We start from the raw sequence: 230,686 nt of genomic DNA, 5'->3' as shown, positions 1-230,686 counted from the left end.
TAGTGGGAATATGACGCTACATGCCGAGCATGATTTGAACTCGCAGGCGGCGGTGTTGGTGGGTGACGGCGACATCCTTCTGAGTGGCAAGCGAGACGTAAATCTTAACAGCGTGGAAAACCGGGAGTATCAGGCAAGCCACGGCGGCGGCCAGCTGCGGGTGAAGGAGTCCATACGCCAACAGGGCACCGAAATCGCCGGCGGCAGTTTGCGCGTTGATGCTGGCCAGGATGCCATCTTCGAGGGTACTCAGGCACAGGTAAGTGGAGATTTGGTGGTTAACGCCGACCGTAATATCGTGGTGGACAGCGTAACTGAAAGTGACTACAGCTTCTTCGAAGAGACTAAGGTCAAGAAAGGGTTTATGTCCAAAACCACCACCCATACGGTGGAGGAGGACTACGCGACCCATGAGAAAGGAGCGGTACTAAGTGGCGACAACGTTTTACTCAACGCCGGTAACGACCTGACAGTACGGGGTTCGACGATAGTGGGTGACGGCCAGGTCACATTAAAGGCCGATAATACCATCGATATTTTTGCCGCCACCGAGGAGCAATCCCTTTACCGGCTGAACGAGAAAAAAACCAGCGGCGTGTTCAGCGGTGGCGGCATCGGCGTGACCATCGGCAGTAAATCTTCTCGTCATCAATTGAACGAAGATGGTACTACCCAAAGCCAGAGCGTCAGCACCATAGGTTCGACCGGCGGCAGCGTGGATATCGAAGCGCGCGGCAAGGTGCATATCAGTGGCGCAGATGTGATTGCGGATAAGAATCTGTCGGTGACGGGGGATAGCGTCCATATCGACCCGGGTAAGGATATTCGTCGTCGTGACGAAGCCTTCGAACAGAAACAGAGTGGCCTGAGTCTGGCGCTGTCCGGTACGGTGGGCAGTGCGATTAATAGTGCGGTGACAACGGCCCAACAGGCAAAGCAGGAGACCGATGGTCGACTGGCTGCCTTACAGGGGGTCAAAGCGGCATTATTCGGCGTGCAGGCCGCTCAGGCGGGTCGACTGGCAAAAGTCGGCGATACCGATACTGAAGAAGGCAGCATGGTGGGGATCAGTATTTCTCTTGGCGGCCAGAAATCGTCGTCGAAACAGCATCAGGAACAAACGAGCATCGCCGGTTCAACATTGAGTGCCGGTAATAATATGCAGGTGACTGCAACCGGCAAGGGCAATACTGCTGACAGCGGTGACATTGTCGTTGTCGGCGGTCAGTTTAAAGTGGCGGGCAACACCACCGTGGTCGCCGAGCGTGACATCTTGCTGTTGGGCGCAGCCAATACTCAGAAGACCGAAGGAAGTAACAAGAGCAGCGGCGGCAATATCGGCGTCAGCATTGGCGTGGGAAAACAGACGGGATTGAGCGTCTTCGCCAATGCCAACAAAAGCCAGGGCAGTGAGCATGGTGATGGAACGTTTTGGACTCAGGCGAAGATAGACACCGTTGGCGTGCTGTCACTGCGCAGTACCCGGAATACTCTTTTGTCAGGGGCACAAATCAGTGGCGAAAGGGTGGCGGTGGATACCGGCGGTAACCTGATAATGCAAAGCCAGCAGGATAGCGACAACTATGACGCCAAACAAAGCAGCGTCAGTGGTGGTGTCAGTGTGGCTATCATCGGTGCTGGCGGCTCGGGGAGTCTGAGTATGAGCCATGACAAATTGCACAGCAATTATAACAGCGTGCAGGAGCAAACCGGTATATTTGCCGGCAAGGGCGGCTATGATATTAAGGTTAACCAGCATACGCAGTTGGACGGTGCGGTCATCGCCAGTACTGCCGCGCCAGAGAAAAACCGTCTTGATACCGGCACCCTGGGCTTCAGTGATATCCATAATCAGGCGGATTTCAAGGCCGAGCATCAAGGGGGCAGCATCAGCAGCGGCGGCCCGGTGGGGTCAGATCTGCTGACCAATCTGGCGGGCGCGGCCCTTTCCGGCGCGGGCAATAGAGGGCATGCAGAAGGCACGACCAAGGCTGCGGTGTCGGGCGGTAGCGTGGTTATTCGCGATCGGGCCAACCAGCAGCAAGATGTGAATGCGTTGAGCCGGGATACGGATAACGCCAATGGCAGTATCGGGGCGATCTTCGACAAGGAGAAAGAGCAGAACCGGCTGAAGCAGGCGCAGCTGCTCGGCGAAATCGCCGGGCAAACGATGGATATTGTCCGCACCCAGGGTGATATCAATGGCTTGCAGAAGGCAAAGGACAAGCATCCGGGGCTGGATGCGACAGCGTTGCGTAAAACGCCGGAATATCAGGCCGAGATGCAGAAATACGGCACCGGCAGCGATATGCAACGGGCCGCGCAGGCGGTAACGGGCGCGCTGCAGGCGTTGGCGGGGAACAATCTGGCCGGCGCTTTGGCGAGCGGAGCGGCACCGTATCTGGCGAGAGAAATCAAGGCGCGGGTCGGTGAAAATAACGTGGCAGCGAACGCAATGGCGCATGCGTTATTGGGGGCGATAACTGCGCAACTGAACAACCAGTCTGCGGTAGCCGGTGCGGTGGGTGCGGGCGGTGGCGAACTGGCCGCGCGGGTGATAACAGAGATAAGGTTCCCGGGCCGTGACATAAACAGTCTGTCAGAAGGTGAGAAGCAGGAGGTCAGTGCTTTGAGCCAACTGGCCGCAGGACTGGCAGGGGGGATAGCTTCAGACAGTACGGCAGGGGCGGTAGCGGCTTCGCAGGCCGGTAAGAATGCGGTGGAGAATAACTTGCTGGGTGGTAACGAAGAGACCCAAACCAAGTTTGTGCAGCAGCACGGCAAGAATATCGCGTCTTGCAGCACTGACCCAAGCTCAGCGTCCTGCCAGAAAGGGCTGGCGATGAACGATGCGCTGATGGTGGCGCTTCCGGCGGGTCTTGGTGGTGGTTTACTGGCAGCGGCCACGCCTGAAATAGCAGCGGCAGCGAAAGCAGCGATACAGGCTTGTGCGGGTAATGTGGTGCTGTGCCTGAATAATGCCGGTATCCAGATGTCGGAAGCCATCGTACCGGGCGGTGTTGGGGCCGGTGGTGCGGTAGGTATCGGTAAGACAGCGGCAGAGGCAACGGCTGCGAAAGCTGCGGCGGCTAATGCTGCTAAGAATGGAAGCATAGGAAAGGGAACATCAACGAGTTCTGGTGCGGAAAACATCGCAACCTATCCTAAGTTGAAAGATGAACTGTTACAGCAAAACCTGAATAATATTGCGAAGCAGGATCCGAGGCTAGCAGAAGCTGTTAAAGGTAGCGGTACAACAAACCCTAACTTCTCTGTTGGGGCGGGATCCGTATCTGAAGCGGACAGGTTAGGTAAAATCTGGGTTGGTGATGGTGGGAAACTAGTTGATAATCAAGCGAAATGTCCAGGTTGTTGGATTAGTGCTGATAGTACTCGTTTATATCGACCACCGACTGCTAAGAAAAGCCAGTTTGCCACTACTGGTGTCCAGGCCAACTTCCAGCAGTTTGATAAATCAGGAGCGATGATCAGTAATGGTCATCTTAATGTGACCAAATGAAAGCCGATCTAAAAGCCCTATGGTCTGATCACTTATTATTGGAAGATTATCAGCCTCCTGAATACGATAATTTCTCCTTATGGATAGAATTATCGATAGGTACTTATGGTGAGGAGGAAGCCGACCTCTTCCGATTAAGAATATGCACCCCTGAATGGCTCTGTAAACATCATTGGGTGCCTGAGCTGATGCGTCATACCCTATTGGTTCGCAAGTATGATCTTGATGAGATCACCAAGACCATTACAGATTATATCGATCAGTGCGACGGCAAAGACTGGATGGAGATAGCGCAAAAGCTCTCTCGCGTCTTTGCTTGGGAATATGAAGATTACCAACCTTAAACGACAATCCCGGCCAACTGGCCGGGATTTTTACATCTATACCCTAAAAACTTCGTCCTCCCGCCGCTGCAACCGAATAACACCGGCTGCGGCGGTGAGCTCCAGTTGCCCGGCTTGTTAACCGTTTATTAAATCTTCACGTCCCCAATCCTCTCTAGAGCATCCACCACCAAACCCCAGAATTTATCCTGATCCAGCGTTACTGCTACCTGCGTATGGCAGTCGGGCGGTGGTGCTGTGCGGAAATCGGCTACCGTCATGCCCAGTGTCAGGGTGCCGGTGAGTTCGATATCTACCGGGACTTTTCGCACCGTCATCACATCGGGGGCAATAACGTAAGCCACCGCACAGGGATCGTGCACCGGCGGTGCACTGAACCCCTGCGCCTGCTGGTACATTTTGCCAAAGAACTCGAGCAATTCGCCGACAAACCTGGCTGGTCCGGTGTGGATGGCGGCAATCCGTGCACACACCTCTGGGGTGGCGAGCGCCTGATGGGTCAGATCCAGCCCGACCATGGTCAGCGGCCATTTCTCATTAAAAACGATGTGCGCGGCTTCCGGATCAATCTTGATATTGAATTCCGCTACCGCACTCCAGTTACCCACGTGGTAGCCACCCCCCATCAGCACCACTTCCTTCACCCGTTCGGCAATCCGTGGTTCTTTACGAACTGCCATGGCGATATTGGTCAGGCCGCCGGTGGGGACCAGCGTCACGCTGCCTGGCGGATGGGCCATGATGGTGTCGATAATCAAATCTACCGCGTGTCGCGTTTCCAGCGTCAGCGTTGGCTCAGGTAAAACCGGGCCGTCCAGGCCTGACTCGCCGTGAATATCGGGCGCAACCTCGATTTGCCGCACCAGCGGCCGTGGGCAGCCGGCGGCGAAGGGCACGCCGGTGATATTGGCGATACGTGCAACAGCCAGCGCGTTGCGGGTCACCTTATCCAGCGTTTGGTTGCCCACCACGGTGGTGACGGCCAGCAGCTCGATCTGCGGATTGCCCCAGGCCAGCAGCATGGCGATAGCATCGTCATGCCCCGGATCGCAGTCCAGTATGATTTTTTTCATTTTTATTCCTGATGCAGGGAGAGGTCTCCGCAGCATAGCGCACCGGCAGCAGGCCAGGTAATGACAGATGATGCTTTTTGCTAGCCACATCAAAGCGTTGCTGATCTTAGGATGTAATTAAACGTAAATCCTTCTCGCAGCGCTTTACCCTGGAGTTTACTCCAGGGTTTACATTGAGTCCTGGCGTACAGCAGAGAGGTGAAGAGCGATGAGCATGTTGAAAAAGCTTTTGGGACAAGGTGGCTTTGGTGGTGGCCACTCACGTTCGCGGCACGGGGGCGGACACCATGGTAACCGTTATAACCAGCATGGCGATCAGGGCCCGCAGTGCCTGCAATGTCAGGTGCCTAACCGGCCCGGTGCCCGTTACTGCCACCGCTGCGGCCAACCTTTCGAAACGGAGTCAGCGTCCTGCCGCGGGTGTTCGGTGCCGCTGCCGCCGGGGAGCCGTTTCTGCCAGCAGTGTGGTACGGCGGTCAGCGGAGGGCAACCATGACCAAATCAGGATGGAGTCTGGTCGTCCTGTTGGCGGCCATGACGTTATGGACGCTGCTGGCCTGGGGAGCTTCCGGCGTGTTGGCCTGGCTGCCGTCGTTGACGGGGCTGGCACAAAGGGGTTCTGCGGAGCTGGCGCCCCCGTTGGCGGGGTTGCTTAGCCTGGTGCCGCAGGCGCTGTTGGAAAGCTGGTTACCGTTGTTGCAGCAACTGGGGGATTGGCTGACGAGTTATTTCCCGCAGTTGATCACCTGGGCTGGGTATCTTGTCTGGCTGGTTTGGGGGCTGGGCATGCTGGCCTTGTTGTTGCTTGGCGCGTTGGCACGCCGTATTTTGCTCAGCGATACTCCTGATAAACTTCCGCCACGCGCTTGAAGTAATCGCTCAGGTAGTTGATGCACACCTGCACCTTCAGCGGCAGCTTATCTTTCTCGGTGTACACCGCGTACACCGGGCGAGGATCCGCATGATAGCTTTTAAACAGGATCTCGATCTCACCACGTTTGATCTCTTCGATCACCCACATCAGCGGCGCATAGGCGATGCCGGCTCCGGCTTTCAGCCAGCGGATCATGGTCTGTGAATCATTGGTGATAAAACGTCCCTGCGGCGCAATACGCGTGCTTATGCCTTCGGGGGCGATCAGTTCGAATTCGCTATCCGGCCGCACGCTGTATTCCAGCCAGGAAAAGTTGACCATGTCGCTGGGCTTCTGCGGCGTACCGTGCTGGCTGAGATAGCTTTTGGCGGCGCAGACCACCATCGGCATGGATCCCAGACGTTTGGAGAACAGGCTGGAGTCCTGAAGCGCACCGGTACGGATCACCACGTCCAGCCCGTCAGCAATCAGGTCCGGCGCCGGAATACCGGTCACCAGGTTCACCGTCAGGCCAGGATATTCCTTCAACATATCGGCAGTCATGGTCGCCAGCACGTTTTGCGCCATGGTGGACGAGCTGCCAATGCGCAGCGTGCCGGTCGGGGTATTGTTAAACGCGTACAGCTGTTCGTGCACCTCGCTCACTTCCAACAACATGCGACGACAACCCTGGTAATAGATTTTTCCGGCTTCCGTCAGGCCAATGCTGCGGGTGCTGCGGTTAAGCAGTTTAACCTGCAGCTCATTCTCCAGTTTGGAGACGGTCTGGCTGATAGACGAAACGCTCATATCGAGTTGGCGCGCCGCCGCAGTAAATGACCCGCATTCAACCACTTTGGCGAATACCGACATCCGTTTTAATCGTTCCATTATTCACTCTGGCTTAAAAGTGATTTAGATCACAGATTGTTGATGAGTTGATAGTAAGCACGCTAATATAACGGGGTCGGGTGGAAAGACCTTATCAACGCGCGAGTGCGATCGGCGCCGACGTCGTGGCCGATCCCTCCGGTATCCTCGCATTCCCTATCGCGGATGTACGTTCCAGAGTTTACCTTTTTTTCAGGTTCGTGGCCTGGACAACCTGTCTGGGGCGGAATTTGTGGTGCGTGTCGGCTAAAATGTAAAGAGAATGTGAATGAAATATACCCTATAGCTTTCAAGTTGCAGCTAGGCGACCAGCTCGCTCACCCCAGGCGCTTACTTTTGTAAGTAACTGGGGTGAGCGAGTGCAGATAACAGCGCTGCAACTTGAAAGATGACGGGTATAAAGGGTTACGCCCGGTGCAGTGAGTAATAAGGAAAAATTGATGAGTTTGCTTCCGGTTATGGTCATTTTCGGACTGTCGTTCCCCCCGGTATTTTTTGAGTTGCTGGTCTCGCTGGCGCTGTTTTTCTTGCTGCGCCGCCTGCTGCAGCCTACCGGGATCTACGATTTTGTCTGGCATCCAGCGCTGTTCAATACCGCGCTGTACTGCTGTTTGTTCTATCTGATTTCATGTCTTTTCGTTTGAGGTCGCTGTGAAAAATTTTTCAATAAAAATAACCCGAATCGCGATCACTCTGATTCTGGTCCTGCTGGGGATCGTCGCCGTATTCAAAGCCTGGGTGTTTTACACCGAGTCCCCCTGGACGCGTGATGCCAAGTTTACTGCCGACGTGGTGGCGATAGCGCCGGACGTTACCGGGCTGCTGACCGACGTGCCGCTGGTGGATAACCAGTTGGTCAAGAAAGGGCAGGTGCTGTTGGTGATCGACCAGCCGCGCTACCAGCAGGCTCTGGCGGAAGCTAACGCCGACGTGGCCTACTACCAGACCTTGGCAGCGGAAAAAAGAAGGGAGGCGGGCCGTCGTGTTCGCTTGGGCGTGCAGGCGATGTCGCAGGAAGAAATAGACCAGGCGAATAACGTTCTGCAAACCGTAGAACATCAGTTGGCGAAGGCTGTAGCGACGCGTGAACTGGCGAAGCTGGACCTGGAACGTACCACGGTGCGCGCACCGGCCGATGGCTGGATCACAAACCTGAACGTGCATGCCGGTGAGTACATTACCCGCGGTTCAGTCGCTGTGGCGCTGGTGAAGAAAAACAGTTTCTATATTTTGGCCTATCTGGAAGAAACCAAGCTGCATGGTCTGAACAAAGGCGATCGTGCGGAAATTACCCCGTTGGGCAGTAACCGTATCATGCATGGCACCGTCGACAGCGTGGCTGCCGCCGTCAATAACAGCAGCAGCACCGTGAACAGCAAAGGGCTGGCGTCGATCGACAGCAACCTGGAGTGGGTGCGCCTGGCACAGCGCGTGCCGGTGAAAATTCTGCTGGATGACAAAGACCAATTGCATCCGTACCCGGCAGGTACCACGGCTACCGTGGTGATCACCGGCAAGAACGATCGCGCTACCGACAGCGGCTCGCCTTTTGTGCGTTTGATGCATCGGCTGCGTGAGTTCGGTTAATGAATAACCCAACCTTTATCAGGCTGAGATTTGCCTTCAAGCTCAGCTTTGCCATTGTGTTTGCCCTGTTTGTCGGCTTCCACCTCAATCTGGAAACGCCACGTTGGTCGGCGATGACCGCCGCCATCGTGGCCGCCGGCCCGGCCTTTGCCGCCGGTGGCGAACCCTTCTCCGGCGCTATCCGCCACCGCGGCTGGCTGCGTATCATCGGTACCTTTATCGGGTGTTTCGTCGGTCTGGCGATTATCGTCACTACGGCGCGTGCGCCCGTTGTGATGCTGTTGTTGTGCTGTATCTGGGCCGGTTTTTGTACCTGGTTGTCCTCGCTGATTAAAGTCGAGAATTCTTACGCCTGGGGGTTGGCCGGTTATACCGCGCTGATCATTATCGTGACGGTCGCCACCAGCGAATCCCACCTGCTGGAAGCGCCGCAGTTCGCCATTGAGCGCTGCAGCGAGATCGTGCTGGGGATCGTCAGCGCAGTGCTGGCGGATCTGTTGTTCTCGCCGCGATCGATCAAGCAGGATATCGATCGCGCGGTGGATCAACTGTTGGTGGATCAGTACCGCTTGATGCAGATGTGCATCAGCGATGCCGAGAAAGAAGACATTGACCGCGCCTGGAGCAACCTGGTGAAAAGCACCACTGCGCTGAACGGCATGCGCAGCAACCTGATGATGGAGTCTTCACGCTGGCAAAAGGTGAACCGTCGTGTTCAGGCGTTGCATACGCTGTCGCTGACGCTGATTACCCAGGCCTGCGAGACGTATTTAATCCTGCTGAATCATCCGGATGCGGTGAAAGAGAATATTCGCGAACTGCTGATGGTGCCGGCGGATACCCCGCAGGAAATTCACAAGCGCATGAAGCTGTTGCGCCAGGTGCTGACCACCAACCGCACCGACGAAACCTTGCTGACCATCAGCAGTTGGGTCGGGGCGGCCACGCGTTATCTGTTATTGGCTAAAGGCGTGCACACCAACAGCAGCATCAGTGCGGTGGAAGAAAGTGTGCTGAGCAGTGAGGTGGTGATCAAACCGACGTCGGCGGAAGGTCATCACGCGATGATCAACGGTCTGCGTACCTTTGTGGCGACGACCTTCGGCAGCCTGTTGTGGCTGTGGACCGGTTGGACCTCCGGCAGCGGTTTTATGGTGATCATTGCGGTGATCACCTCGCTGGCGATGCGTACCCCCGCGCCGCGTATGGTCGCAATGGATTTTGTGCTGGGCATGCTGGCGGCAATCCCGGTCGGTTCGCTGTTCTTTATGGTGATCCTGCCGGCGACCCAGCAAAGCATTTTGCTGCTGTGTCTCAGCCTGGGGCTGCTGGCGTTTTTCATCGGTATCGAAGTGCAGAAAAGGCGGCTGGGTTCGCTTGGTCTGCTGGCGGGGACCATCAACATTTTGGTGTTGAGTAACCCGATGGAATTCAACGTCACTCAGTTTCTCGACGGTGCGCTTGGCCAGTTCCTCGGTAGCTGCGTGGGGTTGATGGTGCTGTTGCTGATCCGCGATAATTCACGTGAGCGCACCGGCCGCACGCTGCTGAACCAGTTTGTCAGCAGCGCAGTATCGGCACTGACCACCAAGGCGTCGCGCCGTCGGCAAAACCATCTGCCGGCGCTGTATCAGCAGCTTAACCAACTGCTGATGATGTTCCCGAACGACATTGCCAAATACCGGCTGGCGTTGAACCTGATCATTGCTCATCAGCGCATGCAGCGGGCGGAGATCCCGGTTAGCGAGGAACTTTCGGCGTTCCACAAGCAGATTCGCAACACTGCCGATCATGTGGTTTCGGCCAAGAACGACGTGAAGCGCGCTTACTATTACGATCGGCTGCTGGACGAAATGAATGACTATCAGCAAAAGCTGGTGGATTATCACGCACCGCTCAGCGTTACCGATCCGGTAAAACGCCTGGCCGGCATGCTGCATCGCTACCGCCACGCGTTGATCGACTGATACGCCAAACGCCCCTGCCGGGGCTATACTTGCCTGATAGAGGCCTGTTTCAGAGTTGCACTGAGTGCCAGACGCGCTGCACAATGGCATGATTAGCTTGAATGGGTGTTGCAGGTTGTGGGGCGTGGTTTCCCTGAAGTGAAAACGTTACATACCAGTCATCTCTGCTTCATCCTCTTCATCTATAAATCCAACTAGCATGGGTGCCGGTGCACCCTTGTCGGCCATAATTCAGGGACAGCAATGAATAAGCGGATCCTCGTGGCGGTAGTTATCGCCATTGTGATAGCCGGTTTTAGCGCACTGCGTGGTAACGATCGGGCGATTACCAACGTACCGGCGGTGGCCGAAGGCCAGAGTATTGACCAACTGACGCAGCAGAAAAGGGTGGTGAGCTACCTGCAGCAGCATCAGCGGCTGCCGGACTATTACATCACCAAAAAACAGGCGCGCGAGCAGGGATGGGATGCACGTAACGGCAACCTGTGTTCGGTGCTGCCGGGCAAGGCAATTGGTGGCGACCGTTTCTCAAACCGTGAAGGACAACTGCCTGCGGCCCGCAGCCGGGTATGGCGCGAGGCGGATATCAATTACCAATGCGGCCGGCGTGGTGCCGATCGCCTGCTGTATTCCAGTGATGGCCTGATTTTTGTCACGCGTGACCATTATAAAAACTTCATTCGGGTGGAGTGAGCTTGATGGCAAAAGTAGAGTTCGATTTTAATCAGATTAGCGATCTGCCGGCGTTTTACCGCGTTTTTGCGCATAAGTTTGCACTGGATGAGGCTTTTGGTGCCAATCTTGACGCGCTGTGGGACGTGGTCACGGCGGATATCGGCCTGCCGGTCGAGATTGAGTTTACCCATCTCAACGCCCGCAGCAAACGTCGCTTTGGTGCGATTATCCTGTTGTTTGAAGAGGCGGAAGAAGAACTGGAAGGCAGCCTGCGTTTCAATATCCGTGAAAGCAGCGGTGAACCTGCACATCACCGGGGATGAATCGGGTTCATCCCGTGGTGACGGCGGCGATTATTCGGCGGTTTCGGCCAGATCGCGCAGGTATTGGAAAATTTGACGGTAAGCTTTCGGCGGCTTGTTAGCGGCTTTCTCTTTCTGTGCGTTACGCACCAGTGAGCGCAGCTGCTGGCGGTCGGCTTCCGGATACAGCGCCAGAATCGACGGGATCGCGTCATCACCTTCTTCCACCAGACGGTCACGCAGCGCTTCCAGCTTGTGGAACAGCGAAACCTGTTGGTTATGGCGGTTCTTCAGCTTGTCGAGTGCGGTTTGGATCGGCTCTACATCGCGGGCGCGCAGCATTTTGCCAATCAGCTGCAGCTGACGGCGGCGGCCTTCTTTCTTGATCTTCTGCGCCAGCTCAACTGCGGCGCGCAAATCTTCGTCCAGCGGGATGCGTTCCAGCGCGTTTTTACCTAGTTCGACCAGTTCGGTCCCCAGGTCTTTCAGGGCTTCGGCATCACGTTTAATTTCACTTTTACTGACCCAGATAATCTCGTCATCGTCCTCGTCCGTGTTCTCCGGGACATCGTCGAGCCAGTCTTCAGGCTGTTTGTTCATGGTAGGCTCCGTTAAAAAGAGGCTAATCCTAACAGGTTGCCGGCTTTATGCGAAATTCCACGCGGTTCCTGTTAGACTCAAAAGTATAAATCACATGATTTTTGCGCGTGACTCCGCGCGCAACCACGCCGCCACGGCACTTTTCTCAACGATTTTCTGATTAAGTATGGCAGATTGATGAAAGTAGTCACTCAAGTTGCAGAACAGCGCAAGGCGCTGGAACAGGCCGTTTCACAGGCTTTGGAACTGGCGCGCGCCGGTTCTGATGCGGCAGAAGTTGCCGTGACCAAATCTACCGGTATCAGCGTCAGCACTCGCTTTGGCGAAGTGGAGAACGTTGAGTTCAACAGCGATGGCGCGTTGGGCATTACCGTCTATCACCAGCAACGCAAAGGCAGCGCTTCTTCCACCGATCTCAGCCCGGATGCCATTGCCCGCACCGTGCAGGCGGCGCTGGATATTGCCCGTTACACCTCGGTAGATCCGAACGCCGGCCCGGCGGAAAAGGACCTGTTGGCGTTTGATGCACCGGACTTGGATCTGTTCCACCCGGCAGAATTGGACGCCGAACGCGGTATCGAATTGGCTGCTCGCGCAGAGCAGGCTTCGCTGGCGGCTGACAAGCGCATCACCAATACCGAAGGCGGCAGTTTTAACAGCCACTACGGCATCAAGGTGTTCGGCAACAGTCATGGCATGCTGCAAAGCTACTGTTCCAGCCGGCACTCGCTGTCGAGCTGCGTGATTGCCGAGCAGGATGGCGATATGGAGCGCGACTACGCCTATACCATCGGCCGTGCGATGGGCGATCTGGAAAGCCCTGAATGGGTGGGTCAGGAATGTGCCCGCCGCACGCTGTCGCGTCTGGCACCGCGCAAGCTGTCTACCATGACCGCCCCGGTGCTGTTCGCTTCCGAAGTGGCGACCGGCCTGTTCGGGCATTTGGTTGGCGCCATCAGCGGCAGCAGCGTTTACCGTAAATCCACCTTCCTGCTGGATTCTTTGGGCAAGCAGATCTTGCCGGACTGGCTGACCATTGAAGAACACCCGCACCTGCTGAAAGGCCTGGCTTCCACGCCGTTCGACAGCGAAGGTGTACGCACCCAACGGCGCGACATCGTTAAAGATGGCGTACTGCAAACCTGGCTGCTGACCAGCTATGCGGCCCGCAAGCTCGGTATGCACAGCACCGGACACGCAGGCGGTATTCACAACTGGCGCATTGCCGGGCAGGGTAATGACTTTGCCGGCATGCTGAAGCAACTGGGCACGGGCCTGGTGGTGACAGAACTGATGGGCCAGGGCGTTAGCGGTATTACCGGTGACTATTCGCGTGGCGCCGCCGGTTTCTGGGTGGAAAACGGCGAGATCCAGTATCCGGTCAGCGAGATCACCATCGCCGGCAACCTCAAGGATATGCTGCGCAACATTGTCAGCGTGGGCAGCGACATCGAAACCCGCAGCAATATTCAGTGCGGCTCCGTTTTACTGCCGGACATGAAAATCGCCGGTCAATAATGTTCGCCACGGCTGGCCGCTCCCGTTGCCAGCCGTTTCCCCTTCCTCTGTTTTAACCTTGCTTACAAATCTCCGGTTTCGGTTTTCTGCTCCCTTGCCTATGTTTAGGCTGTGCTGCGTCATGGCGTGGTCAATGACGGCGCACGGCCCTAAAAGGGGACCACTAAAACAATAACTGGAAGGTGAGCAAGCATGTCGAACAAACTGAAAGCGCTGATGGCGCTGGCGCTGCTGGGCGCCAGTTCACTGGCGGTCGCGGCCGATCTGGCCGACGATATGGATACCATCGCAGGCAATTACAAAACGGTGCTGAGCACTGACTCCACGGATACCTTGAAGCAAAGTTTGCAGAACATGCGCGCCGCCGCAGTGGATGCAAAGCAAAGCACGCCGCCCAAGCTGGAGGACAAAGCGGCCGATAGCCCGGAGATAAAAGATTTCCACCACGGGCTGGACACGCTGATCGGTCAGATCGACCAATCGCTGGCGCTGGCCAACCAGGGCAAGCTGGCCGAAGCCAAGCAGGTCGCGCAGGGCTTCAAACAAACCCGCGACGCTAACCACAAGAAGTTCCGCTAACCCCTTTCGCGCCGTTCTGAAGCCAGATAGCAGGACGGCGCCTGCCCCAGCACGCGGCGAAACATGGTGGCAAACGCCGCGCTGCTTTCATACCCCAATTCCAGAGCCACCTGCGTCACGCTGCTGCCTTCGGCCAATTGGGCCAGCGCCAACACCACGCAGGCACGCTGACGCCATTGTGAGAAGGACATTCCTGTCTGAGCGCGAAACAGGCGGCTGAAACTGCGGATGCTCATATACAGCCGCGAAGCCCATGCCTGAGGTGAATCGTGCGCGTCAGGGTGTTGCAGGAATTGCTGGCAGAGTTCGCTCAGCCGCCGGTCCGCCGGCAGGGGGATATGCAACGGCAGAGGCGGTAGATTGGCCAGCTCATGCAGCAGCAGGCTAACCAGCGCGCCATCCCGGCCTTGCTCATCGTAATCCAGTGGCATATCGACGGCGGCCATCAACAGTTGGCGCATCAGCGGCGTTACGCTGACCACCTGGCAATCCTGTGGTGGGTCAACCAACAACGCGGCCGGTTCAATGTACAGGCTGCGGGTCGTGACGCCGACCATTCTTACTTCATGCGCCATCTGTGGGGGCAGCCACACCGCATGCTGAGGCGGCACAATCCAGTTCCCCTGACGGGTGAACACGTGCATTACCCCGGTGGCGCCGTAAAGCAATTGAGCGCGCCGATGTTGGTGCATAGGCAGCAGGTAACCCCTTGGGTAGTCGGTGCCAATAGCAATCACGGGCCTTTGCACCGAGTCGAGATCGTCAATATGTCGATTGCGCATAAAGCTTTTCGCTGAACAGTTGGCCGAAACGCAATGATAGTTGGCCTTTGATATGAAGCAAGCCAAAAGCCGGTGTTTTATGCTGCCGCTCGACATCTTTACTCAGGAGCGCCTGCGGCTATGGTGGATATTATTTTCGTGCTGTTGACCGGCGTTGTTACCGGTATGACGACCATCGTGTTCGGTTTTGGCGGTGGTTTTGTGGTGGTGCCACTGGTTTACCATCTGGTGATCGCCTCGGGGGAACAGCCTGGTCAGGCGATGCATATCGCAGTGGCCACCTCGACGGCGGTGATGATTTTCACGGCAGGTTACGCCACTTTTGCCCAGTGGCGCAGTGGCAACCTGCTGCGTGAAACTCTGGTTCCGCTCATTTTTTATATCGGGATGGGGGCGGTGCTGGGGGCTTTTGCATCCAGCCTGTTGGCGGACGGCACGGTGCGCTTGTTGTTTGTGATTTACATCCTGGTGACGATTGCGGATTGTCTGTTCAGGCCGGGGTTTTTGGTTAAGCCGGTACGCGCTGCACTTTCACCATCGACTCTGTTGATCGGCGGCCCGCTGATTGGTGTCATCGCGACCCTGCTCGGCGTAGGGGGGAGCGTGATGACGGTGCCTCTGTTGCGTCGCCATGGGTTCGAGATGCGGCATTGCGTCAGTTCGGCCAATGCGTTGTCGATCCCTGTCGCCGTCGTGGGGGCATTGATGTACGTCGGTTTGGGATGGAGGGAAATGACAGGGCCGCACTATCTGGGTTACGTCAATCTGGCCCTGCTCGGGCAGTTGGTGACGAGCGGTGTCGTGGGGACGGTGGTTGCCAGGAAGTGGCTGCCGAAGGTCAATGATCGGCTGCATGCCAGAATTTACGTGCTGTTGCTGATCCTGGTTTTGATCGCCATCGGTGTGTAAGAGACAGAAAGGGCGGCTGGTCACCGCCCTGAAAACCGCTTAGCGGTGGTATTCACCCGCCGCTTCCGGCTGGTACAACAGTTCCAGCACTTCGATACGCGCTTCTTCACCGTTCGGCAACTGCCAGGTAATCTGGTTGCCGATGTGCATGCCCAGCAGCGCTGCGCCCAGCGGCGCCATCACCGACAGCTGTTCGTGGCTATCCTTCAGCGAAGCCGGGTAAACCAGCGTACGCACGTGTTCTTCTGCCGTGTGCAGATCGCGGAAACGTACGCGGCTGTTCATGGTCACTACGTTGGCCGGGATCTGGGACGGCGGCAGAATTTCGGCGCGATCCAGCTCGATGTTCAGCGCAGCCGCGACATCGGTGTTGGCAAAGGCCGGTTGTTCCAATAGCGCATCCAGGCGTTCCGCATCCAGCTCATTAATAGTAATGGTTGGCTTGGTCATTCCACTCTCCAGTCAAATCAAAAGGCGTCGGGTAACGCGCCCATAAATTCGGAAAAACAGCACAAAAGCAAAACCCCCGCGCCAGAGGTACGGGGGTGTTGTTGATGTCGAATTGTCTTACCGATAGTAGGCGGTTAAGCCGGGAAAAGAAAGAGATCCCGATCACGAAGCTTTTCACCTCCCTTGGCTCAACTGGAAACCTTTTGTGGCGATATCTTTTTGTAATCTAATTGAATTATCTGGCAGATGCTTATTTTGCGAAATGGATCCCTGACGGTCATTGAATTTCCACTTTCAACTGGAAAAAAACAGAGTACACAGAATATCGCTCCGGGGTTAGGGTAAAGGCACCAGAGAAGGCGGCTTATTCAGGTGATGTGCTGTGCGACTTACGGAATCATGTTTGGATCTAGGGGTACTGAAAAGTGAATGATGGATCTGCTGCGAGAGAAAATAGTGAACAACCTGACGTCAGCACGGCCGGGGCGATAACCGAACGGGTGCTGGCTGATATTACCGCCATGCTAAACGCCGAAGATATTTATACCAATGCGGTGCAGCAACAGATGCTGGAGTCGCATATTCGCGCCATGGTGTTGCGCTCAATAACCGGCGAGCCATTACCGGAAGTCGATAAATCACTGTTTGACGAGATCTCGGCGGAATCCATGCAAATGGCGGAGCGGGTAGTCGACCAATTTACCACTCTGCCGATTGAAGAGGCTTATTTGCTTTCCGTCCATTTTGAAGTGGCAAAAGATAATAACCAATAGCTTTTACCGAATTAAATTAATCAGGAGAAAATACCATGGGTCAGATTACCGTAGTGATTGGCGATCGTTTGGGTAAAGGTCAGAAAGTGGGTCAGGGTATTGAAAACGCAGGCGGAAAAGCCATCGTGATCCCCGGTGTGGCGGCCGACATGAAGCTGGGTGACGTGATGAAAGCGGAAGGCGCGCAACTGGGGATTTCTTTCTGCGGCAGCGGCGGCGCCGGGGCCATTACCGCCCAGACTAAATATGGCTACAAAGCCAAATACGGCATGCGTTCCATTGATGAGGGCGTGACGGCAATAAACGAAGGCTGCACCGTATTGGGTTTTGGTTTTATGGATAAAGAAGAGCTGGGTCAAAGACTGGTTGAAGCCTACGTCAAAAAACACGGCAACCCGTAATGAAAGAACAATATACAACGTCGGTAAAGGTGGAGGGTAAGGGCGATAGCAAAGCGAAAGCTTTTGCTTCCGCCTTGGCCAATGTGCAGGGCGCGGTATTAAAATCCACCGGTAATATTCTGCTGCGTATTGAACCGCAGGATGTCAGCGTATTAAAAGCAGAAGAGAAAATAACAAAAGAAAAGTTTCTGTTTTTCTTTCTGCCGCGCGAAAGAAAAAGCTACTTCGTGGCTCTGGAAATAACCGTGAACGTGACAATGATCAATACAGAAAAAGTTGTCTTCGTCGCGAAATAAAAACGTTAGCATAAATCAAAGGGTATACTGATGTTTTTAATCATCTTATTTAAGTCGCTTATTATCGGCGGACTGGTGGGGGTTGGCGTAGGGGCCGGCGCCGCACGTATGTTCCATGCTCCGACGACACAGGGCATGGGAGCTTTCCGCACCTTGGGCGAGTTGAACTCCTGCGAGGGTGACCCGGCTTCCCACTTCTCATTCGGTCTGGGCTTCTTCTTCAACGCCTGGGCGTCTTCCGTGGCAGCAGGGGCCTTCACGCAGGACGTTGACCACCGCATTATTCCACACTGGGGCGCGGCTGCGTTGATGGTCAAAAACCGCAACCTGGCGCAAACGCTGCACGATCCGAAAAAAATGGCTATCGCCTGCGGCATCATCGGCATGCTGGTTGTGGCATTCCTGAATACCACCGCTTCCGCCGTGCCTGCCGCATTGCAGGTGACGGCGATCAAGGTGCTGGTGCCGGCAGCAAACCTGCTGGTGAATACCGTGATGCCGGTGATCTTCTGGCTGGCGGCGATCGACGCCGGACGCCGTTCCGGCTTCTGGGGCACCATCTTCGGCGGCCTGGCGCAGCTGATTATGGGCAACGCCGTACCGGGGCTGGTGCTGGGCATCCTGATCGGTAAAGGCGTGGAAGAGAGCGGCTGGAACAAAATCACCAAGATCATGATGGCGGTGATCGTGCTGCTGTTCGTGCTGAGCGGGTTCTTCCGCGGCTTCGACATGAAAGTCCTCGAGTCCTTCAGCCTTGGCGTGCCGGGTTGGTTGGACGCCATTCACAACACCCTGAGCGGTAAATAAGGAGCTGGATAATGGAAGAACAAACCCAAAAAGGCTTCTGGTATGCCGACTGGTCATTCCCGATTTTTGTCGGTCTGCTTTCCTCCGGCGTGTTCGCCGGAACGCATATGTACTACCTGTACGGCATCGGCGCGTTTAACGAAGTGGCCTTTGTTTCCATGCTGCGTGCGGGAATGGACACTGGCGTTTACGGTGCCGTGGCGGCCTTCGGGGCCAGCTTCCTGTTTGCGCGCATCATTGAAGGTTCGCTGGTGGGGATCCTGGACATCGGCGGTGCGATCCAGACCGGCGTGGGGCTGGGGGTTCCAGCGCTGCTGCTGGGGGCGGGAATCATTTTCCCGGTCGCTAACTTTGCCGCCTCGCTGGTGACCGGCCTGGTGATTGGCCTGGCGATTGGCTACCTGATCATTTTGGCGCGTAAATTTACCATCAATCAGAGCAACTCCACCTACGGGGCGGACGTGATGATGGGCGCCGGTAACTCCTCGGGGCGTTTCCTGGGGCCGTTGATCATCTTGTCGGCGATGACCGCTTCCATTCCGATCGGTATCGGCTCGCTGCTTGGCGCCTTGCTGTTCTATATCTGGAATAAGCCGATCACCGGTGGGGCGATCCTCGGTGCGATGCTGTTAGGGGCCATTTTCCCGGTAGCTATCGCCTAATCACGAACGTGATTGCTGGGGGCGGTACCGGGTGCCGTCCCCAGGCTGTAAAAGGAGTAATGCGGTATGTATGACTTAGTAATCACAGGCGCCAGACTGGCGGATGATCGGCTGGTGGATCTGGCGGTCAAAGGCGGCAAGATTGCCGAAGTGGGGCAATTGGCCGATGACGTCCACGCCCATCGAAAACTGGATCTGGCGGGTAACTGCCGCCTGAGCGCCGGCTGGATCGACTCCCACGTGCACTGCTACCCCTCTTCGCCGATTTACCATGACCAACCGGACTTGGTCGGGACGGCCTGTGGCGTCACCACGGTGGTGGATGCCGGCAGCACCGGCACCGACGACGTGGATGCGTTTTATACGCTGACGCGCAGCAGCAAAACCAACGTTTTCGCCTTCCTGAACATTTCGCGCATCGGCCTGCTGCGTCAGAACGAACTGGCTGATTTGGCAGACATCGACAAACAGAAAGTCAGCCGGGCGATCGACAAACATGCCGGTTTTGTCATCGGCATCAAGGCGCGCATGAGCAGCAGCGTCGTTGGCCAGAACGGCATCCGGCCGCTGGTGCTGGCCAAAGAGATCCAGCAAGAAAATAACCTGTTGCCGTTGATGGTTCATATCGGCAATAACCCGCCGGATCTGGATGAAATAGCCGATCTGCTAACCCGTGGCGACATTATCACTCACTGCTACAACGGCAAACCGAATCGCATTCTGACGCCGGCGGGCACGCTGCGTGAGTCTATCCAGCGCGCGCTAAAGCGCGGCGTCCTGCTGGATGTTGGCCACGGCACCGCCAGCTTCAGCTTCGAGGTGGCGCGCCAGGCGATAGCGCTCGGCATTTTGCCGCATACCATCAGCTCCGATATCTACTGCCGCAACCGGATGGCCGGGCCGGTACACAGCCTGGCGACGGTGATGTCCAAATTCTTCAGCGTTGGGTTATCGCTGCCGCAGGTGATTGCCTGCGTTACGGAAAATGCCGCCTCGGCGCTGCACCTGTCCCATAAGGGGCGACTAGAACCGGGCTGCGATGCCGATTTCACGCTGTTCGAGCTCCGTCAGGGGCCACAGGTGTTCGCCGATTCAGAAGGGCAGTCGGCCGAGGGCCAACAATTGCTGGTTCCGCTGGCCGCCGTGGTGGCCGGGGAAATCCTATTAACCGATGAAGGGAAAGCCGCTCATGTCTTCGATTTATGAAAAATATAATTTAAAACAGGTCATCAACACTTCAGGTCGCATGACTGCACTCGGCGTGTCTACGCCGCGCCAGGACGTCATTGATGCCGTGGATTACGGCATGAACCACTACTTCGAAATCAAGGATCTGGTCGACAAAACCGGCGCTTACATCGCCAATTTGCTGAATGTCGAAAGCGCGGTGGTGGTTTCCTGCGCCTCGGCGGGCATTGCCCAGTCAGTGGCGGCGCTGATCGTCAAAGACAACGCCAACCTGTTGGTGAACCTGCACTCCGCACCTATTACCGTTCCGCGCGAAATCGTGTTGCCGCGCGGTCATAACGTCAACTTTGGTGCGCCGGTCGATACCATGGTGGCGCTGGGTGGCGGTAAGGTGGTTGAAGCCGGTTACGCCAACGAGTGTTCCGCCGAGCAGCTCGAGGCCTGCATTACGCCGCAAACGGCGGCGATCCTCTATATCAAGTCACACCACTGCGTGCAGAAAAGCATTCTTTCCGTTGAGCAGGCGGTGGTGGTGGCGCGCAAACATAACCTGCCGCTGATCGTCGATGCCGCGGCGGAAGAAGATCTGCTGTGCTACTACCAGATGGGAGCCGACCTGGTGGTTTACAGCGGCGCCAAGGCCATCGAAGGCCCGACCAGCGGTCTGGTGATTGGCAAGAAACAGTACGTCGAATGGGTGAAGCTGCAAACCGGCGGTATCGGCCGGGCGATGAAGGTCGGCAAAGAGGGCATCCTCGGCCTGACGCAGGCGATAGAAAGCTACCTGCGGCTGGAGAAAACCACCGGGCAGCAGATGGTTGAAAGAATGACGCCGTTTATCGACAGTCTGAATACCCTGACCGGTATCAGTGCCAAAACCGTTTGGGACAGCGCCGGGCGTGATATCGCACGGGCAGAAATCACGTTCGACGAAGCGGTGCTGGGATGGTCGACCTACGACATTGTGCAGGCGCTGAAAACCGGCGAGATCGCTATCTACTTCCGTGGCTATAAAGCTAACGAAGGCAAGATTGAAGTGGACGTGCGCAGCGTTGATCAGCAACAGCTGATGACCGTTTTCACCTGTATTAAAAATCTGTTCACGGAGAAACAAGCATGAAGCTGCAACCTAACTACTATCGCGATCGCGTGTGCCTCAACGTGTTGGCCGGTTCGAAAGACAACGCGCAGGAGATTTATGCGGCGGCAGAAGGGCATGTGCTGGTGGGGGTGCTTTCCAAGAACTACCCGGACGTCGACAGTGCAGTTGCGGACATGCAGCGTTATGCGCGTCTGATAGAAAATGCGCTGTCGGTAGGCTTGGGCGCAGGCGATCCTAAACAATCGGCGATGGTCAGCCTGATTTCCCAGCGGGTACAGCCGCAGCACGTCAATCAGGTGTTTACCGGCGTGGGCGCTAGCCGTGCGCTGCTGGGGCAGAATGACAGCGTGGTGAACGGTCTGGTGTCGCCAACCGGCCGCGTTGGCTGGGTAAAAATTTCGACGGGGCCGCTGAGCGCTGCCGCGCCGGACGGCATTGTGCCGGTGGAAACCGCCATCGCCTTGTTGAAAGACATGGGCGGTAGCTCAATCAAATATTTCCCGATGGGCGGACTGGCATGCAGAGAGGAATACGAGTATGTCGCCAAAGCCTGTGCCGAGCATGACTTTATGCTGGAACCGACCGGCGGTATCGATCTGGAAAACTTCGAGCCGATCGTCGAGATCGCATTGGCTGCCGGCGTGAAGCGCGTGATCCCGCACATCTATAGCTCAATCATCGACTCCAGCACCGGTAACACCCGCCCACAGGACGTGAAAACCCTGCTGGTGACCACCAAAAAGATGGTGGGTTAAAGCACATTATCGGATGACGTAAGGCAGGGAGGCGCAGGCTCTGTATCCCCAGGCGCGGGCACACCGCGCCGCTATCTTTCCCCTCTGGCTTTCAAGTTGCAGCTAACAACGCTGTGGCTTGAAAGATGACGGGTATACCATCAGGATAACTATGCGAAACTGGCAAACATCTTCCACCCTGCGAACTGCAGTCACTCTGGCGCTGCTGGCGATGGCTAGCCCGGCGCTTCATGCTGAGGATGCAATGAAATCTACGTCATCTCATTTTGCTTATATCGGTACTTACAACCCTAACGGCGAAGGCGTTTACCGGGTGCAGGTCGATCCGGTCAGCGGCGCACTGAGCGCCAGAACCCTGGCCAGCAGCCAGCCGAACCCAGCACAGCTTACCGTGGATGCCAAAGGACAGACGCTGTATGTCGCCAGCGAAGTGGCGGACTTTAACGGGACTCAGCATGGCGGCATTATTGCTTACCGTATCAATCCGACGGACGGCAGCCTGACCCAGCTCAATCAGGTTGATGCGCAGGGGGCGGGGCCGGTTTATCTCTTCCTGACGCCAAACGGTCGTCATCTGTTGGTGGCAAACTATGTCAGTGGCACCGTAGCGGCTTTCCCGGTTGAAAGCGACGGCAAGCTGGGCACGGCCAGTTCGGTGCAGCAACAGCAAGGACCGGCAGGGGCCGGCAAGCCTGAGGCGGCGGTGGAGGGCAGCTTTGCTATCAGCGATCACAACGGCCCGCATGCGCATATGATCGCCAGCGATCCGAGCGGCAAGTTTGTATTTTCCACCGATCTGGGGCTGGATCGTATTTATCAATGGCGCTTTGACGATGCCAGCGGCCAGTTAACGCCGAACGATCCGCCGTGGATCGCGGCATCTTCCGCCGGCGCCGGGCCGCGTCATTTCGTGTTTCATCCGGACGGGAAAACCTTGCTGCTGGTGAACGAAGAGGCTTCCACGCTGACCAGCTACCGTTTTGATAACCAAAAAGGTACTCTGAAACAGTTGCACGTGATCTCTTCGCTGCCAGCCGATTATAAGGGCACCAACTTCGCCGCCGGCCTGGTGCTGAGCGAGGATGGCAAAAATCTGTACGTGGCCAATCGGCTGCATAACAGCATCGCGCAGTTCAGCGTTGGCAGTGGCGGCGAGCTGCATTCGGTGGCGGAAACCTGGACGCGCGGGGATTATCCGCGCTCGTTAACGCTGAGTCCGGACGGGCGCTATCTGTATGCGATGAATCAACGCAGCGATAACGTCACCCGTTTCAGCGTGGATAAGGCCAGTGGCAAACTCAGCTTTGTTGAAGGCTATACGCCGGTCGGCAGTCCCTCGCAAATGGTGTTCTTGCCGCTAGCCAAGTAACTTGTTGCCCGCCGGATCCACCTGGCGGGCACTCTAATTGACGGAAAGAGAATGGTGCGATTTCCCTACCCGCGTTTGGCCTATCTGTTCGATGCTTTGCAGTCTGAAACCTTGCCGCAGGACGAGTTGGCGAAGCGTTTTGCCGTGTCCACCCGAACCGTGCGGGCTGATATTACCGCGCTGAACGATATTTTGGAAAAATATGGTGCGCACTTTGTGCATAGCCGCGGTGCGGGCTATCGCCTGCAGGTGGATGACGCCAGGTTGTTCAGCGCCCTGCAGCATCAGGAGCGTAAAAAACACGCCACGCCACGCAGCGCACAGGAGCGGGTACACTATCTGCTGGTTCGTTTTTTGACCTCAGCCTTTTCTCTGAAGCTGGAAGATTTAGCCGACGAATGGTTTGTCAGCCGCGGCACGCTGCAAAACGACATGGCTGAGGTGAGGGAGCGCCTGGCGCACTATCAGTTGACCATCGAGACCAAGCCGCGCTATGGCATGAAGCTGTTCGGCTCGGAGATGGCGATCCGCGCCTGCCTGACCGACTTGTTATTCCAACTGCATTTGGCCGACGCCGAAAACCCATTGCTTAACAATGAGATCCTGCAGCAACCGCAGGTGGCGACCTTTGCCGGGCTGCTGCATCCGCTGTTGTCTCAATATGCTATTCGTCTGACCGACGAAGGTGAACAGTACCTGATTTTCTACTGTGCGGTGGCATTGCGGCGCATTACCGACGGCTATCCGTTGCCGGATTTTGACGTTGAGGACGGTGATGACGCTGTGCGTAAGGCTTCTACCTGGCTAGCCGGGGAGTTACGCAAAGCCAGCGGCAAAGAGGTCTCGATGGCGGAGGAGGCTTATCTACGGGTCAACATCGCCGCGCGTCGTGTGCAGGAGGTGCAGCCGACCGAGATCAACGCCGACGATGAAGAAGCGCTGGTGGATTACATCCTGTCGTATATCAATTCGCACTATAACTACAACCTGCAAGGGGACAAGCAGCTGCGGGCCGATCTGCTCACCCACATCAAAACCATGATCACCCGGGTGAAATACCAGATTAATATCCCCAACCCGCTGTTGGCGAACATCAAGCAGCACTACCCGATGGCCTACGACGTGACGCTGGCGGCCGTATCGAGCTGGGGAAAATACACGCCTTATACCCTGAGTGAAAACGAGATCGGCTATTTGGTGCTGCACATTGGCGTTGGCCTGGAGCGGCATTACAACATCGGTTATGAGCGCCATCCGCAGGTGATGTTGGTCTGCGATACCGGCAACTCGACGGTCCGGATGATCCAGGCGCAAATCGCACGCAAATACCCGCAGTTGGTGATGACGCGCATCGTTTCGCTACGCGATTACGAGGTGCTCAATCATATCGACGAAGACTTTGTCATTTCCAACGCGCGGGTCAGTGAAAAGAACAAACCGGTGGTGGTGATGTCACCGTTCCCGACCGAATACCAGCTAGAACAGTTGGGTAAGCTGGTGCTGGTGGATCGCACCAAGCCCTATATGCTGGAGAAGTTTTTCGACGCCGACCATTTTATGGTGGTGAACGAGCCGCTGACTCAGGCGCAATTGTTCCAGAAAGTGTGCAGCCAGCTTGAGCGCGAAGGCTACGTGGGTGATGACTTTTATCCGTCGGTCGTAGAGCGCGAGGCGATAGTTTCCACGCTGCTGGGCGAGGGGATCGCACTGCCGCACTCGCTGGGCCTGTTGGCGAAAAAAACCGTGGTGGTGACGTTGCTGGCGCCGCAGGGTGTGGTCTGGGGAGAGGGCGAAATCGCCCACGTGATCTTCCTGTTGGCGATCAGCAAAAGCGATTACGAAGAAGCGATGGCTATTTATGAGCTGTTTGTCACCTTTGTGCGCGAGCGGTCAATGAGCCGCCTGTTGGGCAGCAACAACTTCGATAGCTTCAAGGCGGTGGCGCTGGACTGTTTGAGCCGGATCTAGGACTGGAGGGGTTAGGTCTAATGAAAAGGGCGCAATAGCGCCCCCAGTATTTTAGTCTTCGTCAAAACCGGAATTAATCAGTTCAATCACCGCGGCCAGCGCTTTAACCTCATCCGGCCCGGTGGCTTCCACCTCGATATGGCGTCCTTGCGCAGAGTCCAGCATCAGCAGCGCAATCACGCTGCTGGCCTCAGCCTCGGTGCCGCTGTCGTTACGCAGCATCACTTCGGCATCAAAACTCTGCACCAACTCGAACAGCTTCATCGCCGGGCGGGCGTGCATGCCCAGTTTGTTTTTGATTTCAACCGTTTGCTTGACCGTCATTGTTTGCGTTTTTCCAGCGTGCGGTGGCGTGACTGTACGTTCTTGCCGCGTGAGCGGAAGTAATCGGCCAACTGTTCCGCTACGTAGACTGAACGGTGTTTACCGCCGGTACAGCCAATGGCCACCGTCAGATAGCTGCGGTTGTTGGTTTCCAGCATTGGCAACCACTGTTCCAGATAGCTGCGGGTCTGGTAGATAAAGTTGTGCACCTCAGTGTGACGATCGAGGAATGAGGCGACGGGTTTATCCAGGCCGGTCATCGGGCGAAGTTTAGGATCCCAGTGTGGGTTCGGCAGGAAACGTACGTCGAACACGTAATCGGCGTCGATCGGGATACCGTGCTTAAAGCCGAAGGATTCAAACACCATGGTCAGCTCGCGCTCGCGTTTGCCCAGTAAACGGGTACGCAGCATTTCGGCCAGTTCATGCACCGACATTTCCGAGGTGTCGATGATCAGATCGGCTCGTGAACGCAGTGGTTCCAGCAGATCGCTTTCTTCATCGATAGCGCTTTCCAGCGACAGGTTCTTGCTGGACAGCGGGTGCAAACGGCGAGTATCACTGTAACGACGAATCAGCGTGTTACGATCGGCGTCGAGGAACAGCAACTGCGGCGAAAAGCTGTCCGGCAGTTGGGTCATCGCATATTCAAACACTTCCGGCGATTCCGGCATGTTACGCACGTCGATGCTTACCGCCGCGGAGCTGTTGCGTTCCGCCAGCGTATTGGCAAGCTGCGGCAGCAGTACCACGGGCAGGTTATCAACGCAGTAAAAACCCATGTCTTCCAGCGCCCGCAAGGCGACGGATTTCCCTGAACCGGAACGGCCGCTGACAATCATCAGCACCATGTGGCAACTCCCCCTGGCATCTCAGTGGCGTTTATCGCCACCGTTAGAAACTTTATTATTCCGATCTGAACCGGAATCCATCATGGCTAAACAGTATCGTTATCCGGGCTGGAAGTCACGCCAGCCGGGCGTTACTCGGTGATGATTTGGTAAAGCTCTTCGTCACTTTGCGCCGCGCGCAGGCGGCGGCATACTGTTTTGTCGGCCAGACGCTTGGCGACCAGAGACAGGGTATGCAGATGGGTTTTACATTGGTCGGCCGGCACCAGCAGGGCGAACAGCAGATCGACCGGCTGGTTATCAATGGCGTCGAAGGCGATAGGTTGGTCGAGACGAATAAACACGCCAACGGCCCGCAGTGTGTCCTCTTCCAGTTTGCCATGGGGGATGGCGATACCGTTGCCGATACCGGTGCTGCCCATGCGCTCGCGGGTGAGAACCGCGTCAAATACCACCTGGGGTGGCAGATTGAGCTGTTTGGCGGCCAGTTCGCTGATAATTTCCAAAGCCCGTTTCTTGCTGGTGCAATGTACGGAGCTTCTGGTGCACTCGATATTTAATACCGAGCTTAACTGCATTGTTTCGTTGTTCATCTCATCTTCACTTAAAACCACACCAGCAAGCAGGCTTGTGAGGTGATTTTTCGCCTTGTTTAACCCTGATGGCTTATCGGCGCGTACCCAAACAGGTAACGCGCCGATGGCCGAGGCTACGTTTGAGCCGTACCCGCTGACGGAAACGGCCCAGAATGTCAGTGTTGTTTCAGTTTGTCTTTATGTTTGTTCAATTGACGCGCCAGTTTGTCGATCAGGGTATCAATTGCCGCATACATGTTCTCGTCTTCCGAGGTGGCGTGCAACTCGCCTCCATTCACGTGCACCGTCGCTTCCGCGATCTGCTGCACTTTTTCCACACTAAGCACGACATACACCTGATTTATGCGGTCAAAATACTGTTCGAGTTTGGCGAACTTGGTGTTCACGAACTCACGCAAGGGTTCGGTGATTTCGATGTGGTGTCCGGTAATGTTGAGCTGCATAGTGTCTTCCTTCTCAATAGAGGTCAAACCAACTGTTTACGTTGGTTGGACGGCGGGATGGACAAAGACTCTCGGTACTTGGCGACGGTACGCCGCGCCACGATGATCCCCTGATCGGAGAGCAGGGTAGCCAGCTTGCTGTCGCTGAGCGGTTTGGCGGGGTTTTCCGCCGCAATCAATTTCTTCACCACCGCCCGGATCGCCGTAGAGGAAGCTTCGCCCCCGCTGTCGGTATTCACGTGGCTTGAGAAGAAATATTTCAATTCGAAAATGCCGCGCGGACTGTGCAAAAACTTCTGCGTGGTCACGCGTGAGATTGTCGATTCATGCATCTCCACGGCCTGAGCGATATCCGCCAGCACCATGGGCTTCATAAATTCCGCGCCTTGCTCAAAGAACGCCTGCTGCTGCTCGACGATGCAGCGCGAAACTTTCAGCAGGGTGTCGTTGCGGCTTTCCAGGCTCTTGATCAGCCATTTCGCTTCCTGCAAATTGCTGCGGATGTACTGACCGTCGCTGTCGTTACGCGCGCTATTGCCCAGCGCAGCATACTGCTGATTGATCTTCAGCCTTGGGATGCTGTCGCTGTTGAGCTCGACCGTCCACGCATCCTGCACTTTGCGGACCAGCACGTCCGGGATCACGTACTCAGATTCGCCGGTGTTGATCGACTGGCCTGGACGCGGATCGAGTGACTGGATCAGCAACATCGCTTCTTTCAGTGTATCTTCTTTTGAGCGCGTTGTTCGCATCAGGCTGCGAAAGTCGTGGTTAGCCAGCAAGTCCAGATGTTCGCTGATGATCAGGCGCGCTTCCGCCAGGTAAGGCGTGTCTTGGGCGTATTGGGATAGCTGAACCAGCAGGCAATCGCGCAGGTCGCGCGCCGCGACGCCAACCGGATCAAACCGCTGTACGCGTTTCAATACCGCCTCGACTTCGTCCATTGTCACATTCTCGTCACCCATGCTCTCCAGAATGTCTTCCAGCGGCACGGTGAGATAGCCGGTGTCATCGACGGCGTCGACGATCGAGGTGGCAATGGCAGCATCGGTATCGGAAAACGGCGTCAGATCCACCTGCCACATCAGGTAATCCTGCAGGGTTTGGGTGGTTTCACCCTGATACACCGGCAGTTCGTCGTCACTGTAATCGGTGCGAGTTCCTGACGGAGTTCCGGCGGTATAGATCTCGTCCCAGGTGGCGTCCAGCGGCAGCTCTTCGGGCATGTCCTTTTGTTCCAGCGCCTCCCGGGTATCCAAACCTTCGGTTTCGGTCGTCTCTTTCGCGTCGATTTCTTCGTGCAGATCGGTCTGTTCAAGCAGTGGATTGCTCTCTAACGCCAGCTGTATCTCCTGCTGGAGCTCAAGCGTGGACAACTGCAGCAGGCGTATGGCCTGCTGGAGCTGGGGGGTCATTGCCAGTTGTTGGCTAAACCTGAGTTGCAAACCTTGCTTCATATTCTTCAGTCTACTTCCGTTAACAGTCGCCCATCAGGACGCGCCGGTACTCAGAGGCGGAATTCTTCGCCCAGATAAACGCGTTTTACCTGCTCATCGGCCAGAATAGCATCCGGCGTGCCGTGAGCAATCAGTTTGCCCTGGCTGACGATATAGGCGCGTTCACACACGTCCAGCGTTTCGCGCACGTTATGGTCGGTGATCAGCACGCCCAGGCCGCTGTCACGCAAGTGCTCGATAATTTTTTTAATGTCGATAACGGAAATCGGGTCAACCCCGGCGAAAGGTTCATCCAGCAGGATGAATTTCGGGTTAGCCGCCAGCGCACGGGCGATCTCCACGCGGCGACGTTCGCCACCGGACAGCGCCTGGCCCAGGTTGTCGCGCAGATGGGAGATATGGAACTCTTCCATCAGCTCCACCGCACGGTCCGCCCGCTGTTCGCTGCTGAGATCGTCACGGATCTCCAGCACCGCCATCAGGTTGTCGTAAACGCTCAGGCGGCGGAAGATCGAGGCTTCCTGCGGCAGATAGCCGATGCCACGACGCGCACGGGCGTGCAGCGGCAGCAGGCTGATGTCTTCTTCGTCAATCACGATACGTCCGGCGTCACGCTGAACGATACCGACCACCATGTAGAACGTGGTGGTCTTGCCGGCGCCGTTTGGCCCCAGCAGGCCGACGATCTCGCCGGATTTCACTTTCAGGCTGACGTCTTCAACGACTTTGCGGCCCTTGTAGGCTTTCGCCAGGTTTTCTGCGATGAGTGTAGCCATAAGTGATTAGTTACTCTTGTTTTGCCCGTTTTTGTCTTGCAACTGCGACGGTACCAGAACCGTAGTCACGCGCTTGCCTTTATCGCTAAACGCCTGCATTTGCTGCTGTTGCACCAGGTAGGTGATGCGATCGCCCTTGACGTTGCTGTCGAGCTGTTCCAGGTAGGCGTTCCCGGTCAGGGTCACCAACTGAGACGCCACATCGTAACGTACCTTCTGAGCGTGGCCTTTCACCGGCTTGCCGCTGTCTTGCATCTGATAGAAGGTTACCGGGTTGCCGAAAGCTTCAATATAGGTTTTGTTCTGATCGCCGCCTGGGCGGGTGACCACGACTTTGTCTGCTTTGATATCGATGGTGCCTTGCTTGATCACCACGTTATCAGTAAAGGTGCTGACGTTGCTCTGCATGTCCAGAGACTGTTTCAGCGAGTCGATGCTCACCGGCTGATTGGAGTCGGACTTCAGCGCCCATGCGGGGGCGCTGGCGGCCAAAATCAAGCTGCCGATTAACAGATTACGGCTTGGTTTGTTGGTTTTGAATTTCATAGTTGGTCTTAACCTTATCAATCAGCTCAGCGGTCTTGGCCCGCAGGTTCCCACGCATTTTCATGCCGTTAGAGGTGAAGTTCGTCCCGTAGAGCGTCACTTCGTCATCCGAAGACACATCCTGGGTCACCAGGTTCACCTGAGCATTGTCTGTTTTAATTTTTTCCAGCTGCGACGTGGTGGTCAGGCTGTTCACCTCGACGTGGCCGTAAAGATACAGCATCCGGTCTTTAGTCAGTTTGGCGCGGTCGGCGCGAACTGACCAGGTGGCCACCGCGTTTTCATCAAACAGCGTCATCACCGGCTGGGTGAACCAGCTTAATTCATCGGCGGTATAGTACTTCACGTCTTCCGCCACCAGCTTGTAACTCAGCTTGCCGGTCGGATTGTACACTATGGTGACCGTATGCTGGCTCTGATAAGTCGGGTCCTGGCTGTTCACCGGTCCCGGAGCAGTATCATCACTGAAATCCGTCATGTTCCAGCCAATCAGCGCCAGTGCGATCACCGCCAGCAGCACGGTGATCCAAAGTTTGGTTTTACTCATATCGATAGCCCTTTGGCGTCTTCCAGCTTGTTTTGAGCCAAAAGAATAATGTCGCACAGCTCACGTACCGCACCGCGGCCGCCGGCAATGCGGGTAACATAATGGGCCCGTGGCGTCAGCAGCGGGTGCGCATCTGCCACCGCGACCGCCAGGCCAACCTGCGCCATCACCGGCCAGTCGATCAGGTCATCGCCGATATAGGCGACCTGATCCGCCGTCAGCGACAGTGTATCCAACAGTTCGCGGAAGGCCAAAAGCTTATCGGATTGCCCCTGATAAAGGTGCGTGATGCCGAGCGTTTTAGCCCGGTCTTCCAATAGCTTGGCGGAGCGACCGGTAATGATCGCCACTTCGATATCCGAGGTTTTCAGGCAGCGGATGCCGTAACCGTCGCGTACGTTGAACGCTTTTAATTCTTCGCCATTGTTGCCCATGAAAATCAGGCCGTCTGACAGCACGCCATCGACATCACAAATCAGCAGGCGGATTTTGCCGGCACGCGCCATGACATCTTGCTCTACAGGCCCGTAGCAGGTTTCAACCAGACTCATTGAGTTCTCTTCCATAGTTAAACGACGCCGGCGCGCAGCATGTCATGCATATGTACCACACCCAGCAATTGGTCGCCATCGGCAACCAGCAACGCGGTGATATGGCGCTGCTGCATAAGGTTCAGCGCGTCGACCGCCAGCAGGTTCGGGCGTACCCGCACGCCGCCGAGCGTCATGACATCGACGATCCGCGCTTCGTTGAGATTGATGCCCATATCGAAAATCCGGCGCAGGTCACCGTCGGTGAAGATACCGGCGATTTTCATCAAATCATCGCAGATAACCGTCATGCCCAGATTTTTGCGGGTAATTTCCAGTAGCGCGTCGCGCAGCGATGCATCGGCGCTGACGTGAGGAATTTCATCGCCGCTGTGCATGATGTCGCAGACGCGCAGCAACAGGCGGCGACCCAGTGCGCCCCCGGGGTGCGATAACGCAAAATCTTCCGGCGTGAAACCGCGAGCTTTTAACAGTGCGACGGCCAACGCATCCCCCATCACCAGCGTAGCGGTGGTGCTGGTGGTCGGCGCCAGGCCGAGTGGGCAAGCTTCCTGTGGCACCTTGATGCACAGGTGAATATCCGCCGCTTTGCCCATCGAACTTTCCGGGTTGCTGGTCATGCAGATCAGCGGGATGCGTTGACGCTTCAAGACCGGGATCAGCGCCTGTATTTCGTTGGACTCACCCGAATTGGAAATGGCGAGCACAATATCCTGTGCGGTGACCATGCCGAGATCGCCATGGCTGGCCTCGGCCGGGTGAACAAAGAACGACGGCGTTCCGGTGCTGGCGAAGGTGGCGGCAATCTTGCAGCCGATGTGCCCGGATTTACCCATGCCCATCACCACCACTTTGCCGCTGCATTCGGCGATCAACTCGCAGGCGCGGGTAAAGTCTGCATTGATGTATTGATCGAGCTGGGCCAGCCCGTCACGCTCAATCTGCAGCACTTCTTTGCCTGCCTGCTGAAAATCAAAGCCCGGTTGCAACTGAATGTTCGACATGCTCATTCCCATCGGTCATACCCGTCATCTCTCAAGTTACAGCGCCGTTACCACTCATCCCGGTGACTTACCTGAGTAAGCACCTGGGGATGAGAGAGTTTGCCGTCTGGCTGCAACTTGAAAGCTAGAGGCTATAGCTAAATGAATTGAAAGGGTTAAAAAACAGCACCGCAAGGTACGCAATAAAACCACATAATAACAGAGCGCCGGCCAGATGGCCGATGCGATGTTTGCGCCCGATGCACAGGGCGCTGAGCACAATGCTGACCGCCAGCATGACCCAGTAATCGCGATGGAAGGCGGCGCCATCGACGGTCCCCGGAGACAGCAGGGCGGGCACGCCCAGCACGATCACCGTGTTGAAAATGTTGGAGCCGATGATATTGCCAATTGCCATATCATCTTCGCCCTTGAGTGCCCCGGCGATGGACGTCGCCAACTCCGGCAGGCTGGTGCCGATGGCGATGACGGTCAGGCCGACCACCAACTCACTCATACCGAAATAGTGCGCGATGACCGTGGCGTTATCGACCACCATTTTGGAAGACAGCGGCAGAATGATAAATGCCAGCACCAGCCACAGTATCGCGACGGTGTTGCTGCTGTCCTGCGGCAGTTCGGCGATTTGCTCCACGGTCAGGCTGTCGCTGCCTTCGCGCTGCGCCAACCGGGCAATTTTCAACATCAACAGAATAAATACCGCGGCGGCAGCCAACAGCAGCACGCCATCCAGCCGGCTCAGCGTGCCGTCCATCAGCACGAAACCGCACAATACTGTGACCGCCAACATCAGCGGCAGTTCGCGCCGCAAAACTTCGGATCGCGCCGCCAGCGGGTGTATCAGCGCGGCAACGCCGAGGATCAGTAAAATATTCGTGATGTTGGAACCTAGTACGTTCCCCACGGCCATATCTATTTGCCCGTTCAGTGCCGCAGTGGTCGACACGAACAGCTCCGGCAGTGAAGTGCCTATGCCGACGATGGTCATACCGATAATCAGCGGTGGCACGCCGAGTGAACGGGAAATTACCGCAGCACCGTAAACTAAGCGGTCTGCACCATATACCAGTAAAAATAAACCAACGATTAATAAAGCTATCGCGAGAAACATGCAGGGTCCTTTGTTGGGTATCATCCCGGTTCGTTGGTTAAAAGCCGTAATTCGGCTATCTTGCTTTGCCCTCCGTTGCGCAGGTTAAAACCGCAGCAACGGGTTTTCCCGGCTAATATATGAACACTTTCGTTTTTTTTCGTTATGGCGCCAATTTTGACCGGGTGGCGGGTAAAAGTAAAACCTATGGCACCATTGGTAGCGAAATGGCGGTAAGTTTTTGTAAAGATGAGACGCATTGCGCCCGTTGCTTTAACATCGTGGGTAGATTTGGCAAAAATGACCCGTGAAGGATCAATTAACATGCACCAGAAGGCAGAGAATCTGGTCGAAGTTCGCGACATGACGTTCACGCGCGGCGATCGACTGATATTCGAAGATATCAACCTGACGGTTCCCCGTGGCAAGGTCACGGCGATCATGGGGCCGTCCGGCATTGGCAAAACGACGCTGCTGCGTTTGATTGGCGGTCAACTGGCACCGGACAGCGGTGAAATCTGGTTTGATGGCGATAACATTCCCGCGTTGTCTCGCCATCAACTGTATGAAGCGCGCAAGAAAATGAGCATGCTGTTTCAGTCTGGTGCGCTGTTCACCGATCTGACGGTGTTCGAAAACGTGGCGTACCCGCTGCGCGAACATAGCCGTTTGCCGGAGCCCATTCTGCGCAGCACGGTGATGATGAAGCTGGAAGCGGTTGGACTGCGTGGCGCAGCCGATCTGATGCCCAATGAATTGTCCGGCGGTATGGCGCGCCGTGCCGCACTGGCGCGAGCGATTGCGCTCGATCCGGAGATGATCATGTTCGACGAACCTTTCGTCGGCCAGGATCCCATCACCATGGGCGTGCTGGTGAAGCTGATCGATGAGCTGAATCATGCACTGGGCATTACCTGCATCGTGGTTTCGCACGACGTGCCGGAAGTGCTGAGCATCGCCGACTACGCTTACATTGTGGCCGATCATCGGGTGATAGCCGAAGGCACGGCGCAGCAATTACAGAACAATCCTGATGCACGCGTGCGCCAGTTCCTGGATGGTATTGCCGATGGGCCGGTACCCTTCCGTTATCCGGCCGGTGATTATCAGGCCGAGCTGTTAGGTTTAGGGAGTAAATAAGCTGATGTTATTTCAGGCGTTAGCGTCGTTAGGACGCCGTGGCATCAACACCAGCGCCAGCTTTGGGCGTGCTGGGTTGATGCTGTTCAACGCGCTGGTCGGGCGGCCTGAGCCGCGCAGGCAGTGGCCACTGTTGCTCAAGCAGTTGCACAGCGTGGGCGTGCAGTCGCTGCTGATCATCGTGGTTTCCGGGTTGTTTATCGGTATGGTGCTGGGGCTCCAGGGTTATCTGGTACTCACCACTTACAGCGCAGAAGCCAGCCTGGGCATGATGGTGGCGTTATCGCTGCTGCGTGAGCTGGGCCCGGTGGTCACCGCGTTGCTGTTTGCCGGGCGTGCCGGCTCGGCATTGACGGCCGAAATTGGCCTGATGAAGGCAACGGAACAAATTTCCAGCCTGGAAATGATGGCCGTCGATCCGCTGCGGCGTATCGTTGCGCCGCGCTTCTGGGCCGGTTTGATCAGCATGCCCTTGCTGACGATGATTTTTGTCGCTATCGGTATCTGGGGCGGCTCGGTGGTGGGCGTAGACTGGAAGGGCATTGACAGTGGCTTCTTCTGGTCGGCCATGCAGGGCGCCGTTGAGTGGAAAAAAGACTTGCTCAACTGCCTGATCAAGAGCGTGGTATTTGCCATCACCGTGACCTGGATTGCCATCTTCAACGGGTATGATGCCGTACCCACCTCTGAAGGGATAAGCCGGGCAACGACCCGTACCGTGGTACATTCGTCACTGGCGGTGTTGGGATTGGATTTCGTGCTGACAGCACTGATGTTTGGGAATTGATTCGATGCAAACGAAGAAGAGTGAAATCTGGGTTGGGGCATTTATGCTGATTGCGCTGTGCGCCATCGTGTTTTTGTGCCTGCAAGTGGCGAACATTAAGTCGATCGGTAACGAGCCAACATACCGCATCTACGCGACCTTCGATAATATCGGTGGTTTGAAAGCGCGTTCCCCGGTGAAAATCGGCGGTGTGATGATTGGTCGAGTGGCTGATATTACGCTCGATCCTAAAACCTATACGCCGCGCGTAGCCCTGGATATCCAGGAAAAATACGACCAGATCCCGGACACCAGCTCACTGGCGATCCGTACCTCCGGCCTGTTGGGGGAGCAATATCTGGCGCTGAACGTCGGTTTTGAAGATCCGGATATGGGCACGGCCATCTTGAAAGATGGCGGCACGATTCAGGACACCAAATCAGCCATGGTTCTGGAAGATCTGATCGGCCAGTTCCTGTATAAGAGCGGCGGTCAGGATGATGCTGCCAAAACGGGAGACGCGGCTGCTCAGCCGGCTGCCGGTGCAGCTCCACAAGCCGCTGCCCCTATTCATTAAGAGAGGAAACCTGCATGTTTAAACGTTTACTTATGGTTGCCCTGCTGGTGGTCGCACCGCTGGCGAATGCGGTCGATCAGACCAATCCTTACAGCCTGATGCAAGACGCGGCTGAGAAGACCTTCACCCGTCTGAAAACCGAACAGCCGAAGATCAAGCAGGACCCTAACTACCTGCGTTCCGTGGTGCATCAGGAGCTGATGCCGTTTGTGCAGGTCAAATACGCCGGTGCGCTGGTGCTGGGCCGTTTTTACAAAGAAGCGACGCCGGCGCAGCGTGAAGCCTACTTCACCGCATTCCAGGCCTACCTGGAACAGGCTTACGGCCAGGCGCTGGCGATGTACCACGGCCAGACTTATCAGATTGAGCCAGAGAAGCCGCTGGGCGACGCCAGCATTGTGGCGATCCGCGTGACCATCATCGACAACGGCGGTCGTCCGCCGGTGCGTCTGGACTTCCAGTGGCGCAAAAACACCAAAACCGGCCACTGGCAGGCTTATGACATGATCGCCGAAGGCGTCAGCATGATCACCACCAAGCAGAACGAGTGGGCTTCTACGCTGCGTACCCAGGGGATCGACGGCCTGACCAAGCAGCTGCAGGCGGCGGCGGCTCAGCCGATTACTCTGGATCAGAAAAACTGATGTCAGCTGCACTCAGCTTTGAATCGCAGCAACAGACCCTGATCCTGCGCGGTGCGTTGGATCGGGAAACCCTGTTGCCGCTGTGGGAACAGCGGGAAACGTTGCTGGCGGATAAAACCGCTATCGACGTTACGCAACTGCAGCGGGTGGACTCGTCCGGGTTGGCACTGCTGGTGCATCTGCGCGAACAGCAACGCCAGCATGGCGTTGAATTAAAAATTTCTGGCGCCGGCGATCGCTTGAAAACGCTGATCGCACTGTACAATCTGCAAGCAATAATGCCTGTCGATACCGCTGGTTAGCCCGATTTTCGACTGGATGAAGACGTTTTCTCCCCAGAAAGCCCCTGTTGTACAGGGGCTTTTTCTTTAGTTTAAGAAAACGTCGTATTCCACTAAGATATCAGGCTGATTATGATCCTTTTGATACAGAACTGGATACTATGGAAAATAGCGAGATTAAAGATGTGCTGATGCGCGCATTGGCACTGGAAGAAGCACATGTTACCGGCGACGGCAGCCATTTTCAGGTGATCGTGGTCGGTGAGCTGTTTGCCGCCATGAGCCGCGTCAAGAAACAACAGGCGGTCTATGCGCCGTTGATGGAATACATTGCGGACAACCGTATTCACGCCTTGTCGATTAAGGCGTACACCCCTGAAGAGTGGCAGCGAGATCGCAAACTCAACGGATTTTAAGGCTGTTTGCCCAGCGGGGCGGGCAGCGTCAGTTTAGATAACAGAGAGTAGTCAAATGGATAAATTTCGTGTGCAGGGCCGGACCCGCCTCAGCGGTGAAGTGGCTATTTCCGGGGCTAAAAACGCCGCCCTGCCGATCCTGTTCGCCGCATTGTTAGCGGAAGAGCCGGTCGAGTTGCAGAATGTCCCGAAGCTGAAGGACATCGACACCACCATTAAGCTACTCAGCCAATTAGGCACCAAGATTGAACGCAACGGTTCCGTATTCGTTGACGCCAGCGGCGTGAACGAATTCTGTGCACCCTACGATCTGGTGAAAACCATGCGCGCCTCTATCTGGGCGTTGGGGCCGTTGGTTGCCCGTTTCGGCCGTGGTCAGGTTTCCCTGCCGGGCGGCTGCGCCATCGGTGCGCGTCCGGTCGATCTGCATATTACCGGTCTGGAACAGCTCGGTGCAGAGATCAAACTGGAAGAAGGCTATGTTAAAGCTTCCGTCGATGGCCGCCTGAAGGGCGCACACATCGTTATGGACAAGGTCAGCGTTGGCGCTACCGTGACCATCATGAGTGCTGCCACCCTGGCGACCGGTACCACCGTGATTGAGAATGCTGCGCGTGAACCGGAAATTGTCGATACGGCCAACTTCCTCAACACGCTCGGCGCAAAAATCACCGGTGCCGGCAGTGACCGCATCACTATCGAAGGGGTTGATCGTCTGGGTGGCGGTGTTTATCGCGTTCTGCCGGATCGCATCGAGACCGGTACCTTCCTGATCGCTGCAGCCGTTTCCGGTGGCAAGGTGATGTGCCGTGATACCCGTCCTGATACGCTGGATGCCGTGTTGGCCAAGCTGCGCGAAGCCGGTGCGGATATCGAAGTGGGTGAAGACTGGATCAGTCTGGATATGCATGGCAAACGCCCTAAAGCGGTGACCGTGCGTACTGCGCCACACCCGGGGTTCCCGACCGATATGCAGGCTCAGTTCAGCCTGCTGAACCTGGTTGCGGAAGGCACCGGTGTGATCACCGAAACCATCTTTGAAAACCGCTTCATGCATGTGCCTGAGCTGATCCGTATGGGTGCACACGCTGAGATCGAGAGCAACACCGTGATTTGCCACGGCGTTGAGCAACTGTCAGGGGCTCAGGTGATGGCGACCGATCTGCGTGCTTCTGCCAGCCTGGTATTGGCCGGTTGCATCGCCGATGGCGTGACCGTCGTCGATCGTATCTATCACATCGACCGCGGTTATGAGCGTATCGAAGACAAGCTGCGCGCGCTGGGTGCTAATATCGAGCGTGTGAAAGGCGAGTAATTTGTTTGACGCCGGGGCCTGGCGCCGGCGTAGTCAATGCAGTATTGAGGGCTCGGCATTGCCGGGCCTTTTTAATTGTTATCTTCCGGGAATTCGCCCACCGTCATCTTCAGCGTGATGCGTTTGCCTTCGCGCAGGACCACCACTGGAATTTCTGTACCCGGTCGGATTTCTGCTACCTGGTCCATGGTTTCCAGCACCGATACCGCAGGCTTGTTGTCCACGTTAATGATCACGTCGTTAATATGGAAACCGGCGTTGCCTGCCGGCCCGCCCTGAGTAATTTCAGTCACGATAATGCCCTGCAGGCGATCGATGCCGGAATTGGACGAGCGCAACGGAATAATCTCTTTGCCCTGAATGCCGAAATAACCCCGAATGACGCGACCGTCGCGGATCAGTTTGTCCATAATCTTGGTGGCCAGCTCGATGGGAATGGCGAAACCCAGGCCTTCCGGCGTTTCACCGTCGGTGATTTTGTCGTAGGTCAGGGTATTGATACCGATTAATTCGCCGAGGGAGTTGACCAAAGCACCGCCGGAGTTGCCGCGGTTAATCGAGGCATCGGTCTGCAGGAAGGTCTGACGTCCGGTGGTGCTCATACTGATACGGCCGGTGGCGCTGAGGATCCCCTGAGTCACGGTCTGGCCTAGGTTGTAAGGGTTGCCAATCGCCAGCACGACGTCACCGACGTGCGCGGTGCGTGCGGTATTAATTGGGATCACCGGCAGGTTGCCCTGATCTATTTTCAGGACTGCCAGATCGGTCAGGCTGTCAGAGCCGACCAGCAGCGCCTCATAGCGGCGGCCGTCCTGGACGACCACGGTAATTTGTTGCGCATCCTTGATCACGTGTCGATTGGTCAGGATATAGCCACGTTCATTCATGATCACGCCTGACCCCAGCAACAGCACGTTGGCGGTGCCGTTCATATTGCGGTTGTAGATATTGACTACGGCAGGCGCGGCACGTCGTACCGCCTTATTGTAACTGACGGGTGTTTCATCAAGGGTACTATCATGTTTTTCTGCGAACAAAGCATTGGAAGAACGTAGCACGGGTAAAGCAACCAGCAGCAGGCCGGCAACGATTAGACCAATAACGACGGAACGCAAGAGCTTAGCAAACATGGAGTTTTAGTACGTAAGATGAAAGATACCGGGAGGATAACATGAGAATACCGAGCGCAGTATGTCACCGCGCCCGGTTTTTAAACAAATATACGATCAGCGCAACAGCAGATAAATGGTTTCGCTGCCACGCACGATGTTCAGCGCCATGACCGGTGGTTTGGCTTCAAGCACCTTGCGCAACGCCGTGATGTTCTCAATTCGCTGGCGGTTGACGCCGATGATCACATCGTCTTTCTGCAGCCCGATTTGTGCCGCCGCAGAGCCTTTATCCACTTTATCGATCTTCACGCCTTTTTCACCGCTTGGGATCGCCCCGTTGCTGAGTGAAACCCCCTGCAGAGCTGGGGAGAGCGTTTCGGCATTGGTTGAGGCGCTTTCGCTGTTATCCAGCGTAACGGAAACTTCCTGCGGTTTGCCGTCGCGCAGCAGACCGACCTTGATGGTTTTGCCCGGCGCAGTGGTGCCGACCTTGGCGCGCAGCTCGGCGAAACTGCTGACAGGCTTGCCGTCCACCGAAACCAGGATATCGCCGGCCTTGATGCCCGCCTTGGCAGCGGCGGATTTCGGCAGCACTTCGCTGACGAACGCGCCGCGTTGCGCGTCGGTATTAAAGGCCTTGGCCATATCGGCGGTCATTTCACTGCCTTTAATGCCCAGTAGCCCGCGTTTCACTTCGCCAAACTCGATCAACTGCTGGCTGAGGTTCTGCGCCATGTTGCTCGGAATGGCAAAACCGATACCGACGTTGCCACCGCTTGGCGCCAAAATGGCGGTGTTGATACCGATCAGCTCACCGTTAAGGTTAACCAGCGCGCCACCGGAGTTACCGCGGTTGATGGATGCATCGGTCTGAATAAAGTTTTCCAACCCTTCCAGGTTCAGCCCGCTGCGGCCCAACGCGGAAATAATGCCGGAAGTGGCAGTTTGGCCAAGGCCAAACGGGTTGCCGACGGCCACGGCGAAATCGCCGACCCGCAGTTTATCGGAGTCCGCCATTTTTATAGCGGTCAGGTTTTTCACGTCGTTGAGCTGCAGCAGGGCGATATCGGACTGTTCGTCACGGCCTACCAGCTTGGCGTCCACTTCACGGCCATCGTTCAACTGTACGCTGATTTTATCGGCGTTGTTGATCACGTGGTTGTTGGTCAGCACATAGCCCTTGGCGGCGTCGATGATGACGCCGGAACCCAAGCCTTCAAACGGGCGTGAGCTTTGCTGTTGCCCAGGGCCGCCAGGGCCAAAGAAGCGTCTGAACTCCTCCGGAACTTGCTGGCGTTGTACCTGGGTTCCTTCAACATGCACGCTGACCACTGCGGGCAAGACCTTCTCCAGCATCGGCGCCAGGCTTGGCAGCGGTTGCCCTTGAACGGCGACGGGCATCGCGGCGGTGGCAGCCGGTACGGAGGTCAGTGTGAGGCCAATACTCATTGCCAATGCACTAAGAATTAACGACTTTTTCTTCATTGATAATAGCTCTCTCAATACCTGCCGGTGGAATAGTGATGATAAAGCAGCAGCAATACCATAGTGAAGGGTAAGACCGTGAATTTGCGTGAAAAGTTCACTCAAACGTCTGCGTTAAGGATAGCTCAGCGTGGGGGAAGAAGTATGAGGAGGATCAAAAACCCGTGGGACTGGCCCACGGGCGAAGAACGGCGTTTAGTCGCGACGTGGACGTTCGCCACGCAGCAGGCCTGATGCGCCTTCGGAGTAGTCGCGCGGCATTTCTACCGGCGCCTGGTCGTTATCCGCTTCGGCTTCGGTCAGGCGATAGCGGAACGGATTTTCCTGCATCGGCAGATCCGGCAGCAGGTTGTTGGAGCTTTTCGCCATATGCTGATACAGCTGGCGATAATCGCGTGCCATGTTGTCCAGCAGCTCGGCGCTGCGGGCAAAATGACCGACCAACTCCTGACGATACTCTTCCAGCTCGGTTTTGCTCTTATCCAACTCGTTCTGCAAAACTTGTTGTTGACGTAATTTACGGTTACCAAAACGCATCGCTACCGCACCAATGACGATACCGACCACCAAACCAATCAGCGCATACTCCCAGGTCATGATGACTCCTATTTTGACTTCGTTGTTCCGCAGGGATTTTTCACTTAATAATATCCACTATAACCGTTAACCTTGTCCGAGTGGAATCCTGATGAGCTTTGACCTGATTTTTACAGGGTTTTCAGCGCCGCTCAGAGTGGGCATTTGTGGCGATATGAGGGCTAACCAGCCGTAATATGTCGCGAAAATGGGCTAAATAATTTCTAAGCGTTCTTAGGGAACATCGAACAGATGCAGGCACAATCACCGTTATCACGCTACCAGCGGCTGCTTGCTGCGGGGGAATACCAGGCCGATGAGGTTCAACGCCAGGCCGTCACTCAACTGGATCATATCTATCAGGCCTTGCAGCAAATACCGGCCGTCAGTGCACCTGCCGGCGGTCTGCGCGGCAAGCTGAGCCGTTTGCTGGGCAAAAGCAGCGAAACGGTAAAACAGCGGCCGGTGCAGGGCTTATATATGTGGGGCGGGGTCGGGCGTGGCAAAACCTGGCTGATGGATATGTTTTTCCACAGCCTACCGGGTGACCGCAAGCTACGGCTGCATTTCCACCGCTTCATGCTGCGGGTGCATGAAGAGCTGACCGAATTGCAGGGGCAGGAAAATCCGCTGGAAATCATCGCTGATGGTTTCAAGGCGCAAACCGACGTGCTGTGTTTCGACGAGTTCTTTGTTTCCGATATCACCGACGCCATGCTGCTGGCGACGCTGTTGCAGGCGCTGTTTGCCCGTGGCATCACGCTGGTCGCCACCTCCAATATTCCGCCGGACGATCTGTATCGCAACGGTCTGCAGCGCGCGCGCTTCCTGCCGGCGATCGACCTGATTAACGAGTATTGCGATGTGATGAACGTTGACGCCGGCATTGATTATCGTCTGCGCACCCTGACTCAGGCGCACCTGTATCTGACGCCGCTGGATGAACAAACCCGGCAGACCATGGATCAGATGTTCGTGAAACTGGCCGGCAAGAAAGGCGAGGCGGCACCGGTATTGCAGATCAATCACCGGCCGCTGCAGGTTATCCACGCGGTAGACGGCGTGCTGGCCGTTGATTTTCATACCTTGTGCGAGGAAGCACGCAGCCAGCTCGATTACATCGCCTTATCGCGCCTCTACCACAGCGTTATCCTGTATAATGTGCGCGTGATGGGGCCGTTGAAGGAAAATACCGCACGCCGCTTCCTGGCGTTGGTGGATGAATTTTACGAGCGCCACGTCAAGTTGGTGATCGCTGCCGAAGCCTCGATGTTCGAGATTTACCAGGGCGAGCGGCTGAAGTTTGAGTACCAGCGCTGCCTGTCGCGGCTGCAGGAGATGCAAAGCGAGGAGTATCTCAAGTTGCCGCATCTGCCTTGATTGCCCGGGGGCGCCACCGCCGGTGTCCCCGATTTTCCGCTGCTGGCGATTAATTGCGTTTCCATTCAAAAAGCGTTCGATCTTTGTGAGCGACTTCTCTATAATCTTGCGACCCCACGTTACAACAAAGTTTTTTTTCCCAAAAACTTTATAGTGCCGGCAATGGCTATTCGAAGGGGTAGGTTTGCTGGACTTGTATGGTCGTGTGAGCCTCAACTGTTTTCGAGCGTTTGGGTGTTCACCAACGTGTAACTAATTATTGGGTAAGCTTTCTAATGAAAACTTTTACAGCTAAACCAGAGAGCGTTCAACGCGACTGGTACGTTGTTGATGCAGATGGTAAAACTTTAGGCCGTCTCGCTACTGAACTGGCTCGTCGTCTGCGCGGCAAGCATAAAGCGGAATACACCCCGCACGTTGATACCGGTGACTACATCATCGTTCTGAACGCAGAAAAAGTTGCTGTAACCGGCAACAAGCGTACAGACAAGGTGTATTACCACCACACCGGCCACATCGGTGGTATCAAGCAAGCGACCTTTGAAGAGATGATTGCCCGCCGTCCTGAGCGCGTGATTGAAATCGCGGTTAAAGGCATGCTGCCAAAGGGTCCGTTGGGTCGTGCAATGTTCCGTAAACTGAAAGTTTACGCGGGCAACGAGCACACTCATGCGGCACAGCAACCGCAAGTTCTTGACATCTAATCGGGATTATAGGCAATGGCTGAAAATCAATACTACGGCACTGGTCGCCGCAAAAGCTCCGCCGCTCGCGTTTTCATCAAGCCGGGCAGTGGTAACATCGTAATTAACCAGCGCAGCCTGGAACAGTACTTCGGTCGCGAAACTGCCCGCATGGTAGTTCGTCAACCGCTGGAACTGACTGACATGGTTGGTAAATTTGACCTGTACATCACCGTTAAAGGTGGTGGTATCTCTGGTCAAGCTGGTGCTATCCGTCACGGTATCACCCGTGCACTGATGGAGTACGACGAGACTCTGCGTGCAGAATTGCGTAAAGCTGGCTTCGTCACTCGTGACGCCCGTCAGGTTGAACGTAAGAAAGTCGGTCTGCGTAAAGCACGTCGCCGTCCGCAGTTCTCCAAGCGTTAATTTTTTACTGCTTCGGCAGTGGAATTTACGCAAAAAACCCGGTGCTTCACCGGGTTTTTTTATGCCTGAAAATCACGTTGCTGCTACTAAAATCTTTGGTATATCAGACAATTCAATACGAATTCGCCGCACAGCCCCCACAAAACAAGCAAAATCTGGTAAACTATCATCCACTTTTGCGCCTGTTCGCCATGCAGCAGTTATCAGTTTACCTCCGAGGCCGGTTTTTATGACCTAAGGTTTAGCTGCGAGTTGCTGGCCTGCGGTCAAGATCATTCAGGATAGCAGCCTGTCAGTGGGCTATTCGCAGTATTTTCTAGATAACTTGGAGGTTTTCATGGCTGTCGCTGCCAACAAACGTTCGGTAATGACGCTGTTCTCTGGCCCGACCGACATTTTTAGCCATCAAGTACGTATCGTACTGGCGGAGAAAGGTGTCAGCGTCGAGATTGAGCAGGTTGAGTTGGATAACCTGCCGCAGGATCTGATTGACCTCAACCCGTACCAGACGGTGCCTACGCTGGTCGATCGCGAACTGACCCTGTATGAATCCCGTATCATCATGGAATACCTTGATGAGCGCTTCCCGCACCCGCCGTTGATGCCGGTTTATCCGGTCGCGCGCGGCGAGAGCCGCCTGATGATGCTGCGTATCGAGAAAAACTGGTATTCGCTGATGTACAAAATCGAGCAGAGCAACGGCCAGGAAGCTGAATCAGCTCGCCGTCAACTGCGCGAAGAGCTGCTGGCGATTGCCCCTATCTTTGGTCAGACGCCGTATTTCATGAGCGAAGAGTTCAGCCTGGTGGATTGCTACCTGGCGCCGCTGCTGTGGCGTTTGCCGCAGTTAGGCATTGAGCTGAGCGGTGCTGGCTCCAAAGAGCTGAAAGGCTACATGACCCGCGTGTTCGAACGCGATGCCTTCCTGGCCTCCCTGACCGAAGCCGAGCGCGAAATGCGCCTGCAGACTCGGGGCTAAGCGTCATGGATATGTCTCAGATGACACCACGCCGTCCGTACTTGCTGCGGGCGTTCTATGACTGGTTGCTGGACAATCAGCTAACACCGCATCTGGTGGTAGATGTGACGCGTCCTGATGTGCAAGTGCCGATGGAATTCGCCCGCGATGGACAGATTGTTCTGAACATTGCACCGCGTGCGGTGGGCAATCTGGAACTGGGCAACGACGAAGTGCATTTCAACGCACGTTTCGGCGGTGTGCCGCGTCAGGTTTCTGTGCCAATGGCAGCCGTGCTGGCGATCTATGCGCGTGAGAACGGTGCAGGCACCATGTTCGAACCGGAAGCCGCTTATGAAGCGGAAGGCGCGTTTGAAGGCCTGGACAATGAGACGATCCCATCGGAAAGCCTGATGTCGGTGATTGATGGCGATCGGCCGGATCTGAGTGAATATAACGATTCGGACGATGAACCGCCTCCGCCGCCACGTGGTGGCCGCCCGGCACTGCGCGTGGTGAAATAACCTCGCGGTAGTGAACACCAAAGGTCGCTTCGGCGACCTTTTTTATTGCCTGCGATCCAGCTTGGCTTAGCTTTTCAATGAGGCGATACAGGCGTCACGCGGTGCACTGAGATCGCCGATACGGACGGTGGTGAGTGCATGGGTGGCGCGCTGCTTGAACGTGGTGATAGCGGTATCACCTTGCACTTCCGGCGGCGCGGTACAGATATCGTTGATCGGTAAGTTATTGCCTTTGTCGAGGGCATGCAGCACCGCCGCGGGGTTATAGACCAACGCGGAAGACAGGGCTGACTTCACGCCGGCAGTAAATGAGGCGTTACCGCCATTGGCCAGTTTAGGGGCCAGCGCGATCCAGTTATCGTCACCCAGTTTGATGTTTTTTTCTACCGCGGCAAGCTGGCCTGCTTTAGCCAGTTGTGCGACCACCGACGCCGCACCGCGTGCCTCAATGTTATAACCCACTTCCTGAGAGTCGAGCGACATGGCCAGTGAATTGAAGCTGACAACCAGCAGTGCGCCAGTCAGTAAGGCAAAGGAGAATTTCATGGTTAGCTATCCTTATCAAGATATCAGACGCAGCAGCGCCCCTGAGTGATGCTAACTCAATACTATAGCGCGTTGGGCAAAAGGGGGTGTTACAAAGCGTGTGGGCTGCGGTGAAAAAACAAAGGCCCGGCAGTTTTGGCTGCGGGCCCTTGGGGGGAAGTCAGCGAAAAATTACACTTCCAGATAGCTCATGATGCCATCGGCGGCTTTACGTCCTTCGGCAATCGCCGTCACCACCAGGTCAGAACCGCGTACCGCATCGCCACCGGCGAAGATTTTCGGGTTGCTGGTCTGGAAGGCGTTATCGGTGCTTTCCGGTGCTACGATACGACCTTGCTTGTCGAGCTCGACGTCGTGGGCAGCCAGCCAGTCCATCTGGTGCGGACGGAAACCAAACGCCATGACCACGGCATCGGCATCGATAACGTGCTCGGAGCCTGGCACCTGTTCTGCAACCTGACGACCATTGGCATCTGGCGCGCCCAGCTGGGTACGAACCATTTTCACACCGGCGACGCGGCCGGCGCTGTTCAGTTCGATGCTCAGCGGCTGCAGGTTGAATTTGAAATCAACCCCTTCCTCACGCGCGTTTTTCACTTCACGCTTGGAGCCTGGCATGTTGGCTTCATCACGACGGTAGGCGCAGATAACCTCGGTGGCGCCCTGACGGATAGAGGTGCGTACGCAGTCCATCGCGGTATCACCGCCGCCCAGTACCACCACGCGCTTGCCTTCCATGCTGACATACGGTTCATGCTGCTCGGCTTGATAACCCATCAGCTGTTTGGTGTTGGCGATCAGGAACGGCAATGCGTCATAGACTCCCGGCGCGTCTTCATTCTCCAGACCACCACGCATCGACTGATAAGTACCGACGCCGAGGAACACCGCGTCAAACTCACTCAGCAGCGTTTCCATGGCGATGTCTTTGCCCACTTCAGTGTTGAGTTGGAATTCAATGCCCATCTCGCTGAAGATGCCACGGCGCTTCACCATCACTTCTTTTTCCAGCTTGAAGGCCGGAATACCGAAGGTCAGCAGGCCACCGATCTCGGGATGACGATCGTAAACCACCGCTTTCACGCCGTTGCGGGTCAGCACATCGGCACAGGCCAGACCGGCAGGACCGGCACCGATCACCGCCACCCGTTTGCCGGTAGGCAGTACATGGGACATGTCCGGCTTCCAGCCCATTTCGATCGCTTTGTCGCTGATATAGCGCTCGATGTTACCGATGGTCACCGCACCGAACTCATCGTTGAGAGTACAAGAGCCTTCACACAGGCGATCCTGTGGGCAAACGCGGCCGCAGACTTCCGGCAGGCTGTTGGTCTGGTGCGCCAGATCCGCCGCCTCCATGATGCGACCTTCATTCGCCAGCTTCAGCCAGTTCGGGATGTAGTTGTGAACCGGGCATTTCCATTCGCAATAAGGGTTACCGCAAGACAGGCAGCGGTCCGCCTGCGCTTTCGCCTGAGTTTCCGAAAACGGCTCGTAAATCTCTACAAACTCAATTTTACGGATCTTCAGCGGTTTCTTTGGCGGATCAACGCGCTGCAGGTCGATAAATTGATAAACATTCTGACTCATTTAATGACCTCTTACTGCGCCTGAACCCGCAGCTCGGCTGCGGAACGACTACGGTGACCCAACAATGCTTTGACATCACTGGACTTCGGCTTGACCAGAGCAAACTTCGGTGCCCATTCCGGCCAGTTGGCCAGGACCTCTTCCGCACGCGAAGAACCGGTCGCCTGCACGTGCTCGGTAATCAATCCGCGCAGGTGCTCTTCATGAATTGCCAGTTGGTCGACATCCAACACTTCCACCAGTTCTGGGTTCACACGTTTACGGAACTCGCCGTCTTCATCCAGCACGTAGGCGAAGCCGCCGGTCATGCCCGCACCAAAGTTGATGCCGGTTTTACCCAGCACGCAGACGATGCCGCCGGTCATGTATTCACAACCGTTGTCGCCGATGCCTTCTACCACGGTGATGGCACCGGAGTTACGTACGGCGAAGCGTTCACCCGCACGGCCCGCAGCGAACAGCTTGCCGCCGGTAGCGCCGTACAGGCAGGTGTTGCCGATAATGCTGGCTTCATGACTGCGGAACGCGGAGCCAATCGGTGGACGCACGGCGATACGGCCCCCGGCCATGCCTTTGCCAACGTAGTCGTTGGCGTCGCCGGTCAGGGTCAGTTCTACGCCGCCCGCATTCCATACGCCGAAGCTCTGGCCGGCGGTACCGGAGAAGTAGGCCTTGATCGGATCGGCCGCCATGCCCTGGTCACCGTGCACGGTAGCGATGGCTCCGGACAGGGTAGCGCCCACTGAACGGTCGGTGTTGCGGATATCGAAGTAGAAGGCTTTGCTGCTTTTCGCTTCAATATGCGGTTCCGCCTGTGCCAGCAGATCCTTGTTCATCAACCCTTGGTCGAACGGCGGGTTGCTGCTTTCGGTGCAATGCAGCGCCTTGCCCGGATGCGGCGTGGCGGTTTTCAGCAACGGCGACAGATCCAGCTTGTTCTGCTTGGCGGAGATACCGTCCAGTTCGGTCAGGAAATCGGTACGACCAATCAGATCCACCAGTTGGCTAACCCCTAACTGCGCCATGATCTCGCGGGTTTCGCGCGCGATAAACTGGAAGTAGTTGGTCACGCGTTCCGGCAGGCCGTGGTAATGATCGCGGCGCAGTTTTTCATCCTGAGTTGCCACGCCGGTAGCGCAGTTGTTCAGGTGACAGATACGCAAGTACTTACAACCCAGCGCCACCATTGGACCGGTGCCGAAGCCGAAGCTTTCCGCACCCAAAATTGCCGCTTTCACGATATCCACACCGGTTTTCAGGCCACCATCCACCTGCAGGCGGATTTTATGGCGCAGGCCGTTGGCCACCAACGCTTGCTGGGTTTCCACCAGGCCCAATTCCCACGGACAGCCGGCGTATTTCACTGAAGACAGCGGGCTGGCGCCGGTGCCGCCGTCGTAGCCGGCGATGGTGATCAGATCGGCATAGGCTTTCGCCACGCCGGTGGCGATGGTGCCCACGCCCGGTTCGGAAACCAGCTTCACCGAGATCATGGCCTTCGGGTTGACCTGTTTCAGGTCGAAAATCAGCTGTGCCAGATCTTCAATCGAGTAGATGTCGTGGTGCGGTGGCGGCGAAATCAGCGTCACGCCCGGTACCGAATAACGCAGCTTGGCGATATAAGGGGTAACCTTATCCCCCGGCAACTGGCCGCCTTCACCCGGCTTGGCTCCTTGCGCCACTTTAATTTGGATCACATCGGCATTCACCAGGTAAGCCGGCGTCACGCCGAAACGGCCGGATGCCACCTGCTTGATGCGCGACACTTTGTTGGTGCCGTAACGGGCCGGATCTTCACCGCCTTCGCCGGAGTTGGAGAAACCGCCGAGGCTGTTCATGGCGATCGCCAACGACTCGTGCGCTTCCGGGCTCAGGGCACCGATGGACATTGCTGCGGTATCGAAACGTTTGAACAGCGATTCAGCAGGTTCAACCTGATCAACCGGAATTGGCGTGCCCTTCGGCGTGATGGCCAACAGGTCGCGCAGCATGGCCACCGGGCGCTCGTTCACCAGCTTGGCGTAAGCCTGATAGTCGCTGTATTTGCCGCTGTGCACTGCCGTTTGCAACGTGCTCACCACGTCAGGGTTGTACGCATGGTACTCGCCGTCGTGGACGAACTTCAGCAGGCCGCCCTGTTCCAGCGGTTTACGTTTCAACCACGCACGCTTGGACAGGTTCTGCAGATCCTGTTGGATGTCGCTAAAGCTGGCGCCGCCGATGCGGCTGACCACGCCCTGGAAACACAAATCGGACAGATCGCGGTGCAGGCCGACGGCTTCGAACAGTTTAGCGCAGCGGTAAGAGGCGATAGTAGAGATGCCCATTTTGGACATGATCTTGTACAAGCCTTTATTGATGCCGTTACGGTAGTTCAGCATCACTTCACGGTATTTCTTGTCGATTGCCTGGGTATCTACCAATTTGGCCAGCGTTTCGTAAGCCAGGTAGGGGTAGACCGCCGTCGCGCCAAAGCCTAACAGCACGGCAAAATGGTGCGGGTCACGGGCACTGGCGGTTTCAACAATGATGTTGGCGTCGCAGCGCAGGCTTTTCTCGACCAGACGGGTCTGGATCGCACCAACGGCCATTGGCGCAGGCACCGGCAGGCGTTGGGGGGTGATGGCGCGGTCTGACAGCACCAGCAGCACGGCGCCGTCGCGGACTTTACGTTCCGCTTCGTCGCACAGCGAACGGATGGTCTGCTCCAGATCCTGCTCCGCCGGATCAAAGGTCAGATCGAGCGTGTCGGCCCGATAGTATTCGCCTTCCAGCGTAGTGAGCTGTTTGAAGTCGGAATACAGCAGGATCGGCGATTTAAAGCTTAAACGGTGCGCCTGGCCTTCGGCCTCGCAAAACACGTTCATTTCGCGGCCGATGCTGGTGGCCAGCGACATGACGTGCGCTTCGCGCAGCGGATCGATAGGCGGGTTGGTCACCTGCGCGAACTGCTGACGGAAATAGTCATAGATGATGCGTGGGCGGCTGGACAGCACGGCAAACGGGGTATCGTCACCCATTGAGCCGGTAGCTTCCTGGCCAATCTCGCCCAGTACGCGGATCACCTGATCCAGTTCTTCGCTGCTGTAGCCGAACTGTTTCTGGTAAGTCTCGAGCTGCGAATCGTCAAGCTCACGACTGCCGACCTGATCGGCCGGCAGGTCTTCGAACGGCACCAGCCGCTTGACGTTCTTTTCCATCCACTCTTTATACGGGTGGCGGCTTTTCAGATCGTCGTCGGTTTCGGCAGAGTGCAGGATCTTGCCGCTACGGGTATCGATCACCATCAGCTCGCCAGGGCCCACGCGGCCTTTCTCGACCACTTCATCCGGCTGGTAATCCCAGATGCCGACTTCAGAGGCACAGGTAATCAGCTTGTCTTTGGTGATGACGTAGCGTGCCGGACGCAGACCGTTACGGTCCAGGTTACAGGCGGCGTAGCGGCCGTCGGACATCACGATACCGGCAGGGCCGTCCCACGGCTCCATGTGCATCGAGTTGAAGTCGAAGAAGGCGCGCAGATCGGTGTCCATATCCGGGTTGTTCTGCCAGGCTGGCGGAACCAGCAGGCGCATGGCGCGGATCAGGTCCATACCGCCTGCCAGCAACAGCTCCAGCATGTTATCCAGCGAGCTGGAGTCGGAACCGGTTTCGTTAACGAAAGGCGCTGCCGTTTGCAGATCCGGGATCAGCGGCGTCTGGAATTTATAAGTACGTGCGCGCGCCCATTGGCGGTTGCCGGTGATGGTGTTGATTTCGCCGTTGTGCGCCAGGTAGCGGAACGGCTGCGCCAGCGGCCAGCGTGGCACGGTGTTGGTGGAAAAACGCTGATGGAACAGGCAGATGGCCGATTCCAGACGCAGGTCCGCCAAATCAAGATAGAAACGAGGCAGATCCGCAGGCATGCACAGGCCTTTATAGATCGTCACCAGATTCGAGAAGCTGCATACATAGAAGCTGTCGTCCTGGACGCGCTTCTCGATACGGCGGCGCGCGATAAACAGGCGGCGTTCCATATCGCGTGGGCGCCAACCGGCCGGGGCGTTAACGAAAATCTGTTCAATACGCGGCAGGGAGGAGAGGGCAATTTCACCCAAAACGTCCGGGTTGGTCGGCACTTCACGCCAGCCAACAACCGACAGCGTTTCGTTCTGCAGCTCTTCTTCTACAATGCGGCGGCTGGCACGGGCTTCCTCTTCGTTCTGGCTGAGGAACATCATGCCAACGGCGTAGTTCTTGGCTAAGCGCCAGCTGCGCTCTTCCGCCACCATGCGGAAAAAGCGGTCGGGCTTTTGTAATAACAGGCCGCAACCGTCGCCAGTCTTGCCGTCAGCAAGGATTGCGCCACGGTGCTGCATGCGGGCCAGTGCGTGAATCGCGGTACGCACGACCTTATGGCTAGGTTCGCCTTCTATGTGGGCGATCAGGCCGAAACCACAGTTGTCCCGCTCTTGGGATTTATCGTACAACATATCAGTGAACCTCCCCAGGCTCTGCGTGACTCTCACAACCGACTCACGAGCGGGCTTCTCAACGTCAGGCAGAAGTCCAATCAGCAAGCTGAATATCGCCGATCTGCTTTTCCGCCCTCCGTCAATGGCCTCTCGTGATGGTGCTCACAAGTGGTAAATGACTTGTTTTAAGAGGGAGTCTTAAATTACTGCATAAATATGACGAGACGTTTGCCCGTCCAGAAAGCTTCCAGCGGACTTCCAACTTAGCGAGAAAGAATACGCAGGTCAAATATAGGCCTAAGGGGGTTTTTTAATGAAATAACTGTATTTAATTATTTGATATTAATTGTTTTTTGGCGTTTTTTAAGCTTGCATGGGGGAGTGTCGTCACCCGAAGAAATGTGAGCTGTCTCACTATAGTGCAACGCCTGAATCTCTGCACCATGCTAGTGCGGGTGGGAATGTCAGAGTTTTATTCTAATAACTTATTCTTTTTTGTTTTTTACAACTATTTTTCATCGCTTTGTCATACTGGCGTTAACGGTTGCGTGGAAATAAGAAAAATTCATCTCGGCCAAGATGATTTTATTTGCATTTATAATGAATAGTTATGCTTGGTGAGGCCTTGCGGAGAAAGCGTTGATCTCTGTCATCGCGGGAAAAGCCGTTTTTTATTAGCATCACGGGCTTTGAGCACAGAGACCTCCAAGATTATGCAGTTGCCGCAATTAGTCAATATGTTTGGTGCCGACCTTCAGCGGCGATACGGCGAAAAGATCCATAAACTCACCCTGCACGGCGGGTTCAGTTGCCCGAATCGCGACGGCACGTTGGGGCGTGGTGGCTGTACCTTCTGCAATGTCGCTTCTTTTGCCGATGAACAGATGCAGCATCAAAGCATCGCCGAACAGTTGGCGCTGCAGGCCGGCAGGGTGAATCGCGCAAAACGCTACCTGGCCTATTTTCAGGCCTATACCAGTACTTATGCAGAAGTGAATCTGCTGGCGGAGATGTACCGCCAGGCGCTGGGACAGGCGGATATGGTCGGCATTTGTGTTGGAACCCGGCCGGACTGCGTGCCACCTGCCGCCCTGGATCTGCTGGCGAGTTACCGCGAAAAAGGCTACGAAGTGTGGCTGGAACTCGGGCTGCAGACGGCGCACGATAAAACGCTAAAGCGCATTAACCGCGGCCACAATTTCTCCTGTTATCAGCACACCGCCCGGCTGGCGCGCGAACGCGGGCTGAAGGTGTGTAGCCATCTGATTGTTGGGCTGCCGGGGGAAAGCGCCGCCGAACATCTGACCACGTTACAACGGGTGGTGGACAGCGGCGTGGATGGCATTAAGTTGCATCCGCTGCACATCGTGACCGGCAGCACGCTGGCGCGGGCCTGGCAGGCGGGCCGGTTGCCTGAACTGTCGCTGGAGGCATATGCCGCCAGCGCCGGGGAGATGATCCGCCACACGCCGAAGGAGGTGGTATATCACCGTATTTCCGCCAGCGCGCGTCGGCCGACGCTGTTGGCACCGTTATGGTGCGAAAACCGCTGGAACGGCATGCAGGCGGTCGGCGGCTATTTGCAACGCCATGGCGGGCAGGGCAGCCGATTGGATGAAAAGCTGCAATATCGCCCTTGATCGCTGTTTTGATTTGCAATCTTTCCCACACTTCGACGTTTGCTTCCTTATCTCCTCGGTGTTTTACGGTATGATTTAGACGATTCTGTCTGATGGGAGCGGCTATGAAGCAAATCCGGGTGTTAGCCCAGTACTACGTTGATTTAATGGTAAAACTGGGGCTGGTACGCTTTTCGCTGCTGCTGGCGTCGGCGCTGGTGGTGCTGGCGATGGTGGTGCAGATGGCGGTGACCATGCTGCTGCGCGGCGAAGTGGAAAGCATCGACGTGGTGCGCTCAATCTTCTTCGGCCTGTTGATTACGCCCTGGGCAGTCTACTTTCTGTCGGTGGTGGTCGAACAGCTTGAAGAATCACGCCAGCGCCTGGCGCGGCTGGTGGATAAGCTGGAAGAGATGCGCCACCGCGATCTGGAGCTGAACCAGCAGCTTAAGGACAACATCAGCCAGCTGAATCAGGAAATTGCCGATCGTATCAAGGCGGAAGAAGAACGCCAGCAGGTGATGGACAAGCTGACGGAAGAAATGGAACAGCGCGAACTGGCGCAAATCGAACTGGGCCAGCAGTCGGCGCTGTTGCGTTCTTTCCTCGATGCCTCGCCGGATCTGGTGTATTACCGTAACGAAGACAAAGAATTCTCCGGTTGTAACCGGGCGATGGAGCTGCTGACCGGCAAAAGCGAAAAACAGCTGATTGGCCTGACACCGTATGACGTTTACGGGCAGGAAATCGCCGAAAAGGTGATAGAAACGGATGAGAAAGTGTTCCGCCACAACGTTTCGCTGACCTACGAACAGTGGCTGGTTTATCCGGACGGGCGCAAGGCCTGTTTTGAGCTGCGCAAAGTGCCGTTTTACGATCGCGTTGGCAAACGGCATGGGCTGATGGGCTTCGGCCGCGATATAACCGAGCGTAAGCGCTATCAGGACGCGCTGGAGAATGCCAGCAGGGATAAGACCACCTTCATCTCCACGATCAGCCACGAGCTTCGTACGCCGCTTAACGGCATTGTCGGGCTGAGCCGCATTCTGCTCGATACCGAGTTAAACGACGAACAGCTGAAATACCTCAAAACCATCCATGTCAGCGCTATTACCCTGGGCAATATCTTCAACGACATTATCGAGATGGACAAGCTTGAGCGGCGCAAAGTGCAGCTCGACAATCAACCGGTAGATTTCACCGGCTTCCTGGCGGACCTGGAAAACCTCTCCGGCCTGTTGGCTCAGCCGAAAGGCCTGCAGTTTGTGATGGAGCCGCAGCAACCGCTGCCGCAGCAAATCATCACCGACGGTACCCGCCTGCGTCAGATCCTATGGAACCTGATCGGCAATGCGGTGAAGTTCACGCCGCAGGGGCAAATCGTGGTCCGCGTACGCCGCGAAGAGCAGGATCGGTTGGTGTTTGAGGTGGAAGACTCCGGCATGGGGATTCCGAAGGATGAGCAGGACAAAATCTTCGCCATGTATTATCAGGTCAAGGACCAGCACGGCGGCCGTCCGGCGACCGGCACCGGCATTGGGCTGGCGGTTTCCAAGCGCCTGGCGCAGAGCATGGGCGGCGATATCACTGTCAACAGCGTGCAAGGGCACGGTTCTTGCTTCACTTTGACCATCCAGGCGCCGGCGGTGAAGGAAGCGGAAAGTGAAACGCAGGCGGAAGAGGCCTTGCCATTACCGGCGCTGCATATTCTGCTGGTCGAAGATATCGAGCTGAACGTGATTGTGGCGCGTTCGGTGCTGGAGAAGCTGGGCAACAGCGTCGAAGTAGCGATGAACGGCAAGGATGCGCTGGCGATGTTTGATCCGGACGAGTTCGATTTGGTGTTGCTGGATATCCAGTTGCCGGACATGACCGGGCTGGATATCGCCCGGGTGCTGCGAGAGCGCTATGCCGGGCAGGCGCTGCCGCCGCTGGTTGCATTGACTGCCAACGTGCTGAAAGACAAAAAAGAGTATCTCGACGCGGGGATGGACGACGTGCTGAGCAAGCCGCTGTCGGTGCCGGCGCTGACCAAGGTGATTAAACATTACTGGGATCATCAACCCTCTCACACCACAAAGAAAATGGAGCAAAAGACGATGCAGATTAATGAGTCTTTACTGGATACCACCATGCTGGAACAGTACATGGACCTGGTGGGGCCGCAGTTGATCCATCAGAGCCTGGAGATGTTTGAGCAAATGATGCCGGGCTATCTGGCGGTGTTGGATTCCAATATGACCGCGCGTGATCAGAAAGGCATTACGGAAGAAGGGCACAAAATTAAAGGTGCAGCGGGTTCGGTGGGTCTGCGTCATTTGCAACAGCTGGCACAGCAAATTCAAACCCCGACGTTGCCAGCGTGGTGGGATAACGTGCAGGACTGGGTGGATGAGCTGAAGCAGGAATGGCGTAACGACGTGCAGGTACTGCGGGCGTGGGTAGCGGAAGCTGAAAAAAAATGACCCCGACCTAGGCCGGGGTGCGCGAATATTGCGCCAACACCAGGGAAATTGTGAACCTGCGTATTGGATTTAGTGTTCTGGTCGAGCAGGTTGCAGAGAATTCCTAAACATCATACAGCCAACAACATAGCAAATGTAAGCGCTCTTGTTAGAAGATTCATTAAAATGTGTGATGTAGATTAGTGTTTGACTACTCCGAGCACTAACCAGTTGACAGTATCAACAGGAGGAAGGGTGATGAAAAACGTGGGTGTAGTGCTGAGTGGCTGCGGGGTTTATGACGGTACGGAGATCCATGAGGCCGTCCTGACGCTGCTGGCGTTGGACCGGGCAGGCGCACAGGCGGTGTGCTTTGCGCCTGATAAACCTCAACTTCATGTTATTAATCACTTATCTGGTGATGAAATGCCAGAGGCGCGCAATGTTTTGCTGGAGTCTGCACGCATTGCGAGAGGCAAGATCCAGCCGCTTTCACAGGCCGATGCCGACCAACTGGACGCCCTGATTGTTCCCGGTGGGTTTGGCGCTGCGAAGAACCTCAGCAGTTTTGCCAGCGAAGGGGCGGAATGCTGGATTGATAAAGATTTAGCGAAGCTAACGCAACAAATGCATAAGGCAAATAAACCAATTGGTTTTATGTGCATCGCGCCGGCGCTGCTGCCAAAGTTGCTGGATCAACAAGTGCGGCTGACCATTGGCAACGATCCTGACCTCGGTGAAGTGATTGATGCCATGGGCGGTGAGCCGGTCATTTGCCCGGTTGACGATATCGTGGTGGATATTGATAACAAAGTGGTGACCACGCCAGCCTATATGTTGGCGAAATCGATCGGTGAGGCCGCCCGCGGGATTGATAAGCTGGTTTCACGGGTGCTGGATTTGGCTGAATGAGAAAATCTGTGGGCAAATCGATGCTATCCCGGCCATGGTTTTGGCTGAAACGCGGATTGATCGCAGTGGTTGGTGCCTGGCTGCTGGGTATCCTGGTATTTGCTTTTTTACCGGTGCCTTTTTCTGCGGTGATGGTCGAGCGGCAGATCGGTGCCTGGCTGAGGGGCGATTTTGGCTATGTGGCGCACTCCGACTGGGTGTCGATGGACGAGATTTCCCCGCAGATGGCATTGGCGGTGATGGCGGCGGAAGATCAGAAGTTCCCGGATCACTGGGGTTTTGACGTGGCGGCGATAGAAAAGGCGTTCAGCCACAATGAACGTCGGCCCACGCGCATTCGTGGCGCTTCTACGCTGTCGCAGCAAACCGCGAAGAACCTGTTCCTGTGGGACGGCCGCAGTTGGTTGCGCAAAGGGTTAGAGGCCGGTTTGACCTCCGGCATCGAACTGGTGTGGACCAAGCGTCGGATCCTGACGGTATACCTGAATATCGTGGAGTTCGGTGACGGCGTGTTCGGCGTAGAGGAAGCGTCACGGCGCTACTTCAATAAACCGGCCAAGCGTCTGACTGCATCGGAGGCCGCACTGCTGGCGGCGGTGTTGCCCAATCCACATCGCTTCAAGGCCAATGCGCCTTCCGGCTATGTCATACAGCGACAGCAGTGGATCATGCGCCAGATGCGCCAGTTGGGTGGGGAAGGTTTCCTGAAAGAGAATAAGCTCGATTAACCTGATGCTCCCCTACCGTTAGGCAGGGGAGCCGTCTCTTTAGCAGTGAATTTTGTATCAGGGTTTTTGACTGATAAACGCACTCAGGTCTGCATGCATCTTTTTGAGCGACGGTTCATCCACGTACGGCATATGCCCGGTGTCATACCAATAGAAACGGATATTGTCGCGTAGCTTGGGCGACACGGGCAGATGGCTCATCTCATATTTGGCGACGAAATAAGGCGTGGCCAGATCGTAAACCCCGCCTATCACCATCACTCTCATTGCCGGATTCATTTTCATCACCCGCGACAGGCTCGGCAACACGTTAAACGATCTGTCGCGGCTGTTGCTGGACATGTTCCAGTCATAGATCTCATCGGAAAATGCGCGATAGTTTTGGTCGGCGCTAAAATGCAGCGTCTTGCCAAGATAATCGTGGAATTGCGCGACGTAGGCGGAAGTAATTGCACTGATGTTGGGATCGTAATTGGACGTTTCGGCGATATTATCCAGCGATGGCCCACGATAGCGGGTATCGATTCTGCCAATGGTCTCGTCCTGGCCGCTCAACAGTTGTTTGGCGAAAACCGGCCCACTCAGGCGCAGATTGGCCTTGAGCCAATAATCGGTCGAAATACCGGTAAATTGGTAAAGTTGCTCGGCGAGCGTTTGGCGATCTTTTTCAGGCAGATTGGCACCTTGCAGCAATGCCTGGGCATAAGTCCCCAGTGCAAACTTCTCGGCCTGGTCTAACAAGGTTTGCAGGCTCTGGTGTTTGTCCGGCAGCCGCTGGTGATACCACGCGCTGGCCGCGTAGGTGGGGAGTGCCAGGTAGTAAGGCTGATCGACGCCGGGGTTTTGATTGGGATCGTCGACATTGTTGTCATAGTTCAGAAACTGCGACATCAGAATAATGCCGTTAAGATCGATATTCTGATTTTTTAGCGTCTCGGCCAATACCACCGAGCGGGTAGTGCCGTAGCTTTCACCCAATAAATATTTAGGTGAGTTCCAGCGTTGGTAATGCGTTAGAAACTGAACGATAAACTGAGAAAAAGCCTGAGCATCGCCGTTGACGCCATAAACGTTGCTGGCACTCTGTGATTTTTGCTGCGCTCTCTCCGGTTGGCTGGCGGCACTGCTGGAAAAGCGGCTGTAACCCGTTCCGGGGGCATCGATAAATACCAGATCGCTGACGTTGAGCAAGCTGTATTGGTTATCGGTTAGTTGGTAAGGCGCCAGCTGTGTTTTCTCTGGCTGAGTAGCGATAACCCGTTTAGGCCCGAGTGCCCCCATATGCAGCCAAAGCGAGGCGGAGCCTGGCCCGCCGTTGTAGATAAAGGTAATCGGCCTGTTCTCGTTCTTATTCCCATTCTTTTTGAAATACGCGACATAGAACATGCCGGTCACGGGATCTTCCGGGTCGTCTTTACTCAATTCCAGCACCCCGGTTTGCGCCTGATAATTGATTTTTACCTGGTTGACCGTGATCGCGCCTTCGGTAGCAACGGTTTGATCGGCCATCGGGGCTGGGGCGTGCTCGGCGTGGGGCGCTTCCTGTGGCGGATTGGCGGCGGAAACTCCGGCGGTGAATAAAGAAACGGCAGTGAGAAAACCGATTAAAATTCTGTCCATTTGAATTTTATCCGTAATGAAGTGAGAGATGACTTTAAACGCGACTCATTAAACCAGGGTACAACAGCGGGGAGCGTGCAGAAAAGCGGCAAGGGGAAGGCCCCTTGCCTGAAGGATCATTTAACGAAGGTGAAGGCGGTGGTGACGTGTTTCACGCCGCTCACCTGGCTGGCGATCTGCGCCGCAGACTGGCCTTCCTGTTGGGTGACCAGGCCCAGCAAGAACACTTCGCCATTTTCAGTGGTCACTTTCACGTTGGATGACTTCACCGTATCGCTGGTGAGCAGCTGTGAACGGACCTTGGTGGTGATCCAGGTATCGGAGGAGGCGGTGCTCAGGCTAACCGGCGTTCCCTGACGGATCTCGTTATACACTTCGGTGGTGCCTTCAACACCCATGGCGATTTGCTTGGCACGAGCCGCCAGATCGGTGCTTGGCGATTGGCCAGTCAGCAGGACTTTACCCTGATAGGCGGTTGCGACCACCCGAGCCTCTTTTTTCAGCTGCTGATCTTTGCTCAGGGCATTTTCAACCCGGGCTTCCAGCGTCCCATCGTCTACCTGAGTCCCCACGCTGCGTGGGTCGGTGGCCGTTTTAGTGGCGACGGCGGCGCTGCCAACAACAACGCCTGCAATACAACCTTGTAACAGCAGGGCGCTGGACAGCACTGCAAATGTGGCTTTTAGCTTCATCTCAGTTCCTTAATCGTCCTGGTGGGGAAACAACGTATTATCTATCAGGTCGCATAGGCAATTTACAGTCAGCATATGCATTTCCTGAATGCGTGCACTGCGGTGGGAAGGGATGCGGATCTCGACATCCTGCTGACCGAGCAAGCCGGCCAGTTCCCCACCGTCGTAACCGGTAAGTGCGACAATCGTCATGTCACGCGTCACGGCGGCTTCGACCGCTTTCACAATATCACGGCTATTGCCGCGGGTGGAAATTGCCAGCAGTACGTCGCCGGCGTGTCCGAGCGCACGAACCTGTTTGGCATAGACTTCATCGTGCAGGCGATCGTTGGTGATCGCGGTCAGCACCACGTTATCGGCATTCAGGGCAATGGCCGGCAGGCTTGGGCGCTCGGTTTCAAAGCGGTTGATCATGCTGGCGGCGAAATGCTGAGCATTGGCTGCCGAGGTGCCGTTACCGCAGCACAGAATTTTATTACCGTTAAGTAAGGATTGAACCAGCGTCATTGCTGCACGCGAGATGGCGTCGGGCAAAGCTTCCGCCGCCGCAATCTGGGTTTGGATGCTTTCGGTAAAACAGGCTTTAATTCTATCCAGCACGTTGTATTAATCCACTAAGTCAAAGGGCCGGTCTGCACCGGTAAACCGCGTTTAATCCGCATTGAAGGCATTGGGTATCCATTCTAACTGGCTACCGGTAATGGCCAAAACATCAAAACGGCAAGACGATGTGTCAAAACTGGCTCCGCGCCCCGCCAGCCAAACGGCGGCGGCATGCAGCAACCGCTGTTGCTTGCGATAGGTAACGCTGGCGGCTGCACCGCCAAACGCATCGCTGCGTCGGTAGCGTACTTCAACGAACACCCAGGTTTGGCCATCGCGCATGATCAGGTCGAGCTCACCGCCGCGCAGCGTAACATTGGCGGCGAAGAAAGTGAGCCCGGCGCGTTCCAGATAGTGGCGGGCCTGTAATTCATAGCCCGCCCCTGTGGCGCGTTGACTCAAGAGACCGGAACGACCATGCCCTGGCGGTATTGCAGCCAAGGCAGTTTTCTGTTGATGACGCAACCCGGTGAGGCGGTCAGCATGCCAGTGGTGCCTGAGACCTGGAAGCCGGGCAACTGGCGCATTTCAGCAAAGTGGTTGGACAATGTCCAGGCATCCATCCCCATGGCGTACAGACGCACCAGCGAGTAGTCGTTGCGGAACTGGCTGCTTGCCTGCTGCAACAGCTGCGGGTTGGCACCGGCCAGCAACGGGATATCGCTGAACTGCAGGCCTTCCATTTCCAGACGGAAGTCCGGACCGGCACCGGCCTGGTAGCTGCGTGAACTGGCGTACATCGCCGGCTTGCTGCGCGAGTTGGTGGCCATGTCGATCATCGGTTTGATCAACGTCAGTTGGGACTGGGTCGCGACGATATAGACCGAATCTACGCTGCCGCCGCTGGCTGCTGGCGTATCGCTCGGTGGCGCAGGGATGGTCAGCCCGGCAATGGTAACGGCCTGCGGTGCCGGCGCGGTGGAGATTGGCGTACCCGACATGCGAATGCCGCCGCTGTTCACCATTTGGCGCAGTTCACCGGCGGAGCCGATATTTTGCTGCAGCACCGTTTGGCCGCCCAGTTTTTGCCACTCCTGATTAAAGGCTTTGGCAACGCGATCGCCGAAGGCACCGCGCGGGATCAGCAACAGCGGTTGCCGTTTCTGCTGTTCCCAAATGTGGCGGGCAGCATCGCGGGCTTCATCTTCCGGTGAAAGCGCGAAGTAACAAATGTTCGGATTGTCCTTCGGCGTTTCCGGCTGGTTGAGCGCCAAGACGTTCAGGGTGGTGGTGCTGCCGGCCAGTTGATCGACATTTTCTTTCAGCAGTGGGCCGACCACCAGGGTGGCACCATCCTGCTGGGCCTGCGTCAGCAGCGCGGCCAGTGGCTGACTGGAGGTATCATACACCTTAATTTGCGCGTTAGCGGCCTGCGGCGGCGTAATTGGCGCGGTAGACGGAGCAGAAGGCTGAGCGGCAGTGACCGGGGCAGCATCTGCTGACGGCGCCGAGGTGCTTACTGCGCCGTTGGCATTGGGATCCGTCGAGGCAGGAGCCTGTACCGGCTCGCTGGTAGGCTGTTGCTGCTGTTGTTGCACCGGAGCGGAAGGCGTCACGCCGTTTTTCGCCGCTTCAAACCCTTTTTGGATCGCGTCGGCGAACACTTTTGCCTGGCCGTTCAACGGCAGCAGTAGTGCGATTTTTGAAGTAGAAGCCTGGGTAAAGTTCAACACCTGGTTCAACTGAGTGGGCAGGGTTTTCGCCGCCGGATTCTGCGGGTAGCGATTCTGCCAATCTTTAATACCGGCCTTCAGCAGATCGGGATCCTGTTTGTTGTCCTGATAAACGCGCAGCAGATCCAACCAGCCCTGCAGTACATTCTCGTTGGCGTTGATCACCAGACTGTTCATGTCCTGCGTTGTCAGCTGCAGCAGGGCCAGCCAGGTCTGGTCCAGATTGGTTTGGTGCGCTTTGCCGGTCACCAGCGGTTCTTGTGCGATGTAAGCGCGGATCAGCGGCAGGGAAGGTTTACCCTGATTGGCAGCGATCTGCGCCTGGTAGAAGCGCACCAGTTGGTTGGCCGACAACGAGCCGGTATCCAGATGGCTCAGGGTGGTGCGGGCAGCGACGTAGCTTTTGTTCGCCACCTGCAGCTCGGCGCTCAGTAACTGGCGCTCCACCAGTTGAACGCTGCTGAGGTTTTTCGGCAGCTGGTTCAGTTGTTCACTGGCCTGCGGCAGTTTCCCTTCGCGCAGTAACGCGCGAATAGCAAGTAATTGCCAGTCAGCCTTGTTATCATTGCTGCTTTGCTGTAGCTGCTGCAGATAGTAATCGGAACTGGCGCTCGCTTCGTCCTGTATATTAGCGGGCGGCGTCTGCGGGGCCTGACTCGGGCAACCTGCAAGGAAAAGGGCTGCCGCGATAACTGCGGTAAGTCGGACAGGCTTTGAACGCCCTGCTTTGGTACGAACGAATGTTGAGGAAAGCATACTGTATCCAGTGATGTTTTTTTCAAGATGCTTAATATTAAATCGGCAATCCGGATGAAACAATGAATCAACACCAACAATCAGTCATTTCTGCATCAACGCTGTATGTGGTGCCCACCCCAATCGGCAATTTAGGGGACATTACCCACCGTGCGTTAGAGGTACTGAAAAGCGTTGATCTGATTGCGGCGGAGGACACGCGCCACACCGGGTTGCTGTTGCAACACTTTGCGATTAGCGCGCGGTTGTTTGCGCTGCACGACCATAACGAACAACAAAAGGCCGATCAACTGCTGGCGAAATTGCAGGAAGGCCAGAGCATTGCGCTGGTTTCCGACGCAGGTACGCCTTTGATTAACGATCCTGGCTATCACCTGGTACGCCGCTGCCGTGAAGCCGGTATCCGCGTGGTACCCTTGCCGGGCGCCTGTGCGGCAACCACCGCGCTGTGTGCTGCCGGTCTGGCTTCAGACCGCTTCTGTTACGAAGGGTTCCTGCCGGCGAAAACCAAGGGGCGTAAGGATACGCTGATGGCGCTGGCAGAGGAACCGCGCACGCTGATTTTCTACGAATCAACCCACCGTCTGCTGGAAAGTTTGCAGGACATGGTGACCGTGTGGGGGCCGCACCGTTACGTGGTGCTGGCGCGCGAACTGACCAAGACCTGGGAATCCATTACCGGTGCGCCGGTCGGCGAATTGCTGGCCTGGGTGCAGGAAGATGAAGTGCGTCGTCGCGGTGAGATGGTGCTGATCGTTGAAGGCCACAAAGTACAGGAAGATGCACTGCCGCTGGAGGCGTTGCGGACGCTGGCGCTGTTGCAAAAAGAATTGCCGTTGAAAAAGGCGGCGGCGCTGGCGGCGGAGATCCACGGCGTGAAGAAAAATGCGTTGTATAAACACGCATTGGAGCAACAAGAACAGTAAAGCGGTTGACCTGCCGTGAGCGCAACGCTACTATCCGCGCCGGAGTTGACCAGACAGTCGCCGCTTCACTGCCGTCCCTTTCGGGGGAGACAGGTGGAGGGGAGGAAAGTCCGGGCTCCATAGGGCAGGGTGCCAGGTAACGCCTGGGAGGCGCAAGCCTACGACTAGTGCAACAGAGAGCAAACCGCCGATGGCCCGCGCAAGCGGGATCAGGTAAGGGTGAAAGGGTGCGGTAAGAGCGCACCGCGCGACTGGCAACAGTTCGTGGCACGGTAAACTCCACCCGGAGCAAGGCCAAATAGGGGTTCACATGGTACGGCCCGTACTGAACCCGGGTAGGCTGCTTGAGCCAGTGAGCGATTGCTGGCCTAGAGGAATGACTGTCCACGACAGAACCCGGCTTACCGGTCAGCTCCCTCTATAAAGAAAACCCCGCGTGACGCAAGTTACGCGGGGTTTTTTCCTTTCAGGATGTGACTCACACCGGCAAGTCGATCAGCAGCGCACGCAGCGGCGTGGCGGCGCGTATCGTCAGGCGGTTTTCATCATGGATAAATGCACCGTCGCCGCACGTCAGGTTCTGGCTGTCCTGATGGTTGCCCTGGGCTTCAATGGTACCGTGGATCGACTGCAAGTAAGCACGGGGCCCATGCAATGCCAGCGTCTGCTGCTCACCTTCCTGTAAATCCAGGTGATGGATCCACACCTGTTGTCGCAGTTGCAGGCTACCCTGAGCGCCGTCCGGCGATGCCAGTAGCGTCACACCCTTCGCTGGCAGCGTCAGGCGCTGCACACGTTCGTTATTGGTGTCTGGACAGGCATCCAACCACAGCTGCAGACGGGTTAGCGGCGTATCGCTGCTGGCGTTTTGTTCGCTGTAACTCATCCCTGGCTGGGTGGCCAGCAGCAAAGCCTCACCGGCCTTGGCGCTCATCGTGTTACCGTCGCTGTCGCGGTATTCGGCCTGGCCTTGCAGGATCAAATTCAGAATGTCCACGCTCGGATAAGTACGCGGCTGCAAGGCTGCGCCCGGCGCCAGGACTTCCTGATTGAGCACCCGCAGTGAGGCGTAACCCATCAGCTTGGGATCGAAGTAATGTCCAAAAGAAAAGGTGTAGCGAGCCTGCAGCCAACCAAAGTCAGCTTGCCCGCATTGTTTTGCTGTTCTGCATGTAATCATGGCAATTGGCTCTCTAAATTCATTATCTAGATGGTAAGCATCTGGACGCCGGATTGTTAGCCAGTTAATCTGGTCGGCATATTCAAATTTCCTGACAGAGAGATTCGATGGCCAGAGATCGGGCGTTAACGCTTGAAGCGTTAAGGGTTATGGATGCGATCGACCGACGTGGCAGCTTTGCTGCGGCAGCCGATGAGCTGGGGCGCGTGCCTTCGGCGCTCAGCTACACCATGCAAAAATTGGAAGAAGAATTGGACGTGGTGCTGTTCGACCGCTCCGGCCACCGCACCAAATTCACCAACGTCGGCCGCATGCTGCTGGATCGTGGACGGGTGCTGCTGGAGGCGGCGGATAAGTTGACCACCGACGCCGAGGCCCTGGCGCGCGGCTGGGAAACCCATCTGACTATCGTCAGCGAGGCGTTGTCGCCGCCAAGCAAGCTGTTTCCGCTGGTTGATAAGCTGGCGCTGAAAGCCAATACCCAGGTGTCTATTTTCACTGAGGTGCTGGCCGGAGCCTGGGAGCGGCTGGAGCAGGGGCGCGCCGATATCGTTATCGCCCCGGACATGCATTTTCGCGCCTCGTCAGAAATCAACACGCGCAAACTGTACAAAGTGACGAGCATGTATGTGGCCGCGCCGGACCATCCGATCCATCTGGAGCCAGAGCCGCTGGCTGAGGCCACGCGGGTGAAATACCGTGGTATTGCGGTAGCGGATACCGCCAGGGAGCGTCCGGTATTGACCGTACAATTGCTGGATAAGCAGCAGCGCCTGACGGTGAGCACCATTGAAGATAAACGTCTGGCTCTGTTGGCCGGTCTGGGCGTGGCGACCATGCCTTACCCGATGGTCGAGAAAGATATCGAAGAAGGGCGCTTGCGGGTGGTGGGGCCGGAATACAGCCGTGAAGTTGACATTATCATGGCCTGGCGGCGCGACAGCATGGGCGAGGCGAAAGCCTGGTTCCTGCGCGAGATCCCAAGGCTGTTCACCCAGTTGGAGCGTCAGTAAGCGCTCCCCCTTGCCGCAGGTAAAGGGGAGCTTGCCGTTAACCGAAACGCGTGTCGCGACCGTGTGGTTCGTCGAGATCCTGCGCCGGCCCAATCGAAATGATGCCGTGCGGATTGATGGTGGCGTGGCTGCGATAATAGTGATTGCGGATGTGCGGCAAACTGACCGTTTCGGCAATGCCTGGCATCTGGTAGATATCACGCAGGAAGCCGTACAGGTTGAGGTAATCGCTGATGCGGTGTTTGTCGCACTTAAAGTGGGTAACATACACCGGATCGAAGCGTATCAACGTGGTCCACAGGCGCAGGTCAGCCTCAGTCAGGCGATCGCCCGTCAGATAACGCTGTTGTCCCAGAATTTGCTCCAGCCGTGCCAGGGCGTCGAATACCCCGTGTACTGCTTCGTCATAGGCCTCCTGGCTGGTGGCAAAGCCGGCCTTATACACCCCGTTGTTCACCAGGTCGTAAATCCAGCCGTTCAGCTCATCAATTTCCCCGCGTAGCTCTGCAGGATAATAATCGCCAGCGCGTGCGCCAACGCCATCGAACGCGCTGTTGAACATGCGAATGATATCGGCAGATTCATTGCTGACGATGGTTTGCTGCTGCTTGTCCCACAGCACCGGAACAGTCACACGACCGGTGTAGTGCGGGTCGGCGCGCAGGTAAAGCTGGTAGAGGAAATCTGAGTGATAGAGATCATCGCCGGTCGCTTCAGGGAAATCGGTGCCGAAGGTCCAGCCGTTTTCCAGCATCAGCGGATGTACCACCGAAACAGGAATGATCTGCTCCAGCCCTTTCAATTTACGCATCAGCAGAGTGCGGTGCGCCCAAGGGCAGGCAAGAGAAACGTACAGGTGATAACGATCTTTCTCCGCTTTAAAACCTGCGACGCCGTGTTCGCCCGGCTGGCCGTCGGCGGTCACCCAGTTGCGGAACTGAGAGGTTGAGCGTTTGAAACGGCCTCCGGTAGATGAGGTGTCATACCAGATGTCTTGCCAAACGCCATCGACGAGTTGTCCCATGGGAATCTCCTTCGTGTCCGAGTGAAAAAGCAGAAGGGCCCGCTTACCGGGCCCCGTGTCACTATTAAAAACTTACCACTTCTTGTTCAGCAAGCGGTCGATACTGAAACCGCCCGGGCCAGCAACAGCCAGTACCAGGAAGCCGCCGGCGATGGCCAGGTTCTTCATGAACATCAGCTGGTTTACGCCTTCCGCAAAGTTAGTATGGAACAATAACGCGGTCAGCACAGTAAAACCGGCGGTGAACAGCGCTACGGTACGAGTCAGGAAACCGAACATGATCGCCAGACCGCCGCCAAATTCCAGCAGGATGGTCAGAGGCAGCAAGAAGCCAGGCACGCCCATCGATTGCATGTACTGTTGGGTTCCGGCATAGGCATCGCCCATTTTGCCGTAGCCTGCCACGATAAACAGGATTGTCATCAAAATACGCGCAACCAGCAAACCTGTATCTTCTAATTTTTTCATCATTTACTCCAAAGTGATTTTTGTTTGCCAGTCTTGGCGTTTTCATGTCGGTGGGCGGTATGCCGGGTATTTAGCCCCGTGCGGCCCGTCTCGTGTCGATGGAGTGAATGTTAATCGGGAAGCCTACGCTTTGTTAGCAAGTAAAACTGTCGTATTTTTTCAAAAAAACTGAATCTTTAGCCTGCTAACAAAGAGAGGGGAATCAGAATGTTGCCCAGCCTTCACCGACAGAAACGGGAATTTTCTGCGAAAAGGCGGGCTTAACAACGGAAGAATTGAAGGAACTGCGAAAGGTTATTTGTTGGAAAAGGTTTTCTGGATCAAACGGATAGTGCCAAAGACACCAAAAGCACGACGAGACCAGCGAATCAGCTTGCTTGGATGGCGTATACCGTAGATGGCCATCACGCTGGAGCCGACCACCAGGTATTTACGCAAGCCGAAAACCGTTTGCCAGCCGCGGTCGATACGCTCGGTCTTTTCCAACCACAGGGTTTTGTTTTCCGCAAGATCCAGCCTTTGCTGCTGGATCTTGCGGATGAGCTTCTCTTTTCTCCATTCCAGATAGCGGCGACGATTCATTTTTCGTCCTCCAGCTCGGAACGGTCGATCTCCAACTGTTTGCGCGTGGCGCCCAACAACGTGGAGCGTCGAGCCTTGACCAGTGTCCAAATGGCACCGAACACGGCCAGGAACAGCAGCACCCCGGTAGTGGCCCCTAACGCCATCAGGCGGTAGATAGGATCGATGGCCCAGAAAATCAGGATTAACAGGCTCATCAGGCCAAATGCGGTGAACAACAGCGTCATGCCGGCCATGATCAGCAACTGAATGAGGTTGGCTTTCTCCTCTTCCAACTCGACCACTGCCAGACGGACACGGGTTTCCACCATACCGACCAAAATAGTGATGATGCGCTGGCCGACGTCCAGGACCCCCTTGGCGGGGCCCTGTGCACGAACTTGCGGTTGTTGTTCAGCCATAATTAGCGGCGCGCTAACAGAACGCCCAGTACCACACCGACAGCGGCGCCGATACCGATACCGGTCCACGGATTATCACGAACATATTCGTCCGCCTGGCCGGCGATCTGTTTGGTTTGAGAAGCCAGTTTGTCCCCGGCATCGCTCAGGCGAGCACGGGTATCCTTCAGCGCGCCTTCAGCTTTGGAGCGCAGCTTTTCCAGTTCGGCTTTTGGCTTATCGGTGGAAGAGTTCAACACTTCTTCCAGCGTATCGGCTAAGGATTTAAGTTCAGCGCGTAAGTTTTCTGCATTTGAATCATGTGCCATGTGATAATTCCTTAACGTTAACTGAGACAGACTTTTAACATAGCGGATTTTTTCGCCGGAGCAAAGGGGGGATGAGTAGTTGATATCACTAAGCATCCATTTCAAATACGGTAAAAATCCCGCTTGGTGCGGCTCTCAGCGATAAATCCGCTAGTGTAAAAAAATTATTCCGCTTGGGCTTGCTTAAGCTCGGCTTGAGCTTCAGCCAGCTTTTTCTGTTTCTTGGCCACTTTGTCCAGATTGCCGGTCTGCTGGGCTTCTTTCAGCTCCTGCTGACGTTCGGCTACCTTGCTTTGTTTCTCATCGATTTTTTTCTGGCGATCGGCCTGCAGGCCAGCTTCGGTGCAATTTGTCTGCACTTCGCTCAGCGCCTTTTGCAACCCGGCGACGCGGTGAGTATTGCCGTGCTGGGTGGCGTAATCGATCTGTTTTTGAATCTCTTGTGCTTTGGCGGCACAGCCGCCCTCAGCCGCAAATGACAGGGCCGGGAAGACGAAGAATGGGAGAGCCAGTAACATAGATTGGCGTAATTTCATGCTATCAATTCCTTGTTATTGGGATGCGTTGTCACGTATCCGCTTTCCTGACTGCCGACAGAGGCAGTGCGACAGGAGTCTTACGTAGCTGACTGACGCTAACCTTGAGCATAGCCATAAATCGTGAAGACCCCAAAGAATCCGCCACGGTTCAGTGTTGAGTGATGATTAATTGAACAGGGCGGTGATATGAAAGGAAACCCCTTCATATGAAAGGGTATTATCCCAGATTAAGGGGGGAGCGCGCAAATTCGCGCACCCAGTGAGTGGGCACTGGGGATTCGCTCAGGGCAATGATGTACCCCGGCGGCAGAATGGTTTGCAAGGCCTCGCGCGCCAGCAACTGCTGTTCCGGCGAGTCCAGGCGGATCACCAGGCCGTCGCCTTCCGGAGTAATGCTCTTGATGCGAATACCGCGCTGATCCAGCCGCTGATAGACATAAAAACCGTCAGGCAGCGAAAGGCCTTGCTGCCCTGCGCGAATGCGTAGCTCGCTCTCGGTGCGCACCATGCAGGGTACCAACAGCGTGGCAAGCGCCAGCAAGGCGAGCGCAATCAGCAACACGTACTGCCAGCGCGGGCGCTTGATCATCACGCCCCTTTCCCCTGGTCCTGGCTATCGGCGCGTTTCTTGCGCCACAAGACGATCAGCGAGCCGACCAGCCCGACGACCAGCAGCACCAACGGCAACAGCATCAGGCAGAACATCAGTTGATCTTCATACTTACGGAAGACCGGGGTTTTGCCCAGCGCAAAGCCCAGCGAGGTGAGGATCACGACCCACAGCAGGCCGCTCATCCAGTTAAAGAACTGGAAGCGGGCATTGCTCAGGCCAGACAGGCCGGCAATGGTCGGCAGCAGGGTGCGGACAAACGCCAGGAAACGACCGACCAGCAGGGCGGAAAGCCCGTGGCGGTGGAACAACTGGTGAGCCCGTTGATGATAGTGAGCCGGCAGATGCGACAGCCAGCCCTGTACCGTTCGGGTATTGCCGAGCCACTTGCCCTGTATGTAGCTGACCCAGCACCCCAGGCTGGCGGCGACGGTCAGGATCAGGATGGTGAGCGGGAAATTCATGGTGCCTTTGGCGATCAGGACGCCGACCAGGATCAACAGGCTATCCCCTGGCAGAAAGGCTGCCGGCAGCAGACCGTTTTCCAAAAACAGGATCATAAACAGCAGCACGTAGAGGGTCCAGACCAGCGAAGGGTTCGCCAGCGTCTCAAAATCCTGCTGCCATAAGGCATGTAACAGTTCTTTAATGATGTCCATCCGGTGTTCCTAAAACGTCATTGTTTATTTTTATCTCAGCGGCTGATCGAGTGTGGGCCGAAAGCGCGTGGGCGATGCTGGCTGCTGATAATGATGAAACGGCGTTGCTTTTTAGTAGATTCTAGTCGGTGCGACACCGGTCATGAGTGGTAAGTCAGCGTGCCACGGTAAAGCATATTACTTTCTTTCCAGCCGCCTAGCCTGTTTTGCTGCTGCGGGGTGTGCAGCGTCCAGTTGACCTGGGCAAGCCGGTTGAGCACAGGTGAGTTCTGACGCGGGAGTTTGGTGCGGTGGCCCAGCTCTGCGGCCAGGGTATAGACCGGCGGTAATTGGGCGCAGGTCGACAGCGAGCCGGAGAAGGAATGCAACCGCGGCAATAACAACGGCAATTTACCCGGCTTTTTTCGCTGCAGCTCTGCCGGTGACCGATAAACCTGGTCGTAAGGGGAAAGCAGCGGATCGGAGAGCGAGGGTAAACTGCTCAGCGACGTAGGGGTTGCTTTGGAAGGAGCCGCGCATAGCTTTTGGCCGGAGACCGAACCGGTCCAGCAAAAAAGAGCAATAAGCATGGCAAACAACCAGCGCATGTATTCGCGTCCCGCCCCGTAGCAGAGGGTAAAAAAGTGGCTCAACTTTACCAAAATAGCACGATTGGCAACAGGGAAATCTACGTTGCCAGCGGTGAAATACTACACGGCAAATCGCCGTTCAGGCATCGATTCAGCGGATTTTACAATACCTGACATAACCCGACGATTTTTGACCGCCTGGGCTATTTATTTTCGGCGGCTACGCCATCCAGATGCACCACCGGGTTATCGGCGAACAGGTAGCGGTCGGCATTATATTCAAAATCGTCGCTGGTGGCGTTGAACAGCATCTGTTTGGTGTTTTCCAGGTGCTGCCACATGGCCAACTTGGCGGCGTAAGGATCTTTACGTATCAATGCCTTGAGGATCTGATCGTGGTCGTCGCACCAGCTGGCGATGGAGCGATCGTCGATATGCTCATGCAGCTTGATCCAATAAGGGTTATTTACCCGTTGAACCCACATTTTTTCCACGATGGTAGCCATGGCGGTGTTCTGAGTGGCCAGCGCCACCTGCACGTGGAATTTCAGATCCCACTGCGAGTCGCGGAAGCGATCCTCTTTACGCGCCTGTTCCTGGATCTCCATCAGTTGGACGATGTCCTGCTTGGTAACCTGGGTCGCGGCGAATTCGGCGATGTTGCTCTCAATCAGTTGGCGTGCCTGCAGCAGCTCGAACGGCCCGGCGGTGGCAAATTCAATGCTGTCGCCCGGCACCACCAGATGCTTTTGCTGGTTGGACATCACGTGGATCCCGGAGCCTTTGCGTACGTCGACGTAGCCTTCCACTTCCAGCATGATGATCGCTTCGCGCACCACGGTACGGCTGACGTTCATCTCTTCGGCAATGTAGCGCTCGGCCGGCAGCTTATCGCCCACCGGGTATCGGCCGCTTTCGATACGCTGTTTAAGCTCGGCGGCCAGTTGCTGATACAGGCGTCTGGTTTCAGTGAATTCCATAGTGAATGCTCTTTGGATAGGGAGGGGCGCATGGCCATGGATTTGTTATACCACTTATCCGGCAGAGCTGCCAGTAGGCTCCGGGGAGCGCCCGGCGCGATGGCCGGGCTGCGGGGTTAATGGCGCGCGGGGGAGGGGTCCAATACAGCCTCTTCGGATTGCGTAGCGGGGCGATTTTGCAGGACGGTCCAGATAACGATGGCGCCGAGAATATCGAATACCGACAGTGCGGCAAACAGTGGGCTGAAGCCCAGTGTGTCCGCCAGGGCGCCGACCACCAGGGCAAACAGGGTGCTGGCGGTCCAGGCCGCCATGCCGGTCAGGCCGTTGGCGGTGGCCACCTCGTTGCGACCGAAGACGTCAGAAGACAGGGTAATCAGTGCACCAGACAGCGCCTGATGGGCAAAGCCACCGACGCACAGCAGTGCGATAGCCGCATAGGGGCTGGTAAACAGGCCTATCATGCCAGGGCCAATCATCAGCACGGCACCCAGGGTAACCACCAGCTTACGTGAAACAATCAGGTTCACTTTAAAGTGTTTCTGGAAAAACGGTGGCAGGTAACCGCCGACGATACAGCCCAGATCGGCGAACAGCATCGGCATCCAGGCGAACATGGCGATCTCTTTCAGGTTGAAGCCGTAGGCTTTGAACATGAATAACGGGATCCAGGCATTGAAGGTGCCCCATGCCGGCTCTGCCAGAAAGCGCGGCAGCGCGATGCCCCAGAACTGGCGGTTGCGAACAATCTGCCAGGCGGACATTTTCTTGGCGTTGCCGGTTTGGTGCTGTGCTTCCTGCCCACCCAGAATGTACTCGCGCTCTTCGTCGCTGAGCTTCTTCTGGTCTTTCGGGTGCTTATAGAAAATCAGCCAGCAGACAGCCCAGATCAGGCTCAGCACGCCGGTGATGATGAACGCCATTTCCCAACTGTGCGCGACGATTGCCCAGACCACCAGCGGCGGCGCCAGCATGCCGCCTATCGACGAGCCGACGTTGAAGTAACCCACGGCGATGGAACGTTCTTTGGCCGGGAACCACTCACTGCTGGCCTTCAGCCCGGCGGGGATCATTGCCGCCTCCGCCATGCCCACGGCCCCGCGCGCCAATGCCAGCCCGCCCCAACTGTTGGCCAGAGCCGTGCCCATGCAAAACAGCGCCCACAGGATGGCGAACATGGCGTATCCGACCTTGGTACCCAAGACGTCCAGCACATATCCCGCCACTGGTTGCATCAGGGTGTAGCAGGCAGAATAGGCCGCGACGATGTAAGAATACTGCTGCGTGGTGATGTGTAAGGTGTCTTCCAGCGTGGGCGCCGCGACGGCGATGGCGTTACGCGTCAGGTAACCCAGCACGGTGCCGATCGTCACCAGTCCGATCATGTACCAGCGTAACCCTTTAATTTTACGCATCCGAAATATCTCCCAGTCTTGAATTGGCGGCGCCCTGTCGGCGTCAGCGTTTTAAGGGGTTATCCCTTTATCGTTGATTTGCACCGGCCTGTTCATCACCGGCGTATTCCCGCCGCAAGCACGACTGGGTGGCGAGACAATAACTTGTCATACAGATTTAAAAGTTGAGTGATATCACAAAAGCCATTTTTCAATTCGGCAATACTGTTTGCCGCATGATTGGGCTGTTTAGGCGCTATCTGACCGCAAAAATGCCGGTTAACGGCCTTTTCTGGGTCATGGCAGCCTGGCTGAAGGCGATATTTTGCTGGACGCCCAATAAAATTGGTGTGATAACTTTGTCGCATTGAACACTGTGTCGAACGGCAAGCAAGGTGAGGAGCCAGCTATGGCGACGTTTTTAAACGAAGATTTCTTGCTGGGCAGCGAATTCGCCCGGCGTTTGTATCATGACTATGCGGCGGAGCAACCGATCTTTGACTATCACTGTCATCTGCCGCCGGAACAGATCGCCGAGAACACCCGTTTCAAAAATTTATACGAAATCTGGCTTAAGGGTGACCACTACAAATGGCGGGCGATGCGCACCAACGGGGTGGCAGAACGGCTGTGTACCGGCGATGCCGGCGATCGTGAAAAATTCGATGCCTGGGCTGCCACCGTACCGCACACCCTGGGTAACCCGCTTTATCACTGGACCCACCTGGAGCTGCGTCGTCCGTTCGGTATCACCGACACGCTGCTTTCCCCGATGACGGCGGACGATATCTGGCAGCGCGGCAATGCCCTGTTGGCGCAGGACGATTTCAGGGCGCGCGGCATCATGCAGCAGATGAATGTGAAGATGGTCGGCACCACTGACGATCCTGTCGACGATCTGCGCCACCATAAAGCCATTGCCGCCGACAGCAGTTTCGATATCAAGGTGTTGCCAAGTTGGCGACCGGACAAGGCGTTTAATATCGATGCGCCGGGCTTCAATGACTATCTGCAAAAGCTGGAAGCTGCAGCCGATATTCATATCGGTCGATTCAGCGCGCTGTGTGACGCGTTGAAAAAGCGCATGGATCATTTTGCCGCCCATGGCTGCAAGGTGGCTGACCATGCGTTGGACGTGGTGGTTTATGGAGAGGCGGATGAAGCTGCACTGGATGCGATTTTAACGGCGCGCCTGAGCGGCAAGCTACCTGCGCCAGAGCAGAGTGCCCAATTCAAAAGTGCGGTGCTGCTGTTCCTGGCGGCAGAATATCAACGCCGTGAATGGGTACAGCAATATCACATCGGCGCGCTGCGCAATAATAACAGCCGCATGCTGGCCAGCGTCGGCCCTGATATCGGCTTTGATTCGATAAATGACCGACCGCTGGCGGAGCCACTTTCACGCCTGCTGGATGCCCAGGCGCGTCAGGGGGGCCTGCCAAAGACCATCCTGTACTGCCTCAACCCGCGTGACAATGAAGTGATCGCCACCATGGTCGGTAACTTCCAGGGAGAGGGTACGCCGGGCAAGATGCAGTTCGGTTCCGGCTGGTGGTTCAACGATCAGAAAGACGGTATGCAACGTCAGATGACGCAATTGGCGCAGCTCGGTTTGTTGAGCCGCTTTGTCGGTATGCTGACCGACAGTCGTAGCTTCCTGTCTTATACCCGCCATGAATATTTCCGCCGCATCCTTTGCCAGATGATGGGGCGTTGGGTGGCAGACGGCGAGGCGCCAGCAGATATCGCGCTGCTGGGCGAGATGGTGAAAAACATCTGCTTCGACAATGCCAAGAACTATTTCGCCATTGAACTGGCGTAGCCGCTGCCCGAGGTGGGTTTATGCAAAGCATGGTAAAAATTCATTCGCTGGATAATGTCGCGGTGGCACTGCGCGATCTGGCGGCCGATGAAACGTTGATGCTGGACGGCACAGCAATTCGGCTTGCGCAGCCGGTAGCGCGCGGGCATAAGTTTGCGCTACGGCCGATTGCCGCCGGTGAGGCAATCATCAAATATGGCCTGCCGATCGGCCATGCACTGGAGACGATTGCTTCCGGTGTGCATATTCACTCGCAAAATGCCAAAACCAACCTGAGTGACCTGGACAGCTATCAGTATCAGCCGCAATTTTCCGTATTACCGCCGCAGGCTGCGGATCGGGAAGTGCAGCTTTATCGCCGTAGCAGTGGGGAAGTAGGGATCCGCAACGAGCTGTGGATCATACCGACCGTTGGCTGTGTCAACGGCATTGCCCGACAGATCCAGCAGCGTTTCCTCAAGGAAACCCAGGATGCGCAGGGGATCGACGGCGTGCACCTGTTCAGTCATCCGTTTGGCTGCTCCCAACTGGGGCAAGATCATGAGAACACCCGCACTATGCTGCAAAACATGGTGCGCCATCCCAATGCCGGCGCGGTGTTGGTGATTGGCCTGGGGTGCGAGAATAATCAGGTGGATGTTTTCCGCAGTACCCTGGGTGCGGTTGATGATCAGCGGGTGCGCTTTATGGTCTGTCAGCAACAGGACGATGAGGTAGAGGCTGGGTTGGAACAGCTACATGCGCTGTACCAGGTGATGCGCGATGATCGCCGTCAACCGGGCAAGCTGAGTGAATTGAAATTCGGGCTGGAGTGCGGCGGGTCTGACGGGCTGTCCGGCATCACCGCCAATCCGCTGTTGGGGCGTTTTTCCGACTATCTGATTGCCAACGGCGGCACGACGGTACTGACTGAAGTGCCGGAGATGTTTGGCGCCGAACGGATCCTGATGAGCCGCTGCCGCGATCGTGCGACGTTCGACAAGACCGTCAGCATGGTCAACGATTTCAAACAGTATTTTATTGCCCATAACCAGCCGATTTATGAAAACCCTTCGCCGGGCAACAAAGCCGGTGGGATCACCACGCTGGAGGAGAAATCGCTCGGCTGCACGCAGAAAGCCGGGCACAGCCAGGTGGTGGACGTGCTCAAATATGGCGAACGGCTGCGGCAACCCGGTTTAAACCTGCTGAGTGCGCCAGGCAATGACGCGGTAGCGACCAGCGCGCTGGCCGGTGCCGGTTGCCATATGGTGTTGTTCAGCACCGGGCGCGGTACGCCCTATGGCGGTTTCGTACCGACGGTGAAGCTGGCGACCAACAGCGAACTGGCGGCGAAGAAGCCGCACTGGATCGACTTCGATGCCGGCCGGCTGATCCACGGCACCCCGATGGAAAGTCTGCTGGAGCAGTTTGTCGATCTGATCGTGGCGATTGCCAATGGTCAGCCAGCACGCAACGAAACCAATGATTTCCGTGAGTTGGCGATTTTTAAGAGCGGAGTGACATTGTAAGGCGACAGTCGTAAAAAAGGCGCCCGATCACGAGCGCCTTCTGGAACATTTTGGGGATTAACGCACTTTCAGCGGGTCTTCATCCGCTAAACGCTGATCTTCCGCCTGACAGGCAGCTGCGGTGAACAGCACGTCGGTCGAGGAGTTCAGCGCGGTTTCGGCGGAGTCTTGCAGTACGCCGATGATAAAGCCGACGGCCACCACCTGCATTGCCACGTCGTTCGGAATGCCGAACATGTTGCACGCTAATGGGATCAGCAGCAGTGAACCACCTGCCACGCCGGAAGCGCCGCAGGCACAGATAGCCGCGACGACGCTGAGCAGCAACGCCGTGGGCACATCAACCGGGATCCCCAGAGTATGCACCGCCGCCAGCGTCAGCACGGTAATGGTGATGGCGGCGCCAGCCATGTTGATGGTGGCACCCAGCGGGATGGAAACCGAATAGGTGTCTTCGTTCAGATTCAGCTTTTTGCACAGCTCCATATTCACCGGGATGTTGGCGGCTGAGCTGCGGGTGAAGAAGGCGGTCACGCCGCTTTCGCGCAGGCAGGCAAACACCAGCGGATAAGGGTTGCGACGGATTTTCCAGTAAACGATCAGCGGGTTCAGCACCAGCGCCACCAACAGCATACAGCCGATCAGCACCACCAGCAGTTGCGCATAGCCCCAAAGCGCCCCGAAACCGGTATCCGCCAGCGTCGAGGCCACCAGACCGAAAATACCGAGTGGAGCGCAGCGGATCACCGCGCGTACCACCAGGGTGACCGCATGCGACATATCGTTAATCAGCGATTTGGTGGTTTCAGAGGCGTGGCGCAGCGCCAGCCCCAGACCCACGGCCCAGGCCAGAATACCGATATAGTTGGCGTTAATCAGCGCATGGAACGGGTTGGCGACCACGCTCATCAGCAGGCCTTTCAGCACTTCAATAATGCCGCCCGGCGGGTTGATATCCGCATTGCCGGTCACCAGCGCCAGGTTGGACGGGAACATAAAGCTGACCACTACCGCCACCAGCGCCGCGGCGAAGGTCCCCAGCAGGTAGAGGAACAGGATCGGGCGGATATTGGTTTTTTGCCCGTGCTTGTGGTTGGCGATTGAGGCCATGACCAACACCAGCACCAATACCGGCGCTACCGCTTTTAGTGCCCCGACGAACAGGGCGCCAAGCAGGCCCACCGCAGAAGCTGTTGCCGGCGAGATCAACGCCACGATAATCCCGGCCACCAGGCCGATCATGATTTGTTTAACCAGACTGCCCTGTACGATCCTGTGTAGTAAGTTTTGCATAATGCTTTTTCCCGATGATGTTGCGTACAGACTTTGTCACCTCGGTGGGAACGCCACCGGACAACTTTATAGGGATCTGTAACCAAGTGTGTTTGCCGAATCAGTATTCAGTAAAGCCTGGGTATTGGAAAGGGGAGAGGGTGAAATTCTGAGCGCGGATCAACTCTTTATAACATACTGATTACATTTGTGTGATCGCAATAACATTTGGCGTTTGGGGGGAATTGCCAAACAATCGCGGGGCGGCAAGCCGCCCCGGCTAACAGATTATGGTGCTTTATGATTGGCCAGACGGTCGTTACGACGGTTAACCCAGGCGTTGATCACCAACGTTAACGTCAGGATACCGGCCACCACGCCGAGCGAAACGCCGATCGGGATATGGAAGAAGTCGATAATCAACATCTTGACGCCGATAAACATCAGGATAATCGACAGGCCGTATTTCAGCATCGAGAAACGCTCAGCCACGTTAGCCAGCAAGAAGTACATGGCGCGCAGGCCCATGATGGCGAACAGATTCGAGGTCAGAACGATAAACGGATCCGTGGTCACGGCGAAAATCGCCGGGATGCTATCGACCGCAAAGATCACGTCACTCAGTTCGACCAGGATCAGCACCAGCACCAGCGGCGTAGCGAACAGCAGGCCGTTGCGGCGCACGAAGAAACGTTCACCTTCCAGGTTGTCGGTCATACGCAGGTGGCTGCGCAGCCATTTCACCAGCGGCTTGTCACCAATCGCCGAGTCATCTTCTTTTGCCAGCGCCATCTTGATACCGGTAAACAGCAGAAACGCACCGAACAGGTACAGCAACCACTGGAACTGGGTCACCAGCCAGCTACCGGCGAAGATCATGATAGTACGCAGCACGATCGCGCCCAGTACGCCAAAGATTAGCACCCGACGCTGCAGGTTGGCCGGAACGGCAAAGTAGCTGAACAGCATCAGCCAGACGAAGACGTTATCGACCGCCAGCGCTTTTTCGATCAGATAACCGGTGAGGAAGGCCAACGCCTGGGTGTCGGCGACGGCGCGCCCGGCGGTTTGGTTCAGGTAGTACCAGAAGCCCAGGTTGAACAGCAAAGAGAGGCTGACCCACACCAGCGACCAACTGGCGGCCTGCTTGAGCGTCATGGTGTGTGCGCCTTTGCGGCCTTGCAGCAGTAAGTCGATTGCGAGCATCACAACTATGATGGCGGCAAAGCTGCCCCATAACCAAGGTGTGCCAACGGTATTCATCATCAGAGGTATCCTTCAAAAACAAAAACGGCCAACGTCGGAAGACGCTAGCCGCTCTTATGAACGCTGCAAGCAAACCTCGCCTTCCGGCAAGGTCTCACTTACAACGTTGATGAAGGTGCACTGATCGTGCCCGTTACATCATGTTGCCCGGTAACCGGATGCTTGCGCATCGTAATGACGATTGACCGGCAATGAAGTTACTCCCCTTTGCACGGCAGAAAGTAATGCAAAATATGTCAGCGGTCAACGTTTATTAAGTTACCCGGCCAGGGCTTTTTGCGCGCCGAGGCTGACGACAAATCCCTGCAGCAGCAGCCGACTGAACGGCGTATCGCTAACCTGCTGTTGCTTAAGCTGATACGCTGCCTGCTGCTCTGGATACAGCTCACCGAGCCAGCTCAGATACTGGTGCATCACCGCGCCGTTAAATTCCGGATGGAACTGGGTCGTCAGCACGCGATCGCCATAACTGAGGATCTGATAGGCATCCTGTTGCGACCGGGCCAGCACGACTGCGCCGGCGGGGGGCGTCAACACGCTCTGCGAGTGGATCAGATTGGCCTTGAAGCGCGGCGGTAACATCGCCATTCGCCGGTCGTTGGCGGCGGCGGGCAGCAATTCGACGTCCAATGTGCCGACTTCCATACCCTGCGGGTGATAACCGACTTCACCGCCAAGCGCATAGGCCAACAGCTGGTGCCCGTAGCAGGCACCGAAGATCGGCAGCTGGATCTGCATCGCCTGGCGCAGCCACTCGGCGGCTTGCTCGCTCCACGGCAGCCGTTCGGTCACCATCGCAGGTGAACCGGTGATCACCACGCCGGCGTAATTTTGCGGCGGCAGCGGCTGCTCGCCTGCGGGAAGGTGCACGATCTGCACGCGATCGGCATCAATGTTCCCCTGTTGCAAGAACATGCCGTCGAAGTTGGCCTTTTCCCGACGGATAACCTCTGGGGCGTCGCCGGTTTGCATCAGTAATAAGGGTTTCATGTCACTCTCCGTCGGCAGGGAAGACTACGCCGGTCTGGCGGCGAATTTCGGTCAGCAGGCGGGCGATAATCAGCGAATTCTCCAGCCCCGGGTGTTCCACCTGCCGTTTTTCCACCAGGTCGGCGAACACCAGTGCCTCATACAGCATGGTATTGATGTGCTGAGGACGGGTCAGATCCTGACGATGGCCGCCGCGTGGGGTCAGCACCACGCCCTGACACTCAGAAATTTTCTCAATCACCAGCGTTCCTTCTTCGCCCTGGATCTCACTGGGAATGTCCGAGTTGCTGACCTTGGAGTGGGAGAGGGTGACGTCGAAATCGCCGTAGTTGAGGCAAGCGGTACCGTGGGCATCCACACCGGTATCCAGCAGCGCCGCGCTGGCAATCACCGATTTCGGTTCGCCGAACAGGGCTACGGCGCTGGCCAGGCAGTAATAGCCAATGTCCATGATTGAGCCGTTGGAAAACTGCGGATTGAAGGTGTTCGGATTCTCGCCGGCCAGATAGCGCGGGTAGCGTGACGAGTATTGGCAGTAGTTGAGGAAGGCTTTGCGCAACCTGCCGATTTGCGGCAACGCCTGTTGCAGGGCCAGGAAATTCGGCAGATGAGCGCTTTTGAAAGCTTCGAACAGCACCACCTGATTTTCACGCGCGCAGGCCACCAGCTTTTCGGCTTCACGCAGGTTGGACACCAGCGGCTTTTCGCAAATCACATGCTTTTTATGGCTGAGGAACAGCAGCGATTGTTGGCAGTGAAGGGCGTTGGGGCTGGCGATGTAAACCGCATCGATGGCATCAGATTGGGCCAATGCTTCAAGGGAATCGAAAAACAGGCTGACGTGGTAGTTGGCGCCAAATTCCTGCGCTTTTTCCAGCCTGCGCGAATAGACGGCGGTCAATTTCAGCTTGCCGCTTTCGTGCGCGGCGTCGATAAAGCGTTCCGTAATCCAGTTGGTGCCCACAACGGCAAAGCGAATCATAGATATCTCCGGTTCCCAGGCGCTGTACCCTATGCACTTCACGCGTCGCACAGGGTAGAAAGAATCAGATTATCACGGCATTTACAGAAGGCGAATCTCGCTATGCATACAGATCGCCAAACACGGAGAGGTGGGTCAGATACAGCCGGGTGTCGAACTCCAACTGATGGTAATTGGGTTCCATATGGCAGCACAGGCTGTAGAAGGCCTTGTTGTGGTCTTTCTCTTTCAGATGCGCCAACTCATGTACCACGATCATGCGCAAAAACGGCTCAGGCGCCAGCTTGAAGACCGTCGCCACGCGGATTTCCGCCTTGGCCTTCAGTTTGCCACCCTGCACGCGGGAAATGGCGGTGTGCATGCCCAGCGCGTGTTTCATCACCTGAATTTTACCGTCGTAAGCCACCTTGCTCAGCGGTTGAGCGTTGCGCAAATACTGGTTTTTCAGATCGACGGTAAACTGATAAAGCGACTTGTCGGTAGTGCAGTCATGCACTTGCGGATAGCGCTGCAACAGCACATCCCCCAGGCGTCGTTGGTCGATCAACTGCTGCACCTGGCTTTGCAGATGTTCAGGGTAGCCCTGCAGGTAGGTCAGTTCGGACATCATCTTCCCGTTTTGGCCTCAATTGAGCGGGTCATTGTATGATGTTTTTTCGTGCAAAGCCCGCAAAGGGCAATTTATCCGAAAAAACATTTTACTGCCGGGCGTTTTTAGGGGATAAACAGCCCAAATTTTATCAGTCAGGAGGGGCAATGAGCCAACTCGATCTGGGAACACAGCAACTTGAGCTGGAACGTTATCCCCAACAGGAAGAATCCACCCAATTGCAGGCGTGGGAAGCGGCGGACGAATATCTGCTGCAACAGCTTGAAAATATAAACATTGGCGATCGCCCGGTGCTGATTTTCAACGACAACTTCGGCACGCTGGCCTGCGCACTGCACGCTCATCAGCCTTACAGCATCAGCGATTCCTACATGAGTCAGTTGGCAACGCGCCATAACCTGAAGCTCAATGAACTGGATCCGGAGCAGGTGACGCTGCTGGACAGCCTGGCCGAACTGCCTGCTTCACCGGCAGTGGTGCTGATCCGCATTCCTAAAGCGCTGGCACTGCTGGAACAGCAACTGCGCTCGTTGCGCAACGTGGTGGCGCCGGATACGGTCATTATCGCCGGAGCCAAGGCGCGTGACGTTCACACCTCGACCATGCAGCTGTTTGAAAAGGTGCTTGGCCCAACGCGCACCAGCCTGGCATGGAAGAAAGCGCGTCTGATCCACTGCGAAGTGACGGACATTGTGCCGCCGGCGGCCCCGGAAACCACCAACTGGACGCTGGACGGCACGGATTGGCTTATCCACAACCATGCCAACGTGTTCTCGCGCAGCAATCTGGACATCGGCGCGCGCCTGTTCCTGGAACATCTGCCGAAGGATCTGGAAGGGCATATTGTCGATCTCGGCTGTGGTAATGGCGTGATTGGCCTGACGGCACTGGCGCAGAATCCGCAGGCTCAGGTGACGTTTGTCGATGAGTCTTATATGGCGGTGGCCTCCAGCGAGTTGAACGTAGAGCACAACCTGCCGCAGGATCTGGATCGTTGTCAGTTTGAGGTGAACAACTCACTGGCGGGGATTGAGCGTGAAAGCGTGCAGGCGGTACTGTGCAACCCACCGTTCCACCAACAGCATGCGATCACCGATCACACCGCTTGGCAGATGTTCTGCGACGCCAAGCGTTGCCTGCAGGTCGGTGGCGAGTTGCGCATCGTCGGCAACCGTCATCTGGATTACCACCATAAGCTGAAGCGCCTGTTTGGCAACTGCACCGTTGTGGCATCCAACAAGAAATTTGTGATCCTCAGAGCGGTGAAATCCGGCGCACGTTACTGATTGACCGAGGGGCGCGGTGAATGCGCCCCTCCATGATTAGCGAATTAAAGTGCCATTGCCAGCCGCGTGCCCTGATCGATAGCGCGGCGGGCATCCAGCTCGGCGGCGACGTCCGCACCCCCAATCAAATGCACGGTTTTTCCCATCTCCAGCAGCGGTTGCTGCAGTTCGCGTCTGGGTTCCTGTCCGGCGCAGATAATCACCGTATCCACCGGTAGGCAGCTTTCCTGTTCGGCGCGTGAAATATGCAGGCCTTCATCATCAATGCGTTGGTAGTTCACGCTGTTGAGCATTTTTACACCGCGCATCGCCAGGCTGGTGCGGTGGATCCAACCGGTGGTTTTCCCCAGGCCTTCGCCCACTTTGCTGGTTTTGCGTTGCAGCAGGTAGATCTGCCGAGCAGGGCGGGCAACCACTGGCCCCTGCACCGCCAGCCCGCCGCGTTGGCTAAGCTGGTCATCGATACCCCATTCACGGTTAAATTCCGCCGGATCCAGACTGCTCGACACCCCGTGTTGGCTGAGGTATTCGGCGGTATCGAAGCCGATGCCGCCGGCACCGATAATCGCCACGCGCTGGCCGACCGGCTTTTTATCGCGTAGCACATCCAGATAGGTCAACACTTTGGCGTTGTCGATGCCGGGGATTGCCGGGGTACGCGGCACAATACCGCAGGCAAGGATCACTTCGTCGAACTCCGCCAGATCGGCCGCCGTCACCCAGGTGCCGAGCTTCACATCGACCTCTTGCAGCGTCAATTGGCGACGGAAATAACGCAGCGTTTCATGAAACTCCTCTTTACCGGGGATCTGCTTGGCGATATTGAACTGGCCGCCAATCTGATCGGCGGCATCGAACAGCGTCACCCGGTGGCCGCGGCTGGCTGCGGTGGTGGCAAAGGCCAATCCGGCCGGCCCGGCTCCGATCACCGCCAGCTTTTTCGGCTTCTCCGTTGCCACCAGCGGCATCTCGGTTTCGCGACAGGCTCGAGGGTTCACCAGGCAGGAGGTGAGTTTGCCTTCAAAAATCTGGTCGAGGCAAGCCTGGTTACAACCAATGCAGGTATTGATTTCATCGGCACGCCCTTCGGCGGCTTTCTGCACAAAAGCGGCGTCGGCCAGGAACGGACGCGCCATTGATACCATGTCGGCGCAGCCGTCGGCCAAGACCTGCTCGGCTACCGCCGGGTCGTTGATGCGGTTGGTCGTGATCAGCGGAATGCGTACCTTACCCATTAGCTTGCGGGTCACCCAACTGAATCCGGCGCGTGGCACCATGGTGGCGATGGTGGGGATACGCGCCTCATGCCAGCCAATGCCGGTGTTGATAATAGTGGCCCCGGCTTGCTCAACGGCCAGCGCCAACTGTTCGATTTCCTGCCAACTGGAGCCGTCTTCAACCAGATCGAGCATCGAAAGGCGGTAAATCAGGATAAATTCGTGGCCGACCGCCTGGCGTACCGCCCGGACGATCTCCACGGCAAAACGCATGCGGTTGCTGAAGCTGCCGCCCCATTGATCATCACGCTGGTTGGTGCGTGCGACCAGGAACTGGTTGATCAGATAGCCTTCGGAACCCATCACTTCGACGCCGTCGTAGCCAGCCTGTTGAGCTAAAGCCGCGCACTGCGCGAAGTCTGCGATAGTTTGCAGAATGTCCGCTTCGCTCAGTGCGGTAGGGGTAAAGGGATTGATCGGCGCCTGTAGCGCGGAGGGGGCTACCGGCTGCGGCTGGTAGCTGTAGCGACCGGCATGCAGGATCTGCAGCGCAATTTTACCGCCGGCCTTGTGGACGGCGTCGGTGACGATGCGGTGATGGTCGACCTGCTCCGGGTGGCTCAGGGTTGAGCCGCCGCGATACACCACACCTTTTTCATTGGGGGCGATGCCGCCGGTGACGATCAACGCCACGCCGGCTGCGGCGCGCTCGGCATAGAAAGCGGCCATGCGCTCGGGGCCATTCGGCAGTTCTTCCAGGCCGGTGTGCATCGATCCCATCAGCACCCGATTTTTCAGGGTGGTGAAGCCGAGATCCAGCGGCGCCAGCAGGTGTGGGTAATTGCTCATTGCAGTCTCCATCATTCATCCCCTTCATCTTTCAAGCTGCAGCGTTGTTGGCTGCTTTCGCTCACCCCAGTCACCTACCTGAGTAAGCTCCTGGAGACTCGCGAACTTGCTGCCTCGCTGCCGCGTGAAAGCTATTGGGTATGATCTGTCGTTATTATTATGTGCGACCTCAAGTGGTCGGATGAGATAAATCTAGCCGTTGTCTCTGTCGTTGGGAATCTGCGTTGCGCTGAATGTGATAGATGTCATGAATCTGTGCCTCTGTTTGCATGGTGAACAACAAATGGGTTAGCATTCGTTCGTCATAAATTTCCTCTCTACGGAGCCATCACCGAAAATGAACATACACGCCTGCTGATATCTTGTCCCACGTTGCGCACACCGGTGCCTTGTGGGGATGTTTTGATTTCATTCAGGAGTGCTTATGGCTCATTTTGCGCAATCCTCTCATTTTGTTTTACATCACCTGATCTGCCAGTTCGCTGACGGCGAAACGCTGTTCGGTCCCTTGGATTTGACTTTCGATCAGCAACGCTGTGGCCTGGTTGGGCGCAATGGCGTCGGCAAAACGCGCTTGCTGCGTTTGATCGCCGGACTGGATCATCCCGGTGGCGGGCATGTTGAATCCCATGCATCGCTGGCGTACGTCGCGCAACAGCCGGAGCTCTCCCCACAGACTACGCTGGCCCAACTGCTGGGCTACGGTGAGATATTTGCCGCATTGGCCCGCCTTGAGCAGGGGCAACCGCTGGCGGACGATCTCGATCTTTTGGAAGGTCAGTGGGATCTGCGCGATCGCCTGCAGGCTGCCTTTGTCGCCGCCGGGTTACCGGCGTTCGATGCGCAACGCCCCGTGAGCGATTTGAGCGGCGGTGAACGAATGCGTGCCGCGCTGTGTGGGGCGATACTGAGCAACGCGGATTTTTTGTTGCTCGACGAACCGACCAACCACCTCGACGGCCGGGGCCGCGACTGGCTGTATCAACAGGTGGAACAGTGGCGTGGGGGCTTGCTGGTGGCCAGCCACGATCGGCAGCTGTTGGCGCGTATGCAGCGCATTGTCGAACTGACGCCGGGCGCATTGCACAGCTACGGCGGCAACTACGACGACTATCGCCGCCAGCGTGATTTGGAGCAGCAGGCCGCACGAGCCGGGCTGGAACACGCGCGCCAGGAACGGCGGCGCACCCGGGCCCGGCAGCAGAAAGAACACGACATCAGCCAACGGCGCTCTGCGCAAACGCTGAAAACCGTCGATACGCTCAATATCGCGTCTTTTGAGCGTGTGGCCTACAAAGCGGCGGCCAAAGAAAGCCTCGGCACGCTGCGCAAGCAGCATCAGGACCAGAAGGATGCCCTCGATGCTGCCGTGCGCGATGCCTATCAGCGGGTGGAAGACGACTGCCCGGTGATGCTCACCCTGCCGGGCAGCGCCGTGGTAGCGGGCAAACAGGTGCTGGTACTCGAACAGTTGGAACTGCCTTTTATCACCATGCCGCCGCTGAATTTTCGCATTGATGGCCCGATGCGCGTGGCGCTGACCGGCCCGAACGGCTGCGGAAAATCCACGTTGCTGAAGGTGATCCTGGGGCAGTTGGCGGCCAAAGCGGGGAGTTGTCACTGCCCACTGTCGACGGCTTACCTCGATCAAACCCTTTCACAGCTCGATCTTTCGCTGTCTGTGGTTGAGCATCTGGGGCTGCAGGATTCACCGCTCAATGAGGGTACGGTACGCAGTCAATTGGCGCAGTTGCAGCTAAACGCCGAACGCGTGCTGTTGCCGATGGCGGTGCTGAGCGGCGGCGAACGACTGAAGGCGGCGCTGGCCTGCATGCTGTGGCGTCGAGAGCCGGCGCAGTTGTTGTTGCTGGATGAGCCCACTAACCATTTGGATCTGGCGTCGTCACTGGCAATCGAGGCTTCGCTGGCCAGCTTCCCCGGCGCGATGCTGGTGGTTTCTCATGATGAAAACTTCCTGCAGGCGCTGAAATTGACCCATCGTTTGCAGTGGCAGGCGGGGGAATGGCACCTACAGAGCTTATGAGGCTCATTAGTGCCTTAGGGCCGCCTTCTGTTTTCAGGGGGGATGCACTCCAACAGCAGGGTAAAAGCGGCGGCCATCTGCTCTTCTGGTACGCAGGCAAAGCCCATCAGCAGGCCGCGGCGATGGTTGGGCAACATGTAGTACCGCGACAGCGGCCGTACCAGTACGCCACGTGTATTGGCTGCGGCGGAAATTGCCACATCGTCCGCCTGGTCCGGCAGGTTGAGGATCAGGTGCAGCCCGGCATTGTTATTGAATTCACTCAGGGCCTGCTTACCCAGATGCTGCTCGATAAGACCGGTGAGGAAGGCGCGCCGCCGGGCATACAGCAGGCGCATGCGGCGGATATGTGCGCTGTAGTGGCCTTCCTGAATAAACTGCGCCAGCGCGGTCTGGATCAGCAAATGGCCGCCTCGATACAGTTCCGCGTGGGCAGTTTTCAGCGCCGCCATCAGCGGTTTCGGCAACACCACATAACCCAGTCGCAGCGCCGGATACAGCGTTTTGCTGAAGGTGCCGATATAGATCACCGGCGCGTCGGCTTCCAAGCCCTGCAACGCCGGGATCGGCTGACCGGAAAAGCGAAACTCGCTGTCGTAGTCATCTTCAACAATCCAACTGCCGGCGTTGCGCGCCAAGGCCAATAACCTTTGCCGACGCGCCAGGCTCATCACCGATCCCAATGGGTACTGGTGCGACGGCGTGACGAAAATCAGCCGCGGCGCCTCGGTAGGCTGTTCCGGTGGCACCATACCGGCTTCATCCACCGCCAACGGGCAGATATTCACGTCGTTCATCCGCAGGATATTGCGGATCCCCCAATAGCCCGGTTCTTCAATCCATGCGTCATCGCCCGGATTACACAGCAGGCGTGTCACCAGATCTATCGCCTGATGGATGCCTTCGGTAATCAGAATTTGCTCTGGCGAACAGCGTACCGAGCGCGCTACGCGCAGATAGTCCACCAGCGCATGCTGCAGCTCCGGACTGCCGCCCTGGTTGCTGTAGGTCAACTTCTGCGGGGCCGGACGACGGCTGATACGCGCCTGGATCTTGCTGAATAACTGGTGTGGGAAAGCATTGACGTCAGGCACGCCGGGGATAAAGGCGCCCCACTGTTTGGGGCTGGCGCTGGCGTGGTGCAGCAGAGTGGCACCGCGCGCTGACAGTTCAATCCGTCGCTGTTCCCCGTCACTGCCTGCTGGCGTGCTGACGGTGGATAAACAGCTGTCCGGGACGGTTTCGGCGACGAATGTACCGCTTCCGGCGCGCGCCAAGACATATCCTTCCGCCAAGAGTTGTTCATAAACGGTTAATACAGTGTTACGAGAAAGGCTGAGCTCCTGGGCTAAATCCCGTGAGGCGGGCAGGCGGCTGGAGGGCGGCAGGCTACCGTCCAAAATGCTGGTGCGGATCGCATTATAAAGCCGCTTATGCAGCTTATCATCCGGCTGTTCGCCAAGACGTTGCAACAGCAGGTCACCACTCAGTGAGCGCAATTGGATCCCTCAATTAATCGTAACTGGCTCTCGATTATAGGGCCACATCCTGTGTAAATAAACGTCATTGTTTCACGAATGTGAACAAACCGTATAGCTGGCACCGACTACCGACTGGAGAGAACAACATGAAAAACGCAGAATTGAATCAACGTCGTCAGGATGCCACCCCACGTGGGGTCGGTGTGATGTGCGGCTTTTACGCCGAACGCGCCGAGAACGCCACGCTGTGGGATGTCGAAGGGAATGAAGTTATCGATTTTGCCTCCGGTATCGCCGTGTTGAATACCGGACACCGTCACCCGAAGGTGATCGCTGCCATTGAGAAGCAGCTGAAGGCCTTCACCCATACCGCTTACCAGATTGTCCCTTACGAAAGCTACGTTTCGCTGGCCGAACGCATCAACCAGTGTGCGCCGATCGAAGGACCATGTAAAACCGCGTTCTTCACCACGGGGGCGGAAGCGGTAGAGAACGCCGTCAAAATTGCCCGCGCCCACACTGGCCGTCCGGGTCTGATCACCTTCGGCGGCGGCTTCCACGGCCGCACCTACATGACCATGGCGCTGACCGGCAAAGTGGCGCCTTATAAACTGGGCTTCGGGCCATTCCCGGGATCGGTGTTCCACGGCCAGTATCCGAATGCGCTGTATGGCGTGACCACCGAAGATGCGATGAACAGCCTGGAGCGTATCTTTAAAGCGGATATCGATCCCAAGCAGGTTGCGGCCATCGTGCTGGAGCCGGTGCAAGGTGAAGGTGGTTTCAACGTCGCACCGGCCGAGTTTATGCAGGCGTTGCGCACCTTGTGCGACGAACACGGCATTTTGCTGATTGCCGACGAAGTGCAAACCGGTTTTGCCCGTACCGGCAAGCTGTTTGCCATGGATCATTACAACGTCAAACCCGATCTGATCACCATGGCGAAAAGCCTGGCGGGCGGCATGCCGTTGTCGGCCGTAGCCGGTCGTGCAGAGGTGATGGATGCCCCGGCACCGGGCGGGCTGGGTGGCACCTATGCCGGTAACCCGCTGGCGGTGGCGGCAGCGCTGGCGGTGCTGGATGTGATTGAAGAAGAGCAGCTATGCCAACGTTCTCAACGCCTGGGCCAGCATCTGGTGGAGGTGCTGCAGCAGGCCCGCCAGACCAGCCCGGCGATTGCGGATATTCGTGCGCAGGGTTCGATGGTGGCGGTGGAGTTCAACGATCCCAAAACCGGCAAACCCTCGGCCGAGATCACCCGCCAGGTGCAGCAGAAAGCGCTGGAAGAAGGCCTGCTGCTGCTGAGCTGCGGTGTTAACGGCAACGTGATCCGCTTCCTGTACCCACTGACCATTCCTGAAGACCAGTTCACCAAGGCGCTGGGCATTCTTTCCCGCGCGCTGGCTCAATAAGGAGTGACCGGTATGAAATTGAATAACCCCGAGCTGCTGCGCAGCCAGTGCCTGATTAACGGCGAGTGGTGCGATGCGCTGAGCGGTAAACGTGAAGCGGTCATCAATCCGGCGACCGGCGTTGAGCTGGCCAGTATTCCGTTAGTCAGCGGCGAAGAAACTCAACAGGCGATTAACGCTGCGCAGGTTGCGCAGCAAGGTTGGAAACAACTGACCGCCAAACAGCGTTCCGCTTTGATGCTGACCTGGGCCGACAAGGTGCTGGCGGCGCAGGAAGATCTGGCCCAGTTGATGACCGCGGAGCAGGGCAAATCGCTGGCGGAAGCGCGCGGTGAAGTGGCTTATGCCGCCTCGTTTATCACCTGGTTTGCTGAAGAAGCCAAGCGAGTGGACGGCGCGGTACTGCAAGCGCCGCAGGCTTCACAACGTCTGGTGGTGGTAAAACAGCCCATTGGCGTTTGTGCGGCGATCACTCCGTGGAACTTCCCGGCGGCGATGATCACCCGCAAGGTGGCGCCGGCGCTGGCAGCAGGTTGCGCAATTATCGTTAAACCGGCCGAACAAACGCCGCTGACCGCGCTGGCGTTGGGCAAGCTGGCGCAGGACGCCGGCATTCCGGCGGGGGTGCTGCAGATCGTGACCGGCGATGCCGCTCAGGTGGGCAAAGTATTGTGTGACAGCCCGGTGGTACGCAAGTTGAGCTTTACCGGTTCGACCGAGGTCGGCCGCATTCTGATGGCGCAGTGCGCGCCAACCATCAAAAAGCTGTCGCTGGAGCTGGGTGGCAATGCGCCGGTGATCGTTTTCGACGACGCCAATCTGGACGCGGCCGTGGCGGGTATTATGGCCTCCAAATTCCGCAATAGCGGCCAGACCTGCGTCTGCGCCAACCGTATCTACGTGCAGGACGGCATCTATGACCGGCTGGTGGATAAGCTGGTGGCGGCGGTCGAGCAACTGAAGGTCGGTGACGGCAGTCAGGCGGGCACCACTCAGGGCCCGTTGATTGACCAGGATGCGGTGGAAAAAGTGCAGAGCCATATCGACGATGCATTGATCAAGGGCGCGCAAATCGCTATCGGCGGTCAGCCGCATGAGCTGGGTCGTACCTTCTTCCAGCCTACGGTAGTGACCGGCGTGACGCAGAAAATGCGCTTCGCCAAAGAGGAAACCTTTGGCCCGGTGGCGCCGCTGTTCCGTTTCCATGACGAGGCGGAAGCTATTGCCATGGCCAACGATACCGAGTTCGGTTTGGCCGCCTATCTGTTCACGCAGAACGCCTCGCGTCAATGGCGAGTGCCGGAGGCGTTGGAATACGGCATGGTCGGCATCAATACCGGTCTGATTTCCAATGAAGTGGCACCTTTTGGCGGCGTGAAGCAGTCAGGGCTCGGACGTGAAGGATCGCGTTACGGGATTGAAGAATATCTGGAGCTGAAATACCTGTGTATCGATGTGAGCTGTTAACCCCTGGGAAATTAACCAACCCCGGTGGCCAGCGCCGCCGGGAGCCAAAGGATGCTGCATGTCTTCTGAAAACATCTCTATTTCTCCGGCGCTTGCCGCCGGGGTGCGAACGCCTGCACCCGCCAAATCACTGAGTTTCCTCGAAGGGGTGGCGATGATTGTCGGCACCAACATTGGCGCCGGCGTGTTGTCCATCGCCTACGCCTCCAGCAAGGCCGGTTTTCTGCCGCTGTTGTTTTGGCTGGTGCTGGTGGGCAGTCTGACCACTATCACCATGCTGTACGTTGCTGAATCTACCCTGCGTACCCGTGCCCATCTGCAATTGAGCGGACTGGCGAAACGTTATGTCGGCGGTATCGGTGCCTGGCTGATGTTTGCTTCGGTTTGCGTTAACAGCATTGGGGCGTTGACCGCCTACATGAGCGGCAGCGGCAAACTGTTGCAGTCCCTGTTTGGCATTTCCCCGGCAATAGGCAGCCTGCTGTTTTTCGTACCCGCTGCGGGGGTCTTGTACCTGGGATTAAAGGCGATTGGCCGCGGGGAGAAGTTTATCAGCATCGGCATGGTGGTCATGCTGAGTGCGCTGGTGGCGGCCACGCTGCTCAAAGACACCACCCAGATGCGCAACCTGCTGGACGGTGACTGGCGCTTTATGGTGCCGGTATTCAACGTGGTGGTGTTCTGTTTCTCTGCGCAGTATATCGTGCCGGAAATGGCGCGCGGCTTTTCGGACAAGCCGGAACAACTGCCCAAGGCGATTATGGTCGGAATGGCCGTGACCTTTGTGCTGCTGGCGGCGGTGCCGATGTCGGTGATTGCGCTCAGCGGGCTGAATAACATTTCTGACGTGGCGACCATTTCATGGGGCCAGGCGTTAGGGCAGTGGGCCTTCTTCTCCGCCAATATTTTTGCCCTGTGCGCGATGCTGACCTCTTACTGGGGCCTCGGCGGCAGCTTCCTGACCAATATTTTCGACCAGTTCAGGCTGGGCAACGACGAACAGCCACTGCGCCGTTTCGGCGTGCTGATGCTGGTGGTGCTGCCGCCGTTCGCGCTGGCCTACAGCGGGTTGGTGTCATTCGTTAACGCGCTCTATTTCGCCGGGGTTTTCAGCGGGGTGATTTTGTCGATTATGCCAATGCTGATCCTGCGTGGGGCGCGCAAGCATGGCGACCAGACACCGCGTTGGCAGTGTAACTGGATAACCCACCCGCTGTTGCAGATCAGCATCGTGTTGCTGTATCTGGCCAGTGCGGTGTATGCCATCGCGTCGCTGTTAGGCTATCTGCCCGCGGGATGGTGATTTGCCTTCCCTCAAGAAGTGATGTTATTTCTCAGTTGAGAACGGCGGCGTCGTGGCCGCCGATTTTTTATCACCCGCGCATTTTCTCTGGCAGCGCCAACCAGGCCTGCACGGAAGGACGTTGCCACTGTTTGTGAGCGTAGTGGCGAATATTTTCCGGTACCGGATCGCCATGTATCACCAGCCGATTCAGCATCAAAGCCAAATCGGTGTCGGCAATGCACCATTCCCTGAACAGATTATCCTGGCCGTGACTCAGCAGCTTTTCTACGGCGGCAATCAACTTGTTGGCGGCACCCTGCGCGGCGTTGGACAGTGGAGGAAACTTGCCGTTAATGAACACTGCCTCGGTCGGCCGCTCGGCGCGTAGCTGTAGCAGATCGCTGCGCAGCCATGCCTGAACTTCGCGGGCTTTGGCACGGTGTTTTACATCGCGTGGGTACACCGGATGGGCAGGATGGATCTCATCCAGGTACTCATCAATCGCCGAGGACTCCGAAAGCTGAAATTCACCGACCACCAGCGTTGGCACCCGGCGTGTCAATGACAGGGCCGCGTAGGCCGGCTCATGGTTTTTCCCCTGCGACAAATCGACCGGCTTCACGGTGAAGGGAATACCTTTTTCCGTCAGGGTGATAAACGCCGACATGGCATAAGGGCTGAAAAATTCGGCGTCGGTATAGAGTTCGGCAATCGGCTGAGACATTGGGTTTTCCTCAAGGCAAAGGGAGGCGAACTTTGATAATTGACGAGGAGTGGCTAAAGATCAATCTGTTAGCCGAAAGTTATTTTCGTAGTGAAAAGCGCGGCGAGCGGCGACGCCTGGCGTTGTGATATATTTGTTGCCATTAAGTTGAATTTGGCAGCACGAAGTAACATGAAAATGCCGTTGTTGGAAAGAGTGAAAGTAGGGTGCGCACGTTTGTGGCCGCACCCATTGGCGGTGGGCAAAAAAGAGATTTTGCTTTCCAGCGTCGGTGCCGGGCTGGGGCTGATGATTGCCGGCTGGATCAGCCATTTTGTTTTGGGCGAGGTGAACCTGTGGTTTATCGCCCCGATGGGCGCATCGGCCGTATTGCTGTTTGGCGTGCCGAATAGCCCGTTGGCGCAGCCCTGGTCGATCGTGGGCGGCAATATGTCGGCGGCGGCAGTGGGGGTCAGCACCAGTTTGCTGATTGCCGACCCGGGGCTGGCTTGCGGGGTGGCGGCCGCACTGGCGATTGGCTTGATGTTTAAGCTGCGTTGCCTGCACCCGCCCGGTGGCGCGGTGGCGCTGACCGCCATTCTCGGTGGCCCGGGTATTCATCAACTGGGCTATAGCTTTGTGCTGTACCCGGTGCTGTTGAACTCGGTGCTATTGGCGCTGCTGGCGATCGTCTTCAATAACCTGGCCGGGCGACGCTACCCGCACCCTTTGGCGCCGACCGAGGCGAAGCCGGCTAATCTGCCAATTGATGCGGTGTCTATCACCCGCGCCGATCTGCACGAGGCGCTGATGCAGGGCGAATTGTTTGATATCGACGAGGACGATCTGCAGGAAATCCTGCTGCGTGCCGAACAGCTAGCGCATCAACGGCAGAGCGGTGGAAGCTGATCACGCGGGCGGATGGAAATAAAAAAGCCACCTTTAGGAAGGTGGCTTTTTTGGCTGTGAAAACAGCGAGATTTGGTGGCCCCTACTGGACTTGAACCAGTGACCAAGCGATTATGAGTCGCGTGCTCTAACCAACTGAGCTAAGGGGCCAAGCGGCGAGATTATACGGCAATCCTTCGACGCAGGTCTACAGTTAACCATCCGTATGTTGCTTTTATGCGCAGTTCTAGCCTGTTGTAATTACTGGCGGATTTTGCGATAACCGCTGTAAATCCCCTTTAATGGACTCCCGAACCCTATGGAACTCCTGGCGCCAAACCTGCGGGTGGTGTTTTGCGGCATCAACCCCGGCCTCTCCTCCGCCCACCAAGGCTACCCTTTTGCCAACGGCAGCAACCGCTTCTGGAAGGTGGTGCATCAGGCTGGCTTTACCGAACGTCAACTGGCGCCCGAACAGTGGCAACAGCTGCAGGATACCGGCTGCGGCATCACCGCGCTGGTGGCACGGCCAACGGTCGCCGCCAGCGAAGTGACGCGTGACGAATTGCTCAGCGGCGGCGAGGCGCTAAAAGAAAAAATCTTGCGCTATCAGCCGCGCGCATTGGCTGTTTTGGGCAAGCAGGCGTTCAGCAGCGCCTTTGGGGTAAAAAATGCGGCCTGGGGCCGTCAGGAGATGACGATCGGCAAAACTGAGGTTTGGGTATTGCCGAACCCCAGCGGATTGAATCGTGCCACGCTGGAGCAGCTTACAGAGAGTTATCGCGAGCTGTTTCTGGCATTGAAATAATCTGAGAGGGAGTTGCAGGATGAAAGCGATGATTAAAGCGGGATTGGTCGCTCTGCTGTTGGCAAGCGGCGTTGCCCATGCGGGCAACAGCGTGCAGGAACTGAAGAACAAAAATAACGTGCTGGAGTTTTATCAGCAGGGGCTAAATAACAAGGATTTTGCCGCGGCACGGCCCTTTCTGGGTGACGAGTACAAACAGCACAATCCCAATGCGCAGGATGGGGTGGAAGGGTTCCGCAAGTTTGTCGAGCTGCTCAAAGCGCGTTACCCCGATTCTCACAGCGAAATCAAACAGGCATTTGTCGACGGCAACTATGTGATTTTGCACGTAGAGACCAGCGGACGAGAAAAGGGCAAGACGGCCGCGATTATCGATATTTTCCGACTTGATGACGCAGGCAAAATCGTGGAGCACTGGGACGTGACCCAATCGGTGCCGGAGAAAACCGCCAGCGGCAACAGCATGTTTTAGGCAATAAAAAACCCCGGCGAGCCGGGGTTTTTTGTCAACAGCTGAACCTTAGTCGTCCAGGAAGCTGCGCAGCACTTCGGAACGGCTTGGGTGGCGCAGTTTACGCAGTGCTTTGGCTTCGATCTGACGAATACGCTCACGGGTAACGTCGAACTGTTTGCCCACTTCTTCCAGCGTATGGTCAGTGTTCATATCGATGCCGAAACGCATACGCAGCACTTTCGCTTCACGGGCAGTCAGGCCGGCCAATACGTCGTGCGTTGCGGAGCGCAGGCTTTCCGAGGTGGCAGAATCCAGCGGCAGCTCGAGGGTGGTATCCTCGATGAAATCGCCCAGATGTGAATCTTCATCATCACCGATCGGCGTTTCCATGGAGATCGGCTCTTTGGCGATCTTCAGCACTTTGCGGATTTTGTCTTCCGGCATCAGCATGCGTTCAGCCAGCTCTTCCGGCGTCGGTTCGCGGCCCATCTCTTGCAGCATCTGGCGCGAAATACGGTTGAGCTTGTTGATGGTCTCAATCATATGTACCGGAATACGGATGGTACGCGCCTGGTCGGCGATAGAACGGGTGATAGCCTGACGGATCCACCAGGTGGCGTAAGTCGAGAACTTATAACCACGACGGTATTCAAACTTGTCTACCGCTTTCATCAGACCGATGTTGCCTTCCTGGATCAGATCCAGGAACTGCAGGCCGCGGTTGGTGTATTTCTTGGCGATAGAAATAACCAGACGCAAGTTCGCTTCAACCATCTCTTTCTTCGCACGGCGGGCTTTCGCTTCACCGATAGACATGCGGCGGTTGATGTCCTTCACCTGCTCGATGGTCAAGCCGGTCTCTTCTTCGATCTGACGCAGTTTCTGCAGGCTGCGCTGCACGTCTTCGGCGACGTCTTTCAGCTTCTCTGACCATGGCTTGGCCATTGCCAGCGCCGCTTCGAACCAGGTGGTGCTGGTTTCGTTGCCGGCGAACAGAGTGACGAAGTTTTTCTTCGGCATTTTGCACTGTTCAACGCACAGCTTCATGATGATACGTTCTTGAGTACGAACGCGGTCCATCATGGTACGCATGCTGTTGACCAGGAAGTCGAACTGTTTTGGCACCAGGCGGAACTGCTTGAACACTTCAGACAGCTTCAGAATTTCTTCTGCTGCGCTGGCGTGGCTGCGGCCGTTCTTTTTGATGACGACACGAGTCGCTTCGTACTGATCGCGCAGGTCGGCGAATTTCTGACGGGCCAGCTCAGGATCGATGCTGTTGTCGTCTTCTTCTTCGTCTTCATCTTCTTCTTCGTCGTCGTCGTTCTGCTCTTCGGTAGACAGCTCAGAACCCACGTGGGTAGCGGTAGGGGCGATGTCCTCTTCCGCATTAGGATCGACGAAGCCGGTGATCAGATCGGACAGGCGAGCTTCGCCCGCTTCGACGCGATCGTACTGTTCCAGCAAATAGGTAATGGCTTCCGGGTACTCGGCAACCGAGCACTGCACCTGGTTGATGCCGTCTTCAATGCGCTTGGCGATGTCGATTTCGCCTTCGCGCGTCAGCAGTTCAACGGTCCCCATTTCGCGCATGTACATGCGCACCGGGTCGGTGGTACGGCCGATTTCAGACTCAACGCTGGACAACACCTGAGCGGCAGCTTCTTCCGCATCTTCGTCCGTGCTGTTTGAGTTTTCAGCAAGCAATAGGTCGTCGGCGTCCGGTGCTTCTTCCAGAACCTGGATGCCCATGTCGTTAATCATCTGGATGATGTCTTCGATCTGGTCGGAGTCGACGATATCTTCCGGCAGATGGTCATTGACCTCAGCATAGGTCAGATAGCCTTGCTCCTTACCACGGGTGACAAGTAGCTTTAGCTGTGACTGCGGGTTTTGCTCCATAAGACGGTATCCACACTTCAGAGTATTTGGGTTGGTGTCGGTCGGCGAAACCGCCAACAATAGCATTTGGGGCGTTTTTGTTGTTGCCGCGGCCCACTGTGGCGGCATATTGCAGGGCTCTGCCCTCGCATTTATCGGCACTTAAGCCGTTTGGTATTCAGTTTTTCTTCGCCAGCACCTGATTCAAAGAACGGACTTCTTCACGTTCTTCCGGGCTGAGGCCATGGGTTCTGGCCTGTGCGATCAATGTCTCCAGCCGCTGTTCCAGTACCGAGTCGTACAGGCTGGCTAAAGTATCCAAAAAAGTCTGTTCAACCATATCCTCAACGATCATATGGTTCCATGTTGCCAAGGTTTCAAGCTGTTGGCTCAATTTGTTGTCGCGATACTGCTCCAACAGTTGGCCGGTTGTCAGCCCTGGCTGAGCCAGACAGGTCTGCACCAGCTCGACAAACAGCGGCAAACCCGCCTGTTTGGTCTGCTCCAATCCCTCAAGCGAAGGGATAAGTGTAGCCAGTTGCGGATTTTGTACCAGTAACCCTATCAGTATACGCATGGTTGTGCGTTTTAGCTGGGGCGCCTGATAAGTATTCGCATTTTCGGCTTGCTTGGGCATCAGCTTGTCCAACTGGCTGTCATCCAGCAAACCCAGCTTGCTGCCGAGCTGTTGGCGCAGGTACAAGCGCAACGTTTCGCCCGGCACCTGAGTAATCAGCGGCAGTGCCAGCGTGCTCAGCTTGGCGCGGCCGTCCGGGCTGCTCAGGTCTACCTGCGGCATCAGGGTTTCGAACAGGAAAGTGGAAAGCGGCTGCGCCTGCTCCATTCGCTGTTCGAAGGCCTCTTTGCCTTCTTTGCGTACCAATGTGTCCGGGTCTTCGCCGTCGGGCAAAAACATAAACCGCAGTTGACGCCCGTCATTGAGATAGGGCAACGCGGTTTCCAGTGCGCGCCATGCCGCTTCGCGACCGGCTCTGTCACCGTCATAGCAACAGACAACGTTGTCGGTGGCGCGGAACAGCAGCTGAATATGTTCGGCCGTTGTCGAGGTGCCAAGCGAGGCGACGGCATAATCGATGCCGTACTGCGCCAGCGCCACCACGTCCATATAGCCTTCCACTACCAGCAATCGCTGCGGGGTAGGGTGGCTCTGTTGCGCTTCATACAGGCCGTACAGCTGACGACCTTTGTGGAAAACTTCGGTTTCCGGTGAGTTCAGGTATTTCGGCATGCCGTCACCCAATACGCGTCCGCCAAAGGCGATCACTCGCCCGCGTTTGTCGCGGATAGGGAACATTACGCGCTCACGGAAACGATCGTACGAGCGTCCTTGATCGTTAGTCACCAGCATGCCTGCATCGTTCAATGCCAGGCGTGACTCGGCGTCACGACCAAAACGCTTTAATGCGTTATCCCAACCGGCAGGTGCAAAACCGATGGCGAAATGACGGATAACGTCGTCACTCAGTCCGCGCTGTTGCAGATAATTGCGCGCCGGCGTGCCGGAGGACTGATGCAGTGACTGTTGATAGAACGCGCTGAGCTGTTCCATCAGTTGATACAGGCTTTGACGCTGATGGCGTTCGATTTGCGTCGGTCCGGAACCCGCCTCGTAAGGCACTTCCAGTCCGTGCATGGTGGCCAGCTCTTCGATGGTTTCGACAAACTCGAGCCTGTCGTAATTCATCAGAAAGTCGACGGCGTTACCGTGCGCACCACAACCAAAACAGTGGTAAAACTGCTTTTCGCCATTAACCGTAAATGAAGGCGTTTTTTCGTGGTGGAACGGACAGCACGCGTGATAGTTCTTGCCCTGCTTCTTGAGCTTTACCCGGGCATCGATCAGATCGACGATGTCGGTGCGAGCCAGCAAGTCATTGATAAATACGCGCGGAATTCGTCCAGCCATAAGCCCTTACTTTACTAGCCTATAAACGAGAACAAGCCGCGCATTCCTTTCGGAAAGCACGGCCTTCGTATGCAACTACTCGGTCTGCGCGATTTTTAAAATCAGAAATTCACGCGGCGGGGTTGCCCCCGAAGAATTAATACAGACGAGTGCGGCGTGCGTTTTCGCGAGCCAGTTTCTTCGCGTGACGTTTCACAGCAGAAGCTTTAGCGCGCTTACGTTCGGTAGTCGGTTTTTCATAGAACTCACGACGACGAACTTCAGCCAGAACGCCCGCTTTTTCGCAAGAGCGTTTGAAACGACGCAGAGCAACGTCAAATGGCTCGTTTTCACGTACTTTAATTACAGGCATGTGCCTCTCACCTCAATAAAATTCGGTTTGCTGCTGGCCAAGCGCCAGCAATTTCAAAATGGTGCGGAATTTTACTTCAACGGATGCTGCTTTGTAAAGCACCACAGCAAATTGAAACCTGCGGCCACCCTGGTAAAACATGCGCAATTTTGCATCGGGCGCTGATTATAGACTAATCAGAAAAAAATGCTCGTTTTTAATCAAATCGGCATTTGTGGCTGTAATCATCAACATAGCCCAATAATGGTGACAAGCGTACGCCACGCTGGCGGTAAACAGGCCCGATTGTGCTAAACTGGCGGCCGCACGTGAATGATGGGAAATGTAATGCGAGTACTGGGCATAGAAACCTCCTGCGATGAAACCGGAATTGCAGTGTATGACGATCAGGCCGGTTTATTAGCCAACCAATTGTACAGCCAGGTGAAACTGCATGCCGACTACGGCGGCGTGGTGCCGGAGCTGGCCTCCCGCGATCACGTGCGCAAAACCGTGCCGTTGATTCAGGCGGCATTGAAGGAAGCGAACCTGACCGCGGCGGATATCGACGGCGTTGCCTACACCGCCGGGCCGGGCCTGGTGGGGGCGCTGCTGGTCGGAGCCACCATTGGCCGCGCACTGGCGTTTGCCTGGAATGTGCCGGCGGTGCCGGTGCATCATATGGAAGGCCACCTGCTGGCGCCGATGCTGGAAGATAACCCGCCGGCGTTTCCGTTTGTCGCGCTGCTGGTGTCTGGCGGGCATACGCAGCTGATCAGCGTGACCGGTATCGGCGAATATGAACTGCTGGGCGAATCGGTCGACGATGCGGCCGGTGAAGCTTTCGACAAAACCGCCAAGCTGCTTGGGCTGGACTACCCTGGCGGGCCGATGCTGTCGAAGATGGCGCAACAGGGCACGGCGGGGCGTTTCACCTTCCCACGCCCGATGACCGACCGGCCAGGGCTGGATTTCAGCTTCTCCGGGCTGAAGACCTTTGCCGCCAATACCATTCGCTCCAACGGCAATGACGATCAGACGCGTGCTGACATAGCCCGGGCGTTTGAAGATGCGGTGGTGGATACGCTGGCGATCAAATGCAAGCGCGCGCTGGAACAAACCGGCTTTAAGCGCCTGGTGATGGCCGGTGGCGTCAGCGCCAACCGTACGCTGCGAACCAAGCTGGCAGAAATGATGCATAAGCGCGGCGGTGAAGTGTTTTACGCCCGACCGGAGTTTTGCACCGATAACGGTGCGATGATCGCTTACGCAGGCATGGTGCGGCTGAAAAGCGGCGCTAATCCGGAGCTGAGCGTTTCGGTACGGCCGCGCTGGCCATTGGCTGAGCTGCCTGCCGTCTGATTAGGTCGGCTCTTGCCGTAGCCAAAAAAAAGGCTCCCAGTGGGAGCCTTTTCAGTTTTCAGTCAGGCAATACGCCAACCTTTGGTTCTGTGCCGCTGAGTCAGGAAATGCGCGTAGCGTCCCCCCAGGGCTTCAAGCTGGGCATGGGTGCCGCGTTCAGCAATTTCTCCGTCTTGCAGTACCAGAATTTGATCGGCCATCGCTACCGTCGACAGCTGGTGCGCAATGACAATCAACGTCTTCTTGCCGCGCAGCCGTGCCAGGGTGTCGGCGATGATCGCTTGATTCTCGGGATCCAGTGCCGCAGTCGCTTCATCAACCAGCAGAACAGGGGCGTCTTTAATCAGCGCGCGGGCGATAGAAATACGCTGGCGCTCGCCGCCGGAAAGCCGTGCGCCGCCTTCCCCTACCGGGGTATCCAGCCCCTGGGGCAGCCGTTCGATGATTTCTGCCGCCCCGGCCTGTTCGATGGCCATCAATACTTCCTCATCGCTGGCCGTCGGCTTACCCAGACGGATGTTTTCGCCAATGCTGCCTTGGAACAGGTAGGTATTTTGGAAAATCTGGCTGATCTGATCCGTCAATTGTTCGTTAGGGATCTGGCGTACGTCGGCTCCGCCAATCATCACTGCCCCGCCGGTGACGTCAAAGAAACGCGCAATCAAACGAACCAGGCTGGTTTTACCCGAGCCGGATGCGCCAACCAGTGCGGTCATGGTGCCGGGTTCAACCTTAAAGCTGACCCCGCGCAGTACGGCAGCCTGTTCTGGCGAATAGCTGAACGAAACATCGCGCAGCTCCAGCGAGCCGTCATGTGGCCGTTGCGCCTGTTGAGGTTCGGGCAAGGGGGTAATGGCTAAAATTTCGCTGACGGCATTTAACTGGCCGCGGGCGTTTCGCAGGGCTTCGCCATAACTGGCAACGTCCAGCAACGGGTCGATAAAGCGGCTAACCAGCATCAGGGCGATCACCGTCCCCACGGCGCTACCGATAGCCGGCAGGTTCCCCTGAGAATGGCTCAGCAGCGTGGCTCCGGTGACCAAGAGGGTGGCAAACACCAGTTGCACTACCCAGGAGTTGAGCACCACAGAGGCCGTGGAGATATAAATAAGCCGCTTGCCTGACTGATACTGCCGATCGATGGCCTGTTCGAGGAAACGGGTCCCGCCGCCTTCGCCATTGAAGGCACGCAGTACGGACTGTGCCTGAGCAAACTCCACCATACGTTGGCTGGTGTGGGCGGATGCCTGATGGAAGGCTTCGTCAGCCTGGGTACCGAGCCGCGCTGAGAGCAGGAAAATACCGGCAATCAGGGGGAGGGCCGCCAGCGCCAGTAACCCCATTTGCCACTGCAGGGTGCAGAGCGCTATCACCAGCACCAGCGGCGTGACGACACCGCTGACGATCGGTGTAAAAAGGTGCGCCGGGAGTTGCGCCACATCCATCATCCCCTGAGAAACCACATGACTGAGTCGCGCCGTATTATCAGGAGTGAACCAGCCGATAGGCAAGGTAGCCACATGGTCGCCAATGCGTTGACGGGCGGTCAGTAACAGCGATGAACCTACGTTCATGCCGGCGAAATCGACGCGCCTGCGCAACAGCCAGCTCAAAAGTACGCCGGCGAAAAGCGCTATCAGCCAACCGGCAGCCGTGTAGACTTCACCTTGCAGCAGATAGCCGACTATAGGCACCAAGGTGGTGAGCGTCAGGCCGCAACACACACCGTAAAGCGCGGCCATGCCGATATAACGACGGAATATGGGAGCATCGTTGCCGAGCAACTGCATAAATGTTTTTAACATGGTTGATCCGCCTGTTTCGTCATGTTTTCGTAACCCCCCGCAGCCCAGAGGCGAGCATAGCGGCCTTGGCCGGCCAACAACTCGGCATGGTTGCCTTGTTCGCGGATCGTGCCGTCCTCAAGCACAACGATATGATCGGCGTGCATGATGGTATCTAACCGATGGGCAATCACCAGTAACGTGCGATTTTTGGCAAAGTTGGAAAGGGCTTCCTGAATAAGGTATTCGTTCTCCGCATCAGCGGCGGCGGTGGCTTCATCCAGTACCAAAATCGGTGGGTTCAACAGTACGGCGCGCGCAATGCTTACGCGCTGCTGTTCACCCCCGGAGAGTTTTGCATCCTCCCCGACCACCGAGTCGTAGCCCCGTGGCAAGCTCAGGATATGATCGTGAATATTGGCAGCCCTGGCGGCGGCTTCGATTTCTTGCATGCTGGCATTGGGGCGACCCAACGCAATATTTTCTCGCAGGCTGGCGTGGATCAGCTTCACTTCCTGCAGCACGAAACCAATGTGTTGATAAAGCTGGGTCGAGCTCATTTCGCGCAGATCGACGCCGCCAAGCGTGATGCGCCCCTGCGTCGGATCGAAGAAGCGCAACAGCAAGCGTGCCAGAGTGGATTTGCCCGCACCGGATGGGCCGACGATGGCGGTTACGCTGCCGGGTTTCAGGCTGAGGTTGATGTCTGCCAGCACGTGACTGTCACTATTGTAGGAATAACCGGTTTGTTCGAAACGGATCTCCGCGTCTTTCAGCATTGGCTGCACTTCCGGCTGCGTGAGGATCGGCGTGTCCAGCAGCGATTGTATGCGTTCCGCTGCCCCTGTGGCATTACGCAGGCCGTGGGTAATAAAGCCCATTAGCAGCAGCGGGGCGGAAATACCCGGTGCGACCAGGGCGAACGGCAAGACGTTAAGCGGTTCAAGCCAGCCCAGTGCCACAAACAAGGTACCGAAAACCAACACCACCCCCAATACGGTCACCGGAGCAACGATGGCATTCGCCAGCGCGATGGTCTTGATCACCGGGCTCATGGTACGGGTGAATACCTGGGTAAAGGAGGCGATCGCTTTACGGTAGCTGCTGTGTGCTTTGCCGCCGCCGCTGAAGGTCTTGATCACCGGGATGCCGTTAACGAATTCGGCTACGGCATTATTGATACGGCCTAATCCCTTAACAAACTCGCCCATATGGGGCGCTCCGGCTTTCTGAGCCCTGCCGAAAATGAAGAAGAACAGGAAGAAAGGAATGATCGAGACGATCGCCATCCGCCAGTCCATGACGAACATGTAGATAACCGAGATCAGCATCGCGCCGATTGTGCGTCCCAGCGTGGTGAAAAAGTGGGCGGTGAGATCGTGCAGGGTGCCAATATCGTCCTGCATCGCCTGTTTCACTTCGCCTGAGGCACGGTCGCTAAACCACCCCAAGGGCACCTGTGCCAGACGCCGGGCCGCCGTAATGCGCAGGCCATGGGTAATGCGGTTATCCGCCAGGTGTGCGAGCACTTCGGCCAGGGTGACAATGATTAAGCCGACAAACAGGCTGACCAGGCAGACGACGACGCTGTCGCCAATCCCACCCGCCGCCAGCAACGGAGTAGCGGCTCCTGTTTGTTCCTGATGACCCAAAACAATGACGGCAATATGGGCAATGCCCGCCAACGGCACCAGCGTGAATATTGTGCCGATAGCTGCCAGTACCCCGGCGACAATAAGGCTCCCACGTATAGGCCGCAGCAGTCGCCCGATCGGACCAGGCTTACCGGCCCCCGTTTGATGACTACTCATAATAACTCCCCTGAGGAATATAAATAAGGATTCTTGGCCAAGATTGGCCAAGAAATAGAGTGGCGAAAATTAAACGCCATAATTAAAGCACGACATGTAGCTCAATATAATTTCGAAAGAATATGGCTGTAATATTTGTTATTACCAATGCAAGGTTAATGTGGTGAGGATTTGCCGTTCCGCACCCCATGAACAGGTATTGTTGGTAAAGCAAGAGGAAACATAGTGCTTATCAAAAAGATTATTTACGTTTAAAGCAATTTCTGCGTTTTCCAGTCCGGGGATATCATCCAGTTGATATTTTATGGCGGTATCAAAAACCGTATAGCTCGGGACTTTGAAATTATTCCCATCGTCACCCGGGGTGCTTGACACATAACGTGCACCACCGCCGAGGCTCAGCCCATTTAGCCAGCCTTGATTAAAGGTGTAATCGGTCCACAAATTAGCCATATGTTTAGGCACCATGGCTGGAGTATGACCATTATTACCGGAGTTATCGCGGAACTCTGCATGGGTATAGGTATAGCTTGCGATTAAATTAAGGTTATAAGTGAGTGCGGCCTTACCTTCAATTTCAATCCCGCGAGAGCGGATTTTGCCTTCCTGCACATTGTAATAAGGGTTAAGGGCATCACGGCGTAAATTATTGTCTTTGGTCAGTTGGAATGCGGCGATAGAGGCAGAAACCGGTGCGTTATCAGGGATGAATTTAATCCCGGCTTCATATTGCTTCCCTCGGGAAGGTTTGAAAGCCTGGCCTGATAAACTGTTGCCGCTATTGGGTTCAAATGACTCGCTATAGCTCACGTAAGGTGCGATGCCGTTATTGAAAACATAGTTAACGCCGCCACGCCAGGTGAATTCATTATCCGTGATGCTGGATGAGGATTCCGCGCCCGTCATATTACTGCTTTCATGGGTTTTTACGACGCTGTGGTCAAAGCGGCCGCCCAGCGTGAATACCCAGTTCTGCCATTCGGCCTGATCCTGCAGATAAGTGCCTAACTGGTGGTTTTTGTTAATCGTATGGGTGTCGCCAAAATAAAGCACATCATGGTTGCCATACTGCGGGTTCACCAGATTGAGCGGCGCGGCAGAGCCCATCTTGTTTTGCAGATCGTTGCGCAGCTGCGAATAGTCGATCCCCATCAACAGGGTGTGGCGCCAACTGTCGGCGTTCAATTTCCCTTCCAGCCGGGTATCCGTGGTTAACCCATTCAATCTCTCGTCGCTGACCATGGTTGCGCGGGACAAGGTGGTGCCGTATTGCTGGGGTGCCACTCCCATGCAGGTCATTAGGTTGCATAGGCCGTTGCCATAGATACTGCGCCAGTTGACCTTGGTATGCTGATAGCGGACGGCCTGATGGAAGGACCAGGTATCGTTGAAGGCATGATCAAGCTGATAGCCCACCGTGCGCTGCTGGCGTTCGAAACGGTTATAGCTGGGCTCGCCCTCGTTAAAAGAAGGAGACAATTTGCCGAATTCGCCGGAAGTCAAAGTTCCTTCGCTTGGCAGCCAGCCGTAATAACCGGTGCGTGGCTCGTTTTGTAAAGACAGCTGAAACAACAGCGAGGTTTTATCCGACGGCTGCCAAAGCAAAGAAGGCGCAATGGCATAGCGTTTTTCGCGCTCGCCCTTTTGCTGGCTGTGCGCTTCGTAATAATTACCGGTTAAGCGGTAAGCCAATGCTTCTTCATCATCAAGAGCGTCGCTGAAATCGAATTGGGTTTTCCATTCGTGATGGTTGCCGGCCTGCAGCTGTAATTCATGCAATGGCTGCTTTTGTGGACGCTTGCTGACGCTGGAAATAACGCCGCCGGGGTTACTTTTGCCATACAGCACCGAGGCCGGACCGCGCAAAACTTCTACCCGCTGTAAAAAATACGGATCCACTTTGCTGTCGGCATACATATCCCCTTGTAATTTCAAACCGTCCAAATAGATATTCTGGCTGACGTTATTGAATCCCCGGATCATGACGCTATCAAATATGCTCGAACTGCCGCTGTTGCCTGTCATTACACCCGGCGTATAGTTGAGCGCATTTTTAATGGTGGCTGGGCGTTTGGTTTGTAATTCTTCTTGCGTAATAACGGAAATAGACTGAGGAGTTTTGATTAATGGGGTGCTGGTTTTTGTTGCCGTAACGCTTTGTTTGGCGGCATAGGTTCCATTGGAACCTATGACTTCTTCTGCCGTATTTCCCTCGCCGTAAACGGTAATGACACTTTCGTTTTCCCCTGCGGCATAAGCCAATGAACTGGTACATATTCCTGCCAGCAGCATAAAAAGGTTAGGCTGTTTTATTATCAGGCGCCGAATAGTCTTCATAGGCATTTTATTGATGATCCATCTTTAGGGAATGACAATATTTAATTGTCGCTAATGATAATCATTAGCGATGGGGGGATTTGGCAATTCATGCGATTTTGAAAGAGGGACATTATTAAAGCAGAGGCGTTACCCTGGCGGGAAAACGCAATATATTCACGACGATAGAGTGATAACTCAAAAAAACGGGCACCGTGGGGAACAGAAACCGGGTTAATTCGGGGCAGGCTGACCTGCCCTGGCGTTATGAGTTACTCTTCTTTTTTGGTTTCCTGCTCAACCGCTTCAGGCTTTTTCTTGCGGAATTTGCCCCAAATTTTTCCTTCCTGGCCACGCCAAAGGCGCTGAATGTTGTCGTGGTGCCGCATCAGGATCAGGCATGACAGCATGGCTACCGGGAAGGTGAACTGCGGTTTGAACCACCAAACGTAGAAGGGGGCAATCAGCGCGCTGACAATCGCGCCCAGCGAAGAGTAACCGCTGAGCAACACGGTCAGCAACCAGGTACCGGTCATCAGACCGGTCAGATCCCAGCCTATCGGTGCTATGGCACCAAATGCCGTTGCCACGCCCTTGCCGCCACGGAAATGGAAGAACACCGGATAGATGTGCCCAACGCAGGCGGCAATTGCCGTCAGCCCCAGGTACAGCGGCGGGACATTAAGCTTGTATGCCAGCCACACCGGCAGCATTCCTTTGAGAATATCGAAAACCAGCACCGCCGCCGCCGCCAGGCGACCGCCGATGCGCAGGACGTTGGTAGCCCCTGGATTCCCTGAGCCATGTTCACGCGGATCGGGCAGCCTGGCGATCCGACAAACCAGGATCGCACTGGAAATTGAGCCACACAGATACGCGAAGATAATCATGCCAAGCGCGGTAGCACTCATAACGCGGTTCCGTTTAATAAGGGTCGTTTTACTCGCAACATAAAGGGATAATACGCATATTCCGCTGGAAGTGGTATCCGGCAAGGCCAAAAACAGAGAATGACGTGATGGATATCGTATTTATAGAAGAACTTACCGTAATCACCACCATTGGCGTTTATGACTGGGAACAAAACATTCGCCAGAAGCTGGTGTTCGATATCGAAATGGGCTGGGATAACCGCCAGGCAGCTGCCAGCGACGACGTGAACGACTGTCTGAGCTATGCCGATATCAGTGAAGCCATCATCCAGCACGTGGAGCCAAATCGCTTTGCGTTGGTGGAGCGGGTGGCAGAGGAAATATCTGAAATATTGCTCCAGCGCTTCAATTCCCCCTGGGTCCGTATTAAGGTCAGCAAACCGGGCGCTGTTGCACATGCCAGCCGGGTTGGGGTGATTATTGAGCGTGGTACCCGTCCGGTGTGATGTTCTGTCATACAGGTGCAACTAAAGGCCGTTAACCTGGTCTGAACCTGAGAATTGTTTTAGCGGCAATGTATTGAGCACTGCCGCTTTTTTATGTTTATAGCCGTAAATTTATGGGGTGATCGAAGCACATGGCGGACATGCATTCACTGTTTATTGCGTTTGTTCTTGGGGTGGTTGAAGGGTTAACTGAATTTTTGCCGGTATCTTCTACCGGGCACATGATCATCGTTGGCGAGTGGCTGGGTTTTACCGGCGATAAGGCCAAAACCTTTGAAGTGATCATTCAGTTGGGGTCGATTCTTGCGGTGGTGGTGATGTTCTGGCGCCGTCTGTTCGGGCTGATCGGCATTCATTTCGGCGGTAAGCCGGTTGAGCACGAAGGCAAAACGGCGGGCCGGTTGAAACTGGGCCATATCCTGCTGGCGATGATCCCCGCAGTAGTGCTGGGGCTGTTGCTCCATGATTTCATCAAATCGCTGTTCGCACCGAAAAACGTGATGTATGCGTTGGTGGTCGGTGGTTTCCTGTTGCTGGCGGCGGAATGGCTGAAGCCGAAAAAACCGAGCGCTGAAGGGCTGGATGACATCACCTACCGCCAGGCGTTTATGATTGGTTGCTTCCAGTGTCTGGCGCTGTGGCCGGGCTTTTCCCGTTCAGGTTCGACCATTGCCGGCGGTATGCTGGTGGGCGTTAACCGTTATGCGGCCTCCGAGTTCTCCTTCATTCTGGCGGTGCCGATGATGATCGGTGCCAGCGGGCTGGACTTGTACAAGAGTCTGCACTTCCTGACGATGGGCGATTTACCGATGTTCGCCGTCGGTTTTGCTACCGCTTTCGTCGTAGCGCTGATCGCGATAAAAACCTTCCTGTCGCTGATCAAACGCATTTCGTTTGTGCCGTTCGCCATCTATCGTTTTATCGTTGCCGCCGTGGTTTACATGGTCTTCATGTAAGCGGCATGCCAATTAAAAACCCCGCGCTGCGGGGTTTTTTTATGCCTGGTCTTTCAGAATATCCTGGGTTTGTTTCCAGTCGGCCAACGCCTGTTGACGACGGCGTTTGAGCTCATCGCGGATCGCCAGCCCTTGCAGGCCGCTGGCCACCACTTCTTTTACCGAGACGGCATTCGCCACCTGAAACGCCTGGCGCAGATAGTCACCCTGCGGGTAGGGATTGTTTTCAAATCCGGTACGGCCGCGAGCATCGGCTTCGCTGGTGAGGATCATCTGCTCCAACCGCTGAGGCTTGCGCCAGACATCGACCGCATCAAACAGTTTCAACAGGGTTTCCGGGCGCAGTTTGTTAACGGTGTGGATCAGGTCGTGATACTCGGCCACCAGTTTGGCCAGGTCGCGTACCGGGTTGGGGACACGCAACCGCTGACACAAGGCCTCTACCAGCACAACACCGGCAGGCCCGTGGCCGTGGTGGTGCGGCCACAGCTCTTTTGGTGTCTGCCCTTTACCCAAATCATGGCACAGCGCCGAAAAGCGCACGTCGACCTCGGGGCTGAGTTGGGCGGCAATAGCCAGCGTCATTAACGTGTGAATGCCGGTATCGATCTCCGGATGCCATTTAGCGGGGGCCGGTACGCCGAATAAAGCATCGATCTCCGGGAACAGTACGCTGAGCGCCTCGCAGTCGCGCAGCACCTGGAAATAGACCTGCGGGCTTTGGCTCTGCAGCGCCTTCTCGGTTTCTTTCCAGACCCGTTCCGGGGTCAGCGCCGCCAGTTCGCCGCTGTTCGCCATCTGACGCATCAACTCCGCGGTTTCCGGGGCGACGGTAAAACCCAGATGAGCGAAGCGGGCGGCAAAGCGCGCCACGCGCAGCACGCGCAACGGATCTTCACCAAAAGCGTCAGATACATGGCGTAACACCCGCGCTTGCAGGTCGGCCACGCCGTTGAAAGGATCGATTAACTCCCCGTCGGCGCTGCGGGCGATGGCGTTGATGGTCAGATCCCGGCGCTGCAGATCTTGTTCCAACGTCACGTCCGGCGCGGCGTAACAGGTAAAACCGGTATAGCCCTGGCCGGATTTCCGCTCGGTGCGCGCCAGCGCATATTCTTCATGGGTCTTGGGATTAAGAAACACCGGGAAGTCTTTACCGACCTGTTGATATCCCAGCGCGATCAGCTCTGACGGCGCGGCGCCCACCACCACCCAGTCGCGGTCGAATACCGGTATCTCAAGCAGGCTGTCGCGGACGGCGCCGCCGACCAGGTAAGTCTTCACTGTTAACTCCTGAATTTATCTTAAGGCTCTGCTGACCAGATTACCTCAATTAGCCGGGCGGTGCCGCAGCCAATAAAAAGGGCGCCCCGCAGGCGCCCGATCTCAAACAGAAGGAGACTGAAATCAGTTCATCCAGCGGTTGTTGCTTTTGCGCCGCGGGATCAGGTGTGGCAACAACAAGCCAAGCAGCAGGCCTACGCCGGCTACGCCACCGCCGTACATGAACCACTGCAGGATAATGGTGCGCTGTTTGTCATCGAGCTGCAGATTAACCGCGTTAACCTTTTTCTGTGCGACCACCAGCTGATTTTTCAGATCCTGGTTTTCCTGCTGCAGACCGCTGATGGTGCTGTCGCTGCCGGCCACTTTCTGCTGCATTTCTGCCGTGCGCTGGTTCCAGCTGTTGTCGATGTTGGCCAGCTTGTCGGTCAGGGTTTTTACCTGTTGCTCCAGCGCCGGCACTTGGGTGCGCAGGCTTGGCGTCTGGCTCAGCTGATTGAGCGGGATCCAGGTCGTGCGGCCTTTCGCATCGCGGATCTGGCCATAGTTGGTGCTGTCATTTACGCTCAACAGGGTGACTTCTTCACCGGCGTTCAGGGTACCGACGATACGGTACTGATTACCCGGGCCGCTATGGACGTAAGTATTCAATTCATCGGAGATATAGCGTTTATCTTCGGCATGGGCGCCCCAAGTGATGCTGAAGCTCAGCACGGCAAGGCAAATTAGGCGTAATTTCTGCATTAGTTCATCGTTTCTGTGTGAATTTATGGGAACGATAGTAGAGCGTTCAGTCTGACGACGCAACGCAAAAACCGGAATGAGAACTATCTTACTGTGGCAGATTCTGTGAGTTGCGCAGTGTTTTATAACGTAACAGGTTTTTTCTGCAGTTAGCAGGGTTAAGGTGCAGGGAATCGCGGTAAGATAACGGCAACTGTGCGTCATCGGGCAGAGCGCGGCAGGCGAGGCCCGCCGCCGTGAAGGCTGACGCGAATGCGTAACTTATTGGTGTAAAAGACTTATGACCGTTGAAATAGAACTCAAATTTATTGCTACCCCGGATGCGGTTGCCGCTTTGCCGCAGCAGTTGGCTGCCTGGCCTCATCAGCATTCCGCGCCGCAAAAACTGACCAATATCTACTTCGAAACCGCCGATAATTTCCTGCGCAGTCAGGATATGGGGCTGCGTATCCGCGGCTTCGACGACAGTTATGAAATGACCATCAAAACCGCCGGTAAGGTGGTGGCGGGTTTGCATCAGCGCCCGGAATATAATGTGGCGATCACCACGCCGGAGCTGGCGTTGGAACGGTTCCCGGCGGATATCTGGCCGCAAGGCTGTGATGTCGACGCGCTGCAGCAGGCTTTGCAGCCCCTGTTCCGCACCGACTTCGTGCGTGAGAAGTGGGTGGTCACTTACGGTAAGAGCGAGATTGAGGTTGGGCTTGACCAGGGCGAGGTCAGCGCTGGTGAGCTGAGTGAAGCGCTGTGCGAGATTGAGCTGGAGCTTAAAACGGGTAATACCGACGATCTGCTGGCGCTGGCCAACGAATTGGCGATGCACGGCGGCCTGCGTCAGGGCAACCTGAGCAAAGCGGCGCGCGGCTATCATCTGGCGCAGGGCAATGCTCCGCGTGAGCGCCGCCCGCTGGCGGTATTGAAGCCTGCGGCCAAATCCAGCGTAGAACAGGGTATGGTTGCCAGCTTCGAACTGGGCCTGAGCCACTGGCAGTATCACGAAGAGCTGTGGCTGCGCGGTGATACCCAGGCCCGTCGCTCGGTTATGGAGGCGATTGCGCTGATCCGTCAGGCACTGGTGATCTTCGGTGGTCTGGTACCACGCAAAGCCAGCGCCGATCTGCGCGCCCGCCTGACTGCACTGGAGCCGCTGTTGATTGATAAGAGCACTCAGCCGCAGGTGTTGTGTTACAGCGCAGAATACCTGCAATGTAAGTTAGCGCTCACATCATGGTTGGTGACCGGCGCCTGGAAACCCTTTATCGACGCCAAGGCGCAAACCAAGCTCGACGGTTCATTCAAACGTTTCAGCGACATTATGCTGGGACGCAGCGCGGCCGAGTTGAAAGAGGCCTTCACGCGCACGTTGAACGAGGATGAATACGAGGAACAGCTGCCGCGCCTGACCCGTCAGGTGTCGGCATTTATCCTGCTGTCCGGTGCTTATCCCGATGACGAAACCGGTCCTTATATCGAAAGCTGGCGCGAACTGCAGCAGGCGCTGGCCGAACGTCGTCAAGGCTGGTACGAATCCAGCCGCAAGCAGGCCTTATCGCATGCGCCATTCTGGTTAAACGGCGCGCTCCGCTAATAAAGCTGGCCTGCGAGGCGCAGGCCGCAGAACGGATCCTTCACTATGTTGCCACTCTCGAGCAGGTTACAGGTTCAGGCACAGAGCATCGTGCAGCGTTTTCAGGAAACTCAGGGCGCGGACTGCGTGCTCAGCAGCCAGGAACAGCGGGTTTTGGCGTCGAGCGATTTTGTCTGCGACATGTTGCTCAGTCAGCCGCAATGGCTGGAGACGTTGCGCAAACAGCCACCGGTCGCGGACGAGTGGCAACATTACGCCGCCTGGTTGCAAGACACGCTGGAAGATGTGCGCGACGAAGCGCAACTGATGCGCGCGTTACGTCTGTTCCGCCGCGAGACGCTGGTGAGGATCGCCTGGGCGCAAGCGCAGAATCTGTGCAGCACGCAAGAGACGCTGTTGCAGCTGAGCGGGCTGGCGGAAACGCTGATCGTCAGCGCTCGCGACTGGCTGTATCAAACCTGCTGCCGTGAGTGGGGCACCCCGTGCAACGCCCAGGGCGTACCCCAGCCGTTGCTGATCCTCGGCATGGGGAAACTGGGCGGCGGCGAGCTGAACTTCTCGTCCGATATAGACCTGATTTTTGCCTACCCGGAAAACGGTCAGACCCAGGGAGGACGGCGCGAGTTGGATAACGCGCAGTTCTTTACCCGTCTGGGGCAGCGGCTGATCAAGGCGCTGGATCAGCAAACCATCGACGGCTTTGTTTATCGTGTGGATATGCGGCTGCGGCCCTTCGGCGACAGTGGTCCGCTGGTCATGAGCTTCGCCGCCCTGGAGGACTATTACCAGGAGCAGGGGCGCGACTGGGAACGTTACGCGATGGTGAAAGCGCGGCTGATGGGCGGTTCGGAAGACGCCTACAGCGAAGAGTTGCGCAAAACCCTGCGGCCGTTCGTTTTCCGTCGCTATATCGATTTCAGTGTGATCCAGTCGCTGCGCAATATGAAAGGCATGATTGCCCGCGAAGTGCGGCGGCGTGGGCTGAAAGACAACATCAAGCTGGGTGCCGGCGGCATCCGCGAAATTGAATTTATCACTCAGGTATTCCAATTGATCCGCGGCGGGCGAGAGCCGGCGCTGCAGGGGCGATCGCTGCTGCCCACGCTGCAGGCGGTGGGGGAACTGGGGTTGCTGGAGCCGCAGCAGGTACAGGCGATGAGCGCCAGCTACTTGTTCCTGCGCCGGCTGGAAAACCTGCTGCAGGCCATTGCCGACCAACAAACGCAGACGCTGCCACAAGATGAGCTCGATCAGGCCCGTTTGGCCTGGGGCATGGGGTTCGACGACTGGTCGACGCTGCTCGCGGCGCTGGACGAGCATATGCAGGCGGTCAGAGCGGTATTTAACGACCTGATTGGCGACGATAGCCCCGATGTGGGCGAAGATCCCGATTATCAGCACTACCACAGCCTGTGGCAGGATGCACTGGAAGAACACGAACTGGCGCCGTTGACGCCACATCTGGATGAAGAAGCGCGCAGGCAGATGTTGCGTACCATCGCCGAGTTTCGTCACGACGTCGACAAACGCACTATCGGCCCGCGCGGTCGCGATGTGCTTGATCAATTGATGCCGCGTCTGCTGGCGGAAGTGTGTCCGCGTCAGGATGCGCCGACGGCGCTGCTGCGGTTGACCCAGCTGCTGTTGAGCATCGTAACGCGTACCACCTACCTTGAGCTGCTGGTGGAATACCACGCTGCGCTCAGCCATCTGATTCGCCTGTGCGCCGCTTCGCCGATGGTCGCCAACCAGCTGTCGCGCTATCCGCTGTTGCTGGACGAACTGCTGGATCCGGCGACGCTGTATCAGCCGGTGGCCCCGGACGCTTACCGCAGCGAACTGCGCCAGTACCTGTTGCGGGTACCGGAAGATGACGAAGAGCAGAAACTTGAGGCATTGCGTCAGTTTAAACAGGCGCAGCAGTTACGCATCGCCGCCGGGGATATCTCTGGGGCGCTGCCGGTGATGAAAGTGAGCGATCACCTCACCTATCTGGCCGAGGCCATTATCGATGCGGTGGTGCAGCAAGCGTGGAACGACATGGTGGCGCGCTATGGTCAACCGACCCATTTGCAGGAGCGGGAAGGGCGCGGTTTTGCCGTGATTGGCTACGGAAAACTGGGCGGTTGGGAGCTGGGCTACAGTTCCGATCTTGATCTGGTGTTTATTCTGGATTGTCCACCGGACGTGATGACCGACGGCGATCGCTGCATCGACGGCCGTCAGTTTTATCTGCGTTTGGCGCAGCGCGTCATGCACCTGTTCAGTACCCGCACCTCCTCCGGCATTTTGTACGAGGTGGACGCTCGCCTGCGGCCTTCGGGCGCAGCAGGCATGTTGGTCAGCACGGTTGAAGCCTTTGCCGATTATCAGCAGAACGAGGCCTGGACCTGGGAGCACCAGGCACTGGTGCGGGCGCGTATCGTCCATGGCGATCCGGCGCTGCATCAGCAGTTTGACGCGATCCGCCGTGAGATCTTGTGCAAACCACGCGACGGCGAAACGCTGCGGCTGGAGGTACGCGAGATGCGCGAGAAAATGCGCAATCACCTCGGCAACAAGCAGCGTGAACTCTTTGATATCAAAGCCGACGAGGGCGGTATCACCGATATCGAATTTATTGCCCAGTATCTGGTCTTAAGCTATGCAAGCACCGAGCCCCGTCTGACGCGTTGGTCTGATAACGTACGCATTTTCGAGTTGATGGCCAATTACGGCATCATGCCGGAAGAAGAGGCGCAGGCGCTCACTCAGGCCTACGTCACCATGCGCGATGAAATTCACCACCTGGCGTTGCAGGAGCATTCCGGCAAGGTCGCCAAGGGGCAATTTGCCGCCAAGCGTGAACAGGTTCGCACCAGTTGGGCGAAGTGGCTGGGTTAGGCAGGCCGGTTGCGCAATACGTTTTGCAGCTATTACAGACGTCTGTGGTAATATCTGCGCCACTAAAATTTTGTACTTTTTTGGAGTTATCGGATGAAAGTTACACTGCCTGATTTTCGCCGCGCCGGGGTATTGGTGGTGGGTGACGTCATGTTGGATCGCTATTGGTATGGGCCGACCAGCCGTATTTCACCGGAAGCGCCGGTGCCGGTGGTCAAGGTTGAAACCATTGAAGAGCGTCCCGGCGGTGCAGCAAACGTGGCGATGAATATCGCTTCGCTGGGTGCCAACTCACGCCTGGTGGGCTTGACCGGTATTGATGACGCGGCGCGTGCACTGAGCGCCAAGCTGAACGAAGTGAACGTGCGCTGTGATTTCGTTTCGGTACCGACGCATCCGACCATCACCAAGCTGCGCGTGCTGTCACGCAACCAGCAACTGATCCGTCTCGACTTCGAAGAAGGGTTCTCCAACGTCGATTCGCAACCCATGCTGGAACGCATCCAGCAGGCGCTGCCGCAAATTGGTGCGCTGGTGTTGTCTGACTACGCCAAAGGCGCGCTGAGCCAGGTACAGAGCATGATCCAACTGGCGCGGGCCGCCAAGGTGCCGGTGCTGATCGATCCAAAGGGTTCCGATTTTGAGCGCTATCGCGGCGCGACGCTGCTGACGCCAAACCTGTCTGAATTCGAAGCGGTCGTGGGGCACTGCAAAGACGAAGCCGAGCTGGTCGAACGCGGCATGAAGCTAGTGGCGGACTTTGAGCTCTCCGCGCTGCTGGTCACCCGTTCCGAACACGGCATGACGTTGCTGCAATTGGGCGTTCCGCCACTGCACCTGCCAACCCAGGCGCAGGAAGTGTTTGACGTTACCGGCGCCGGCGATACCGTGATTGGCGTGCTGGCCGCCGCGTTGGCTGCCGGTAACACCTTGGAAGAGTCCTGTTTCCTGGCCAATGCCGCTGCCGGCGTGGTGGTGGGCAAACTGGGGACCTCTACCGTTTCCCCGATCGAGCTGGAAAATGCGGTGCGTGGCCGTGCCGAAACCGGCTTTGGCGTCATGACCGAAGCCCAGTTGAAAACCGCCGTGGCGCAAGCACGTCAGCGCGGTGAAAAAGTGGTGATGACCAACGGTATCTTCGACATTCTGCATGCCGGTCACGTTTCCTATCTGGCGAATGCCCGCAAACTGGGCGACCGCCTGATTGTGGCGGTCAACAGCGACGCTTCCACCAAGCGCCTGAAAGGCGAGACCCGTCCGGTCAACGCGCTGGAAAACCGCATGATCGTATTGGGTGCGTTGGAAGCGGTGGACTGGGTTGTGGCATTCGAAGAAGACACGCCGCAACGCCTGATCGCCGATATCCTGCCGGATCTGCTGGTGAAAGGCGGCGACTACAAACCTGAAGATATTGCCGGCAGCGCCGAGGTTTGGGCCAACGGCGGCGACGTCAAGGTGCTGAACTTTGAAGACGGCCTGTCGACCACCAATATTATCAAGGCAATCAAAGACGGGCGTGGCTAACAGACTCTTTTTAGCCTAAATAATTCGAGTGGTATCAAGGCGGTAATCGGGTGAGTAAAAGCAGCCGACGCGGATGCAACTTGAAGTATGGCGGATAAAACGGCGGTGGCAGTGAGTGGACTGAAGCAGGAATTGAGTTTGGCGCAGGGCGTTGGGCTATTGTCCACTTCATTGCTGGGAACGGGGGTGTTCGCCGTTCCTGCGCTGGCGGCCCAGGTGGCGCAGGGCGATAGCCTTTGGGCCTGGCCGGTATTGATTGCGCTGGTGTTCCCTATTGCCATCGCTTTTGCTGCTCTGGGCCGGCATTTCCCCAGCGCCGGTGGTGCCGCGCATTTTGTCGGTCTGGCTTTTGGCCCGCGTATGGCAAAAGTGACCGGCTGGCTGTTTTTGTCGGTGATCCCGGTGGGCCTGCCTGCGGCGTTACAGATAGCCGCCGGTTTTTGGCAGGCCGCGTTCGGCTGGAACGCCAATGGCCTGCTGCTGGTGCAAATAGCCACGCTGATGGTGATTTGGCTGCTGGGCACGCGCAGCGCCGGTTCCAGCGCCAATATTCAAACGCTGATCGCCATGCTGGTGGTGGCGCTGGTCGCCGCAATTTGGTGGCGTGGCGGCATCTCTCCTGCTCAAATCCCCTGGCCAGCACTCGACGAAATATCTCCCCCTAATTTGTTTCACGCGTTGGCGGTGATGTTCTGGTGCTTTGTCGGTTTGGAAGCCTTTGCGCATCTGGCAACCGAGTTCCGCAACCCTGAGCGCGATTTCCCGCGTGCCCTGCTGTTTGGCCTGCTGGTCGCCGGGGCGGTGTACTGGGGTTGTACCGTGGCGGTGTTGCACTTTCACGCGTACGGTGAACATCAGGCGGCGGCCGCGTCGTTGCCGGGTATCGTGGTGCAACTGTTTGGGCAACATGCGTTGTGGGTAGCCTGCGTCATAGGTTATCTGGCTTGCTTTGCCAGCGTGAATATCTATACCCAAAGCTTCGCCCGGCTGGTGTGGTCGCAGGCGCAGGATCGGCCAGCCAGCGCGTTGGCTAAACTGTCCGCCGGACAGGCACCGGTCAATGCATTAAGCGCGGTGGTGGGCTGTTGCCTGCTGTTTACCCTGCTGATTTATACGCTGAAACTGCCGTTGGATATGCTGTTGGTGTATGCCAATGGCATCTTTGTGCTGATCTACCTGCTGTGTATGCTGGCGGGCTGTCGAATTTTGCACGGACGTTCGCGGTTAATGGCGGCGGTAGGGCTGGGGCTGTGTTTGCTGCTGATGGTCATTATCGGCTGGAAAAGCCTGTATGCGCTGGGGATGTTCGCGTTGATTTGGCTGGTGTTGCCGCGCAGGCCGAAGGCGGCGTTAAAACGGCAGTAAGGGCGCGATGCCGCGCCCTTAGCGGTAACTATTCTGCGTCTGGCTGTTGTGCGGCTGGTGCTGCGTTCAGCTTGCTTTCCAACTCGTTCATGCGTTGTTCCAGCAACGCCAGCTTTTCACGGGTGCGCAGCAGCACCTGTGTCTGAACGTCGAACTCTTCGCGGTTGACCAAATCCAGACGGGTAAGCTGCGACTGCAGCACCTGACGGATTTTTTTCTCAACGTCTTCCCCGAATTCACGTACGCCTTTAGGCATGGATTCATGCACCTGGCGTGCGATCTGTTCAATTTTTTTCGGGTCAATCATGGCGTATCCCTTTCAGAGTTTAATAGCTGTCGTCTAGTGTAATGCGAGTTGCCCGCCGGATAAACTAATAACCGCATTCCCTGTGATTGGCCGAATTGTGCTTTTGCCAATTGCCCTGATTAATCATTAGCGTTATAGTCGAGAAGCTTATTCTCAGGGCGGGGTGCAAGTCCCCACCGGCGGTAAATCACCTTCTACGGTGAAAGCCCGCGAGCGCTCAGCCAGTCTCTTGCAGCTTGGTTAGAGGTCAGCAGATCCGGTGTAATTCCGGGGCCGACGGTTATAGTCCGGATGGGAGAGAGTAACGGTATCTGCCGGGTTTGCGCCCGCTTGCGTTATTTTTTTAGCTATTGCTAGCTACTCCTCAAGATCGCCCTGGTTCTGGTAATCCATAATTTTTTAATGAGGTTTTTTACCATGAATCAGACCCTACTTTCAGATTTCGGCACGCCGGTAGAACGCGTAGAGCGAGCTATTGAAGCATTGCGCAATGGCCGCGGTGTAATGGTGCTCGATGATGAAAATCGTGAAAACGAAGGTGATATGATCTTCGCCGCAGAAACCATGACCGTTGAGCAGATGGCACTGACCATTCGCCACGGCAGCGGTATTGTGTGTCTGTGTCTCACCGAAGAACGTCGTCAGCAGCTCGAACTGCCGATGATGGTGACCAACAACTCCAGCCAGTTCCAGACGGCCTTCACCGTGACTATCGAAGCGGCGCAGGGCGTGACCACCGGCGTGTCCGCTTCCGATCGCCTGACCACTATCCGTGCGGCCGTGGCCGATAACGCCAAGCCAAGCGATCTGAATCGTCCTGGGCACGTTTTCCCGCTGCGCGCGCAGCCAGGTGGCGTGCTGAGCCGTCGTGGTCACACTGAAGCGACTATCGATCTGGTCTCTATGGCCGGTTTCAAACCTGCCGGTGTGCTGTGTGAACTGACTAACGACGATGGCAGCATGGCGCATGCGCCGGAAGTGATCGTGTTTGCCAAACAGCATGATATGACCGTATTGACCATCGAAGATCTGGTGGCTTACCGCCAGGCTCACGAAAAGAAAGCCAGCTGATAACGAACTGACTTTCTGACGATGAAAAAAGCCGCGTAATGCGGCTTTTTTTGTGGCTGAAAACCGTTAACCTATGCCGCCGCTTTGCAACAGCGTCAGGCTGAATCCCATCACCGCCATCCCACACAGCACGCCGTAGCTCGGGTTATTGTGCGGATCGATTTCTTTCGCCAACGGCATCAGTTCATCAACCGACAGCGCCACCATGATGCCGGCAACCGCCGCCATAATCGACGCCATTACCACCGGTGAAATCATCGGGCCAAGCAGCAGGAACGCCAATACGCCGCCGAGAATCTCCGCCATGCCGGATATACCGGACCACAGCAGGGCTTTGGTCTTGGAGCCGGTTGCGGCATATACCGGGCCAGCCACCGCCAGACCTTCAGGAATATTGTGGATAGCCACGGCCAGCGCAATGCCCATGCCCAGTTCCAGGTCGGCGCTGGCGGTGACGAAGGTAGCGATGCCTTCCGGGAAGTTGTGCAGGCTGATGCCCAGCGTCAACAGCACCGCGGTGCGCTTCAGGTTGTGCGGTTTCAGCGGTTGCTGCATCAGATCCTGCGGGTGCTGGTGCGGCAGCATGCGGTCCAGCGCGAAATACCCCAGCAGCCCAAGCATGAACATGCCGTAACCCATCATCGGCGACATGCCGACGGTGTGCAGCGCCGCGGGCAGCATTTCCATCAGCGATATCAGCAGCATAATCCCAGCGGCAAATCCAAGAGCAAAAGCCAGCATTCGGTTGGAAGGCTTCTGGCCAATAATGCCGAACAGGGCGCCGACAAAGGTGGCGCCGCCGGCCAGCAAGGTCAGGAGCAGCGGTACGGACATGGTTGTCTCCTTTTATGCTGAAATTATCGTTTATTTTCTGATACTAACAGAGTAAAGGCATAAATCGAGTGGATTTGGCTGATTGTTTCTATCGTTTTAACCGTTCAAATTTATTGAAGATCATCATCACGGTTATCCGGCTGTGTCGCCGTGGCAAACGGCGTAGTCTAGTCCCCATCATGTTTGCGACTGACCAAGGATCTTGTATGAACAGCTCTCGTATGCCTGCACTTTTTCTCGGCCACGGTAGCCCGATGAACGCGCTGGAAGAAAACCGCTATACCCAGGCCTGGCGTCATCTGGGTGAAACGCTGCCGCGCCCGAAGGCCATCATTGCCGTTTCTGCTCACTGGTACACCCGTGGCACCGCGGTGACCGCGATGGAAAAACCAAGAACCATCCATGACTTTGGCGGTTTCCCGCAGGCGCTGTTCGATACCCGGTATCCGGCGCCAGGATCCCCTGAGCTGGCGGCGCAGATCCAGCAAGTGTTGGCGCCGATTACTGTCACGGCAGACGACAGCGAATGGGGCCTGGACCACGGCACCTGGGGCGTGTTGATTAAAATGTATCCCGAGGCGGATATTCCGATCGTGCAGCTCAGCATCGACGGCACCAAACCGGCGGAATACCATTATGAACTGGGCCGTAAACTGGCGGTGTTGCGTGACCAGGGGGTGATGATCGTCGCCAGCGGCAACGTGGTGCATAACCTGCGGATGGTAAAATGGCAGGGGGACGCCACCCCTTATCCGTGGGCCACTTCGTTTGACCGGTTTGTGCGTGATAACCTGAATTATCAGGGAGATAACCACCCGCTGGTCAATTTTATGCAGCACGAAGGCGCAGCGCTGTCTAACCCGACGCCGGAACACTACCTGCCGCTGTTATACGTACTGGGCAGTTGGGACGGCAAAGAGGCGATAACCCTTCCGGTGGAGGGCATCGAGATGAGCGCACTGAGTATGCTGTCGGTGCAGGTTGGCTAAAGGCTCTACGCCGGCCTCAGGCTGGCGTAGATTGATCGGCAAAGCCGCAGGATTGGCGGATCACCAGCGAAGGCGGCAGGATGATGCGTTTTGGCGGTTCATCATTGCCTTGAATGCGGCTATACAGCAGTTCCCCCGCCTTGCGGCCGATCTCGCGGGAGGCCACCGATACGGTGGTCAAACCCGGCTGCACCAGCGACGCTTCGGTAATATCATCAAACCCTATCAGCGCGAAATCACGGCCAATCTGGCGCTCGAGTTTGCGTAATGTCTGCATCACACCCAACGCGACAATGTCCTGATAGCATAACGCCGCCGTGATTTCCGGATGGGCCATCAGCAACTGCTCTGCAGCCTTGGCGCCGGAGCTTTGGCTGGCCTCGCTGTCGACGATCCATTCGCCCTTGACCACAATCCCCCGTTCCAGCAGCTTGCTGGTGTAACCCCCCAACCGCTGCGCGCGGGTGGTGGAGTTGATGGATCCTCCGATGAAAGCAATATTGCGATGGCCAAGATCCAACAGATGCTGGGTTGCCAACTGTGTGCCAAGGAAGTTATCTGTGCCGACAAAGTCAAAGTGCGCATCAGCCACCGGCCTGACCACCATGATGGCCGGGATCTTGCGGCGTTTCAGCGTTTCAAAAAACAGGCTCGGCGTTTGTCGGGCGGCACACAGCACCATACCGCTGGCGCTGTTTTGCAGCAGCGAGTCGACAAATTTTTGTTGCCTGTCGGCCGATTCTTCGCTGTTGGCCAGAAACAGCATCAGTTGATGGCGTTCCATTTCCTGACTCAACCCGGCGGTCATCTCGGCGTAAAAAGGGTTGGTGATGTCATGTAGCAGCAGGCCGACCTGATTGCTGCTGCGATTGCGCAGGTTTGCCGCGGTCTGATTGTAAACGTAGCCCAGATGATCGATGGCGCTCAGCACACGCTTGCGTGTTTCATCCGATATGCGGCCACGGTTGCGCAATACCATCGAAACCGTAGCGGTGGAGACTTTTGCGTATGCGGCGACATCCGCCAAGGTTATGGTGCTCATTTCATCTCCTGTCGATACTGGCTTTTACATCAAGGTATATCGATTAACCTTTTTCTGTGTGATTTCGTTAAATAGAGTGTGACGACGATCGCGATTTATAAGCTTTTTAGCGGGTTATTATCCGTTATATGAGGTTAATCTCGTTAATCAGCCTGTTTGTTGTGGGGTTAATCGATTAATCTTTTTCTATCTATTCAGTGCATAGGCAGAAGGATATGACAGAGCAACAGCGCAACGCAACAAGCTATGACAAACACCCGGAAGTGGCGGTTCAGGGCTTTGATCATGCCGCCTGGCAAGGTTGGCCGGCGGTGGTCGAGGCAGTCAGCCGCAAGGTTGCCGCCGTCGGGTTATGTAAAACCCTGTTGGTGGTGGATTGCTACCCTGGGGTGAATTTGGCAGAACTGAGCGAGAATCTTATCCATCCGCTGAAGCCAGCCAGCAGTATCAACGCCGAATTGGCCAAATATGATGAATCGCATATTCACGCGATGATTGAACGCAACTTAACCGATGACCGCGTTTTTGGCGTGCTGTCATGCCATCAACTACCTGAATTTTTTGATGATGAGCGCGTGCAGCAGCTGCGCGATCAAATTGCGAGCGTCGACAGTGGCCTGGTAGTGATTTATGGACCGGGCGCGGCGTTGATCGCCGAGGGCGATGTGCTGGTGTATGCCGACATGGCTCGCTGGGAAATCCAGCAGCGTTTTCGCCGTGGTGAACTGGGCAACTGGGGCGTCACCAATGTGGACGAAGACGTGTTGCGTCGTTACAAGCGGGCCTTTTTTGTGGAATGGCGGGTGTTCGATCGCCATAAAACCCCGTTGTTGCAGCGTGCTGACCTGGTGTTGGACACCAACCAGGCAGGTAAGCCCAAGGCCGTGAGTGGCGAGGCATTCCACGCTGGATTGCAGCAGGTCACCCAACGTCCATTCCGCGTCGTGCCCTTTTTTGACCCCGGTATTTGGGGCGGTCAATGGATGAAACAACAGTTCGATCTCGACCCGACGGCAGCCAACTACGCGTGGTGTTTTGACTGCGTGCCCGAGGAAAACAGCCTGCTAATGCGTTTTGGTGACGTTCGGGTCGAGATCCCCTCACAGGATTTGGTGCTGTTATACCCGAGGCCCCTGCTGGGCGAGCGCGTACACGCCCGTTTCGGCGCCGAATTCCCGATCCGTTTTGACCTGCTGGATACCGTCGACGGGCAAAACCTCAGCTTCCAGGTGCACCCGCTGACGGAATACATCCAACAGCATTTCGGCATGCATTACACCCAGGATGAAAGCTATTACATTCTGGCGGCAGAGCAGGGAGCCGAAGTGTATCTGGGGATGAAAAACGGTACCGATCCGCAGGCGATGATGGCCGATCTGGCGGCCGCCCAAAGGGGTGAAAAGGCGTTCGACGATTGCCGTTTTGTGAACCGCTTCCCGGCGCGTAAACACGATCACTTCCTGATCCCGGCTGGGACGGTGCACTGCTCAGGTGCGGGTACCATGGTGCTGGAGATCAGCGCTACGCCGTACATTTTCACCTTCAAACTGTGGGACTGGGGCCGTGTGGGATTAGATGGCCTGCCGCGTCCGGTGCATTTGCAGCACGGTGAGCAGGTGATCAACTGGCAATGCGACACCGACTGGGCAACGGAGCATCTGGTTAACCACGTTGAACCGGTTGCTGAAGGGCAAGGCTGGCAGGAAGAGCGAACCGGCCTGCACGAGCGCGAATTTATCGAAACCCGCCGTCACTGGTTCAGTGAACCGGTATTACACCATACCGAAGGGCGAGTGAACGTGCTGAACCTGGTGGAAGGAGAAGAGGCAGTGGTTGAAAGCCCTGAGGGCCATTTCGCTCCCTTTGTGGTGCATTACGCGGAAACCTTCATCGTCCCGGCTGCGGTCGGGGCGTATCGCATCAGCCCACATGGCCGCAGCCTGGGTAAAACCCTGGGCACCATCAAAGCCTGGGTAAGGGGATAAACATTATGTTGAAAGTGATTGTGACTTCTCATGGGCCGCTGGCCGAGGCGTTACTGAGCAGCGCGCGCATGGTTTACGGCGAGTTGCCGGGGACCAGTCATGTCGGTCTGAGTGAAGGCGCCGGCATCGAGGCTTTTAAGCGGGACTTTGCCGACGAACTGCGTCGGGTGAGCGCAGGGGCTGACGGTGTGTTGATACTGTGCGACATGCTGTGCGGTACGCCGTACAACGTGGCCTGTCGTCACGCCTTTGATCCCAATGCGCCAGTGCCGATGGCGGTAGTGACCGGCGTGAATTTCCCGATGTTGCTGATGAGTGCCGAATTGCTGGAAGGAAAGGATGTTCAACTGGCGGCACAGGAGCTGGTGGCGCAGGGCGGTGAGGCGATTGCGCTTGCCCGTCCGGCGGTGACGGCGCAAATGGACGATTTCTGAGGAGAGAGTATGGCTATTTCATTCGTACGTATCGACGACCGGGTCATTCACGGTCAACTGGTGACCCGCTGGGCGAAAGAGCTGCCCTGCGACGGCATCGTGGCGATTGATGATGAGGTCGCGGCAGATCCGCTGTTGTCATCGGTGATGAAAGGGGCAGTGCAGGACACCAAGGTATGGCTGTTCACCGTACAGCAGGCGATAGAAAAACTGCCGAAGGTGATCGCCAGCGACAAGCAGTACTTCGTGATTGGCAAATCGCCGGTCACGCTGCGACGGCTGATGGAAGCAGGAATCGACCTCAGCAATCGCAACAAGAAAATCAACGTCGGCCCGATGTCTGCCCGCAAAGACACGGTGACTATCGGCCCGAATCAATCCGTGACGGTAACAGAGTCGGAAGCCTTCGATTTCCTGACCGAACACGGCCATTCCATCGAATTCCGTTTAGTCCCGGACGCCAGCCATTTCAGCTGGCTGGATGCAAAAAAGAAACTCAAATAAGCCTGAACGGCGGGAGTGAACTATGTGGTTTGAAGCGACGCTTATCGGGATACTTTGCTATCTCGGCGCGCTGAGCAGCCCCTGGCTGCTGGGACTGACCGGAGGCTGGTATATTCTCAGCCGTCCGCTGGTCTCCGGCATGTTGGTGGGGGCTATCCTCGGCGATGTACAGACCGGCATCATCATTGGTGTGGCGGTACAGGCGGTTTATATCGCCATGGTTACACCGGGCGGATCGATGCCGGCCGACCTCAATTTTGTAGCATTCCCGGCGATTGCGCTGGGCATTCTTTCCGGTAAGGGGCCCGAGGTGGCCGTCGCCCTGGCAGCGACTATCGGCATCATGGGCACCGTGCTGTTCAATGCCATGATGGTACTCAATTCCTACTGGAACCACCGCGCGGATCTGGCGGTGGAGCGCGGGGACGAACAGGGCATTTACCTTAACAGCGCCATCTGGCCGCAGGTCACCAACTTCCTGCTGCGCTTTGTACCGACGTTTATCGCCGTCTTTTTCGGGGCGCGCTATATCAACGCCTTTATGGACAGCTTGCCGACGCTGGTGCTGACTACCATGAACGTGGTCGGCGGCATTCTGCCTGCGGTCGGTATCGCCATTCTTCTTAAGCAGATTATTAAAAGCTACAGCATGCTGATTTACTTCCTGGTGGGGTTCATCTGCATTGTTTTCCTCAAGCTGAATATGGTGGCGCTGGTGATTGTCGGCGCGCTGCTGGCATTGATTCACTACAACTATAAGCCAGAGCCGCAGGCGGCTGCCGCACAGGCCGCGCCTCAGGCTGACGATGAGGATGAATTCTGATGGATACGCCAACACCAAAATTGAATAAGCAGGACCTGCGTCGTTGCTGGCGCAGTTGGATGATGTACAACCTGTCGTCGATGAGCTTTGAACGTCTGGAATCTTACGGTTTCTGCCTGAGCATGATGCCGGCGCTGAAAAAGCTGTATCCGGAAAAACAACAGCGCATTGAGGCCATTCGCCGCCATACTTCGTTCTATAACACCGAGCCGCAGCTGGGCGCGATTGTTAACGGCATGGTGATAGGGCTGGAAGAAAAACGTGCCAACGGCGAGCCGATCGACGGTGAAACCATCAATACGCTCAAGGTCGGCCTGATGGGGCCGGTGGCCGGTATCGGCGACTCCATGGTGCCGGGCATGTTGCTGCCCATTTTGTTGAGCATCGGTATGGCGCTGGCTGCCGGCGGCAGCGTGATTGGCCCGTTATTCTACATTATGGCGTTCAGCCTGATCGTCATTCCCGGGTCTTACTGGCTGTTTATGAAGGGCTACCATATGGGCTCCGGCTCGGTGGAAATGCTGGTCAGCAGCAAGTCCTCACGCCTGCGAGAAGCGCTTTCCCTGCTGGGAGTGTTCGTTATGGGCGGCGTAGCCGCGAGCTACGTCAAACTGGGCACCGGCCTGGAGTTCATCACCAAAGACGGGGTGAATATTCACCTGCAGCAAATGCTGGACGGCATTTTCCCTAACCTGATGCCGCTGATCGTGGTGCTGATGACCTGGTATCTGATGGCCAAGCGGGGATTGTCACCGGTGAAAGCGATGTTGGGGCTGTTGGCCCTGGCAGCGGCAGGGGTGGCCTGCGGCTTGTTCTCCTGATACCCGTCGCCCTTCAAGCTGCAGCCAGGCGCCTGGCTGCAGCTTGAAACTCATAGGGTAGAAATTTCCTATTATTGAATTAGACAGTAGTCTTTAGGGCTCAAACCGCTGCCATTTTTCCGCTACGCTGCCCGGTTTGGAAATGAACTGGAAGCGCGCCGGATCGGTTTCAAACTGCGAGTAGAGCGGGGCATCACTCAGACCGAATTCATGGTATTGGCGTGGGCCGATGGCGTGCAGCCGGCCGGATTGATAACGTGGGTTCTGTTGCCAGATTATATTGTCGCCCTGCAATAGCGGGTACCACGCCAGTCCTTTGTATTCACGCACGGCATCGTATTCAAAGCCATATTCACGATCGCACCAGGCAGCGAAGGTCAGCGGCTGGTGAGGATCGGCAGAAATCGTGGCGTGGGCCCAACCCGGCGGCACCAGCACTTTCTCGCCGGGTCCGGCGTGGACGGCGAAGCAGCGGCCCGGTTCATATTCCACCCGTTCCTGCATGTAAATGATCGCCTTTCCCTGCCAGATTTCATACAACTCCGGTGGTGACCAACCGCTGTGCGCGCTGATACGGTGTACGTGTCCCTGGCTGCGTATCGGCTCTTGGCCCAATTGCCCTTGGGCATAGGTGACAATACCGAACAACAGCATGCGTTTCTTCAATTCGGCCAAATGTTGCTGTTTCGCGACGTCCATCGCGATGGCATAAACCTGCTCTGGTCCCTGGCAGTCAGGGTCGCGCAGGGAACGGCGGATTTGCTCCAGCGTGCGTATCTCCGGCAAGGGGCCAATCACGTCATTGCCATAGCCAAATCCCATCGGGCTGTCGCTAATACGGACATCAAGCCCAAATCGCAGCATTGAGTCACTCATATTGCGCCTCCGCCTTCCAGCCATCGCCATCGGCAAAGACCCGCAGCTTGAAACCCTGAGGCTGCAACGCATCGTAGTTGTGGCCGGCGACCGTTGGCCACACCGCCAGCGCAGAGAGCACGTCATTGCCGGTATTGATCAAACGGTGGGCAGTAAAGGAGGGGATATGATGAACGCTACCGGGGGAAACCTGTTCCAGCGTACAAGCGCCGTCCTGGTGTTGCAGCAACAGCAAACCTTGGCCCCGTAGGCCAAAATAGAACTCGGCCTGTTCTGGCCGCTGGTGAATATGCCCGCGGGTCATAAAGAATTCGTCGCCCACCCGGCCAGGTTGCAGATGAGTTGTGCCGACAAACAGCTCGCCTTCCTGCTGCACGGAAGGCAGCATTTCAACCTGATAGACGGCAAGCTCCGCCGATAAGCTTTGCCAGGCCACGGCATCGGCAAAGATCCCCGCCAGGCTGCCCAGCGTCGTGGATTTGCGTTGAACATCAGGTGCGGTAAAGCATCCGTCCGCCAGGTTGACCTGCGGTGGGATCATGGACGTCAGTTTCATATCTGGTTGCTCCGCCCGAGGAGAACAGACGCTTCGAGTATAGAAGGTTAATCGATTAATCACCAGGCGAAATGCATAAAAAAAGCGCGATAAGATCGCGCTTTTTACCCAAGAACTGAGCCGTTAGCCGAGAATGATATGCGGATAGAAACGCGACAGATCCTGGGTGATCAGTTCACGATCTTCGCGCAGGCCGATACCGCAGGGTTGATCGTCCACCAGCCAACTGCCGATCAGCGTATAGCTGCCTTCGAACTGGGGCAGCGGGTGGAACTGCTGCACGATCATGCCTTCTTCGCCGTAAGGGCCATCGACGCTCGCGACCTGCTGGCCGTTCTGCACGATCTGGATATTGGCGCCTTCGCGTGAGAACAGCGGCTTGGTGACGTAGTGGTCAAGCTGCGGGTGCTCGTCTTCTGCAAAGTAGGCCGCCAGCAGATTTGGATGATCCGGGAACATTTCCCACAGCATCGGCAGCAGTGCCTTGTTGGAAATGATGCTTTTCCATGCCGGCTCCAGCCAGCGTACGCCGGCGTCTTCCAGCTTGGTGGAAAACATCTCGCGCAGCATGAACTCCCACGGATAAAGCTTGAACAGGTTACCGATGACCTGGTTCTGCAGGTCGGTAAACTGGCCTTTTTCACCCAGGCCAATCTCTTCCATAAACAGGAATTCGGTCGGCACGCCTGCTTCCAGCGCGCAATCTTGCAGATACTGCACTGTCCCGCGATCTTCTTCGCTGTCCTGGCAACAGGCCATATGCAGCAGGCCAAAACCGTGGTGCGCTTTCAGATCGGCGAAACGCTCGATCAGCTTTTCCTGCAGGCTGTTGTACTGATCGGATTCCGGGCTAAGGTTGCCCGCATTGATCTGATCTTCCAGCCACAGCCATTGGAAAAAGGCTGCTTCATACAGCGAAGTTGGCGTATCGGCGTTGTTCTCCAGCAGCTTGGGCGGGTTAACGCCGTCGTAGGCCAGATCGAGACGCGAATACAGCGAAGGCTGGTTGGTGCGCCATGAACTGCGCACAAATTCCCAGGTGTGTTTCGGGATGCGGAACTTGGTCATCAGCGCGTCGCTGCTGACCACTTTCTCTACCACCTGCAGGCACATCTGGTGCAATTCAGCGGTAGCGTTTTCAATTTCTTCAATCTGCGCCAGCGTGAATTGGTAATAGGCATCCTCACACCAGTAGGGTTCGCCGTACATGGTGTGGAAGCGGAAGCCAAATTCGGTGGCTTTTTCGCGCCAGTCCGGACGCTCGGTAATCGCAACGCGTTTCATGCATTAACCGCCCATGCTGCGTGAGCCGGAATTGGACGTTGCGCTGCTGCGCTGCATGCTGGTTTGCTTGGCCACGGATTCACCGAAGCCACCGCGGGTGACGGTATTGGTCACTGCCGGTTTTGGCGCCATCGCGGTTTTCGGCACCGTCATGGTGCGGCCGCCTGCGGTGGCTGGGCCGTAGCTCTTGCCACTGGCGTCAACAAACTTGCCGTTTGCCGGGCTGGCTGCATTTTTCGAGGTGAACAGCGGTTGCTGAGCAAAACCGGAGCCGCCCATCATGCGGCCCATCATGTAACCGGCCATCAGCGGCATCCAGAAGCTGCCGCTGCTCTGCGACTCTGCGGCCATGCCGGCCTGGGCCGGAGCAGGTGCCTGAGTACATTGAGCTTCGCCGAACTCGGCGACGCAGTCTTCGCGGGTTGCGTATTTCGGCGCCGTTTTCTCGGCTTCTTTCAGGGCGTTGTTATAGGCGGTGGTGCACTGCTCGCTCATGGAAGGGTTGTTGCGCGAACAGTCGTCGGCATTCTGATACATGGAGACAGTTTCATCGCTCTTCTCGCAGCCGGCCAGCATAAAGACTGCGCTGATCGCCAAAGCCACGGGGGCAACACGGTAGTTGCGCCAGGATTTGCGGAACGTCTCTTGGTTGATGTTTTTTGTCCGTTTCATCGTTAGTAATCCCATCAGTCGGGCTGTTTTCGCCCTTTCCCAGTAGTGGCCGTAAGAATAGGGGAAAGATGGTCAAAATTAAAGCTGAAACGCCCACAGAATCCACTCTTTACGCAGTTATACGTTGGGCTGTGCGCCAGCTCGCTTTACTGACTAAAAAAGCGGCGTCAGGGTTTCATTATGGAACGTGAAGGGGAAAGTAATGTTCCATAATGAAACGAAAAATCCCGAGATCGCAAAGCGAGCGGCAAGCCCTATAGTCAGTCCATAACAACGCGGCGGCACAAGACCGACGCAGCATCACCTGATATCTGAACGTTACCATCGCCAATTTCCCTACAAGGATCCGGTTATGTTGAGAATCATCCAGTCTCCAGGCAAGTACATTCAGGGCGCCAACGCATTGGCCGCCGTGGGCGAATACGCCAAAAACCTTGCTGACCATTATTTCGTGATTGCCGACGACTTCGTGATGAAGCTGGCGGGCGATACCCTGATGGGCAGCCTGCAGCAGCACGGGGTGAAGCACCATGCCTGCGTGTTCAACGGCGAATGCTGCCATAAGGAAATCGACCGGCTCGGCCGGGAGCTCAAGGCTCACGGCTGTCGCGGAGTGATTGGCATCGGCGGTGGCAAAACGCTGGATACCGCCAAAGCGATTGCGTATTACCAGCATCTGCCGGTGGTGCTGATCCCGACCATCGCCTCTACCGATGCGCCGACCAGCGCGTTATCAGTGATTTATACCGAACAGGGCGAATTTGCCGAATACCTGATTTACCCACGCAATCCCGACATGGTGGTGATGGACAGTGCAATTATCGCCAAGGCCCCGGTGCGGCTGCTGGTGGCAGGCATGGGCGATGCGCTGTCGACTTATTTTGAGGCGCAGGCGTGTTTCGATGCGCAAGCCACCAGTATGGCGGGCGGCAAATCGACGCTGGCAGCCCTCAGTCTGGCGCGCTTGTGTTATGAGACGCTGTTGGCGGAGGGCGTCAAAGCCAAGCTGGCGGTCGAGGCCGGAGTGGTGACGGAGGCGGTCGAACGCATTATCGAGGCCAATACCTACCTGAGCGGCATCGGCTTTGAAAGCAGCGGATTGGCGGGAGCGCATGCCATCCACAACGGCTTTACCGTGCTCGAAGAGTGCCATCATCTGTACCACGGCGAGAAAGTGGCTTTTGGCACGCTGTCGCAGCTGGTGCTGCAAAACAGCAGCATGGAGCAGATCGAAACGGTGCTGGATTTCTGTCAGCAGCTCGGTTTGCCGATCACGCTGGCGCAAATGGGGGTTAGCGGCGATGCGGCAGAGAAAATCATGGCGGTTGCCGAAGCCAGCTGCGCTGCCGGCGAAACTATCCACAACATGCCGTTCAAGGTCACGCCGGCCAGCGTTCAGGCGGCCATTCTGACGGCAGATCGGCTGGGCAATGCCTGGCTGCAACGACACTCAAGCTGATGCCGCAGGGGCGCAGCAGGCTGCGTCCCGTGGGCCAAACGAGGAAATAACCGTGAAGAAACTGATTAATAAGGTGGAGTCGGTACTGGAAGAGCAACTGCTGGGGCTGGCAGAGGCGCACCCGGAGCTGTTGGTGCATCAGGAACCGGTGTTCGTCACTCGCGCCGACGCGCCGGTCGCGGGCAAAGTGGCGATCCTGTCCGGCGGCGGCAGCGGCCATGAGCCGATGCACTGCGGCTTTGTCGGCGAAGGCATGCTCGACGGCGCCTGCCCGGGCGAAATTTTCACCTCGCCAACGCCGGACAAAATGTACGAGTGCGGCCAGGCGATCGACGGTGGTGCCGGGGTGTTGCTGCTAATAAAAAACTATACCGGCGACGTGCTGAACTTTGAAACCGCCACCGAGCTGCTGCATGACAGCGGCGTCCAGGTGGCGACGGTGCTGGTGGACGATGACGTGGCGGTCAAAGACAGCCTGTTCACCGCCGGACGTCGCGGGGTGGCCAATACCGTGCTGATGGAAAAATTGCTCGGTGCGGCAGCGGCGCGCGGCGACGATCTGGATAGCCTGGTGACGCTGGGCCACAGCATCAACAATCACGGGCATTCGATCGGTATTGCGTTGGGGGCCTGTACCGTACCGGCCGCCGGCAAGCCCTCGTTCGTGCTGGCGGAAAACGAGATGGAGTTTGGCGTCGGCATTCACGGCGAGCCGGGCATTGCGCGGCGTCCGTTTACCACCCTCAATGCGGCGGTGGACGACATGTTTCATACCCTGATAGACCATGGCCATTACCAGCGCACCCTCCGCGTTTGGGATCGTCAGCAGGGGGAATGGCGTGATGAAGCGCAAACCAAGCAGCCGCTGACGCGCGGCGATCGCGTGATTGCATTGGTGAATAACCTGGGTGCGACGCCTCTGTCCGAGCTGTATGGCGTCTATCACCGTCTGGCGGAACGTTGCGCAGAAGCAGGCTTGATCGTCGAACGCAGCCTGATCGGTTCTTACTGCACGTCGCTGGACATGCAAGGGGTTTCAATCACGCTGCTGAAGGTGGATGACGAGTTGTTGTCGCTGTGGGATGCGCCGGTGAAAACGCCTGCGCTGCGTTGGGGTTGCTGAGGAGGAATTATGGCGTTAACCAAACAACAAGTGGTCGATTGGCTGATGCGTTGCGGCGAAGTGTTTACTCAGCAGCGCGATTTCTTGACCCGGCTGGATACCGAGATCGGCGACGCCGACCACGGGCTTAATATGAACCGCGGCTTCAACAAGGTGGTGGAGAAACTGCCTTCGGTGGCGGACAAAGACATTGGTTTTATCCTGAAAAACACCGGCATGACGCTGCTGTCCAGCGTGGGCGGCGCCAGCGGTCCGCTGTTTGGCACCTTCTTCATCCGTGCGGCGCAGGCGGCGAATGCCAAACAGAGTCTGGATCTGGCAGAGCTGCATCAACTGATGCAGGAAGGCGTTGACGGCGTAGTGATGCGCGGCAAGGCGGAACCGGGTGATAAAACCATGTGCGATGCCTGGTGGGCGGTGGTGGACAGCCTTGGTCAGTCGGTTGAGCAGCAGCTTGGCGTCGCGGAAGCCCTGCAGCGCGCCAGTGAGCGGGCAGAACAGGCGGTCGAAAGCACCATCACCATGCAGGCGCGCAAAGGGCGAGCCAGCTATCTGGGTGAGCGCAGCATCGGTCATCAGGACCCGGGCGCAACTTCGGTGATGCTGATGATGAAAACGCTGGCAGAGGTCGCCGGCCAATAGCAGGAGGCGAGATGATCAATATCGTTGTTGTTTCACACAGCGCGCAGTTGGCTCGCGGCGTTGAGGAACTGGCATTGCAGATGATGCGTGGCGACGGCTGCAAGCTGGCGCTGGCAGCGGGTGTCGATGATGCGGAGCACCCGATAGGCACCGATGCGATCAAGGTGATGGAGGCGATAGAATCGGTGGCTGAGGGCGCGGGCATTGTGGTGCTGATGGACCTGGGCAGCGCGCTATTGAGCGCCGAAACCGCCATCGATCTGCTGGATCCGGCGCTGGCCGCCAAAGTCAGGCTGTGTTCGGCGCCGTTGGTTGAAGGGACGCTGGCCGCCGTGGTTGCCGCAAATGCCGGCGCGGGGTTGGAGCAGGTGTTGGCCGAGGCGCAGGGCGCGCTGCAGGCCAAGCAGGCGCAACTGGGCGAGGGTACTGCGCCCGTGGTCAAAAAGGTTGAATTACCGCTGACGCAGGGGAAAAGCGTCAGTTGGACGGTGCAGAACCCACATGGGCTGCACGCCCGCCCGGCGGCCCGGCTGGCGGAAGCGCTGGCGCCGTTTGATGCCGAACTGGTGCTGGAAAAGCAGGGGCAGTGCGCCAATCCTCGCAGCCTTAACCAGCTGGCATTGTTGCAGGTGCGCCATGGCGACACCATCCGGCTGATTGCCGACGGTGCGCAGGCCGACCAGGCGCTGGCGGCCTTTAGCGCATTGGCGGAGCAGCACTTTGGTGAAACCGTCTCTGAGCAAAGTTTACCTTCGCTGCACGGTATCCCGGTGGCGGAAAGCGTCACCAGCGGCCCGGTTTGGCAGGCGTACAGCTTCTGCCCGGCGATCACCGAACGCCAGATTGGCGCCGATGACGTACTCAACGAACAGCAGCGGCTGCGTGAAGCGCTGCAACATACGCTAAGCGATTTGAACCGCCTGGCGGAGCGCACCGGCTCGTTGATTGGCAAGCCACAGGCGGCGATTTTCGGCGCGCACAGCATGTTGCTGGACGATCCGGACCTGCAGCAGGCGGCCTACACTCGCATTGCCCGTCAGCAATGCAGTGCCGAGCAGGCCTGGCAGCAGGAGATGGAAGCGATAGCTGAGGAGTATCGCGCGCTGGACGACGAATATATGCGGGCGCGTGAGCTGGATGTGCGCGACATGCTGCGCCGCACCTTGAGCCATCTGCAGCAGCAGCCGTTGCCGTTAATCACGCTGACCACACCGTCGATTCTGGTGATGGACGAACTGATGCCGTCTGACGTGGTGATGTTAGATCGCCGACTGGTGCTGGGCATCTGCCTGAGCGGTGGCAATGCGCTGTCGCACAGCGCGATCCTCGCTAAGGCGATGGGGATCCCGATGGTGATTGGCATGCACGACTGCATGAGCAAAACCCGCAACGGCCAAAAAGCGATGCTGGATGCGGCACGCGGGGTATTGCAGCTCAGCCACTGACGGCCGCCTCAGGCGCGCAGCTTAAACTGGCGGATATCAATTTGATACTGTTTGATTTTCCGCCACAGCGTAGTGCGGCCAATCCCCAGCAGCTGCGCCATTTCATTCAACTGCCCGCGGCTGACGTTGGCCGCGCGAATGATCGCCTGGCGCTCCATTTCCGCCAATGTTAACAGCGGCATACCCGGCTGCGGATCGCTTTCCAGTAAGGGTTGTTGACCGAGCAGGTGCTCGGGCAGATCGGCCAGTTGCAGGTGGTGGCCGTGGCACATCATCGCCGTGCGCTCCACCACGCCTTTCAGCTCCAGATCGTTGCCGGGCCACAGATAGAGCCCAAGTTGGGTCATCACCTCGTCGTCTACCCGGAAGCGGCACTGGAAATGCTGTTCCAGCGTACGCAGATGATGCTTCACCAACAGTGGAATATCGCTTAGGCGCTGGCGTAACGCCGGGATCTGGATCTCGAACGCCTGCAGGCTGTAAAACAGCTGACGGCGAAAGCGATTTTGCTGCACCAGCAATGGCAGATCGGCGGCGCTGCTGGCGATCACCCGCACGTCGACGGGGATCACCCGGTTAGAGTTGAGCCGCATTACCACGCCGGTTTTCAGCACCTGTAACAGTGCCGACTGCATTTCCATCGGCAAATACTCAATCTGCTCCAGGTACAGCGTCCCGCCGTTGGCCAGTTCAAACTTGCTGAGCTGGCCCGCTTCCTCTTCGTTGGCGTCGCTGCCCAGCAGCTCGCGCAGCCCCTGGGCCTCCGGCAATAGCTGACAGTTGAGGGCGATATAGGGCCCGGCGGCGCGATCGCTGGCATTGTGGATCGCCTGACTGAGCTGTTCCTTGCCGACGCCTTCTTCGCCACACAGCAAAATGGGATGCTGCCCCTTCGCCGCCTGTTGGCCATAGCGGATCAAGCGACGCATCTCCAGCGAGGCGGACGGCATCTGTTCAAAGCTGTGGCTGACGCGCCCCAATTGGCTGCTGACATACTGGCGCAGCCTTTCCAGCGGGTGCAGCAGGGCGATAAAGCTGCAGCGTTCGCCGTCGAAGATCGGCTTCAGGGTCAATAGCGTTGCGATAAACTGCCGCTGGCTCTCAAAGGTGACTTCAACGTGCTGCAGCGCCTGACGCTGGGCGATAGCTCGGTTGAGCAACGCGGGCAGCGTCAGCAGCTGTGTCAGCGGTTTGCCCTGGCTTTGCTGCTCATCCAGTTTCAACAGGGTGGCGGCACGCTGGTTGATGTACTGCAGATAGCCGCGATGGTCCCAGGCCATAACGCCGTCATCCACGCCGTCGAGCAGGCCGTAAAGCTGGTTCAGGTGGCGGTTGGACTCGGCGAGGAGGCCGTCGGCATTCAGCGAATTGCCGATTTCGCGTGCCAGCGCCAGCGTCAGGGACAGATCGCCGGCGGCGCAGTCGGCCAGCAGACAGCCCAGCGCAATTGACCCGCGTTGACGGCCGCTGTTGTCATAGACCGGGGTGGCGCAGAATGACCAGTCGTGCAGCGCCTGACGCACGTGCTCGCTGCCGCGTACCTGTATCGGATGCCCCTCCGACGCCGCCAGCGACGGTGCATTGGTGCCGATATCACCTTCCGCCCAGTAGGCGCCGGGGGTAAACCCCAACAGCTGCAGACGTTCGCGAGTCAGGACATCGCCGCACAGCCACAGCATGCAGCCGCTTTCGTCGAGGATAGCCAACAGGCAGCGGCGCTGTTCCATGTATTCGCAGGCGTCCTCCAACGCTGCCTGGCCGAGCGTCAGCAGATCGTTCTTACGCTGGCAGATTGACGCAAAAGTCGCGCCCAGCGCGCAGTGGGGGGCTTTCCACACCGCAGGCTGCATCAGGCTGCGACAACGTAGCCAGGAAGCATAAATTGCCGGAGCAGGGCGCTGGGCCGGCGGCAGTTCGCCTTCGATCAGGCGTTGCCAGCGTGAAGTGTTCTCCATCGGATCCCATCCAAACGAGATAAAGCGATAGCCGTGATGATATCACCCCCTCTTCTTTTCGACGGTTTGCCGTTGCCATATTGACGATGAAGATCACATCGCAGTGATTTGCCGCTTTTCTGTTATTTTTATTTCTCATAACCTGTCATACAGGTTGATAGCTTCTGCCTGAGGGGCAGGGTACGAATCCGTAATCGGTGATAAATAAAATTTTTTTCTTCAGGAGATAAGGTGATGAAACTGGGTTTCGGTCTGTACAAGCATATGCTGGATGATGAGCACTTTGCCTTTGCTCGCCAGTGCGGTGCGACGCATGTCGTGGTGCACATGGTGGATTACTTTCATCGAAACGATCGTTTTTCTCGTTCGAATCAGCCCGTGGGCGATACTCAAGGGTGGGGAACGGCACAGGCGGAGATCTGGAGCACGGAAGATCTGCTCGATATTCGTGCCCGGATGGAGAAATTCGGCCTGACATTTTTTGCCATCGAAAACTTCGATCCCAGTCATTGGGACGACATTCTGTTTGATGGCCCCAAAAAAATCAGCAGATAGAAACGGTTAAACAAATTATTCGCAATGTGGGTGCCGCCGGTATTCCCGTTTTTGGCTATAACTTCAGCCTGGCCGGGGTCGCCGGTCGAATAGAGGAAAATAAAGCGCGTGGCGGAGCAAAAACCGTTGGGCTAAACGGAGCCAATGAGCAAACAGAAAGCCCGCTACCGGCCAGCATGGCGTGGAATATGGTGGTGGATGAAGATGCTACAGGGTTGAGAGAGGTGACGACGAAAGAGCAGCTTTGGCAGCGTCTTGAGTGGTTCCTGGCGCAGATTGTCCCGGTGGCGGAAGAGGCTGGCGTCAGGCTGGCAGCGCATCCGGATGATCCACCGCTCGAGTTTGTACGCGGTCAGCCGCGGTTGGTCAATCAACCGCATTTGTATCAAAAATTGCTGAATTTGCAACCCAGCCACGCGAATGCGCTGGAATTCTGCCTTGGCACTATCGCCGAAATGTCAGCGGGGGATGTTTACCAGGCGGTGGAGCAGTACGCACAACAGGATGCCATTGCCTATATCCACTTTCGCAATGTGAAAGGCAAAGTGCCGTACTACCATGAAACCTTTATCGATGAAGGTGACATAGACATGCCGAAGGTGTTGCGAGTGCTAAAAGAGTGCAAATTTGACGGTGTATTGATCCCCGATCATTCGCCGCAGATGAGCTGTGAGGCGCCATGGCACTCGGGTATGGCCTATGCGATGGGATACATGAAAGCACTTATGCAGGTTATTTGAGCCTTTTCTCGATTTTCAGCCAGTTCTTCTGCCCAAATGCCCAGAAGTGAATTCCTGCTATTGGGGCTGAGGATCCAAATCTATAAGCCGAGACAAAAAAAACGGGGCTGGCAGATGCCATACCCCGTTTTCAATGCTGTGCGCGAATCAGTTGCGGAATGGATTACCGCTGTTGCGTACAGGCGGAGTGGTTGTGCTCACCGGCGCAGAGGTCCGGGTAGCGGCAACCGGTGCCGGCGCTGCGCTTTGCTGTGCAGGCGCATTATCCTGATAACCGTCGGCATAAGCGTCTTGCGCCGTGGTCGGTGGCGCTACTACGTCTTGCGAGGTAGAGATTGGTTTGCCCAATGCACCGTTCAACAGCATCAGGTCGTTCTCGTTCAAGGTACCGAGCGCGAACTTGATGTTCAACTGGTTGATCAGATAGGTATAACGCGCGCTGGAGAGCTGTTGCTTGGCGTTATACAGCGTGGTGGTGGCATCCAGCACGTCGACGATGGTGCGAGTACCGACCTGATAACCTGCTTCCATTGCATCCAGTGAACTCTGAGCCGACACCACTGCCTGTTTGTAGGCGTTGATGCTACTGATCGAGGCGTTAACGTTATTGAACGAGGAACGAACAGTCTGCACCACGTTACGGTGCGCACTTTCCAGTTGCTCACTGGCGCCGACGAAGTTGTACTGTGCTTGTTGCACCTGCGAGTTGGTCTGGCCACCGCTGTAAAGCGGCATATTAAAGCTCAGGCCCACTTTGTTCTGACCAATATCGGCGTCTGGCGTTGAATTACGCGAGCCGTTGTTTTTGGTGTTACTGACTGCCGTGGACGCATTGAAGTCAATCGTTGGCATATAGCCGGTTTGCGCAGAGCGGATCTGCTCGCGGGCCAGATCCTGGCTCAGACGGGCGGATAACAGGCTCAGGTTGCGGCTTTCGGCCTCTTTCAGCAGATTATTCACTGCTTCCGGGCGCTGGGTGCTGAAACGGTCGGTATTCAGCGAAGCCAGTTCCGGGTAGAAGGTGCCGGTGACCTGGCGCAGTTTTTCCAACGCGTTATCCAGCGTGTTACGGGCAGTGACTTCCGCCGCCAGCACCGTATCGTAGTTGGAACGGGCGTTCTGCACGTCGGTGATCGCTACCAGACCAACGTTAAAGCGCTGAGTGGTTTGATCCAGGGTGCGATATACCGCCTGTTTCTGCGCTTGGGTATAGGACAGCGAATCGATGGCGCTCAGCACGTTGAAATAGGCGGTGGCGGTATCGAGGATCAGCTGTTGCGACGAAGTCTGGAACGTCACGTCGGAGATGCCGGCAGTTTTTTCCTGCAGCGTCAGCGCGCGCCATTTCGACATGTCGAAGATGGTTTGGGTCAACGCCAGTGAACCACTGGTGGCATCGCTGTTCTGATCGCGACTGTCACGGTAGCCATTGGTGTGGGTATAACCCGCACTTAACCCCAACTGTGGCAGTAAGGGGCTGCGCGCTTCATTGATTTTTTCGAATGCGGCGTCACGGTCAGCGGCGGTTTTGCGCAGATCCGGGTTACTTTCCCTGGCCTGTTTGTAGACCTGCAGCAGGTTCTCTGCCTGGCTCATTGCACTGAAGCCGCCCAGGCTCAGTCCGATAAGAAGGGGGAGCAGTTTCTTCATTTGCATTCCTTGTTGTGCAGCAATATTGCTATGTAGTTAGCGCTGACGATAGACGAAATAGTTGCCGATTCTAACAGAGTCTGTTGTACGCATAAGGTGGCGGAATGTGCCATCTTGCGTAACTTTTACCTTTCAGGCCGCCTGTTTACCTTAGTTCAACTGGCTGCGTACGTCACACCTGATATCATGGCTCACAATCTATCATAAAGCCGCGGAAGATTATCCCGCCGTTTCTGTCATCAAAACTGTTTATTTTATCGGCATACTCACGCAGGAGAATTCGCTTATGAGCCACTCGCAGCCATCGCCCGTTACTCTCGATAAAAATGATGTAGAAATTATTGCACGTGAGACACTTTACCGTGGTTTTTTTTCACTCAATTTATATCGCTTTCGTCACCGTTTATTCAACGGCGATATGAGCCCGGAGATTAAGCGCGAAATTTTCGAGCGTGGGCACGCGGCGGTGCTGCTGCCTTATGACCCGGTGCGTGACGAAGTGGTGCTGATTGAACAACTGCGCATCGCTGCGGTCGATACCAGTAGCTCGCCCTGGCTACTGGAAATGGTGGCGGGTATGATCGAAACCGGCGAAAGCGTTGAAGACGTGTGCCGCCGCGAAGCGCAGGAAGAAGCCGGCGTGACGGTCGGGCGCTGCAAGCCGGTGCTGAGTTATCTGGCGAGCCCAGGCGGCACCAGCGAGCGCTTGTCGATCATGGTCGGCGAGGTGGACGCCACCACGGCGGAAGGTATCCATGGACTGGAAGAAGAGCATGAAGATATCCGTGTCCATGTGGTCAGCCGCGAACAGGCTTACCGCTGGGTTGAAGAGGGCGCGATTGATAACGCGGCATCAGTGATTGCATTGCAGTGGCTGGCGTTGCACCATGAATCGTTGAGAAAAGAGTGGGCCAACTAATGAAACAGCGCTATACCCCTGATTTCCCCGAAATGATGAGATTGTGCGAAACCAACTTCGCGCAATTGCGCCGCTTGTTGCCGCGCAACGATGAAGTGGGCGAAACGGTGACTTATCAGGTGAGTGGCGCCAGTTATCGTCTGACTATTGTTGAATCCACACGCTATACCTCGCTGGTGCAGATTGAGCAGACCGTCCCGGCGGTCAGCTACTGGAGCCTGCCTGCCATGACGGTGCGCCTGTATCATGACGCGATGGTTGCGGAAGTGTGTTCAAGTCAGCAGATCTATCGCTTTAAAGCGCGTTATGATTATCCCAACAAAAAGTTGCATCAACGCGACGAAAAGCATCAAATTAACCAGTTTCTTGCTGATTGGTTGCGCTACTGTTTGGCGCATGGAGCGATGGCGGTTCCGGTTTGTTAGACAGACTGAGATAACAAAGGACACCATTTGGAAAGCCTGTTTAAACCGACCGTGGCAAGTGGGGCCAGGGTCAGGATTCTGCAAATAACAGATACCCACCTTTTTGCCGGCGAAAATGAGACTTTGCTCGGCATCAATACCTATCGCAGCTATCACGCGGTGTTGGACGCCATTTTGGCGCAGCAGCGTGATTTTGATTTGGTCGTCGCCACCGGTGATTTGGCCCAGGATCATTCATTGGCTGCCTACCGGCATTTTGCCGAAGGTATTGCCCGTCTGCCGGCGCCTTGCGTCTGGTTGCCGGGTAACCATGACTTTCAGCCGGCGATGGTCGACGCATTGGCCGCCGCCGGTATCGCCCCGTCAAAGCAGGTGCTGGTGGGCGACCACTGGCAGGTATTGCTGCTGGACAGTCAGGTTTTCGGCGTGCCGCACGGCGAACTGAGCGAGTACCAGCTTGAGTGGATGGAGCGCTGCCTGCAGGCCTATCCCGAGCGCTATACCCTGATGCTGCTGCACCATCATCCGTTGCCTTCCGGCTGCACCTGGCTCGATCAGCACAGCCTGCGCAACCCACACATGCTGGGTGCGGTGCTGCTGCGCTACCCGAAAGTGAACACGCTGCTGTGCGGGCATATTCACCAGGAGCTGGATCTGGAGTGGCAGGGGCGTCGTCTGCTGGCGTCGCCCTCTACCTGCGTGCAGTTCAAACCGCACTGCACCAATTTTACCATCGACGATGTTTCGCCCGGCTGGCGCTATCTTGACTTGCTGCCGGACGGCCGTATCGAGACGCAGGTTTTCCGATTGGAAAACGACGACTTCCGCCCCGACATGGATTCGGATGGGTACTGATGCCTTCTACGCTGCTCTATCTGCACGGTTTTAACAGTTCGCCGTACTCGGCCAAAGCGACGTCCTTCAAGGCGTGGCTGGCCGAGCATCATCCGCATATCGAAATGTTGGTGCCACAGCTGCCAGTCTTTCCGGCTGAAGCCGCCGAAATGATCGAGAATCTGGTGATGGAGCGTGCCGGGCAGACGATGGGCCTGGTTGGTTCCTCGCTGGGTGGCTACTACGCGACCTGGCTTTCGCAGTGTTTTTCACTGCCAGCGGTAGTGGTTAACCCTGCCGTGAAGCCGTTTGAGCTGCTGATTGACTACCTTGGCGAAAACGAGAACCCCTACACCGGCCAGCAATATGTGTTAGAGTCACGACACGTTTACGATCTGAAAACGATGCAGATCGATCCCTTGGAGTCACCGGATTTAATCTGGTTGCTGCAACAAACGGGCGATGAAATTCTCGATTATGGGCAAGCGGTGGCCTATTACACTGCGTGCCGTCAGACGGTGGAATCGGGTGGAAACCACGCTTTCGTCGGTTTCGAGCACTACTTCCCCCAGATTGTGGATTTTTTAGGGCTCAACGCTGTCTGAGCAGACGGTTCCGGCACCTTCCTTTAACCACGAAAAAATAATCAACGATGACTCAATCCAGCTATAACGCTGATGCCATTGAAGTACTCAGCGGTCTAGAACCAGTGCGCCGTCGTCCCGGCATGTATACCGACACGACGCGCCCCAATCACCTCGGCCAAGAGGTGATAGATAACAGTGTCGATGAAGCTTTGGCCGGTCACGCCAAGCGCATCGACGTGATTTTGCACGCCGATCAGTCACTGGAAGTGATCGACGACGGCCGCGGCATGCCGGTGGATATCCACCCTGAAGAAGGCGTACCTGCGGTTGAGTTGATCATGTGTCGTCTGCACGCCGGCGGTAAATTCTCCAATAAAAACTACCAGTTCTCCGGCGGTCTGCACGGCGTGGGGATCTCGGTGGTTAACGCCCTGTCGAAACGGGTGGAAGTCAACGTCAAGCGTGACGGTAACGTTTACAGCATTGCCTTCGAAAACGGCGACAAGGTGCAGGAATTGGCGGTGACCGGCAGCTGCGGCAAGCGCAATACCGGCACCAGTATCCACTTCTGGCCTGACGAGCAGTTCTTCGACAGCCCGCGTTTCTCGGTATCGCGCCTCAGCCACCTGCTGAAGGCCAAAGCGGTGCTGTGCCCCGGCGTTGAAATTTACTTCATCGACAAGCTGAACAACACCGAGCAACGTTGGTGCTATCAGGACGGCCTGACCGATTACCTGATGGAAGCGGTCAACGGCTTGATCACCCTGCCGGAAGCGGCCTTTGTCGGTAACTTCTCCGGTGATACCGAAGCGGTGGACTGGGCGTTGCTGTGGCTGCCGGAAGGCGGTGAACTACTGACCGAAAGCTACGTCAACCTGATCCCGACCATGCAGGGCGGTACCCACGTCAACGGCCTGCGTCAGGGCCTGCTGGACGCGATGCGTGAGTTCTGCGAATTCCGCAATATTCTACCGCGCGGCGTTAAGCTGTCCGCCGAAGATATCTGGGACCGCTGCGCCTATGTGTTGTCGGTCAAGATGCAGGATCCGCAGTTCGCCGGCCAGACCAAAGAACGTTTGTCGTCGCGCCAGTGCGCGGCCTTCGTTTCCGGCGTGGTGAAAGACGCCTTCAGCCTGTGGCTGAACCAGAACGTTCAGGCGGCGGAACAATTGGCCGAGTTGGCGATTTCCAGCGCCCAGCGGCGTTTGCGTGCCGCCAAAAAAGTGGTGCGCAAGAAGCTGACCAGCGGGCCGGCATTGCCGGGCAAACTGGCCGACTGTACGTCGCAGGATCTGAACATGACCGAACTGTTCCTGGTAGAAGGGGACTCGGCGGGCGGTTCAGCCAAGCAGGCGCGCGATCGCGAATATCAGGCGATCATGCCGCTGAAAGGCAAAATCCTCAACACCTGGGAAGTGTCTTCGGACGAAGTGCTGGCCTCGCAGGAAGTGCACGACATTTCCGTGGCGATCGGCATTGACCCGGACAGCGAAGATCTTAGCCAACTGCGTTACGGTAAAATCTGTATCCTGGCGGATGCGGACTCCGACGGTTTGCACATTGCCACGCTGCTGTGCGCGCTGTTCGTGCGTCACTTCCGTTCGCTGGTGAAGGGCGGCCACGTGTATGTGGCGATGCCGCCTCTGTACCGTATCGATCTGGGCAAAGAGGTGTACTACGCGCTGGACGAAGAAGAGAAAGCCGGCGTGCTGGAGCAGTTGAAGCGCAAAAAGGGCAAGCCTAACGTTCAGCGCTTTAAAGGGCTGGGCGAGATGAACCCATTGCAGCTGCGTGAAACCACGCTCGATCCGAATACCCGCCGTCTGGTGCAATTGACGGTGAGTGACGACGATGTGGATCAGACGCTGGCGATGATGGATATGCTGCTGGCCAAGAAGCGTTCAGAAGACCGCCGTAACTGGCTGCAGGACAAAGGCGATATGGCCGAGCTTTCTGTCTGACTGTCAGGCCCGGCTTCCCCGCCGGGCCTTCTTTCCGCAGGGGCGCTGCGTGCGGCACCCGACCACTCTGGGCGGCATGCATGAAAATCACCCTCGAAGAGTTACTGGCCTTTACCACCGTCGTTGACAGCGGCTCCATCACTGCCGCAGCCGAACAGCTCGGTCAGACCACCTCCGGCATCAGCCGCGCACTCAGCCGGTTGGAAAAAAAACTCGATACGACCCTGATGCGCCGCACCACGCGTCGACTGGAGCTGACCGAAGAAGGCCAGAATTTTCTCAGCCACGCGCGTGAGATTATCCATTCGGTGGAAAATGCCGAAGAGCAAATGGCGTTGCGCAGGTTGATCCCTGCCGGGAAACTGCGGGTCAACGCTGCCGCTCCGTTTATGGAACACGTGATCGTGCCGCTGGTGGCCGGCTTCCGGCAAAGCTATCCGCAGATTGAACTGGAACTGAATACCGATAACCTGATCATCGATCTACTGGAAAAGCGCACCGACATTGCCATTCGCATTGGCGCGCTGCGGGACTCGACCATTCATGCACGTCTGTTGGGCTCCAGCCGCTTGCGTATTCTCGCCAGCCCGGAATACCTCGCGCGTTATGGTACGCCGGGCAGCGTGGAAGCACTGCGCGAGCACTGTCTGCTCGGGTTCACCCAGCCGGAGTCGCTCAACCTGTGGCCGTTGCGCTATCAGCAGGCGCAGCATTTTGCCATTACCCCGACAATCTCGGCTTCCAGCGGTGAAACCCTGCGTCAGTTGGCGTTACGGGGGGAAGGGATAGTGCAATTGGCGGATTTTATGACGCGAGACGATCAGCGTGCGGGGCGACTGATACCCTTGCTGGAACAGGAAACGCTGGATGTGCGCCAACCGATTAATGCGGTGTATTACCGCAATACCCAGTTGGCGGCGCGTATTACCTGTTTTCTGGACTACGTCAGTGCGCATATTGATGCGCAGACGCTGTAGAAAACGACTGGCTGTTCCCAACCGGTCTTACAGGGCGTTGCCCAGCACGTGGATGGTCACGCCCAGCACGCTGTCTTTGATGGTGTCACGATGACGGTGCATGTGAGCGATATCCAGATGCTTTTCCAGATGCGCCTGACTGGCCCATTTCTCCAGCATAAACACCGAGTCCGGCGACAGCTTCTGCCATGGCGCCTGGGTGTGGCTGTCGATCATCGGCGTGTATTCGCTACAGCCATCTTCTGCCAGTACCAGCGGGACCAGTTTCTCAATCGCCTTCAGAACCGTTTCACGGTGGCCCGGCTTGGTTTTGATTTCTGCAATTACGGTGATCATCATTACCTCATTGGTTGACGTGTATTCCCATCATACTTCAAGCAGCCTCTTTGTTGGCTGTCCGTATTTACCCCGGTCACGTACCACTTGTACGCTCCCGCGGATGCGTTTGGTTGCCGCCTTGATGCAACTTGAATTATCTCGGGAATAACCTATCAGTTAAGCAAAAATTTCGGTCAGATGCGCGCGATAACGTGCGATGTCGCTGTCGATATCCGGTTGTTTAATCACATCATTACAGATAAAGGTCGGCAGCGCTTCCATTCCCAGGAACTGATTGGCCTTATGGAAATGCAGATACACGCCGTCGACGCCGACGCCATGGAAGAACTGGTCCGGGTCGGTAAAGGCTTCCAGCGGGGCGTTCCAGGTCAGGCTCAGCATGTATTTCTTGCCCTGGATCAGGCCGCCGGAGCCGTACTTCTTGCCGGCGTCTGAGCGGGTACGACCGTCGCTGGCGTACAGGCTGCCGTGCCCGGCGGTGAACACTTCATCGATGTATTTTTTCAGGATCCACGGCTCGCCCATCCACCAGCCCGGCATTTGATAAATCACCACGTCGGCCCACAGGTATTTTTGCACCTCGGCTTCGATGTCGTAACCGTCGTCGACGACGGTGACCTGCACCTGGTGCGGTACATCGCGCAGGAAGCTTTCCGCCACGTCGCTCAGGGTTTGATTGAGTTCGCCGTTGGAATGGCCAAACTGCTTTTTAGCATTGATAATCAGGATATTGCTCATTATTCACGGCTCCTGTCAGAATTAGAATGTGTGATGTTCTCCGCGCCGGGGGCGGGAAACATTTCGCTGAGAAGCAGTGTAATCGTTAGCAATACAAGTAAAAATGCGATCCAGCGCACAACAGTGTTGACTGTGAGTCAATAAATGCACCACCGCATAGCGCTATTTTGCACAAAACTGCCTGATACACCGGCTTCGCCGGATGATTGCTGTGCCATCTGTGACAGCTACCCTGCTGATGGGTTACTATCGCAGGCAGAATCAACCCTTTGTCGTCCAGGGATTGCCAAGCCACGGTCTGAGGATAATTGAGTAATGAGTGATCTGACTCATGACGGTGTAGAGCGTTTACCGCTGCACACATTCACTGAAAACGCCTATCTGAACTATTCCATGTACGTCATCATGGATCGGGCGTTGCCGTACATCGGTGACGGTTTGAAGCCGGTACAACGCCGCATCATCTACGCCATGTCGGAACTGGGGCTGAGCAACAGCGCCAAATTCAAAAAATCCGCCCGTACCGTCGGTGATGTGCTGGGTAAATACCATCCGCACGGCGACAGCGCCTGTTATGAAGCTATGGTATTGATGGCGCAGCCATTCTCTTATCGCTATCCGCTGGTAGACGGCCAGGGGAACTGGGGTGCGCCGGACGATCCGAAATCCTTCGCCGCGATGCGTTATACCGAATCGCGCTTGTCCAAATATGCGGAAGTGTTGCTGGCCGAGCTGGGTCAGGGCACCGTTGACTGGGTGCCGAACTTTGACGGCACTATGCAAGAACCGAAGATGTTGCCGGCACGTCTGCCCAACATTCTGCTGAACGGCACCACCGGCATTGCCGTGGGCATGGCGACCGATATCCCTCCGCACAACGTGCGTGAAGTGGCCGCCGCTGCGGTGGAGCTGCTCGAGCGGCCGGGCGCTTCGCTTGAAGACCTGCTCGAGTTCGTGCAGGGGCCTGACTTCCCTACCGAAGCCGAGATCATCACGCCGCGCGACGAAATTCGCAAAATCTATCAAAATGGCCGCGGTTCAGTGCGTATGCGCGCCGTTTGGAAGAAAGAAGACGGCAGCGCGGTGATTACCGCCTTGCCGCACCAGGTTTCCGGCGCCAAGGTGCTGGAGCAGATTGCCAGCCAGATGCGCGCCAAAAAGCTGCCGATGGTTGAAGATCTGCGTGATGAATCCGATCACGAGAACCCAACGCGGCTGGTGATCGTGCCACGTTCCAACCGTATCGATTTGGAACAGGTGATGAACCACCTGTTTGCGACCACCGATCTGGAACGCAGCTACCGCATCAACATGAACATGATCGGTCTGGACAACCGCCCGCAGGTCAAGGGGCTGGTAGAAATCCTGACCGAGTGGCTGGCGTTCCGTCGCGATACGGTACGCCGTCGCCTGAATTACCGCCTGGAAAAAGTGCTGAAACGCCTGCACATCCTCGAAGGTTTGCTGGTGGCGTTCCTCAATATCGATGAAGTGATCAACATCATCCGTACTGAGGACGAACCCAAGCCGGTGCTGATGGCGCGTTTTGGTATTTCAGACACTCAGGCCGAAGCCATCCTCGAACTGAAACTTCGCCATTTGGCGAAGCTGGAAGAGTTCAAGATCCGCGGTGAGCAGGACGAACTGGCCAAAGAGCGCGATCAACTGCAGGCGCTGCTGGCCTCCGAGCGCAAGCTGAACACTCTGATCAAGAAAGAGATCCAGGCCGATGCATTGGCCTACGGCGACGATCGCCGCTCGCCGATTACCGAGCGTTCGGAAGCCAAGGCGATGAGTGAGCACGACTTCGTACCTTCAGAGCCAGTGACCATTGTGCTGTCTGAAATGGGCTGGGTGCGCAGCGCCAAGGGCCACGATATCGACCCAAGCGGCCTGAGCTACAAGGCGGGCGACAGCTTCCGCAGCGCGGCGCGCGGCAAAACCAACCAGCCGGTGGTGTTTATCGACTCCACCGGACGCAGCTACGCGCTTGATCCGCTGACGCTGCCTTCGGCACGCGGGCAGGGCGAGCCGCTGACCGGTAAGCTGACGCCACCGCCGGGCGCCACCATTGAGCAGGTGCTGATGGCGGCGGACGACCAAAAACTGCTGATGGCTTCCGACGCCGGCTACGGCTTCGTTTGTACCTTCAACGATTTGGTGGCACGCAACCGTGCCGGCAAGGCGATGATTACTCTGCCGGACAACGCCAAAGCGCTGGCGCCGATGGAGATCCACGGCGACGACGATATGCTGCTGTCGATCACCGCAGCCGGTCGCATGCTGCTGTTCCCGGTTGCCGATCTGCCTCAGCTGTCGAAGGGCAAGGGTAACAAGATCGTCTCTATCCCGTCGGCGCAGGCCGCCTCCGGTGAAGACAAGCTGACATGGCTGTTCGTGTTGCCGCCGCAGACCTCTGTGACGCTGCATGTGGGTAAACGCAAGCTGACGCTGCGTCCGGAAGATTTGCAGAAGTTCCGTGCGGAGCGGGGCCGTAAAGGCACCTCACTGCCACGTGGCCTGCAGCGTATCGATCGCGTAGAGATCGACGCGCCTGCACGAGCGCCGACGGGCGACAGCGAAGAGTAACCCTGAGGGAATAACAAGCGGGCGCAGCATATTGCGCCCGCTTTTTTTCACGCAACCGGCAATTATTTTCAAATAGTTAACATTTCTCTGCATAAAATTATTGTGCGTATCGCCGGCTGGCGGGAAAATAGCAAAAAAATGCAGGGCAGGTTTTCAGCCCCTGCAATCAAAGAATGAGTTTACCCAAAATAATTGGAGTTGCATCAAGGCGGCAAGGCCGTAAATCCCTGGGAGCTTAGTAAACTAAGTGACTGGGGTGCGCGGACGCAGCCAACACAGATGCAGCTTCAAGTATGAAGTGAAAAAGGGACCTGCGCAGCGTTTCAGGCTGTGTCGGCAGTGTGCTAATGAGGTTGTTATGTTATTAATTTTGCGTGCCATTCTTGCCACTCTGTATTGTATTTTGGTGTGCATCTTCGGTTCTATTTACTGTTTGTTCAGCCCGCGCGATCCTCGCCATGTGGCGACCTTCGGTCACCTGTTTGGCCGCCTTTCCGGGTTATTCGGTTTGAAGGTGGAAGTCCGCGTACCGGCCGATGCGGCCAAAAATGGCAACTGCATTTATATCGCCAACCACCAGAATAACTACGATATGGTGACCGCCGCCAAAGCGGTGCAGCCGCGTACCGTGACCGTGGGTAAAAAGAGCCTGCTGTGGGTGCCGTTCTTTGGTCCACTGTATTGGCTGACCGGTAACCTGCTGATTGACCGTGATAACCGCGCCAAAGCGCACGGCACCATTGCACAGGTCGCCGAACAGTTTAAAAAACGCGACATTTCGATCTGGATGTTTCCTGAAGGCACCCGCAGCCGCGGGCGCGGGCTGATGCCGTTTAAAACCGGCGCATTCCATGCGGCAATCGCCGCCGGGGTGCCGATTGTGCCCATCTGCGTTTCCACCACCAGCGGTAAAATTAATCTTAACCGTTGGAATAATGGTCATGCGATTGTCGAAATGTTGGAGCCGGTCGATATCAGCGGCTACGGTAGAGAAAATGTGCGTGAGCTGGCGGCCCATTGCCATGAGCTGATGCTGGCGAAAATCGCCGAGCTGGATGCGGAAGTCGCCCAGCGCAATGCCGCCGGAAAATAATATTCCTACCGGCTTCAAAGAATGAACTTTTAAACGGCGCCAAATGCCGTTAACGCCGGGGCTCCTGCTAATCTGATTAACAGGGGCCCGGTCTTTGCACACGGTTTAGTCATTGCTTTTCATGGAGAAAATATGTCACTCAGTCGACGTCAGTTTATTCAGGCATCGGGCTTGGCGCTGTGCGCGGGAGCCGTGCCGCTGAGGGCTGAGGCGAGCGGAACGCAGACCCCGTTACCTGTCCCCCCGTTGCTGGAATCCCGCCGTGGGCAACCGCTGTTTTTAACCTTACAGCGTGCCCACTGGGCATTTATGGATAACCGCAAGGCGTCGGTGTGGGGCATCAACGGCATGTACCTTGGGCCGACGGTGCGGGTTTACAACGGTGATGACGTAAAGCTGATTTACAGCAACCGCCTGCCGGAGCCGGTGGCGATGACCATCAGCGGCCTGCAAGTGCCGGGTACGTTGATGGGGGGCGCGCCGCGCATGATGTCTCCCAACGTTGACTGGTCGCCGGTGCTGCCGATCCGCCAGAATGCGGCCACCTGCTGGTATCACGCCAGCACCCCGAACCGCATGGCGCCGCATGTTTACAATGGCTTGACCGGGCTGTGGCTGGTCGAAGACGAGGTCAGCAAATCGCTGCCTTTGCCGAATCACTATGGCGTAGATGACTTCCCGCTAATCATTCAGGACAAGCGCCTCGATAACTTCGGCACGCCGGAATATGACCCGCCGTCGCAGGGGGGCTTTGTCGGCGATACGCTGTTGGTTAACGGCGTACAAAATCCTTATATCGAAGTCTCCCGCGGTTGGGTGCGCCTACGCCTGCTTAATGCTTCCAACTCGCGTCGCTACATGCTGCAACTGAGTGACGGCCGACCGCTCAACGTGATCGCCAGCGATCAGGGCTTCTTGCCTGCGCCGGTCGCGGTACAGCAGCTTTCGCTGGCACCGGGCGAACGTCGTGAAGTGTTGATCGACATGTCAAAAGGCGATGAGGTGACGATCACCGCCGGCGAAGCGGCAGGCATTATGGATCGCCTGCGCGGCTTGTTTGAACCTTCGAGCATTCTGGTCTCTACCCAGGTGCTGACGCTGAAACCGACCGGGCTGTTGCCGTTGGTGACCGATAACCTGCCGATGCGCTTGTTGGCCGATCAACTGTTGGACGGCAGCGTCAGCCGCACCCGCGAATTCCGTTTGGGCGACAGCCAGGCCGGGATCAACGGGGCGATCTGGGACATGAACCGCATCGATGTGCAAACTCAGCAGGGGAGCTGGGAGCGCTGGAATATCCATGCGGATACCCCGCAGGCGTTCCACATTCAGGGCGTACAGTTCCTGGTCAAGCGCGTTAACGGTGCGCAGCCAATGGCGGAAGATCGCGGTTGGAAAGACACGGTGTGGATCGACGGAGACGTTGAGCTGTTGGTTTACTTCAATCAGTCCACCTCAGAACATTTCCCGTTCCTCTACTACAGCCAGACGCTGGAAATGGCAGATCGCGGCAGCGCAGGCCAGTTTATGGTGCAGCCTGCACTCTAAACCCGCTGGGTACGGCGCTAAGCTGCCGTACCCAACATCGTCAGAAAGGCCTGCACCACCGGCGTCGCGCTGTCGGCATGGTAAATGGCGTACAAATCCGCTGACGGTGCCTGCTGCAGCGGGCAAAAACGCACGCCGGGCCACGGAATGCGGCCGTAGCTGTCCGGCAACAGCGTGATGCCATAGCCTTCGGCCACCAGCGCCATCAGGGTTTGCGGTTCGTTGACCTGATAGGCGATATCCGGTTTGAACCCCTGCTGCAAACACAGGTTGTGCAGATATAGCCCCAGACTGGCCTCATGAGGCGGCAGCACGATGAATTTTTCATGCCGCAGCGCCGCCAGCGGCAGGCTTTCCGCCTGTGCCAGCGGGTGATCGAGCGGTAGCACCAGCGCAATGTTCTCCCGTGCCAGCAGTTGGCATGCCAGCCCCGGTAATATCTGTTCCCTGGCTTCTCGCCACACGCCGATATCAATATGACGTTTTTGCAGCGCCGTTATTTGCTGGCCGGGTGTCAGTTCGTTCAACGCCCAGGTGACGTTGGCCGTTTGTTCGGTAAAGCGCTTCAGCGCCGGTATCAGCCCACCCCACACCGATGTGCCGACCATGCCGATCACCATATGGCCCGCTTCGCCACGCCCCAATTGCTGCACCTGATTGAGTGCATTACCCGCCTGATCCAATAGCATCTCGACGTTGTGAAACAAGGTTCGGCCCGCCAGCGTCAGCGCCATCGAGCGGGTGGTGCGTTTGAACAGCTCTACGCCCAGTTGGCTCTCCAGCTCTTTGATGTGTTTGCTGAGCGGGGGTTGGGAGATGTTCAGCCGCAGTGCGGCCTGGGTGAAGTTCATCTCTTCCGCCACCACGCGAAAATAGTGCAGCAGGCGGAAGTTAATCCGGCTGGGATCCGGCAGTTGCTGTGGCTGCTTTAGGTTGATGATGGCCTCCTGATGCGAGCAATTTATAGGTGAATGGAATAAATCAGCCGCCAATAATGTATTGGTCGCCGGTGCGCATCGCTCTCTACTATGGGGATTATTTCACCCTTCCACAGATGAGAATACTATGTTTAATCAAGAAGATGCTTTTTCCTGTGCTGAAACTATCCGCGCCCGCCTGCCGGGCTTCCAACCGCGAGCGGCTTTGATTCTGGGCTCCGGCTTGGGGGCGTTGGCGGAGGTGATGACCGACACCCTGACCATCGACTACGCCGAACTGCCGGGTTTCCCGGTCAGCAGCGTGGTGGGGCATGCCGGCCAGTTGGTTGCCGGCTGGCTGGAAGGTGTTCCTGTCGTGTGCATGAAAGGGCGCGGTCATTACTATGAAGGGCGCGGTATGCAGGTGATGACCACTGCCGTACGTACCTTCAAACTGTTGGGCTGCGAATTCCTGCTGGCGACCAACGCCGCCGGTTCGTTGCGCCAGTCGGTGCCGCCGGGCAGCCTGGTGGCCCTCACCGATCACATCAATTTTATGCCCGAATCGCCGTTGGTTGGCGATAACGATGAGCGTTTTGGTCCGCGCTTTTTCAGCCTGGCCAATGCCTACGATCGCGAATTGCGTGCTCAACTGACGCAGGTGGCCCAGCGCGTGGGTATTCCGCTGGCGGAAGGGGTGTTTGCCGCTTACACCGGGCCCAACTTCGAAACACCGGCTGAAATTCGCATGATGCAAACGCTGGGGTGCGACGTGGTCGGCATGTCCATCGTGCCGGAAGTGCTCTCGGCGCGCCATTGCGGGCTGAAAGTACTGGTGGTTTCGGCGATGACCAACTACGCCGAAGGGCTGTCCGATACGCCACTGTCCCACGAGCAAACGCTGAGCTGCGCGGCCCTGGCGGCAGAAGACTTTATGCGCCTGATCCGTGAGTTCTTCAAAACGCTGTAACGCTGCAAATTCCCCCGCGGCGAGGTGCAGGGGCCTGGCCGCGTGAATCATCGTTTTAATCAAAATAATAAGGTGATGGTGATGGCAATAAAAACGCGACTGAAGGTAATGGTTTTTCTGCAGTTTTTTATTTGGGGTGCCTGGCTGGTTACGCTGGGATCTTACATGATTAATACCCTGCATTTCAGCGGATTGCAGGTGGGCATGGTGTACAGCGCCAAAGGCGTCGCGGCGCTGATTATGCCGGGGCTGGCGGGCATTCTTGCCGACCGCTGGATCAGGGCCAATTACCTGTACGCGCTCTGTCATCTGTTCGGTGCGCTTGCGCTGTATTGCGCCGCCCAGGTTGAGCAGCCGATGGTGATGTTCTGGGTCATGTTGTTCAACGCCATGGTGTATATGCCGACCATTTCGCTTTCCAACGCCATTGCCTATTTCTGCCTGGAAAAGCACGGTTACGACACGGTGAAAGATTTCCCCCCGGTGCGGGTGTACGGCACCCTGGGCTTTATTGTGGCGATGTGGCTAATCGGCTTTAGCAGAATTGAGCTGAGCAATATGCAGCTGTATCTGGCTTCTGCCATGTCACTGTTGCTGGCCTGCTATTCTCTGACGCTGCCGAATTGCCCGACCAGCAAAGTCGAAAAATCGAAAAGCTGGTTCAGCGTGCTGGGGCTGGACGCGTTGGTGCTGTTTCGCCAGCGGCGTATGGCGCTGTTTTTCCTGTTTGCCATGCTGTTGGGCGCGGCACTGCAGATCACCAACACCTTCGGCAATCCCTTCCTGCATGATTTCGCGAGCAACCCGCTGTATCAGGACAGCATAAGCGTCAGATACCCGGCGGTGCTGTTGTCGTTGTCACAAATCTCCGAGGTGTTCTTTATCCTCACCATTCCGTTCTTCCTGCGTCGATACGGCATCAAACAGGTGATGCTGATCAGCATGGCGGCCTGGACGCTGCGCTTTCTGTTCCTGGCCTATGGGACCCCGGTTGGTTTCGGCTTTGTGCTGTTGCTGCTGTCGATGATCGTTTACGGCTGTGCCTTTGATTTCTTTAATATCTCCGGGGCCATCTTCGTTGAGAAAGAGGCCGATAGCCGCATCCGCGCCAGTGCGCAGGGGCTATTCATGACCATGGTCAACGGTATCGGCGCGTATCTGGGGGCGATAGCCAGCGGCGAAGTGGTAGATTTCTTCACCCACGACGGCGTCAAAGATTGGCAGAGCATCTGGTTGATCTTCGCGCTGTATACGTTAGTGCTGGGGATCATTTTTGCGCTGACCTTCAACTATCAGCACCGGCCGGAAGAATATGTCGGGCCGGTAGAGCGAGCGCATTAGAAAAAGAAGAGGGGCGCGCAAACCGCGCCCATTAGGCGTCAAACGTCGGGGAAACACTGTTGCAGCTGTTGCCAGTCTGGCCCGTCGCTTGCACCTTGGGTTGCTACCACGCAGGCGGCCACGCGGTTAGCCAGATCGACCGCTTGCGGCAATGGCCAACCGGCGGAGAGCCCGGCCAGCAGGCCGGCACAGTGGGCGTCGCCCGCACCCAGAGTATCGACGACGTTCACCGGATAGGCCGCTATCTGGAGCGGCGGGGTGTCGCCACGGCAAATCCAGACGCCATCGCAATCCAACCGACAGATCAGCGTGATATTGCGCGCGGTGGCAAACTGCTGGGCCAGAGTGAGCGCATCGCCTGCGCCGCAGAGCGTGACCACTTCATTTCGGTTCAGCGTCAGCAGGGTGTGGCTGTCGCTGAGCATGGCAAAGAAATCTTCATCCAATTGAGCGATGCCCGGGCCGGGATCAATCAGCCGCCACTGGTCAAACGGCAAGCGTGTTAACCATTCACGTACCGCCTCGCCGCTTTCTCCGGCCAACTGCTCGCCGCTGATGTAAATCAGCGTGTCTTCGCTCAGGGGCAGCGTGCCCAACTGGGCTTTATTCCACTGGGTTTCGCAGCCGGGCTCGATCACCGACAGCGACTCGCCGTTGGGTTGCATCTGTGACAGACGGCGGCCGTTGTCCATCTGGCCATGGCGCAGCAGTACCTGCAGGCCTAAACTTTCCATCTCGGCTTCAATCGCCGCGCCCCATACTCCATTGCCGACCGGCATACCGTTGAGCACCGGGACCTGCAGGCGCTTCAGCGCCCGCGCAACATTAAACGCGCAGCCACCTATTTTTTGCTCCTGCGTCAGCGTCACCTCAACGATCGCGCTGCCCAGGGCCAGAATCGGTTTTACTGCTAAAAACTCACTCATTGATCTCCTCCGCTGTCGGCCGGTGGGCCGAACAGAATGCGCTATGATGACCGCGCAGGCGCGTGGAGTCGAGAGGGAAGCCCGAGATGCTGTGGCGAAGGCGTGAAATAACCATGCTCTTTTTGTCACTAGTGCGTATAATCGCCGCCCGGCGATTAATTAACCTGTGAAAGAGCACCAGAATGAGCACTACCAGCCTGATCCAACCCGATCGTGAATTGTTTTCCTATAAGCCTTATTGGGCCGAATGTTATGGCACCGCGCCATTTTTACCGATGTCGCGCGAAGAGATGGATCAACTGGGCTGGGATAGCTGCGATGTGATCATTATCAGTGGTGACGCCTATGTCGACCACCCGAGTTTTGGTATGGCGATCATCGGCCGCATGTTGGAAGCGCAGGGCTTCCGCGTCGGCATCATTGCGCAGCCGGACTGGAGCAATAAAGAAGATTTCATGCGGTTGGGCAAACCGAACCTGTTCTTCGGCATCACCGCCGGCAACATGGACTCGATGATCAACCGTTATACCGCCGATCGCAAACTGCGTCACGATGATGCCTACACCGCCGGCAACGTGGGCGGCAAACGTCCGGATCGCGCGACGCTGGTTTACAGTCAACGCTGTAAAGAAGCCTATAAAGACGTACCGATCGTGCTGGGCGGCATCGAAGCCAGCCTGCGTCGTATCGCTCACTACGATTACTGGTCTGATACCGTACGCCGTTCGGTGTTGGTGGACTCCAAAGCTGACATGCTGATTTACGGCAACGGCGAGCGTCCGCTGGTGGAAGTGGCGCACCGCCTGGCTGCGGGCGAGAAAATCAGCGAGATCCACGACATCCGCAACACCGCGGTGATGCGCAAGGGTGCGTTGCCGGGCTGGACCGGGGTGGATTCTACCCGTTTGGACAAGCCGGGCCGCATTGAGCCTATCCCGAACCCTTACGGCGACGATCTGCCGTGTGCTGACGGCGGTAAACCGGAGCCGGAGGCCAAACCGGTCACCGTGCGCGCCGCCAAGCCCAAGCCGTGGGAAAAAACCTACGTGTTGCTGCCGTCATTTGAAAAGGTGAAGGCCGACAAGGTCCTGTATGCGCACACTTCGCGCATTCTGCACCATGAAACCAACCCTGGCTGTGCCCGTGCGCTGATGCAGTCGCACGGCGACCGTTACGTGTGGATCAACCCACCGGCGATCCCGCTGACCACGCCGGAAATGGACAGCGTGTTTGCCCTGCCGTACCAGCGTATTCCGCACCCTTCCTACGGCAAGGAAACCATTCCTGCCTATGACATGATCCGCTTCTCGGTCAACATCATGCGCGGTTGCTATGGCGGCTGTTCATTCTGTTCGATCACCGAGCACGAAGGGCGCATCATCCAGAGCCGTTCGGAAGACTCCATTATTCGCGAGATCGAAGAAATTCGTGACAAAGTACCGGGCTTTACCGGTGTGATCTCCGATTTGGGCGGCCCGACCGCCAACATGTACATGCTGCGCTGTACCAACCCGCGCGCTGAGCAGACCTGCCGCCGCGCCTCGTGCGTGTACCCGGAAATCTGCACCTACATGGACACCAACCACGAACCGACCATCAAGCTGTATCGCCGTGCGCGCTCGCTGGAGGGCATCAAGAAGATCCTGATCGCCTCTGGTGTGCGTTACGATCTGGCGGTGGAAGATCCGCGCTATATCAAAGAGCTGGCTACCCACCACGTTGGCGGCTACCTGAAGATTGCGCCGGAACACACCGAAGAAGGCCCGCTGTCGAAAATGATGAAGCCGGGCATGGGCAGCTACGACCGGTTTAAACAGCTGTTTGACCATTACTCCAAGCTGGCGGGCAAAGAGCAGTATCTGATCCCGTATTTCATCTCCTCGCATCCGGGCACCCGCGATGAGGATATGGTGAATCTGGCGCTGTGGTTGAAGAAAAACCGTTTCCGTCTCGATCAGGTGCAGAACTTCTATCCGTCACCGATGGCGAACTCCACCACCATGTATTACAGCGGCAAAAACCCGTTGAGCAGAGTGGGTTATAAGAGTGAGGATGTGGTGATACCGAAAGGCGATCGTCAGCGTCGCCTGCACAAGGCGCTGTTGCGTTACCACGACCCGGCCAACTGGGCGATGATCCGCACCGCCCTGGAAGAAATGGGCATGAAGCACCTGATCGGCAGCCGTCGCGAGTGTCTGGTGCCGGCACCGAGCATTGACGAACAGCGCGAAGCCAAGCGCTTGCAGCGTCATACCCGCCCGGCGCTGACCAAGCACACCGACATCACCCGTCAGCGTACGCCGTCCAACAAGCCGCCGCGCAAGCCGATTCGTAACGGCAAGCCATAACGGCTCGGCACTGACTTAAATGAAAAGGAGAACCCTCGGGTTCTCCTTTTTTGCTTTTGAAAATCAGAGCTGCTCGTAGGCCGCTTCTACCTTCATCAAGTGGCGCGGCGCCTGCGGGGCGGGATGATACTTGCGCACGTGCCAGTTAAAGGCTTCCGGTGACAGATTGTTAATCATCGAAATGGCTTGCTGGCGGTTGCTGGAGAAGGTCCGCAGCAGCGCACCGGTGCCGTTGACGTAGGCGATGATGGTGGCATAACGCAGCGTGACAGGATCGTCGATGCCTTTAAGCTGCTGTTTTTGCAACACGGCCAGATAGGCTGCGCCGAGGTCGATATTGGTATCCGGATCCAGCAGATCGTCGTCGTCCGGACAGCCACGTTTCCCTTTGTAGCGATAGGCGTCACAGCCGGCGGTGTCGGCTTTCAACTGCATCAACCCGATAGCATTGGAGCGGCTGATTGCCGCCGGGTTAAAACCGGACTCGACCTTGATCATCGCAGCGATCAGTTTTTGATCGACATCGTATTTATCCGCAGCATCCTCAATCGCGTCGTCAAAGGCATGAGCATCATAACTGGTACGCGGTTTTTTGCTGGAACAACCGGCCAGGATCAGCATCAGGCATATCACGCCTGCGCGCGACCAGTGTCGTAGGGTGGGTTTCATGGTGCTCCGTATTGTTTTTGCTGGGATAAAAGTCGGCATCATAGCATCTCCGTCAGTGCCTGTTCGACATACAGATAGCCAATTCCCATCACCTGCTGCGCGCGCGTGAGTTGGCCAAAGCCGATATGCGTTGCCTGAGTCTGGATCTGATCGTGACGATCGAAGGGGTTGAACCCGGTCTGGCTGATGATGGTCTCCAGCCAGGCCTGACCGAAGCCACAGCTACGGCCATAAAGATAAATACGGTTAATATTTAAGATGTTAAGGAAGTTATACAGGCTCAGGCCAATCGCTTGGGCGGCGCGTTGCACCAACACCTGCAACGCGGGGTCCCCTTGATGATAACGGGCGATCAGCTCGGCGGTGGTGGGGGTTTTAAGCCTTTCGCCTTCGTGTTGCGCTCTGGGGGTGACTTTTAGCTGAATGCGCGCTTTTTTCTTCAGTGCCGACAGTGATGCGATGGTTTCCAGACAGCCGTAACGGCCGCAGGAGCACAGGCCACCATCGGGATCGACGATGGTGTGGCCAATCTGGCCGCTGCCGAACAGGCTGCCCCGGTAAATCTGCTGGTTGATCACGAACGACGAGCCGATGCCGTAATCGACGTTAATCACGCAGAAGTCCTGCGCGTTAGCGTTATTTTGCCACTTTTCTGCCAGCCCCAGCATCACGCAGTCGTTATCTAGCAGGACCTCGGTCTTCAGGCGCTCTTCCAGCAGGTATTTTATCTCCACCGGGCCTTCCCAGGGGGCCTGTGGCATGCGCTGCGACACCCCGGTGAGCGGGTTTACCTGGCCGTGGATCGACAGCGCTATTTTCAGCGGCATCCCCTGTTGTCGGCTGTGCAGGTGATAGATCTGCACCATTTCCTGCAGCATCGCCTGTGGCGTGGTGGCAACGATCGGTTGCGGTGTGAAGGCGCTGCACGGCGTGATCAGGCCATCCACCACGATGCTTTCAATCAGATAGGGCGACACGTTCAGGCACAGGATCCGTTGCTCAGAGGCAGCGATGCGGTAACTGCCGCCGCCCAGACCGCGGCGGTGCAAATTCTGCTGGTCGTGCTCAACCCGGCGTTCTTCCTGCAGCTCATCGAGAATTTTGCCGACGGCAGGAATAGACAGCTGTGAAAGCCGCGCCAGCGTTGATTTACTGGCCACCTTTTCCCGATACAGCAGCGCGCACAGCACCCGTTTATTAAAATTGCGCACCCGTTGGTTATTCAACCCTTGCAATGCCATTCATTAAACCCTGTTTACTGTATTGCGTGATGGTAGCGCGTAAAGTAGCCGATTCTGTCATTTAGACTGCCTGAAAAGCAACCTTCAGTATTTTTAGTGAGGAAAACATGCACGGGACAGTCAAGGTTTGGCAAGAGCAGGTTGAATTACCCACTTACGGCACGGGCGAACAGGACTCGCACCCGATGTTCCTGGAAAACCGCGTCTATCAGGGATCGTCCGGTGCGGTTTATCCCTATGGCGTTATTGACACCCTGAGCGGTGAAAAATCTCTGCGTCGCTATCAGGCGGTATATCTGGAAAACGACTACCTGCGCGTGATGCTGTTGCCGGAACTGGGCGGGCGTATTCATCGGGCTTACGACAAAGTGCAGCAGCGCGATTTTGTCTATCACAACGAGGTAGTGAAACCGGCGCTGGTGGGGTTATTGGGGCCGTGGATCTCAGGGGGGATCGAGTTCAACTGGCCGCAACACCACCGTCCGACCACCTATATGCCGGTGGACTGCCAGATCCAGCAGCACGATAACGGGGCGCAGACCGTCTGGCTGGGGGAGGTGGAGCCGATGCGCGGGCTGCAGGTGATGGCCGGTTTCACGCTGTATCCTGACCGCGCGCTGATTGAAATCAGCGCCAAGATTTTTAACCCTAACCCGACGCCGCGCCATTTCCTGTGGTGGGCCAACCCGGCGGTGAAAGGTGGAGACGATCACCAGAGCGTATTCCCGCCGGATGTGACCGCCGTTTTTGACCATGGCAAGCGCGATGTCTCTTCGTTCCCTATTGCCACCGGCACCTACTACAAGGTGGATTATTCGGCCGGTGTGGATATTTCGCGCTACAAGAATATCCCGGTACCGACGTCTTACATGGCGCATAAGTCGGACTATGACTTTGTAGGCGCTTACAGCCACGATGAGCAGGGCGGATTGTTGCACATCGCCGATCGCCATGTGTCGCCCGGCAAGAAACAGTGGAGCTGGGGCCACGGCGAATTTGGCCAGGCCTGGGATCGCAATCTGACCGACAATAACGGCCCTTACATTGAGCTGATGACCGGGGTTTACACCGATAACCAACCGGATTTCACCTGGCTCGACGCCTACGAAGAAAAATGCTTTGTGCAGAATTTCCTGCCCTACAACACCCTGGGCATGGTGCAGAACGCCAACACCCGTGCCGCACTAAAACTGGAAAGCGACGGGCGACAACTGGTGTGGGGATTGTATGCGGTCGCGCCGCTGGCGCAGCACCGGTTGGTGATCCGCAGCGATAGCGATCAGCAGCTGCTGCTCGACCGCCGCGTTGATCTCACCCCCGGTGCGGCGCTGCTGGAGACCATGACCGGCGATTTCTCCGGTCGCCTGACGATTGAATTGCAGGACGCCCAGGGCCGCAGCGTACTCAGCTATCGCCAGCATCAGGCGAGCGAAAGCACCGAGTTGCCGCAGCCCGCCAAAGCGCCACTGGCGGCAGAACAGATCGTCAGCGCCGATGAAGCCTGGTTTATCGGCCAGCATCTGGAGCAGTACCACCATGCCAGCCGTTCGGCGTTCGATTACTACCAGCGGGGCCTGACGCTGGATCCTCTTGATTACCGCTGCAATTTGGCTCTGGCCACGCTGGAATATAACCGCGCCAATTTCCAACGCGCGATTGCCTACGCGGATGACGCGCTGACACGAGCCCATAACCTTAACCGCAACCCACAGTGCGGGTTAGCCAGCCTGATTCGTGCCTGCGCTCAGGAACAATTGGGTAACGACGACGCGGCCTACGAGGATTTCTACCGCGCCATCTGGAGTGGTAACGGTAAACCGGGCGGTTTCTATGGTCTGGCGCGGGTCGCGGCGCGGCGCGGGGAGTATCAGCAGGCGCTGGCGTTTTGTGAAAGCAGCCTGAGTGTTAACGCCAGCCATTATCCGCTGATCGCCCTGAAAGCGCTGCTGTTGCAACGCCTGGGGAAAGGGGCACAGAGCCTGGACTATATCGATGACCAGCTTGTCGCCCGTCCGCTGCATTACAGCCTGTATTACCTGCGCTATGCGCAAACTCACGCCGAGGCCGATTTACAACGGCTGCGGTCGGTGACCGGTTGCCGTGGGATCAATGCGCTAAACATTGCCGGTCAACTCTGTGAATGGGGAGCCAAAGAGCAGGCGATTGAGTTACTGACGCTGTTGGACAGCCAGGAAACCTTGCCGCGCTATATGTTGGCCAGCCTGCGCAAAGGCGCGGTAAGTGACCGGGAATATCGGCAGTTGTTGGCGCAGGCGCGCGACGGCTTCGGCCACCAGGTGCGCTTCCCCAATACCCTGAATGAAGTGCAGATGCTAAGCCAACTGCAGGAGTGCGTTTTTGCACAGTATCTGTTGGCTTGTTTCCATTACAGCAAGCGCAACTACTCGCAGGCGGTAGCGCTGTGGCAGCAATGCGTGGAGCGGGAGCCGACGTTTGCCGACGCCTGGCGCAATCTGGGGATCTACGCCTTCAATAAACTCCAGCAGCATGACGTGGCGCTGGCGCATCTGCAGCAGGCCTTTGCTCTGCAACCTGATGACGCTCGGCTGCTGTTTGAACTGGATCAACTGAACAAACGCCTCGGTACTGCACCTGCTCAGCGGCTGGCGATGTTGGAGCAACATTTACCGGTAGTGGCCCGGCGTGACGACCTTACCGCCGAATTGCTGAGCCTTTACAACCAGTGCGATCGGTTGAGTGACGCGCAACGGATCCTGCAGCAGCGTGAGTTTCACCCGTGGGAAGGTGGTGAAGGCAAAGTCACCGGCCAGTATCTGATCAATCTGCAACGGTTGGCATTCCAGGCACTGCAACAGGGAGCGCCGCAGCAGGCGCAGCATTTGCTGCAGTCGGCGTTGCACTATCCGCAAAATCTGGGGGAAGGGCGTCTGGCTGGGCAAAGCGACAACGATATCTACTATTGGCTGGGTATCTGTGCTGCCCGGCAAGGCCAGCTCGAGGCAGCGGCCACCTGCTGGCAACAGGCCTGCGCGGGACACGGCGAACTGGCTGAAAGCCGCTACTACAACGACCAACCGGTGGATTATTTGTTCTATCGCGGCATGGCGCTCAAGCAACTGGGGCAGTCGGCACAGGCCGAACAGCAGTTCACCCAAATGCAGCAGTGGGCAAGCCAGCAGTCTGAGATGTTGCCTGGCGCCGATTTCTTTGCCGTTTCGCTGCCGGATTTGATGGCGTTGGACAATGACCTGCAACAGGCGCATCAACAGCACTGCCTGCTGGTGACGGCTTTGGCGCAGCTGGGGTTAGGGCAGTTAGCCGCAGCGCAGCAAACGTTAAGCGAGCTGCTGGCGATAAATCCTGCGCATGACAAAGCGCGTTTATTCACCGTGCTGGCCGAGACTTTAGCCAACTGATGCCCAAAAGGGGACCAATGTGACGAATAAACTGAACATGCCCTATGTCTGGACTATCTGCCTGGTCGCCGCTTGCGGTGGCCTGTTATTCGGCTACGACTGGGTGGTCATAGGCGGGGCCAAGCCTTTCTACGAGGCCTATTTTGGCATCACCGATCCCGCCCAGTCAGGCTGGGCGATGAGTTCGGCGCTGGTGGGCTGTATTTTCGGCGCGGTGATCTCGGGCCTGCTGTCGGATCGTTTTGGCCGCAAGCTGCCGCTGGCGATTGCCGCCTTGACCTTCGTGATCTCGGCCTGGGGCACCGCCGTGGCCACCAGTTTTGACGCCTTTATCATTTACCGCATTGTCGGCGGGGTCGGCATTGGCCTGGCTTCGGCGCTGTCGCCGGTGTATATCGCCGAAATCAGCCCGGCGGCACAGCGGGGTCGCTTCGTTGCGGTGAACCAATTGACCATTGTGATCGGGGTATTGGCAGCGCAGTTGATCAACCTGCTGATCGCCGATCCGGTGGCCGCCAATGCCGGTCAGGCGGAGTTGTTGGCCAGCTGGAACGGACAGGTTGGCTGGCGTTATATGTTTGGCGCCGAACTGGTACCGGCGCTGGCCTTCCTGCTGCTGATGCTGGCAGTGCCGGAGTCGCCGCGCTGGCTGGCGAAGGTCGGCCGCCACGAGCAGGCGCAGAAGGTCTTGCGACGCATCGGCAATGAAAGCTATGCGCAGCAAACGCTAAAGGAGATCCGTCAAACGCTGGACAAGGATAGCGGCAAGGTGCCGCTCAGTGCGCTGCTGCGCAGCGATGTACGGCCGGTGTTGGTGATAGGCATTGTGCTGGCGATATTTCAGCAGTGGTGCGGTATCAACGTGATCTTTAACTATGCGCAGGAGATCTTCGCGTCGGCAGGGTTCGATATTAACGATACGTTGAAGTCGATCGTCGCCACCGGGTTGATCAACCTGATCTTCACCTTGCTGGCTTTACCGCTGGTGGATCGCATTGGCCGACGCCGGCTGATGCTGATAGGTGCCTGTGGATTAACGGTGATCTACCTGCTGATGGCGGCGGCTTACGCCTATGGTTTGCTGGGGCTGCCGGTGTTGTTACTGGTGTTGGTCGCCATCGCTATCTATGCCGTCACGCTTGCCCCCGTTACCTGGGTACTGCTGTCTGAAATCTTCCCCAATCGCATTCGCGGAGCGGCCATGGCCGCCGGCACCTTTGCGCTGTGGGTGGCCTGTTTTGTTCTGACCTATAGCTTCCCGTTGCTGAATGCCGCATTAGGCGCAGCGGGCAGTTTCCTGTTGTATGGCGTCATTTGCCTGGCCGGTGCGGGGTTCATTTACGCCAGAGTGCCGGAAACCAAAGGCATTACTCTGGAAGCACTGGAAGAACAGCTCAGTGCAGCAGGTACGGATCGCGCCAGGGAGAAAAAGTTTACTTAACCCTGTTTAGTTTAATGCGTGATCCTGTGGCGGTAAGTAATCAGTTTGATCATTTAGTGTAATGAGTCTGTGCTCCGCCTGAGGGCGAACAGCGGTAAAGCCTTCAGGCGGGATAATAAAAATAGGCAGCAAGAGGTTAATGAACATTAACTGGAGAATAACGATGTTGCTAAAAAAAATAAAACACGTGCTGTTAGCCATTACCGGGGGCCTGATTATTTTCAGTGCAGGCGCACAGGCTAAAAACGACAAAACCGCCATCGGCGCTATTTATCTCGATACCCAGGGGTATTACGCCGGGGTCCGCTGGGGCGTGCAAGACGGCGCCGCCAAGGACAAAGGGAAAATTGAAATCATAGAAACCAATGCGCAGGGGGATGTTTCTAAAGAAAGTTCGTTTATCGATACCATGATTGCGCGCGACGTGAATGCCATCGTGCTTTCCGCCGTTTCGGTGAATGGCAGCGTGCGGGCCATCAAGCGTGCCAACGAAGCCAGCATTCCGGTGATTTGTTACAACACCTGCATTAATGAGAAAGGCGTAGATAAATATGTTTATGCCTATTTGGTCGGCGATCCCTACGAGTTTGGCAAAAAACTGGGTAATACCGCCGCCGATTACTTCATTGAAAAGAAAATAACCGAGCCTGCGATCGCCGTTATTAATTGCGAAGCCTTCGAAGTTTGCGTGCAACGGCGTAAAGGATTTGAAGAGGCGTTAAAAGCGAAAGTACCGGGCATGAAAATCGTCGCTAATCAGGAAGGCACCGTGCTGGACAAGGCGATATCGGTCGGCGAGAAACTGCTGATTTCCTCCGGGAAAGTCGATGCCATTTTCGGCGAATCCGGCGGCGCTACGCTCGGGGCGGTTAAAGCCGTGCGCAACCAGAACAAGGTCGGCCAAACGGTGGTATTCGGCTCGGACATGACCACTGAAATCGCACAGGAACTGGTGAACCGTCAGGTACTGCAGGCGGTGGTGGATATCTCGGGCAAGAAAATGGGGGCGTTGGTCTTTACTCAGGCGATGAACGCCATCAACCAGCGGCCGGTCGGCCAAAAGGTGGTGCAGGTGCCGATCGATCTCTACGCCTCGTCGCAGAGCGCTACTGATTGGCTGACGACTCACAAAGACGGCTTACCTTAGAGCCTATTCCATTAGGCTATTTTATTTGTCCGTTTGGCCCTGGGCAGTGCTCAGAATCCTCACGTACTCTGTGTACGCTCCGGTTCTTCCGCGCTGTCCTTGTCCAAACTGCCTGCAACAATGACGCCTACTGGGATAGGCTCTTAATGTCGGTGGCTTGCATGAGTGACAGAGCCTTAAACGAATTGGCGCAGCAACCGGTCGTGGCCCGCATTCAATCGGGGCATAAGCGTTACCCGGGGGTGGTGGCGCTGCAAGATGTGAATTTCACGCTGCGGCGTGGCGAGGTGCGCGCTCTGCTGGGGAAAAACGGCGCGGGCAAGTCCACCTTGATCCGCATGTTGACCGGCAGTGAGCGGCCGGACGCCGGGCAAGTGTTTATCGGCGATCGACTGCTGGAGGGGCCAGATGCGCTGTTGACGCGCCGGGCCGGTGAGCTTGGCGTGCGGGCCGTCTATCAGGAGCTAAGCCTGGTACAGGACATGAGCGTGGCGGAAAACCTGTGTTTGGGGGCCTGGCCGCAGCGCGCCGGCGTGATTGACGCACCAGGCATGCTGGCGCAGGCCCGGCACGCGTTGGCGCTGCTCGGGGTGGACATCGATCCTCAACAATGGGTTCGCGATCTCAGCCCGGCGCAGCAGCAGCTGGTGGAGATCGCCCGGGCCTGTCAGGGGGATCCCAAAGTGGTGATCCTCGACGAGCCAACCAGTTCGTTGGCCAACGCCGAGGCCGATCTGGTCGCGGCGGCAGTGATGCGCCTTTCCGCCGCCGGGATTGCAGTGGTGTATGTCAGCCACCGAATGAATGAGATCCGCCGACTGGCGTCGTCCTGCACCATTATGCGCGACGGCCGTGTGGCGGGTGACGTGGCGCTGGACAACACCTCAACTCAGCAAATTGTCGACCTGATGCTGGGCCATCAGGACCACCATACGCAAACCGTGACGGCCCCGAAGGGCGGGGACAAGGTTTTTGAAGTTAAACAATTATCGCTGCCGCCCAAATTGCATCAGGTCAGTTTCGAGCTGCGGCGGGGCGAAGTACTGGGTATTGCCGGGTTGTTGGGCGCAGGCCGCAGTGAATTGCTGAAAGCCATCGTTGGCCTGACGCCGTTCGTCGAAGGCGAGCTGATCCTCGACGGTGAAACGCTGATCTGCCCGAATTACGCCCAGATGCTCCAGCGCGGTATGGCCTACACGCCGGAAAACCGAAAGGCGGAGGGCATCATGCCGTTGCTGGGCGTGGATGAAAATACCGTGATGACAGACAGCCGTTCCGTCAGCCGCTTTGGCGTGCTGAATTGGCAGAAGATCAAACAGGCAACCTCGGCGATCGTCAGCCGGATGCGGGTGAAAACCGCAGAAACCGGCACGCCGATCATGACGCTTTCCGGCGGTAACCAGCAGAAGGTGGTGATCGGCCGTTGGGTTTACGCCAGAAGCCGGATCCTGTTGCTGGATGAGCCGACGCGCGGCGTGGATGTCGAAGCGAAAAATCAAATTTACCGTATTGCGCGTGAGCTGGCGGCAGAGGGTAAAAGTATCATTTTCGTATCGAGCGAAGTGGAGGAATTACCCCAGGTCTGCGACCGGATCTTGTTGTTGCAGCAGGGAACCATAGTGAAGGAATTTATCTCGCCCGTGGATGTTGAACAGCTGATGTCTGAAGTGCTGATGATCCAATAATTCTGCCCACATTCGAAGGCACCGGAGGTAATACAATGTCCACATTGGTACCGGAAGTAAAAATAACCCGAACCCGAAAATTATCGAAGCACGCCAATGAACTGGGCCTGCTGGCAATTATTGTCGTGCTTTACCTGGTATTTTCTATTTATGCCACCGGGTTTATTTCGCTGAATAACCAAATGAATATTCTACGCGACGCCGCCACCATCGGCATTGCCGCCTGGGCCATGACGCTGATTATTATTTCCGGGGAAATCGACGTTAGCGTAGGCCCGATGGTGGCGTTTATCTCGGTGATCCTGGCTTATTTGATGCAGTACGCGATCCCGCTGCCGTTCGCGTTGATCCTGGCCTTGTGTTTGGGGGCGGCGTTAGGCTCGGTCGCCGGGGTGTTGCGAGGCTGGTTCAACGTGCCCAGCTTTGTCGCCACATTGGGGCTTTGGAGCGCCCTGCGCGGGATGGGATTGTTTATGACCAACGCCTTGCCGGTGCCGATCGACGAAAATGACGTGCTGGACTGGCTGGGTGGGCAGGTACTGGGGCTGCCGGTTTCGGCGGTGATTATGCTGATCCTGTTCGTGGTTTTTCAGTTTATCAGCAAGAAAACCGCCTTTGGCCGCTCGGTGTACGCCATTGGCGGCAACGCCAGCGCCGCCCAGCTGTGCGGCATTAACGTCAAACGCATTCGTGTCCTGCTGTTTACCCTGGCCGGCCTGTTGGCGGCCGTCACCGGTATTCTGTTGGCGGCGCGCCTGGGCTCCGGCAATGCCGGTGCGGCCAGTGGCCTGGAGTTTGACGTGATTGCCGCCGTGGTGGTCGGGGGGACAGCCTTGTCCGGCGGGCGCGGTTCGATGCTCGGCACTCTGCTCGGCGTGCTGGTGATCACCCTGATTGGCAATGGTCTGGTCTTGCTGGGGATTAACTCCTTTTTCCAACAGGTGGTCAGAGGGGTGATTATCGTACTGGCGGTGCTAGCCAATATTATCGTGATGCAGAAGAACAATAAGCAATAGCCTCGTATACCACTAAAAATAACGCATTAAATCTGGAAGGAAAATATTATGGGAAAAATGTTGGCGGCTTATTTACCCGGAAATTCCACGGCAGAGCTGCGCGAGGTGGATATTCCGCAACCGGGTATTGGCCAGGTATTAATTAAAATGAAGTCGTCCGGTATTTGCGGCAGCGATATTCATTATATTTATCATCAGCACCGTGGCACGGCTGCCGCACCGGATCAGCCCTTGTACCGGGGATTTATTAACGGTCACGAACCTTGTGGGCAGATTGTCGCGTTGGGGGCCGGTTGCCGGCACTTTCGCGAGAGTGACCGCGTGCTGGTGTACCACATTTCCGGCTGCGGCTTTTGCAGCAACTGTCGCCGGGGCTATCCGATTTCCTGTACCGGCGTTGGCAAGGCTGCCTATGGCTGGCAACGGGATGGCGGCCACGCCGACTACCTGTTGGCGGAGGAAAAGGATCTGATCCATCTGCCGGATTCGCTCAGCTACGAAGACGGCGCTTTTATTTCCTGCGGCGTCGGCACGGCCTATGAAGGCATTGTGCGCGGCGAGGTGTCCGGCAGCGATCACGTGCTGGTCGTAGGGTTGGGCCCGGTCGGCATGATGGCGATGATGCTGGCGAAGGGGCGGGGGGCAAAAACGGTGATTGGCGTAGATGTCATACCGGAACGTCTGGCGACCGCGAAGCGGTTGGGGCTGATGGATCACGGTTTTCTGACCGGTGAGGGGGTGACAGAGCGCATTCGCGAATTGACCGCGGGCGGCGCCAACGTCACCCTCGACTGTTCCGGTAACGCTAAAGGACGGCTGCTGGCGCTGCAGGCCTCCTCGGACTGGGGAAGGGTTGTCTACATCGGTGAAACCGGCAAGGTGGAATTTGAGGTCAGTGCAGACCTGATGCATCACCAACGACGAATTATCGGCTCATGGGTCACCAGCCTGCACCATATGGAAAAATGTTGTACCGACCTGCACGACTGGAAAATGCATCCGCATCACGCGATTACCCACCGCTTTGCCCTTGAACAGGCTGCCGATGCTTATGCGCTGATGGCTTCCGGGCAGTGTGGCAAGGTGGTGATTAACTTCGCCGATTAACGCCAGGGGGCACTATGGCACTGTTTAGTTTGGATAACGGCTGCGTCTCGCTGGTGGTTTCCTCGTTGGGCGGCAGCGTGCTGAAATTCACCGCTTATACACCGGAGGGAGAGCTCCCTCTGCTGCGGCCTGCGGTAGTGAGTGACGCTACGCCGGCGCTGCAATCGGGATGTTTTCCTCTGGTCCCCTTCGGCAATCGGGTCAATCAAAACCGCTTCAGCTTCGAGCAGCAAGACTACCGGCTCAGCGCCAATACCGACTGGGATCGGCATTATCTGCATGGTGACGGCTGGCTGCAGGAATGGCAATGTGTTGAGCAAGGCGACGAAGTCCTTCACTTGCGCTATCAGCATGAGAATGGCCCTTATCGTTATCAGGTAGAACAATACTTTACCCTGCATCAGCACCAACTCAGCATCGAACTGGCGGTAGAGCACACCGGTGAAAAGCCGATGCCCTATGGGCTGGGTTGGCATCCGTACTTTCCGTTAACCGCGGATACCCGGGTACAGGCATCCGCCGCGGCCTATTGGCGGGAAGCCGAAGACTGGCTGGCGGGCGAGCAGGCAGCGCTGAGCGAAGAAATGGATTTCAACCAGCCGGGGCCATTGCCGCGTCATTGGGTGAACAACGGCTTTAGCGGCTGGAACGGCGAGGCGGAGATCCAGTGGCCGGAGCAGGGAGCTCGGTTACGAATGAACACTCAGCCGGCCTGTCCGGTTTATTTCCTGTTCGTCTCGGAACCGGCGTTCGATCCGGGTTATCAATTCGACTTTTTCTGTCTGGAACCCATGTCCCACGCGGCCAACGGGCATAACATGGCTGACCTGGGCGGGCTGCGCCGCCTGGCTAAAGGGCAACGGTTTAGCCAGACGATGTTGCTCAGTTATTCCGCGTTTTAAGCCCGAAAATTAAAATTCGGATCTCCTTCACAGAACCCATTCAAACTCTGCAACCGGTTACTGAAACCGGTTGCGGTTTTCTCGTTTTTGAAACCATACTCATTCTTCAACTGAATCATTTGTACCTATGCCTCCAGGAGAACGGATGAAAAAAATATTCTTATGCTGCGCCGCAGGAATGTCGACCAGCATGGTGGTGAATAAAATGAAAAAGTCTGCCGAACAGCAGGGGATTGAGGTTGATATTATCGCCGTCGGCCTGGAGGAATTTGAATCCACGTTGGCGAATTACCAATGTTGCCTGCTTGGGCCGCAGGTGAAATATAAGTTCGCCGATTTTAAAAAGATTGCCGACAGGGAAAATAAGCCGATAGCGGTAATAAACAGCATGGATTACGGCATGATGCGCGGCGATAAAATTCTCGCCGAAGCCTTACAGATGATCGCACAACACTGATCCCACCGGGCCGCCGGCATCAGGCCGTTTCCGCCGGTTTTCCCATCCTGTGACCATTGACTCAGCACCTCCCGAGGGTTGAACCATGAGTATCAGCCAGGCCGCATTCAATTTTATCGAAAACCGCATCAGCCCGATTGCCGGGAGATTATCGACTCAGCGACATATTATGGCGATCCGCGACGGTTTTATTTCCGCGATGCCCTTTATGATCGTCGGTTCATTCTTGCTGGTGTTTGCCTATCCGCCCTTTTCCGCCGACAGCAGTTGGGGCATAGCCCAATGGTGGCTGGGGGCGGCGGAAAAACATCAGGTCGCTATTCTCACCCCGTTTAATATGACGATGGGCATTATGTCCATCTATATCACCGCCGCCATTGCCTACAACCTGGCGCAGAGTTATAAGCTCGATCCCTTTATGGCGGCGATGCTGGCATTGATGTCTTTCTTGCTGGTGGCCGCGCCGCAAAGCGAAAAAATGCTGCCGACCGCCGCACTGGGCGGCGTGGGGATCTTCACCGCCATTTTGGTGGCGATATATACCACCGAACTGATCCGCTTCCTCAAGGCGCACAATATCGGCATCTCATTACCGGAGCAGGTGCCGGCCAAGATCAAGCAGTCGTTCGATCTGCTGATCCCGATCCTGGCGGTGGTGATCACGCTGTATCCGCTGAGCCTGCTGGTGCAGCACCAGTTCAACCTACTGTTGCCGCAGGCGATCATGGCGCTGTTCCAGCCTTTGATCTCCGCTGCGGATTCGCTGCCGGCGATCTTGCTGGCGGTGCTGATCGGCCATCTGCTGTGGTTTGCGGGTATTCACGGCGCGGTGATCGTTTCCGGCATGCTGCAGGCCTTCTGGCTCACCAACCTGGGGATTAACCAAGACGCGCTGGCCGCCAACCAACCGATGCCGCACATCTTTATGGAGGCCTTCTGGACCTTCTTTATCGTCATCGGCGGATCCGGCGCCACCTTTGGGCTGGTACTGCTTTATCTGCGCAGCCGTTCGGCGCACCTGCGTTCGATCGGCAAGCTGAGCCTGGTGCCGAGTTGTTTCAACATCAACGAACCGGTGATCTTCGGCACGCCGATCGTGATGAACCCTACCTTCTTTATTCCGTTTATTACTGCACCAATCGTCAATTCGATCATCGCCTACGCGGCGGTGAAGCTGGATCTGATCGGGCGGGTGATCTCGGTGGTGCCCTGGACCGCTCCGGCGCCGATTGGTGCCGCCTGGGCTACCGGTTGGGATTTCCGCGCCGCGCTGTTGGTGCTGCTGCTGGCGGCGGTTTCGGCGTTGATCTACTACCCATTCTTCAAAGTCTATGAGCAACAGCTGCTGGATCAGGAAGTGAGCGAAGCGGAGCAGATTGAACAGACACAAGGAGTCACCGAATGATGGACATGGAAACGGCAGTAATGGAGCTGATCATCAACGCCGGAGAGGCGCGCAGCTGTGCCATGCAGGCGCTGTATGCGGCGCGTAAGTACCAGTGGGACCAGGTGGATATTCTGCTGGCGGAATCGCAACTGGCGGCGAAGCGTGCCCACGCCACCCAAACCGAGCTGATCGGTTTTGACGAAGGGGAGGGCAAGCTGCCGGTCAACCTGATTATGGTGCACGCGCAGGACCACATCATGAATGCCATGCTGGCGCGCGATCTGGTGGAAGAACTGGTGAGAATTTACCGATTACTGGAGCAAAACGGGGTGAAAAACCAATGAGCGTATTTCCGAAAGACTTTCTCTGGGGAGCCGCGACCGCGTCTTATCAGGTCGAGGGCGGCTATGATGCCGACGGCAAAGGCCTGTCCAACTGGGACCTGTTCTCTCACCTGCCAGGCACCACCTATCAGGGGACTAACGGCGACGTGGCGGTCGATCACTATCATCGCTTCCGTGAAGATGTGGCGCTGATGGCCGAGCTGGGTATGCAGACCTACCGATTCTCGATTTCCTGGCCACGGCTGCTGCCACAAGGCCGGGGAGAAGTGAACGAGGCCGGGATCCAATTCTACAGCGATCTGATCGACGAACTGCTCAAGCACAATATCAAACCGATGATCACCCTGTACCACTGGGATCTGCCGCAGGCGTTGCAGGACGCATTTGGTGGTTGGCAATCACGAGAGATCGTCGATGCTTTTGATGAATATGCGCGTCTGTGTTACTCGCGGTTTGGCGACCGGGTCGAACTCTGGTCCACGTTCAATGAAACCATTGTGTTTATCGGCATGGGCTATTTCACCGGGGCGCACCCACCCAAACTGACCGATCCGAAAAAGGGCATTCAGGCGTGTCACCATGTGTTCCTGGCCAACGCCCGTGCGGTAAAAAGCTTCCGTGAAATGAAGATCAACGGCCAGATCGGCTTCGTCAACGTGCTGCAACCGAACGATCCGATCAGCGATGCACCGCAGGATCGCCGCGCCTGCGAAATAGCCGAAGGGATCTTCACCCACTGGCTGTACGATCCGGTGCTGAAAGGCGAATACCCGTCAGAGCTGCTGGCGATGGCGCAGCAGGCCTTTGGCGTGCCGCATTTCGCGCCGGGCGATGAGGCATTGCTGAAAGAGAATATCGTCGATTTTATCGGTCTGAATTACTACAAGCGTGAAATGGTCGCGCACAACGATGACGTGGACGGTTATACCATCAACACCAGCGGGCAGAAGGGCAGCGGGCGCGAGCTGGGCTTCAAGGGGTTGTTTAAACAGGTTCGCAATCCGAACGGCGTCTACACTGATTGGGATTGGGAGGTCTATCCGCAGGGGTTGACCGATGCCATTGGTCGTATCGTCAAACGCTACGGCAATATCCCAATCTACATTACCGAGAACGGGCTGGGAGCCAAGGATCCGATCGTCGAAGGTGAGGTGCGCGATCAACCACGTATTGATTATTTACGCGATCATATCCAGGCGATTGGCGCGGCGATCGAGCAGGGCGCGGATGTTCGTGGTTATTACCCGTGGTCATTTATCGATCTGCTCTCCTGGCTCAACGGCTATCAGAAACAGTACGGCTTTGTGTATGTCGATCACGACAACAATCTGGCACGTAAGAAGAAGCAGAGCTTTGGCTGGTACCAGCGGGTGATCGCCACCAACGGCGAACGGTTGTAGCTCGCTAAAGGGGTAAGTCTCAGTATGTCCCAGGCTGATAGGCAACACTTTAGCCTGGGCGGGTACTTACCCTCTTTTTCTGATCTGTCTGTCAATTATTCCCTTTTCAAAATCCCCTCTTGCTATTCCATTTCGGCATACCCGTGTTGTGACTATTCATTACTCACCGCCTATAAAAACACCATATAGTCAAATTATTGCCTTACCGTACCATCACAAACAGGAGGAGGGAGATGAGCGATTTCCCGCTTGAACCGCCACACAATTTTCCTCGCCGGCTGGCAGAGCATAAGCATCTACTACAGTTCTTGTGGGAAACGGCCAAATCTGGCCGTATCGCCATTCACCCCTGCATCCCACTTTCTGCATGATGAGGGAACAAGCATGAGCATGAAAACGATAACGCTGGGCAGCAATTCATTCGACTACCAGGACAGCGGCAGCGGGGACACCACCCTGCTGTTGCTTTCCGGTTGGTGCCAGGATCACCGGCTTTTTAAACACCTAATACCGCTGCTGGCGCAACACTATCGCGTACTTAATATTGATTGGCGCGGGCACAATGCCGCACGCAGTTATGACGGCGATTTTGGTATGGATGATCTCACGGCCGATCTGGTTCTGTTTCTTGACCGGCTGGATGTTGAGCGCTTGATTCCGCTCTCTACATCCCATGGCGGCTGGGCCAACATCGCTTTAAGCCAGCAACTGGGCCCGTTGCGGGTACCGAAAACCATCGTGGTGGACTGGTTGATGACCGGAGCTTTTACCGATCTGCTGCAGAATTTACAGCAGAGCCAGCGGCCGGAAAGCTGGCAACAGGCGCGAGATGCCCTGTTTGCGGAATGGGTAGCCCATACGGATAACCAGGATGTGATCAACCATGTCCAACAGGAAATGGCCGGATTCGATCAGGAGATGTGGATCCGTTCTTGTCGGGAAATCGAGTTGGCCTATGGGCAATTTGGCTCTCCCCTGCAACGCCTGGAACAGCTCACCCCTGAGCGTCCGGTAATGCACCTCTATTCACAACCGCATAGCGCAGAGTATGACCAGTTGCAGCGCGAGTTCGCCCAACGCCACCGCGGGTTCAATCCGGTAAAAATTGCGGGGGCGAGTCATTTCCCCACCCTGGAATCGCCGGACAAAGTGGTGATGGAAATCCGGTCATTTATTGGCTAGGCAACATCCCGCCGTAGCAACAGCGCTCCTAATGATGAGCAGATTCATAAGAATGTGCGTAGCCGTATTTATGTCGTTCGGCCTGTCTGCCGTGATTAAACCACCGACATTGTGCACGCCTGTTTTCCAGTGGGTAATCAGGAGGTAAAACATGAGCATGCAGGCCGATCGTAAGGTCATCACTGGCGGTCATATTATCACCATGGATGCAGAGTATGGGGAACTGCCCCAGGGGGCGCTGCTGATTGAAAATGGCCGGATCGCAGCGCTGGCGGAAAACGCAAAGGCGTTTAGTCATCTGGATGCCGAAGTGATCGATGCGCGTGGTGCGATCGTGTTGCCGGGTATGATCGACAGTCATCGCCACACCTGGATGTCGTTGTTTCGGGGGATCTCCGGCGATATGTCGTTGCCGGAATTTCTGGCGAATACGTTTTATGGGCTGGGGGCCTTGGTGACCGCCGAGGATTTGTCCACTGCCACCCTGGTGGGGGCGCTCGAGGCCATAGACAGCGGGGTCACAACCATCCTCGACTGCTGTGACTGTGTGAATAGCCCGGATCATGCCGTCGCAGCGATCGAATCACTGCAACAATCCGGTATCCGTGGCGTGTATTCCTATGGATTTCAGGTTTATGATTTTCAGCCCGCCGGTTTTTCCAGCCATCAAGAACGCGTCAATTTTGCCGCTGAATTGCGCGAGCGTTATTTTAGCGACGATCAGGGTTTGTTGCGTATGGGGACCTTGCTCAGCGATTTTGGCACCGTGCCCTTTACGCAGACTGCGGCGGAGATCCGCATGGCGCAGCAGCAGGATATCCTGATTGCTTCTCATACCGGCGCACTACCGAATAGCCGGTTATTGAAAGGGTTACAGGAGCTTGACGATCATCAATTGCTGCAGCCCGGTCACCTGCATATTCACTGTTCCGGTCTGACCGATCCCGAATGGCGGCTGTTGGCTAAAACCGGCGCTAAAGTCAGCATCGCCCCCGAAACTGAAATGCAAATGGGCATGGGCTTTCCTCCCATCAGAGCCTGTCTGGATCACGGGATAGCCCCGGCGATCAGCACTGACATTGTCTGCGTGGGGTCTGGGGATCTGTTTTCGCAGATGCGGCTGGGGCTGCAAACCCAGCGCTGCCTGGATAACCATCAGCACCATATCCGTGGGGAAGTGGTTTCTGAACTTTCTCTCTCGGTGGGGGATGCGTTGCGTTGGGCGACCCACGGCAGCGCGGCTGCGCTGGGAATGGAGACAAGTATTGGTTCGCTGACGCCGGGAAAACAGGCCGATGTGATTATGCTTAAACATCAGCGGGCGATGGTGCCTTCTTCTTTCCCAAGGGCGAGTAGTGTGTTGCAGTCCCATGCCGCCGATGTAGATACGGTGATCATCAACGGCCAGACCCGCAAGCGGCATGGCGAACTGGTGGGACAGGATATGGCCGCCATCCGGCAACGTGCCGCTCAGACGCTGGCGCGTATTCAGCAGGCGGCGCTCGGGCGCGCAGAGATCACCGGAGCAGAAGCGGTTGCCTGGCTTAGGGAGGCGGAGCGGAGAGCGTCGGTAAATCTGGCGGAGGCCTATCGCCGATAAGCGTATTTTGGATGATGCTGCGCCCGACCGAAGCCGGGCGCAGGGAGATTACAGTGAGTCCGGATCCGGCCCCAGGCGGTTGCCGATATCCAGTTTGGCAATTTCGGCCAGTTCGTCTTTATCCAGTTTGAAGTCGAAGACTTCGAAGTTTTCACGAATGCGCGCTGGCGTGACCGATTTCGGGATCACGATCAGCCCGCTGTCCAGGTGCCAACGCACCACGATTTGCGCCGGGGTTTTCTCGTATTTTTCCGCCAGGTTTTTGATCACCGGTTGGTCGAATACCCCTTCGCCACCCTGTGCCAGTGGGCTCCAGGATTCGGTCGCAATATGGTGGGTTGCGTTCCAGGCGCGTAGCTGACGCTGTTGCAGCAACGGGTGCAGCTCGATTTGGTTAATCACCGGTGCGACATTGGTTTCGTCCAGCAGGCGCTGCAGGTGCGGGGTGTGGAAATTGCATACCCCGATGCTTTTGACCAACCCCTGCTCGCGCAGTTTGATCAGCCCTCGCCAGGCGTCGACATATTGGTCCTGCTGCGGCCTTGGCCAGTGGATCAGATACAGATCGACGTAATCCAACTTGAGTTTTTCCAGGCTGGTTTCCAGCGCGCCTTGCGGGTCGCCCTGATCGTCGTTCCACAGTTTGGTGGTGATAAACAGCTCATCGCGTGGTATTGAGGTGGATTGCAGTGCTGCGCCAACCCCTTCCTCATTCTTGTAGATTGCAGCGGTATCGATCGAGCGATAGCCCACCTCCAGTGCTTTAAGCACCGCCTGGGTGGTTTCTGAAATACTCGCCTGCCAAACGCCGAGACCCAACTGCGGCATCAGATTACCATCGTGGAGTTTGATGATGGGTTGTTGCGTTGTCATGCGTATCTCCTTGTCAACGGATTGCCCGGTGCTGCATGCACCGGAAACGGCTATTAATAAATTCTAGTTGGCAAATTGGGGGAGTGCTGAGTTTGCTAACCAAATTCCAGCGCTGTCGGGATAGGGCGGCTACAGGTCATGTTTTCTCCCATGGGTTAATCAGATGAAGATCGGCAGCGCGAATAGCGCATTGAACTGCGCCCGATGAAGAGTCGGGCGCAGGAGAGAAGTTGAAACTAAAGCCTAGCAGGAAATAGGCGGTTTGCGATTAACGCGCCGCGTTATAAATGCGTTGGCTGACTTCGAGGGTGATGTCTTGATGCTCGCCAAGTGCTGTCATGCCGTGCTGATGCAGTTTATCAAGCAACGCCGGGATAGAGCTGCCGTCGAGCTGGTAATCCGCCATGCGGGTCGGTACGCCCATTTGTTCGAAGAAGGCACGAGTGGCGGCGATGGCACCGTCGATACGGCTGTCTTCACTGCCATCGCGCAGGCCCCAAACGCGGTCGGCGTACTGCAGCAGTTTTTCGCGTTTCTGCGCTTTTTTCTCGATCAGCAGCGCAGGCAGAACAATCGCCAGCGTCTGGGCATGATCCAAACCGTGCATGGCGGTCAATTCGTGGCCCAGCATGTGGGTTGCCCAATCCTGCGGCACACCGGCACCGATCAGGCCGTTCAAGGCCATGGTTGCGCTCCACATCACGTTGGCGCGCACCGCATAGTTTTCCGGCTCGGACAGCGCGCGCGGGCCATCTTCCAGCAGCGTCAGTAGCAGGCCCTCGGCAAAGCGATCTTGCACTTTGGCGTCGACCGGGTAGGTCAGGTACTGCTCGATGGTGTGGACAAAGGCATCGACTACGCCATTGGCGATTTGGCGCGGCGGCAGAGAGTAGGTCACTACCGGATCCAGCACCGCGAACAGCGGTTGCACGTGTGGCGAGAAGAAGTGCTGTTTGTCGCCGCTGCTTTTGCGGGTGATCACTGCGCCGCTGTTGGACTCAGAGCCGGTGGCCGGCAGTGTCAGTACGCAGCCCATTGGCACCGCGCCTTTGATTTCACTGCCCACGGTTTTCAGGATGTGCCATGGATCGGCATCCGCCTGATAATGGGCCGCTGCGGCAATAAACTTGGTGCCATCAACCACGGAGCCGCCGCCGACCGCCAGCAGGAAATCGATATTCTCTGCGCGCACCACTTCGACCGCTTTCATCAGCGTTTCGTAGGTTGGGTTAGGCTCAATGCCGGAAAACTCCTGCACGTTGCGGCCCGCCAGTGCGGCATAAACCTGATCCAGCACGCCATTTTTCTTCACGCTGCCGCCACCGTAGGTGATCAGAATGCGTGCGTCGGCAGGGATCTGCTGTGCCAGGCCGGCGATTTGGTCTTGGCCGAACAGGATTTTGGTTGGGGTATGAAGAATAAAGTTTTGCATGGGTAATTTCTCTTCTGCATGTGGCAAGCGCCGCTGGCGCAAAATATCTGAGGTGTATTGTCAGTAACTTGGCTCAGCAGCACAATGCACATTCCTGCCCGAGTCTTGCCTATTCCTACAAAGCGTTGTAGAAAAATAGAGTTTTAAACTATTATTTATGCCGAATTATTCTTAATGTAAGAGGGTGTTTCCGTGAGCGAAATCGATGAACTGCGCGGCCGCATGGCGCGCCAGGCGGCCTGCTTTGCCGAGAGCAACGGTTACACGCCCTCGCCGGTGCCGCTGGTGAAAATTCTTTATGTCGATCGTCATTGCCCGCGCCAGCCGGTGATGTATGAGCCGGGTGTAGTGATCATTTTCCAGGGGCACAAGGTCGGCTACTGCGGTAATCGGGTTTTCCAGTATGACCCGCGCAATTATCTGTTGATGACGGTGCCGTTGCCGTTTGAGTGCGAAACCTTCGCCAGCCCGGAATTGCCGCTGGTGGGGCTGTCGGTGAATATCGACAGTCAAATGCTGCAGGACCTGTTGATCGACATCGGCGATGACGACTACCTGGTGAAGCCGCGCAGAGAAAGCAGCGGGGTGAACCTGGCCGAGCTGTCGGAAGAACTGTTGTGCGCTACCGAACGCCTGCTGGATGTGATGGCCAAACCGCTGGATGCACGCGTACTGGGGCCGCAGATTGTACGTGAAATTCTCTACCACGTACTGCGCGGAGCCTGTGGCGCCTCATTGCAGGAATTGGTTAACCGCCATACGCACTTCAGCCAAATCGCCAAGGCGTTGCGGCGTATTGAGAACCAATATGCGGACAATCTCAACGTTGAGCAGTTGGCGGGGGAGGTGAATATGAGCATCTCGGCGTTTCACCATAACTTCAAGGCGGTGACCAACACCTCGCCGCTGCAATATGTGAAATCCTATCGCTTGCACAAGGCGCGTTTGCTGATGGTACACGACGGTTTGAAAGCCAGTACCGCGGCGATCCGTGTCGGCTACGAAAGCGCTTCGCAGTTCAGCCGCGAGTTCAAACGTTTCTTTGGCGTGACGCCGAGTGACGAAGTTGCCCGACTGCGCGAAAACCCTCCTTTAATGATGGAAGGTTAATCTCGCCGCCGGGCAGTGATTCAGCGCGTCAGCACAATTTTACCGAATGCTCCGCGATCGAGGTGATCGAGCGCCTGCGGCAATTGATCAAAGCGGTAGCGCTGGTCGATCACCGGCTCTAGGGCATTAACGTCCACCGCACGCACCAGATCTTCCAGTGCGCGGCGGTGGCCGACACCAATACCCTGAATGACCGGCGATTTCATCAGCAGCGGCCCTGCGGGAGCCGAAACTTCAAAGCCCTCCAGCGCCCCGATCACCGAGATACGCCCATGCACCGCAACGGCGCGTACCGAATTACCGAGATTAGGGCCACCCACGGTGTCAATCACGTGGTCGATGCCGCGATCCTGGGTCAACTGGTACACCTTTTCTACCCAGTCCGCAGTCAGACGGTTAATGCCATGATCGGCACCCAAGGCTTTGGCTCGCGCCAGTTTTTCATCGCTGCCGGAGGTAACATAGACCTCGGCACCCAGCATTTTGGCGATTTGCAGCCCGAACAGCGCCACGCCACCAGTGCCCTGTACCAGCACCGATTCTCCGGCGTGCAGCTGGCCCTGTTCCACCAGCGCGAACCAGGCGGTCAGTCCGGCACAGGGCAGGGTACTGGCCTGCGCATCGTCCAGCGAGGTGGGCGCAGCCGCCAACCAGTCTTCGTGCAGCACCACGTATTCCGCCAGCATACCCTGATAAAAGCCGCCCAGAGTGCGGTAGGGTGGGATGCGCGCATTACCATAGGGTTTTTGACGGCCATCGATCCAGCCGGGGCTAAAGGTGGAAATCACCCGTTCGCCGGGCTGAAAACGGGTGACGTCGGGCCCAATGGCGTCGACTTCACCGGCCATGTCGGAGGCTGGCGTGAAGGGCTGCGGCAGTTCTAGTCCCATGCCGGTTTCAATGACCAGTTTGTCGCGGTAATTGAGCGATACCGCATTCACTTTCACTCTGATCTGGTGCGGTCCCGGTTGCGGTATGACGCTTTCGTTCAGTTGCAGGTGTTGGCGCCCCAGGGCGTCCATTGTCCAGCGTTGCATTGTTTCGGCCATGATTGACTCCAAAGTCAGCGATAAACAGACCTGCTGATAATATCGTTGATAGAAGTTCGCCAGTGGCGATAAGATTTCCTTTGATTGTTTCTTTCAGGGCTACAAATCATGAGCGATCGATTGAACGGCATTTCGGTATTTGTCACCGCGGTGGAGGCAGGCAGTTTTGCGCTGGCGGCCAGCCGGCTACACCTTTCGCGTTCGGCGGTGGGGAAAACCATCGCCCGCCTGGAGCAACGGTTGGCCGTTCGCTTGTTTCATCGCACGACCCGCAGCCTGAGCCTGACCGACGACGGTGCGCTGTTTTACGAACGTTGTCTGCGGGCACTGGAAGAGATACGTACCGCAGAAATGCTGCTGGAGTCGGGGAAGCAGCAGGTCAACGGCAGGCTGAGGGTGTCGATGCCGGTGCTGTTTGGCCGCATGTGCATTGCGCCGCTGTTGACCAGTATGGCGCGTGAGCATCCTGGGCTGGAGCTGGAGCTGTCATTCAACGACCGCGTGGTGGATTTGATTGAGGACGGTTTTGACCTGGCGATCCGCAACGGTACGCTGGTCAGTAGCAGTGGGTTGGTGGCACGGCGCGTTGGCGACCACCGTATGACATTGTGCGCGGCTCCGGAATATCTGTTGCGCAGCGGCGAACCCAAAACCCTCGAACAGTTGGCACAACATGATGCGGTGACCTACATGCGCGCCGGCGTGGTTCTTAACTGGATGCTTCTGGATGCCTGCGGAAAAGAGCAGGAGGTGATACCGAAGAAAGGGTTACAGATGGATGACCTGCAGGCGATTGCGGATGCCACGGTAGCGGGGTTTGGCATAGCCTGGTTACCTTGCTGGCTGGTGCGCGAATCGTTGTTGAAAGGGGAATTGGTCAGGCTGATGCGCAATCGGCCCGGCATGTCATTCGACGTTCACGCGGTTTGGCCGCAAACGCCGCATTTGCCTTTGAAGGTTCGATTGGCGGTGGATACGCTGGTGAGCAAGCTGCCTCCCAGCCTAGCGTTGGTTGAAAAAGCGCTTTAAGGGCGACGATGGCCGCCCGTCCGGGTATCAGGAAGAGGCGGCGCGTTTTTTACGCCAGATAACCAGCATGCCGCCCACCAGGCCAACCAGCAGCAGCACCAACGGCAGGATCATCAGCCCGGTCATCACCTGGCTCTCATAGCGTTTAACCAAAGGGATCTGGCTGAAGGCGTAGCCGAGGCCGACCACTGCACCTACCCAAATCACCGCGCTTAGCCAGTTAAAGAACTGAAAACGGGTGCTGTTCAGGCCAGAAATCCCGGCCATGGTGGGCAGCAGGGTGCGAACAAAACCCAGAAAACGGCCGATGACCAGCGCCGTCAGGCCATGGCGGTTAAACAGGTTGTGTGCACGTTGGTGATACTGAGCGGGCAGTTGCAGCAACCAGCCTTTGACCAGATTGGTATGGCCCAACCAACGGCCCTGCAGGTAGCTCAGCCAGCAGCCCAGGCTGGCGGCGACGGTCAAAATGATCAGCGTCGGCACAAAGGCCATCACGCCTTTGGCGATCAGCGCGCCGGATAACAGCAGCAGGCTGTCGCCGGGTAAGAAGGAAGCTGGCAGTAGTCCGTTTTCTAAAAATAGAGTGGTGAAAAGCACCGCATAAACCACCCAAATTACGCTGGGATCGGCAAGGGCAATGAAGTCCTGCTGCCAAAGCGCATGAACAATCTCTCGTAATACATCCATTATTTATCCTGTTGCATACCGGTTGCGCCTGGCTTCAGGGTATCCAGGGCACAGTGTTGGCCGTATCTGACAGTTACCCGCCTAGTGTAACGCTAATAGCTTAAGCACACATTAAACAAGGCGAATAAAGTTGCCGATGCAAGCAGGCGTTCTGTTAGCGCGTATTGGCAATTCGGTCGAACCCGGCGGCGAGATCGGCGATCAGATCCTGCACATTTTCCAGGCCGATATGCAGGCGTACCAGAGTACCGGAGAAGTCTATGCCACCCGCTGGGCGAATGGCTTCCAGTTCTTCCGGTTGGTTAGCCAGGATCAAGGATTCAAAGCCGCCCCAGGAATAGGCCATGCTGAAGTGGCTGAAGTTATCCAGAAACTCGGCTAACTGCACGTCGCTCAGGCGCTGTTTCAGCACGAAAGAAAACAGGCCGTTGCAGCCGTTAAAATCGCGCAGGTAAAACTCGTGACCTTTGCAACCGGGCAGCGCCGGGTGATTGACCACTGCCACCTCTGGCCTCTGGGCCAGCCAATGGGCGACTTCGATGCTGCTCTGCTGGTGCTGCTTCAGGCGTACGCCCAGGGTGCGCAAACCGCGGCTGGCCATATAAGCGGTATCGGCGTCTACCATCTGGCCCATCAAATAAGAATATTCACGCAGTTGGTCCCAACAGCGCTCGTTAGCCACGGCGGTGCCGAGCATGTAATCGGAATGGCCGATAATATATTTGGTACCAGCCTGAATCGAAATGTCGATATCAAAATCCAGCGCCTTGAACAAGATGCCGGCCGCCCAGGTGTTATCGATCATGATCACCACTTCAGGTGCCACGGCGCGAATCGCCTGCACCATCGCCGGGATATCCTGGATCTCCATAGTGATCGAGCCGGGTGATTCAAGGAACACCACACGGGTATTGGGTTGAATCAGTCCGGCGATATCGGCGCCGATCAGCGGGTCGAAATAGGTGGTTTCCACATTCATGCGGCTCAGAATATGGGTACAAAAGTCCTGCGTCGGCTCATAGACGGAGCCGGTCATCAGCAGATGGTCGCCCGCGCCGACAAAGGACAGAATGGCGTTGGAGACCGCCGCCGCGCCGCAAGGATAGAGCACGCAGCCTGCGCCGCCCTCCAGCTCGACCATCGCATCCTGCAACGCGAAGTGGGTCAGGGTGCCGCGTCGGCCGTAAAACAGCTCGCCATGAGCACGTTTGGCGGTGGCCTCTTTTTTGGCCGCCACGGAGTCAAATACCAATGAAGAAGCGCGTTGGGTGACGGGGTTGACGGAGCCCTGGGTATAGCGCTTGCTGCGCCCGGCGCCAATCAGGGTAGTTTCGATGTTTTTAGACGTCATAGGAGCGGGCTCACCTTTGCTTGATCTTCACGGGCCATTTGCAATAGCCCTTACGTTAGCATGACGCCTTATGGCCATCCAGACGTTTTAACATCCAAATGTAGAAACGGCTATAATCTTCTGCTCAATCGTGCTCTCGCATGCCATCCTTCTGCCTGACGGCGATAACCAAGCGAGTTTATCGGTGAGACCGGGATGTAACAGTAAAATGCGACAAATCCTCTGTCTTTGTTGCAGCCCTGTGCGGTAAAAGTGACGAAATAGCCCTATAAAGGGTACATATAGGCTCGAACAGGCGGCGAATGGGTTCGCCAGGGAGCCATAAGTGCGCCGCAGGAGTAATTTTCCCGATTATTTGGTAAATAATAATGAGAACTACTATCAATCCCTGATTGGTTTGATATGATCGCACGCTGAATTATTCCTCAATTTTGATCGGTAACGGGTGGAGGCACAGCGTGAAAACGGCTGGCAAGAATTTAAATCAAGGATCGTTCGGTCAGGGCCGGGCGCAATGGGGCCAGGCGTTCGGCCGTGGTCTGTTAGCTTCAATGGTATTGGTGGCAGGTCTGGCCGGCAGTGCTCATGCGGCACCGGCGACTAATCCGGCCGTTACCGAAAGCGTGGCTCCGGCTGCCAGCGCGCCTGCCGCGGCAGCGCCTGAAACCCTCACTCCGGTCAACCCGCAACCGACCATCCAGCCGCCGGAAACCCGCGGTATGGACCTGTCCGTCTGGGGTATGTACCAGCATGCGGACATCGTGGTGAAAATCGTGATGATCGGCCTGGTGCTGGCGTCTATCGTCACCTGGACCATCCTGTTCTCCAAGGGCAGCGAACTGTTCCGCGCCAAGCGCCGTCTGCGCCGCGAACAGCTGGCGTTGGCCAACGTACGCTCGCTGGACGAAGCGTCCGAACTGGCGCAGAGCTTCTCGGAAGAAAGCATCAGCTCCGTGTTGCTGAACGATGCGCAAAACGAACTGGAGCTGTCGGCGGCGTCCAACGACAACAACGGCATCAAGGAACGTACCGGTTTCCGTCTGGAGCGTCGCGTTGCGGGCTACAGCCGTAACATGGGACGCGGCAATGGCTTCCTGGCGACCATCGGTGCCATTTCGCCGTTTGTCGGTCTGTTCGGTACCGTTTGGGGCATCATGAACAGCTTTATCGGCATCGCCCACTCACAAACCACCAACCTGGCCGTGGTTGCGCCCGGCATCGCAGAAGCGCTGCTGGCTACCGCGCTGGGCCTGGTCGCCGCTATTCCTGCGGTGGTGATTTATAACATCTTTGCCCGTGTGATCAGTGGTCACCGCGCTCAGGTTGGCGACGTAGCGGCACAGGTTCTGCTGTTGCTGGGCCGTGATTTGGATCTGGCCGCCACGGCGGAAGCCAAACGCTCACAGCATTCACACCAACTGCGGGTGGGGTGAGTTATGGCGATGCGCTTAAATGAAGATCTGGACGACAGCGGCGAACTGCATGAAATCAACGTGACGCCGTTTATCGACGTCATGCTGGTGCTGTTGATCATCTTTATGGTGGCCGCGCCGCTGGCAACGGTAGATATCCGTGTCGATCTCCCGGCGTCCTCCGCCAAACCTCAGCCGCGTCCGGAAAAACCGGTGTTCCTGTCGGTGAAAGCGGACAAACAGCTCTATGTTGGTGAGCAGGCGGTCAGTGCAGATCAACTGACGTCGGTGCTGGATCAACGGACGCAGGCGAACAAAGAGACCACCATCTTCTTCCAGGCGGATAAGAGTGTGGACTACGAAACGCTGATGAGCGTAATGGATACGCTGCGTAAAGCCGGCTACCTGAAAGTGGGGCTGGTGGGGATGGAAGGCACCGCCAAGTAGCGGGCTGGCATCACCCAGGATTAGAAGGGCGCTCAGGCGCCCTTTTTTATTGACTGAATTTCGTACAGGGGCTTGACGCATTGCCGACAAATGAAAATACTAATAGATAGTAATTAACACTACTTTCCGGAGTCGGCCATGCCAACTAGCATTGCTTTAAGCCCTCATTTTGAAAAGTTCGTTCATGAGCAAATTGACAGCGGACGTTACGGCAACGTCAGCGAAGTGATACGGGCAGGGCTGCGTCTGCTTGAAGAACATGAGCGCGCGATGAAAATTGAAGAGTTGCAGGTGGCCATTGTACAGGGAGTTGAAAGTGGTGAGGGAGTCCCGGCGGATGAGGCGTTTGCGCGCTTGCGGGCTAAATACCAACGGATGGTGGATAACGGAAGTGACTGATTAGGCTAACAATATCGCCGGCAGCGATATATGACATTGAAAGTATTGGCGATCATATTACACAGGATAACCCGGCCCGGGCGCTGAGTTTTATTTCTGAACTGTATAACCAATGCCAGCGAATCGGCGAGTCGCCGGAAACCTACCAATAGCGACCTGAGCTTGGCCGGGACGTCAGGATCAGCGCCTACGGCAAATACCTAATCGTTTTCACAGCGATACAACGTAATGTCAGGATCGAGCGAGTACTTCACGGTGCGAGAAATATTTTGCGTCTGCTGGCTCATCGCTAGGCCATCAAGGCCGCTCAAACGAACCGCGGCCCTGGCGTTGTTTAGCGTTTTTAACCGCGAGCGTGCGCTGCAGCACGGGCGATTTGCTCATCGGTAGGACGTACGCCGGTGTAGAGGACAAACTGTTCCAGCGCCTGCAACGCAATCACTTCTGCCCCGGTAATCACCTGTTTGCCGTGCTCACGCCCGTAACGGACCAGCGGGGTTTCCGCAGGCAGCGCCACCACGTCGAAGACGATTTTCGCCGCATCGACAGTCGCGGGCGCGAAAGCCAATTGCTCCGCTTCTGCACCGCCGGCCATGCCGATTGGCGTTACGTTGATCACCATATCCACTTTTAGCTCATCGACTTGCGCCTGCCACTGATAGCCGTATGCACTTGCCAGAGCCTGTCCGGCCTGCGGGTTACGGGCGATGATATGGCCATTTTTAAAACCGGCGTCACGCAGTGCCGCGGTCACCGCTTTTGCCATACCGCCGCTGCCGCGCAGGGCAAAGGCGGTTTCTGTCGGGATTTGGTACTGGGCCAGCAATTTGGCGATGGCGATATAATCCGTGTTATAGGCCCGCAAAAAACCGGCGTCATTGACGATGGTATTGACCGATTCAATCGCCGTTGCGGAAGCGTCCAGCTCATCGAGGAAAGGGATGCAGCTCTCTTTGAACGGCATGGAAACCGCGCAACCACGGATGCCCAAAGCCCGTACGCCGCCCACTGCTGCCTGGATATCCTGGGTAGTGAACGCCTTGTAGATAAAGTTCAGATCCAGTTCCTGATACAGATAGTTATGAAAGCGAGTACCGAAGTTGCCAGGGCGACCGGCCAGCGACATGCACAGCTGGGTATCTTTGTTAATCTCACGGCTCATGCTGAGCTCCTTAAGCGGAAAAAGAAAAACCTCAAGTCAGGGCTGGCCGAGCAGCGCCTTCGAACCGGCGTGGCGCCAGTGGATATTGCCTGGCAGGTAAAGCGCGTTCTGTTCCAGGGGCCGCTCGTCAATCAGCGCGCTGACCATGTCGAAACTGTGTTGCGCCAGAGCACGACAGTCTTGGGCCACGGTGTCGATTTTCAGCGTCAGGCCATCGAACAGGTAGTGATCGTCGAAACTGCACAAATGCAGGTCGCTCTCCATCAACTGGTGCTGATTCAGGTAGCGCAACACCCCTTCCAGCAGACCACAGGCGGCGGTAAATAACGCTTTTGGCGGACGGCCCAACTGTGCGCACAGCTGGGCGAACATCTCGTAGCCGGAGCTGGGGTGATAATTGCCGTTGATGATCCATTCCGGTTTACACACCACGCCGGCGCGCTCAAGGCCGAGCTGAAAACCGGCCAATCGATCGCGGGTTGGCGAGATGCGCGGTTGCCCGCCAAGGAAATAGAACTCGTCAGGATGCTGGCGCGCGACGTTCTCCACCAGCGTAGCGGTCGAGGTCAGCGAGTCGGTGATCACCAGCGGCAGTTCGGAGCCGGTAATCAAGCGGTCCATCTGCACTACCGGCAAGCTGGCGTTAATCTTTTGGTATTCCGCATCGTTGAGCTGGCTGGAGGCGACAATCAGGCCGTCGACCTGACGCTGCACCAGGCTGTTCACCGCCATCATTTCCTGCGCCGGGTTTTCGTCGGTACAGGCGATCAGCAACTGCAAACCGGCCTCGCGGCACAGGGTTTCCAGCTCGCGTGAAATCACCGCAAAACCGTAGTTGGTCATTTCCGGCACCACCAGCCCCAGGGTATGGCTACGGGAGGAACGCAGCGAACGGGCATGGAAGCTGGGCTGGTAATGGTGCTCGCCGGCCAGCGCCAGGATGCGATCGCGGGTATCGTCGGACACCCGATACTCCTTGCTGCGGCCATTAAGCACCAGGCTGGCGGTCGATTTCGACACGCCGGCCAGTGCGGCAATATCACTGATGGTTATGCGTTTATTTTTTTTCACTGACGGCATCTGAATTCATCGAAGGATGCGTCATTCTAGCATGCATGGCGTCAGCGACCAGTGCTCGAGCGCCAGCTGCGCTTTACCGCTCAGGTGCAGTAAGGGTTGTGGGCCGGGGAAGTAGCGCGAACTCATGGTCGCTTCGCCGTGATTGATAAAAATCTCCACGCTCGAACGGTCGAACAATATCTGCAGCTGAGTCAGCTCACCGCGCCAGTAACGGTGTTCCGGCTGCCCGCTGCGCAGGTTGTTGCGCGTCAGCCGCAGCACGGTGCCATCCCAATTCAGGGCCATCGCCCCGCCAAAGTCGGCGTTGAACGCGCCGTTTGGCGCCAGCAGCAGTTCCGCGCTGTCGACAGGCCAGCAGGGCGCGTCGTCGGCGGTGCCCTGCCATTGGCGGTTTTCGCCCCTCAGCTGTTGCAGTTCACGTGCCGGACGTTGGCAGAGTCTGCCGTTATGCAACGACAGCTCCCGTGGGCAGGTCAGAATATGGATCCAGCCATACTGCAGGGTCGGGTGGCAATCCTCGTCTTGCTCCGGCACGCCCATCCAGCCAACCAGTAGCCGGCGACCGTCTTCGGTCAGGGTGGTCTGCGGCGCGTAGAATTCAAACCCGGCATCCAGTTCGTGGAAATCCTGATGGTCGAAAGTGGCCTGTCGATAGTCCAGCCTGCCGGTGAAATACCCCGCCTGGTAAACATTGAGATAGCGTTCGGCCTCCGCCGCCAGGCCTTGCGGACAGCAGATAAGCACCTCGGCACCGTCCAGCGTAAACAGATCCGGGCATTCCCACATATAGCCGAAGTCACCGATGCCGTTCAGCTGTGAGCCGGCGATTTCACCCAGCAACTGCCAGTTGCGCAGCTCGGCGGAACGCAGCAGTAAAACCTTACCGCGATCCTGCAGGTCACGGGCGCCGAGCACCATGTACCAGTTGTCCTGATGGCGCCAGACCTTCGGATCGCGCACGTGGCCGCTATAACCCGGCGGCAGCGGCAATACAGGCCCGAGCTTGTCATAACCGCCGTGAGCATTTTCCTGCGCCAGGCATTGATAGGCGGTGCGCGAGCCGTCGGGATATTTTACGTTGCCGGTGTAGGCCAGCATGATTTTGCCGTCTGCCACTACCGCCGAGCCGGAATAACAGCCATGGCTGTCGTAGCAGGCTCCCGGCACCAGCGCCACCGGCTGGTGCTGCCAGTGGACCAGATCCGTCGACTGCCAGTGACCCCAGCATTTGTTGCGGTGATCGCAGCCCAGCGGGTTCCACTGATAGAACAGGTGGTAAACCCCGTTATGCTGAATAAAGCCGTTGGGATCGTTGAGCAGCCCGACGCTGGGGGCCAGGTGCCACGCCGGTCGGTGCGGATCGCGCAGCGCCTTGGGCATGCCGCTCATCATCGCCTGAACGGCCTGTTTCATCAGGTTTAGTTCTTCCATCATTCACTGTCCGTTTTGTATTTCAGCAACAACGAGAGGGTAAAGGCGCTACCAAAGGCGATCACCAGACCAATGATATAACTCACCAGCGAACTGGCCTGCACGATTGCCATTCCCGGAATGGCCGTGAGCCCGACGGCGTTCATGCCGACATGATTGGCCACCACCCAGGCTCCACCGAGCGCACCACCCGCCAGAGCCGCCAAAAACGGTTTCACAAAGCGCAGGTTGATGCCGAAAAGCGCCGCTTCGGTAATGCCAAGCATGGCGGAAAAGGCCGAAGGTACCGCAATGGCTTTGATTTTTGCGTCACGGGTTTTGAAATACACCGCCAGACAGGCGCCACCCTGGGCGATGTTGGCCATTGACCAGATCGGCAGCAGGAAGTTAACGCCGATATTCGGGTTACCGAGCAGTCCGGCTTCGACGGCGTGGAAGCTGTGGTGAATGCCGGTGATCACGATAGCGGAATAGAGGCCGCCGAACAGCAAGCCGGCAAACCAACCGGCGTGGGTAATCAACGTGCTGAGGACAAAGGAGATGCCGTCACCCAGTGCGCGCCCGGCGGGGCCGATAAACAGCATGGCGACGAAACCGGAGATCACCACCGTCAGGAACGGCGTCAGGATCAAATCCAGCGCGTTGGGGATCACCTTACGCAGCTGTTTTTCCAGTACGCTCATAAACCACACCGTCAGCAGCACCGGGAATACCGTGCCCTGATAGCCGATCATGGCGATCTCCAGCCCGAAGAAATCCATGGTATGGAAACCACCGGCCACGCCCCAGGCGTTGGTCAGCGCCGGATGCGTCAGAATGCCGCCGAGCGTGGCACCCAGATAGGGGTTACCGCCGAACTCGCGCGCCGCGGTGAAACCGATCAGGATCGGTAAAATGATGAACGCCGCCGAACTGAACATGTCCAGCATCACGAACAGGGCGCTGTTGGCATCGGCCCAGCCGTAGGTTTTCACCATGCCGAGCAGGCCCATCAGCAGGCCGGAGGCGACGATGGCCGGAATGATCGGCACGAAGATATTCGACAGCAGGCGGGCGATACGTTGCAGCGGATTAAGCTTTTTAGCGGCTATGTCGGCGGCTTCCGATTTACTGGATTCGCTGACGCCGGCCGCTTTGATAAATTCCGCGTGCACCTTGTTGACCAGCCCGGTACCGAAAATCACCTGGATCTGCCCGGCGTTGCTAAAGCAGCCTTTCACCCCGTCCAGCTTGCCGATCGCCACTTTGTCTACCTTGCTGTCATCCACCAGCACCAGACGCAGGCGCGTGGCGCAGTGGGCGGCACTGGCGATATTTTCTTTACCGCCGAGCAGCGGCAATAGCGCGTTGGCGGTTGCGGTTATGTCCATGTTCACTCCCTTCATAAATAAAAATGCCGCCGCGGTTTTTCGCGGCGGAAATCAGTTCATCCGCGTCAGAAGAAGTACTTGAATCTGGCACGTACGCCATAGCGCTGATCGTTATTGGCGTTGGCTATCTTGTTCTCGGCATTGGCCTCCAGCATCGAAACGTAGGCGCCGAGATACAAATTGAAATTCTTCATATTCATGATGTTAGGTATCTGATACGAAGTATGGATTGTGTGGATGTCATACTTGCCCGGTTCGCTGAGCGGGTTGCTGATATCGGCCGTCATTCCGGCAGTGTTAAACTCTTTGATGTTGTTGTGAGCATAGATATAACCCACTTCAAAGCGGCGCCACAGCACGTTGACCCCGGCGGTAAAGTCCTGCTCGCCGGAGGCGTCAAGATAGGCAGTGCTCAGGTTGGCGACCACGCCGTTGTCCGGATGAGTGGCAGTGTTATTCCAACTGAGGGTCATGCCATAGCCGTTGCGCTTGGATTGGTCGACGAATTGTCCCTGACCGTCATGGTAGCCATAGGCGTTGTTGACCACGTTGCTTTCCATCGCCACCGCCGCGCTGAGCCGATCTTTTTTCCAGGCGATCACCGGCCGCAGGTAGGCGACATTCTTTTTGTTATCCAGGCTGTTGCCGTGATAGGCGTCGTCCTGAAACAGCGAGGTACCATCTTCGACCAGCGTATTCAGCTCGAAGTAGAAGTCGCCGGCGTACTTGCTCAGCATCAGGTTACCGCCGCTGCTGCTACGACCGCGGCCTTCTTTCATCATGTAGATATAACCGAAGCCATCAGCATACAAATCGTTGGCGGTATTGCCGGAATACTGGATGAAGGTGTCCTGATTGAGCGGGAACATGTCGTAGGCTTCAAAGCGACCAATCTTGGTTTGCCAGTTCTTTTCGTTACCGAAGAAGAAGGCGGCATCGTCGAGGTTCATTTTGCCGGTCATGTCTGCCAGCGGTTGCACGCTGAAACCAGAAAAGTTGCCATCCGGGTTGCGGCGATAACCGTCCACGCCGACCAGTATGCGACCGTTGATATCCCACTTTTCTTTGTTACCGGGCTTCCAGTCCTTGTTGTCGCTGCCTTTCAACGACGTCAACTGGCCGCTGCGGCTGGCGCCGTCAAGGTTGAATTCGACGTCGCCGTACAGCTTGAGATCGGTTAAGCCGGTGAGCTTCAGGTTGCTGGCCGGTGCGGCGTGGGTTTCCAGCGTCGCGGTACGCTGCGCCACTTGTACGGTTTGCCGCTCGGTGTTGGCGGTACGCTGCTCCAACTGCTGAGCCTTGCGCTCCGCCGCCGTGGCGCGCGTTTCTGCCTGGCTCGCCCGTTGTTCGGCCTGCTGCAGCCGCTGTTCCAACGCATTGAGGCGCGCTTCGATGCTGTCGTTGGCGCCTGCCGCTGCGGCAGAGGTAGAGATGAGAAGCCCTGTAGTGATGGCCAGATAGCTAAGTTTTTTCATGATTTTCTATCATCCGGGAAGGTTGTTATTATTTTTTGCTAAATTGCTAAACCGGTTTTTCAGGATGAAAGATAGTGAGTTGCTGTGCGGCTGGCAATCAAGTTTGCTAACCCGATTCAGCTATTGTGATCGACTCCGCAAATTGTGCCTGAACTGGCAAGGGCGAATGTGGCCCCGATATTGTTTGCTTAATCTCGGGTCTTGTCGGGGCCGGTTTTACTGTGGGCGGCTCAGCGGCGAAGGAAGGCCCGGAGCTCGTCGGCATGCGGCAGCGCGGTCATCGCACCTTTGGCGGTAGTCGCCAATGCGCCGCAGGCCTGAGCCTGAGCGATCACCGCCGGCCATTGTTCCTCCTGCGGCAAAGCGCCGATCTGCGCCAGCGCCGCCAGCAGGCCGGCAACAAAAGCGTCGCCTGCACCGGTAGTATCGACAGGGGTGATTGTGGGGGCACGGAAATGCCGGATCTGCTTGCCGTCGTGTACGCATACGCCGTTGCCGCCCAGCGTCACCAGCAATAAACGCAGCGGGTAGCGTTGCATCATCCAGTCAATGGCACTCTCCAACTCACCGATATTGCTGATAAAACTCAGCTCTTCCAGCGAGATTTTCACCACGTCTGCCAGCAGCAGGGCCTTTTGCAAACAGGTGCGCAGCGCATCCGGTTGACGCCAGACCTCTTCACGAATGTTCGGGTCAAAGCTGACCCAGCCGCCGGCCGCCTTGATGTTCTCCATGGCGGCAAACGTGGTGCTGCGGCTGGGCTCCTGCGACAAGGCAATAGAGCAGACGTGCAGCCATTCATCGGCGTTGAATTCAGGCAGATCTTCAGGCTGCAGGAACAGGTCGGCACTGGGATTGACCATGAAAGTGAAGGAGCGCTCGCCCGACAAATCAAGGTCCACCACCACGGTGGAGGTGTGGTGACCGGGGTCCTGGAACATATGGCCAATATCCACCTGTTCTTCGCTCAGTACCTGTTGCAAGAAGGTGCCGAAACTGTCTTGGCCAACCCGGCCGATAAAGGCGCTGTCGCCGCCCAGGCGGGCAATGCCAACCGCCACATTGGCAGGCGCACCACCGGGACACTTAAGGTAACTGTTTGAGTTTTCAGGCACCAGGTCGACGACTGCATCACCCAGAACCCATACGCGATTAACCATGTTCAACCTCTGTTTTCACCCGTGTCAGATGGCGAGCTAAAATAGAAGAACCGGTTTAGCATTGCAACGAAAGAATCTGTCGCACCAGGCGAAAGGCAGCAGACTGCGAGGTGGCTATGACTTGATGGCGGAATAAGTTATATCGATTGTGAATAAGTAACGCATTGACAAATATAATTAAAAAATAGCATGGCAATTAATCGCGAATTTGATTTCTGGTGGGAGCTAATAAAGTGGTTAATCGTATTTTAAATAGGAAATTTCTTAAAGATTGTAACCTGTTTAGCGTTAATGACTCGGTGATGAATAATTGCATTGTTTAGATGCAATTATTCATGAATATGAATGTCGATTAAAATTGATCTATAAATATAGTGATTAAAAACAATTTGTTAGTTGTTATTTTTGGCTTGGCTTAACAGCACCGGCATTAGCATTGCAGATCCTTCTTATTAAGCATTTTGTTACCCAGCGCCCATTACCGAGCAAAATTAAGTTGATCGTGAGCTATTCGTGCGCATAATGTTTGCGTTTATTTACAATTCTTATCTTTTATTTGTCTTTCGACAGGGAAAAAGTAATGCGCCACTCCGCTTACTCTTCGCTCGGCCTTGCTGTGCGCAAGGGCTGTATTCCATTTGGCTCCGTTGTCTTGCCGCTATTTATATTCAGCCAACCGTTGCTGGCGGCAACATCAAACAGCGAACAGCTGATCATACAGCAGCAGCGGCAAAAGGCGCTGGAGCAACAGCTGACCCCTCCGACGCCGGATGTGCGCTTGTCGCCACCTTCATCCAGTTTTGGACGTATTGCTTTCCCGCAGGAAAAACCCTGCTTCCCAATCGATCAGGTCGAATTGAGTGGCCAGGACAAACTCCCTCATTGGCTGCCGTTACAGCGCATCGCTAATCAGGCGCAGGGGCGCTGCCTGGGCGGGCAGGGCATTAACCTGTTGATGAGTACCCTGCAAAACCGGCTGGTGGATCACGGCTACATCACTACGCGCGTGCTGGCGCCGACGCAGGATCTGAAAAGCGGCAAGCTGCGGCTGGTGGTGGTGCCGGGTTACGTGCGGCAGGTGAAACTGACGCCTGACAGCGGCCATTACATTCAGCCTTACAGCAGCTTCCCGGCCCATGCGGGCAACCTGCTGGACCTGCGCGATATCGAACAGGGGCTGGAGAACCTGCAGCGCCTGCCGACGGTGCAGGCCAATATGGAAATCATCCCCGGCGAACAGCCCGGCGAAAGTGACATCGCCCTGAGCTGGAAGCAGGAACGCATGTGGCGTATTGGCGCCTCGCTGGATGATTCCGGCACCAAGAGTACCGGGCGCTATCAGGGTGGTTTAACGCTGTCGCTGGATAACCCGTTTTCGCTCAGCGATCTGTTCTATATCTCCGGCTCTACCGATCTGCAAAACCAGGGCGGCAAGGGATCGAAGAACATCACCGGGCACTATTCGGTACCGTTCGGTTACTGGATGGCCGGGGTTACCGCCAACAGCTATGACTACCACCAGACCATTGCCGGTCAGAATCAGGATTACCGCTACAGCGGCAAAAGCAAGAATCTGGATTTCCAACTCAGCCGGGTGCTGCACCGCAACGGCAGCCAGAAAACTACGCTGACCTATGACGTGCTGGCGCGCGAGTCCAGTAACTACATCAACGATACCGAAGTGGAAGTGCAGCGCCGACGCACCTCGGGCTGGCGCCTGGGGCTGCAGCACCGCCACTACATTCAACAAGCTACGCTGGACGCGGGTGTCAGTTATCAGCGCGGTACCCGTTGGTTCGGCGCATTGCCTGCGCCGGAAGAGACCTTTGGCGAGGCCACGGCGCTCAGCAAAATTGTGCAGCTTAACGCCCAGCTCGACGTGCCATTTAGCCTGTTCAGCCAGAATTTCCGCTACAACGTGCAATACCAGCGTCAGATCAGCGATACGCCGCTGACGCCGCAGGATCAGTTCGCTATCGGCAACCGTTGGACGGTGCGCGGCTTTGATGGCGAACGCACCCTGAACGCCAATCACGGCTGGTTCGTCCGTAACGATCTGGCCTGGCGCACACCGTTGCAGGGGCAAGAGTTGTACCTCGGCGCCGACTACGGCGAAGTGGGCGGTTACGGTTCCGACTATCTGGTTGGGCAGCACCTGGCCGGTGGCGTGGTGGGGCTGCGCGGCTACGCCTTCAAGGTCGGTTACGATCTGTTCGCCGGCGTGCCGTTCTCCAAACCCGAGGGGTTCAGCACCAGCCCGGTCACCCTGGGCTTTAACCTGAGCTGGAACTACTGAGGGCACGACCATGCGCATAGGCGAATACGATATCAGGGCGCCGTTGATCCTCGGCGGCGAAGACAGTGAGGCAGAAGCCTTTGGCGCGGCGGTATGGCTGTGGATGCATTCACCGATGCACCGCGACGCCCCGCTGCACACCCTGCCGACCCTGCTGCTGCCGATCATCAAGCGACAGCAATATGTGCTGGCGTCGCACCAGAATCAGCCGGTGTTTTTCCTCAGTTGGGCCTGGATGAATCAAGAGGCCGAGGCGCGGTATTTGACGCAGCCTGCGGTGAATATGCTGGAAAGTGACTGGAACAGTGGCGATCGTCTGTGGTTCTGCGACTGGATAGCGCCCTTTGGGCACACGCGAGAAATGCGCAATCTGATCGCTCGGGAAATCTTCCCGCACCTGTGCATGCGGGCGCTGTATCACCGCGGAGAGCAGCGCGGAAAGCGCGTGGTGAACTTTAAAGGCGCGCAGGTTAGCCATCAACAGGCGCAGCAATGGTGGGCGAGCCACCCGTTAGCCGTCGAGCCGTCAGAAATCCAATAAGGACATTGCCATGAACAAGAACCTGTATCGTATCGTTTTCAACAAAGCGCGTGGCATGCTGATGGTGGTGGCGGATATCGCCCGCTCCGGCCGTGCCGGGTCAGCCCGTTCGTCTGGTTTGGGGCATACCCTGAGCCAGTGCATAGGCAAGATGAACGCCGTCAGCTTTAGCCTGCTGATGGCGCTGGGGGCTATCCAACCGGTGCAGGCGGCGATTATTGCTGACGGCAATGCGCCGGGCGGCCAGCAGCCGACCATCGTCAACAGCGCTAACGGTACGCCACAGGTCAATATCCAGACGCCAAGCGCCGGTGGGGTTTCTCGCAATACCTATAGCCAGTTTGACGTCGACAAACAGGGTGCGATCCTCAACAACTCCCACAAAATGACTCAAACCCAGCAGGGCGGCTGGGTCGACGGTAACCCGTGGCTGGCGAAAGGCGAAGCCAAGGTGATCCTCAACGAGGTCAACTCCCGCGATCCCAGCCGTTTGAACGGTTATATCGAGGTTGCCGGGCAGCGTGCTCAGGTGGTGATCGCCAACCCGTCAGGCATTACCTGTAACGGTTGCGGCTTTATCAACGCCAACCGCGCCACCCTGACCACCGGGCAGGCGCAGATGAACAACGGTAACCTGACCGGCTTTAACGTCGAACGCGGTGAAGTGGTGGTTGAAGGCGCCGGTATGGACAGTTCGCGCCAGGATTACACCGAGATCATTGCACGTTCGACGAAGATTAATGCCGGACTGTGGGCGAACGATCTCAAAGTCACCACCGGTCGCAACAAGGTGGATGCTGCGCATCAACAGATCGACAAACAAAGCGACGAGCCGGCCACCCGTCCACAACTTGCGGTGGACGTGGCTAAGCTGGGCGGTATGTACGCCGGTAAGATCCGCATGATCGGCACCGAAACCGGCGTTGGAGTACGTAACGCCGGTAACATCGGTGCGCAGGCCGGCAGCGTGATAGTCACTGCCGATGGCCGTATTGAAAACAGCGGTAAAATCAGCAGCGGCGCTGATACGCAACTGGCCTCGAAGGGCGGCGTCAGCAACAGCGGTTCGCTGTTCGCGGCAGGCCATGCCGATGTCAGCAGCGACGGTGAGGTACAAAACAGCGGTTCTATTGCGGCCCGCAATAATGTGCGTATCCAGGCAGCCAGCCTGAACAGTGGCAAAGGCAGTACGCTGGCGGCCGGTGTGCAACAGGATGGTCGGCTTGGCGGCAGCGGCGAACTGGCGCTAACCACCAGCGGAAAACTGACTGCGCAGGGCCAAAATCTGGCAGCAGGCAACCTGCGTGCCAATGGGCAGGGCGTGGACATCAGCGGCAGCCGTACCGCGGCTACCCAGGTCACATTGGAAGCCGGGGCCGGCGATTTGTCCACGGCCAATGCGCAGGTTGAAGCCGCGCAACAGCTCACCGCCAGCAGCGGCAAGCGGTTCAATAATGACGGTGGCAAGCTGGCGGCGAATAAACTGGCGCTTAATGCGCATGACTTATCCAACCGCAAGGGGGAGATCACCCAGCTTGGCGAAGACAACCTCCGGTTGAACCCACAGGGCAAACTGGATAACGCCGGTGGCCGTATTGCCAGCAACGGCAATGACTTGACGTTGGAAGCGGGTCTGATCGACAACCAGGGCGGGCAAATCGTCCATGCCGGTAAAGGTGCGCTGGCGGTGAATACCGGTCGCTTGCAGGGCGATGGTGGCAAGCTGCTGTCCAACGGCCAGCTCAGCATGCAGGGCGGCGACTACGTATTGGACGGCGGCACCACTTCGGCACAGCAGATCGCGTTGGATGCCGGCAGTCTGTCTAACCGCAACGGCCAACTGGTGCAGAGCGGCAAGGGTGAGATGCGCCTTAATGCCCGCGAGGGGATTGATAACCAGGGCGGCCAACTGGCGGCAAACGGCAACGTCGCGCTTAACGCCGCGCGGTTGAACAACCAGAGCGGCAAAGTGATTGCTGCGCAGGACGGCAGCCTGAAGGCACAGGTCAGCGGCGCTATCGATAACCGACAGGGACAACTGGCGGCCAGCGGCCATACTCAGCTGCGGGCGGACAAGCTGGATAATCGCAAGGGGCTGGTTTCCGCCGCGACGGGCAATGCTGAGGTTACGGCGCGACAGGCGCTGGATAACCGCGGCGGCCGTATTGAGGCCAAACAGGCTCTGCAACTGACCGGTACCGGGCTGGAGAATCAGGCCGGGCAGGTCGTGGGCGGCGCGCTTTCGCTGGCGCTGGGCAAAGGGGCGCTGAACAACCAACAGGGCGTTATCGCCGCCAGCGGAGATCTGGGCCTGAGCAGCGGTGTGTTGAACAATGACGCTGGCCTGCTGCAATCCGCCGGCAATATGAATATTGACACCCAGGGCGCGGCGTTGAGCAACCGCCTGAGCGGTGAAACCGGCGGCATCCTCAGCCAGGGGACGTTGACGATCCACAGCGGCGCGCTGGACAACAGTCAGGGCATGCTGGTGGGCGCCGGGACGACCGATCTGTTCACCGCCCAGCTTGATAACAGCCAGGGCACTCTGGTCGGCAAGCAGAAGCTGAATATCGACAGCCTGGCACTGACCAACGACGGTGGACTGTTGCAGGCGGGCGGCGATGCGCGCATCGATACCCACGGTCAGGCGTTGAGCAATCGCGACAGCGGCAAGAATGGCGGTATCAGCAGCCTGGGCAAACTGACGATCGCCAGCGGTGCCGTGGATAACCAGGCCGGTTTTATCGCCAGTGCGGGTGACCTGCAGCTGCATGGCGAGCAACTGGATAATCGCCGCGGCACGCTGGCTTCAGAGAAGCAGCTGTCGGCCACCGCCAGGGTGATCAATAACCAGGGCGGGGCGATCAAGTCCGGTCAGGATATGACGCTGGATGCCAAAGAATTGCTGGATAACAGCAATCTTGGGGTGATTGGCGCAGGCAAAAAACTGCAGCTGGACAGCGCGCATTTGGTGAACAATCAGGGCACGCTGGTCAGCGCCGATGTGGCGAAGATTAACTTCGGCCTGCTGGAGAATCAGGGCGGCCAGTTGGCGGCACAGACGGCGCTGGAGCTGCACGGCAATAGCCTCAATAACAACGACGGTGGCCTGATCCAGAGTGGTGAGGGGTTAGATCTGACCGTTGAGCGGCTGACCAACGCCAACAGCGGCGACAAGGGCGGCATCACCAGCCAGGGGGCGATGAACCTCACTACCGGCGTGTTCGATAACGGCCAGGGCGTGGTGATTGCCGGCAAGGGCTTGCAGCTCGATGCCGAAGCGCTGCTGAACGGTGGCGGCAAACTGGTAGCACAGCAGGCATTGGTGCTGAATACCACCGGCGCAGGCGGCTTGAATAACCAGGGTGGATTGGTGCAATCGGGTGCGGATATGCATGTCGATACCCACGACCAGCTGCTGGATAACCAGAACGGTACCCTGCACAGCCTGGGTAAACTGCAGCTCAGCAGTGGCGACGTCAATAATCAGGGCGGAACGCTGGGGGCCAAAGGTGACTTTGCCCTGGCGGCGCTGAAATTGGACAACAGTAACGGCGGGCGGGTTATTGGCGAACAGGCGGTTCAACTCGCCAGCGCCGGTCTGGATAACCGCAACGGACAAATTCAGGCGGTCGGCAACCTGTTGCTGGACAGCGCGCAGGGGGTTATCGACAACGCCCTGGGGCTGATCCGCAGCGGCGCCACCGTGACGCTCAATGCCCTGCAGTTCATCAACGACGACACCAAGGCGGAAAATAAAGGGCTGGAAGGCCAAGCCGTGGCGTTGAACACCGGCTCGTTGAGCAACCGTGGCGGCAGCATTCTGGCTAACCAACAGCTGACTATCACCAACGGCGGTCAGTTGGATAACAGCGCAGGCCAACTGGCCGCCAGCGAAAACCTGCAGTTGCAGGGCGCGGCGCTTAACCTGCTGAACACCGGCGGTATCGTTAAAGCGGGCAAGCTGCTGGACATCAACGCAGCAGCGGTCGGCGGCGACGGGCAATTGCTGTCGCTGGGCGATATGAACCTGGTCAGCGCACAGGGCATCAATAACAGCGGTGAGATGATTGCCAACGGTAATTTCAACTTCACCACGCGGGGCGATGTGACCAACAGCGGCAAACTGCTGGCAGGTGCCAAGCTCGATCTGCGCGCCAATAATCTGTTCAATGCCGCCAGCGGCGAGATAAACGCCGGGCAGGATTGGCTGACGGTCAACGGTACCTTGACCAACTATGGTCTGATTGACGGCAAACATACGTTGATCCAGGCCAATACGCTGACCAACATTGGCACCGGTCGTATTTATGGCGATGCTATTGGCGTGCAAACCGTCACCTTTAACAACCTGGCGGAAAACGGCACCGCTGCCACGCTGGCCGGGCGCGAACGGGTGGATATCGGCACCCAAACGCTGAATAACTACGATCATGGGTTGATCTACAGCGGCGGGGACATGGCGATTGGCGGCCAGCTTGACGCCAACCACCTGGCCACCGGCCAGGCCGGCACCCTCAACAATCACAGTTCGACCCTTGAATCTGCGGGCAACATGGCTATTTCGGCCGGACAGATCAACAACGTCAACGACCGCTTTACTACCGAACTGGTCACCGTTTCCAACGGAAAAATCACCGAGTATCAGCAATCGGGCGACCCGGTACGCTGGACGGCCGGAGAACCGGGCGTTTTCGTTGACCGCAATTCATCAGACTCGCTGTTGAACCTGAATACCCCAGGGAAAACTGGGCATAACAACGACAGATTTACGCAATACGACTACAACCGCACGGTGCAGGAAACCCAGATCAAGGAAAGCGATCCGGCCAAAATCATCGCGGGTGGCGATATGGCGATCAACGCCGGGCATCTGCTGAACGACAAGAGCCAGGTGATCGCGGGCGGCACGCTGGCGATTAATGCCGGCAGCGTGGATAACGTGGCGGTGCCGGGCCAGCGCCTGACCACCGACGTCGGCGAAGTGACCAGTTACTACCGCATCAAGAAAAAGGGTAAAGATAAGCAGGGGCACAATGCCACGGCCTATACGCCACCGACCACCATTCAGACCATTTCGCTGAAGCCGAGCCAGCTGATTGACCACGGGCAGGTGGCAGGTAACCCAATCGCCATTGCCCCGCTGACGCAGCAGGGCACCAATACCACTATCGGCGCTGCCGGTGGGGTCAATGCGGTGGTCAGCGGCAGTGATATTTCCGCCGGCCTGCAGACCATTGGCAGCGGCGCTCTGCCGGTGATCCAGGCCGTAGCGTTGCAGCCGGGCCAGCAGTTCGAGGTCGCCAACAAGGTCAATAACCAGCAGGGTGACGCGGCGGACAGCGTGGTGCGCATTGTCGGGCCAGACACCCGTTTGCCGGACAACAGCCTGTTCAAGACCAATCCGGCGCCGGACGGCCAGTATCTGGTTGAGACCGATCCGCGCTTCACCAACCAGAAATCCTGGTTGGGCTCGGATTACATGATGGGTAAAGTGACCAATAATCCGGATAACGTGTTGAAGCGCCTGGGTGACGGTTACTACGAGCAGCGGCTGATCCGCGAACAGGTGATCAACCTGACCGGCCAGCGCTATCTGGACGGTTTCAACAACGACGAAGAGCAGTTTAAGGCGCTGATGGATCAGGGGCTGGCATTCAGCCAGCAATATAACCTGAAGGTGGGCGTGGCGCTGACGGCTGAGCAGATGGGGTTGTTGACCCAAGATATCGTTTGGCTGGTGAGCGCCAAAGTCACCTTGCCGGACGGCAGCCAGCAAAACGTCCTGGTACCGCAAGTGTATGCCCGCATGCAACCGGGCGATCTGGACGGCTCCGGTGCGCTGATTGCCGGGCGTAACGTCAATCTCAATCTGGGCGAAGGCCTGTTCAACAGCGGCCATATCGCCGGGCGTGAAGTGGTGAAACTGAGCGCCGCCAACATCACCAACGTGGCGGGCCAGATTCAGGGGGCCGACGTTGGCCTGACTGCCCGTACCGACATTAACAATATCGGCGGGGTGATCCAGGGCAACAACTCGCTGCTGGCCAGCGCCGGGCGTGATATCAACGCCATCAGCACTACCCGTACGGCGCAGAGCGTTAACGGTGCCAACAGCTTCGAACGCACCAACATCGACAGCGTGGCAGGCATGTACGTGCAGGGAGCCGACGGCAAGCTGATGCTGCAGGCCGGTCGCGACATCAAGTTGGATGCGGCGCAGGTGGTTAACAGCGGTGAGAATGGCCAAACCCTGCTGAGTGCCGGCCGCGATCTCACCCTGAATACGGTGACTACCGCCAGCCGCGACAACCTGATCTGGAATGGCGACAACAGCCTGAAACAGGGCAACAGCCAGCAGGTCGGCAGCGAAGTGGTGGGCAAAGGGGCCGTGACCCTCAATGCCGGGAACGATATTACTGCCCATGCGGCAACGGTTTCGGCCGGCGATGCGCTGAACCTCAATGCCGGCCATGACATCAATATTCTCAGCGGCGAGAACACTCTCGATCTGGACGAGCGACACAAGGTGACCGGCGGTAACGGCCTGATGTCGAAAACCACGACCACCACCCGCGACACTCTGGATCGCCAGACCGTACAGGGCACTACCCTGAGCGGTGACAGCATTAATGTGTTGGCGGGCAATGATTTACACGTTCAGGGCAGCAGCGTGGCCGGGACTCAGGACGTGAAACTACTGGCAGGGAACGATCTTAGCATCACCGGCGCGACCGAAAGCAACAGCGAACTGCACCTCAAGCAGGAGAAAAAATCCGGCCTGATGAGCAGCGGGGGTATCGGCATCAGCTACGGCACCGAAAGCCTGAAAACCACGGATACCGCGCAGGGGCTGACCAATCAGGGCAGCACCGTCGGCAGCGTAAACGGCAACGTCACCCTGGGGGCCGGTAATAACCTGGCGGTGACCGGGTCCGAGCTGGTGGCCGGCAAGGACATGGCGCTGAGCGGCAAGAATGTGTCGGTGACGCAGGCGCAGGATCAGAACAGCCAGACTCACAAGGTTGAACAGAAGAAATCCGGTCTGACACTGGCACTGTCCGGCACGGTCGGCAGTGCGCTGAACACTGCGGTAGAAACCTCGCAGCAGGCGAAATCCACCGACGACAGTCGCCTGGCGGCATTGCAGGGTACCAAGGCGGCGCTGAGCGGCGTACAGGCGGTGCAGGCGGCGCGTTTGGCGCAGGCGCAGGGCGCCGATCCGGCCAATAACAACATGGTGGGGATCAGCATTTCCTACGGTACCCAGTCTTCCACCTCTACTCAAAACAGCGGGCAGAGCACCGCGCAGGGCAGCAGCCTGACGGCGGGCAATAACCTGAGCATTACCGCCAGCGGCAACGGCGTGAAGGGCCAGGACGGCGACATCCTGGTGCAGGGCAGCCAGTTGCAGGCGGGCAAGGACGTCACCTTGAACGCCAACCGTGACGTGAACCTGCTTTCCGCCAAAAACACCCAGTATCTGGACGGTAAAAACGAGAGCCAGGGCGGCACGCTGGGCGTGGGTATCGGTGTCGGCTCCGGCGGTATTGGGCTGAGCGTTTCCGCCAGCGTCAACAAGGGCAAGGGTAACGAGAAGGGCAACGGCACCAGCCACACCGAAACCACGGTTAACGCCGGTAATCAGGTCAATATTACCAGCGGGCGCGATACCAACCTGATCGGCGCACAGGTCACCGGCGAATCGGTCAAGGCCGACGTGGGTCGCAATCTGCTGCTGGAAAGCCAGCAGGACAGCGATCGTTACGATTCCAAACAGCAGAATGCCAGCGCTGGCGGCAGCTTCACCTTCGGTTCGATGACCGGTTCGGGCAGCATCAGCCTGAGCAAAGACAAGATGCACAGCAATTACGACAGCGTGCAGGAGCAGACGGGCATTTTCGCCGGCAAGGGCGGCTTTGACCTGACGGTGGGCGAACATACCCAGCTTAACGGCGCGGTGATCGGCAGCACCGCCACCGCCGACAAAAACAAGCTCGATACCGGCACGCTGGGCTTTAAGGATATCCACAATCAGGCCGATTTCGACGTGGAGCACCAGAGCGTAGGCATCAGCTCCGGCGGCAGCATTGGCAGCCAGTTCGCCGGCAACATGGCCAACGGCCTGCTGGTGGGGGCCAACAACAGCGGACACGACAGCTCAACCACCTTTGCTGCGGTAAGCGACGGCACCATCATCATCCGCGATCAGGACAAACAAACGCAGGACGTCAACGACCTGAGCCGCGACGTGGAGCACGCCAACCAGACGTTAAGCCCGATCTTCGACAAAGAGAAAGAGCAAAAACGGCTACAGCAGGCGCAGCTGATCGGCGAGATCGGCAATCAGGCGATGGACATAGCGCGGACCGAGGGGGCGATCGCCGCAACCAAAGCCGCCAACGAGAAAATGAATAACGTTACCGATGCCGATCGCCAGGCAGCAGCGGATAAGCTGGCGAAAGAGAAACCTGGCAAGGTCATCACCGATAAGGATATCAACGAACAGATTTACCAGACGGCGTATAACCAGGCGTTCAGCGAGTCGGGCTATGGTACGGGCGGTAAGGTTCAACGTGCGATGCAGGCGGCCACGGCAGCCGTTCAAGGATTGTCTGGTGGTGATTTGACGGGCGCACTGGCTAATGGTGCCGCACCTTATATTACTAAAGTCATAGCCGACAGTATCGAAGATCCGGCAGCACGAGTCCTGGCGCACGCAGCGGTTAATGGTGCGTTGGCAGCAGCGCAGGGCAACAATGCCTTGGTTGGCGCGGGTGGCGCTGCGACGGGGGAACTTATCGGCATGATAGCGAGCGATTCCTACGGCAAGCCGGTAAGTGAACTGAATGAAACAGAGAAGCAGACGGTTTCGGCATTGGCGACATTGGCAGCGGGCCTGGCTGGTGGCTTGATTGGTGATAGCAGTGCTGATGCAATCGCGGGTGCGCAGACCGGTAAGACGGTGGTGGAGAACAATGCGATTAGCGATATCGTAGAGAATAAATTCTCTGGAATAACGCAGGAAGAAAAATACCAAAGAGCGCAGGATGAGCTTAAAGCGGCAGTAGAGGCCTACCAGCAGAAAACCTGTGCTGGGTTGAGTCCAGATGCTTGTTCGGCCAAGTTGCACGCTAACAGAGATGAAATGCTGAAAGGCGCCGCCGGTTTTGGTATAGACTTTGTACCTGTGGTGGGGGATATCAAGAGCTTTGCGGAAGCGCAGAGCGCACTGGATTACCTGGCCGCGACAGTAGGGTTGGTTCCTGTACTGGGCGATGGTGCCGGTAAGTTCATCAAGGCGGCAGAGAAAGCGCTGGCAAAAGGTGATGTTGCTGACGCATCGAAGTTACTCAATAAGGCCAGTGATGAAGTAAGCAGCGCCAAGTACTTCGGCCAAGAAAGGAAGTATTGGTCTGCTGAACCAATACAATTTAATGGTAACAAGGTCTATCAGCGGAATGATTTGTTTGATCCTAATGCTGTAGATGCCAGGGGGCGAAGCAATATTCAAAGGATGGAAAAAGGGTTGGCACCACTTGATGCAAATGGAAACTCTGTGAATTTACATCATATGTTGCAACGTCAAGATGGCCCTATAGCGGAGGTAACTCAAGCTTTCCATAAAGAGAATCATGGGGTTATCCATATCAATGATAACAGTATTCCTTCTGGCATTAATCGGACTGAGTTTGACAAATGGCGTTCTAATTACTGGAAAGAACGTGCTCAGGCTTTTAAAAGGTAGATGATATGAGCTTGAACGATATGAAAAATGCCATTGATATTATTAATGGTAAGATTGACGAGGCAGACTTTGATGGGCCTAAAGATGATGCGCTCATTAAATCTGCTGAGAAGGTACTTGGCTTAAGCTTTCCTATAACATATCGATTCTTTTTAGAGAATTTAGGATGTGGGGATATCGCGGGTCAAGAGTTTTATGGGCTAATTAAATCTGATTTTTTTAACTCAAGTGTTCCTGATGCTGTTTGGATAACGATCCAAGAACGAAATAACTCTAATTTACCAGATAATTATATAATTGTCAGTGCTACGGGAGATGGGGATTATGTGGTCTTGGATTGTGCTCAATCAGGCTCAGAAGCTCCTGTTAAGCTATGGTCTCCTGGAGTGAATGATCATCAGCTCGCATTTAAGCCATTAGCAAATGATTTTGGCGAGTTTTTTTATAAACAAATGCAAAGTATAAGTTGATCTAATTCCCCCGGCTTTAGCCGGGGTTAGTATTTTTAAGCCTGAAACCCTTTCGCGGTATGCGAAGCGGGTACTCAGGCGAAATGGACTGCAATAGATGCGGGCCAGGATGGCAGCTTTGCTGCGGGAATTGTCGCGGGCGTGCCTGCTTCACTGTACGAAACGGTAGAAGGCATTGTGAAAATGGGCTTAAGCCCAGTGGACACATGGAACTCAATCTCTGCCTTATTCGACGGTGATGGTGTATTAAGTAATGTTAGCGGCGCAGTAAAACAATCTTATATCGACAGAATAGATAAGCTGACTACTGAGTATCAAAAGGCGGGAGCCAGCGGCTCATTCAATGCAGGGGGCGAGGGTGGTAAACTACTGACTGATATTGCATCTTTGGCTGCCGGTGGTGCTGGGCTGGCCAAGGGCGGAGTGGTACTGACGGAGAAGTTTGCAGCTAAGGTTGCGGGTAAGGCTGAGTCGACAGCTATGAATGCTGGAAAATTATCAGCTGAAAAAGAAGCATTAGAAAGAATCGGGCAAAATGCGAAAAATAGTTCTGATTTAAGTGGAAAACCATCTGGGGCGATATTACAGCAGCAAGCAGTGAAAAAAAATTTGATGGCCTTGCCACTCAGTTTAATAATCCGGCAGTACATCCGAAGGACTTCCAGTTAAATATTAATGGGAAAACAATGGTTGCAGCTCCACCGTTAAGTTTAGGTGCTCCTGTATTTAAAGGAGCTACTGACGCTGATGTTATGACTTACTTTAAGCAACTTTCGAGGTCAGAGAATATGCAATCAGCTAAGGTGGTTCCTGGTAAAGGTACGGTATATTCGTTAAAAGTCACAGAAGGACCTTCTGCTGGTAGCACTTTGACATTGAGAGACTTTTCAACGTCAGCACAACAAACTGGTGCTAAATGGACCATAGATTTAATGACTCCATCTATAAATGGTGGAAGAAGGGTGGAGATTAAATTTAAATGATTAAAAATATCAATGAGATATATAAATCTGTTGCCGAAAGTTCTTATGGATTGTCTTTGGGGGCTATATGGCAACATATCAGTGTTGAATGTTCTGAGTTGCCTGATAACTACTCTTTCAGGAAAAAAATATTTTTTGTTGTTTTAGGTAACTTATTGAATAATAAAAAAATTAAACTAGCTACGAATGGCGTGTTTTTGACTGCTCCTGTTGAGCAACAAATAAAAATGTTGGAAGAGGCCTGGCCTGCTTACCCATATGAAGATGATGATTTAGATGAATATGGAATGTGGTTTTTAGTTAAGGCACCTGTTGGGGTCGTTTGGCTAACACCTGATGGTGGAGAGCTATGGACTTGAAATAATCCCGACTACCGAGCCGGGATCCTTTTATCAGCCGTTACCAGCACCATCCGTCACGGCGCTTGAACACCGGCGCATCGCCGATATCGTTCAGCGGGCCCGGAAAATCCTTCAGCCACAGGGCCACCTTCTTGCGGTTGTCGAGAATAACTATCTGAGCAGTAAGCAGGTAGATGCATGATCTGCTGAAATGAAATTCTGTCAGACCAGCGGCGGTAAGCGACGGCACCATCATCATCCGCGATCAGGACAAACAAACGCAGGACGTCAACGACCTGAGCCGCGACGTGGAGCACGCCAATCAGACGTTAAGCCCGATCTTCGACAAAGTAAAAGTGGTGAAAAAATAACCGAAAAATTATATCTAAAGGTATATCCCCCATTACTGCTGAAGCATCTGGGGTTGTGGGTGGCGGTGTGGCTGGGACAGTTGTAGGGGCAGGAATTGAAGCTGGGATGAAAGCTGAGGATAAAAAAAATGAAAAATAAACATGTAGGTTTTTCAATGTTTTTATATTTATTTTTTTCGTGTGCATTATTGATAATAGGAATAGCTATTTTAGCTAGTTTTATCGCGCCAATAATTTTCTTCGTTCGTAATGGAGTTTTTGAGTATCGGTTAGATACGTTTATTTTTGCTTGCAAAGCTGGAGCAGGTGCTGGCGTTTCATTAGGCATTGGGGTTTGGGTGTTTGCTAAGATAGAAGAGATAAAAAAGAAAAAATGAAACGACTTTGCAAGACTGTTTTGCTACCGATGAACATCGGTATTGCAGTGCTTAGCCCCCTGAGTGCTGGTGCTGTCACACGCGAAGAAATGCGGACACTCGATGTAGGATATCCGGACGGTGGAGGAGTTCGTCCCGATGCATTTAGGGTGACGGCCATCATAGATGGTGTGCCTAAAACATACACATTTATACAGTGAGATAGACGATGACTATAGAAGAAGCCTACAGCTTTATAGCTAACGAGGTGCTGGCATTTGTCGGTACTGAGCCTTGGGATGTCGCTGGGGTTGATATTGAACTGTTCGACCAAATGAGCAGTAGTCAAGGTTGGCGTGTATACCGGGGCCAGCGTTATCCTGCGTTGAACATACCAAGCTTACCTATTTCTGTTTCCGCTACAAAAGCAGCTATTTGTTTAAGAGATAATCTTGTTAAACAACATAATAAAAATATAACAAATATATATTTCAGTATTTCATCTGAAGGTGATTTCAAGATAAACTATAAGTATGATGAATGATGTTAATTCTATTTCTCCCCCCGATAACTTTTGGGGGTAATAGTTGCTGGCTTGAGCAGTTGCAACCCCTGTTCCAACGTTTTAGGTAGATGAAGATAAAAAGTGCGATTATAAAATCGGCTTGCTGGGTGGCCGATTTTACTATTGACGTGAAGCGGATCGCAAGTTACTGGTACAACTAATTAATTATGAAGCTGGATTTGCTACGCTGTCATTTTGTGTGTCAATTGGGTTTGATTATGAAAAATTAATGATTTATGCCGCCAATACGACATGGATAGTTATTTTTTTTACCAATGTTGTTCCACTTACGATTAAGGAAGATTGCATGAAAAAGTTAATCATCTCCACTTTGGTTCTTTCCACTCTGGGCTTCGGCATGGCTGCCCATGCCGGGCAAAGTACCATCACTGCCGGTTATGCACAGAGCAAGGTGCAGGACTTCAAGAATATCAATGGCGTGAACGTTAAGTACCGTTACGAGTGGGATTCGCCAATCAGCGTTATCAGCTCATTTACCTATATGAGCGGTGACAAGGACGAGTCTTACAATGTCTATCGCGACAAAGTTAATAATCATGCCGAAGTTAAATATTACTCACTGTCCGTTGGTCCGGCATACCGTTTTAATCAATTTGTCAGCGTTTACGGGCTGCTGGGTTTGAATTATAACAAGGTGGATTACAAGTCATCCTGGAGCAATTACGCATACAACACTTACGAATATATGGGTGAAGAGAGCGGTAACCAGAAGAAAACCTCCTTTATGTACGGCGTTGGTTTCCAGGTTAACCCAATGGAAAATTTGGCGGTAGATATCGGTTATGAAGGCTCCAAACTGGATGCCGGTGGTAAAAATCGCTCCATCAACGGTTTCAATATCGGCATTGGCTATCGTTTCTGATAGTTGCATGCTTCCGGCCTCCCGATATCGAGAGGCCGGTAATCTTTACCCCATCTTCGGATAGACCCCCGGCCCGATCGGCAGGCCGAGTGCGTACCACGCCAGCAACAGTAAAATCCACACGGCAAAGAACACCAGCGGATACGGCAGGATCAGCACGTAATAGGTGCCGAGCTGGGCGTCTTTGCGGTAACGCTGCAGGAAACCGAGGAACAGCGGCAGGAATGGCGACATCGGTGCCAGCGGCAGCACCGAGGAGTCGGCAATGCGGAAGATCATCTGCGCGAACGCCGGGTGGAAGCCGAGCAGCATAAACATCGGCACAAAAATCGGTGCCAGAATCGACCAGATGGCCGAACCGCTGGCGATAAACATGCACAGGAAGGCGGAGAGGAACATCAGGCCGAGGAACGCCGGTGCGCCGCTCATGCCGGCGGCTTCCAGCATGTCGGTCAGGCCGATGGCCATAAACTTGCCCATGTTGCTCCAGTTAAAGAACGCCACGAACTGCGACAGCGGAAACACCATCACGATAAAGCCGGCCATGCTCTTCATCGGCTCTATCAGGTGGTGGGGAATATCGTCTGGGCGTCGGATCTGTTTGGTCACCACGCCATAGGTAATGCCGACGGTGAAAAAGAACAGGATGATGATCGGTACTATGCCTTTGATGAACGGCGAGGGGATCACCGAGCCGGTTTTCGGATCGCGCAGCGGGGCGGCTTCCGGCACCACCAGCGCGGCGATAATCGCGATAAACACCAGTGCGGCTATGCCGCTCATCATCAGCCCACGGTTTTGCAGCGGGGTTAGCGCTTCAATTTTGTCTTCCGCGCTGCCGCACCATTCCGGCAACCTGGGTTCAATAAACTTATCGGTCAGCAGTGCACCGGCGATGGTCAGCACGATCACCGAGGTGGCCATAAAGTACCAGTTGTCGATCACGCTGACGTGAACGGCGGCGTCTACCGCTTTGGTGGCCTCGGTACTGATACCGGACAGCAGCACGTCGGTGGTGACGATCAGCAGGTTGGCGGTAAAGCCGGAAGCGACCCCGGCAATAGCGGCCAATAGCCCGGCAATGGGATGGCGGCCCACGGCAAGGAACATCAGTGCGCCGAGCGGCGGCATCACCACCAGCGCGGCATCCGATGAAATGTGGCTGAAGAAGGCGATAAACAGCACCATGTAACTGGCATAGCGTGCGCTAACGCGTGAGGCCATTTTATACATCAGCGCCTGCAACAGCCCGACTTTCTCTGCCAGCCCAGCGCCGATGACCAGTGCCAGAATGGCTCCCAGCGGCGCAAAGCTGCTGAAGTTATGAATGATGTTCGGGAAAATCCACTGCATGCCCGCTACGCTCATCAGGTTATTCACCTTGATCAGCTCGCCGGTGGCCGGGTTCTTCACCGCTAGGTCCAGCCAGGAGAACAGCGCCGTGGACAGCATTAAAACAACGATTAAATAGACGAACAGTAAAAAAGGATTGGGAATTTTATTCCCGATGCGTTCTACCCAGTAAAAAATGCGACCGGGGCTTTTATTGACTGACGTTGTGGCCTCACTCATTGGCTTACCCTCTGTGTTTGTCCTGTTGTGTTTATTTTTTATTATTTGATTTATTTATAATTATTTTCACAGGCCCGTGGGTGGGCCTGTGTCGTTCTGTCTTTATTTTAACGGCGAAGGTTTAACCCCCGACGGGATTGGGCAACTGTACGGCTGTTCTGTTCGTTGGCGTTCGAACTCGCGGCGGCACTCCGCCAGCAGAGCGCTGTCGCTCAACAGATCGATGGCGGTGGCCGCCATCACCTTGCCCGCCAGGCACATGCCCTTGTGCGCAATAGAGGTGCGGCCCTGTGCCACCAGTTGCCAGGTGTGCAGCGGGGTGCCGAGCGCAAAGCACGGGCTGAAGCACTGAGCGGTCGGCGTCACCCAACTGACGTCGCCGACGTCGGTGGAACCGTACAGCAGATCTTCCGAGGCCACATAAGGCGCGACTTCATCCATCAGTACCTTGTCGCCCAGGTTTTGCACCCATTCACGCCCGGCCGCCCCGCCAGTCCGGGCGATATTCAGCTTGGCATTACGCAGGTCGTCCTTGTTCAGCGTTTGGCGGATCTCGGTGGCGAAGCTGCGCTCCTCCTCGCTGTACTCCGGCAGACCGAAGCCACAGACGTGGCGATACATCACCTGCTCCATGCTGCGGTTTGGCACGTAGTTGGAACAGGCCTTGTCGAAACGTACCGTCATTTGGGTATCGGTCATTAGCGCCGCACCCTTGGCAATGTTGATCACTCGCTGGTAAATATCCTGCGCTTGATCGAGCTGCGGCGCGCGGATCAGATACAGCACTTCGGCGTCGGCTTGCACCACATTGGGCGAGCTGCCGCCGGTATTGGTAACCGCATAGTGCAATCGCGCTTCCTGCACGATGTGCTCACGCAGGAAGTTGGCACCGGTGTTCATCAGTGTCACGGCATCCAGCGCGCTGCGGCCAAGGTGGGGTGAGTTGGCGGCGTGCGCGGCGACCCCCTTGAACTGAAACGCCGCCTGAATATTGGCCAGGGTGCTGGTATTGAACATGCCGCTGAAGCCTTCGGGGTGCCAGGTGAGTGCGGCGTCGACGTCATCGAACAGCCCTTCGCGTACCATAAAGGTTTTGCCGGAACCGCCCTCTTCGCCAGGGCAGCCGTAGAAACGCACGGTGCCGGTCAGGTGCTGTTGCTGCATCCAGGCTTTGACCGCGAAGGCTCCCGCCAATGCGGCGGTGCCCAACAGGTTGTGACCACAGCCGTGACCGTTCCCGTTTTCGACCAGCGGTTGCGGCGTGGCGCAGCCTGACCGTTGGCTTAATCCGGCAAGGGCGTCGTACTCGCCCAGCAGGGCGATCACCGGGTGGCCGCTGCCATAGCTGGCGATAAATGCGGTTTCAATGCCGCCGACGCCGCGTTCAAGCGTAAAACCTTCTTGCTCCAGCGCATCGGCCAGCAAATTGGCAGAATAGGTTTCGGTAAAGCGTGTTTCCGGGTGATCCCAGATACTGTCGCTCAGTGCGCTAAAACGCGGCTGGTGTTGGTCAATGTAGTGATGGATAAACTTCAGCAGCTGTGGATGGCTCATGCTTGGCTCCCAAAAGTAGGCAGGTTAAGCGCCAGCGACGCCAGCGTTTTCACTGCCACCGCCATGACCTGTTCATTAAAATCAAACTTCTCATTGTGGTGCCCGGCGCTCAGCTCGGTGCCGAAGATCACGTACGAGGCCTGCCCGCCGTGCGATTTCACCCGTTCCATCATGTAGGTTGCGTCTTCTGAACCGGCGGCCTGCTCGCGGCGGTCGACCACCGAACTCAGTTCGGCAATGCTCTGCGCCTGCCGGTGAATGTAGTCCACCCACGGTTGGGTCGGTTTGCTGCTCTGCGCCGCGCCCATCAGTGCGGTATCGCACTCAACGCCGTGCATTTTTGCCGCGCCCTCAATCACGTTCAGCGCCTGCTGGTAGACAAATTCGTTGATGGCATTGGTGGCGCCGCGGGTTTCTACTTTCATAAATGCGTGGTCGGCGATCACATTCCGACCGGTCCCTGCCTGCAGCACACCAACGTTGATGCGCGAGCTGCCTTCGCTGTGGCGTGGAATGGCGTACAACCCCAGCGTGGCCTGTGCCGCCGCCAGCAGCGCATTGCGGCCATCTTCCGGTTTGGCCCCCGCATGGGCGGCCACGCCACGGTAGGTGACGTCGAGTTTGCTGGTCGCCATAAAGCTGTCGCTGCCGCACACCAGTTCGCCGGCCGGCACGCCGGTGCCGATATGCACCGCAGTGAAGAAATCAACGTCGTCCACTACGCCGGCTTCCACCATGGATTTTGCGCCTCGGGTGCCTTCCTCCGCCGGTTGGAAAATCAGTTTGATGGTGCCGTTGAGCTGAGGTTCCAGGCTTTTGAAAACGTGTGCCAGTCCCAGGCCGATGGTGGTGTGGCCATCGTGACCGCATGCATGCATCATGCCGCTGTTGCAGGAGGCAAAACCTTCGCGAAACGGCAGGTGATCCGGCTGCAGCTTTTCGTTGAGATCGAGCGCGTCCATGTCAACGCGATAGGCGATCACTGGCCCGGGGCGGCCGGTATCCAGCGTGGCGACAATACCGGCGAAGCCGCCGGAAAAATGTGGCAGCCATTTTTCCAGCGCACCCTGTTCGCGGGCGCGATGCTCCTGAGCCTGCAGAGCCTCGGCCGACGGTAACCCCATGCGGGCGTCGGCGTTAATCACTTCACGACCCAGTTGCAGGCGGTAGCCCAGCCGATCCAGCTCTTCCGCCACCAGGGTAGCGGTGCGGAATTCAAACCAGCCGGACTCGGCGTAGCGGTGAAAGTCACGCCGCCAGGCCTGCAGCTGCGGGTACAGATCGGTCACCAACATCGAAAGCGGATTATTCATTTTGATATCTCATAAGTTATCGCGCCCAGGTAAATGCCGGGCAGCAGTGGTGCGCTGAACCAAATCAGACGGTGAAGCTATTTAATGAAAAAAAAGACGTATTTAGTGACTAACTGCCGTGAATAGCGCTTATCGGCGCAGAAAATGCGCTTAATTAAGCGAAATGAGAATTTGGTTATATATTCTGTTTTTTCGAATGTACACAATGGAATCAGGCTAAATAAGATGCCAATATCTTGCTATTGATAAACAACGGTTATCGCCATTTGCCTATGCCAGCCTCAATAAAATTGCACCAATTACGTGCGTTTGTAGAAGTCAGTCGCCAGGGCAGCATCCGCGCCGCCAGCCGCACTTCACGCCTTTCCCAGCCTGCGTTAACCAAGTCGATTCAGGAGTTGGAGCAGGTGCTGGGGGCCAAGCTGTTTATTCGCCGCAGCCAGGGCGTGGTGCTGACCGACTGCGGCGATAACTTTTTCCAGCATGCCAGCCTGATCCTCGAAGAGCTGCGGGTGGCACAGGAGGATATTCAGCAACGGCTGGGGCTGGCGGGTGGTTCAGTGAATATCGGCGTAGGCGGCAGCATTGCGCGCACCGTCATGCCGCAGGTTATCACCCAGTTTCATCGTGAATACCCGAAGGTCAAAGTACGGATTGTCGAAGGACAGCTGGTATCGATGATCCCGGAGCTGCGCCAGGGCGAGCTGGATTTTACCGTCAATACTTATTACCCCAGCAGCCTGGACAATGAATTACAGTACGAACGGCTGATGGAAAAAGAGTACAAGGTGGTGGTGCGCAAGGGGCATCCGATGGAAGGAGCGACGTCCCTGAAACAGCTGCAGCACTGCGACTGGACCATGCCGACGCCCAAAGGCAGCTACTATCGCCTGCTGCACGATCTGTTCGGGGATTTGGGAATGGCGCCGTCAATCAGCGTGACCTGTGAGACATTTATGGCCTGCACCAGCCTGGTGGCGCAAAGTGATTTCGTCAGTATTTTATCGGTAGATGTGATCTCTGACCCAATACTGGGTAAGCATCTGGTGCCGCTGGCGCTGGAAGAAAGCTTACCAAAGGCGACGTTTTATCTGATTCAGCGTAAGGACACCACGCTGACGCCGATGGGCGCACACCTGGCGCGCCTGTTTCGTCTGCACTGTCGCTGAGGTGTTAACCAAAAACCGGCAGTGTTGAGCGAAATGTGCAAACCACTTAATTAGCCAATCAGTAGATGTCTACGATGTTCTATTTTTGCGTAATTTACGTATTGTACACTTATAAAAAAACAGCTGAAAATCTCTCTGTCATTAATTTATAAAAATATCTTTATCTTAATGGAGATATTTTAATTCCATTTCTCACCTTTGTAGTTATAGCATTGTTTTTAATGCAATTTAGTTGGGTAAAAAAACGGCAAAAACAAAACCATAAGAATGTTTAATGTTTAAATTTATATTTCAAAATCAATGGGTTGAGTTATTCATTGGGATTTTTCCTATGTATTGCTTGACCAAAATGGTTAATTTGACATACTTTTTTCTTGATTTTACTGTATTTAAAGGCGTTTTATGGAAGAAAACAAGATATTTAATAATAAAGTCGTTTTTGACTTTAACGCCTGTTGTTTGTATGAGGCTAATAATGAAGGTAACCGAGTTTCATTAACTACGCCTTCACGTGATTGCTTGGCTATCATTACATTAAACTCTCCTAATACAACATCTCAACAAGTGTTGTTTGAGCAAGTATGGGAGCAGCATGGGATCCCGGTTAATGTGAATACGCTGTATCAGCATATTTCTATGATTCGCCGTGCATTCAGACAGCTTGGTATGAACGATGACGTGATAGTGACGATCCCTCGTCGTGGCATGTGCTTGGCGGCGGGGCTGCATGTTGCAGCATTAGCGGGAGGTAAACAGGTTCCCTGTATTGAAAGGTTAGGCCAGCCTGGTAGGGTAATCGAAAAAGCGCCTGATATAATTTTACAGCCAGCGGCTGAAGTTGATAATCAGCAATATCCAGAAAAAGCTCCGGCAGATGCCAGAGGGCCCAGCATTATCAATTGGTTACTCATTGCACTGCTGACATTGAGTGTGGCGCTGATCGCAACGGTTTTAATGGCGTATTTTTTCTCGACCAAAAACGGCCGGTTCCACGATTATCATCACGCCATGAAAGTTAACGGCTGCGATATTTATCTCTATAAAAAAGAGATTGCGTGGTCGAGAGATAAGATTTCAGACGCATTAGCCGAAGCAGGTAAAACCTGTTCACAGAGTGAAAGGGTATACATCAGTTATTTCAATACGTTGCCGAGAGTTTCCCTGATTAGCTGTAATGGTGATATTTTGAGCGAAAACACGGATTGCTCTTCCTACTATATTTATCGTGAAGGGGGGCATCGTTATGAAAAATAGGTTTTTTTTAGCTGTGATATTTTTATTGCTGCTTGGTTCTCTTGCTGGATGTTTTTTTTATAAAAAACTGACTAAGCGTGAGAATGGCTTGGGTTGCTATGCGCATGCGAGCTTTATTTATCCATCATCAAGTGGGAGTGACCGCCTGGAGCTTGGCATGTTATTTCTTTTGGATAAAAATGTTGGGCTTATTTCATACAGCGGTAAGATTAATTCCGCAGGTGTTAATTATAACGTTAAGCGCTATGCTGAAGTAGAGTATGTTGTGCATGATGGCACCTCTTATTTTATAAAAACTAAAGCCGTGCATCCCGATGTTTCGGATAATGTGCCTGATGTGCTGTCGAAAAAATATTTTTATGATTACCTCGATAGGGTTGACGGTTGGGTTAGCTTTAGAGTGGTTAAGGATTACCATAATAAATATACTTTTTACACTAACTCAATTCCTCACTTTGTTTGTAAGGAACGCTGAGCATCCAAGTGGATGCTACAATTGTATAAAATCTAAAAAAACCTGACGTTAATGTCAGGTTTTTTTATAAGTTTTTTTTAGCTAAGTTAATTATTTATCTTAATCATCAATCTGTAGTGTGATTAATCTATAGTTGTTAGATTGATAAGGGAATATATGCTTAGTTACAATGTTATTATTGTTGGCAGTGATAAGTATTATGCACAGGGGTTAAAGTTGTTAATTGATAAAATATTTATTGAGGGCGGCTTCATTGGAAATGTGAGTTTTGATAAGAGCAAACTGAACTATGCTGATGTTGTGTTTAAGGAAGTGGAGGGGGATGGCGACTGTGCCATGTCATTGCCATTAATCAGTAAGGGATTCTGTGGTGTGGTTTTTCCGGTATTTAGAGATGTAAGAGACGTCAAGAGAGGTCGTGGGTCGTTAACATGTTCTGTTTTCAATTCTGGATTGAAATTCTCAAAGCGGGACTCTACATCAGAAACTGTAGGTAAAATAAAAAAATACTTCAGCCAGCTGTCAATGAATAAAGAGGGCGGCTACAGCAATGCGTTGTCATCAACTTGTCAATCCTGTGGTAAGCAGCTTTTGACTCAGTGCGAGATTGATGTTATCGAGCTTCTTTCTGCTGGGTTTTCATTTAATAGCATAGCTTATATCTTGAGTAGAAATGCTAAAACAGTCTATACGCAGAAGTACTCTGCGATGAAAAAGCTAAAGTTAAAAAATAATCTGGAGTTGACATCTTTTATCTGTGGGGGGGCAAATAAAAAACGGATGTAATTCTTGATTGTTACATTATTTATTAATGTAAGAATGATTAGAATGCTCTGTTTCATCTTGTTTAGCTTGTTTAAGACATCTTAAATTATCTGCCAACTTTAATTGCTAAGTTTATCTCATTGTTTTTAATGGATTTATTTTAATTTCATTAACTTTAGGTTTATTCATTGAGTAGTGATGTTTTGACGGTGTTATATTTTATCTCGTCGAAGGTTTTGATTAATTTTCGTCTTGGGAAGAGGGATGCTTCTATATAGGGATGTTTCCTCTCAAGGTAAGAGATAATTTATTGTGATGGAAGATTAAATAATGAATATTAATAAGCTTAAGATGGCGATGATCATGAGTGCTATGGGTGCTTCTTTTATCGCTAATGCCGCCGTTGTGAACCAGGGTTCCGGTAAGGTTACTTTCACCGGATCTATTATTGATGCGCCATGCTCTATTGCTGCTGATTCAGCAGACCAGACCATTGAATTGGGGCAGGTTTCTCAGGTTTCGCTGAAGGATGGTGGTAAATCTACGGTGAAACCTTTTTATATTAACCTAGAGAACTGCGAGTTAACCACTTCTGGTCCAGGGAAGAATAACGCAGTGAACCTGACTTTCACAGGGGCAAGCGGTAAAGACCAGGATGGTCGTCTGAGCATTACCGGTACGGCTAAGGGGGCAAGTATTGCTATTACTGATGGGACTGGTGAAGTCATTAAACTGGGAACTGCAACGAATGCTCAGACCTTGCAATCGGGGAAAAATACTTTGAGTTTCTCCGCCTATTTACAAGGCGATGGTGCTTCTTCAGCTACACCTGGTGATTTCAGCGCCGTGACTGACTTTACCTTGGCTTACCAGTAAACATTATTAAGTAGCTGGTGCTAGATAGGCATGCGGAAACCGCATGCCTGATTTAGCGCTCAATGAGGGTAAGGCCATGTTATCTAAGGGGAGAGTAAAGATAATAACCCCTTTAATTTTTGTGTTTGCATTGATTGTTTCTGCAAATGCAGAGGCCCTATCATCGCAAGGACGAGGGCAGGTCAATATAAAAGGTGAGATTGTAGCAACGGCATGCGCCATTTCTACCAAAAGCCGCGAGCAAACAATTGATATGGGAAATATCTCTGTCTCAGATATTTATCGGCGTGGGCAGGGGAATGCCAAAGCCTTTTCTATTGAGTTAATTAATTGCACTCTGGAAACACAGAGTGCGCATGATTCCGCCAGGAAATACGTGCAACTTACGTTTGATGGAAATAACGATAACGGACTCTTTCAGGGGGAAGGCAGAGGGAAGGGGGTAGCGATAAGAATTACGGATCATAATGGAAATGTCGCTATCCCCGGTGTTGCGATGCCGCTGGAAACTCTTGCTCCAGGAAATAAAATGCTCAATTACTTTATGACACTTGTTGCGGTTCATCATCCGCTCAAGGTGGGTGGGTATTTTTTCACCATTCGGTTCAGATTAGATTATTTATGACGAATCTTAGAACGCGTCTGAAAGTTAAGTAATAGATAAGGTTTTTAATTATGCGAAAGCCTACAAGGACGTTATTGAATTTTTACATGCCCAGGCTGTGTTTTTTTTTATATTTCTGGCAGCCGAATGGGGTGGTTTATGCCGTAGAAGAGATCCAGTTTAATACGGATGTACTGGATTTAAACGATAGAGAAAATATCGACTTAAGTCAGTTCTCTCGTAGCGGTTATATTATGCCAGGCACCTATGCCATGACGGTGCATGTGAACAAGAACGAACTTGCTGAGCAATCTGTGTTGTTTATCGCGCCGGAAAATGATCCCAAAGACAGCAAGGCCTGCTTGTCGCCTATGCTGGTTCAGCAACTGGGGTTAAAGGAGAGCATTCTGCCTCAGCTTTCTTGGTCACGCGATGGACGTTGCCTTAACTTGCACAGTCTGGAAGGGATGGAAGCACGTGGTGATTTGGCATCATCGGCGTTGTATCTGAGCGTTCCTCAAGCCTATTTGGAGTTTACTTCCGATTATTGGGATCCACCGTCGCGCTGGGATGAGGGGATTCCAGGGATCCTGCTGGACTATAGCGTCAATGCTCAAACGCAGTGGAATCAGCGGCAAGCTGGCAATGGGTATGACATCAGCGGCAATGGGACTTTGGGAGGGAACGCAGGTGCTTGGCGGTTGCGCGCTGACTGGCAAGGGCGACTGGCCAGTCAATCCGGTTCGAAACAACGGATGCAGCGTTCGCTGGAGTGGAGCCGCTACTACATCTACCGGGCTATTCCGGCATGGCGTGCAAAATTGACGCTGGGTGAGGAGTATTTGGAGTCCAGCCTTTTTGACAGTTTCAGATTTACCGGGCTCAGTTTACGGTCCGATGACAACATGTTACCTCCGAATCTGCGAGGTTATGCGCCAGAAGTAACGGGGATAGCCAAGTCGAATGCCAAGGTCATCATCAGCCAACAGGGGCGGGTGTTGTATGAGACACAGGTTGCTGCTGGACCATTTCGTATTCAGGGGCTTAGTGACGCTGTATCAGGACAGCTTGATGTGCGGGTGGAGGAGCAGGACGGAGGTGTGGTGCAAACGTTTACGGTCAACACGGCCAGCATTCCATACTTAACGCGCCCAGGTTTGGTGCGCTTCAAACTGGCGGCAGGACGGCCAGCGGAATGGGGGCATCAGCTGCGAGGCCCGTTGTTTACTGCCGGGGAGTTTTCTTGGGGAGTGACCAACGGTTGGTCGCTGTACGGTGGTGGATTAGGCGGTGGCGATTATAACGCGCTGTCATTGGGGATTGGGCGCGATCTAATGGCACTGGGTGCGCTGTCATTTGATGCGACCCAGTCACGGACACAGCTGCGACAAGAGAGAGCCTTTAGCGGCAGCTCGTATCGCCTCAGTTATTCGAAGACCTTTGACGAATTGGACAGTCAAGTGACCTTTGCTGGTTACCGTTTCTCGGCGCAGGACTTCATGACAATGAGCGAATATCTTGATGCGCGCTATACCGGCCACAGAAGCGGTAGCAGCAGGGAAATGTACACCGTCACCCTGAACAAGAACTTTCGGGACTGGGGATTAAGCACTTATCTCAACTACAACCACCAGACCTATTGGAATCGACCAACCAATGATCGCTATAACCTGACGCTGTCGCGCTACTTTGATTTCGGCAATATCAAAAATCTCAGCTTGTCGATAGGGGCTTACCGCAACCGTTTTAACGGTCGCAATGAGGATGGAATGACGTTGTCCGTGTCGATGCCATGGGGAAATAGAGCATCACTTAATTACAGCCTAATGCTTGATCATAAGGACACAGTGCACCGTGCTGGCTATTACGATCGGATTGACGAGCATAGCAGCTACCAGTTGTCCGCTGGCACATCGCGCCGTGGTGGCAACCTGAGTGGTTATTACGATTATGAAGGGGATATTGCCAGGGTCAGTGCCAATGCCAGCTATCAGCAAGGCAGCTATAGCGCATTGGGTGCCTATGCGCAGGGGGGGATGACGTTAACGTCCGAAGGTGGGGCATTACACCGCAGCAACATGATGGGAGGCACACGTTTGTTGATTGACACCAATGGGGTCAGTGGTGTGCCGGTGCGTGGATATGGCAGCACCTCCAGAAGCAACCGCTTTGGCAAAGCGGTTGTCGCAGAAGTAAACAGCTATTACCGCAATAAGGTGAGCATCGATTTGAACCAGCTAAGTGATAGCGCGGAGGCGATAACTTCGGTGGTGCAGGCAACGCTCACCGAAGGCGCGATTGGTTCTCGACGATTTGACGTGATAGCCGGTGAAAAGGCTATGGCGATGATCAGACTCGCCGATGGCAGTGAGCCGCCTTTTGGTGCGACGGTGTTGAACGTGCGCAATCAGGAAACTGGCATTGTTAACGACGGTGGCAGTGTTTACCTGAGTGGTATCAATGCAGGTGAGACCATGAAGGTGAGCTGGGCGGGCCATGTGCAATGCGAGGTGAAAATGCCGGCGTCGCTGCCAGCGGATTTGCTGATGAATAACCTGCTATTGCCGTGTGAACCGGTAGGTAGGGGAGCGATTTAAGCCAGCAAAGTGTGCGGGCGATGATGCTGCCATGAACAGTGTGTAGGGGGAGGCTCTCTCCTCAGCACAAAGAATAATGTAATAACAATCAGGATATAGGTATTGATGATCATGACTTATGTAAAACGCCGTGGCATATCCAAATTGAGCGCGGTTATCGCTGTTTTGCTAGGTTTTATGACGGCTTGGCAGGTGCAGGGCGCTATTGCTCTGGATCGCACTAGAGTGATTTTTGACGGTGACTTGAAATCCGTAAGTCTTAATATTAGCAACCAAAACAAACAGTTGCCATATTTAGCTCAGGGGTGGCTGGAAGACGAACGGGGGAATAAAATCCTAAGCCCACTGACAGTGCTGCCGCCGGTTCAGCGTATTGAGCCGGGGAAAGCGAGTCAGGTGAAGTTGTTGGCGTTGTCGAAGATCGCACAGCTACCACAGGATCGAGAGACGTTGTATTACTTCAACCTCCGTGAGATCCCACCAAAAAGTAGTAAGCCGAACACGCTGCAGATTGCACTGCAGACGCGGATCAAACTGTTCTATCGCCCGGCGGCCATAGCGCCTCAGCAAAACGCCGCGCCTTGGCAGGAAAAACTGACGCTGACCAAGATAGGGAATACCTACCGCGTCAATAACCCGACACCGTACTACGTAACGATTGTCGATGGCGGCGTCAAAAAAGGGAGCCCGGGCATTACGGGTTTTGAACCGTTGATGTTGCCACCTAAAGGCAACGGCATGCTGAACGTATCTTCAGCGGCTCTGGGGCAAACCCCTGTGTTGACCTATGTGAATGATTACGGTGGGCGTCCGCAGCTCACCTTTACCTGCAGCGGTAGTGAATGCCATGTAGTCATGGATAAACCCTAAAGGTATTTGGAGAGGAAATGGCAATGCAGGGAGCTAAGCATTGTGGGGGGGACGACGGCTATAGTCGCTACCTACATCGCTGGATAGGGTTGATTATTGCGGCGCTGCTGATGGTGTTGCTGACATTGGTTATGATGATGCTATTGATACAACAAGCCCAAGCCGATGGTGGTGAGGTTGATGGTGCCAATGGTGTGCTACTGATCACGGGTTCACTGACGGAAAGTGCCTGTCGACTGGATATGGCGAGTGCTGATCAGGTTGTGAGTCTGGGGAGTTTAGGAACGGCACAGTTACAGCAACCTGGTGATCGCGGTGCCTCAGTATTGCTCGAGTTGCGGCTGAAAGATTGTTTACGTATTCAGACCGGCCAGCGGGATGAGCTCGTGGGAAAAAGAGCCTGGGGAATCGAATATCCCACGGGCACGGTGAGTTTCAGTGCCCTACAAGATGCAGATACGACGGGATTAGTTGAAGTGCAGGGGGCATCGGGTATTGCGCTATTGTTGTCTGACCGTCAGGGAAAACCCGTGAGTCTTGATCTTCCTGGTACGCCACTGATGCTCTCCCCTGGTAATAATGCGTTGGTTTATCGGGTGACACCCGTGCGTACACCCGCTGCGTTGCAAGCCGGCGCATATAGTGCGGTGATCCACTTCCGGCTGTTTTATGAATGAGGTGACTAAGATGGCGGGGAAAAACCTGTGCATGGCAGGTTTGTTGAGCTTATTGGCGTTGTCTGCGCCTTGGGTGATACAGGCCGCCACGGTAACGGTAAAAGTGGTGGTTGTTCAACCACCTCCATGCGTCGTTAATCAAAATCAACCAATAGAAGTGAATTTTGGCGAAGTCAGTACGATGAAGGTTGACGGCAGCAACTATCGTCAAACGATCAGTTATAGCCTCGCATGTAGTGGTGCAGTATCCAACGCTATGAAATTACAAATTAAAGGCAGTGGCGCATTGTTTGATCACGAAGTGCTGCTGACCAATAAGACGGGGTTAGGTATCGCTTTATTACATAACGATATCCGGCTACCTCTTAATCGTTGGGTCAACTTTACTTACCCAAACTCACCGGTATTGGCGTCGGTTCCGGTTAAAGCCGCTGGTGTAACGTTAACCGGGGGGGAATTTAGCGCTGGTGCAACCTTGGCGGTGGATTACCAATGACAAATGCGGGATGAGTCTCATGCAATCTATAAATATGCGCCGATATTGGCATATTCACGCTCTATTGCTGTTGGCTTTGGGGAAGGCTGGGGTGGGGCAGGCAACCGAGATGCAATTTCGGGGCAAACTGATAGAGCCGCCAGTTTGCTCGATTAATGATGACGGGATTGTGGATGTGAACTTTGGCGATCGGTTGGGTGTGAACAAGGTTGATGGCGTGAACTACCGACAAGCCGTGAATTACCGAATTAGCTGTGAGGGGAGTACCGGCACGGACGGCATGACACTTATCTTTAGTGGCGCTGTCAGCACTTTCGATAAGGCAGCACTGCAAACTAGCATGAGTGATCTGGGCATCCGCATTTATCAGAATGATCAACCGATGGCGCCGGGTAGCAAGATTGCCATTAATCCCTCTAGCCCGCCGCAACTGGAGGCGGTGCCAGTACAGCGTCCCGGTGCGGTGTTGAGCGAAGGCCAGTTTGAGGCCACTGCGACCCTGCAGGTTAATTATCAGTAGCAGAGAAATGCATGATAACCATAAAAATGAAACACCATCCTTTGGTGTGTGTTCTGGGGATGTTGACGGTACTAAGTACAACGAGTGCTCTTGCCGAAAAAGACAACCTTCGTTTTCGTGGCGCGTTGGTGGCAGAACCTTGCGTTATCGCACCGGGGGACGAAGAGGTTCAGTTGGCGTTTGGTGTAATCGTCGATAAATATCTTTACCAGAATGTCCGAACGGTTGGAATGCCCTTCGAGCTGCGTCTGGCACAGTGCGACCTGAGTTTAGCCAAATCCATCTCGGTAACGTTTACGACATCGGAAGAGAGCCGTGAGCTGCCAGGGTTGTTGGTTCCCGTTGGTAACGCGAGGGGAATTGCTATAGGGCTGGAAACAGCATCAGGGCAAACCATTAAGCTTGATAAAGCGAGTGAACTTTACCCGCTGACGCAAGGCAGCAACGTGATACATCTCAAAGCTTATGTGCAGGTGGAACCACTGGCATTGGCTAACAGGTCCGTTGTGCTGGGAGCCTTTACCGCGGTGTCCACTTTTCGGTTGACGTATGAATAAGGTGGACAACATCTCCCCGATATAGGTTTTCAACCATATTCTATATTTCTGACTGGTGTTTTCTACGAGAATAATTATGGAAATAAGAAAAATTTCATTACGTATTGGGTGTCTTTTATTTTGTTTTTATACATCCATTTCTTATGGAATGCCCTCTGACTATGGTAGTGGCTATTTTAATGTGTCATCTTTCAATAATTATGAATGGCATATTGATCAGGATGGGTATGCTGTTGTCGATAAGGCCGACTTGTCGCTGCGTGTAAATACAGTGACCAATCCTTGTCTAAGTGCTTTTAATCTCGTTGCTGGTATTGGCCGGTTTGTTTCTTGCCGCGTTGAACGAGAATTGTGCGGAGCCAGATGTGAATATTCAACGTTGTTTGAATCCACTAATATTAATGCGTTGTCAGTGGCCCAATTGAGAAATCTGTTGTCTGCCACGGGTAAGATGGCGTATGTCGGGTCTGCCCAGCAGGGGAGCATGATTTTTATATTGTCAGTGAGCGGCACCTCCGGGAGCTCTAACAACTATCTTCCCAAACAACGTGGAGGAGGAGGTGGTGGTGTTGAAGGTATCCCGATTACACCCGTTGAGCCGCCCACCAGTTGTTTAGCGTCAAGTACGACGCTTGATCATAAGACGTTGAGTGTCGCTGACTTGCAGGGCAATATCGCGACAGGCAACCTGACGATTTCTTGCAATAAAGCAGCCGGAGTGCGACTCAGGATTAATGGCTATAGCCACTCCAGTGGTCTGGCGTTGACTGACGACCGGTCGTTAATATCACACTTAACTCTCAACGGCGCACCGGCAGACAGCGATTTAAATGTCTCGGTACCGAGTTGGCAGGCAGCCACGGTGGTTGTCTATTCGATATTAGAAAAAACTGGAACGACGGTCACACCAGGCACTTATTCGAAAGCATTGATCGTTTTAATGACTATTGATTAGCACAGATAGAACCGCGAATTAATACTCCTTGGGTTATTAACGCTTTCCCTCATTACAATGAGCGGGGATATGTATAGGTTGGGAAAGATATGCGTGTATTATATAAAATAAAGTATTGTGATAATTATTTGTTTCTACTTTTTCTTGTTGTTTCATTTTTTGTTTTTCGCTACTTCCCAAATATGGGAGGGGTGGGATTAAATCTGCCGGTGAATACATTGGTCTATGCTGCCAGCGCAAGCTTGATATTGCTCATATGGCTGCGGATGGTAAGAAGGCGGTCCATAACCATCACTTCGACGTTCCGCTATTTTTTCTTTGGCGGGATTATGTTGAGTATTCCGCTATTGTTTACGCGCCCAGAATGGTTGCCAGCTGCAGCTTGGCGAATGGCGGCGTTTTTTGCTGGCTTGGTGCTCTATTTCTCTTGGCTGCAACTCCCCTTGAACCGTCACTATCGGCGTACTTTATACGTACTGCTGTTACTGCTCGTTGTGCAACAGGCGGGTATGGCGTTATTGCAGCTGTTTGCCCCTGAATGGAGTGGTATGCCGCCGGGAGGACGCCGGGTATCTGGTGTTTTCCAGCAACCTAACGTGCTGGGCAGTTTTATCGCCACCGGGCTGGGGCTAACATTGATGCTCTATCTGCTACCAAGGAAAATGCTGGCGGTTTCGGGTTATGGACGTTATCACCGTTTGGCGCTCGCTTTGCTGCTAGTTTTACTCCCGGCATTACTGATCTGGATACAGTCGAGGGCCGCTTGGTTAGGCTCAGGATTGATGGCGTTGGGTTTCTGTTTGAGTTTCTGGCGGCATCAGCCATTGTTTTGTGCGAAGGCGGTTGGGTTAATGTCCGTGGGGTTGTTGTTGGGGATTATCGTGATGCAGTGGCAGCATAGTGAAATGCTACGCTATATCAGCCATGAGTCATCTAACCACGCGCGATTGTCGATGCTGATGGACACATTGGCAATGATAATCCGGCAACCTTTGAGCGGTTGGGGATACGGTGGTTTCGAATTCAGTTTCCAGCACTTTCGTATTAATCAGAGCCCTCCAACTGCAGTGTTGGAAATCGCTCGGCATCCTCATAACGAAATTTTGTTGTGGTGGGTTGAGGGAGGATTACTTGCTTTAGTGGGCATGGCGATGATCGCTGTGGCGGGAGGACTATTGCTGATACGAGCAATGTATAATGACCGGCAGGCATGGAGGGCTGGGCGAAGTGGAGCCGGAGAAGCAACCGCGCTCTGTTGGGTACTGGTTCCTATCCTGATTCATAGCCAACTTGAATATCCATTTCATATTTCTGCCGCGCATTGGGTACTGTTTTTACTGCTGTTAGCCACATTAGATGGCTTAACGAAAAAGCGTATAGCTTGTCGTCGGGTGGGCAGCGGAATACTGGTAAAAGGGGGAATGCTGGTTATGGCTGTGATGATCATCAGTGTGATGATCGCTGCCTTTCGGGGCGGGATAGAGCTGACGGCGGTTGAACGCAATGGTATGCGCGATATCGAACCACTGAAACAGATGTC

At 56.0% G+C, this 230,686-nt stretch carries 211 protein-coding genes, 1 tRNA gene, 1 other RNA gene, 2 pseudogenes and 1 riboswitch (2 of these 216 cut by a window edge); of the genes and pseudogenes, 127 read left to right on the top strand and 88 right to left on the bottom strand.

The window, feature by feature from the left end:
- A protein-coding gene (locus tag H0S68_RS22005; protein WP_410529020.1) for a hemagglutinin repeat-containing protein crosses the window boundary here: on the top strand, positions 1-3,520 show its end. Its footprint begins 5,945 nt before the window's first position; the window shows 3,520 of its 9,465 coding nt (coding positions 5,946-9,465); its start codon lies beyond the left edge, outside the window; the stop codon is at positions 3,518-3,520.
- Positions 3,517-3,864 carry an immunity 8 family protein gene (locus H0S68_RS22000; protein ID WP_217331608.1) on the top strand — a complete coding sequence of 116 codons (348 nt, stop codon included), beginning with the start codon at positions 3,517-3,519 and terminating at the stop codon, positions 3,862-3,864. The genes H0S68_RS22005 and H0S68_RS22000 overlap by 4 nt, the downstream gene beginning before the upstream one ends.
- Before the next feature lie 128 nt (positions 3,865-3,992).
- Here H0S68_RS22000 and H0S68_RS21995 read toward each other — a convergent pair whose 3' ends face one another.
- Positions 3,993-4,937 (bottom strand): nucleoside hydrolase, encoded by a 945-nt coding sequence (locus H0S68_RS21995; RefSeq protein ID WP_116691080.1) that lies wholly within the window; start codon positions 4,935-4,937, stop codon positions 3,993-3,995.
- A gap of 214 nt (positions 4,938-5,151) precedes the next feature.
- On the opposite strand from H0S68_RS21995, the gene H0S68_RS21990 reads away from it, so the two are divergent.
- Entirely contained in the window at positions 5,152-5,433 is a 282-nt protein-coding gene (locus H0S68_RS21990) for a zinc ribbon domain-containing protein (protein ID WP_410529019.1), read from the top strand.
- On the top strand, positions 5,430-5,807 hold the full coding sequence (locus H0S68_RS21985; protein WP_128864525.1) for a hypothetical protein: 378 nt from the start codon (positions 5,430-5,432) through the stop codon (positions 5,805-5,807). Before H0S68_RS21990 ends, H0S68_RS21985 begins: the two co-directional genes overlap by 4 nt.
- Here the strand turns inward: H0S68_RS21985 and aaeR are convergent.
- Entirely contained in the window at positions 5,770-6,681 is a 912-nt protein-coding gene (gene aaeR / locus H0S68_RS21980) for an HTH-type transcriptional activator AaeR (RefSeq protein ID WP_041415021.1), read from the bottom strand. The genes H0S68_RS21985 and aaeR overlap by 38 nt on opposite strands.
- A gap of 440 nt (positions 6,682-7,121) precedes the next feature.
- Between aaeR and aaeX the strand changes: the two genes are divergently transcribed.
- From aaeX to H0S68_RS21955, 5 genes are all read left to right on the top strand, one after another.
- A complete protein-coding gene (aaeX, locus tag H0S68_RS21975) occupies positions 7,122-7,325 on the top strand; it encodes a p-hydroxybenzoic acid efflux pump operon protein AaeX (RefSeq protein WP_004936952.1) in 204 nt (67 codons plus the stop codon).
- A gap of 7 nt (positions 7,326-7,332) precedes the next feature.
- A complete protein-coding gene (aaeA, locus tag H0S68_RS21970) occupies positions 7,333-8,268 on the top strand; it encodes a p-hydroxybenzoic acid efflux pump subunit AaeA (RefSeq protein WP_020831905.1) in 936 nt (311 codons plus the stop codon).
- Entirely contained in the window at positions 8,268-10,235 is a 1,968-nt protein-coding gene (gene aaeB, locus H0S68_RS21965) for a p-hydroxybenzoic acid efflux pump subunit AaeB (RefSeq protein ID WP_020831904.1), read from the top strand. Before aaeA ends, aaeB begins: the two co-directional genes overlap by 1 nt.
- Positions 10,236-10,478: 243 nt before the next feature.
- On the top strand, positions 10,479-10,928 hold the full coding sequence (locus tag H0S68_RS21960; RefSeq protein WP_020831903.1) for a ribonuclease: 450 nt from the start codon (positions 10,479-10,481) through the stop codon (positions 10,926-10,928).
- Between the two features lie 5 nt (positions 10,929-10,933).
- Positions 10,934-11,233: a barstar family protein gene (locus H0S68_RS21955; RefSeq protein WP_122080306.1), complete on the top strand. Its 300-nt coding sequence runs from the start codon at positions 10,934-10,936 to the stop codon at positions 11,231-11,233.
- A 30-nt stretch (positions 11,234-11,263) separates the two neighbouring features.
- On the opposite strand, the gene yjgA is transcribed toward H0S68_RS21955, so the two are convergent.
- Positions 11,264-11,812 (bottom strand): ribosome biogenesis factor YjgA, encoded by a 549-nt coding sequence (gene yjgA, locus H0S68_RS21950; RefSeq protein WP_020831901.1) that lies wholly within the window; start codon positions 11,810-11,812, stop codon positions 11,264-11,266.
- Between the two features lie 177 nt (positions 11,813-11,989).
- Here yjgA and pmbA point away from each other — a divergent pair, with 177 nt between their 5' ends.
- Entirely contained in the window at positions 11,990-13,330 is a 1,341-nt protein-coding gene (pmbA, locus tag H0S68_RS21945; RefSeq protein ID WP_020831900.1) for a metalloprotease PmbA, read from the top strand.
- Between the two features lie 192 nt (positions 13,331-13,522).
- Positions 13,523-13,909, top strand: coding sequence for a cytochrome b562 (cybC, locus tag H0S68_RS21940; protein ID WP_115060628.1), 387 nt, complete (start codon positions 13,523-13,525; stop codon positions 13,907-13,909).
- Here cybC and H0S68_RS21935 read toward each other — a convergent pair.
- Positions 13,906-14,691: an AraC family transcriptional regulator gene (locus H0S68_RS21935; RefSeq protein WP_046372547.1), complete on the bottom strand. Its 786-nt coding sequence runs from the start codon at positions 14,689-14,691 to the stop codon at positions 13,906-13,908. The two genes, cybC and H0S68_RS21935, sit on opposite strands and share 4 nt — an antisense overlap.
- A gap of 120 nt (positions 14,692-14,811) precedes the next feature.
- On the opposite strand from H0S68_RS21935, the gene H0S68_RS21930 reads away from it, so the two are divergent.
- The gene (locus tag H0S68_RS21930; protein WP_046372548.1) at positions 14,812-15,600 is read left to right on the top strand and encodes a sulfite exporter TauE/SafE family protein; all 789 of its coding nucleotides are present in this window, start codon (positions 14,812-14,814) and stop codon (positions 15,598-15,600) included.
- A 39-nt stretch (positions 15,601-15,639) separates the two neighbouring features.
- Here the strand turns inward: H0S68_RS21930 and rnk are convergent, their stop codons facing one another.
- Complete coding sequence (rnk, locus tag H0S68_RS21925) at positions 15,640-16,050, bottom strand: nucleoside diphosphate kinase regulator (RefSeq protein WP_020831894.1); 411 nt, start codon at positions 16,048-16,050, stop codon at positions 15,640-15,642.
- A gap of 425 nt (positions 16,051-16,475) precedes the next feature.
- On the opposite strand from rnk, the gene H0S68_RS21920 reads away from it, so the two are divergent.
- From H0S68_RS21920 to H0S68_RS21875, 10 genes are all read left to right on the top strand, one after another.
- On the top strand, positions 16,476-16,823 hold the full coding sequence (locus tag H0S68_RS21920) for a glycine dehydrogenase (RefSeq protein ID WP_041415017.1): 348 nt from the start codon (positions 16,476-16,478) through the stop codon (positions 16,821-16,823).
- 35 nt (positions 16,824-16,858) lie between these two features.
- Positions 16,859-17,224, top strand: coding sequence for a glycine-rich SFCGS family protein (locus tag H0S68_RS21915; RefSeq protein ID WP_012147075.1), 366 nt, complete (start codon positions 16,859-16,861; stop codon positions 17,222-17,224).
- A complete protein-coding gene (locus tag H0S68_RS21910; RefSeq protein WP_020831890.1) occupies positions 17,224-17,520 on the top strand; it encodes a DUF4312 family protein in 297 nt (98 codons plus the stop codon). Before H0S68_RS21915 ends, H0S68_RS21910 begins: the two co-directional genes overlap by 1 nt.
- A gap of 30 nt (positions 17,521-17,550) precedes the next feature.
- A complete protein-coding gene (locus tag H0S68_RS21905) occupies positions 17,551-18,327 on the top strand; it encodes a DUF4311 domain-containing protein (RefSeq protein ID WP_012147073.1) in 777 nt (258 codons plus the stop codon).
- An 11-nt stretch (positions 18,328-18,338) separates the two neighbouring features.
- On the top strand, positions 18,339-18,989 hold the full coding sequence (locus H0S68_RS21900; RefSeq protein ID WP_017894152.1) for a DUF4310 family protein: 651 nt from the start codon (positions 18,339-18,341) through the stop codon (positions 18,987-18,989).
- Positions 18,990-19,055: 66 nt separating this feature from the next.
- Positions 19,056-20,195 carry an amidohydrolase/deacetylase family metallohydrolase gene (locus tag H0S68_RS21895; protein WP_410529018.1) on the top strand — a complete coding sequence of 380 codons (1,140 nt, stop codon included), beginning with the start codon at positions 19,056-19,058 and terminating at the stop codon, positions 20,193-20,195.
- Positions 20,179-21,297 carry a DgaE family pyridoxal phosphate-dependent ammonia lyase gene (locus H0S68_RS21890; RefSeq protein WP_020831886.1) on the top strand — a complete coding sequence of 373 codons (1,119 nt, stop codon included), beginning with the start codon at positions 20,179-20,181 and terminating at the stop codon, positions 21,295-21,297. The genes H0S68_RS21895 and H0S68_RS21890 overlap by 17 nt, the downstream gene beginning before the upstream one ends.
- On the top strand, positions 21,294-22,034 hold the full coding sequence (gene dagF, locus H0S68_RS21885; protein WP_128864526.1) for a 2-dehydro-3-deoxy-phosphogluconate aldolase: 741 nt from the start codon (positions 21,294-21,296) through the stop codon (positions 22,032-22,034). The genes H0S68_RS21890 and dagF overlap by 4 nt, the downstream gene beginning before the upstream one ends.
- Before the next feature lie 151 nt (positions 22,035-22,185).
- Positions 22,186-23,403, top strand: a complete 1,218-nt coding sequence (locus tag H0S68_RS21880) for a lactonase family protein (protein WP_046372551.1) — start codon at positions 22,186-22,188, stop codon at positions 23,401-23,403.
- 51 nt (positions 23,404-23,454) lie between these two features.
- Positions 23,455-25,371, top strand: coding sequence for a BglG family transcription antiterminator (locus H0S68_RS21875; protein WP_020831882.1), 1,917 nt, complete (start codon positions 23,455-23,457; stop codon positions 25,369-25,371).
- 51 nt (positions 25,372-25,422) lie between these two features.
- On the opposite strand, the gene npr is transcribed toward H0S68_RS21875, so the two are convergent.
- From npr to H0S68_RS21815, 12 genes are all read right to left on the bottom strand, one after another.
- Positions 25,423-25,695: a PTS phosphocarrier protein NPr gene (gene npr, locus H0S68_RS21870; protein ID WP_020831874.1), complete on the bottom strand. Its 273-nt coding sequence runs from the start codon at positions 25,693-25,695 to the stop codon at positions 25,423-25,425.
- Positions 25,692-26,546, bottom strand: a complete 855-nt coding sequence (gene rapZ, locus H0S68_RS21865) for an RNase adapter RapZ (RefSeq protein WP_012147065.1) — start codon at positions 26,544-26,546, stop codon at positions 25,692-25,694. The genes npr and rapZ overlap by 4 nt, the downstream gene beginning before the upstream one ends.
- A 131-nt stretch (positions 26,547-26,677) precedes the next feature.
- Positions 26,678-27,139 (bottom strand): PTS IIA-like nitrogen regulatory protein PtsN, encoded by a 462-nt coding sequence (gene ptsN / locus H0S68_RS21860; RefSeq protein WP_115060613.1) that lies wholly within the window; start codon positions 27,137-27,139, stop codon positions 26,678-26,680.
- A gap of 158 nt (positions 27,140-27,297) precedes the next feature.
- On the bottom strand, positions 27,298-27,585 hold the full coding sequence (hpf, locus tag H0S68_RS21855) for a ribosome hibernation promoting factor (RefSeq protein ID WP_004948547.1): 288 nt from the start codon (positions 27,583-27,585) through the stop codon (positions 27,298-27,300).
- A 23-nt stretch (positions 27,586-27,608) separates the two neighbouring features.
- The gene (gene rpoN, locus H0S68_RS21850; RefSeq protein WP_048759890.1) at positions 27,609-29,042 is read right to left on the bottom strand and encodes an RNA polymerase factor sigma-54; all 1,434 of its coding nucleotides are present in this window, start codon (positions 29,040-29,042) and stop codon (positions 27,609-27,611) included.
- 50 nt (positions 29,043-29,092) lie between these two features.
- The gene (gene lptB, locus H0S68_RS21845) at positions 29,093-29,818 is read right to left on the bottom strand and encodes an LPS export ABC transporter ATP-binding protein (protein WP_020831867.1); all 726 of its coding nucleotides are present in this window, start codon (positions 29,816-29,818) and stop codon (positions 29,093-29,095) included.
- A gap of 6 nt (positions 29,819-29,824) precedes the next feature.
- The gene (gene lptA, locus H0S68_RS21840; RefSeq protein WP_020831865.1) at positions 29,825-30,364 is read right to left on the bottom strand and encodes a lipopolysaccharide ABC transporter substrate-binding protein LptA; all 540 of its coding nucleotides are present in this window, start codon (positions 30,362-30,364) and stop codon (positions 29,825-29,827) included.
- On the bottom strand, positions 30,333-30,911 hold the full coding sequence (gene lptC, locus H0S68_RS21835; RefSeq protein ID WP_115060611.1) for an LPS export ABC transporter periplasmic protein LptC: 579 nt from the start codon (positions 30,909-30,911) through the stop codon (positions 30,333-30,335). Before lptC ends, lptA begins: the two co-directional genes overlap by 32 nt.
- Positions 30,908-31,462 (bottom strand): 3-deoxy-manno-octulosonate-8-phosphatase KdsC, encoded by a 555-nt coding sequence (gene kdsC / locus H0S68_RS21830; RefSeq protein WP_122080298.1) that lies wholly within the window; start codon positions 31,460-31,462, stop codon positions 30,908-30,910. The genes lptC and kdsC overlap by 4 nt, the downstream gene beginning before the upstream one ends.
- Positions 31,463-31,479: 17 nt before the next feature.
- Complete coding sequence (gene kdsD, locus H0S68_RS21825; RefSeq protein ID WP_142816309.1) at positions 31,480-32,466, bottom strand: arabinose-5-phosphate isomerase KdsD; 987 nt, start codon at positions 32,464-32,466, stop codon at positions 31,480-31,482.
- A gap of 124 nt (positions 32,467-32,590) precedes the next feature.
- The gene (locus H0S68_RS21820; protein ID WP_122080297.1) at positions 32,591-33,577 is read right to left on the bottom strand and encodes a calcium/sodium antiporter; all 987 of its coding nucleotides are present in this window, start codon (positions 33,575-33,577) and stop codon (positions 32,591-32,593) included.
- 20 nt (positions 33,578-33,597) lie between these two features.
- A complete protein-coding gene (locus H0S68_RS21815; RefSeq protein WP_153263146.1) occupies positions 33,598-33,882 on the bottom strand; it encodes a hypothetical protein in 285 nt (94 codons plus the stop codon).
- Here H0S68_RS21815 and mlaF point away from each other — a divergent pair.
- The 7 genes from mlaF to murA all read left to right on the top strand — a co-directional run bounded on the left by mlaF (position 33,881) and on the right by murA (position 38,695).
- On the top strand, positions 33,881-34,696 hold the full coding sequence (gene mlaF, locus H0S68_RS21810; protein WP_020831858.1) for a phospholipid ABC transporter ATP-binding protein MlaF: 816 nt from the start codon (positions 33,881-33,883) through the stop codon (positions 34,694-34,696). The genes H0S68_RS21815 and mlaF overlap by 2 nt on opposite strands.
- A gap of 4 nt (positions 34,697-34,700) precedes the next feature.
- Positions 34,701-35,483 (top strand): lipid asymmetry maintenance ABC transporter permease subunit MlaE, encoded by a 783-nt coding sequence (mlaE, locus tag H0S68_RS21805; protein ID WP_046372552.1) that lies wholly within the window; start codon positions 34,701-34,703, stop codon positions 35,481-35,483.
- Between the two features lie 4 nt (positions 35,484-35,487).
- Complete coding sequence (mlaD, locus tag H0S68_RS21800) at positions 35,488-36,039, top strand: outer membrane lipid asymmetry maintenance protein MlaD (RefSeq protein ID WP_130017014.1); 552 nt, start codon at positions 35,488-35,490, stop codon at positions 36,037-36,039.
- A gap of 14 nt (positions 36,040-36,053) precedes the next feature.
- Positions 36,054-36,683: a phospholipid-binding protein MlaC gene (mlaC, locus tag H0S68_RS21795; RefSeq protein ID WP_044553666.1), complete on the top strand. Its 630-nt coding sequence runs from the start codon at positions 36,054-36,056 to the stop codon at positions 36,681-36,683.
- Entirely contained in the window at positions 36,683-36,985 is a 303-nt protein-coding gene (gene mlaB / locus H0S68_RS21790; RefSeq protein WP_044553664.1) for a lipid asymmetry maintenance protein MlaB, read from the top strand. Before mlaC ends, mlaB begins: the two co-directional genes overlap by 1 nt.
- Before the next feature lie 140 nt (positions 36,986-37,125).
- Positions 37,126-37,380, top strand: coding sequence for a BolA family iron metabolism protein IbaG (gene ibaG / locus H0S68_RS21785; protein WP_020831850.1), 255 nt, complete (start codon positions 37,126-37,128; stop codon positions 37,378-37,380).
- Positions 37,381-37,435: 55 nt separating this feature from the next.
- Positions 37,436-38,695 carry a UDP-N-acetylglucosamine 1-carboxyvinyltransferase gene (murA, locus tag H0S68_RS21780; RefSeq protein ID WP_130017013.1) on the top strand — a complete coding sequence of 420 codons (1,260 nt, stop codon included), beginning with the start codon at positions 37,436-37,438 and terminating at the stop codon, positions 38,693-38,695.
- 71 nt (positions 38,696-38,766) lie between these two features.
- Here the strand turns inward: murA and degS are convergent, their stop codons facing one another.
- The 3 genes from degS to zapG all read right to left on the bottom strand — a co-directional run bounded on the left by degS (position 38,767) and on the right by zapG (position 41,889).
- Positions 38,767-39,825, bottom strand: a complete 1,059-nt coding sequence (gene degS / locus H0S68_RS21775; protein ID WP_122080296.1) for an outer membrane-stress sensor serine endopeptidase DegS — start codon at positions 39,823-39,825, stop codon at positions 38,767-38,769.
- Between the two features lie 96 nt (positions 39,826-39,921).
- Positions 39,922-41,292, bottom strand: a complete 1,371-nt coding sequence (gene degQ, locus H0S68_RS21770; RefSeq protein WP_128864528.1) for a serine endoprotease DegQ — start codon at positions 41,290-41,292, stop codon at positions 39,922-39,924.
- Between the two features lie 195 nt (positions 41,293-41,487).
- Positions 41,488-41,889, bottom strand: coding sequence for a Z-ring associated protein ZapG (gene zapG / locus H0S68_RS21765; protein WP_020831844.1), 402 nt, complete (start codon positions 41,887-41,889; stop codon positions 41,488-41,490).
- 231 nt (positions 41,890-42,120) lie between these two features.
- On the opposite strand from zapG, the gene zapE reads away from it, so the two are divergent.
- From zapE to sspB, 5 genes are all read left to right on the top strand, one after another.
- Positions 42,121-43,248 (top strand): cell division protein ZapE, encoded by a 1,128-nt coding sequence (gene zapE / locus H0S68_RS21760; RefSeq protein ID WP_174574816.1) that lies wholly within the window; start codon positions 42,121-42,123, stop codon positions 43,246-43,248.
- Between the two features lie 275 nt (positions 43,249-43,523).
- On the top strand, positions 43,524-43,952 hold the full coding sequence (rplM, locus tag H0S68_RS21755) for a 50S ribosomal protein L13 (protein ID WP_020831840.1): 429 nt from the start codon (positions 43,524-43,526) through the stop codon (positions 43,950-43,952).
- A gap of 15 nt (positions 43,953-43,967) precedes the next feature.
- On the top strand, positions 43,968-44,360 hold the full coding sequence (gene rpsI / locus H0S68_RS21750; protein WP_020831838.1) for a 30S ribosomal protein S9: 393 nt from the start codon (positions 43,968-43,970) through the stop codon (positions 44,358-44,360).
- Positions 44,361-44,697: 337 nt separating this feature from the next.
- The gene (sspA, locus tag H0S68_RS21745; RefSeq protein WP_012147043.1) at positions 44,698-45,339 is read left to right on the top strand and encodes a stringent starvation protein SspA; all 642 of its coding nucleotides are present in this window, start codon (positions 44,698-44,700) and stop codon (positions 45,337-45,339) included.
- Between the two features lie 5 nt (positions 45,340-45,344).
- Entirely contained in the window at positions 45,345-45,842 is a 498-nt protein-coding gene (gene sspB / locus H0S68_RS21740; RefSeq protein ID WP_201895979.1) for a ClpXP protease specificity-enhancing factor, read from the top strand.
- Positions 45,843-45,908: 66 nt separating this feature from the next.
- Here sspB and H0S68_RS21735 read toward each other — a convergent pair whose 3' ends face one another.
- The 3 genes from H0S68_RS21735 to gltB form a co-directional block, all read right to left on the bottom strand.
- Entirely contained in the window at positions 45,909-46,388 is a 480-nt protein-coding gene (locus tag H0S68_RS21735) for a hypothetical protein (RefSeq protein WP_020831834.1), read from the bottom strand.
- A gap of 171 nt (positions 46,389-46,559) precedes the next feature.
- Positions 46,560-47,978 (bottom strand): glutamate synthase small subunit, encoded by a 1,419-nt coding sequence (locus tag H0S68_RS21730; protein WP_044553650.1) that lies wholly within the window; start codon positions 47,976-47,978, stop codon positions 46,560-46,562.
- A gap of 11 nt (positions 47,979-47,989) precedes the next feature.
- Positions 47,990-52,450, bottom strand: a complete 4,461-nt coding sequence (gene gltB / locus H0S68_RS21725; RefSeq protein ID WP_176984406.1) for a glutamate synthase large subunit — start codon at positions 52,448-52,450, stop codon at positions 47,990-47,992.
- 695 nt (positions 52,451-53,145) lie between these two features.
- Between gltB and H0S68_RS21720 the strand changes: the two genes are divergently transcribed.
- The 4 genes from H0S68_RS21720 to mtgA all read left to right on the top strand — a co-directional run bounded on the left by H0S68_RS21720 (position 53,146) and on the right by mtgA (position 58,135).
- Positions 53,146-54,072: a TIGR01212 family radical SAM protein gene (locus H0S68_RS21720; protein WP_201896431.1), complete on the top strand. Its 927-nt coding sequence runs from the start codon at positions 53,146-53,148 to the stop codon at positions 54,070-54,072.
- Between the two features lie 104 nt (positions 54,073-54,176).
- Entirely contained in the window at positions 54,177-56,516 is a 2,340-nt protein-coding gene (arcB, locus tag H0S68_RS21715) for an aerobic respiration two-component sensor histidine kinase ArcB (protein WP_046372558.1), read from the top strand.
- 237 nt (positions 56,517-56,753) lie between these two features.
- Positions 56,754-57,407, top strand: a complete 654-nt coding sequence (elbB, locus tag H0S68_RS21710) for an isoprenoid biosynthesis glyoxalase ElbB (protein ID WP_400826820.1) — start codon at positions 56,754-56,756, stop codon at positions 57,405-57,407.
- A complete protein-coding gene (mtgA, locus tag H0S68_RS21705) occupies positions 57,404-58,135 on the top strand; it encodes a monofunctional biosynthetic peptidoglycan transglycosylase (protein ID WP_020831828.1) in 732 nt (243 codons plus the stop codon). Before elbB ends, mtgA begins: the two co-directional genes overlap by 4 nt.
- 57 nt (positions 58,136-58,192) lie before the next feature.
- On the opposite strand, the gene H0S68_RS21700 is transcribed toward mtgA, so the two are convergent.
- The 5 genes from H0S68_RS21700 to H0S68_RS21680 all read right to left on the bottom strand — a co-directional run bounded on the left by H0S68_RS21700 (position 58,193) and on the right by H0S68_RS21680 (position 63,479).
- Complete coding sequence (locus H0S68_RS21700) at positions 58,193-59,755, bottom strand: S10 family peptidase (protein WP_217331603.1); 1,563 nt, start codon at positions 59,753-59,755, stop codon at positions 58,193-58,195.
- Between the two features lie 116 nt (positions 59,756-59,871).
- Positions 59,872-60,447: a division/outer membrane stress-associated lipid-binding lipoprotein gene (gene dolP, locus H0S68_RS21695; RefSeq protein ID WP_020831822.1), complete on the bottom strand. Its 576-nt coding sequence runs from the start codon at positions 60,445-60,447 to the stop codon at positions 59,872-59,874.
- Positions 60,448-60,456: 9 nt separating this feature from the next.
- A complete protein-coding gene (gene diaA / locus H0S68_RS21690; protein ID WP_020831820.1) occupies positions 60,457-61,047 on the bottom strand; it encodes a DnaA initiator-associating protein DiaA in 591 nt (196 codons plus the stop codon).
- 51 nt (positions 61,048-61,098) lie between these two features.
- On the bottom strand, positions 61,099-61,452 hold the full coding sequence (locus H0S68_RS21685) for a YraN family protein (protein WP_020831818.1): 354 nt from the start codon (positions 61,450-61,452) through the stop codon (positions 61,099-61,101).
- On the bottom strand, positions 61,449-63,479 hold the full coding sequence (locus H0S68_RS21680) for a penicillin-binding protein activator (RefSeq protein ID WP_217331602.1): 2,031 nt from the start codon (positions 63,477-63,479) through the stop codon (positions 61,449-61,451). Before H0S68_RS21680 ends, H0S68_RS21685 begins: the two co-directional genes overlap by 4 nt.
- A 62-nt stretch (positions 63,480-63,541) precedes the next feature.
- On the opposite strand from H0S68_RS21680, the gene rsmI reads away from it, so the two are divergent.
- Positions 63,542-64,405 carry a 16S rRNA (cytidine(1402)-2'-O)-methyltransferase gene (gene rsmI, locus H0S68_RS21675; protein ID WP_020831815.1) on the top strand — a complete coding sequence of 288 codons (864 nt, stop codon included), beginning with the start codon at positions 63,542-63,544 and terminating at the stop codon, positions 64,403-64,405.
- Positions 64,406-64,446: 41 nt separating this feature from the next.
- Positions 64,447-64,825: RNase P RNA component class A (gene rnpB / locus H0S68_RS21670), an RNA gene on the top strand.
- Positions 64,826-64,883: 58 nt separating this feature from the next.
- Here rnpB and H0S68_RS21665 read toward each other — a convergent pair.
- A complete protein-coding gene (locus H0S68_RS21665; RefSeq protein WP_410529017.1) occupies positions 64,884-65,585 on the bottom strand; it encodes a pirin family protein in 702 nt (233 codons plus the stop codon).
- Positions 65,586-65,692: 107 nt separating this feature from the next.
- Here H0S68_RS21665 and H0S68_RS21660 point away from each other — a divergent pair, with 107 nt between their 5' ends.
- On the top strand, positions 65,693-66,598 hold the full coding sequence (locus tag H0S68_RS21660; protein WP_041414994.1) for a LysR family transcriptional regulator: 906 nt from the start codon (positions 65,693-65,695) through the stop codon (positions 66,596-66,598).
- A 37-nt stretch (positions 66,599-66,635) separates the two neighbouring features.
- Here H0S68_RS21660 and H0S68_RS21655 read toward each other — a convergent pair whose 3' ends face one another.
- The 11 genes from H0S68_RS21655 to H0S68_RS21605 all read right to left on the bottom strand — a co-directional run bounded on the left by H0S68_RS21655 (position 66,636) and on the right by H0S68_RS21605 (position 74,153).
- On the bottom strand, positions 66,636-67,622 hold the full coding sequence (locus tag H0S68_RS21655; RefSeq protein ID WP_129984011.1) for a glutathione S-transferase family protein: 987 nt from the start codon (positions 67,620-67,622) through the stop codon (positions 66,636-66,638).
- A gap of 72 nt (positions 67,623-67,694) precedes the next feature.
- Positions 67,695-68,090 (bottom strand): DoxX family protein, encoded by a 396-nt coding sequence (locus tag H0S68_RS21650; protein ID WP_020831809.1) that lies wholly within the window; start codon positions 68,088-68,090, stop codon positions 67,695-67,697.
- 294 nt (positions 68,091-68,384) lie between these two features.
- Positions 68,385-68,672, bottom strand: a complete 288-nt coding sequence (locus H0S68_RS21645; protein ID WP_020831807.1) for a YqjK-like family protein — start codon at positions 68,670-68,672, stop codon at positions 68,385-68,387.
- A complete protein-coding gene (locus tag H0S68_RS21640; protein ID WP_044553624.1) occupies positions 68,669-69,073 on the bottom strand; it encodes a phage holin family protein in 405 nt (134 codons plus the stop codon). Before H0S68_RS21640 ends, H0S68_RS21645 begins: the two co-directional genes overlap by 4 nt.
- A 2-nt stretch (positions 69,074-69,075) precedes the next feature.
- Positions 69,076-69,381 carry a YqjD family protein gene (locus H0S68_RS21635; protein WP_020831805.1) on the bottom strand — a complete coding sequence of 102 codons (306 nt, stop codon included), beginning with the start codon at positions 69,379-69,381 and terminating at the stop codon, positions 69,076-69,078.
- A 164-nt stretch (positions 69,382-69,545) separates the two neighbouring features.
- The gene (locus tag H0S68_RS21630) at positions 69,546-69,917 is read right to left on the bottom strand and encodes a DUF1090 domain-containing protein (RefSeq protein WP_115060592.1); all 372 of its coding nucleotides are present in this window, start codon (positions 69,915-69,917) and stop codon (positions 69,546-69,548) included.
- A 220-nt stretch (positions 69,918-70,137) separates the two neighbouring features.
- Positions 70,138-70,509 carry an EnvZ/OmpR regulon moderator MzrA gene (gene mzrA / locus H0S68_RS21625; RefSeq protein ID WP_020831802.1) on the bottom strand — a complete coding sequence of 124 codons (372 nt, stop codon included), beginning with the start codon at positions 70,507-70,509 and terminating at the stop codon, positions 70,138-70,140.
- Positions 70,509-71,189 (bottom strand): DedA family protein, encoded by a 681-nt coding sequence (locus H0S68_RS21620; RefSeq protein ID WP_020831800.1) that lies wholly within the window; start codon positions 71,187-71,189, stop codon positions 70,509-70,511. Before H0S68_RS21620 ends, mzrA begins: the two co-directional genes overlap by 1 nt.
- A 140-nt stretch (positions 71,190-71,329) precedes the next feature.
- Entirely contained in the window at positions 71,330-71,776 is a 447-nt protein-coding gene (locus tag H0S68_RS21615) for a hypothetical protein (RefSeq protein WP_217331601.1), read from the bottom strand.
- 185 nt (positions 71,777-71,961) lie between these two features.
- A complete protein-coding gene (gene exuR, locus H0S68_RS21610; RefSeq protein ID WP_020831798.1) occupies positions 71,962-72,738 on the bottom strand; it encodes a transcriptional regulator ExuR in 777 nt (258 codons plus the stop codon).
- Positions 72,739-72,854: 116 nt separating this feature from the next.
- Positions 72,855-74,153, bottom strand: coding sequence for an MFS transporter (locus H0S68_RS21605; protein WP_020831796.1), 1,299 nt, complete (start codon positions 74,151-74,153; stop codon positions 72,855-72,857).
- Between the two features lie 388 nt (positions 74,154-74,541).
- On the opposite strand from H0S68_RS21605, the gene uxaC reads away from it, so the two are divergent.
- Complete coding sequence (gene uxaC, locus H0S68_RS21600; RefSeq protein WP_122080281.1) at positions 74,542-75,954, top strand: glucuronate isomerase; 1,413 nt, start codon at positions 74,542-74,544, stop codon at positions 75,952-75,954.
- 20 nt (positions 75,955-75,974) lie between these two features.
- On the top strand, positions 75,975-77,465 hold the full coding sequence (locus H0S68_RS21595) for a UxaA family hydrolase (RefSeq protein WP_122080280.1): 1,491 nt from the start codon (positions 75,975-75,977) through the stop codon (positions 77,463-77,465).
- Positions 77,466-77,522: 57 nt separating this feature from the next.
- Here the strand turns inward: H0S68_RS21595 and sstT are convergent, their stop codons facing one another.
- From sstT to H0S68_RS21570, 5 genes are all read right to left on the bottom strand, one after another.
- Entirely contained in the window at positions 77,523-78,758 is a 1,236-nt protein-coding gene (gene sstT / locus H0S68_RS21590; RefSeq protein ID WP_130017008.1) for a serine/threonine transporter SstT, read from the bottom strand.
- A gap of 267 nt (positions 78,759-79,025) precedes the next feature.
- Positions 79,026-80,003 (bottom strand): TerC family protein, encoded by a 978-nt coding sequence (locus tag H0S68_RS21585; RefSeq protein WP_020831791.1) that lies wholly within the window; start codon positions 80,001-80,003, stop codon positions 79,026-79,028.
- Positions 80,004-80,261: 258 nt separating this feature from the next.
- Positions 80,262-80,993 (bottom strand): glutamine amidotransferase, encoded by a 732-nt coding sequence (locus tag H0S68_RS21580; RefSeq protein ID WP_122080279.1) that lies wholly within the window; start codon positions 80,991-80,993, stop codon positions 80,262-80,264.
- 1 nt (position 80,994) lies between these two features.
- Entirely contained in the window at positions 80,995-81,975 is a 981-nt protein-coding gene (locus tag H0S68_RS21575) for a Gfo/Idh/MocA family protein (protein ID WP_410529016.1), read from the bottom strand.
- A 100-nt stretch (positions 81,976-82,075) separates the two neighbouring features.
- Positions 82,076-82,582 (bottom strand): M48 family metallopeptidase, encoded by a 507-nt coding sequence (locus H0S68_RS21570; RefSeq protein WP_122080277.1) that lies wholly within the window; start codon positions 82,580-82,582, stop codon positions 82,076-82,078.
- Between the two features lie 149 nt (positions 82,583-82,731).
- Between H0S68_RS21570 and rlmG the strand changes: the two genes are divergently transcribed.
- On the top strand, positions 82,732-83,871 hold the full coding sequence (gene rlmG, locus H0S68_RS21565) for a 23S rRNA (guanine(1835)-N(2))-methyltransferase RlmG (RefSeq protein WP_115060554.1): 1,140 nt from the start codon (positions 82,732-82,734) through the stop codon (positions 83,869-83,871).
- Between the two features lie 44 nt (positions 83,872-83,915).
- On the opposite strand, the gene H0S68_RS21560 is transcribed toward rlmG, so the two are convergent.
- Entirely contained in the window at positions 83,916-85,937 is a 2,022-nt protein-coding gene (locus tag H0S68_RS21560; protein WP_122080275.1) for an FAD-dependent oxidoreductase, read from the bottom strand.
- 424 nt (positions 85,938-86,361) lie between these two features.
- On the opposite strand from H0S68_RS21560, the gene H0S68_RS21555 reads away from it, so the two are divergent.
- Positions 86,362-87,981 (top strand): ABC-F family ATP-binding cassette domain-containing protein, encoded by a 1,620-nt coding sequence (locus H0S68_RS21555; protein ID WP_410529015.1) that lies wholly within the window; start codon positions 86,362-86,364, stop codon positions 87,979-87,981.
- 14 nt (positions 87,982-87,995) lie between these two features.
- On the opposite strand, the gene H0S68_RS21550 is transcribed toward H0S68_RS21555, so the two are convergent.
- Positions 87,996-89,480 carry a PLP-dependent aminotransferase family protein gene (locus H0S68_RS21550; RefSeq protein WP_410529014.1) on the bottom strand — a complete coding sequence of 495 codons (1,485 nt, stop codon included), beginning with the start codon at positions 89,478-89,480 and terminating at the stop codon, positions 87,996-87,998.
- A gap of 128 nt (positions 89,481-89,608) precedes the next feature.
- Here H0S68_RS21550 and H0S68_RS21545 point away from each other — a divergent pair, with 128 nt between their 5' ends.
- From H0S68_RS21545 to H0S68_RS21535, 3 genes are read left to right on the top strand one after another with little or no spacing between them, the layout of a single operon-like run.
- Complete coding sequence (locus H0S68_RS21545; RefSeq protein ID WP_122080273.1) at positions 89,609-90,874, top strand: 4-aminobutyrate--2-oxoglutarate transaminase; 1,266 nt, start codon at positions 89,609-89,611, stop codon at positions 90,872-90,874.
- A 12-nt stretch (positions 90,875-90,886) separates the two neighbouring features.
- The gene (locus H0S68_RS21540; protein ID WP_046372577.1) at positions 90,887-92,341 is read left to right on the top strand and encodes an NAD-dependent succinate-semialdehyde dehydrogenase; all 1,455 of its coding nucleotides are present in this window, start codon (positions 90,887-90,889) and stop codon (positions 92,339-92,341) included.
- A gap of 58 nt (positions 92,342-92,399) precedes the next feature.
- Positions 92,400-93,644 (top strand): amino acid permease, encoded by a 1,245-nt coding sequence (locus H0S68_RS21535; RefSeq protein ID WP_046372578.1) that lies wholly within the window; start codon positions 92,400-92,402, stop codon positions 93,642-93,644.
- 70 nt (positions 93,645-93,714) lie between these two features.
- Here the strand turns inward: H0S68_RS21535 and yfcF are convergent, their stop codons facing one another.
- Entirely contained in the window at positions 93,715-94,350 is a 636-nt protein-coding gene (gene yfcF, locus H0S68_RS21530) for a glutathione transferase (RefSeq protein ID WP_020831776.1), read from the bottom strand.
- 171 nt (positions 94,351-94,521) lie between these two features.
- Between yfcF and H0S68_RS21525 the strand changes: the two genes are divergently transcribed.
- Positions 94,522-95,238: an HPP family protein gene (locus H0S68_RS21525; protein WP_128864537.1), complete on the top strand. Its 717-nt coding sequence runs from the start codon at positions 94,522-94,524 to the stop codon at positions 95,236-95,238.
- A gap of 73 nt (positions 95,239-95,311) precedes the next feature.
- On the opposite strand, the gene H0S68_RS21520 is transcribed toward H0S68_RS21525, so the two are convergent.
- Positions 95,312-95,388, bottom strand: a tRNA-Ile gene (locus H0S68_RS21520).
- A gap of 148 nt (positions 95,389-95,536) precedes the next feature.
- On the opposite strand from H0S68_RS21520, the gene mug reads away from it, so the two are divergent.
- Both mug and H0S68_RS21510 read left to right on the top strand, forming a co-directional pair.
- On the top strand, positions 95,537-96,025 hold the full coding sequence (gene mug, locus H0S68_RS21515; RefSeq protein WP_115060541.1) for a G/U mismatch-specific DNA glycosylase: 489 nt from the start codon (positions 95,537-95,539) through the stop codon (positions 96,023-96,025).
- Between the two features lie 28 nt (positions 96,026-96,053).
- Entirely contained in the window at positions 96,054-96,497 is a 444-nt protein-coding gene (locus H0S68_RS21510) for an ester cyclase (protein WP_391581048.1), read from the top strand.
- A 48-nt stretch (positions 96,498-96,545) separates the two neighbouring features.
- On the opposite strand, the gene rpoD is transcribed toward H0S68_RS21510, so the two are convergent.
- From rpoD to rpsU, 3 genes are all read right to left on the bottom strand, one after another.
- Positions 96,546-98,381: an RNA polymerase sigma factor RpoD gene (gene rpoD / locus H0S68_RS21505; protein WP_020831770.1), complete on the bottom strand. Its 1,836-nt coding sequence runs from the start codon at positions 98,379-98,381 to the stop codon at positions 96,546-96,548.
- A 157-nt stretch (positions 98,382-98,538) separates the two neighbouring features.
- Positions 98,539-100,287 carry a DNA primase gene (gene dnaG / locus H0S68_RS21500; RefSeq protein ID WP_046372583.1) on the bottom strand — a complete coding sequence of 583 codons (1,749 nt, stop codon included), beginning with the start codon at positions 100,285-100,287 and terminating at the stop codon, positions 98,539-98,541.
- A 136-nt stretch (positions 100,288-100,423) separates the two neighbouring features.
- The gene (rpsU, locus tag H0S68_RS21495; RefSeq protein ID WP_001144069.1) at positions 100,424-100,639 is read right to left on the bottom strand and encodes a 30S ribosomal protein S21; all 216 of its coding nucleotides are present in this window, start codon (positions 100,637-100,639) and stop codon (positions 100,424-100,426) included.
- Between the two features lie 327 nt (positions 100,640-100,966).
- Between rpsU and tsaD the strand changes: the two genes are divergently transcribed.
- Positions 100,967-101,980: a tRNA (adenosine(37)-N6)-threonylcarbamoyltransferase complex transferase subunit TsaD gene (gene tsaD / locus H0S68_RS21490; protein ID WP_020828723.1), complete on the top strand. Its 1,014-nt coding sequence runs from the start codon at positions 100,967-100,969 to the stop codon at positions 101,978-101,980.
- 62 nt (positions 101,981-102,042) lie between these two features.
- Here the strand turns inward: tsaD and H0S68_RS21485 are convergent, their stop codons facing one another.
- The 4 genes from H0S68_RS21485 to plsY form a co-directional block, all read right to left on the bottom strand.
- Positions 102,043-103,785: an ABC transporter ATP-binding protein gene (locus H0S68_RS21485; RefSeq protein ID WP_410529013.1), complete on the bottom strand. Its 1,743-nt coding sequence runs from the start codon at positions 103,783-103,785 to the stop codon at positions 102,043-102,045.
- Positions 103,779-105,575 carry an ABC transporter ATP-binding protein gene (locus H0S68_RS21480; protein ID WP_410529012.1) on the bottom strand — a complete coding sequence of 599 codons (1,797 nt, stop codon included), beginning with the start codon at positions 105,573-105,575 and terminating at the stop codon, positions 103,779-103,781. Before H0S68_RS21480 ends, H0S68_RS21485 begins: the two co-directional genes overlap by 7 nt.
- A 141-nt stretch (positions 105,576-105,716) precedes the next feature.
- Positions 105,717-107,867, bottom strand: a complete 2,151-nt coding sequence (gene fhuA, locus H0S68_RS21475; RefSeq protein WP_410529011.1) for a ferrichrome porin FhuA — start codon at positions 107,865-107,867, stop codon at positions 105,717-105,719.
- 296 nt (positions 107,868-108,163) lie between these two features.
- Positions 108,164-108,802, bottom strand: coding sequence for a glycerol-3-phosphate 1-O-acyltransferase PlsY (gene plsY / locus H0S68_RS21470; protein ID WP_046372586.1), 639 nt, complete (start codon positions 108,800-108,802; stop codon positions 108,164-108,166).
- A 107-nt stretch (positions 108,803-108,909) separates the two neighbouring features.
- On the opposite strand from plsY, the gene folB reads away from it, so the two are divergent.
- Together folB and bacA are read left to right on the top strand one after the other, a co-directional pair.
- Positions 108,910-109,269 carry a bifunctional dihydroneopterin aldolase/7,8-dihydroneopterin epimerase gene (folB, locus tag H0S68_RS21465; protein WP_006320572.1) on the top strand — a complete coding sequence of 120 codons (360 nt, stop codon included), beginning with the start codon at positions 108,910-108,912 and terminating at the stop codon, positions 109,267-109,269.
- Between the two features lie 131 nt (positions 109,270-109,400).
- On the top strand, positions 109,401-110,225 hold the full coding sequence (gene bacA, locus H0S68_RS21460) for an undecaprenyl-diphosphate phosphatase (protein WP_004948342.1): 825 nt from the start codon (positions 109,401-109,403) through the stop codon (positions 110,223-110,225).
- Between the two features lie 39 nt (positions 110,226-110,264).
- Here bacA and H0S68_RS21455 read toward each other — a convergent pair whose 3' ends face one another.
- Both H0S68_RS21455 and H0S68_RS21450 read right to left on the bottom strand, forming a co-directional pair.
- Positions 110,265-111,509 (bottom strand): multifunctional CCA addition/repair protein, encoded by a 1,245-nt coding sequence (locus H0S68_RS21455; protein ID WP_129941647.1) that lies wholly within the window; start codon positions 111,507-111,509, stop codon positions 110,265-110,267.
- A 123-nt stretch (positions 111,510-111,632) separates the two neighbouring features.
- On the bottom strand, positions 111,633-112,253 hold the full coding sequence (locus H0S68_RS21450) for a TIGR04211 family SH3 domain-containing protein (RefSeq protein WP_020828715.1): 621 nt from the start codon (positions 112,251-112,253) through the stop codon (positions 111,633-111,635).
- Positions 112,254-112,533: 280 nt separating this feature from the next.
- Between H0S68_RS21450 and H0S68_RS21445 the strand changes: the two genes are divergently transcribed.
- The 4 genes from H0S68_RS21445 (at position 112,534) to yjeH (ending at position 119,613) form a co-directional block, all read left to right on the top strand.
- Positions 112,534-113,841: an inorganic triphosphatase gene (locus tag H0S68_RS21445; protein ID WP_048759828.1), complete on the top strand. Its 1,308-nt coding sequence runs from the start codon at positions 112,534-112,536 to the stop codon at positions 113,839-113,841.
- A gap of 45 nt (positions 113,842-113,886) precedes the next feature.
- Positions 113,887-116,724 carry a bifunctional [glutamate--ammonia ligase]-adenylyl-L-tyrosine phosphorylase/[glutamate--ammonia-ligase] adenylyltransferase gene (gene glnE, locus H0S68_RS21440; protein WP_410529010.1) on the top strand — a complete coding sequence of 946 codons (2,838 nt, stop codon included), beginning with the start codon at positions 113,887-113,889 and terminating at the stop codon, positions 116,722-116,724.
- A gap of 93 nt (positions 116,725-116,817) precedes the next feature.
- On the top strand, positions 116,818-118,248 hold the full coding sequence (hldE, locus tag H0S68_RS21435) for a bifunctional D-glycero-beta-D-manno-heptose-7-phosphate kinase/D-glycero-beta-D-manno-heptose 1-phosphate adenylyltransferase HldE (protein WP_020828712.1): 1,431 nt from the start codon (positions 116,818-116,820) through the stop codon (positions 118,246-118,248).
- 111 nt (positions 118,249-118,359) lie between these two features.
- Positions 118,360-119,613, top strand: a complete 1,254-nt coding sequence (gene yjeH, locus H0S68_RS21430) for an L-methionine/branched-chain amino acid transporter (protein WP_128864572.1) — start codon at positions 118,360-118,362, stop codon at positions 119,611-119,613.
- A 28-nt stretch (positions 119,614-119,641) separates the two neighbouring features.
- Here the strand turns inward: yjeH and ubiK are convergent, their stop codons facing one another.
- A complete protein-coding gene (gene ubiK / locus H0S68_RS21425) occupies positions 119,642-119,920 on the bottom strand; it encodes a ubiquinone biosynthesis accessory factor UbiK (protein ID WP_006328184.1) in 279 nt (92 codons plus the stop codon).
- 145 nt (positions 119,921-120,065) lie between these two features.
- A riboswitch (FMN riboswitch) is annotated at positions 120,066-120,227 on the top strand.
- 110 nt (positions 120,228-120,337) lie between these two features.
- Between ubiK and ribB the strand changes: the two genes are divergently transcribed.
- Positions 120,338-120,991 (top strand): 3,4-dihydroxy-2-butanone-4-phosphate synthase, encoded by a 654-nt coding sequence (ribB, locus tag H0S68_RS21420; protein WP_020828709.1) that lies wholly within the window; start codon positions 120,338-120,340, stop codon positions 120,989-120,991.
- A 66-nt stretch (positions 120,992-121,057) separates the two neighbouring features.
- Here ribB and zupT read toward each other — a convergent pair whose 3' ends face one another.
- Complete coding sequence (zupT, locus tag H0S68_RS21415) at positions 121,058-121,825, bottom strand: zinc transporter ZupT (protein WP_020828708.1); 768 nt, start codon at positions 121,823-121,825, stop codon at positions 121,058-121,060.
- A 206-nt stretch (positions 121,826-122,031) separates the two neighbouring features.
- On the opposite strand from zupT, the gene ygiD reads away from it, so the two are divergent.
- Positions 122,032-122,814 (top strand): 4,5-DOPA dioxygenase extradiol, encoded by a 783-nt coding sequence (gene ygiD, locus H0S68_RS21410; RefSeq protein ID WP_020828707.1) that lies wholly within the window; start codon positions 122,032-122,034, stop codon positions 122,812-122,814.
- Between the two features lie 16 nt (positions 122,815-122,830).
- Here the strand turns inward: ygiD and H0S68_RS21405 are convergent, their stop codons facing one another.
- Entirely contained in the window at positions 122,831-123,856 is a 1,026-nt protein-coding gene (locus tag H0S68_RS21405) for a LacI family DNA-binding transcriptional regulator (protein WP_044553550.1), read from the bottom strand.
- Between the two features lie 215 nt (positions 123,857-124,071).
- On the opposite strand from H0S68_RS21405, the gene H0S68_RS21400 reads away from it, so the two are divergent.
- Genes H0S68_RS21400 through H0S68_RS21380 form a run of 5 tightly spaced genes read left to right on the top strand, consistent with a single transcriptional unit; the run spans position 124,072 to position 128,423 of the window.
- On the top strand, positions 124,072-125,841 hold the full coding sequence (locus H0S68_RS21400; RefSeq protein WP_400826850.1) for a class I mannose-6-phosphate isomerase: 1,770 nt from the start codon (positions 124,072-124,074) through the stop codon (positions 125,839-125,841).
- Between the two features lie 5 nt (positions 125,842-125,846).
- Positions 125,847-126,275: a PTS sugar transporter subunit IIA gene (locus H0S68_RS21395; protein ID WP_020828704.1), complete on the top strand. Its 429-nt coding sequence runs from the start codon at positions 125,847-125,849 to the stop codon at positions 126,273-126,275.
- Positions 126,276-126,284: 9 nt separating this feature from the next.
- Positions 126,285-126,779: a PTS system mannose/fructose/N-acetylgalactosamine-transporter subunit IIB gene (locus H0S68_RS21390; protein WP_410529009.1), complete on the top strand. Its 495-nt coding sequence runs from the start codon at positions 126,285-126,287 to the stop codon at positions 126,777-126,779.
- Positions 126,780-126,801: 22 nt separating this feature from the next.
- Complete coding sequence (locus tag H0S68_RS21385) at positions 126,802-127,602, top strand: PTS mannose/fructose/sorbose/N-acetylgalactosamine transporter subunit IIC (RefSeq protein WP_020828702.1); 801 nt, start codon at positions 126,802-126,804, stop codon at positions 127,600-127,602.
- A complete protein-coding gene (locus H0S68_RS21380; protein WP_020828701.1) occupies positions 127,602-128,423 on the top strand; it encodes a PTS system mannose/fructose/sorbose family transporter subunit IID in 822 nt (273 codons plus the stop codon). The genes H0S68_RS21385 and H0S68_RS21380 overlap by 1 nt, the downstream gene beginning before the upstream one ends.
- 93 nt (positions 128,424-128,516) lie before the next feature.
- Here H0S68_RS21380 and H0S68_RS21375 read toward each other — a convergent pair whose 3' ends face one another.
- The 4 genes from H0S68_RS21375 to H0S68_RS21360 all read right to left on the bottom strand — a co-directional run bounded on the left by H0S68_RS21375 (position 128,517) and on the right by H0S68_RS21360 (position 131,811).
- The gene (locus tag H0S68_RS21375) at positions 128,517-129,299 is read right to left on the bottom strand and encodes a glucose-6-phosphate isomerase family protein (protein WP_046372596.1); all 783 of its coding nucleotides are present in this window, start codon (positions 129,297-129,299) and stop codon (positions 128,517-128,519) included.
- Entirely contained in the window at positions 129,292-129,855 is a 564-nt protein-coding gene (locus H0S68_RS21370; protein WP_217331592.1) for a glucose-6-phosphate isomerase family protein, read from the bottom strand. Before H0S68_RS21370 ends, H0S68_RS21375 begins: the two co-directional genes overlap by 8 nt.
- 123 nt (positions 129,856-129,978) lie before the next feature.
- Positions 129,979-131,139 (bottom strand): glutathionylspermidine synthase family protein, encoded by a 1,161-nt coding sequence (locus H0S68_RS21365; protein ID WP_020828698.1) that lies wholly within the window; start codon positions 131,137-131,139, stop codon positions 129,979-129,981.
- A 3-nt stretch (positions 131,140-131,142) separates the two neighbouring features.
- A complete protein-coding gene (locus H0S68_RS21360) occupies positions 131,143-131,811 on the bottom strand; it encodes a DUF1190 family protein (RefSeq protein WP_020828697.1) in 669 nt (222 codons plus the stop codon).
- A gap of 352 nt (positions 131,812-132,163) precedes the next feature.
- Here H0S68_RS21360 and H0S68_RS21355 point away from each other — a divergent pair, with 352 nt between their 5' ends.
- Genes H0S68_RS21355 through dhaM form a run of 4 tightly spaced genes read left to right on the top strand, consistent with a single transcriptional unit; the run spans position 132,164 to position 136,480 of the window.
- The gene (locus H0S68_RS21355; protein ID WP_046372598.1) at positions 132,164-133,270 is read left to right on the top strand and encodes a glycerol dehydrogenase; all 1,107 of its coding nucleotides are present in this window, start codon (positions 132,164-132,166) and stop codon (positions 133,268-133,270) included.
- A 52-nt stretch (positions 133,271-133,322) separates the two neighbouring features.
- Positions 133,323-134,393, top strand: a complete 1,071-nt coding sequence (gene dhaK / locus H0S68_RS21350; protein ID WP_041415710.1) for a dihydroxyacetone kinase subunit DhaK — start codon at positions 133,323-133,325, stop codon at positions 134,391-134,393.
- A gap of 9 nt (positions 134,394-134,402) precedes the next feature.
- Complete coding sequence (gene dhaL, locus H0S68_RS21345) at positions 134,403-135,035, top strand: dihydroxyacetone kinase subunit DhaL (RefSeq protein ID WP_020828694.1); 633 nt, start codon at positions 134,403-134,405, stop codon at positions 135,033-135,035.
- Between the two features lie 11 nt (positions 135,036-135,046).
- On the top strand, positions 135,047-136,480 hold the full coding sequence (gene dhaM, locus H0S68_RS21340) for a dihydroxyacetone kinase phosphoryl donor subunit DhaM (RefSeq protein WP_122080260.1): 1,434 nt from the start codon (positions 135,047-135,049) through the stop codon (positions 136,478-136,480).
- Positions 136,481-136,488: 8 nt separating this feature from the next.
- On the opposite strand, the gene dhaR is transcribed toward dhaM, so the two are convergent.
- Complete coding sequence (dhaR, locus tag H0S68_RS21335) at positions 136,489-138,435, bottom strand: dihydroxyacetone kinase operon transcriptional regulator DhaR (RefSeq protein ID WP_046372601.1); 1,947 nt, start codon at positions 138,433-138,435, stop codon at positions 136,489-136,491.
- A gap of 231 nt (positions 138,436-138,666) precedes the next feature.
- Here dhaR and H0S68_RS21330 point away from each other — a divergent pair, with 231 nt between their 5' ends.
- Both H0S68_RS21330 and H0S68_RS21325 read left to right on the top strand, forming a co-directional pair.
- On the top strand, positions 138,667-138,990 hold the full coding sequence (locus H0S68_RS21330; RefSeq protein ID WP_410529008.1) for a hypothetical protein: 324 nt from the start codon (positions 138,667-138,669) through the stop codon (positions 138,988-138,990).
- 26 nt (positions 138,991-139,016) lie between these two features.
- Positions 139,017-139,730: a mannonate dehydratase gene (locus H0S68_RS21325; protein ID WP_410529007.1), complete on the top strand. Its 714-nt coding sequence runs from the start codon at positions 139,017-139,019 to the stop codon at positions 139,728-139,730.
- A gap of 147 nt (positions 139,731-139,877) precedes the next feature.
- Here the strand turns inward: H0S68_RS21325 and tolC are convergent, their stop codons facing one another.
- Positions 139,878-141,380 carry an outer membrane channel protein TolC gene (gene tolC, locus H0S68_RS21320; RefSeq protein ID WP_046372603.1) on the bottom strand — a complete coding sequence of 501 codons (1,503 nt, stop codon included), beginning with the start codon at positions 141,378-141,380 and terminating at the stop codon, positions 139,878-139,880.
- A gap of 286 nt (positions 141,381-141,666) precedes the next feature.
- Between tolC and nudF the strand changes: the two genes are divergently transcribed.
- The 6 genes from nudF to H0S68_RS21290 all read left to right on the top strand — a co-directional run bounded on the left by nudF (position 141,667) and on the right by H0S68_RS21290 (position 147,083).
- The gene (nudF, locus tag H0S68_RS21315; RefSeq protein WP_020828689.1) at positions 141,667-142,299 is read left to right on the top strand and encodes an ADP-ribose diphosphatase; all 633 of its coding nucleotides are present in this window, start codon (positions 141,667-141,669) and stop codon (positions 142,297-142,299) included.
- Entirely contained in the window at positions 142,299-142,724 is a 426-nt protein-coding gene (locus H0S68_RS21310; RefSeq protein WP_020828688.1) for a DUF1249 family protein, read from the top strand. The genes nudF and H0S68_RS21310 overlap by 1 nt, the downstream gene beginning before the upstream one ends.
- Before the next feature lie 27 nt (positions 142,725-142,751).
- Complete coding sequence (gene cpdA, locus H0S68_RS21305; protein WP_020828687.1) at positions 142,752-143,579, top strand: 3',5'-cyclic-AMP phosphodiesterase; 828 nt, start codon at positions 142,752-142,754, stop codon at positions 143,577-143,579.
- Positions 143,579-144,163, top strand: coding sequence for an esterase YqiA (yqiA, locus tag H0S68_RS21300; protein WP_020828686.1), 585 nt, complete (start codon positions 143,579-143,581; stop codon positions 144,161-144,163). The genes cpdA and yqiA overlap by 1 nt, the downstream gene beginning before the upstream one ends.
- A 47-nt stretch (positions 144,164-144,210) precedes the next feature.
- Positions 144,211-146,106, top strand: a complete 1,896-nt coding sequence (parE, locus tag H0S68_RS21295) for a DNA topoisomerase IV subunit B (protein WP_020828685.1) — start codon at positions 144,211-144,213, stop codon at positions 146,104-146,106.
- Between the two features lie 80 nt (positions 146,107-146,186).
- Complete coding sequence (locus tag H0S68_RS21290) at positions 146,187-147,083, top strand: LysR substrate-binding domain-containing protein (protein ID WP_046372605.1); 897 nt, start codon at positions 146,187-146,189, stop codon at positions 147,081-147,083.
- A 27-nt stretch (positions 147,084-147,110) separates the two neighbouring features.
- On the opposite strand, the gene H0S68_RS21285 is transcribed toward H0S68_RS21290, so the two are convergent.
- Positions 147,111-147,419 carry a putative quinol monooxygenase gene (locus tag H0S68_RS21285; RefSeq protein ID WP_020828683.1) on the bottom strand — a complete coding sequence of 103 codons (309 nt, stop codon included), beginning with the start codon at positions 147,417-147,419 and terminating at the stop codon, positions 147,111-147,113.
- Between the two features lie 159 nt (positions 147,420-147,578).
- On the bottom strand, positions 147,579-148,160 hold the full coding sequence (locus H0S68_RS21280) for an NAD(P)H-dependent oxidoreductase (RefSeq protein WP_020828682.1): 582 nt from the start codon (positions 148,158-148,160) through the stop codon (positions 147,579-147,581).
- A gap of 315 nt (positions 148,161-148,475) precedes the next feature.
- Between H0S68_RS21280 and parC the strand changes: the two genes are divergently transcribed.
- The 3 genes from parC (at position 148,476) to ftsP (ending at position 153,390) form a co-directional block, all read left to right on the top strand.
- Positions 148,476-150,749: a DNA topoisomerase IV subunit A gene (gene parC, locus H0S68_RS21275; protein ID WP_020828681.1), complete on the top strand. Its 2,274-nt coding sequence runs from the start codon at positions 148,476-148,478 to the stop codon at positions 150,747-150,749.
- Positions 150,750-151,107: 358 nt separating this feature from the next.
- A complete protein-coding gene (locus tag H0S68_RS21270; protein ID WP_020828680.1) occupies positions 151,108-151,842 on the top strand; it encodes a 1-acylglycerol-3-phosphate O-acyltransferase in 735 nt (244 codons plus the stop codon).
- A 132-nt stretch (positions 151,843-151,974) separates the two neighbouring features.
- Complete coding sequence (gene ftsP / locus H0S68_RS21265; protein ID WP_020828679.1) at positions 151,975-153,390, top strand: cell division protein FtsP; 1,416 nt, start codon at positions 151,975-151,977, stop codon at positions 153,388-153,390.
- A 17-nt stretch (positions 153,391-153,407) separates the two neighbouring features.
- Here ftsP and H0S68_RS21260 read toward each other — a convergent pair whose 3' ends face one another.
- The gene (locus H0S68_RS21260) at positions 153,408-154,304 is read right to left on the bottom strand and encodes a LysR family transcriptional regulator (protein WP_130016553.1); all 897 of its coding nucleotides are present in this window, start codon (positions 154,302-154,304) and stop codon (positions 153,408-153,410) included.
- A 151-nt stretch (positions 154,305-154,455) separates the two neighbouring features.
- On the opposite strand from H0S68_RS21260, the gene xapA reads away from it, so the two are divergent.
- Positions 154,456-155,277, top strand: coding sequence for a xanthosine phosphorylase (gene xapA, locus H0S68_RS21255; RefSeq protein WP_130016539.1), 822 nt, complete (start codon positions 154,456-154,458; stop codon positions 155,275-155,277).
- Between the two features lie 81 nt (positions 155,278-155,358).
- Positions 155,359-156,618 (top strand): nucleoside permease, encoded by a 1,260-nt coding sequence (locus H0S68_RS21250; protein WP_262244685.1) that lies wholly within the window; start codon positions 155,359-155,361, stop codon positions 156,616-156,618.
- Positions 156,619-156,656: 38 nt separating this feature from the next.
- Here H0S68_RS21250 and H0S68_RS21245 read toward each other — a convergent pair whose 3' ends face one another.
- On the bottom strand, positions 156,657-157,544 hold the full coding sequence (locus H0S68_RS21245; protein ID WP_410529006.1) for a PfkB family carbohydrate kinase: 888 nt from the start codon (positions 157,542-157,544) through the stop codon (positions 156,657-156,659).
- A gap of 182 nt (positions 157,545-157,726) precedes the next feature.
- Between H0S68_RS21245 and H0S68_RS21240 the strand changes: the two genes are divergently transcribed.
- Entirely contained in the window at positions 157,727-159,892 is a 2,166-nt protein-coding gene (locus H0S68_RS21240) for a YgiQ family radical SAM protein (RefSeq protein ID WP_020828674.1), read from the top strand.
- A gap of 63 nt (positions 159,893-159,955) precedes the next feature.
- On the opposite strand, the gene H0S68_RS21235 is transcribed toward H0S68_RS21240, so the two are convergent.
- Positions 159,956-160,561: a transglycosylase SLT domain-containing protein gene (locus H0S68_RS21235; protein ID WP_041414972.1), complete on the bottom strand. Its 606-nt coding sequence runs from the start codon at positions 160,559-160,561 to the stop codon at positions 159,956-159,958.
- A gap of 38 nt (positions 160,562-160,599) precedes the next feature.
- Entirely contained in the window at positions 160,600-161,802 is a 1,203-nt protein-coding gene (locus tag H0S68_RS21230) for an ROK family protein (RefSeq protein ID WP_020828672.1), read from the bottom strand.
- 107 nt (positions 161,803-161,909) lie between these two features.
- Between H0S68_RS21230 and H0S68_RS21225 the strand changes: the two genes are divergently transcribed.
- The 13 genes from H0S68_RS21225 to H0S68_RS21165 all read left to right on the top strand — a co-directional run bounded on the left by H0S68_RS21225 (position 161,910) and on the right by H0S68_RS21165 (position 178,868).
- On the top strand, positions 161,910-165,200 hold the full coding sequence (locus tag H0S68_RS21225; RefSeq protein WP_259218483.1) for a DUF5107 domain-containing protein: 3,291 nt from the start codon (positions 161,910-161,912) through the stop codon (positions 165,198-165,200).
- Between the two features lie 37 nt (positions 165,201-165,237).
- Positions 165,238-166,641, top strand: a complete 1,404-nt coding sequence (locus H0S68_RS21220; protein ID WP_041415703.1) for a sugar porter family MFS transporter — start codon at positions 165,238-165,240, stop codon at positions 166,639-166,641.
- A 163-nt stretch (positions 166,642-166,804) separates the two neighbouring features.
- On the top strand, positions 166,805-167,788 hold the full coding sequence (locus tag H0S68_RS21215; RefSeq protein WP_115060513.1) for a substrate-binding domain-containing protein: 984 nt from the start codon (positions 166,805-166,807) through the stop codon (positions 167,786-167,788).
- Positions 167,789-167,934: 146 nt separating this feature from the next.
- Entirely contained in the window at positions 167,935-169,473 is a 1,539-nt protein-coding gene (locus H0S68_RS21210; protein WP_259218484.1) for a sugar ABC transporter ATP-binding protein, read from the top strand.
- A 35-nt stretch (positions 169,474-169,508) separates the two neighbouring features.
- Entirely contained in the window at positions 169,509-170,489 is a 981-nt protein-coding gene (locus H0S68_RS21205) for an ABC transporter permease (protein ID WP_020828667.1), read from the top strand.
- 48 nt (positions 170,490-170,537) lie between these two features.
- Complete coding sequence (locus H0S68_RS21200; RefSeq protein ID WP_122080252.1) at positions 170,538-171,596, top strand: zinc-dependent alcohol dehydrogenase family protein; 1,059 nt, start codon at positions 170,538-170,540, stop codon at positions 171,594-171,596.
- Between the two features lie 14 nt (positions 171,597-171,610).
- Positions 171,611-172,498 (top strand): aldose 1-epimerase, encoded by an 888-nt coding sequence (locus H0S68_RS21195; protein WP_410529005.1) that lies wholly within the window; start codon positions 171,611-171,613, stop codon positions 172,496-172,498.
- A gap of 145 nt (positions 172,499-172,643) precedes the next feature.
- Entirely contained in the window at positions 172,644-172,955 is a 312-nt protein-coding gene (locus H0S68_RS21190; protein ID WP_020828663.1) for a PTS sugar transporter subunit IIB, read from the top strand.
- 85 nt (positions 172,956-173,040) lie between these two features.
- Positions 173,041-174,360 carry a PTS sugar transporter subunit IIC gene (locus tag H0S68_RS21185; RefSeq protein WP_020828662.1) on the top strand — a complete coding sequence of 440 codons (1,320 nt, stop codon included), beginning with the start codon at positions 173,041-173,043 and terminating at the stop codon, positions 174,358-174,360.
- A complete protein-coding gene (locus tag H0S68_RS21180; protein WP_020828661.1) occupies positions 174,357-174,686 on the top strand; it encodes a PTS lactose/cellobiose transporter subunit IIA in 330 nt (109 codons plus the stop codon). Before H0S68_RS21185 ends, H0S68_RS21180 begins: the two co-directional genes overlap by 4 nt.
- Positions 174,683-176,086: a GH1 family beta-glucosidase gene (locus H0S68_RS21175; RefSeq protein WP_410529004.1), complete on the top strand. Its 1,404-nt coding sequence runs from the start codon at positions 174,683-174,685 to the stop codon at positions 176,084-176,086. Before H0S68_RS21180 ends, H0S68_RS21175 begins: the two co-directional genes overlap by 4 nt.
- A 384-nt stretch (positions 176,087-176,470) precedes the next feature.
- Positions 176,471-177,268 (top strand): alpha/beta fold hydrolase, encoded by a 798-nt coding sequence (locus H0S68_RS21170; protein WP_122080245.1) that lies wholly within the window; start codon positions 176,471-176,473, stop codon positions 177,266-177,268.
- A gap of 151 nt (positions 177,269-177,419) precedes the next feature.
- Complete coding sequence (locus H0S68_RS21165) at positions 177,420-178,868, top strand: amidohydrolase family protein (RefSeq protein WP_259218489.1); 1,449 nt, start codon at positions 177,420-177,422, stop codon at positions 178,866-178,868.
- A 48-nt stretch (positions 178,869-178,916) separates the two neighbouring features.
- Here H0S68_RS21165 and dkgA read toward each other — a convergent pair whose 3' ends face one another.
- Both dkgA and yqhD read right to left on the bottom strand, forming a co-directional pair.
- Positions 178,917-179,741, bottom strand: coding sequence for a 2,5-didehydrogluconate reductase DkgA (dkgA, locus tag H0S68_RS21160; protein ID WP_128864565.1), 825 nt, complete (start codon positions 179,739-179,741; stop codon positions 178,917-178,919).
- Between the two features lie 268 nt (positions 179,742-180,009).
- Positions 180,010-181,173 (bottom strand): alcohol dehydrogenase, encoded by a 1,164-nt coding sequence (gene yqhD / locus H0S68_RS21155; protein WP_020828656.1) that lies wholly within the window; start codon positions 181,171-181,173, stop codon positions 180,010-180,012.
- A 222-nt stretch (positions 181,174-181,395) separates the two neighbouring features.
- Here yqhD and H0S68_RS21150 point away from each other — a divergent pair, with 222 nt between their 5' ends.
- Complete coding sequence (locus tag H0S68_RS21150) at positions 181,396-182,283, top strand: AraC family transcriptional regulator (protein ID WP_218167687.1); 888 nt, start codon at positions 181,396-181,398, stop codon at positions 182,281-182,283.
- A 20-nt stretch (positions 182,284-182,303) separates the two neighbouring features.
- Here H0S68_RS21150 and H0S68_RS21145 read toward each other — a convergent pair whose 3' ends face one another.
- On the bottom strand, positions 182,304-183,332 hold the full coding sequence (locus H0S68_RS21145) for a zinc-dependent alcohol dehydrogenase family protein (protein WP_142816348.1): 1,029 nt from the start codon (positions 183,330-183,332) through the stop codon (positions 182,304-182,306).
- A 108-nt stretch (positions 183,333-183,440) separates the two neighbouring features.
- Here H0S68_RS21145 and H0S68_RS21140 point away from each other — a divergent pair, with 108 nt between their 5' ends.
- Positions 183,441-184,361: a LysR family transcriptional regulator gene (locus tag H0S68_RS21140; protein WP_130016529.1), complete on the top strand. Its 921-nt coding sequence runs from the start codon at positions 183,441-183,443 to the stop codon at positions 184,359-184,361.
- Between the two features lie 27 nt (positions 184,362-184,388).
- Here H0S68_RS21140 and H0S68_RS21135 read toward each other — a convergent pair whose 3' ends face one another.
- Complete coding sequence (locus tag H0S68_RS21135) at positions 184,389-185,051, bottom strand: DedA family protein (RefSeq protein ID WP_046372619.1); 663 nt, start codon at positions 185,049-185,051, stop codon at positions 184,389-184,391.
- A gap of 154 nt (positions 185,052-185,205) precedes the next feature.
- On the bottom strand, positions 185,206-186,402 hold the full coding sequence (metC, locus tag H0S68_RS21130) for a cystathionine beta-lyase (protein ID WP_046372620.1): 1,197 nt from the start codon (positions 186,400-186,402) through the stop codon (positions 185,206-185,208).
- A 458-nt stretch (positions 186,403-186,860) separates the two neighbouring features.
- On the opposite strand from metC, the gene exbB reads away from it, so the two are divergent.
- The 4 genes and pseudogenes from exbB (at position 186,861) to H0S68_RS21110 (ending at position 188,953) form a co-directional block, all read left to right on the top strand.
- Entirely contained in the window at positions 186,861-187,835 is a 975-nt protein-coding gene (gene exbB, locus H0S68_RS21125) for a tol-pal system-associated acyl-CoA thioesterase (RefSeq protein WP_122080240.1), read from the top strand.
- A 3-nt stretch (positions 187,836-187,838) separates the two neighbouring features.
- Entirely contained in the window at positions 187,839-188,261 is a 423-nt protein-coding gene (exbD, locus tag H0S68_RS21120; protein WP_020828649.1) for a TonB system transport protein ExbD, read from the top strand.
- A gap of 138 nt (positions 188,262-188,399) precedes the next feature.
- Entirely contained in the window at positions 188,400-188,660 is a 261-nt protein-coding gene (locus tag H0S68_RS21115; protein ID WP_046372621.1) for a type II toxin-antitoxin system ParD family antitoxin, read from the top strand.
- Positions 188,660-188,953: pseudogene (locus H0S68_RS21110) on the top strand (type II toxin-antitoxin system RelE/ParE family toxin). Before H0S68_RS21115 ends, H0S68_RS21110 begins: the two are co-directional and overlap by 1 nt.
- Positions 188,954-189,003: 50 nt before the next feature.
- On the opposite strand, the gene H0S68_RS21105 reads toward H0S68_RS21110, so the two are convergent.
- The 6 genes from H0S68_RS21105 to H0S68_RS21080 form a co-directional block, all read right to left on the bottom strand.
- A complete protein-coding gene (locus H0S68_RS21105) occupies positions 189,004-189,822 on the bottom strand; it encodes a shikimate 5-dehydrogenase (protein WP_020828646.1) in 819 nt (272 codons plus the stop codon).
- Positions 189,823-189,858: 36 nt separating this feature from the next.
- Positions 189,859-190,902 (bottom strand): LacI family DNA-binding transcriptional regulator, encoded by a 1,044-nt coding sequence (locus tag H0S68_RS21100; RefSeq protein ID WP_122080237.1) that lies wholly within the window; start codon positions 190,900-190,902, stop codon positions 189,859-189,861.
- Positions 190,903-190,923: 21 nt separating this feature from the next.
- Positions 190,924-192,333, bottom strand: a complete 1,410-nt coding sequence (locus tag H0S68_RS21095; protein WP_201896435.1) for a sucrose-6-phosphate hydrolase — start codon at positions 192,331-192,333, stop codon at positions 190,924-190,926.
- Entirely contained in the window at positions 192,333-193,703 is a 1,371-nt protein-coding gene (locus tag H0S68_RS21090) for a sucrose-specific PTS transporter subunit IIBC (protein ID WP_020828643.1), read from the bottom strand. The genes H0S68_RS21095 and H0S68_RS21090 overlap by 1 nt, the downstream gene beginning before the upstream one ends.
- Before the next feature lie 65 nt (positions 193,704-193,768).
- Positions 193,769-195,178: a carbohydrate porin gene (locus H0S68_RS21085; RefSeq protein WP_128864568.1), complete on the bottom strand. Its 1,410-nt coding sequence runs from the start codon at positions 195,176-195,178 to the stop codon at positions 193,769-193,771.
- 230 nt (positions 195,179-195,408) lie between these two features.
- Positions 195,409-196,338, bottom strand: a complete 930-nt coding sequence (locus H0S68_RS21080) for an aminoimidazole riboside kinase (protein WP_046372624.1) — start codon at positions 196,336-196,338, stop codon at positions 195,409-195,411.
- Between the two features lie 580 nt (positions 196,339-196,918).
- Here H0S68_RS21080 and H0S68_RS21075 point away from each other — a divergent pair.
- From H0S68_RS21075 to H0S68_RS21045, 7 genes are all read left to right on the top strand, one after another.
- Entirely contained in the window at positions 196,919-198,634 is a 1,716-nt protein-coding gene (locus tag H0S68_RS21075) for a ShlB/FhaC/HecB family hemolysin secretion/activation protein (RefSeq protein ID WP_046372625.1), read from the top strand.
- A gap of 10 nt (positions 198,635-198,644) precedes the next feature.
- Complete coding sequence (locus H0S68_RS21070; RefSeq protein ID WP_020828639.1) at positions 198,645-199,175, top strand: toxin-activating lysine-acyltransferase; 531 nt, start codon at positions 198,645-198,647, stop codon at positions 199,173-199,175.
- A 10-nt stretch (positions 199,176-199,185) separates the two neighbouring features.
- Positions 199,186-208,923 (top strand): hemagglutinin repeat-containing protein, encoded by a 9,738-nt coding sequence (locus H0S68_RS21065; protein WP_410529003.1) that lies wholly within the window; start codon positions 199,186-199,188, stop codon positions 208,921-208,923.
- A gap of 5 nt (positions 208,924-208,928) precedes the next feature.
- On the top strand, positions 208,929-209,393 hold the full coding sequence (locus tag H0S68_RS21060) for an SMI1/KNR4 family protein (protein ID WP_020828634.1): 465 nt from the start codon (positions 208,929-208,931) through the stop codon (positions 209,391-209,393).
- A gap of 141 nt (positions 209,394-209,534) precedes the next feature.
- Positions 209,535-210,062, top strand: a complete 528-nt coding sequence (locus H0S68_RS21055; protein ID WP_125470335.1) for a hypothetical protein — start codon at positions 209,535-209,537, stop codon at positions 210,060-210,062.
- Positions 210,063-210,079: 17 nt separating this feature from the next.
- Complete coding sequence (locus H0S68_RS21050) at positions 210,080-210,376, top strand: hypothetical protein (protein WP_128865732.1); 297 nt, start codon at positions 210,080-210,082, stop codon at positions 210,374-210,376.
- Positions 210,373-210,735, top strand: coding sequence for a DUF596 domain-containing protein (locus H0S68_RS21045; protein WP_128865731.1), 363 nt, complete (start codon positions 210,373-210,375; stop codon positions 210,733-210,735). The genes H0S68_RS21050 and H0S68_RS21045 overlap by 4 nt, the downstream gene beginning before the upstream one ends.
- Positions 210,736-210,775: 40 nt before the next feature.
- On the opposite strand, the gene H0S68_RS21040 is transcribed toward H0S68_RS21045, so the two are convergent.
- Positions 210,776-210,976 (bottom strand): hypothetical protein, encoded by a 201-nt coding sequence (locus tag H0S68_RS21040; RefSeq protein WP_020828631.1) that lies wholly within the window; start codon positions 210,974-210,976, stop codon positions 210,776-210,778.
- Between H0S68_RS21040 and H0S68_RS21035 the strand changes: the two are divergent.
- The 4 genes and pseudogenes from H0S68_RS21035 to H0S68_RS21020 form a co-directional block, all read left to right on the top strand.
- Positions 210,933-211,085: pseudogene (locus H0S68_RS21035) on the top strand (filamentous hemagglutinin); the annotation flags it as partial. The gene H0S68_RS21040 and the pseudogene H0S68_RS21035 sit on opposite strands and share 44 nt — an antisense overlap.
- Positions 211,086-211,216: 131 nt before the next feature.
- Positions 211,217-211,465: a hypothetical protein gene (locus H0S68_RS21030; protein ID WP_410529002.1), complete on the top strand. Its 249-nt coding sequence runs from the start codon at positions 211,217-211,219 to the stop codon at positions 211,463-211,465.
- Between the two features lie 208 nt (positions 211,466-211,673).
- Positions 211,674-211,988 carry a hypothetical protein gene (locus H0S68_RS21025; protein WP_116691740.1) on the top strand — a complete coding sequence of 105 codons (315 nt, stop codon included), beginning with the start codon at positions 211,674-211,676 and terminating at the stop codon, positions 211,986-211,988.
- A 328-nt stretch (positions 211,989-212,316) separates the two neighbouring features.
- Positions 212,317-212,892 (top strand): Ail/Lom family outer membrane beta-barrel protein, encoded by a 576-nt coding sequence (locus H0S68_RS21020; protein ID WP_020828635.1) that lies wholly within the window; start codon positions 212,317-212,319, stop codon positions 212,890-212,892.
- Positions 212,893-212,937: 45 nt separating this feature from the next.
- Here H0S68_RS21020 and abgT read toward each other — a convergent pair whose 3' ends face one another.
- The 3 genes from abgT to H0S68_RS21005 form a co-directional block, all read right to left on the bottom strand.
- Positions 212,938-214,464 (bottom strand): p-aminobenzoyl-glutamate transporter, encoded by a 1,527-nt coding sequence (gene abgT / locus H0S68_RS21015; RefSeq protein ID WP_410529001.1) that lies wholly within the window; start codon positions 214,462-214,464, stop codon positions 212,938-212,940.
- A gap of 102 nt (positions 214,465-214,566) precedes the next feature.
- Entirely contained in the window at positions 214,567-216,018 is a 1,452-nt protein-coding gene (locus H0S68_RS21010; protein WP_130016525.1) for a M20 family metallopeptidase, read from the bottom strand.
- Complete coding sequence (locus H0S68_RS21005; protein ID WP_410529000.1) at positions 216,015-217,331, bottom strand: M20 family metallo-hydrolase; 1,317 nt, start codon at positions 217,329-217,331, stop codon at positions 216,015-216,017. The genes H0S68_RS21010 and H0S68_RS21005 overlap by 4 nt, the downstream gene beginning before the upstream one ends.
- 272 nt (positions 217,332-217,603) lie before the next feature.
- Here H0S68_RS21005 and H0S68_RS21000 point away from each other — a divergent pair, with 272 nt between their 5' ends.
- From H0S68_RS21000 to H0S68_RS20935, 14 genes are all read left to right on the top strand, one after another.
- The gene (locus H0S68_RS21000) at positions 217,604-218,500 is read left to right on the top strand and encodes a LysR family transcriptional regulator (protein ID WP_041414962.1); all 897 of its coding nucleotides are present in this window, start codon (positions 217,604-217,606) and stop codon (positions 218,498-218,500) included.
- 402 nt (positions 218,501-218,902) lie between these two features.
- On the top strand, positions 218,903-219,754 hold the full coding sequence (locus H0S68_RS20995) for a transcriptional regulator (RefSeq protein ID WP_130016524.1): 852 nt from the start codon (positions 218,903-218,905) through the stop codon (positions 219,752-219,754).
- Positions 219,744-220,229, top strand: a complete 486-nt coding sequence (locus H0S68_RS20990) for a hypothetical protein (RefSeq protein WP_217331580.1) — start codon at positions 219,744-219,746, stop codon at positions 220,227-220,229. The genes H0S68_RS20995 and H0S68_RS20990 overlap by 11 nt, the downstream gene beginning before the upstream one ends.
- A 156-nt stretch (positions 220,230-220,385) precedes the next feature.
- Positions 220,386-221,015 carry a helix-turn-helix domain-containing protein gene (locus tag H0S68_RS20985; protein ID WP_128865443.1) on the top strand — a complete coding sequence of 210 codons (630 nt, stop codon included), beginning with the start codon at positions 220,386-220,388 and terminating at the stop codon, positions 221,013-221,015.
- 309 nt (positions 221,016-221,324) lie between these two features.
- Entirely contained in the window at positions 221,325-221,870 is a 546-nt protein-coding gene (locus H0S68_RS20980; RefSeq protein WP_128865442.1) for a fimbrial protein, read from the top strand.
- A 43-nt stretch (positions 221,871-221,913) separates the two neighbouring features.
- Positions 221,914-222,495 (top strand): fimbrial protein, encoded by a 582-nt coding sequence (locus H0S68_RS20975; protein ID WP_128865441.1) that lies wholly within the window; start codon positions 221,914-221,916, stop codon positions 222,493-222,495.
- Positions 222,496-222,581: 86 nt separating this feature from the next.
- Positions 222,582-225,071 carry an outer membrane usher protein gene (locus tag H0S68_RS20970; RefSeq protein ID WP_410529476.1) on the top strand — a complete coding sequence of 830 codons (2,490 nt, stop codon included), beginning with the start codon at positions 222,582-222,584 and terminating at the stop codon, positions 225,069-225,071.
- A 177-nt stretch (positions 225,072-225,248) separates the two neighbouring features.
- Positions 225,249-225,941, top strand: coding sequence for a fimbria/pilus periplasmic chaperone (locus H0S68_RS20965; RefSeq protein WP_269813943.1), 693 nt, complete (start codon positions 225,249-225,251; stop codon positions 225,939-225,941).
- Between the two features lie 17 nt (positions 225,942-225,958).
- Positions 225,959-226,618 (top strand): fimbrial protein, encoded by a 660-nt coding sequence (locus tag H0S68_RS20960; protein WP_232807859.1) that lies wholly within the window; start codon positions 225,959-225,961, stop codon positions 226,616-226,618.
- A gap of 10 nt (positions 226,619-226,628) precedes the next feature.
- Entirely contained in the window at positions 226,629-227,114 is a 486-nt protein-coding gene (locus H0S68_RS20955; protein WP_260679799.1) for a fimbrial protein, read from the top strand.
- A gap of 19 nt (positions 227,115-227,133) precedes the next feature.
- Entirely contained in the window at positions 227,134-227,634 is a 501-nt protein-coding gene (locus H0S68_RS20950; RefSeq protein WP_262255760.1) for a fimbrial protein, read from the top strand.
- A gap of 11 nt (positions 227,635-227,645) precedes the next feature.
- Positions 227,646-228,191, top strand: coding sequence for a fimbrial protein (locus H0S68_RS20945; RefSeq protein ID WP_232807857.1), 546 nt, complete (start codon positions 227,646-227,648; stop codon positions 228,189-228,191).
- Between the two features lie 76 nt (positions 228,192-228,267).
- Positions 228,268-229,146 carry a hypothetical protein gene (locus H0S68_RS20940; protein ID WP_130016521.1) on the top strand — a complete coding sequence of 293 codons (879 nt, stop codon included), beginning with the start codon at positions 228,268-228,270 and terminating at the stop codon, positions 229,144-229,146.
- A gap of 89 nt (positions 229,147-229,235) precedes the next feature.
- On the top strand, positions 229,236-230,686 hold the 5' portion of the coding sequence (locus H0S68_RS20935; protein WP_232807856.1) for a PglL family O-oligosaccharyltransferase. Its footprint extends 286 nt past the window's final position; the window shows 1,451 of its 1,737 coding nt (coding positions 1-1,451); it begins with the start codon at positions 229,236-229,238; its stop codon lies off the right edge, out of view.

The organism is Serratia sp. AXJ-M, from assembly GCF_046531865.1.
In the GTDB taxonomy this organism is placed as follows: Bacteria; Pseudomonadota; Gammaproteobacteria; order Enterobacterales; family Enterobacteriaceae; genus Serratia; species Serratia liquefaciens.
The sequence above is the reverse complement of the archived record's forward strand: the minus strand, read 5'-3'. Positions and strand labels throughout refer to the sequence as shown.

Bases quoted from the DNA above. Each gene is read 5' to 3' on its own strand.
- rpoD (WP_020831770.1), bottom strand. From the start codon at position 98,381: ATGGAGCAAAACCCGCAGTCACAGCTAAAGCTACTTGTCACCCGTGGT.
- H0S68_RS21595 (WP_122080280.1), top strand. From the start codon at position 75,975: ATGCAAAGCATGGTAAAAATTCATTCGCTGGATAATGTCGCGGTGGCA.
- mlaF (WP_020831858.1), top strand. From the start codon at position 33,881: ATGCACCAGAAGGCAGAGAATCTGGTCGAAGTTCGCGACATGACGTTC.
- H0S68_RS21820 (WP_122080297.1), bottom strand. From the start codon at position 33,577: ATGTTTCTCGCGATAGCTTTATTAATCGTTGGTTTATTTTTACTGGTA.
- H0S68_RS21585 (WP_020831791.1), bottom strand. From the start codon at position 80,003: ATGATGAATACCGTTGGCACACCTTGGTTATGGGGCAGCTTTGCCGCC.
- H0S68_RS20995 (WP_130016524.1), top strand. From the start codon at position 218,903: ATGGAAGAAAACAAGATATTTAATAATAAAGTCGTTTTTGACTTTAAC.
- tsaD (WP_020828723.1), top strand. From the start codon at position 100,967: ATGCGAGTACTGGGCATAGAAACCTCCTGCGATGAAACCGGAATTGCA.
- folB (WP_006320572.1), top strand. From the start codon at position 108,910: ATGGATATCGTATTTATAGAAGAACTTACCGTAATCACCACCATTGGC.
- H0S68_RS21220 (WP_041415703.1), top strand. From the start codon at position 165,238: ATGCCCTATGTCTGGACTATCTGCCTGGTCGCCGCTTGCGGTGGCCTG.
- H0S68_RS21145 (WP_142816348.1), bottom strand. From the start codon at position 183,332: ATGGCCGAAACAATGCAACGCTGGACAATGGACGCCCTGGGGCGCCAA.
- H0S68_RS21210 (WP_259218484.1), top strand. From the start codon at position 167,935: ATGTCGGTGGCTTGCATGAGTGACAGAGCCTTAAACGAATTGGCGCAG.
- H0S68_RS21140 (WP_130016529.1), top strand. From the start codon at position 183,441: ATGAGCGATCGATTGAACGGCATTTCGGTATTTGTCACCGCGGTGGAG.
- kdsC (WP_122080298.1), bottom strand. From the start codon at position 31,462: ATGAGTCTGGTTGAAACCTGCTACGGGCCTGTAGAGCAAGATGTCATG.
- H0S68_RS21010 (WP_130016525.1), bottom strand. From the start codon at position 216,018: ATGAGCCATCCACAGCTGCTGAAGTTTATCCATCACTACATTGACCAA.
- H0S68_RS20960 (WP_232807859.1), top strand. From the start codon at position 225,959: ATGGCAATGCAGGGAGCTAAGCATTGTGGGGGGGACGACGGCTATAGT.
- H0S68_RS20990 (WP_217331580.1), top strand. From the start codon at position 219,744: ATGAAAAATAGGTTTTTTTTAGCTGTGATATTTTTATTGCTGCTTGGT.
- ptsN (WP_115060613.1), bottom strand. From the start codon at position 27,139: ATGAACAACGAAACAATGCAGTTAAGCTCGGTATTAAATATCGAGTGC.
- H0S68_RS21405 (WP_044553550.1), bottom strand. From the start codon at position 123,856: ATGAGCACCATAACCTTGGCGGATGTCGCCGCATACGCAAAAGTCTCC.
- rapZ (WP_012147065.1), bottom strand. From the start codon at position 26,546: ATGGTGCTGATGATTGTCAGCGGCCGTTCCGGTTCAGGGAAATCCGTC.
- H0S68_RS21245 (WP_410529006.1), bottom strand. From the start codon at position 157,544: ATGAGTGAGTTTTTAGCAGTAAAACCGATTCTGGCCCTGGGCAGCGCG.
- mlaD (WP_130017014.1), top strand. From the start codon at position 35,488: ATGCAAACGAAGAAGAGTGAAATCTGGGTTGGGGCATTTATGCTGATT.
- H0S68_RS21230 (WP_020828672.1), bottom strand. From the start codon at position 161,802: ATGGCATTGCAAGGGTTGAATAACCAACGGGTGCGCAATTTTAATAAA.
- yfcF (WP_020831776.1), bottom strand. From the start codon at position 94,350: ATGTCTCAGCCGATTGCCGAACTCTATACCGACGCCGAATTTTTCAGC.
- H0S68_RS21020 (WP_020828635.1), top strand. From the start codon at position 212,317: ATGAAAAAGTTAATCATCTCCACTTTGGTTCTTTCCACTCTGGGCTTC.
- H0S68_RS21640 (WP_044553624.1), bottom strand. From the start codon at position 69,073: ATGGCTGAACAACAACCGCAAGTTCGTGCACAGGGCCCCGCCAAGGGG.
- mug (WP_115060541.1), top strand. From the start codon at position 95,537: ATGGAACTCCTGGCGCCAAACCTGCGGGTGGTGTTTTGCGGCATCAAC.
- H0S68_RS21165 (WP_259218489.1), top strand. From the start codon at position 177,420: ATGAGCATGCAGGCCGATCGTAAGGTCATCACTGGCGGTCATATTATC.
- H0S68_RS20980 (WP_128865442.1), top strand. From the start codon at position 221,325: ATGAATATTAATAAGCTTAAGATGGCGATGATCATGAGTGCTATGGGT.
- H0S68_RS21080 (WP_046372624.1), bottom strand. From the start codon at position 196,338: ATGGTTAATCGCGTATGGGTTCTGGGTGATGCAGTCGTCGACCTGGTG.
- H0S68_RS21050 (WP_128865732.1), top strand. From the start codon at position 210,080: ATGGTTGCAGCTCCACCGTTAAGTTTAGGTGCTCCTGTATTTAAAGGA.
- H0S68_RS21045 (WP_128865731.1), top strand. From the start codon at position 210,373: ATGATTAAAAATATCAATGAGATATATAAATCTGTTGCCGAAAGTTCT.
- H0S68_RS21065 (WP_410529003.1), top strand. From the start codon at position 199,186: ATGAACAAGAACCTGTATCGTATCGTTTTCAACAAAGCGCGTGGCATG.
- mtgA (WP_020831828.1), top strand. From the start codon at position 57,404: ATGAGAAAATCTGTGGGCAAATCGATGCTATCCCGGCCATGGTTTTGG.
- H0S68_RS21895 (WP_410529018.1), top strand. From the start codon at position 19,056: ATGTATGACTTAGTAATCACAGGCGCCAGACTGGCGGATGATCGGCTG.
- parC (WP_020828681.1), top strand. From the start codon at position 148,476: ATGAGTGATCTGACTCATGACGGTGTAGAGCGTTTACCGCTGCACACA.
- H0S68_RS21375 (WP_046372596.1), bottom strand. From the start codon at position 129,299: ATGAGTGACTCAATGCTGCGATTTGGGCTTGATGTCCGTATTAGCGAC.
- yjgA (WP_020831901.1), bottom strand. From the start codon at position 11,812: ATGAACAAACAGCCTGAAGACTGGCTCGACGATGTCCCGGAGAACACG.
- H0S68_RS21040 (WP_020828631.1), bottom strand. From the start codon at position 210,976: ATGATGATGGTGCCGTCGCTTACCGCCGCTGGTCTGACAGAATTTCAT.
- H0S68_RS21205 (WP_020828667.1), top strand. From the start codon at position 169,509: ATGTCCACATTGGTACCGGAAGTAAAAATAACCCGAACCCGAAAATTA.
- H0S68_RS21995 (WP_116691080.1), bottom strand. From the start codon at position 4,937: ATGAAAAAAATCATACTGGACTGCGATCCGGGGCATGACGATGCTATC.
- ribB (WP_020828709.1), top strand. From the start codon at position 120,338: ATGAATCAGACCCTACTTTCAGATTTCGGCACGCCGGTAGAACGCGTA.
- aaeX (WP_004936952.1), top strand. From the start codon at position 7,122: ATGAGTTTGCTTCCGGTTATGGTCATTTTCGGACTGTCGTTCCCCCCG.
- H0S68_RS21615 (WP_217331601.1), bottom strand. From the start codon at position 71,776: ATGCGCTGGTTGTTTGCCATGCTTATTGCTCTTTTTTGCTGGACCGGT.
- H0S68_RS21935 (WP_046372547.1), bottom strand. From the start codon at position 14,691: ATGCGCAATCGACATATTGACGATCTCGACTCGGTGCAAAGGCCCGTG.
- H0S68_RS21195 (WP_410529005.1), top strand. From the start codon at position 171,611: ATGGCACTGTTTAGTTTGGATAACGGCTGCGTCTCGCTGGTGGTTTCC.
- H0S68_RS21445 (WP_048759828.1), top strand. From the start codon at position 112,534: ATGACCGTTGAAATAGAACTCAAATTTATTGCTACCCCGGATGCGGTT.
- H0S68_RS21085 (WP_128864568.1), bottom strand. From the start codon at position 195,178: ATGAAAAAACTTAGCTATCTGGCCATCACTACAGGGCTTCTCATCTCT.
- H0S68_RS21735 (WP_020831834.1), bottom strand. From the start codon at position 46,388: ATGAAATTCTCCTTTGCCTTACTGACTGGCGCACTGCTGGTTGTCAGC.
- yqiA (WP_020828686.1), top strand. From the start codon at position 143,579: ATGCCTTCTACGCTGCTCTATCTGCACGGTTTTAACAGTTCGCCGTAC.
- dolP (WP_020831822.1), bottom strand. From the start codon at position 60,447: ATGAAGCTAAAAGCCACATTTGCAGTGCTGTCCAGCGCCCTGCTGTTA.
- dkgA (WP_128864565.1), bottom strand. From the start codon at position 179,741: ATGACAACGCAACAACCCATCATCAAACTCCACGATGGTAATCTGATG.
- rnk (WP_020831894.1), bottom strand. From the start codon at position 16,050: ATGACCAAGCCAACCATTACTATTAATGAGCTGGATGCGGAACGCCTG.
- H0S68_RS21510 (WP_391581048.1), top strand. From the start codon at position 96,054: ATGATTAAAGCGGGATTGGTCGCTCTGCTGTTGGCAAGCGGCGTTGCC.
- rsmI (WP_020831815.1), top strand. From the start codon at position 63,542: ATGAATCAACACCAACAATCAGTCATTTCTGCATCAACGCTGTATGTG.
- nudF (WP_020828689.1), top strand. From the start codon at position 141,667: ATGAGCCACTCGCAGCCATCGCCCGTTACTCTCGATAAAAATGATGTA.
- zupT (WP_020828708.1), bottom strand. From the start codon at position 121,825: ATGTCCGTACCGCTGCTCCTGACCTTGCTGGCCGGCGGCGCCACCTTT.
- H0S68_RS20965 (WP_269813943.1), top strand. From the start codon at position 225,249: ATGACGGCTTGGCAGGTGCAGGGCGCTATTGCTCTGGATCGCACTAGA.
- H0S68_RS21290 (WP_046372605.1), top strand. From the start codon at position 146,187: ATGAAAATCACCCTCGAAGAGTTACTGGCCTTTACCACCGTCGTTGAC.
- xapA (WP_130016539.1), top strand. From the start codon at position 154,456: ATGTTTAATCAAGAAGATGCTTTTTCCTGTGCTGAAACTATCCGCGCC.
- dagF (WP_128864526.1), top strand. From the start codon at position 21,294: ATGAAGCTGCAACCTAACTACTATCGCGATCGCGTGTGCCTCAACGTG.
- zapE (WP_174574816.1), top strand. From the start codon at position 42,121: ATGCAGGCACAATCACCGTTATCACGCTACCAGCGGCTGCTTGCTGCG.
- npr (WP_020831874.1), bottom strand. From the start codon at position 25,695: ATGACGGTCAAGCAAACGGTTGAAATCAAAAACAAACTGGGCATGCAC.
- H0S68_RS21285 (WP_020828683.1), bottom strand. From the start codon at position 147,419: ATGATCACCGTAATTGCAGAAATCAAAACCAAGCCGGGCCACCGTGAA.
- H0S68_RS20940 (WP_130016521.1), top strand. From the start codon at position 228,268: ATGGAAATAAGAAAAATTTCATTACGTATTGGGTGTCTTTTATTTTGT.
- hpf (WP_004948547.1), bottom strand. From the start codon at position 27,585: ATGCAGCTCAACATTACCGGACACCACATCGAAATCACCGAACCCTTG.
- H0S68_RS21900 (WP_017894152.1), top strand. From the start codon at position 18,339: ATGGAAGAACAAACCCAAAAAGGCTTCTGGTATGCCGACTGGTCATTC.
- H0S68_RS20950 (WP_262255760.1), top strand. From the start codon at position 227,134: ATGCAATCTATAAATATGCGCCGATATTGGCATATTCACGCTCTATTG.
- cybC (WP_115060628.1), top strand. From the start codon at position 13,523: ATGTCGAACAAACTGAAAGCGCTGATGGCGCTGGCGCTGCTGGGCGCC.
- H0S68_RS21930 (WP_046372548.1), top strand. From the start codon at position 14,812: ATGGTGGATATTATTTTCGTGCTGTTGACCGGCGTTGTTACCGGTATG.
- H0S68_RS21380 (WP_020828701.1), top strand. From the start codon at position 127,602: ATGGATACGCCAACACCAAAATTGAATAAGCAGGACCTGCGTCGTTGC.
- H0S68_RS21075 (WP_046372625.1), top strand. From the start codon at position 196,919: ATGCGCCACTCCGCTTACTCTTCGCTCGGCCTTGCTGTGCGCAAGGGC.
- mlaE (WP_046372552.1), top strand. From the start codon at position 34,701: ATGTTATTTCAGGCGTTAGCGTCGTTAGGACGCCGTGGCATCAACACC.
- H0S68_RS21570 (WP_122080277.1), bottom strand. From the start codon at position 82,582: ATGTCCGAACTGACCTACCTGCAGGGCTACCCTGAACATCTGCAAAGC.
- H0S68_RS21815 (WP_153263146.1), bottom strand. From the start codon at position 33,882: ATGTTAATTGATCCTTCACGGGTCATTTTTGCCAAATCTACCCACGAT.
- H0S68_RS21560 (WP_122080275.1), bottom strand. From the start codon at position 85,937: ATGAGCAATTACCCACACCTGCTGGCGCCGCTGGATCTCGGCTTCACC.
- H0S68_RS21605 (WP_020831796.1), bottom strand. From the start codon at position 74,153: ATGCGTAAAATTAAAGGGTTACGCTGGTACATGATCGGACTGGTGACG.
- H0S68_RS21955 (WP_122080306.1), top strand. From the start codon at position 10,934: ATGGCAAAAGTAGAGTTCGATTTTAATCAGATTAGCGATCTGCCGGCG.
- H0S68_RS21365 (WP_020828698.1), bottom strand. From the start codon at position 131,139: ATGAAACGCGTTGCGATTACCGAGCGTCCGGACTGGCGCGAAAAAGCC.
- H0S68_RS21225 (WP_259218483.1), top strand. From the start codon at position 161,910: ATGCACGGGACAGTCAAGGTTTGGCAAGAGCAGGTTGAATTACCCACT.
- glnE (WP_410529010.1), top strand. From the start codon at position 113,887: ATGTTGCCACTCTCGAGCAGGTTACAGGTTCAGGCACAGAGCATCGTG.
- rpsI (WP_020831838.1), top strand. From the start codon at position 43,968: ATGGCTGAAAATCAATACTACGGCACTGGTCGCCGCAAAAGCTCCGCC.
- H0S68_RS21915 (WP_012147075.1), top strand. From the start codon at position 16,859: ATGGGTCAGATTACCGTAGTGATTGGCGATCGTTTGGGTAAAGGTCAG.
- H0S68_RS21645 (WP_020831807.1), bottom strand. From the start codon at position 68,672: ATGAATCGTCGCCGCTATCTGGAATGGAGAAAAGAGAAGCTCATCCGC.
- abgT (WP_410529001.1), bottom strand. From the start codon at position 214,464: ATGAGTGAGGCCACAACGTCAGTCAATAAAAGCCCCGGTCGCATTTTT.
- ibaG (WP_020831850.1), top strand. From the start codon at position 37,126: ATGGAAAATAGCGAGATTAAAGATGTGCTGATGCGCGCATTGGCACTG.
- rpsU (WP_001144069.1), bottom strand. From the start codon at position 100,639: ATGCCTGTAATTAAAGTACGTGAAAACGAGCCATTTGACGTTGCTCTG.
- H0S68_RS21450 (WP_020828715.1), bottom strand. From the start codon at position 112,253: ATGCAGAAATTACGCCTAATTTGCCTTGCCGTGCTGAGCTTCAGCATC.
- H0S68_RS21880 (WP_046372551.1), top strand. From the start codon at position 22,186: ATGCGAAACTGGCAAACATCTTCCACCCTGCGAACTGCAGTCACTCTG.
- dhaL (WP_020828694.1), top strand. From the start codon at position 134,403: ATGGCGTTAACCAAACAACAAGTGGTCGATTGGCTGATGCGTTGCGGC.
- kdsD (WP_142816309.1), bottom strand. From the start codon at position 32,466: ATGTCGAACATTCAGTTGCAACCGGGCTTTGATTTTCAGCAGGCAGGC.
- H0S68_RS21875 (WP_020831882.1), top strand. From the start codon at position 23,455: ATGGTGCGATTTCCCTACCCGCGTTTGGCCTATCTGTTCGATGCTTTG.
- H0S68_RS20955 (WP_260679799.1), top strand. From the start codon at position 226,629: ATGGCGGGGAAAAACCTGTGCATGGCAGGTTTGTTGAGCTTATTGGCG.
- rplM (WP_020831840.1), top strand. From the start codon at position 43,524: ATGAAAACTTTTACAGCTAAACCAGAGAGCGTTCAACGCGACTGGTAC.
- H0S68_RS21150 (WP_218167687.1), top strand. From the start codon at position 181,396: ATGGCGCGCCAGGCGGCCTGCTTTGCCGAGAGCAACGGTTACACGCCC.
- H0S68_RS21000 (WP_041414962.1), top strand. From the start codon at position 217,604: ATGCCAGCCTCAATAAAATTGCACCAATTACGTGCGTTTGTAGAAGTC.
- H0S68_RS21190 (WP_020828663.1), top strand. From the start codon at position 172,644: ATGAAAAAAATATTCTTATGCTGCGCCGCAGGAATGTCGACCAGCATG.
- H0S68_RS21215 (WP_115060513.1), top strand. From the start codon at position 166,805: ATGTTGCTAAAAAAAATAAAACACGTGCTGTTAGCCATTACCGGGGGC.
- pmbA (WP_020831900.1), top strand. From the start codon at position 11,990: ATGAAAGTAGTCACTCAAGTTGCAGAACAGCGCAAGGCGCTGGAACAG.
- H0S68_RS21960 (WP_020831903.1), top strand. From the start codon at position 10,479: ATGAATAAGCGGATCCTCGTGGCGGTAGTTATCGCCATTGTGATAGCC.
- lptA (WP_020831865.1), bottom strand. From the start codon at position 30,364: ATGAAATTCAAAACCAACAAACCAAGCCGTAATCTGTTAATCGGCAGC.
- H0S68_RS21175 (WP_410529004.1), top strand. From the start codon at position 174,683: ATGAGCGTATTTCCGAAAGACTTTCTCTGGGGAGCCGCGACCGCGTCT.
- murA (WP_130017013.1), top strand. From the start codon at position 37,436: ATGGATAAATTTCGTGTGCAGGGCCGGACCCGCCTCAGCGGTGAAGTG.
- H0S68_RS21025 (WP_116691740.1), top strand. From the start codon at position 211,674: ATGACTATAGAAGAAGCCTACAGCTTTATAGCTAACGAGGTGCTGGCA.
- H0S68_RS21200 (WP_122080252.1), top strand. From the start codon at position 170,538: ATGGGAAAAATGTTGGCGGCTTATTTACCCGGAAATTCCACGGCAGAG.
- H0S68_RS21525 (WP_128864537.1), top strand. From the start codon at position 94,522: ATGAAAATGCCGTTGTTGGAAAGAGTGAAAGTAGGGTGCGCACGTTTG.
- H0S68_RS21310 (WP_020828688.1), top strand. From the start codon at position 142,299: ATGAAACAGCGCTATACCCCTGATTTCCCCGAAATGATGAGATTGTGC.
- H0S68_RS21650 (WP_020831809.1), bottom strand. From the start codon at position 68,090: ATGAAAAAATTAGAAGATACAGGTTTGCTGGTTGCGCGTATTTTGATG.
- H0S68_RS21090 (WP_020828643.1), bottom strand. From the start codon at position 193,703: ATGGACATAACCGCAACCGCCAACGCGCTATTGCCGCTGCTCGGCGGT.
- H0S68_RS21620 (WP_020831800.1), bottom strand. From the start codon at position 71,189: ATGGACATCATTAAAGAACTGTTACATGCCTTATGGCAGCAGGATTTT.
- H0S68_RS21575 (WP_410529016.1), bottom strand. From the start codon at position 81,975: ATGATTCGCTTTGCCGTTGTGGGCACCAACTGGATTACGGAACGCTTT.
- H0S68_RS21485 (WP_410529013.1), bottom strand. From the start codon at position 103,785: ATGTTAAAAACATTTATGCAGTTGCTCGGCAACGATGCTCCCATATTC.
- H0S68_RS21480 (WP_410529012.1), bottom strand. From the start codon at position 105,575: ATGAGTAGTCATCAAACGGGGGCCGGTAAGCCTGGTCCGATCGGGCGA.
- H0S68_RS21700 (WP_217331603.1), bottom strand. From the start codon at position 59,755: ATGGACAGAATTTTAATCGGTTTTCTCACTGCCGTTTCTTTATTCACC.
- H0S68_RS21250 (WP_262244685.1), top strand. From the start codon at position 155,359: ATGGCAATAAAAACGCGACTGAAGGTAATGGTTTTTCTGCAGTTTTTT.
- H0S68_RS21400 (WP_400826850.1), top strand. From the start codon at position 124,072: ATGACAGAGCAACAGCGCAACGCAACAAGCTATGACAAACACCCGGAA.
- dhaM (WP_122080260.1), top strand. From the start codon at position 135,047: ATGATCAATATCGTTGTTGTTTCACACAGCGCGCAGTTGGCTCGCGGC.
- ygiD (WP_020828707.1), top strand. From the start codon at position 122,032: ATGAACAGCTCTCGTATGCCTGCACTTTTTCTCGGCCACGGTAGCCCG.
- plsY (WP_046372586.1), bottom strand. From the start codon at position 108,802: ATGAGTGCTACCGCGCTTGGCATGATTATCTTCGCGTATCTGTGTGGC.
- H0S68_RS22000 (WP_217331608.1), top strand. From the start codon at position 3,517: ATGAAAGCCGATCTAAAAGCCCTATGGTCTGATCACTTATTATTGGAA.
- H0S68_RS21540 (WP_046372577.1), top strand. From the start codon at position 90,887: ATGAAATTGAATAACCCCGAGCTGCTGCGCAGCCAGTGCCTGATTAAC.
- rpoN (WP_048759890.1), bottom strand. From the start codon at position 29,042: ATGAAGCAAGGTTTGCAACTCAGGTTTAGCCAACAACTGGCAATGACC.
- H0S68_RS21280 (WP_020828682.1), bottom strand. From the start codon at position 148,160: ATGAGCAATATCCTGATTATCAATGCTAAAAAGCAGTTTGGCCATTCC.
- H0S68_RS21660 (WP_041414994.1), top strand. From the start codon at position 65,693: ATGGCCAGAGATCGGGCGTTAACGCTTGAAGCGTTAAGGGTTATGGAT.
- H0S68_RS21545 (WP_122080273.1), top strand. From the start codon at position 89,609: ATGAAAAACGCAGAATTGAATCAACGTCGTCAGGATGCCACCCCACGT.
- H0S68_RS21720 (WP_201896431.1), top strand. From the start codon at position 53,146: ATGCAGTTGCCGCAATTAGTCAATATGTTTGGTGCCGACCTTCAGCGG.
- H0S68_RS21890 (WP_020831886.1), top strand. From the start codon at position 20,179: ATGTCTTCGATTTATGAAAAATATAATTTAAAACAGGTCATCAACACT.
- fhuA (WP_410529011.1), bottom strand. From the start codon at position 107,867: ATGCTGCTGGCAGGAATATGTACCAGTTCATTGGCTTATGCCGCAGGG.
- H0S68_RS21170 (WP_122080245.1), top strand. From the start codon at position 176,471: ATGAGCATGAAAACGATAACGCTGGGCAGCAATTCATTCGACTACCAG.
- H0S68_RS21355 (WP_046372598.1), top strand. From the start codon at position 132,164: ATGTTGAGAATCATCCAGTCTCCAGGCAAGTACATTCAGGGCGCCAAC.
- aaeR (WP_041415021.1), bottom strand. From the start codon at position 6,681: ATGGAACGATTAAAACGGATGTCGGTATTCGCCAAAGTGGTTGAATGC.
- H0S68_RS21060 (WP_020828634.1), top strand. From the start codon at position 208,929: ATGAGCTTGAACGATATGAAAAATGCCATTGATATTATTAATGGTAAG.
- mlaC (WP_044553666.1), top strand. From the start codon at position 36,054: ATGTTTAAACGTTTACTTATGGTTGCCCTGCTGGTGGTCGCACCGCTG.
- bacA (WP_004948342.1), top strand. From the start codon at position 109,401: ATGGCGGACATGCATTCACTGTTTATTGCGTTTGTTCTTGGGGTGGTT.
- H0S68_RS20975 (WP_128865441.1), top strand. From the start codon at position 221,914: ATGCCTGATTTAGCGCTCAATGAGGGTAAGGCCATGTTATCTAAGGGG.
- sspA (WP_012147043.1), top strand. From the start codon at position 44,698: ATGGCTGTCGCTGCCAACAAACGTTCGGTAATGACGCTGTTCTCTGGC.
- H0S68_RS21535 (WP_046372578.1), top strand. From the start codon at position 92,400: ATGTCTTCTGAAAACATCTCTATTTCTCCGGCGCTTGCCGCCGGGGTG.
- H0S68_RS21990 (WP_410529019.1), top strand. From the start codon at position 5,152: ATGTTGAAAAAGCTTTTGGGACAAGGTGGCTTTGGTGGTGGCCACTCA.
- mlaB (WP_044553664.1), top strand. From the start codon at position 36,683: ATGTCAGCTGCACTCAGCTTTGAATCGCAGCAACAGACCCTGATCCTG.
- lptB (WP_020831867.1), bottom strand. From the start codon at position 29,818: ATGGCTACACTCATCGCAGAAAACCTGGCGAAAGCCTACAAGGGCCGC.
- mzrA (WP_020831802.1), bottom strand. From the start codon at position 70,509: ATGATCAAGCGCCCGCGCTGGCAGTACGTGTTGCTGATTGCGCTCGCC.
- sspB (WP_201895979.1), top strand. From the start codon at position 45,345: ATGGATATGTCTCAGATGACACCACGCCGTCCGTACTTGCTGCGGGCG.
- H0S68_RS21270 (WP_020828680.1), top strand. From the start codon at position 151,108: ATGTTATTAATTTTGCGTGCCATTCTTGCCACTCTGTATTGTATTTTG.
- parE (WP_020828685.1), top strand. From the start codon at position 144,211: ATGACTCAATCCAGCTATAACGCTGATGCCATTGAAGTACTCAGCGGT.
- uxaC (WP_122080281.1), top strand. From the start codon at position 74,542: ATGGCGACGTTTTTAAACGAAGATTTCTTGCTGGGCAGCGAATTCGCC.
- sstT (WP_130017008.1), bottom strand. From the start codon at position 78,758: ATGCAAAACTTACTACACAGGATCGTACAGGGCAGTCTGGTTAAACAA.
- lptC (WP_115060611.1), bottom strand. From the start codon at position 30,911: ATGAGTAAAACCAAACTTTGGATCACCGTGCTGCTGGCGGTGATCGCA.
- H0S68_RS21095 (WP_201896435.1), bottom strand. From the start codon at position 192,333: ATGGAAGAACTAAACCTGATGAAACAGGCCGTTCAGGCGATGATGAGC.
- H0S68_RS21905 (WP_012147073.1), top strand. From the start codon at position 17,551: ATGTTTTTAATCATCTTATTTAAGTCGCTTATTATCGGCGGACTGGTG.
- H0S68_RS21360 (WP_020828697.1), bottom strand. From the start codon at position 131,811: ATGAAACGGACAAAAAACATCAACCAAGAGACGTTCCGCAAATCCTGG.
- dhaR (WP_046372601.1), bottom strand. From the start codon at position 138,435: ATGGAGAACACTTCACGCTGGCAACGCCTGATCGAAGGCGAACTGCCG.
- H0S68_RS21185 (WP_020828662.1), top strand. From the start codon at position 173,041: ATGAGTATCAGCCAGGCCGCATTCAATTTTATCGAAAACCGCATCAGC.
- degS (WP_122080296.1), bottom strand. From the start codon at position 39,825: ATGTTTGCTAAGCTCTTGCGTTCCGTCGTTATTGGTCTAATCGTTGCC.
- H0S68_RS21240 (WP_020828674.1), top strand. From the start codon at position 157,727: ATGAGCACTACCAGCCTGATCCAACCCGATCGTGAATTGTTTTCCTAT.
- H0S68_RS21665 (WP_410529017.1), bottom strand. From the start codon at position 65,585: ATGATTACATGCAGAACAGCAAAACAATGCGGGCAAGCTGACTTTGGT.
- H0S68_RS21385 (WP_020828702.1), top strand. From the start codon at position 126,802: ATGTGGTTTGAAGCGACGCTTATCGGGATACTTTGCTATCTCGGCGCG.
- H0S68_RS21070 (WP_020828639.1), top strand. From the start codon at position 198,645: ATGCGCATAGGCGAATACGATATCAGGGCGCCGTTGATCCTCGGCGGC.
- H0S68_RS21580 (WP_122080279.1), bottom strand. From the start codon at position 80,993: ATGAAACCCTTATTACTGATGCAAACCGGCGACGCCCCAGAGGTTATC.
- H0S68_RS21630 (WP_115060592.1), bottom strand. From the start codon at position 69,917: ATGAAATTACGCCAATCTATGTTACTGGCTCTCCCATTCTTCGTCTTC.
- H0S68_RS21115 (WP_046372621.1), top strand. From the start codon at position 188,400: ATGCCAACTAGCATTGCTTTAAGCCCTCATTTTGAAAAGTTCGTTCAT.
- H0S68_RS21135 (WP_046372619.1), bottom strand. From the start codon at position 185,051: ATGGATGTATTACGAGAGATTGTTCATGCGCTTTGGCAGCAGGACTTC.
- H0S68_RS20970 (WP_410529476.1), top strand. From the start codon at position 222,582: ATGCCCAGGCTGTGTTTTTTTTTATATTTCTGGCAGCCGAATGGGGTG.
- gltB (WP_176984406.1), bottom strand. From the start codon at position 52,450: ATGTTGTACGATAAATCCCAAGAGCGGGACAACTGTGGTTTCGGCCTG.
- tolC (WP_046372603.1), bottom strand. From the start codon at position 141,380: ATGAAGAAACTGCTCCCCCTTCTTATCGGACTGAGCCTGGGCGGCTTC.
- ftsP (WP_020828679.1), top strand. From the start codon at position 151,975: ATGTCACTCAGTCGACGTCAGTTTATTCAGGCATCGGGCTTGGCGCTG.
- H0S68_RS20985 (WP_128865443.1), top strand. From the start codon at position 220,386: ATGCTTAGTTACAATGTTATTATTGTTGGCAGTGATAAGTATTATGCA.
- H0S68_RS20945 (WP_232807857.1), top strand. From the start codon at position 227,646: ATGATAACCATAAAAATGAAACACCATCCTTTGGTGTGTGTTCTGGGG.
- metC (WP_046372620.1), bottom strand. From the start codon at position 186,402: ATGACGTCTAAAAACATCGAAACTACCCTGATTGGCGCCGGGCGCAGC.
- exbD (WP_020828649.1), top strand. From the start codon at position 187,839: ATGGCGATGCGCTTAAATGAAGATCTGGACGACAGCGGCGAACTGCAT.
- H0S68_RS21105 (WP_020828646.1), bottom strand. From the start codon at position 189,822: ATGAGCCGTGAGATTAACAAAGATACCCAGCTGTGCATGTCGCTGGCC.
- H0S68_RS21555 (WP_410529015.1), top strand. From the start codon at position 86,362: ATGGCTCATTTTGCGCAATCCTCTCATTTTGTTTTACATCACCTGATC.
- H0S68_RS21635 (WP_020831805.1), bottom strand. From the start codon at position 69,381: ATGGCACATGATTCAAATGCAGAAAACTTACGCGCTGAACTTAAATCC.
- H0S68_RS21655 (WP_129984011.1), bottom strand. From the start codon at position 67,622: ATGGGACAACTCGTCGATGGCGTTTGGCAAGACATCTGGTATGACACC.
- H0S68_RS21985 (WP_128864525.1), top strand. From the start codon at position 5,430: ATGACCAAATCAGGATGGAGTCTGGTCGTCCTGTTGGCGGCCATGACG.
- rlmG (WP_115060554.1), top strand. From the start codon at position 82,732: ATGAGCCAACTCGATCTGGGAACACAGCAACTTGAGCTGGAACGTTAT.
- arcB (WP_046372558.1), top strand. From the start codon at position 54,177: ATGAAGCAAATCCGGGTGTTAGCCCAGTACTACGTTGATTTAATGGTA.
- elbB (WP_400826820.1), top strand. From the start codon at position 56,754: ATGAAAAACGTGGGTGTAGTGCTGAGTGGCTGCGGGGTTTATGACGGT.
- ubiK (WP_006328184.1), bottom strand. From the start codon at position 119,920: ATGATTGACCCGAAAAAAATTGAACAGATCGCACGCCAGGTGCATGAA.
- degQ (WP_128864528.1), bottom strand. From the start codon at position 41,292: ATGAAGAAAAAGTCGTTAATTCTTAGTGCATTGGCAATGAGTATTGGC.
- hldE (WP_020828712.1), top strand. From the start codon at position 116,818: ATGAAAGTTACACTGCCTGATTTTCGCCGCGCCGGGGTATTGGTGGTG.
- aaeB (WP_020831904.1), top strand. From the start codon at position 8,268: ATGAATAACCCAACCTTTATCAGGCTGAGATTTGCCTTCAAGCTCAGC.
- H0S68_RS21370 (WP_217331592.1), bottom strand. From the start codon at position 129,855: ATGAAACTGACGTCCATGATCCCACCGCAGGTCAACCTGGCGGACGGA.
- dnaG (WP_046372583.1), bottom strand. From the start codon at position 100,287: ATGGCTGGACGAATTCCGCGCGTATTTATCAATGACTTGCTGGCTCGC.
- H0S68_RS21390 (WP_410529009.1), top strand. From the start codon at position 126,285: ATGGCTATTTCATTCGTACGTATCGACGACCGGGTCATTCACGGTCAA.
- H0S68_RS21030 (WP_410529002.1), top strand. From the start codon at position 211,217: ATGAAAAATAAACATGTAGGTTTTTCAATGTTTTTATATTTATTTTTT.
- H0S68_RS21910 (WP_020831890.1), top strand. From the start codon at position 17,224: ATGAAAGAACAATATACAACGTCGGTAAAGGTGGAGGGTAAGGGCGAT.
- exuR (WP_020831798.1), bottom strand. From the start codon at position 72,738: ATGGAATTCACTGAAACCAGACGCCTGTATCAGCAACTGGCCGCCGAG.
- H0S68_RS21100 (WP_122080237.1), bottom strand. From the start codon at position 190,902: ATGCCGTCAGTGAAAAAAAATAAACGCATAACCATCAGTGATATTGCC.
- H0S68_RS21680 (WP_217331602.1), bottom strand. From the start codon at position 63,479: ATGCTTTCCTCAACATTCGTTCGTACCAAAGCAGGGCGTTCAAAGCCT.
- H0S68_RS21005 (WP_410529000.1), bottom strand. From the start codon at position 217,331: ATGAATAATCCGCTTTCGATGTTGGTGACCGATCTGTACCCGCAGCTG.
- H0S68_RS21730 (WP_044553650.1), bottom strand. From the start codon at position 47,978: ATGAGTCAGAATGTTTATCAATTTATCGACCTGCAGCGCGTTGATCCG.
- H0S68_RS21235 (WP_041414972.1), bottom strand. From the start codon at position 160,561: ATGAAACCCACCCTACGACACTGGTCGCGCGCAGGCGTGATATGCCTG.
- H0S68_RS21180 (WP_020828661.1), top strand. From the start codon at position 174,357: ATGATGGACATGGAAACGGCAGTAATGGAGCTGATCATCAACGCCGGA.
- yqhD (WP_020828656.1), bottom strand. From the start codon at position 181,173: ATGCAAAACTTTATTCTTCATACCCCAACCAAAATCCTGTTCGGCCAA.
- zapG (WP_020831844.1), bottom strand. From the start codon at position 41,889: ATGACCTGGGAGTATGCGCTGATTGGTTTGGTGGTCGGTATCGTCATT.
- H0S68_RS21395 (WP_020828704.1), top strand. From the start codon at position 125,847: ATGTTGAAAGTGATTGTGACTTCTCATGGGCCGCTGGCCGAGGCGTTA.